Here is a 230,686-nt window from a genome sequence, read left to right on the forward strand (position 1 = left end):
TTATATAATAAAAAATCAATAAAATAAACATTAAAATTAAATAAATTAATTTTATTAATAAAAAACTTTAATAATTTAATCATTGATATTAAATTGTGGTTTGATTTTCGATTTAAAAGAGCAATAGGAGGAGTGACGTATCACTAAATATGAGTGGTTTTTGAAATTGGAATATATTCTTGAAAGAAGGGGGGTACAATTATGTCTAACTGAAAGTATATCGTGTAGTGAAGCGAATATAATCATGATGAAATGTCAGGAAAGATGTAATAGGAGAAGCCCCGCCGCTATCTATTGAAGATAGATGGGGGCTTTTATTAATCATAGAAGTACATCAGTTGCTAAGTTAATTACGACGCATTAATAGTTTGCTCGATTTGTTCTTGTAAAACATGTACAGGTATAAACAATCCTACTCGTCCATAAGGCTCCTTTTTCATGGTGGCGAACACAATACCAATAACATCACCGTCTGTATTAAGAACAGGGCTCCCACTATTGCCTTTGTATACAGGTGCTTGCATCATCATAACGGGCACCTGCCAATCATCAAGATAAATTTCATTTAGTAATGTTCCTTTATTTGCAATACCTGTGAAAGCTAGTGGATTACCAATGAAATAAACTGCCTCATCTTCTTGATAACTAGGGCGATTGGCAAGCGTTAACGACGGTAGGTTGGTACCAGTAACTTGCAAAAGAGCTAAATCGACTTCAGGAAAACTTTGTACTAATTGTGCTTCCATAAGCCCTTGTTCTGGAAAGACAACAGACAATGTAAGCGCATTTTCCACCACATGGGCATTTGTTACTATTAAGCCATCTGGAGAAATGACAAAGCCTGTCCCTTTACTAGAGCCAGTAGAGACTTCAACAATCGCTTTTTTATACGTTTGAATATCTTCTTGCTTTGATAATTGGCTAGAGACCTTGAGAAATTCAATAGCTGGTATCGAGTAAATTTGGAAAATCAGCGCAAATGTATTCATAAATAAGACGAACGCCATGCACCATATCATCCATTTAATAATAGGCTTCTGCTTCTTCGGCTTGCTTCCTTGCAGGCGTCTTTCCCGTTCTTCAGCTAAAGCCTTTTGTTGCTCTGCCAGAACAAGTTCAATCAATTCCTCTTCTGTTAACTCTTCTTCAGTAGTGTGCTTATGTATATCGCTCATGTAAGCTACCTCCTTACTTAAAGAAAAAGGCGCCAGAGAGACGCCGATGTAGACAATTTATTCGATTTTTTGAAGCGTTGAAGTGACCGTAAAAACTTCTTCCTTATTTGTTTTCATTTCGTCTTTAGTATGGATCAGCCCCACACCTTTGGCAAAGTATTTTGTCGTCGTCATGTTGTCCTTTGTTTTCCTAAGCTCAATTACATTGTGGAAAGTGGCGAAGCTCGTTGTGATAGCGGCAGTAGTCGATAGAATGACCCAACCATCAAAGCGATGCCCAACTTGCAGCGGTTGTTGTAAAATCGTTTCCATAACCGGGAAGGTTGCTATTTCTTGAGCTGTTGGCACTGTAGGAGCTTCATCGACCGCTTCCATATAAACAAGTTCTATTGCGGTATTCGTAATACGATAAACTTTTAATAAAATGACACCGCCATTATTTTCGATTTGTGCAATTGACGTTTTATCGATATAGCTTGTCTGAAGTGTGTAACTAGCAAATTCGTTGCCTTCACCTTGAAAATAAGCTGTTGATCCATCTGGAGGGAAATAGTCAGTTATCAGTCCTGCATCTAGCTGTTTTGCATTTTGCTCATCTGTTTGGGTCTTGTCATGATTCGTTGCAAGGCTAGGTTGTTCCTGACGCTCAGTTTTTGGATTGTTTGTACAGCCAACAAGAATAAGTGCTAGACATAAGAATATGATTTGTCTCATATCCAACTCCTTTGCCATTTTTCTTTAAGTATACGTGAAGTGACGACTAGATACGAATATTAACAGAACCAACTCTCTAAAAATGTAATGCGTTTTTGCGTTGCATCCACTTTGACACGTAAACCAAGTGGCATTGCGTGCAATGGGTGTGTATGACAACAATCCACCTCTGCCAAGATTGGGATGGCTAACCCGTCCAGCTGTTCTAACAGAACATCGTATGGTTTTCGTCCTGTTCCTTCATCATCGTATTGCTCATGTTTACCTAAAATAATTGCGGAAATGTTGTTAAAGAAGCCATGTAATTTTAGCATGGCGAAGTTTTTCTCCACTACAGCAATCGTTTTAGATGTATCTTCTAACAGTAAAATATCGCCTTCTTTTATTTGTGGGAAAAAGGGGGTTCCTATAAAACCATACATTGTATTGATATTGCCACCAATTAAACGACCTTCCGCACTTCCTTGTTGTACGGTAATCCATGCATTATCATGTTGTGTTTTTTCTACAGTTTTTTCAAGCCAATTAATACGGTCGTCCGTCCAGATAGGGGGAGTGGGCATTTCATAAGGAATTGGCACGTCTTGCATAAACAACTCTTTAAAATATTGTTCTGTGTAGTTGACGAATGGTGGGAATTCACCGAATGTGGATGCAACAGAAGGACCGTAAAACACCGGAATGCCAGTCTTTGCATAGATGGCAAGTAGGATGGCTGTTACATCCGACAAGCCCACAAGTATTTTAGGCGTTTGTTGTAACGCTGCATAATCTATATAAGGCAACATACTATTTGCATTTGTGCCTCCCATCGTAGGTAATATCATTTTCACCGTAGGATTCCGTAGTAAATCATTGAGCTCTTGTGCACGCTCCTTTGGCGTACCAGAACGGTATGTATCACTTTTGCCAGTTAATAGACCTTCCTTGATGGTAAAGCCGAGTGCCTGTAATCTTGCCTTACCTCGTTCATAACGTGCTTTAGCAAGTACTGAAGCTGGTTTGGAGGGCGAATAAATACCGATAGTATCGCCTTGTTTTAATGGGGAGAACATAAAATACCTCTTTCCAATTATTTAAGTTGTAGCCCATTATACATGATTTTACAACTATATGGGTGAACTCTACTACTTTATGAAATAGATGCTACTATCAACAGAAATTTAGAACATTTGTAGCAAAGTTGATATTGTTATGTATGTTAACCACATTCTAGAAACTTGCGATACTGTTTAGAATTGACTATGATAATGTCAGAGTCAAAAAATGGGGGCGATTTGATGTATCGACAAGTAGAAGATTTTCTAAACGACTGGTCAATTGCAGCGGAAGGAACGGTTCAAGTACTAAAAGCAATAACGGATGACAAGTTAGAGCAATGTATTGTTGAAGGGCATAATTCGTTAGGTTGGTTAGGCTGGCATTTAGTTGGTGCAGCAGGCTATTTTAGTTATTTAGCAGGTTTAACAGTGCCGATGATTCGTCAAGAAGATCCAGTTCCAGCTACAGCAGCTGACATTGTAGCGACCTATGAAAAGTTAGCCAATAGTATTAATGAGGAAGCGGCAAAGCTATCAAATGAGGGCTTACTAGAAGAAGTGAACGGTTTTAAAGGACCGATTTCTAGAGGCGCATTATTACGCGCAATGATTGATCATCAAACACATCATCGTGGACAAATGACTGTACTATTACGACAAGCTGGTTTACCTGTACCAGGTGTATTAGGACCAACGAAAGAAATGCAATAATCTAATGAGACGGCAAATACAAGCAGTATTTGTCGTTTTTTAATTTCCAAAATAAAAACTCCCCCAAGTAAGTGGGGGAGTAACATACTATGAAACGTTATTTAGAGGAAGGTTTAGTTTAAACCTTGGCTGTCTTTCCACTCTAAAAACTCATCATAAGTTAACTGTTTGTCTAAAATCGTACCATCTTCACGGATTTCAATGACACGGTTAGCAATTGTTTGGATGAACTGATGGTCATGTGATGTGAAAATCATGGCACCTTTGAAGCGGATTAACCCTTCATTTAGCGCTTGAATGGACTCAAGGTCAAGGTGGTTCGTTGGTTCATCAAGCAAAATAACATTAGCAGTTGCTAACATCATTTTAGACAACATACAACGCACTTTTTCTCCCCCTGATAAGACAGAAGGGGATTTTTTCACTTCTTCACCAGAGAATAGCATGCGACCTAAGAAACCGCGTAGGAAGCTTTCTGTTTCATCATCAGGTGAATATTGACGAAGCCATTCTACTAATGATTTTTCAGAGCCTTCAAAGTATTTATCATGATCGTTTTCGAAGTAGCTTTGAGATGTTGTGACACCCCATTTAAATGTACCAGCATCTGCTTCTTTTTCTTCCATTAGAATATCAAGAAGCGCTGTTTTTGCCATCGGGCTACCTAGTAATACGATTTTATCGTCTTTATTCATTGAGAAGCGAATGTCTTTAAATAACGTTTGACCTTCTTGACTCGCTGTCAAACCTTCCACTGTTAAGACATCATTACCGATTTCACGACCGATTTGGAAGTTGATAAATGGATATTTACGGCTAGATGGTTTAATATCGTCAAGCTCGATTTTATCCAACATTTTTTTACGTGATGTTGCTTGTTTTGACTTTGATGCATTGGCAGAGAAACGAGCAATAAACGCTTGTAATTCTTTAATTTTCTCTTCTTTTTTCGAATTTTGGTCTTGCGCCATTTTTTGCGCTAACTGAGAAGATTCATACCAGAAATCGTAGTTACCCACATATAATTGGATTTTAGAGAAATCCAAATCCGCAATATGTGTACATACTTTGTTCAAGAAGTGACGGTCATGGGATACGACGATTACTGTGTTTTCAAAGTTAATTAAAAATTCTTCTAACCATTGAATTGCTTTTAAGTCAAGGTGGTTGGTAGGCTCATCCAGTAATAGAACATCTGGTTGACCGAATAAAGCTTGTGCTAATAATACTTTGACTTTGTCAGAACCTTCAAGGTCACCCATTAACATATAATGAAGGTCATCTGAGATGCCTAAACCGTTTAATAATGTTGCAGCTTCTGATTCAGCTTCCCAACCGTTTAGCTCTGCAAATTCACCTTCTAATTCAGCAGCACGCATGCCATCTTCATCAGAGAAATCTTCTTTTGCATAAATTGCATCTTTTTCATTTTTTACATCATATAGGCGTTTGTTACCCATAATAACAGTATCTAATACTGTATGCTCATCATATTCGAAGTGGTTTTGTTTAAGGACAGATAAACGTTCGTCCTTACCCATAGAAACATTTCCTTCTTGTGCTTCAATTTCACCAGAAAGAATTTTTAGGAATGTTGATTTTCCTGCACCATTTGCCCCGATTAAACCGTAGCAATTCCCCGGTGTGAATTTTATATTTACGTCTTCAAATAGTTTACGATCGCCATAGCGAAGACCTACATTACTTACTTGAATCATGCAAGTTCCTCCTTTTTTCACAATGGCTCTAGTATATCATGAAATATGTTCCATAGTCTATAAACATTATGACAGCAACGTTTATCGTTCATTGATTTAGTGATTAGCCCTGTTGCTCCCCCAACTACTTCTAAACTGTTACTAAATAAATATACATTCATACCTCGATTTAATAAGATTGTGCAATGAGTATGTGGTAAACCATGCAAAGTAATTTTGTGAAGTGAAGTTTAAGCAGAAAAGGAGATTTTACCTATTAACTGAGGAATTGGAACAACAAACGTTATCTCTGTTTTAAATGAATTGTAATGCAGGGTATCACAGATTGTAACTTGATACACTTAATTAAACCAAAATTGGTGAGAATTATTGATAAAGTTAGTTATTTGGCAATTTGCCCTATAAGTAAATATAAAAAAGCCCCGTTTCTCGCATTAAAATTGAGAAATTCTCGTTACTCTAGAAAAGCGCACGATTGTGGAAAATCATAACCATATTTCTTCTTAAACTAAAGCCTTCGTTCGTTTAAAAAGAAAGGCAAATCTATAAAGAATAGTACATAATTATGATACGGTTCACCTTAATATAGTTAGTTTCCATTATATATATGTGTTTACCAGCGATTCATCGCTATTTTCACCAAGACAATGTATAATAAGAAAAGCAGAAGAAGAATTCATTTTTCCTCTAGTGAAAAAAAGAGGTGCACTCACTTGAAACAATTTGAAACAGCATTACCTGAGCAGTATGAAACATTAAAAAAACAGGCCAATTATACGTCTAGCTGGCGAGAGCGTTTAGCCGCAGTCGAAATATTATCGGCTTATCAACATGACAAAATCATAGATATATTAAAAAATCGTATGGAACATGATACTGTCAACAAGGTCCAATTAGCAGCCTATGAAGCACTTGTGGCGCTTGGAGAGGACGTAGAGAAACCATCACCTGCACGTTTTGATATTATCAAAGGAACAGACAAAATTTTCCTACGGGTTAAAAAGAGCTTGCCAAAGGACCATACAGTGGCAGATTTTGCGGATAAACTAAAACGTATGCGTTTAGATGTCTTTGATGCGTATGAAGGCGACAAAGGTGCAGAATTTATGAACTGGTTAGAGGAACGTTGGGCAAAATTGTAACAATAGTTTTACGACTTATGAAAGCAAGTCATTCTCTCCGATTGTGGAGGGAATGGCTTTTTCTTATCTTACGCTGCGGTTCATCGAAACTAATATTAAATTGAATTACTTCTTCTATTGATTATCCTTCTTATTTAATGATAAAACAAACAACTTATTAACTTAACCTGCTCCTTTATTTTAAGTGAAAATCTGCACAATTTCTTAGCTCCATAACGATTTTCTTTAAATTTTGTTACTCAAGAAAATGGCCCGATTGCGGAACAAGAACAATCCTGTCTATCAACCTCTGTTCCAAAACTTGTAATAATCGTTTACATAACAACTGAAAAAAGCATTAACAAGGGTAGGAACAATCCTTATAGTTAATGCATTTATGAATCATTTATAGCTAAACAATGACATGATTTGCATAGCGCACTGTTGCAACTAAATCCATAATTAAACTAACATCTTTTCTTAAAAATAGATTTCTATGAATTTAAAGCTGAGCCCTGTGTTTTAATGAGTTCAGCTTTTGCAGTATAAAGATTTGATTTTATTCTAATAATACATTATTGAACAATTAAATCGGTAGTGCTATACTTTAATTTGTAATTTCATACAATAATTGCTAGGAGAGCTGGTGTTGCCAGCTGAGAGTAGAGCCGTAAGCTCATGATCCTTTTACCTGATCTAGATTATGCTGGCGTAGGGAAGCAGATAGGATATTGTCTATTATACAAGTCCTTGTTTCCTTATTGTGGAAGCAAGGGCTTTTTTATCTTTCATTAACGGGCTGTATAACCCTCATCTAAAGATTGAGAGAAGCGAAGAAGAAAGATGGGGGATAACTGCCTGTAAGAGCCGATTGGTTCGACTAACCATCAAGTGGGGATGAAGAAGTCCCGCTTGATGGAAGTTGCACTTTATTTGCTATAACATTTTAATTGAATATTGAAAAGACCACTAGGGGTGCACGGATGTGCTGAGAGAGGAAACTCAACTCTTTGAACCTGATCTAGATCATACTAGCGAAGGGAAGTGGCTTACTTTTTGTACTTCAATGTACAAGATTTATAGCCACTTCTCTATGCTTGAGGGGTGGCTTTTTGTATGGAATTATAATGAAAGGAAGTGAACAACAACTTAATTTCTATTTTAGATATGAAAGAATAGGATGATTTAAGAAATGAATAAAAAAATAGCGCTCCATATCATTACAGATGGCCAGCATTCACTACATGAAGTGGTCCATTTTGTAACTAAGTTTGAACCCTATATAAGCTATTTGCATATTCGTGAGCCAAGTTGCACTGCTTCTGAACTCTTTGATTGTATAAGAAAATTAAAATATGCAGGCTTTCCATTACAAAAGATTGTGATTAATGATCGAATCGATGTTGCACTTGCTGCGGATGTTTCTCATGTGCAAATAGGTTATCGTAGTATTCCTGTAGCTATCGCAAGTGAGAAGTTCTCAAATCTTAAAATTGGTGCATCTATTCACTCTCTTGAAGAGGCTACAAATACAAAGGCCAATTGGTTACTCTATGGACATATTTTTGATACAGAAAGTAAGAAAGGAATCGCTTGTCGTGGAACAAAATTATTACAACAGCTTGTAAGCACTGTATCTATTCCTGTGATTGCTATCGGTGGAATCACTCCGCAAAATACAAAAGAAGTATGTGCGTCAGGAGTTTCAGGAATTGCAGTGATGTCAGGAATTTGGCAGGCAAATGACCCTATTGAAAAGGTAAAAGAATATGCTCGTCAACTTAAGGAGTGGGAAGATGAAAAGTTTCGATAGTATGATCATCATCGGTAGTACAATCGCACATTGACTTGCTGAACGCGTTTTACACGTAGCAATTCTTGAGAAAAAGGTAATTGCAGAGGGTGCTTCACATGTAGCTGCTGGATTACTAGGGGTTCAGCACAATGGGATGACGATCCTTTGTATGAAATGGTAAGAAAAAGTCGAACATTATTTCCAAAAGTAGCGGAAAAAATCCGTGCAAAAACAGGTATTGATATAGGGTACGAAGTGAAAGGAATATACAGGATTGCAAATTCAGAAGAAGAATTTGAACGTATTCAACAAATTCGCTTTTGGCAAGTATCAGCTGGAGAAGAAACATTGTTGCTTTTTTCAGAAGAATTAAGAAATTTTGAACCAAATGGAAGTGATTTCCTTAAAAAGTAATTGCCCATTACTTAATGCTCCTATATTTTAAAAACGATTTTATATTGTACCAAAACGAATGTGGTAAATACGTCACTGTTGCAACGATAGAGCCGAATTCATATCAAGAGATGTTAAAGCAATGAGTATTGTAGACATATTACAAAAGGCATTTTCTATTGTTTCAGCCCTACAAGATGCAAGTTGGGACCGAACATGGGCAGGATTACGAAATGGAGGCAGAAGTTATATGGAAGTACATTCGACAATTCAAGGGCAATTTGTATCAACAGGACATTATCGTTATAGCATATTGCTAAGCCCATTCGTAGGAGAATATATGTCAGATTTAATGGTGAAACACTATGTTTATTAATGGAAATAGGATGGAAGTTCCAGACCATGTGAAAACAATTGAGAGCTTATTGATTCACTTAGGGCTTCAGGAAAAAATAGTTGTTGTCGAACAAAACGGCGTAATTTTGAAAAAAGAAAATTATTCGACAGTGGTTAAGTCTACTGATTCTATTGAGATTGTTACATTTGTCGGAGGGGGTTAACATGTATCAAATTGGACCATATACATTTACTTCAAGATTATTACTAGGAACAGGGAAATTTTCAGATTTTGATATTCAAAAAGGAGCAATAGAAGCATCAGAAGCTGAAATTTTAACATTTGCTGTGCGTCGTATGAATATTTTTGAACCATCCCAGCCTAATTTGCTAGATAAAATAGATTTATCAAACTATCGATTATTACCAAATACTGCTGGTGCGAAAACAGCTGAGGAAGCAGTACGTATTGCTAAACTAGCAAAAGCATCTGGGTTATGCGATATGGTGAAAGTTGAAATAATCGGGTGTGATGATACATTATTGCCTGATCCATTAGAAACATATCGTGCATGTGAAATGCTTTTAGCAAAAGGGTTTATTGTACTACCGTATACTTCAGATGATGTCGTTCTTACTCGGAAATTACAAGAACTAGGGGTTCATGCCATTATGCCAGGTGCGTCACCAATTGGTTCAGGACAAGGAATTTTAAATCCATATAATTTACAAGTTATCATTGAACAAGCGACAGTACCTGTTATTGTAGACGCAGGTATAGGTACTCCGTCTGATGCAGCACTTGCTCTTGAACTAGGTGCGGATGCAGTATTGCTAAATTCAGCAGTTTCTGGTGCGAAGAATCCAGTGCAGATGGCAGAAGCTATGAAACTAGCAATTCATGCAGGTAGACTAGGTTTTGAAGCAGGAATTATAGAGAAAAAAGAGCGGGCTCAAGCTAGTAGTCCTTCACAGGGGATGAGTATTATTGATTAATCGCTATTCAAGACAAGAACTATTTTCATTTATAGGACAAGTTGGCCAAAAAAAAATTCAACAAAAACACGTACTTATTGTTGGAGCAGGAGCATTAGGTAGTAGCAATGCCGAAATACTTGTACGTGCTGGAATAGGTAAGTTATCCATAGTGGACCGAGATTATGTAGATTGGTCAAATTTACAACGCCAACAACTATACAGTGAAGAAGATGTGTTTCAACATTTGCCAAAAGCTGTTGCTGCAAAACAAAGATTAGAGAAAATTAATCGTGATGTGCTGATTGAAGCGTTTGTTCTAGACATTTCGTCATCTGAACTTTTTGCGTTTCAAGATGTAGATCTAATCATCGATGCAACAGATAATTTTGAAACACGTTTCTTACTAAATGATTTTGCAGTCAAGTATGAAATTCCATGGATTTACGGAGCATGTGTAGGTAGCTATGGTATTACATATACCATTTTGCCGCATGAAACACCTTGCCTACACTGTTTGATGGAAATCATTCCTTTATTCGGAGGGACAACTTGTGATACTGTAGGAATTATTGCACCTACAGTTACGCAAGTTGTGTCACATCAAATGGTAGAAGCATTGAAAATCTTAGTGGAAGATTGGGAAGCAATCCGAAAAGAATTATTGGCTTTTGATTTGTGGAAAAACGAGCAAACAAAGATCAATGTAAAAAGTTTAAAAAAGTCTACATGTTTGACTTGTGGATTAAACCCAACCTATCCATATTTAACGAAAGAATCAATAACCAAGGTTGCAGTACTATGCGGTCGTAATACGGTTCAAATTCGTCCTGCAAAACCAAAGTTAGTTAATATTATTGAGTTTGAAAAGAACCTGGCTCCACATGTTCAACATTTGAAGTCAAATCCATTTTTAATTCATTTTCAAGTTAATCAAAATCAGATTATTCTTTTTCGGGATGGACGTGTATTAATTCATGGAACGAATGATATTGTAGAAGCGAAGAAAATCTATCATCAATATTTTGGATGAGGATAGGTATAAAATGTTCCATATTTCCGAGGGCAAGTACGATTTCGTGTAATGGACCTCATTTTCAAGATTTACCTGACCAAGAAAACTATCGTTTAAAAGCAAAAGCAGATAATGCAATAATTGGTACGAACGTGAAAATTGTTGATGAGTTAGGCGATGAAGTATCACATGATAGCATATCTGTTGGGGAAGTCATCGTCAGAGATAATGTTGGGATGAAGGGCTATTGAAAAAACGAACAAGCAACAATATTGTCGATAAAAGATGAAAGACGGCGACCTTAGCCGTGTATTTAAGCTAGTTTAAATTATTTTTAATACCTCTTTTAAGTTAGTATAAAAATGAAAACTTAGAGGAGGTTTTTTTATGTACAATCAACACATTTTGTATTTCACCGTTTTCGACTTTTTCAACCTAATAATTTCGAACAGCTAGCGAGGGAGACAGGTCAATTGAACAAATGCTAATAAAGCATATCCATTTACTCTTTCAATCATATCAGCAGTATTGCTAAGGATAATAATCCAGCAAGCGAGAGAAGATACAAACATGGTAAACTTTTATATGTACTACCCGATAAAATATTTTTGAAGTGGTAGGGCGCAATTTAATGCTCGAGGAGCGAAAATCCATAACTTCGCTCTGAAGGAAGGTGAGTATTTGTATAAAATTATGATTGTTGAAGATGACAAGGCATTGTCAAATGGTATTGCTCTTGCTTTGCAAGGGAGTGAAATGGATGTTCTGCCATTTCACAGTATTCAATCGGCAAAAATGCAGTTATCTAATACTAACTTTGATTTGTTGATATTGGACATTAATTTGCCTGATGGGAACGGACTAGACTTGCTGTGCGAAGTGAAAAGAAACAGTACTATACCTGTAATCATGCTCACAGCAAACGATATGGAAACAGACATTGTAGCAGGACTTGAAATGGGAGCAGATGATTACATTACTAAACCATTTAGCCTTGCCGTGTTGCGTGCAAGAGTAAATACGCAGCTCAGAAAACAAGTGGTCACAAAAGGAAATCAATTTAAACAAGATCACTTTGTTTTTGACTTTGACCGCATGGAATATTTTAAAAACGGAAAGGTAGTTGAGCTGAGTAAAACCGAGCAAAAACTGCTAAAAATTTTAACAGCCAACAAAGGCGTTACTTTAGAACGCAGCGTATTGGTTGAACGTATTTGGAGCGATGGCGCACATTATGTGGACGAAAATGCTTTGTCTGTTACGCTAAAGAGATTACGGGACAAGCTTGAGGATAACCCTACAAAACCCGTATATATAAAAACAGTGTATGGTATAGGTTATTTATGGGCGGTGAAATAAATGGCGTTTTTTAAAGCAAATAAGGTCATTGATCGATTAAACAAAATGATTGACAATGCGATAGAGGGAAGACCTATTGAAAATGGATTTGATGAAAGCAAGCTGTCTGCGCTGGAAACTAAATTAGCCCACTATCTTACAGCAAACAGTGCCACAAAAATACAGCTAGCTGACGAAAAATCACAAATCAATCAACTGATTTCCGATATATCTCATCAAACGAAAACGCCTCTTGCTAATATTCTGCTCTATACTCAACTTTTAGCGGAAAGTGAGCTGTCTGACTATGATCAAAACTGTGTGGCAGCTTTAACGCAGCAGGCAGAAAAATTAAACTTTCTTATTTCTTCTCTTGTAAAAGCATCTCGGCTTGAAACGGGAATTATAACAGTTACCCCTACAAACAACAACGTAGCGAACATGCTTGAAACGGTTATAGAGCAGGCTACACCGAAAGCTATAGGAAAAAACATTGCTTTAACGGTAGATAGTAGGGATGTAGAGGCAGTCTTTGATCCTAAATGGACAGTGGAGGCACTATACAACATCGTAGATAATGCCATTAAATATACACCAAGTGGCCGAAGTGTCCAGTTATCTGTCACTCCGTATCAGCTATTTTGCAGGATTGATGTGGCCGATACAGGACTCGGTATTTCAGAGGATGAAACGGCAAAGATTTTTTCTCGTTTTTATCGTTCACAGGAGGTAACCGACAAAGAAGGCGTCGGCCTTGGTCTTTACCTTGCGAGAGAAATCATTACAGCCCAAGGCGGATATATAAAGGTCAAGTCTAGGTTGGGAGTTGGCTCTGTTTTCTCGGTGTTTCTTCCAATAAAAAATTGAATTCTTTCAGCACTGTTAGATTTGATTTTGCTTCAGAAAGATTCTCGAAAGATTCGAAGTTTATAATATGAATTGCAGAGATGGAAGACATATTTTTTTGGAGGAAATTTAAATGATTATACTTGAAACAAAGGATTTAATGAAAATTTACGGGAAAGGGGATACTGCCGTTCATGCATTGGATGGCGTCAGTATGAAAGTGGAGAACGGTGAGTTTGTTTCGATTGTAGGTACTTCCGGTAGTGGCAAATCCACATTGCTTCATATGCTTGGCGGTCTTGATCGCCCGACTAGCGGAAGGGTGATTGTGGATGGTCAAGAACTTTTTAAGTTAAAGGATGAAGAACTTACGATTTTCCGCCGCCGAAAAATAGGCTTCGTTTTTCAAAATTATAATCTTGTCCCTACTTTAAATGTCTATGAAAACATTGTTCTTCCTATTGGGTTAGATGGCAATACGCCTGATAAAGCATATGTGGATGCCATTATTCACACGCTTGGTCTTGAGCGTAAACTTCAAAATATGCCCAATAATTTATCTGGAGGGCAGCAGCAGCGCGTTGCTATTGCTAGAGCTTTGGCATCAAAGCCTGCCATTATTTTAGCCGATGAGCCAACGGGAAACTTGGATACTAAAACCAGTCAAGATGTTCTGTCTTTATTTAAAGTAACAAGTAGACAATTCAAGCAAACGATTGTCATGATTACCCATGATGAGGAAATCGCACAGCTTGCAGACAGAATTGTCCGTATAGAAGACGGACAGATTGTAGATGGTGGTATCCATGCTTAAAGTAAATAGTAAAAGAACCATTCATTTGCTTGCAAAAAGTTCGTTCAAAGCAAGTAGAATGAGAAACTTATTTGCTATCGTTGCAATTATTTTGACTTCGGTCATGTTTTCGGGGCTATTTACAGTAGCTACAAGCCTTGTTGCATCGATTGAGGAAAGTACTATGCGACAGGTGGGCGGCAGTGCACATGGTAGCTTTAAATATCTGTCAAAAGCGCAATATGACGCGCTGAAAAAGCATCCTGATATTAAAGATATTTCTTTCTCTGTCGTTTTGGGCGTGGGTGAAAATATGGAGCTAGCCAAACACCCTACTGAAATTCGATACACTAGCGGTGAAAACAATGCAAAGGGTATGTTTTCTATGCCGACAACAGGAAAACTTCCACAAAATGATGATGAAATTGCCACAGACACACTCGTTTTAAAGCAACTTGGTGTTTCTGCGAAGCTAGGTCAGAAGGTTACCTTAGACTATTCTTTAGCAGGGGAAAAAATAAGCAAAACCTTTACACTGGTAGGTTATTGGACAGGTGATAAGGTTATGCAGGCAAGTCAAGCATGGGTGAACAAAAGCTATGTGGAGAAACAACTTGCCAATTACAAACCAAGTAAGCAGGGCTATGATGTAGGTCTTATCAACGCTGATGTCAATTTCAAGAACAGTTTTCGTATTGAAAGCAAGCTGCAAAAAGTGATTGTAGACAGTGGGTTCAGTCTGGACGACATTGATTATGGCGTCAACTGGGCTTATACCGGAAACGGTGAATCTCTAGACATAAGTACCATCGTTGCGACTGTTGGTGCCATTTTAATGATTGCTTTTAGTGGTTATTTAATGATTGCTAATGTATTTACAATTAGTGTGGCAAATGATGTACGGTACTATGGTCTGATTAAAACAATTGGTACAACTCCAAAGCAAATTCGCAAATTGATACGTAGACAGGCGATGTGGCTCTGTTTCATCGGTTTGCCAATTGGGTTGCTAGTTGGATATCTTGTGGGAATGATGCTAGTTCCGATTGTCTTGTCTATTATGAACACCGATGTCATTAAAATTTCAGCTCATCCACTTATCTTTATTTTGTCTAGTATTTTTTCAGCAGTCACTGTTTTTGTCAGTGTTTCAAAGCCGTCAAAAATTGCGGCAAAAGTCAGTCCGATTGAAGCGCTTCGTGTTACAGATAACAGTGCAGGGAGTAAACGGAAGATAAAGAAAGGAACTAAAGTAAATTTGTGGACGATGGCCTATTCAAATCTTGCTCGCAATAAAAAGAAGGTCGTGCTTGTCTCCATCTCACTTTCTTTAGGGCTTGTGATTTTAAATGCTACCTATTCGATTGCAAATAGCTTTGATATGGATGAATATTTAAGCCGTTCTATCATGAACGATTTTGCAGTGGGAGACGTGTCTAACTTTAACGTCAATCTCAACTATAGCAACCAAGACACGTTAAGCGAAGGCTTTTTCTCTGAGCTGTCCTTACAAGAAGGCATCGAAAGCATCAATAACATCTATTTTACAGAATATGAAGTGCCAACAGGGCCGCGCTTTGTCGATATTCCTAAACAATTGGCGAAGGAATATGGCGCAGATAGTAAGAGAGTTGAAGCACTTAAACGCTATGCTCAAGAACCAAAACAACTATTGCACCTGTATGGTCTTGATGAGGGTGCTTTGCAAAAGTTAATCTTACTGCATGGCAAAATAGAGGAGCAAAAGCTTTATTCGGGAAAATATGTGATAGCTGCACCATTTGATGCACAAGGCAATATTTTATACTATGCAATCGGTGACAAAATTCAGCTTCCCGATCCAACCGGACAAATGCGGGAATATGAAGTGCTTGCTGTTGCGGACATTCCAGAAAGCATAAGCGCAAGACACTCGCATCCGTTAACGCCAACATTTTATTTGCCAAGCCAAGTCTTTTTAGAGCAAATTGAACAAAAAGCCCCAATGCTAAGCACGATTGATGTGCAAGATAGCGCAATGGAAAAAATGGAGCGTTTTTTAGCAAACTATAGTACTAACACCGACCAAAACATGGAATTTGAATCCAAGGCGTCTTTAGCGGCAGAATTTGAAAACTTGCAAAAAACGTTGAAAATCGTTGGGATTACCATCAGCATTCTAGTAGCTTTCATTGGCATTATGAATTTCATCAATTCTGTCATTACCTCCATCAATGCACGTCGACGAGAGCTTGCGATGCTACAAAGTATCGGTATGCTAAATAGACAGGTAATTAAAATGCTTATACTGGAAAGTACCATGTATATTCTGCTAACTATAGCTGCAACGCTTACTATTGGAAGTGCAATTTGCTATCTGGGTCTAAATGCATTTACAGCAGGGGCAGCCTATATGAAGCTATATTTTACAGTTGTTCCATCACTGCTATGCCTTCCAATACTTCTTGTCATAGCGATAATAGTTCCTGTCATGTGCCAAAAGGTCATTTCAAAAAGCAGTATTGTAGAGCGATTACGTAAAATAGAGTAGGTACCTATTACCATCAAACCTTTGAGCTAGCCAATTATAGCTCCGAATTTACACGCAACAAAGGCAACTCTCTTGGGGTTGCCTTTTGTGTATCTACTAAAGGGGTAGCGAAGAGAAGTGAATGCGAGATTGTTGTTTTGCTGCATAGGCATTCACGATGACTTATACAATTTATACATGGCCGTTTCGTTATCAATGGATTGAGCAATTTTAAAAGCTTCCTCTTGCGTTTTATGATTATTTATAATTTCATATAAAAACCTTATAACGAACATAAAATTAGCATTACCGTCTATGTAATCATCAGGGCCTATATAAGAGTGACAACCACATGCAAGAAAAGCGTTTGCTAGCTGTTCCTTGCCTAATGTGCAACCAGAGCCTATCACTTTCACATCTTTTATATTCGTATATTGTTTAATCTCTTGCTGTCCAAAAAAATCACCTCTTGGCTCATTGCCTTCATAAACATCTTCACCAAGTTCAGGCATACATAATCTACCTTCATCTCCATGAAAATTTAAAATTAAATAATCTACTTTATTATCAAGTTCTTTACCGGATAGAACATCAATCAGATCATTGGGTCTACCTATCCAATGTATATTTACCCTTACGCCAAAATACTCTAGTGCTGATCGTATAGCATACGATTCCATATCACAATTCGGTCCTACGACTAAACTGACATACATTTCAGGTCTACTCAACTTACATCCTCCTTTTTACGTCAATTCACATGCTACAACTTTACAATTAAAGGGATATTGCAGGAAGTTGAACTGAACGAAACCGCCTGTATCCCTTTGACATGTCTTTTCAATTTCCGTTTGGTGAATCTATTCAATTTAGCTATCCGGAATAAATAGATTAGAGATTAAGCCATATTTTTGAGCTATTTGTAGTGCTTCAATTCTAGAATTTGCTTTTAATTTTGAAAAAATTTTAGTTAAGCTGTATTCGATTGTGCGTTGGCTGACATATAACTCTTCCGCAATCATTTTATTTGTGTAACCTTTGGAAATAAGCTCAAGGATATTTTGTTCCTTATTCGAAAGCGTGATAATACTATTCTCTTCAAAATTATTATTAGAAGAAATCGAATTTCTCCGGAGTTGGCGTAATAAAGATAGTGGAATGATTACTTCTTCATTCAATGCACAATAAATAGCATTTACGAGCTGTTCAGAGCTGGACATTTTGCTTACAAAACCAGCAATACCTGCATTAATTAATAAATCAAAATGGGTATTAATATCAAAACCTGTATAAATGACAATTTTCGCCTCAGGATTTACTTGTAAAATTCTTTTAGACAGTTCCAGTCCATTAATGTCAGGCATATACAAATCTACAAGAAAAATATCGAATGTTGGGTTAGAGGCAGCTTGGATAATTTCATCGATATTTTTTAATATCGTGACTTCCATACCTGCAGTTTCCAAAATAGCCTTTGTACCCGTTCGTACTGCAGGATGATCGTCCACAATTAAAACTCTAATCAAAAATCTCACCTCTATTTCAAATAATGATGCAAATGTGAAGTCCTTTGTTCAATGAAGAATTAATTTCTATCGTTCCATTTAAAATTCGAACACGTTCTTTAATGCTGAACATACCGATTTTATTCGTATCCATTTCAGATGACTCGAGTAATCCTACACCATCATCATCGTATAGCAGAATGATGTGGCATTCATCGTAAAATATCGAAAGTTCTACTTCGTTTGCATTCGCATGCTTACGAGCATTGTTGAGTAGTTCTTGAACAATTCGATAAATATTAATTTCAAATTCATATGAAAGCCCTTCAAGCCGCCCATCATAATCAAAATAAATAGAAAAATCACAATGTTGTCGTGTTGATTCAATCATATGTCCTAAAGCTTGTTCTAGTCCTTCTTCTTTTAAAAAGGGAGGACGAAGTTCAATGCATGTTTCTCGTACTAAATGAGCTATGTCGATGATATCTTCTTTTAGACAGTCTAGCTCTTTACTTATTGATGATTTTTCAGCATGTTTAATAAGTCCTTCTATATTTCTTATTAATTGTAATAAGCCTTGTAAAACACTGTCATGTAAATCCATGGATAAATTAATACGTTCTTTTTCGGTCACATGCATGAGCAGTTTTGAATAGGAAGTAGGCATGATTACTTCATCAATATTATTTTTATAAGAGTCGAGTTGGCATTTCAACTCTTCAATTAAGTAATTATTTTCTAAAACAATACTTGAAAAATAAGATATCGACTCTAGCCACGCCTTTTCTTGTGGGTTCAGTTTTGCATTATTTTTCTTTTGTTCAAAATAGATAATTTCTTTACTAATGCCGTTACTACCGATAACCGTTGCGAAGCCTTTATGTACTTTAAGCAAGGAACCATTTGAATACTGCGCCCAATTAATTTTTTGAATGGCATTATTTACGAGGCTTTGGTGAGCCGTTTTAACAGTCCAATTGTCTACTGCGGGTCTTTTTTCAATTTGGATATAGTTTAAGTTATCAACAGAAAGTACATCTTTAATTTGCTTTTGAAGTGCGTCAATCAATGTAAAAGGATTGGTTTCAAATTTCACTTTTTGGAAAAAGCCATATAAGCTAATGTCTAATCGATTATTTTTAGAAAATAAATGAGGATTTAATTTATAGTCTAAATAATCTTTAATATAGAGCAAGATGCAAGAAAGATAGAATATAAAGATGCCCAGTATAAGTATTTCAATCGATAATAGATGTACTTCAGTCATAAAACTTATTATAAGCGTGGTTAGTATAGAAAATGGTAAAGATAATAACGTAAAGTATTTAATTTTATTTAAAAAGAAGTCAATATCTATTAATTCATAGGTCAATTGCAAATAAACTAAAATAATAGGAATAATGAAAATAAAGATTCCTGTTATTTCAGCAGAAATAATATAACGATTGTGGAAAATAATTGGTAGTGCATAAAACAATATAAATGGTGAGAAGGCAATAAAATAACCTGAGAACATTATTTTTAGTTTAATGCGTACATTCGGTTCATGGTTAATATAATAATACCTTATAAGTAAAAATAGTAAGAAAAATATTAAAGACGAAAAAAATTTTAATTGAATAGTCGTACTCGAAATTTCTAGGTCTTTATTAACAAACGAGACAAATGATATGGCCATAATAAGAAAATATAAAAGGTATAATACTTTAAGATAACAGGTTTTAATGAATGGAAGTTTAGAATAAGAAAAATGTAAATATAAAAAATGTATAAATAAAATAACGAATATTGGAAGCGTGATCGTATTGATGCTACGTCCAATTACATCTCCTCTTGCAGAAATCGGGGCGCTACTATAACAAAGCGCAATCGTTAATAAAAAATAAGTGAGAACCTGTGATGAACTTTTTTCAGAATGTCGGGTATTCAATATGATTGCTAGCGCAATCGCAATGATGACAGATAAAATTTTAACGAAAAGTTGCACTTCAAGCATTAAACTTTTATTTCCGTTTTCAACGATAAATGTAACAGTTTCATTAGCAGCATTAAGAATAGTTAGAGACTCAGCTAACTCTATTCGTTGGAAATAAATGATAGAGTGATGAAGTGAAGGATGAGCGTTATTGACTTTTAAGATTTGGTCACCTGGTTGGATATTTTGATTTATTCCCCATGAATTTTCATAAATAGTATCTACAAAGTATTGTTTATCTTTATTTAATACCTCTATCCCAATTAAAGGATATTTCATTGTAAGATAAAAAAAATAAATGATTAATAGTGTAGTAATAAAAATGGGGAATCCCATCCAAATAAATTTTTGCTTTTTCATCATTTCCTCCTTAGAAGTAAGTGACAATCCATAGGAGTGACATATTAAAATAGAGGGAATTGGCTATTATGAATATTGGACGTAGAAATTAAGTTTTAGCGTATTCCCTTTTGTTGCCATTACAAATAAATGAAGAGTCGTAACCCTTAATTTATTTATGATGTATAGTTCCTTTCAAATGCAATAGGTAGGGATGGTGTGTGTATAGTGGTGATGTATTCAGCTTGCTTTTTAGTTTGCTCGTGCATTTTTTCGAGAAAAAGGCTACAAGTATTATCGTAGTTTCCTCTTCTGCTTATCGTGGTGATAATCCTGTTGTGTTATACTGTTACGTTGAAGTTATTTCCAGTAATAGGCTTGCAACTGCGGTTTTTTATTTAAAACAACGTCTATAAGAGCCTTATTCTCTTCTGGAGAGATACCTATAATACAAATTTTATTGTTTTTTAAGAGATGTAAAACTTCAGTGTCTTTCATTAGATAGTGAATGATGTTTTTCATATGAAGATCTCCTTTTAAATGTATTTAAGTAGTGCTTCTTTATATTTTTTAGTAATGGATAATGACATGATGCTGGATTCAGCCTTGTTTCGATACAGTTGTTGGGTGACTTTTGAATAAAGAAAAGCACCTGTTTCTTCTAACAGTGATTCAATCACTTTAGCTAGCTCCAATATTTCGTGTTTTTCTATACTTCCTTTGTAATAGTTTTGGATTTTTTCTATCACCGGATGATTTTGTTCCACGGCTAACAAATATAAAATGGGTAAAGTCCATTTTTTATTCAGCAAATCATTTTTCCCATCCCAACATTTCATACCTTCCATATCATTTTGAATCTGACCAATTACCCCGATGTGACTACCGTAAAATTGAACTTCAGTTGCTTTATCCGGATTCGCAAGAACAGTTCCTATTAAACAAGCTAACTCCGTTAAGGACCCAGACTTTAAAACAACCATGTCAATATAGCGATCTTCACAAGATATATTGTTTAATAAATCGATATGTTGTCCTTCAATAGCACGCATAGCTTTTGTGATCAAGAGTTCTAATGCTATATATTTATGTTTAAAATCGGATTCTTTAATGATTAACTGACATAAAAAGAGTAAGTAACTTGAAATATTTAACGATAAATTTTGGTGTTGAATCCAAGGCGATGAAAGATTATCTTGGTCTTCAATATCATCTAAAATATCAAAAGATAAAATAAGAAGTTCAATTGCCGCTGCTACTTTAAAAATGTGATTTTCTATTTTATTGTTATAAATCACATAATGGAGTACGACTAACTCCCCAAATAAATAACCTTCCTCTTTCTTAAAGTCGATAAATTCATATAACTGCGTTTTCATATCCTTATTCGTTACATAAGTCTCTAAAATATCTACCATAGTTGAATACAATCGATTATTAACATCTAAACTCATCTATAACACCACCATCTCGTAAATAATACCACATATTAACATTATATAAAATTATATCCTAAACATTGTAAAATAAGGAACTGCTAATATAGGTTAAATAAAGGTGGCAATAAGCTTTTTCGTGCTTATTATCGCTGCCAAACTGAATGCATTGGTCGGTTTTTTCAAATTATTTTCGGTATACCGAAATGTGATTTTCGGTGAATTGCAACAGAAAATATGTGAAGATTTAAATGTCAGAATTATTTTAATACCGGTTAATTAAGTGATTTCTAGACTTTAGGTAATGATAGTAAGTAGTTTCATTTAGATTTGCTAATGAATCAAAAAATTCAAAGTATATTGGAGGCTTATATAATGAGCAATATTAATTTCGATACGATTATTGTAGGGAATGGAGCAATAGGATCTTCTATAGCATACGAACTTTCCTCTAGAGGTCAAAAGGTTGCACTTATAGGGAAGGAAGCACGTGAATCAGCAGCATCTACAGCTGCTGGCGCGATGAATGGCTGTTATGGAGAAGTGACTGAAAGTCTTATGAAAAGTGAGTTCGGTCGAAAAAAATTATTAATGGACATTAAGGCTAAAAATATGTGGGAAGGTTGGCTATCCAAACTGACGAAAGATTCAGGTGATGAAAGAGAAGTAATCATTGCCCACGGTACGGAAGTAATCCTTAACACGGCAGGAACAAGAGATGTAGATTCTGTTAACTTTATGAAAATTGAACAAGCGCTAAAAGAAAACTCGGAACGCTATGAAGTAATAGATCCAGATAACCACGTATGGCTAGAGGCAGATGAACAAGTAAGACCTCTTAAAGCATTACTAATACCAGAAGAAAATGCAGTTGATCCTAACATTTTATTAGCTAAACTTTCCAAAGCCATTCACAATCTTGGAGGAACCCTTTTCAATGAACATGCACTATCAGTAATTACAGAAGGCAATCAAGTTTGTGGGATTGAACTGAGCGAACAGAAAATTTTTGCAAAAAATATCATTATCGCTGCAGGGGTTCATTCGTTAGATTTATTAGATTTCGATTTAGAATTGAAAAATAAAATACCGCCAATGTTTTCAGGGTACGGTGTGTCAATACTTTTAGAATTAGATGACATAGAAAATTATAACAGGGTCATTCGAACGCCAAATCGAGCATTTGCCTGCGGTTTACATTGCGTTCCTCGAAATGGGAAAGAGCTTTACATCGGTGCAACCAATATACTATCGGATATTCCAAGGAAAAATGCCTATGTATCGGATGTACAATTTTTATTAGATTGTGCAGTAGAACAATTACACTTAGATCTTTTTAATGCCGACATTAAAAAAATTCAAGTTGGAAATAGACCGATACCAGCTGATGGATTCCCGTTAATCGGTCAAATTAAATATGATGGTCTTTGGTTGGCTACAGGAACATATAGAGATGGGTTACACCAATCTCCTTTAATCGCTGAACACTTAGCTAACGAAATAAGTGGGATTGTAAACGATATTGACCTTTCTGATTTTCATCCAATTCGAAAGCCTCTCTATAATACACCAAGACATGAATTAATTGCTAAAACAACATCCGAAATGTTTGCCACTGGTTACGAATATCGTTGGGACGTGCAACCTTATTGGCATCCTATTTTAGAAAAAGGAATGCTTCATAGTTTTGAAGAAATTTTAGACGAGCTACATAAGGAATTTGCTCCACCACCTGAAATCCTTTCTCTTTACCTGACACATCCTAAATCTTCTAAAGAACAGCTAAGAACATACTACAATGCGTGGAGTGAATGATGAAGACAAAAGATGATTATATTAACTTGTTAAAAAACGCAGGGGTTTGGGACCCTGTGGGAGACTACGAAAAAATATACAGTCAATATTATTTTACAGAAGCGGGACAAAATGACCCAATAGCAGTAAAGGAATTTGAGGCAGACATTCATGAAAGATGTAATAGAATTCCGTTGGAGCATATTGTAGGCTACGCAGAACTGAACGCTAATAGATATGTTGTTGGAACAGGCGTTTTTATACCGAGAATTCAAAGTTTGGGGATCGTTGAGTGGCTGAAAGAAAATAAAGCAATTGCTCCGAGTTCTTTCGTTTATGACTTATGTTCTGGTTCGGGTGCAATCGGGATAGAAATTTGGAAAATGACAAATGCAAACATTGTCTGTATAGAAAAATCAGATTTAGCTACTAAGTATCTCAAGCGAAACATTTTGCGTCATAATGCCGAGAAGGTTGACGTTTATCAAGGAGACATCAAAGAATATTTTGATGATATGCCGCAAAAAGCAGTCGAAGCAGAGATTGTTATATCCAATCCCCCATATGTACCGAAAGAAATGGCGCAACCCCCTGAGTGGGGGGTGCATCATCCAGAAGAATCGGTCTATGCAGAGCAGGATGGCCTAGATATTATCTATGCGTCAGCTTTATTTGCCAATAGAGCATTAAAAAAAGACGGCGTTGTATTAATCGAACATGATGAAAATCAAGGAGAAAGCGTCAGTGCGATATTAGCAAGCAATAATTTTTATAACATCCAAACAATCGTAAGCGAGAAATATTCTGACGAGACAGGACTCTCCATCTTTACTATAGGTTATAAGCTATAAATAAATATCCAAGAAATATCTCAAATCATAAGGGTACAATCTTTTATCTTTATAAATCGTTCTCAATTTCAGATATTTGTCTACTATTTGCTATCACGTTAGCTAGAAATTTGTAGTGAAGAAATTATTTCACTAGAGAAGGAGGATTAAATAATGAAAGAAGAGTTACTTGAAGAGTGGAGAGCAGAAATCGATACGATTAACACTAAAATTGTTGCACTGTTATCGGAAAGAATGGAAGTATGCACAGAAATAGCAAAATATAAATACAAATACAATGTGAATATGATGCAGCCAAAAAGGATTGAAGAAGTATTAAAGAAAACAAGCATCGTAGCAAAAGAAAACAATTTAAACCCAAAATATATTGAGGATGTATTTAAAATTATAATTAATGAAACGTGTGCGGTTGAAGATAAGTTAATCAAAGGAATGAAAGCAAACCAATGAAAACACTAATAATAGACAATTATGATTCTTTTACTAATAATATTGCGCAATATGTTTATAGAGTAACGAATGTTTCTCCTGTTGTCGTAACGAATGATTATCCTTTTCATAAAATTAATCTATCGGAATTTAATAATATCATTCTATCTCCTGGACCTGGAACGCCAGAAAAGGATGAAGATTTTGGTATATGTAAACGGATTATTAAAGAAGTGAATATGCCTATTTTAGGTATTTGTTTAGGGCATCAAGGGATTAATCATTGTTTTGGTGGCGAGGTTGGCAAAGCTCCAAAACCAGTTCATGGTTACAAAGAGCTTATTGTCAATAGTGGTGACAATCTATTTAAAGGCTTGCCAAATAGTTTTTTTGCAGTTAGATATCACTCTTTAATCTGTACTAAACTTGCGCCTTCCCTTGAAGCAACTGCTTATACTCAAGATGGTTTAATTATGGCGATTGCCCATAAAGAGTTACCTATTTATGGCGTCCAATTTCATCCTGAGTCCATTGATTCGGAGTTTGGCGTTGAATTAATTAAAAATTTTATTGATATTTCTGCGGAAAAATCCTACGGGAGGCCATTACATGTACGAGATTTCGCTTAAAGAAAAGCTAGAGGGTGTAGGGTGCCCAATGCTTGTGGCGCCAAAGAATATTGAAATAGAGTGGGCGTCTTCTCCTATCGATATCTATGAAAAATTATTTTATGGTTCAAAAGATAGTTTTTGGTTAGATGGAGAGTTATCAAGTGAGTTTGGCAGCCGGTTTTCGATTATGGGAAATTGTGATATAGATGCTGCAATTTCTTTCATGTATTATGTTCAAGATTCAAGGTTGGATATAACTGGCCCTAAAGGACAAGAGTCGGTTTATGGAGATTTTTACGAAGTTATGGACTGCATATTTTCTTTAATAACCAATGAAATGCCTAAAGAGGTGTTACATCCATTTAATGGAGGAGTCATTGGCTATTTAGGATACGAGTTAAAAGCACTTCGAGGGATACCGAATAAACATAGTTCAGATTTGCCAGATGCTGTTCTTTATTTACCTAAAAATATCGTAGTGTTTGATCATCGAGATCAGAAGCGTTATGTGTGCAACTTGTGGGGTGAAATTTTAACTGTATCAGAAGCTCTACTGCAGAAAAGTGAAGAGTCTATACAAAGAAAAACGGTCCAATTTTTAATACCTCCAACAGAAGATGAGATTGACTTAGAGATATCGAGTGATGACTACAAGGACAAGATAAAACAGTGTCAAACATATATTACTGAAGGTGAATCTTACGAAATATGTTTAACGAACCGTGCTTCCCTGCCTTATAGCTTTGATCCATTGCTGCTATATAAAGAAATGAGACTTTTGAGCCCGGTAAGGTATAGTGCTTTTTTCAATACCGAACGTTTTTCAATCGTAAGTTCTTCTCCAGAAATGTTTATAAGCATTGACGAAAACGGAAAAATGGCATCGAAACCTATTAAGGGAACTAGAGCAAGAGGGACTACTGAAGAACAAGATCGTTTGGAGAAAGAAAGTTTAATGACTTCCTCAAAGGATAGAGCAGAGAATTTAATGATTGTCGACTTAGTAAGGCATGATTTTAATGAAGTTTGCCATCCTGATACGGTGAGTGTACCAGAAGCTTTTGTTGTAGAAACCTATTCATCTGTACATCAGTTAGTTTCCACAGTCGTTGGCGAATTAAATTGGGATAATGGTATTTTTAAATCGATAGGTAAATGCTTCCCTGGGGGTTCAATGACTGGAGCACCAAAACTAAGAACGATGAGAATAATAGATGAATTGGAAGAGTCTCCTCGAGGGATCTATTCTGGATCTATTGGTTGGATTGGCTTTAATGGTTATACAGATTTGAGTATTGTTATTAGAACGGTCGTCATTAAAGATCAAATTGCAACTTTTGGCGTAGGAGGAGCTATTATAGAGGCTTCAGATGTAGAGGAAGAGTTCCGTGAAACATTAATTAAGGCAAGTGTTCCGTTTCAAAGTATAAGGAGGGTTCAAAAGCACAATGAAACATGAGACAATAATAGTATTGGGGGGAAATGGGTTAATTGGGCAATTTTTATCATCATTATTAATGAAGTCAGGGCATCATCTAGTCATTATAGACAAAGAGCCGTGTGAAGGAGATTCCTTAAGAGCTGCGTGTGGCAATCTTTACTCGAACCTAGAAATGATCGTATCTGATGTACTATCTGATGATATAAATGATCTTTATTCTTCGGGGGATGCAATTATTTTTGCATTACCCGAATCCTCCTGTTTAGATGTATTAGCATCAAAAGCTCATTTGATGAAGGAAGAAGTAAAAATCATTAATACATGTTCTATACAAAGCTCTTTTTTCAAGCATGGTAAAACCTTTTTACCGAATAACCCTATGGTAGGGATTAATTTTATGTTTTCACCTACTTTGCCTTATCAAGGAAGAGCGGTAGCGATTGTAAAAGAGGAAGAGTCAGAGGCATATACGATGATGAAAACTCTAATTGAATACAATGATATGGTAGTATTTGAGTTTGACCCGCATGGCCATGATGAGAAAGTTTCACTTGTGCAAGCACTTCCTCATATTTTAACGCTTTCATTGATTAGTGTATTAGGGGAGAAACATGATTTTTCAATAAACGAAATGATGCAGCTTTCTCCACCGCCTATGCAGATGATGTTATGCTTATCAGCCAGGCTAACACAAAATTCACCCGATGTGTATTGGGACATTCAAAAGTATAATCCTTATTCCGAGAAAATTAGAAATGATGTCATCCATTCTATAACGAATCTCAATCACATCATCGAAGAGGATTGCTTCAAAGACTTTTCTGTTTTGTTGAAAAACCATGAAGAGGTTTTAGGGGAATCTTTAAATGAGCTGAAAGAAAAGTGGAACCGATATTTTAATAGCAATTAATCTTATGCTTACAGTAAAAGGAGGCATATTATGGAAGAGAAGTCTGTGAGTCCTTTTGTCACCATTGTTAAAAGTAAACCAAAACTATTGGCGCTTTTAATCATTTTATTGCCAGTTTTGAGTGTTACAATTGATAATACGATCCTGTCATTTGCCTTACCACAGCTTACATATGCATTATCACCGAGTGCTGCTCAACAGCTCTGGATAATTGATGCTTACGCTTTAGTGCTGGCAAGTCTACTTGTTACGATGGGTGGTATTGGTGACCGTAAAGGACACAAAAAAGTACTTTTTATCGGTAGTCTTGGATTTTCGATTATATCTTTTATTGTCATTTTTTCGCAAAATGCAGGCCAAATTATTGCTGGTAGAGCGGCGCTAGGTTTTTTTGGTGCAATGATTCTACCTGCTACATTAGCCTTAATACGTTCAACTTTTCTTGACCGAGAGGAGAGAAGATTAGTAGTAGCGGCTTGGGCTACTTGCTTAACAATTGGTTCTGTACTTGGACCAATTATTGGTGGTGTATTACTTACTTTCTTTTCTTGGCACGCAATCTTTTTAATTTCAATTCCTTTTTTTATTCCTGTCATATTCTTTATTCGCAATTTTATTACCGAATCACAAGAAAAGTTAACTGGCAGAGTAGATTTCTTCAGTATTGGCATGTCTTTCATTGCCATGTTTGGTATTATGTTTGGATTAAAACAAGTTGCTACTGGTGGAGAATGGCAAGTAAGCTTACTAAGCATAGGGATTGGCGCTATTTTTGCTGTGCTGTTTGTAAAACGACAGCTTGTATTACCTAATCCTTTGTTAGATATGAGTCTGTTTAGAAATAAAAGCTTTTCGTCGCTTGTCTTTATCAATATGGTCAGCTTAGGTTCATTAATAGGATTTATCTTCTTTGCAACACAATTACTTCAAATATCTCATAGAATATCGCCATTAATTAGTAGCTTTATCCTTGTACCAGGTGAAATATTAGCGATTATTTCTGGAATAGGTATCGTTGTCATCGCGCAAAAAGTTAAGCCTAATTTTATTATTAGTGTGTCCCTTATTCTTATTGCGATTTCTTTTTTAGCCGTCTATAGTTTAACACTTACACCTCTAATTATTGGTTTAGCTTTTCTGTTCATTAGTAGTGGTGTGGGCATCATTACTACAGTATCCAATGACCTTATTATTTCATCAGTTATTCCTGAAAAAGCGGGTGGGGCCTCGTCGGTAAGTGAAACGGCCTATGAAGTTGGCGTTGTCCTTGGTACGACGTTAATTGGGGGAGCGATTACGTGGTGGTATAGACAATCGTTTTTACTACCAGATTATCTTCAGACCAAGATTTCAGAAGGTTCGACAGATACGCTTGCAGGTACTTTAGCCGTAAGTGAGTCGTTACCAAAAGATTTATCGACTGATTTGCTCAATATTGCAAACTCTGCCTTTCTAAAGGGTGTTGAATATACGAGCTTAGCAGCCTTTTGTTTCATTTTACTTACTGCTATTTTAACTTTCTTTTTTATTAAAGAAGAGCATCCCTCTAATCATTGAAATTAGGGGGATTTTTTAGTGGAGAACGAATTATTGGTAGGGTGACCAACATTAATTGCTAAAATCATGGCACTTGCTGAACAACTTAAAATGAAGGAATGATGATATATGAATAACAATATCGATAATATAATTGAAATAGAAGAGACAATGATGAACTTTATAAGAAAATTTTTATCAGATCAGCAAAATTTGCATAGCCAAAAAGTCATTGAATTCTCAAACGACAATGTATTTCAAATATTGGATGATTTAGCGATACCAAATGAAGGTAGACCGATGTGCGACGTTCTATCTGATGCAGTAGAATTTATTTATAAATATAGAGCTAAGCTAAATCATCCTCGTTATTTTGGTTTTGTACCAGGTCCTGCATCACTTATCTCTTGGGTAGCTGATGTTGTAACCAATGCTTACAATATGCATGCAGGAAGTTGGATGTCAACACCTACGGCTAGTTATATTGAAAAGGAACTGATCGCTTGGTTAAATAATAAAATTGGTTACACCGAACAATCTGGAGGAATTTTTGTATCAGGTGGTTCGATTGCAAATATTACTGCGTTAACAGTAGCGCGCGATAACAAATTAAATGGCGACCTTGCCAAAGGAATAGCCTATATTTCCGATCAAACACACTCATCCGTAAAGAAAGGTCTTAAAATAATTGGTGTAAGCGATCGTAATATTCGAATTATTCAAACGGATAATTTTAAATTAAATACAATGATGTTGAATGAACAAATAAAAGCAGACTTATCATTAGGCTTAAAGCCATTTATAGTAATTGCGAGTGCTGGTTCCACTAATACAGGAAGTATTGATCAGATGGAAGATATTCATCGCATTTGCCAAAAGTTTAATCTTTGGATGCATGTTGATGGGGCTTATGGTGCGACTGTCCTTTTGTCAAAAAAGCATAAAAGTAAATTAAAAGGGATTGAAAAAGCTGATAGCGTCAGTTGGGATGCCCATAAATGGTTATTTCAGACGTATGGTTGTGGTATGATTTTGGTTAAAAATAAAAACTTATTATTTCATAGTTTTCATACTAACCCTGAATATTTAAGAGATGCACAAATAAATAATGAAGAAATCAATTTTTGGGACTTCGGTATGGAACTGACACGCCCAGCTAGAGCGCTAAAGCTGTGGTTCACGTTGCAAGTTCTGGGGTCGGATAAGATGGAGGAATTTATTAATCATGGTATACGTCTAGCAGAATATGCAGAAAGTGAAGTATTAAAGTACAAGGATTGGAACATTATAACGAAAGCGAACTTGGCAATCGTCAATTTTCGATTTTCACCACCGCATTTTGACGATGAAATCATAAATAAAGTGAATACAGAAATTTCGAGAAAAATGGTTAGTAGTGCTTATGCCGGTGTCTTTACGACAATTTTAAACGGCCAAGTAGTTTTAAGAATTTGTACGATTAATCCTGAAACAACCGATATGGAAATAAAAAAGACGATTGCACTTTTGGATAAATACGCAAGAGCCATTTCTGTCAAAATGCTTTCCGATGTCAATAAAAGCAAGGAGCTACAGACTGTCAAAAATTGAAGATGCTGTCTATTTGTTTTCGTATCATTTAGATGAAAGGTATTTATTTAATATAAAAAGAACATGTTTTGAAAATCAAAATATGTTCTTTTCTTATGGCCAAACGCATATAAACACCTTATTAGCTGTAGGTATTATACTTGTAAAAGTAGGTGTATTATTTTAATAATCAAACAAATAATGTTAACATAGAAAGATGTATATAATTGGTAATATTTACTTTGGTATAATCTAGGTGTAAAACGGTTACAAGCGAAAGAATACTTTCAATATAGGAGGATGAACAATGGAGACAAAAGAACAAATATTACACTTGTTATTGCAAAAGGGCTTTAAGTTTAGATTTTATGAAGATCAAAATTTACTTTTCTATACAAAAGAGATTACGGAACCTGTATTTGTTAAATGGTTTGCTGAAGAACACTGTCATTTGCCTGACTGTGATTTAACGCATGTGTCGATTTCCCTTGAAATTACGGATAATCTCGAACGTGCGCAATATACTTTCTTTAATGGAATTGATAAACAATATATTTTTAAAGACTTACTAGAGTTTAGAGAAGTATTGGAAAAGCTACCTAATTTAATTGAATTACGCTAATGGATAATTTTTTAATGAAAGAGTGAGCTTAATGTCAGAAGGAAAAATGCTTTCTGTCTTTACTAGAAACAGTTTGACATTGTCCATCGTTTTCTACTTAAACCAACTCAACGTTGACTTGAAGGATATAATCATGTAAAATATTCCAAAATTAATTAATAAATATACATTCTGTGAAAAAGATAGTAATTCATTTTGAGCTGCTAAGCGAGTTAGGGATGGTGTGAGCCTAATGCAGATCGTTTGAATGAAACGCACTTTGGAGAAGTTTCCCGAAATACTAGTAGGGAATACCGGGGCGTCACCCCGTTATCAATTGAAAGTGGTCATAATAATGGCAACTAGAGTGGTACCACGGGAATGCAATGCTCTCGTCTCTTATTTGAGACGGGGGCTTTTTTATTTGTAGAGGAGGGAATGGATATGATAACAGAAATTGCGAAAAGTTTAGCGATCGCATTACATCAGCAAGTAACAGTAGAGGACATTAAAACATTACTTGAAAAACCTAAAAATAGAGCAATGGGTGATTTTGCCTTGCCATGTTTTAAACTGTCTAAACAGCTAAGTAAATCTCCACAAACCATTGCAGTTGAAATTCAAAAAAATGTAACGTGTGAATTAATTCAATCCGTCGAGCTAGTTGGCGGATATGTCAATTTATTTTTAAATCAACCTCACATCACGCAACAAGTATTAAGTAAAATGATGATAGAGCAAAAATTATATGGAACAAGTCCGATAAGTAAAGGCAATGTTGTATTTGACTTTTCTTCCCCTAATATCGCCAAGACTTTCTCAATGGGTCATTTACGTTCAACTGTTATAGGGAATGCGCTTGCCAATTTAGCAGAAAAAAATGGTTATAAGGCTATTCGTATCAATCATTTAGGCGATTGGGGTACTCAGTTTGGAAAGTTAATTGTCGCTTATCATCTATGGGGAAACCAACAAGCAATTGAAGCAGCACCAATTAAAGAATTATTGAAAATTTATGTAAAATTTCATGAAGAAGCACAACAAGATGCAACGTTAATTGTACAAGCGCGAGCGGCATTTAAAGCGTTAGAAGATCAAGATGAAGAGGCGCTTGCTCTTTGGCAATGGTTTAGAGAGGTATCATTAGAAGAATTCAAGGGACTATATCAGCTGTTAGGTATTCAATTTGATCGTTACGAAGGAGAAGCGTTCTATAATGATAAAATGGCAACGGTTGTAAGAGAATTACAAGCAAAAGAACTACTAACACTATCAGAAGGTGCATATGTGGTTGAACTTGAGGATATGCCTCCTTGTATCATCAAGAAAACAGATGGAGCTACACTGTATGCTACGCGTGATTTAGCAGCCGCCTTTTATCGACAGCAACAGTATAATCCTGAAAAAATTTATTATGTCGTGGGCAATGAACAAACATTACATTTCCAACAGTTATTTCGCGTTATTGAAAAAATGGGGTACGCTTGGGCACAAGATTTATGTCATGTGGCTTTTGGAATGATGCTTCAAGAGGGAAAAAAGATGTCAACGCGAAAAGGGAAAATGGTTCTTCTACATGATGTATTGACAGAAGCGATTGAGACTGCAAAACAAAGTATTCAACTGAAAAATCCACATTTACAAAATAAAGAAGAAGTAGCGAGGCAGGTTGGTGTAGGTGCCGTTATTTTCAATGACTTAAAAAATAATCGCATCCATGATATTGAATTTTCTATAAACGACATGATGCAGTTTGAAGGGGAAACGGGCCCATATATCCAATATACGCATGCACGCATTCACTCCATTTTGGACAAAGCAGATGGTCCACTTGAGGAAGTGTCTTTCCAACCGTTAGGACAACAGGCCTGGCAGGTCTTGTTGTTACTTGAACAATTTCCTCGCGTAATTGCGAACGCGTATGAGCAAGTTGATCCTTCCATCATAGCTAAATATGCTTTACAATTAGCTCGTGCGTTTAATAAATACTATGCAACGAATAAAATTCTAGCAAAAGATTGCTTACAAGGTTGCCGTTTAACATTATGTCATTGTGTTGCTATGATTCTAAACGAAGCATTAGCTTTATTAGGAATCGAAGCACCGAAAAATATGTGATGATACTTCTCTAAGTTTATTGTGCCAAAAGCACAAATAAAGCAGGATGCATATAAAAATAATGAAATATTGACGGTAAGCACAGAAAATGCTATAAGAAGACTAGAAGAAATCGGATGTCTGATAACACTATTTATCAAGGACAATGACATAGTAGTGAACTTGGCATTAGAAAGGTATTCAACGTTATGAATAATAAACAATGGACAGCTTCGACAATCGTCGTTGTTGTCAGTATTTTTTTCGTCGCCCTCAATATGCGACCAGCTGTAACTAGCATAGGGCCACTATTTAATGTGTTAATGGAGTCTCTTCAAGTATCCAATACGCAAATGAGTTTATTAACATCCATTCCTGTCTTTTGTATGGGGCTTTTTGCACCAGTGGCTGTTCCGTTACAGCGACGTCTTGGTACGAAGTTTGCGATTGCGCTACTATTAACAATTATTGCGTTAGCCAATGGACTCCGATTGTTACAAGAAAGCTATGTTTTGCTTGTGGTCACTAGTTTTGCTGCTGGTCTTGCAATCGCTATTATTGGGCCGATGTTAAATGCATTTATTAAAGAAAAATTTCCTAATCGTTTCGCAACGGTAGTTGGGGTATATTCTTTTGGCATCGGGACAGGTGCAACATTAAGTGCGGCATTAACGGTATCATTTTATAATGGGTTTCATAAAGATTGGACCATTGCCCTTGGTAGCTGGGCAGTGCTGGCTGTGCTTGCTCTTATAATTTGGTTGCTTGTTATCCCAAATCAGGTAGAGCAGTCGTCTGTACAAAAGGATGAGCGAACAAAGGAAACTGTACGTAATCCGTGGAAAAGCAGCCGTGCGTGGACGATTTTACTTTATTTTGGTTTTCAAACATCGTTATTTTTCTCGATGATGTCTTGGTTAACGCCTATTTTACAAGACAAAGGCTTAACACTCGTTGCTGCTAGTTCGATGTTAACTTTTCTGTCAATCGTTCAGATGATAGGGAATATTGTTGTCCCAATCCTAATGGAAAAATGGTCAAATCGTATTCGATGGCTATTGTCATTAGGAATCATCGGTGTCAGCGGGTTTGTACTTTTATGGTTCGGGACGGGCTGGCTATTATGGATTGGCGTTTTAATTATTGGGATTGTGCTAAGTGGTTTGTTTCCTATTGGTTTATTGTTACCATTGGATGAGGCACGCACGCATGAAGAGGCAAATAGCTGGTCATCAATGGTCATGTCTGGTGGATTTATGATGAGCGCAATTATTCCTACACTAATCGGTTATTGTTATGATGTAACAGGCAACCATTCGTTTACCTTCGTTATCTTTTTGTTATTAATGTCTGGGATTATTGCTACAGCACTTGTATTAAGGAAGCAATAACTAGTATGTCTTATGCATGATGCACAAAGATAGAATGAAAAAGGCAGTAACGGCAAGCAAGTCTCCATGTCGTTACTGCCTTTGCTCGTTTAAAGAGTGCTTCTTATAACATTTCGCAAAAATGTGACAAAATGCTATGTTTCTTTAAAATAAGTAGATAAATTATTATAAATACCTTTGATTTAATTAATATAAAACAATAATTATATTATGTAAACTTGAAACAAATGACGTCGTTGTTTATGATAGTAAAGAAAGAAGTTCGATAGAAAGTATTGGTGAACAAATGCGAAAAAAGATGCTTATCGTTGGAGCGGCAACCCTCCTGTTAACAGGCTGTGGCGATCAATCCGTTGCGGAAATGTTTAACAAGGAAAAAACAGCAATTAAATCTGACAAACCCGTGGAGAAACAGGAGGAAAAGCTCATTCCAGAGGTGAAGGTTATAGGGGAGAGCGCTATTGGTGCGGGTATTATTGTGAAGAAAGACCCTTCGATGCTCTATATTGTAACAAACGGAGCGTTGGTCGCATCAAAACCTACTGCCCTTGTGCAATTTAGTAACGATAAACTTGTAGAAGCTGATGTACGCTATATATCTACTGCTTATAATATTGCTATTTTACAAGTGAAGTATCCTGCGTCCGTCAATGTTCCAACTGTTTTCAATGGCAAGTTGGATCACTTAGCAGTGTATGTCGATGGCTTACCCCACACAATTAGCAGATATAGTGACAAGGTAGCTGCTTATTATATAGATGTAGACCAAGCTTTACCACCCGGTAGCCCTGTGATGGAGGCAGAAAATGGTCAAATAGTGGGCATTTATTTTAATCGACAGCAACAGGGCGTTTCACAACCATACATATTGCCACTTCAAGATATAGTACAGTTACTTGATGAATGGATTACTGACGGCATGAAGGCAAAGGACCGTTTGTCTCAATCTAAAAATTTGTATGCTTATAGTGAAGTCGGTGACAAAGAAGCGGTGCAAAAAATGCTTGAAAAATACGGGAAGAATATTTTTGCCTATAATGAGGACGAGGTAAAAATATTTATTGATACATTTCATGAGCATTTAAAGGCGGCTGTGGCGATTAATGATGCCAGTGTGATGCAGTCTGTTACTGGTGCAGAGGATTTACAGCATACGCTTGAAGATATGGTTGCTTATTATGCGTCCAAGCAAGCCAAAATCCATTTTTCTAATACGACGATTAAACGGATAGAGAAAGTAGGGCAAAATATTATTGTGCGTGCAAAAACGGAATACGTGCTGACCAATTCAGCGGGACAGGAAGCACTTGCACATTCCATCATGACCTATGAGATTTTCAAAAATGATCAAGGCGATTACAAACTAATACGCCTTACAGCAGAGGAGTGAGAAAGAGAATGGAGCAAGCAAGACAAATGCTACAGCACCACTTTGGTTACGATTCGTTTCGCACCGGACAAGCGCAAATTATTGAACAAACATTAAGTGGACAGTCGAGCCTTTGCGTGATGCCGACAGGTGGAGGAAAATCGATATGTTATCAAATTCCGGCATTAATGCTTGAGGGTTTAACGATTGTGATTTCACCGTTAATTTCCCTTATGCAAGATCAAGTCGAGTCGTTGCGAGCAGCGAATATACCGGCAGCTTATATCAATAGTACATTATCAGCACAAGAAGTGGATGAAACGATGCAGCTAGCGAGTGGAGGTTATTTGAAGCTGCTCTATATTGCACCGGAAAGATTAGAAAGTGCTACCTTTTTACAAGCATTATCACAATTATATGTACCATTGCTAGCTGTAGATGAGGCGCATTGTATTTCGCAGTGGGGACATGATTTTCGCCCCAGCTATCGCGCCATTCAAAAACTGTTTACATTATGGGCTCAACAACCGACTGTGCTTGCCTTAACTGCTACAGCAACTCCTGCCGTCTGTGAGGATATCCGTCAATTATTATCGATTGACGAAAAGGCAACACTCATTACAGGCTTTGAACGTGAAAACTTAGCTTTTACGGTGTTAATCGGTGAAAATAAAGAGCGCTATATTAAAAATTATATTGAAAAAAATAAATCGGAAGTCGGCATTATTTATGCGGCGACACGTAAATCAGTCGACGCATTGTATGACTTACTGACACGTGCGGGTGTGTCGGTCGCAAAATATCATGCAGGACTGTCAGAGAACTTGCGTATGGCTGAACAAGAACGATTTTTAAAAGATGAGGCGCGCATTATGATTGCAACCAATGCGTTTGGTATGGGAATAGATAAAAGTAATGTTCGCTTTGTCATTCATTATCAAATGCCACGTAATATGGAAAGTTATTATCAAGAAGCGGGACGCGCAGGGCGTGATGGCCTGCCAAGTGCTTGTATTTTGCTCTACGCTTCAGGGGATGTACAAACACAACGTTTTTTAATTGAGCAGACACGTGATGAAGCGCGTATCGCACAGGAATTAGAAAAATTACAAACGATGGTCGATTACTGTCATACAGAGGGCTGCCTACAAAATGCGATACTAACATATTTCGGTGAACAGGCAGGTGCACCATGTAAACGTTGCAGTAATTGTCAAGATAACCGTGAAGTAAAAGATGTTACGGAAGACGCACAAAAGGTATTAGCTTGTGTTGTAAGAATGGGACAAAAATTTGGCAAAACAATGGTCGCGCAAGTATTAATTGGCTCCAAAAATCAAAAAGTCCTTGAATTTGGATTTTCTAGACTTTCAACCTATGGCATTTTAAAAGGGCAATCTTCGAAGGAGGTTTCTAACTTTATCGAATTTTTAATTGCGGAAGGATTATTAGCTGTTAAGCATGGCACATTTCCAACGATTTACGTATCGGAGGAAGGGAAATCTGTTTTGTTAGGCAAGCGAACAGTTATGCGAAAACAAGCCGTGACAGTTCGACTACTTGCAGACAATGATCCATTATTTGAACACTTACGCATATTACGCAAAGAGATTGCCGATGAAGAAAAGGTACCACCATTCGTCGTGTTCTCTGATAAAACATTGCGTGAATTATGCGATAAAAAGCCTTCAGAGCTGGAAGGGCTCAGACAAGTGAGTGGTATTGGTGAAGTGAAATTCGAGAAGTATGGCAAGCGTTTCTTTGATGCAATGCAGTCATTTAGCTTAAAGTAATGAGAAAAGAATCCATCTAGTGTTTTTCACACGATGGATTCTTTTTGTCTGATTTAGGAAACTGTATTTTGAGAATCTATTATTTTTTCCAATGTTGCGCAATAAATTCATCACGTCCTGATACTGCTCGATCTTGTTTATAATGGTCTGGTTCTTTTTTGTAATAGTCTTGATGGTAATCTTCTGCTGGATAAAAGTGTTGAGCATCACGAATTGTGGTTACAATAGGTTTATCGAAGCGCCCGCTATTTGCAAGCTTTTCTTTTGATGCCTGCGCAATTCTTTTTTGTTCTTCGGAATAAGTAAAAATGGCCGTTGCATAGGATTCGCCTCTGTCGTGAAACTGACCGAAGGCATCTGTAGGGTCGATTTGCATCCAATAAATATCAAGTAACTGTTCATAACTAAAAATAGAGGAATCAAATTCAATTTCGACTACTTCTAAATGGCCTGAGTTGCCTTTTTTAACGTCTTCATATGTTGGATTTTCTAAATGGCCACCCATATAGCCTGATGTAACCTTATGTATGCCGTCCCATTCTACAAATGGCTTCACCATACACCAAAAACAGCCGCCTGCAAACGTCGCTTTTTCAATCATATTCATCATCCTTTCTTTTGTGAAAATATTATAGCATTATTTTGTTCATTACTGGCAAATAGGGTGTAAAATAACGAATAGATAGATGCTGATGAGGATAGTAGGAGAAAAATGAAACTTTCCTTACTTTCAATCGTTACATTAACTATAAAAAAATAGAGGAGTTATTTTGTTATGGAAGAGCAAGACTATACAAGACGCTCGCAACGTCCTAAGAAACGTCGATTGCGTAAAGGGAGAGCACTGTTTACGTTCTTATTACTCTGTGTCATTGTCATTGCTGGATACAGCATTATGCAATATCGAAGTGGCTTGCAATTAGCTACAGACACGTTGGTACCCCAAGAAGACTTTAGTGGAGACGAAGTAAAGGACGATATTGAGAACTATTTATTATTAGGAATCGATACACGCGGTGAAGAGAAATCGCGAACAGATACAATGATGGTATTATCTTGGAATAAGAAAACAAACGATGTGAAACTCGTATCATTTATGCGGGATATTTATGCAGACATTCCAGGCTATCAATCCTATAAACTAAACACGGCGTATTATTTAGGTGGTGTTCAACTGTTAAAAGACACATTAAGTAATATGTTTGGTTTACCAATTCATCATTACGCACTTGTCGATTTTAAAAATTTTGAATCACTTGTAGACATTTTAGCACCTAATGGTGTGGAAATGGATGTAGAAAAGGATATGTCTGAAAAAATTGGTGTTACCCTTACAAAAGGTACGCATAATCTAAATGGACAGGAATTGCTTGGCTATGCAAGATTCCGCCATGATGCTGAAGGAGATTTTGGGCGTGTTGCTCGTCAGCAAAAAGTAATTGAAGCATTAAAAAATGAACTATTAGCACCGCAAAATCTATTGAATTTACCTAAATTCATCGGTGCCGCACAAGGCTATGTGACGACTGATTATTCGTCAGCAGGAGAAATCCAACAAGTTTTAAAAATGGTGTCTAAAGGGAAAGTATCGATAGAGAAAGCGACAATACCCATTGAAGGTAGCTATGATTTCCAAAACTTTAGCCATGCAGGATCTGCTATTGTGATTGATGAAAAGGCAAACAAAGATTTTTTAAGTAAATTTTTAGGAATTTCCTTGGAGTGATACTTCGCAAAAGCTAACATTATCCTGTAAAATATAGGTGAGCATTCGGATTGGGGTGAGTAGATGAGTGAAAAAAGACCGAAGGAGCATTCAAACTTCTTTTCGACGAAGTTTATCCGCTTTTTAGGTGGTAAAAATTTATTATTTACGTTAATTATTTTATTATTACTCGCATGTGTAATTTACATGTTTGGAAAAGTTTCCTTTATATTTACCCCGCTACAAGTATTATTTGAGGTTGTTATTTTACCAGGGGTACTAGCCGTAATCGGGTATTATTTATTAAGACCATTATTAGGAATACTTGAAAAGTGGCGTATCCCAAGAATTTGGGGCATTTTAATTTTATATATTGGTGTAGTGGGCGTCATTACTTTACTTGTCGTGCTGGTCTATCCATTTTTACGAGATCAATTTACGAATTTAGCGCAGGAATTCCCTGTCTATTTTATGGCCCTAACACAAAATATAGTGGAATACTTAAATAACTCACGTGTTAATGAGTATTTAGCCAATATGGATTTTAATTATGAAAAAGTCGTGATGAATTTTACAACAGATATTATTGAAACAGTAAAAGATACAGCGGCCAATTTAGCACAAGGTGTTGCAACAGGAATAACAGGTTTTCTTTCAACCTTAACAGGCATTATTTTATCGCTTGTTACGGTACCATTTATATTATTTTATTTATTAAAAGATGGCGAGAAATTACCAAAATTTGTTATGAAAATATGTCCGCCTCGCATGCGTCCAGGTTTACATGATGTTTTACATGATATGGACAAGCAAATTAGTTCTTACATACAAGGGCAAATTTTAGTGTCAATGTGTATTGGGGCAATGGTCACAATTGGCTTCTTAATTATCGGCATGAAGTATGCATTGCTACTTGGTTTTTTAGCTATGATAACAAGTGTGGTCCCTTATTTAGGACCAGTCATTGCAATTACACCAGCAGCTATTATTGCGCTTGTTAATTCGCCATTTATGCTTGTTAAACTAGCCATCGTCTGGACGATAGTACAGTTAATAGAAGGGAAGTTCATTTCGCCACAAATTATGGGGAAATCTTTGAGCATCCATCCCATTTCGATTATTTTCGTATTGCTAACAGCAGGTTCATTATTTGGTGTACCAGGTGTAATTTTAGGGATTCCAGGCTATGCGATTTTAAAAGTACTTGTCACACATTTATTTAAACTATTTAAGCAACGATATAATCGCTACGAAGATGAAGTAGTACAAAAATATGATGTGTAACAAAAAACAGCTACTGCGAGCATTCAGTAGCTGTTTTTTTTAATGATATAAACAAAGCATGTAATAAGGATGCCTCCTGTTCACATGCTTCGTTAAATGTTAGGAGATGGAAACGTTTTTAAGACGATCTACTGCTTCTTGTAAAACCTCTTTTGGCTGAACAAGTGCCAGTCGTAGGTAGCCTTGTCCTGCTGTGCCAAACACTGTTCCCGGTACTGTTACAACACCAATTTGTTCAATTAGCTTAAATGCTAAATCTGTACAGTCAATATCGTACGGATATTTTGCCCATACGAACATACCACCATCTGAAGGGGCTGCATCCCAACCAAGCTCACGTAAGCCATTCATTAACGTTTTGTGACGTACTGAGAATGTTGCACGTAAGTTCTCTGTAATTTCTTCCGCGTGGTCTAAAGCAACTACCGCTGCATCTTGAATTGGTTCAAAAATACCGAAGTCTAAATTCGATTTAAGTTGTTTTAAGACAGCAATCATGTCAGCATTACCAGCAATATAGGCAATTCGTGTACCAGCTAGGCTGAAGCTTTTTGATAAAGAATTAATCTCCATCCCTACTTCTTTTGCACCTGGTGCCGCTAAAAAGCTTATCGGACCGTCACCAGTAAAGTAAAACTCTGAATACGCCGCATCATGAAGCACAATCACGTTATATTTTTTAGCAAAAGCAATGACCTTTTCGAAATAGGCAAGAGAAGGCATAGCTGGTACAGGATTACCTGGTAGATTTAAGATAAGTAGCTTTGCCTTTTGTGCAACTTCTTCTGGCACTGCATCTAAATCAGGTAAATAATCGTTTTCTGCTGTTTGCGGCATATAGTAGGGTGTGGCACCAGCTAGATGAATGCCTGCATCGTAAGCGACGTAAGCTGGATTTGTTGAGAGAACGATGTCTCCTGGATCACAAAAGGCGATTGGTAAATGAACTAAGCCTTCTTGAGAGCCGATTGTTTGAATGATTTCAGTTGTAGGGTCTAAATCAACATTGCTACGACGTTTATAATAACGGCTAACTGCATCATAAAAACGTTGTGTGCCAGTTAATGTGTAGCCATATGATTCTGCCAAGCCCGCTCTGTATGATAAATGCTCACGGATTTTTGCATGTGGTGGAAGGTCAGGGCTCCCTAAACTTAAATCGATTAAAGACATACCTTTTGCTTGTTGTTGTTTAGCAAAGTGCTTTAAATCTCCGAAAATTGCTGGGGTAAATAGAGACATTTTTTTTGATGGTACGATTTTCAAACTAGTACACTCCTTATAGTTGTATAACAGAATAGTAGTACACATTTTATCATACTAAAGCACAGAAAGGGGAAGTTATTCTGAAAAAAGAATATATTCTTGTAATGGAGAAGATGCTTGCATAGGCTAGCGGAAAAAATTAAGCTTAAATGAATGTATTTGCACAAAATAATTACGGGTAACGATGTTAAATGATAGTAGCGATACATTTCTGCTATTATTAAGCAAGGAGGGTGGTTTTTTAGATGAAGGTATGTTCTTTAAGTGGACCAAGTGGAACAGGAAAAAGTACAAGCGCGCTCGTTTTTGCACATAAAATAGGAGTGGAAGCCATTATCGATGACGGTTTACTCATTGTCAATGGCGTGAAAGTAGCAGGGATTTCTGCGAAGTTTGAAAAAAATACGATAACTGCTGTTCGACGCGCGATTTTTTCAGAAGAAGCGCATCGTGAAGAAGTCGTCAAAGCTCTTGATACATATCATGTTCAATCTATATTACTGATTGGTACGTCTGATAAAATGACCAATAATATTGCCAAGCGCTTGGAACTAGGGCCGATTGAGACGTATTATTATGTTGAGGATATTCGCTCTCAAAAGGAAATCCAAAAGGCACGATTTATTCGCCAAACGCAAGGAAAACATGTTATGCCAATACCGTACCGACAAGTAGAGCAAAATTTCTTTAAACGACTGGTGCAAAAAGGGAAGGAAATTTTCACACCTAAACGTGAAAAAATCGGTGAAACAACCATTGTGCGTCCTGACTTCCAACAGGAATATATTGAAATAGAGAAGCAAGTCTATGTGCAATTACTAACCTATATTTGTAAACAGCAAGATATTGTGCAAAAAGTAGAACAAATACAGTTTAGCCTTGGAGAGCAGGCAAAGGTCATCATTTCTTTGCAATTAAAGATGCCGATAGATTATTCATTACCTCGCCGCTTATATCAGTTACAAGAAGACGTACAACATTCTTTTTACCAGCATTTTGGCTACGAACTAGATGCTATCAATGTTCAAGTGCACTCTGTTGTACAAAAACGAAAATAAAAAACAGGTACTCTAGTCGCAATAGGGCGAGTGAGTACCTGTTTTCTATTTTGATGCGCGTGTAAATTGAGGTTGACGCTTTTCAACAAAGGCACGACAGCCTTCTGTAAAATCACTGCCTACAAATGGTGTAGAACCTTGCCATAATGTTGGTACACTATCGACACATTCTTGTACAGATTGCTTTACAGCAAGTAAAGATTCTGGAGACATACCGGCTACCAGCTTGCCCATTCGAATCATAAATTTATTTAAATCTTTCTCAGTTACTAAATAGTTCAGCATACCCAGTTTAAAGGCTTCATCGGCTTTAAACATACGACCTGTAAATACCAAATCTTTCGTTGTAGATGGGCCAACAAGTTGAACAAGACGCTGGGCAAATTTATTGTTTAATGTGATGCCCAATTTGCCTACAGGAATGCCTAATTTTGCTTTTTCAGAGCCGATGCGAATATCACATGCTAAAGCAAGTTCTAACCCTGCTCCCATTGCAGGACCGTTAATAACACCAATTGTTGGAATCGGCAAACGTTCAATCGTTGATATTGTTTTTTCCATATGTAGAAAAGCTTCTTCTGCCTTTTCTAAAGAAATAGCGTTGAATTCTTTAATATCAGAGCCTGCTGTAAAATTCTCACCAGATCCTCGTAAAATGAGCACTTTATTTTTAGGATTATCTAACACTTTTAGTGCAATTTTAGCTAATTCATCCCACATATTTGCGGTAAGCGCATTTTTCGCCTGTGGTCGATGGATCGTAATAATTGCGAGTCCAGCCGTTTCTTGATAAATAATTTTCGCATCCTCAGCCTCAAGACGAGTTGTTCTTACTTGCATAATTGAAAAGCCCCCTACATTTAAATTGATACTTATATTATATAACACAAAGAGCAATAAACACTAAATAATACGAATTTTCATGTTTTTTCAACCTGTTACACAAGATTAATGGCATTTTATAGAGATTGTACTACAACAGATTATTGCTATTGTAATAAAGCAAAAGATATGAGAAACTACTATAGGAACATTTGTTTCTTTATTTCGTAAGGAGCATCGTCTACAGAAAGATAAGTCTAATTGATAATTACAGATTATCCGACGCTACTATTTTTAAAGATAAATAATAACTTACGCACCATAAATAGTATAAAATAAAACTATCACACGCACAGTAAACAAGGAGGGAGCATGATGGTTCCATTAAAGGAAGCATGGCAAAATTATTTATTACTATTAAATTCTTTAAAGAAAAGTACTGCGACAAAGAAACAATACAACCTTGATGGACAGCAGTTTTTAGCTTTTGCAAGTGAGCAAAATGTACAAATGCTGGATAAACAATTGAAGGAATTATTATTTATATATAGTAATTATCTAAAAGAAAATTATGAAAATGTTAATACTTTTAATCGGAAAATAGCTTCACTCCGTAGTTTTGTAGACTTTGTATTTTTGCGAGAATGGGTTGAACCGTTTGATTATGAAAGCATTTTACAGCCAAAAAAGAGGGGCAAGGATTCCTTAAAAGTGCTGACAAAAGAGCAATTGTTAAACATTTTAGAAGTATGGCCGACCTATTTTCAATATGCAAAAACACCTGAGCATGCGTGGCTTGCAAGACGGAATGGTTGTATTGTACAAATGTTTATCGAAACTGGTTGCAAGCCTGCTGAACTTGTCCGTATGAAATGGGGACATCTTGAGATTCCATCATCACATATTTCGATTTCAAACCAGAATGGCAGAAGGGAGATGAGACTTTCACCTATTTTGATGGAAATGTTACAGCATTATAAAAATGCGACGGAGGATATACATCAAGGGAATGTAGGGGAGTGGCTTTGGGTCAGTGAAACAAGTCTTACTAAATCGATCACGACAAAAACAATTGAACGGATTTTTCAAACACTATCAAAAGATATTGGCACAAATGTACGAGCGACAGATGTTCGTTACACGGTGCTACAAAGGGCGTTACAAAGTGAGGAAACGGTTGAAAACATACAACAAAAAATGGGATATGTTCGAAAATGGGTATTAACAGAACGAGGAGAACGTTTTAAGTAAGTGTGCAGCAATTGTCTCTCAAGCACAAATTGCTGCACTTCTTATTAAAAATGCGTTAACGCTTTTACTTGAACTTTTACCGTTAAATCATGTTTACCGCCTGTATAGACGCCTTCGACAGGGCTAATATCGGTATAGTCACGTCCGATACATAAAATAATGTGATTTTCTAGTACTTCCACATTATTAGTTGGGTCTAACCCAATCCAACCAATACCAGGAATCATCACTTCAACCCAGGCGTGTGTTGCTATATCTCCGATTAAACCTGAATTTTCATCGACATATAAATAACCGCTTACATAGCGAGCAGGTATTCCTTTAGCACGTAGTATAGCGAGCATAACGTGGGTGAAATCTTGACAAACTCCTCGTTTTAAGTCAAATGCTTGGCTTGCAGTTGTCGTAACATTTGTTGCTGTTGGATCATACTCAAATGTTGAATATAGATATTGCATTAAATTAAGCGAAAACAGCACTGGATTTTCTGCGTGACCAATCGCATGAAACACTTCTTCTATCTGAGCATCTGTCATATACGTAAAGTTTGTTGATTTTAAATAGGGCAAATAATGTTCATAAAAGAGTTGGGAATGAAAAATCGTCTGCATTTCGGGTGAATATTGAATGCGATGAATAAATGGTGCACGCTGTATACTAACGATGGATGTTGTTTCTATTTCTAGTACTTGATGTTGCTCCGGGATATAAAATGTACCGACTGTATTCCCCCAAATATCTGCATGCTCACGCGTTAGTGAAGATGGTGAAATCGCGATACGGTAAGACAGCAAGCGTTGACGCTCATCACCCCGAGGTTTCAAGCGGATAGTATTCAAGCTTTGATCGACTTCAGATTCATATTGAAAAATATTTGTATGTTGAATTTCAAATTTCATCGTGTCCGCTTCCTTTTGATTACTGACTTGCGTGTTGAAAGGGAGCTGTAAGTGGTTCCTTTCAAGCTTGTAGGCTGGGTTCATATAAATGATAAATTGCTGAAAATGTATGACCAAAATCAATACATTGACACAATCTTTCCTCCATTGAAAATATAGCTTCCTCTAAGGAAGATGTTGATAAATTGAGCTCGCTAATGGCCGTTAACAAAGCTCGTAACGGTGTATTAAGTGCTACAAATCGAGCAGTGAGATGGTCTTTTTCAATATGCATAAATGCTTCCTCTAATTTTTTTAAACAGACCTTCACGGAGCGTGGAAAATGCGCATCCTGTAATAAATATTGCATAACACATAGTAAATTTGTTTGATGGTGCTTACGTTTATAAGATTCTGTTGCTTTTGATAAATCAAGCAAAAATATCCCATCGGCTTCTTCTATATTGCTAGTCATTGGTTGTTGCTCTAGCATTATTAATATCATACGGATCGTCTTTTCTGCACGTTCAATCCATTTGCCGACTTGCATAAAATAAAAAGGTAAATCTCGTTCCATTGAGTCTTGAACTAGTCCTGTAACCGTTAAAGATGTCTTACGTACATTGTGTAAAAAATAATTTAGGGATATTAACGGAAATGGCCGTTTCTGCACCGTTACTTCTTGCTGCATATATAAATAAAAGGCATTGTGTAATTCCCAAAGCTCAATAGGGATACTATCCCGTGTTATTCGTGCATTTTCTCGAACGGCGCGCAAAGATGCATGCAAAGCGTTGCTATTGTTCTCAGAGAACAACAAGTACTCAATAAGAGGATTCACTCGAATGACTTCATAGCATGCTAGAAATTCTTCTTTCGAAGCACAAATATCTAAAATAGCTTCCCAATGGTCGAGATAATCATGTTCCTTACCAGATTGCTCCAGCATATTCAACAGCTGTACTTGTAATATATGTGCATTCGTTTCTGTGCGTTCACTATATCTTGCCATCCAATATAGTGCGTCTGCTACTCGACTTAGCATGCGGCAATTCCTCCTTTAATATCCACGTATCTTTTGCTCCGCCTCCTTGTGAGGAATTTACGACTAACGATCCTTCTTTTAGCGCAACACGAGATAACCCACCTGGAAGGACAAATATCTCATCACCTGTAATGACATATACACGCAAATCGACATGACAAGGATAGAATTTACCATTCTGATAGGCAGGTGCACGTGATAACTGAATGGTCGGTTGTGCTATATATTGATTTGGTTGGTTTACTATTTTTTGTCGGAAGCTAGCGATTTCTTCAGCACTGGCATGTGGACCAATCAGCATATCGTAGCCACCTGAGGCACTTACATTTTTTATAACAAGCTCGTGTAAATGTTTTAGTACCCATGCCCGCTGATTTTCATCATCAAGATGGTAGGTTGTGACATTTTCTAATATAGGATCTTCATTTAAATAAAAACGAATCATATCTGGAACATAGGCATACATCGCTTTATCATCTGCGACACCGTTGCCCACTGCATTTAGTATTGCAATATTTCCTGCCTTATAAGCCTCGATTAAATAGGGCACGCCAAGTAAAGAATCTTCTCGAAAAGCAGTAGGATCTAAAAAGTCATCATCAATGCGGCGATAGATAATATCGATTTGCTCTAATCCGTAAATGGTTTTTTTATAAACTTTTAAATTTTGCACAATTAAATCGCGTCCTTCTACAAGCTGAATATTTAGTTGTTGCGCTAAAAAGACATGGTCGTAATAGGCTGAATTATACATACCGGCTGTTAAAAGGACAGCTTTCGGTTCAACATGAGCCTTTAAATTTCGTGGTCGATGTGAAAGTAGCGCTTTTTTCATATGGGTCATTTGTTTTTCAAGGGATTGAATCGTATGTTTGGAAAAAAATTCAGGATACACTTCCTTCATAACATAACGATTTTGGAATACGTATGAAATGCCAGAAGGATTACGTAAATTATCTTCCAATACGCGGTAAACACCGTTTTGATCACGAATTACATCAATGCCAGCTAAAAAAATATGATTATTTATTGGCACTTGAACACCCAACATTTCTCGACAATAATATGGATTTTGTTCGATAAGATTTTTGGGAATAATTCCGGCCGTTACAATTAACTGTTCATGATAAATATCATGTAAAAAACAATTTAACGCTTTGACACGTTGTTTCATACCGGTCTCAATCATCTTCCATTGTGCATGTGGGATAATAATCGGTACAAAATCAAAAGGCATTGTCCGTTCTGTCCCCCCCTGGGCACCATATACAGTAAATGTAATACCTTGTCTAAGGAAGCTCGATTGTGCTTGCTGGTATTTTTCTTCTAGCTGTTCTTGAGAAAAAGCACTTAGTTTACGATGGAAGGAGCGATAATGCGGTTTCGGCTGGTCACCATCTATCATTTCATCAAAAAAAGAACCCGAATCATATAATTTCATCATGTGAACCGCCTCCGAATTTAAGGAATAGTCAAAACATGTTACACTAAAAAGAATACATAAAAGGAGCTAGTAAAAAATGATAAACATTAACTTATTGCAAGCTTACGAGTTAGACAAGCTATCGAAACTAGGTATATCTGACGAGGAAATCTTACAGACATTGCGAACTGGGGAAGTATCGTCATGGCGTACAAAGGAACCCAATTATGAATTTCAAGAAACACTGGCTCTTTATCAAGAAGGGGAGCAACAATTTTTAGACGCGCTGCATGGTAATTATCGAATAAAATATGTAACATTACCTGGCATTCAGCGTTTACTACATCTTCGCTTTCAATTAGAAGAAACGAAGGACTTTCAATTGGCAGAAACAGGTATTAAGAATTTGGTGTGCGACGAAGCCATAATCTCGAAGCTTCTTAGCATGTTATCGACGAACTGGAAAATTACACAACAAATGGATGGCACATATAGCATTTTCGCTAATTAACTACAAATAACCAAAAAATTCCACGCGCATTGTGAGACGAATCGACTCGTATCATTACCCATGGAATCATTTTTCGATTCGTCTCAGCGTATAGTAGTATACTAGAGTTTAATATTCATTTTGAGACGCGTTTATGCATAAATAAATAGACCTTGCAAAAAAAATTTCAAAAAAAGATGATTTTTCATACGTAGAAAATCATCTTTTTTAATTACTAAAAATAAGAACATATGTTCAAGAAAGGGGAAAAGGGCATTTTTTTATCAATAATGTTCCCAAATTTATATTTGGGAACGTTTTTTATGGTAAAATAGAGAAAATAGAGGTGATTTTATGCAAAAGAATCCACAACCTAAAATAATGAAAGACTTCTTAGTGTACTTAACAACAATCAAAGGAAAGTCCCAACGCACTCGAAAAGAATATGAATACGATCTCACTTTATTCTTTCGTTTTCATTTAGCTATGCAAAATGATATAGATATCGCGCAATTAAACGAAGTCGATATTGCTACTATTACAATAGAAGAAATCCGTGACATCACTTTGGAAGATCTCTATTTATTTATGGAGTATTGTGAAGTACAACGTAAAAATTCTGCTTCCGCAAGAGCCCGAAAAGTCGCTACCTTAAAATCATTTTTCAAATACATTAAAGGAAAACGACGCCTTATAGAAGAAAATCCAGCGGAGGAGTTGGAAACACCAAAGATTGGACGCAGAAAACCGATATACATGAATATGGATGAGGCGACCCAGTTTATTGAGGGTATTCAACTGCATCGCGCATCACCACGGAATTATTGCATGATGATGTTTTTCTTAAATCTTGGTATTCGCGTATCTGAACTGTGCCAACTGAATACTTCATCCTTACAAGGTCGTTATTTGACCGTAATCGGAAAAGGAAATAAAGAGCGTACGGTTTACTTAAATGATAGTTGCATGCAAGCGCTAAATAATTATGAACAGAGTGGGAAAACACCATACAAAGGGGAAGGGGAAGAGCCTCTATTTGTTTCGCAAAAAGGAACACGTTTTACACGACAAACCGTCGCTAAAATTGTTAAGCAAATCAATAAACAATCGGGTCTACAAAAGGACAGACTTACACCACATAAATTGCGTCATACATCGGCGACAATGATGTATAAAGCTGGGGCAGATATTCGTAGCTTACAGCATATACTAGGACACTCCAGTGTCGCTACAACCCAAATCTATACCCATATTGAAGATGAGCAATTGCAACATGTTTTGGAGAATAATCCTTTTAATATTGTTGATTAATAACTAGCGTAAATGCATACGAACAAGTAAGATGCATATATACAGAGTAGGGTCAAAACTGAAGGGGGAAAATATATGATTTCAACATATCTTGAACAATTAAGTACTACGAGAGAACAACTATTAAAGGAAATAGAAGTATTAAACGATGCACAATTTAATCAAAAACCTGATGCAAACAGTTGGAGCATTGCTCAAATATGTCATCATTTAGTGCTAGTAGAAACTTCAACAATGAAGGCCATTTCATGGGGGTTAGCCTCTCAAGAAAATACCAAACCTGAACCGATCAATGTTAAACTAATGAAAGATAGAACAAAGAAGCTCGCAGCACCAAAAATTGTGGAACCGGCAGAGGAAGCATTTGCTGTCCAGCAAATGGTGACATTATTATATGAAACAAGAGCGAAACTAACGACATTTTTGCTTCAACTAGAAGAGCCATCCTTACTTGCTAAAAAAGCTGTGAATCACCCAGCCTTCGGACCATTGCCACTCAATCAATGGATTGAGCAAGTGTATTTGCATGAACAACGACACATTGAACAAATACATGAAATGAAAGGAATTGTCATTTAACTTGGACTAGGAGTTACGATGAAGAAAAGAAAACTAAAGCAGATTATGAAAAACAATTTGAAAGAACTAAGAAATTGTGCGTTAATAGAAATTATTTGGAATATCATTCTATGGATTCCGAGACAAATTTTCCGTTTACTAAAAAATATACTATAAAATTGTATCGAAACCCGAGTTCTGACGTTGATTACGCAGAAGTCGGGTTTTTTATTTTACAATTCGTTATGAATATTTACTTGACGAACAACATAATCTGTTATATATTAAATAAAAATAAAAACAACTGTTATAAAACAGTTTGTGCAGGAGGAATTGTATATGTCAAAGTATCGAGATGGTTATGAGTTTTATTGTGAAATGTGTGAACGTTATGGGCTAGAGCCAATTTCATTCCGTTATTACATTATCCAATTATCACAGCAACAACTTTCAGCTTATAATATGCAAGCAAAACAACTTGGAATTTAAAATAATCGCTACAAAGGATGTGGTTATAACGGACGCCAAAGTGAATAGTTTATGAAAAGCCCAGCCATACTAAATACATGGACTGGGCTTTGATTAATATGAAAGAAATTTCAGAAATATTATTGACTTGAGTCGATATCTGTTATATAGTATTTATACAAATAAACAACTGTTATAGTACAAAGAGAAGAGGAAAATGGATGGCACATTATAGAGAAGGTTATGAGTTATATTGTAAAAAATGCGAGCAGTTTAATTTAGAGCCTATTAATTTTTATTATTATATGAATAAGTTATCTCAGGAGCAATTAGCGTGCTACAATGAAGCAGCACACGAAAGGAAGTTATTGGCGTGACGGACTATCGACAAGGCTATGAATTTTACAGACAGATTTGTGATCAACATGGATTAGAACCAATAAACTTTCACTACTATATATTAAACTTATCACAAGAACAACTAGATGCTTACAATGAACAAGCAAAAATTGTGGGAGGTCAAATTGAATATGAAGTGTCTTAACATGTAAAAATGCCTTGCTGCCAGCTGTGACAGTAAGGCATTTTTAATTTTTTATAAGAATCTATTTTATTGTTTTAAAGGTAAATAGTATAACGATAGTTTTAATAGTAGTACAAATGTAATTATTGAGATTGGTAAATTGTCGAATGAAGTGCGTTTAAAGTCATTCTTTTTTGTCTAATTTATTGAAATCTATAAAATTAGATAATTGTAGATTTTATATTTGGGTTGAATTAACTGCTTTTCTAAGACTATAATATAATTACATAAAAAAGGGCAAACTACCACAACTTTATACCTCACTATTATGTAAAGAAAAAGTACTAAACCCTCTTATTTTAATGAACGGAGAATGAAAAATGATGAATATCACGCCTGGTAGTATTAATCAAGTTAACTACAGCCTGAAAGAATTACAAGATATTTTTTCAGCAATGAATAGTTCGATCATTGTTGCTATTACAGATCGGACCGGAAAAATAACATTTGTTAATGATCATTTTTGTAAAATCTCGAAATATAAGCGTGAAGAATTAATTGGACAAGACCACCGTTTACTAAACTCAGGTTTCCATCCTAAATCTTTTTTCAGAGAAATGTGGAAATCAATTGGTAAAGGAGATATGTGGAATGGTGAGGTGTGCAATCGCGCCAAAGATGGTAGCTTATACTGGGTGAAAACAACAATCATTCCTTTCCTCGATGATAATAACAAACCTTATCAATATATTGCCATTCGAGTAGATATTACTGCACAAAAGGATATTAAGAAAATTACCCATATTGCTTATCATGATGAATTAACAGGGTTACCAAACCGTCGTAAGTTAGAACAACGTTTAGAAAATGAATTCCATCAATCTCGACGTACAGGTGAGAAGTTTGCGTTATTTTTCATTGATGTGAATCGTTTTAAAAACATAAATGATGGACTTGGCCACATCATCGGTGATATGTTCCTTGTGGAAATGGCAAATCGTATTCGTAATGTAGACTACACATCTAACTCTTTCTATCGCCACAATAGTGATGAATTCGTTATGATATTAAATGATGTTTCACGAATTGAAGAAATGGCAAAAGAAATAATTGGGGTTTTCGATGATAGCTTCATCGTAGACGCTTACGAATTTTATGCAAGTATAAGCATTGGTATTAGTGTTTTTCCGGATCATGCCAATACAATAGAAGATTTATTAAAAAATGCTGATATAGCGATGTATGCTGCAAAATCAACTCGAGGCAATCAATATCGACTTTATAGACATAATATGGATGAGGCAAATGATAAGTGGTTACTACTTGAAACCAAACTACACCAAGCATTAAAAAACGATATACTAGAACTACATTACCAGCCAAAAATTGATTTAAAAACAGATCGAGTTGTTGGGATGGAAGCTTTACTGCGTTGGTATGATCCTGAATTAGGACAAATGCCACCAGATCGTTTTATTCCGTTTGCTGAAGAATGTGGACTTATCAATGATATTGGTGTTTGGGTATTACATAAAGCTTGTGCACAAGTATGTGCATGGAACAAAACATTTCATTCAAATTTAAGCGTTGCTGTCAATATATCACCCATTCATATTAGCACACCTGGTTTTGTTGAAATGGTACGTGATGTCATTGCAGCTACAAAAATCGATCCGCATTTATTAGAAATCGAAATTACAGAGATGAGTATGCTAGACTATACGGAAGATTTAATTAATACTATTGAACAGTTAAGAGCATTAGGGATTACTATTGCGTTAGACGATTTCGGAACAGGCTATTCATCCTTAAATTATTTAAAAAAATTCCCAGTAGATGTGTTAAAAATCGATCGCGCGTTTGTTCGTGATATTTTACCAGAGAAAACAGGGATTGCAATGATTTCCGCAATGATTTCCTTGGCTCATGCATTAAATCTCCAAGTAGTAGCAGAAGGTGTCGAAGAAGAGGCTGAATTAAATGTACTGCGAGAGCATGGCTGTGATTTCGTACAAGGCTATTACTTTAGCAAACCACTATCGGTGAAAGATTTTACCACAATCATCTTAAATCAATCGCCAACAAGTAAATCTAACTCCTAAATGGGGCTAGATTTATTTTCTTAAATATAGTTTACATAATAATATTATTGTATGAATTGTTGCTGCAAGAAATTCATGGTATAATTTGGTTCTAACAAGTTGCATTCAGGGAAATTGCTTAAACACTTAATCAATTCGCCTTTGCTCTTGCTAAAAGAACGATAGGCGTGCAAACAGCAAGCTGTTATCAGCGAAGATTGCTTGCATTAAATCTAAACAATAATGAAATGGGAGTAGCTGCCAATAATATATACCTATTTTTAAATTTTTGTCTAATAAAGATGTCAAAAATGATAATAGGAGAATCATGATGATTGAATTAAAAACAGCAAGATTAAGAATACTACCGCTAAGTGCAGATAATCTAAAACTACTTATTGAGAATCCAAAGAAGTTAGACCTACAATTTTCTTTCATTGAATCAAGTAGTTTTCTAAGTATGGAACTTCAACAAGCTATGGAAATTCGACTTTCTAAGTTACTACGTGATAAGGATAATTATATTTGGTATACCAATTGGTTCATCGTCTCGCATAGTCAAAATTGTAGTGTTGGAGGGATTATGGTAAAAGGACTTCCAAACAACAATGGAGAAGTCATAATTGGGTATTACACTTTACCTGAATATCAAGGAAACGGCTATATGACAGAAGCACTTGAAACAATGAAAAATTGGTTGTTAAATCAACCCAATGTGAAGTGTGTTATTGCGGATACCGAAAAAGACAATATCCCATCCCATAAAGTATTAGAAAAGTCCGGTGCGAAACTGTATAAAGAAACAGCTGCATTATATTATTGGAAATTTACCCAAAAATAGTGACTTAAAAAAGAGCCTTCATATCAAAAAATGAAGACTCTTTTTGCTATAGCAAAATATGAAATGAATTATAAAAATAATAATGAGGTGAGCTAATGGGCAAATTTTTTGTACCGTCAAAAGGCGTACTGTCGTGGAAAGAATACCTTGCAGATCCTCTAAAGCAATGGAAAAAAGGATGCTCTGCTTTTGAATTAGCTGTTAGTTGGGAGAATGCGAATAATTTGCCATACACCGTAGACAATGTATTTAAAAATAGTAACATTACTTTATTTCACAATATTGAAGTATTATTTGGGTTTCCTGAATACAAGGTAGCTTTACCTGGAGGAAATGCAAGTTCACAAACGGACCTTTATATACTCGCAAAAGCGCATAATGAACTTATCCCGATGATGATAGAAGGGAAAGTAGCAGAACCTTTTGGAAAAACTGTTGATAGCTGGTTAGGAGACAACCCAAGTGAAGGAAAAAGGAAAAGATTAGCTTATCTACTCCAATTATTTACTTTAGAAGAAGAGTCGGTGAAAAAGATAAGGTATCAGTTATTACATCGAGCAGCATCCGCTTTAATAGAAGCAAACCGAGTAAATGCTCATAATGCCCTAATACTAGTCCATTCTTTTAGCAATACTGCCGCATGGTTTGAAGATTTCGTAGCATTTGTTGAGCTGTTTCATATATCCCCGAAGCAAAATACGATTATTGGTCCAATACAGTTTAATCACGTAAATTTGTATTTTAGTTGGATAACAGATGTAAAAAGTATTTAAGTGGGCGCTTTTGCGGACATATCATTAGCCACAACCCTCCGCTCCTATCAACTCGAAAGAGCATCGGATTTTTCGAGCCATTTTGCCTACACCAGAAGACCTCTTTATTTTCAAAGAGGTCTTTTCGTTTTTAATAGATACATAGTTACTTTAACACTATCTAAAATATAAATATAGAATATTCTGTTAATAGGTGTTAAAATGACCATTATACACATATAGTACAAGTTATAAGTCATCTGGGTTCGCATTTTTTCAAGGAGGTATTCATGATAAATAAAAATGATTACGACAATGTTGCCTTTAACCAATTGGAAATGCTACGAAATGAGATTAATCGGACTACAATGAATCGAAAGTTGGTCAATAAAATTGATAACTATTATGTACTTTGTATCTACGAACAACAAAAAATAGCGAGTAATGATCAAGCGACGAAAGAAATTACGTTGACAAAAAATGTGATGTCCAACTCGTTTGTTATTTGGGATCGTACCTATAAAGAGAGTGAACAGCTATTTATGAACTTACGAATTTCTTCTAGAAATCGTGTTATCACTGAAATTGCCAAAAACATCGTTTCGTTTTTACTGCAAAAATATGAGGACCAGCTAAATGAAACGCAGAAGCGGACGTCGATGCATAATAACGGACTTCATTACGAGAGATATATTCATCGAATGGAGCAAATGATTAAGGCGAACACATTTCTAGGTGAAGATAATGCGTGGGAAGAGTTTTGCTCATGGTTTCAAGTCTACTTAACAGAGTGGGTACTGGAAGAACTAGAAAGTACGTTAGGCTCTGAAAAGGTGCATCAGTTGAGCAGTCAGGAATTAAATCACGTATTTTTTCAGCAAATAACGAAAAATCTAGCATCTAATGCATCGTTTATTTCAAAATATACAAATATCGTCAATCATTATATGGCGCAATGGTTTCATACTATTATTGCATTAATGAAGCTCACGGATTTAAACGCTCAAGAAATTGCTTCCATGCTTCAAATCGCAAACTCGAATAACGAGGATACCTTACCACATAGTAAAAATTTAATTTTTTCATTAGGGGTAGAACAGCACCTCCATGTCATGAATAATGCACCGTATCAGTATGTCCGAGAAGCATTATATAAAAATAGTTTTCAATCCATCGACACTACACCTTGGCCGACTACACCATTAGTCAAAGGACATGTAGAAGGCTTAATCCAATTACGCCCGTTTCAATATAATGACGGCCCTATCGACACACATACAATGATTGAACAAGCCCAAAATCTAGCACAAAGCTTAACGGATTTAGACGTTGATATGTTTGATGCCTTATGTAGTATCTTTCTATCTAAAGCAAGGTATGTTGAAGATATTATTGAAATCCACTTTAATGATTTATTGAGGATTCGTGGTTTAAAGCCGAAATTAGGAGGCGAAGGGCGAAGAGGTGGGTATGAGCAACAACAAAAAGACAAAGTTTTGCAATCGCTTACAAAAATTCAGAGCTTATGGCTCGAATTAAATAAAGCAACGATTTATGAAAAAGGCAAGCCTGTTCAAACACAACTACAAGGACGAACATTTCTTTTTGTCGATGAAAACCGAAATGAATATAATATTGCTCGTATAGACAATCAAAAAACATTTACGATCACAGTCGATAAAATTTTTACAAAGTATCTTTATGGCTCTGGAAGACAAATTGCCTTGTTACCGATTCAAACGTTGCATTATAACCCCTATAGTCAAAAATGGGAAAAAAGATTGGCACGCTATTTGAGTTGGCGTTGGCGAACGCAAGCAAGAAAGGGCGATTTCTTACAACCAAATAAAATCCGAACGTTGCTAGAAGCAATTGGAGAAAATATCAATGAACGTACACCTTCTCGCACGAGAGATCGCTTAGAAAAAGCGCTAGACCAATTACTCGAAGATGGCGTTCTTGCTGCATGGCATTATCATAAATGGGATGAATCCATCGCCAATCATAAGGGATGGGTTCGCTTATGGTTAGATGCTACGATTCTTGTTGAACCACCTGAACTTATAAAAGAACAATACCGGTCCATTGAAAAGACAAAAAATACACATTCTATAAGTTATATCCAAGATAGCGTACAACATAAAGACAAGGGGGCTACTATTGGCAATCAATTGCGAGCCATACGCAAACAATTTAATCTATCGCTTTTACAGGTTTCTGAAGAACTTGAAATTTCACCTTCATATATAAGTAATATCGAGCGAGGCATCAAAACCCCTTCTGTCAAAATTCAAAACAACATAAAGCGATGGCTTCAAAAATTTCATTAAAAGAATATTGTATTAGCATAAAGCGACCTATCTATCGTTTGAATACGGTATATAGGTCGCTTTTTTTATTCCCACCTATATCCGCTTCTAATCTTCATTTATAGTTAGCTCCTATTGCCATTTTTACCGTTATCCTACCCTTAAGTCGAGGTCATCGTGTGTAGAAGTCGTGGTTAATGTGTGCATCAAAGAAAATAAAAATATTTTAGCCCTTGTCTTGCCTACGCTATTTACTTATTTTTCTTTTTTCACTCCCTAATAATTAAATTATTTTACAGCTTCTTTTTTTCATTGTCTTTAAAACGTGTTCGATACAATGGACAACATAATCAAGTGTTTTCTATTATTCGAAACCGAGGTGAAATAATGAAGAAAGAATTAAAGGCTTATGAAACGTTAGAACCTTTGTTTAATCCAAAGTCTGTGGCAGTACTAGGTGCCTCTACCAATCCATATAAAATTGGCTACATTCAATTGAAAGCGCTAATCGATGGTGGATTTAAAGGAGACATTTATCCAATTAATCCGAAAGCTAGTGAAATAGAAGGTCTGCCATGCTACCCTTCGATCACAGCTGTACCCGATGAAGTAGATTTAGCTATATTTTGTGTAGGGGCAGAGCAAATTCAGGATAATCTCCAAGTATGTGCCAAAAAGAAGGTGAAAGCTGCCATTATTTTCGCATCTGGTTTCGCTGAAATTGGTGAAGAAGGTGTCATGTTACAACAAGATTTAGCGACCATTGCGAAAGAACATGGCATTCGTATTATTGGCCCGAACTGTGTAGGGCTAGTGAACACAACGAATGGTATGATTGGCACATTTTCACCAGCGATTTTGGCAGTGCCATTGCATGAAGAAAAAGCAGTAGGCTACGTTTCGCAAAGTGGAGCATTTGGCGTTTTAACATATATGGCCGCTGCACAAAAAGGGTTAAGCTTTAATTATTTTGCAAGTGTCGGCAACGAAATGGAAACAGAATTTTCGGATGTAGTGGAGTATATGATTCATGATCCCAAGACAAAAGTGATTACAGGCTATCTAGAAGGAGCCAAAGATATTAAGAAGCTTCGACGTTTAGCAAAAGAAGCGCTGAATCGCAAAAAGCCAATCGCGTTAATGAAAACGGGCAGAAGTACAGCTGGCAGTAGAGCAGCCGCTTCACATACAGGCTCTTTAGCTGGTTCAGATTTAATTTATGATGCATTTTTTAGACAAAGTGGCATTGTCAGAGTCGATGACTATGAAGATATTATTACTTTTTCAAAATTATTTTTATCTAATCGACTACCACAAGGAAAAAATACGGTGTTAATTACTAGTTCTGGTGGACGGGGCATTAACGAAGCAGATCGCTGTGAAGGTTTAGGCTTAAACATTATACCACTAAGTGAAAAGACGAAGACAGAGATTAAAAAGCACATTCCTTCTTTCGGAAGTGCCAGCAATCCAATCGACTTAACGGCAGCCGCTTCAGTAACCAATCCCGAGCTGTATATAGCGCCATTACGAGCACTCATTGCTGATCCAGAAGTGCATAATATTATTTTAACGGAATTTCCATTGTACTGGGAGGCGGATAATCCATACCTTCAGGAGTTTATTGAGCTATGTAAAAACTCCGATAAATTCGTTTTTATTACAACATTCCCATTGGACGGTATGTCTGTTCCTAAAGGGAAAGAGACACTTGAGAAAAATGGCATTCCCGTTATACCAGGTGATTTAAATCCAATTAAAGGTTTAGCGAAGCTTGTGGAATATAGCGAAAGTTATCGAAAGCATCAGCAAAAAACGCGCCAACAAGAGGACACGACAATCAAGCGAATAGACATTTCACATATTCGTGGAACAACACTAAGCGAAGCACAAGCTACGGACATACTCGATGTCTATGGCATTCCCACAACGAAACGTACGGTGGCCACTACGGCAGAGGAAGCGGTTCAATTTGCCAATGCTATTGGATATCCTGTTGTCTTAAAAGTCGATTCAGCAGATATCCCTCATAAAACTGAGGCCGATGCTATTCGTCTTAATGTGCAATCAGCGAACGAAGTAATGAAAGCGTTTACTGAAATTTATCACAATGCGAAAACCTATAAAGCCGATGCGCAAATCAATGGTATTGCCGTACAAGAAATGCTACCAGAAGGAACAGAGGTGATTATTGGCGCGACAAAAGATCCGAATTTCGGTCCTGTCGTTATGTTTGGATTAGGCGGTATTTTTGTTGAAGTCTTTAAAGATATTTCATTTAGGGTCGCACCACTAACGAGAGCTGATGCCGTTGAAATGATGGAAGAAGTAAAAGGGAAAGCGCTTTTAAAAGGAGCACGTGGCAAAGCACAGAGTGATATCGAAGCCATTATCGATGTCTTACTCAAGGTATCGCAGCTTGTTACGGAAAATGAAGCGGTGATAGAAGAATTAGACATCAATCCTTTAATTGTTTACGAAGACGGTGTAAAGGCGGCAGACGCGATGATTGTCATCAATAAAGATGTAATAGAAAAGTCAGTAGTCGGGAGGTAAAATAGATGGAACTAGATCAACGTTTAATTGGCTTAACAGGACCCCACTATGTTTTTGAAGTAGAGAAAAGGCATATTCGACAGTTTGCACAAGCAATCGGCGATCCAAATCCATTATATGTGGATGAAGCCTTTGCTAAATCAACCAGTTACGGTGGTATTATTGCCCCGCCGAGCTTTCCAGTTGCGATAGGTGCTGACAGTGGACAAGGCATTAACTTGCCATTGGATTACAGTCGCATGCTACATGGTGAGCAAGAGTTTATTTATCAGCGTCCAATTCGCTCTGGAGATCGTTTGCATTGTCAGATGAAGGTAACAAATGTCTATGAGAAAGAAGGCAAAAATGGAACAATGCAGTTTTTAGTAATGGATACAGAAATGAAAGATGAAAACGGGGAGCTTGTCGTAATTAGTCGCACCAATATCATTTATCGCGCATTAGCCAGTGCTAAAGCGTAACGATACTGTTGAACGAAGATTTACGCTCTTCGTTCAGCTTTCACTCGATAACTAAGGGGGAAAAATCATGCTTCAATTGAAAGAATTACAACAAGGGCAAAAGCTGGCACCACTTGTGAAGCCTGCTGTTACGAAAGTTCAGCTTGTCAAGTATGCGGGTGCATCAGGGGATTTTAATCCTTTACATACGGATGATGCATTTGCTCAAAGTATTGGAATGCCTGGCGTGATTGCACATGGAATGCTTGTCATGGGCTTTTTAGGTCAATACGTTATGGAACTTGCTGGTACATCTGCTACGCTTACGAATTTTAAAATGCGTTTTGGTGCGATGACGAGACCTGGTGATGAAATTACCTGCTTGGCTATCGTCAAAAAAATTTACCAAGAACAAGCAAAACAATTCGTTGATTTGGATTTGTATGCGGAGAAAGCACCAGGGAAAATTGTAGGGTTTGGTGAAGCGACATTACAACTGATTGAACTATAGGAAACAAGGAGGTTGGCAATATGGCTACTATTAAAGATCGCTATGCCATTGTGGGGGTAGGCGAAAGTGAACGTTCAAAAAATTCGGGTAAAACACCTTTACATTTAGCATTAGATGCTGCCCGAGCTGCATTAAAAGATGCAGGTTTAGAAGCGCGAGAAATTGATGGTTTTATGAGCTACTCGGAAAATGATTCTTGTACATCACATCAACTAGCAACCTATTTAGGAGTACGACCAAAATATGTAAAAGATATTATGGGCGGCGGCAGTAGTACAGAGATGTTAATTGCGGATGCCATTGGCTTAATCGAAACAGGTCAGGTCAATACCGTACTTATTTACCGTTCAATGAATGGCCGTTCTGGCGTTCGAATGGGCGGAGGTGGCTGGGATGTCAATATGCTACAAGGTGCGATGGATGGCGGAAGCTTTTTTATTCCGTATGGAGCTGGTGGACCAGGGCAATGGTTCGGTTTATTTGCAACGCGTCATATGCAACAAACTGGACTGACACATGAGCATTTAGGACATGTTTGTGTCAGTTTTTATGAGCACGCACAACGGAATCCGAAAGCCTTTTTCTATGGTAAACCACTTACGATGGAAGAGTATTTAAAGACACCACCTTTAAGCTACCCATTCTCTAAGCATGATTTTTGCCTAGAATCAGATGAAGCCAATGCGATTATCGTCACATCCGCTGAAAAAGCAAAGGATTGCAAGTCAAAGCCTGTCTATATTATGGGCATTGAAGCGAGACGCACGGTATCACATGCGCATTATTGGACGAATTTAGATGAAGTGGCATCTGACTTTGTAGCGCCTTCTCTTTATAAAAAAGCGGGGGTGACACCACAAGATATTCAGGTCGCTTCAATTTATGATTGCTTTAGTTGGGTTGTATTACGGCAGTTAGAAGCATATGGCTTTGCAGCACGTGGCGAAGTAGGTGATTTCGTTGCGAGTGGCAACCTAAAAATGGGAGGAAAGCTACCAACGAATACAGCAGGTGGCATGCTTTCAGAAGGCTATACACATGGTATGAACAATGTGCTGGAAATTGTTCGTCAAATTCGTCATGACTATCAAGGAACAGATCGACAGGTGAAAAATTGTGAAATCGGTATTTGTACGGGTTGGTCTGGCCCTGATATTGCAGGTGCAATGATTTTAAGAAATTAGGAGGGAAAGTCATGTATCAAAAACCAATTCCACTGAAAACACAAGATAATCAACCATATTGGGATGCGGCGGATCGCCATGAGTTAATGCTACAAAAATGTCAAACATGCCATGCCTATAACCACCCGCCAGGTCCGGCTTGTGCAAAATGCGGGTCCACAGAACTGAACTGGGAAAGTCAAGGTTGTCATATTACAGGAACTATTTATTCCTATGTGGTGTCCTATAGACCTTTCTTACCGGGCTTTCAAGACGAGTTGCCGACGATTATTGTGGTCGTACAGTTAGACCATTTACAAGAGGTAAAGATTATCGGCAATGTGCTGGAGTGTCCACCAGAGGAAATAAAAATCGGCATGCCTGTGAAAATGATATGGCAAGATATTACGGAAGATCGTGCGCTTCCTCAATGGATACAGGCTTAAGTAAATCTTAAATATTCATAGAAAGGGATGATTCGATGGATTTTTCATTTACGGAAAAGGAAGAACAATTTCGCCAAGAGTTAAGAACGTGGTTGGAAGCGAACTTACCTGATGGATGGTTGCAAGGAGACGTGCAACTTGATAAAGAATCGAAAGCATACGAGTTATTTTTACGAGATTGGCAAAAGAAACTATATGCAGGTGGTTGGGCAGCGATTGCATGGCCTAAACAATACGGTGGCCGCAATGCAACGTTGATGGAAGAAATTATTTATCAACAAGAAATGGTACGGGTGAAAGCGCCACCGTTAATTAATTATGTGGGACTCCATATGGTTGCACCGACTTTAATGCAAATCGGTTCACAAGCACAAAAAGATAAATACATTGAAAAGATTATTACGGGGGAAGAAGTTTGGTGCCAAGGTTATTCAGAGCCAAATGCAGGTTCAGATGTAGCCGCTATTCAAACGACTGCAGTAAAAGATGGGGATCGTTGGATTATTAATGGACAAAAGGTATGGACGAGTTTCGGTCATGTGGCAGATCGTTGCTTTTTAATTACAAGAACGAGCCGATTGGAGAAAAAACATAAAGGCATTACGGTGTTTTTGTTAGATATGCATCAGCCAGGAGTGGAAACGCGACCAATTGTTTCAATGGATGGTCAAAAAGATTTTAATGAAGTGTATTTAAATGATGCTGTCGCTTACGATGCCGAAATTATCGGTCAAGTAGATGAAGGCTGGAACGTTATCATTGCACTGCTAATGCATGAAAGAACGGGAATTGGTGGTCAAGTATTTACGTTAGAACAACAATTTCATGATTTAGTTACATTAGCGAAGGACGTAAGTGATGATAATGAACCACTGATCAAAAATCCATTTATTCGAAAAACAATGGTGGATCTGTATACTCGTTCTCGTGGTTCCCTGTTAAATTATTATCGTAATTTAACGAAGCAATTAAAAAATGGTCATCCTGGTGCAGAAAGCTCGATGGATAAGCTACTTGTAAGTGAATTGACGAAAGAACTGTTTGCTCAAGCCATTTCGATGCAAGGTCACCATGGCATCTTATGGAAAGAACATGCATTGATTGATCGCTCCTATTGGCAGGACAATTATTTATACTCTTTTGGTCAGACGATTGGTGGGGGCACAAGTGAAATACAAAAGAATACCATTGCTGAGAGAATACTAGGTTTACCAAAGGATATGGGTCGATAAAATAGCGGGGGTGGCTGATATGGATTTTTCGTTAAATCAAGAACAAGAAATGTTTCGAAGTTATGTACGCAAATATTTAGATGATGTCGGTCAAACAAAAGTGGCACGTGAGTTTACAGAAGGCAACACTAGCTCATTTCAGAAGCTGTATGCTGGCTTAGCTGAGCTTGGCTGTACGAGTGTCAATGTATCTGAAGCGCATGGCGGTATGGGGCTAGGTCAGTTAGATTTAGTGCCTATTCTAGAAGAGATGGGTCGCGCATTGCTACCAGGGTTATTTTTAGAAACGAACGCTTTAGTTGTACCATTATTGGAGCAATTCGGTACAGCGCAGCAAAAAGCGAAATATTTATCAGCGATCGCGAGTGGCAACCATACATTTACGGTGGCATGGTTGGAGCCTGGCGGTAACTACAAGCCTTCTAATGTGCAAGTACATGGCACATTAGAAGGAGACGTTCTTACGTTGAATGGGGTGAAAGCGTTAGTGCCTGATGTAGAGCTAGCAAATAGCTTACTTGTTGTCGTGCGAACGGCAGAAGGGCAAGACAAGCAAGGAATATCACTTGTAATTGTTGATTGTGATGCAGCGTCTTTGCAAGTGCAAGGTCAAAAAAATATGGATGAAACACGTTTGCTTGCAGAAGTGACGTTTCATAATGTGCAAGTATCAAGTCAGCAAATTGTGGGCACTGTTCATCAAGGGTGGGACGCGTTGCAAGAAGCTTTATTATCGTTTAATGCAGCGCTTTGCTCTTCAATTGTTGGCAGTGTAGAAAAAATTGTAGAAACGGCAGTTGAATATGCCACGATTCGTGAGCAGTTTAATCAACCAATCGGCAGATTTCAAGCGATTAAACATCGTTTAGTCGATATGAAAATGGATTTAGAAACAGCTCGTTCATTAGCTTATTATGCAAACTGGGCGATTGAAAGTGATGCGGAAGATAAAGTTGAAGCGGTTTCAAGTGCTCGCTTATTTGCAACGGAAGCATTTATAAAAGTTGCATCTCAAAGCATTCAAATTCATGGTGGCATCGGCTTTACAGAAGAAATTGATTGTCATCTTTATGTGAAAAGAGCGCGTTTCTATGAAAATTATCTTGGCACTACACAGCAATATTATGAGCAGACAGCAGTGGCATTAGGTTGGTAGCATCAAACCGATTTTCTTGCGTCTTAACCGTTGGCAACGGCATCGTTTTCCTAATAGAAAGTAAGTAAGTCATCTTGTATTTGAAAGGGTGGGAAAAACATTGAAAACAATGCATACTTTGAAAGACTATCAAAATGTCATTAATGGGAAAGTCATTCCATCATCTTCAGGTCATAAAATGGATAGCTATAATCCAGCAACAGGCAAGGTTTGGGCGACCATTCCTTGTAGCACAGTTGAAGATGTAGACGCGACAGTGCATGCCGCACGAACAGCTCTGCCCGGTTGGTCAGCTCTTCCTGCTAGTGAAAGAGCGGGTTATTTACGACGTATTGGTGATGCCATAGCCCAATATGGAGATGAATTGGCTGAACTAGAAACAATAGATAATGGCTGGGTAATACGGGAAACGAAGTACGGACTTATTCCGGTACTTGCAAATATGTGGTATGATGCGGCCGCGGCTGCTATCCATGTAGGGAGTAAAGGTGAAACCGTGCAACTTGGGCCGAATACAATAGGGTTTACAACACGGGAACCTTTTGGCGTTGTCGTGGGCATTATTCCTTGGAATTCAGCTTTATGGACATTTACAGTGAAAGCAGCGGCTGCCCTTGCAGGTGGAAACACGGTTATTATTAAACCATCAGAGTTGGCAGCAGCAGCCCCGCTTCGCTACGGTGAAATTCTTCAAAGTATCTTACCACCAGGCGTCTTAAATGTTATTTCGGGTACAGGTGCGGAAGTAGGCGATGCGCTTGTAAAACATCCAAACGTGAACAAAGTGAGTTTAACAGGATCAGGAAGAACGGCGCAGGCAATTGCGCAGTCCACTGCACAAAACCCTAAGTCGATGGTATTAGAATTGGGTGGGAAGTCACCTAATATTGTTTTCGAGGATGCAGATTTAGCGAAAGCTGCCAATGGTGTCACGGTCAATGGGATTTTTACTGGTAATGCAGGGCAACTGTGCGTTGGCGGTTCTCGTATTTTAATTCAACGTTCTGTTTTAAATCAAATGATTGCTTTGATGAAAGAGGAAATTGCTACGCATATTCAGTTGGGGGATACTTTAAACATCCAAACACCTATGGGACCCGTTGCCAATGAGATGCAATATAAAAAAGTTTGTTCGTATATTGAGCTTGGGCAACAAGAAGGCGGAGAAATCCTGATTGGTGGACGCTTCGGCGGTGCTAACTTATTACCAGGTCAAGATACATTGGCTGAAGGCTATTGGATTGAACCGACCTTAATCAAAGTAGAAGGTAATAATTTACAAGTATGCCAAGAAGAAATTTTCGGACCCGTTGCCGTGGTAATCCCATTTGATACGGAAGAAGAAGCACTGGCGATTGCAAATGATACAGAATACGGATTAGGAGCTGGTATTTGGACATCCGATTTAAATCGTGCACATCGCATGATTCGCGCAATCGAATCAGGCAATGTTTGGGTCAATACGTATCGAATCGTTGGCACAGAATTACCATTTGGCGGTCAAAAAGCGAGCGGTTTTGGGACAGACTCTGTACGCGAATTCACACGTGAAAAAACGTGCTATATCCAAATTGGCTAATAAGAAGCCAACACAAAAATAGACAAGAAAATATAATCCGTAGAACAAGAAAAATGAAATGGGGACGAGTATGCCACAACGGAATAATGGGTTATTTTATGGCTGGTATATTGTTTTAACGAGCTTCTTGATTATGTTTTCGGCATTTTCGATTGTCAATTCACTTCACAGTTTATTTCTTGTGCCGGTAACAACAGAATTAAGCTTAACGAGGACAACGTTTTCGATTGTTCTATCAGTAGGAGGTCTAGGTGTCGCCATCGCTTCTCCCTTTATGGGCAAGCTACTTGCAAATGGCAATATGATGTTAATCATGTCTGTCTGTGTAATTCTTGCAGGGTGCGGCTTTATGTTATATTCTCTCGCACAATCGGCCGTTTATTTTGCCGTCATTGCCTTTTGTATCGGGATATGTGTTGCTGGATTTTCGAATATTCCTATTTCCATCATGCTAACGAATTGGTTTTATGAGAAAAAAGGGCTAGCTATGGGATTAGCATTTGCAGGTTCAGGCATTGGAACAGCTGCACTTAGCCCGATTTTAACTATGCTCATTTCAAATTATGGCTGGAGAACAACTTATATTATTGCTGGGGTGCTAATTATAGTAATCTCACTGCCATTAATCTTATTTTTCACAAAGAAAAGTCCTGCTGAAAAAGGGACGATTGCGCTTGGGGCCAATCGTGTAGAAATCGCACAGGCAAATACGGAACAATCCGGTGTCACGTTAGCACAGGCAAAGAGATCGGGCATATTTTGGTTATTTATTTTCGGTGTCATCTGCTTTGCACTTGTTGCAGGCGGCGTACAAATGCATATACCCGCTTATTTAATAGATATTGGCCATCCAGCGCTATTTGCAGGAACAATTTTCGGGCTTTTATCTTTATCCAATACCGTTGGCAAGCTTATTCTTGGTGCTATTTTTGATAAGTTTAGAACAACCGGAGGCATTCTTTTTGTAGGCAGTTGTATGACGATCGCGATGGTGTCACTGCTGCTGGCAAACGCGAAGAGTTTTGCGTTCGTATTTGCTATCGCTTACGGTTTCAGTATTGTTATTGCGACAATTGGCCCTCCATTTATGACAGATGATTTATTCGGCAAAAAAGATTTTGGAGCTATTTTCGGTGTTGTCCAAATATTCTTCGTAGCAACGAGTTCACTTGGTGTTATCGTTTCCGGTCTTATCTATGATCTTACACAAAGTTACAAAGTGGCATGGTTCATATTTTTAGGCTTATTTATACTAAGTATGTTTTGTATTCTAATAGCAAATGGTATGAAAAAGAAAAAGCACTCAACTGTTGAAGAAATGGCTATAGAAGAAAGTATGGAAGGTATTTGATCACAGTTAACTTTAATGAAGATAGATTCCTCCATTTAAAATAAGTAGTCATTGTACTTATTTTGTTCCATGGGGAGAACTCTCTTTTTAGTGTGCATGTATTTCTTACAGAGGAGCAACTTTGAGCTTTCTAAAAAAATATCGAACTATATTTATATAAACATTGATTAAAGTTCGTCTTTCAAACTAAGAAATGCGCTTTGTTCAGCGGCTGGACAGATGGGGTGTGCACTAAAACACAAACATTTAAAAGAATTGACTCATTTAGGTATGTAGAAAAGACAGAAAATTGTAACCTACTCGTAATAGACTTCGGTAGAAAAAATTGCTGGAATTAATGCAAGAAGCGGTGGTAGTTGAGTAATAACAATTCGTTTATTCATTAAAAAAGAGTTCGGGAATAGAAAAACCGGCAAAAAAAGATTGCCGGCAAGAGATGATTATTTTGAATTGTTTTCGTTTGCAAAACGACCAGAAGCAAATTTTTTATTTGCTTCTGCTTGTTGGATTTGTTGTTTAATTTGATTTATGTCCATTTCATTTCCAAATTCTACATCCATTGCATTCGCTGAACCAGAAGCTTGTAATTTGTTCGCTTCTGCTTGTTGAATTTGCTGCTTTACTTGATTAACATCAGTTTTATTTTGATTGTTCATTAAAAATCACCTCCTGACATTAGTTTGTACAGAAGGTGATAATCTATCCTTTATTTTTTAGTTACTTACATTTTGGTGAGTATTTGTTTTTTTGGCTCTTATAATTAAAAACGAAGGTCGCCGAAATTCTCTGTTTAAATTTTGTAAATTACTTACTGCATCTTTAGTTGGTATTGGCTCCACCATTTTTTCGATTTGTAAGCCATGTTCAATAAGTGTATTTACAATAGTTGATAGTGTACGGTGATATTTTACAACATTGTCAACTAACCAATGTTGCGTACGTAAGCCTTCCAACTGATAATTATCTATTGCAAAATAGAGTAAGTTTCCTTCTGCAGTGGCTATCCAATTGTCTTTTCCCATATTAGCACTTACAATCGGATGCTCTATTGAAAATAACAACACTCCACCTTCACATAACGCGGTACTGATCTTTTTTATAAGTAACTGAAAGTCTGCAATATAGTGAAAAGCTAAAGAACTTCCTATAAAATCAATGGTTTCCGCAGGTACTGTCATCTCTTCAAATGCAACCTGTTCAAAAAATAGATTGTCATGAACATGATGCTTTTTTGCATGCGCAATCATGTTGGAAGAAATATCAATTCCTGTAACGTATTTTGCACCGAGCTCAAGACAATAAGCTGCAAAATCTCCTACACCACATCCGATATCTAATACGATTTTATTTTTAAGTGTCGGTAGTAATGCCAAAAAATTGGGTTGTTCCAATAAAATATTATAATTATGTTCTCGTCCTCGTATTTCTTGATATTTTGTAAAGAACGTATTGTTATCATATATATTCTGTTTCATTTTACCCTTCTATTCATCACAACGTTATGAAGTATTTGCGCAACCTCATTATCACACGCACTATCTAAAATAAATAGACTTATATTTCATTTTTTGTTAGGATGTAGATAGAGGCATGTCTTCTTTACTAAATCTATAAAAACATATGGAAAGGCAGAAATCCCCATTGATTTCTGCCTTTTTTATTCCCTTATCCAATGGATAGTTGTTGCAATGACCTTCTACATTCGTCAAATTGGATTGTTTCATCACAATAATTTTGGACGTTTTTATTCCATCCAAACGTTGATAAGATTACACAATACTACAAGTAGGAGGGATATCAATGGTTGAGGTACGTTACAAAGTAAGAGAAGTATTAGATCAAAACAAAATTGATATATTTTTGAAGCAAGCTCGAATTGGGTATCTGGGAATGGCTGACGGTCATTTGCCTTATGTTGTTCCACTTAATTTTGTTTGGACAAATGGGCTGCTGTATTTCCACGGAGCTACTGGCGGAAGACGCAATCAAGTTATGGATGAAAATCAGGAAGTCTGCTTTACAGTATGTGAAGAATATGGAACGATTACTGATCCAGTGCCCGCAAAGACGGACACTGCGTATATGAGTGTTATCGTTTTTGGGAAGGCTCAACCCATCGACGATTTGGATGAAGCTACACATATGTTGCAAGAGATGCTAAATAAATATGTGCCTGGTTATTATAATCGTCCTTTATCTGAGCAACATGTGGACAAATATCGATCAGCCGTTTTCGGTGGTCCAGTTCAAGTTTATCGGATTGATCCACAACAAATGACCGCGAAAGAAAATCCAATTGAAGTAGAGAAAATGTTTAAAAGTTAAAAACATGTTTCGTACACTATATTAAATAATCCATTTAAACGCCACTTCCTATATCCCATAGGTAAGTGGTCTTTTTGATTTAACGAAAACGAGCAGTGCTATTCATGAAATACAATCATAAGAAGTAGTGAATGATCAACATTTATGGACTGGTGAAAATGGTGTTTTTGGATGTTTTATTACAGTCCGTTATTCGTTATGCTAAGAGCGTTCATTTTAATAAAACTAACAAAAGGGGGCATAGCAATGAAGTATCTAACTGAACAATTACCTCTATTTGAAACATTACATATAAAAGACCTAATGACGGCATTGGAAAGTCTGATACAAAAATAATAGCAAATCCCCGATGTATGGAATGGACATTCTGACAGGTAAGAATCACTGGAGTTTTTAAATTTGGTTTTAAAGAATGAACGCTATTTTTATGAGTAGAGAGAAAGTGTTTGACCACTATTGGAATGAAAGGTAGGGAAAGTGTATGAATACAACATCCGTTTCATTGCGTTTGCGTGATTTGCTATCACCCACCATAGCTGCTTTTATATCTGTGTTAGTAAACTATGGAGGTACTTTTATCTTGGTGTTTCAGGCTGCCAAGGTTGCTGGCCTGAGTCCTGAAATGACTGCTTCATGGATATGGTCGATTTCCATCGGTGTGGGAGTAACTGGTATTTGGTTAAGTTATCGATACCGCGAACCGATTATTACAGCTTGGTCAACACCAGGTGTGGCATTTCTTGTTTCCGCTTTGGCGGTCACTTCTTATCCTGAAGCAATTGGCGCATATATTATTTCTGCTGTAGCATTTGTTTTTTTAGGATTATCTGGAATGTTCGAACGTTTTGTCCAGCTTATTCCACCAGGCATCGCTTCAGGGCTTTTAGCAGGTATTTTATTGCAGTTTGGTATTTCGGCCTTTGGTGGTGCGAAAGTTGATCCTTTACTTGTAATTGTCCTATTTACTGCGTATATCCTATTAAGACGATTTACATCTCGCTATGCAATTGTCGGTATCTTAGTAATTGGATTGATTTATTTGATAAGTATGGGCAAGGTAGATTTCAGCAATGTCGAATTGGCTATTGCTTCTCCGGTATTAGTTGTTCCAGCGTTTTCTCTTCATGCCTTATTAGGCGTTGCTTTGCCGCTTTTTATTATTACCTTGACGGGACAATATATGCCAGGAATGTTAGTGTTGCGAAATGATGGATTTAAAACGAGTGCGAATCCGATTTTAATTGTAACAGGATTGGGTTCGCTCCTAACAGCACCATTTGGATCACATGCGTTTAACATTGCCGCAATTACAGCCGCAATTTGTACTGGAAAAGACGCTCATGAAGATTCAACGAAACGCTATATTGCAGGAATTGTCTGTGGTATTTTTTATATAATTGTTGGAATTTTTGGGGTAACATTGGCTGCGTTGTTTTTAATTCTTCCTGCAACGTTTATTGCCACATTAGCTGGATTAGCATTGCTCGGTACAATTGGTAGTAGCCTTGCTAATGCTTTAACAAATCCGAATGGACGCGAAATTGCACTCATTACTTTTTTGGCAACTGCCGCAAATGTTACATTACTTGGCGTAGGAGGGGCATTTTGGGGGCTTGTAGCTGGTTTAGCAGCACATTTATTAATTAATGTTCCATTTCTTAAAAAACCACAAAATATGAATGGGATACCACAAAAATAGTTTCATGTGAAAACTAAGTACATGTAACGTGACAAGTTTTAAAAAGCAAAATAATGGAGTCTTGTTTGTAGAAAAAAGGGGACAGTTGTTACAGAGATGTTTAAATAGAAAACGAATCAATTGATCCTCTAGATGAGCATATAGCTAATAGTTTTCTCTAATATGAAAGGTGGTTTTTAAAATCAATACACAGCAATCGACAGAAGCATTCGAAATAGCAAAACAACTAATGCCTGGTGGTGTAAACAGTCCAGTAAGAGCATTTAAATCCGTTGGAATCGATCCGATTTTTATTAGTCATGGAATCGGGTCAGAAATATATGATATTGATGGGAATAGGTATATAGATTATATCCTTTCTTGGGGACCATTAATTCATGGACATGCAGATAAAGATGTTGCGAGTGCATTACTCGAAGCAATAAAAAAGGGGACAAGTTTTGGATTGCCCACTTTGCAAGAAAATAAGCTAGCACAATTAATCACTACTCGGATTCCCTCCATAGAGAAGATTAGAATGGTTAACTCTGGTACAGAGGCAACAATGAGTGCTATTCGGCTAGCTAGAGGTTTTACAGGCAAAAACATAATTGTTAAATTTGAAGGAAACTATCACGGACACAGTGACTATCTATTAGTAAAAGCTGGTTCAGGCATAGCAACATTAGGCATTCCAGATTGTCCAGGTGTACCGTTAGAAATCACAAAAAACACTTTATCCGTTCCGTATAACGATATTGAAGCACTTTATAGTGTATTTGATACATTTGGTTCAGAAATTGCAGCAGTGATTGTAGAACCATTTGCTGGTAATATGGCTGGCATACCTGCTGACCCCGAATTTCTTCAGGCTATACGTTTGTTCACTACAAAATATGGGGCGCTATTTATTCTTGATGAGGTAATGACGGGTTTTCGTATTGATTACCACTCAGCTCAAGGGCTTTATAACATTCAGCCTGACTTAACTTGCTTAGGGAAGATAATCGGTGGCGGGATGCCAGTTGGCGCATATGGTGGCAAAAAAGAGATTATGAATCTAATTGCACCGGAAGGGAATATTTATCAAGCTGGCACTTTATCGGGTAATCCAATCGCGATGGTAGCCGGATATACTACAATAAATAAATTAACCTCTGATAGTTACAACTATATTGAAGAACTATCAGACAGACTAATTCAAGGATTAAAAACAGTAGCCCGTAAATCGAATATAGCGCTGATGACAACTAAAGCTGGAACAATGATTGGATTGTCCTTTACAGATAATCCTTTACAAAATTTTGATGATGCACGCAAAATAGACTCAGAGATGTTTCGGCGTTTCTATGTCGAAATGCTAAAACAAGGGATACTTTTACCCCCATCGCAATATGAAAGCATCTTTTTATCGACTGCCCATTCAATACATGATATTGATGAAACAATTCATGCTGCAGATGTAGCTTTTCAACGAATGTCATCGTTTCTTTAGAAAATATTTTAACCATCTTAAATACTGGGTGCGTCATAAAAACTATAATCATGATGAACTGTATTAATGTTCGCATCATTTAACTGGAAGTGAATGAAAATGTTAAAAATAAACCGAGAAGATAAAATTCCGATATGGCAGCAGTTGCTTGATCAGGCTATCCACCATATAACAACAGGAAAATGGCCACCAGGTGAATTACTTCCTCCATCTCGAGAGCTTGCCTTATTAGTCGGCGTTTCACGCTCAACAATACAAATTGTTTATGAGGAATTATTTAGTCGAGGCTATACCGTTACTAATTGGCGTGGGGGAACAAGGGTAAGTGATTGGGGATTGAAAGCCAACTTAGCAGAAGAAACGACTCCTTATGGACCATCTACGCCAGCATTACCTTTATTAAACGCGGCAGTTGATGAATTAAACAGTTGGTTTGGAGGCGCCGAAAATCGAAACGTAGAAATCGATTTCTGTCCTCATGAGCCTTATTTGGACGAACATTTCCAAAAAAATTGGAGACAATCTTTTTTACAGGCTTCATCCGAAGCAGATTTGACCACTTGGGGTTATGGCAACCCATATGGTTTTACTCCGCTCCGTGAACAGATTCAACGTTATTTAACATTTGAAAGAGGTGTTCATGTAGATATTGACCAAATCATTTTAACTTCTGGTGCACAGCATAGCATTGATCTTATTGCGCAAGCACTGTTAACGGAAGGAGAAACGGTTTCTGTTGAAGATCCTGGATTCCCCGCTGCCTGGACGACCATGCAATATCGACGGATGAATGTCGTTTCCGTACCGGTTGATAACTATGGAATACAAGTAAATCGTATTCATCCGCAAAGCAAGCTTATTTTTGTTACGCCTTCTCACCAATGTGCAGTTGGTGTGATTATGTCTGAACCACGTAGACAACAGTTGCTCCAAAAGTCAGCGCAAGAGCAATTTTGGATAGTAGAAGATGATTATGATGGTGAATTTAGGTACCGTGGAGGTCCACTTCCTACTTTGTTCAGCCAACAACCACAGAATACATTGTATATGATGAGTTTTTCCAAAATGGTGGCTCCTGGCATACGCATTTCGGCAGTGATTGGGCCAAAGGATGCTATTCGTCAGCTTGCTCAAGTACAAGCCCTAACCTATCGACATCTGCCGATAATGGAACAACTAACGCTTAGTCATTTTATTGAACACGGTCATTTTATGCGTCATATGAGGAGAGCAAGAAATGTTTATCGACGAAGACATGAAGCGATGACCAAGGCCATCATGGCAACTGGATTAGCTGAACGTTTTAAACTAAGTGGCATTGAAACAGGCTTGCATATGCTTCTTGAAGCTGAAGAATCGTTTGATGAAGAGGCTATGACAAACCTAGCGCTCGAAAAAGGAATTCGTGTATATCCGCTTAGTAAGTATTGTTTGGAAACGAATCGAAAAGGATGGGTACTGGGATTTGCTAAAATGGATGAGAGCGCAATTGAAGAAGGCATTAACCGCCTTGCCAAGATACTTTTATAATCGAATAATACTATTAGGTTTTAACGTCAAGCCCATGAGGAGCAAACTTTTAGGCGACCATAGCGTTGCCAAGGGCATAGCCAACGATAAAAGTCGATGCCTTCAGTATCTATTGCGAAAAGAGGGAGGGGCATTCTAACATTGGCTCTCTTAATTTTCACCATTAACAATCGATTTATGAAGATATGCAAGTTTTTTTCATATCATATATTTAACTGTTGCATTTCAAAACATAAAATCATAATATAAGAATATAGTTATATATAGTTAAAATCACCTTTTACTTAAGGTGATTTTATTTACAATAATATATAAGCAAATGATTATATAAGGAGGGCAATAAATGGATTATATGCTAATTGAAAAACAATTAAAGGCAGCAGCAGATTTGAATCGCATGAAATTACTTGCGTGTATGAAAAATGGAGAGGTATGTGTTTGTGATTTTGTAGAGGTTCTAGGCATTTCACAACCAGCCGTTAGTCAGCATCTACGAAAATTAAAGGAGGCAGGTATTATTACAGAACGAAAAGTAGGGACTTGGAAACATTATCGTTTAGTAGAGGAACAAACGCCACTGATGAAGGGGATTTTAGAGCATATTCAGCCTTTAACTGGGTGCAACTGTGGCACAAATGGCTGCCATGTAGGGGGAACTGATAGTGAGTAATGAGTCTTTAACGAAACAGCTGTCTTTTTTAGATCGTTACCTTACTCTTTGGATATTTGTTGCCATGGGGCTAGGTGTCGTATTCAGTATCACAATGCCCAATATTGGAGAATCGTTAGAGTCCATGTCTCTTGGTACAACGTCCATACCGATTGCCATAGGTTTAATTGTTTTGTTGTACCCACCATTAGCGAAAGTAAAGTATGAGGAAATGTGGCGAGTGTTTAAAGATTGGAAAGTGCTTTTACTATCCCTTTTTCAAAACTGGTTACTTGGACCATTCTTAATGTTCTTTTTAGCCATCATCTTTTTGCGTGATTATCCAGAGTACATGGCTGGACTCATTATGATTGGCTTGGCTCGCTGTATTGCCATGGTCATTGTGTGGAATGATCTAGCACGTGGGGACCGCGAATATGTAGCTGGCTTAGTTGCCTTTAACTCGATTTTTCAAATCTTAACGTATTCGATTTTTGCGTACTTTTTCTTAAATGTATTACCTGGTTGGTTTGGTTTAGAGAATTTCAATGTTTCCATCTCCATGTGGGAAATTACAAAAAGCGTACTTATTTACTTAGGTATCCCATTTGCGGCAGGGTTCCTGACACGATGGATTGGGATTCAAACAAAAGGAAAACAGTGGTATGAGGAAAAATTCTTACCGAAAATTTCTCCACTTACTTTAATTGCACTTTTATTCACGATTGTTATGATGTTTGCTTTAAAAGGTGAGCAATTGGTTGAACTGCCACTTGATGTCGTACGAATTGCTATTCCATTATTTATTTACTTTGTGGTGATGTTTGCTGTTTCATTTTTCTCTTCCCGTAAAGCTGGCGCATCTTATCCGGTTACAGCTGCTCTTTCTTTTACAGCGGCAAGTAATAACTTTGAGTTAGCGATTGCGGTAGCAGTTGGTGTGTTTGGTCTTCATAGTGGCGTAGCATTTGCGGCAGTTATAGGTCCCCTTGTAGAAGTACCCGTTCTCATAGGACTTGTATGGGTTGCCTTACGTTGGCAGAAAAAATACTTTAAAACGATTAAATTATAAGGAGCAAACACTTATGACTAACACACTTTATTTCTTATGTACAGGGAACTCATGCCGTAGTCAAATGGCTGAAGGATGGGCTAAAAAATTGTTACCTACTAATTGGACTGTGAAAAGTGCTGGGATTGAGGCTCATGGCGTAAATCCAAATGCCATTAAAGCAATGGAGGAGGTAGGGATTGATATTTCAAATCATACATCTGATTTAATTGATTTTAAGACATTAAACAATGCCACATTAGTTGTGACGTTATGCGGGGATGCCGCTGATAAATGTCCGATGACGCCTCCGCATATTCGCCGTGAGCATTGGGGATTTGAAGATCCAGCGAAAGCAACAGGTACAGATGAGGACAAATGGGCTGTCTTCCAAAATGTACGCGATGCTATCGGACAACGTATTGAAAAATTTGTAGGCGAGGAGCTGAAGTAAATTGAAAAAAATTCATATCTATGAGCCAGCCATGTGCTGTTCAACAGGCTTATGTGGCCCTTCTATAGACCCAGAATTATTACGTATGTCGTTTATAATGAATAATTTAAAAAATACAAACATTGAAGCTGTAAGATTTAATCTCACGAACGATCCAAATGCTTTTATAGAAAATGAAGCAATCAATCAACTTTTAATGGCACAAGGAATGGATGCCTTGCCTGCAACGTTTGTTGATGGGGAGTTACTTTGTAAAGGGATATATCCCACTAATGAGCAATTTTCACAGTGGTCAGGGCTTTCAGAAAAAGAACTATTACAAAAGCCGAAAGTACGCTTGTCACTAAAAGGAGATGCGTAAAATGGAACGCTTTACAAGAAGTCATTTCCCTGACACCCCATTTTTGTTTTTTACGGGGAAGGGAGGCGTTGGAAAAACGTCTGTTGCTTGTGCATTATCAATAGCCATTGCAAATAAAGGAAAAAAGGTACTTTTAATTAGTACAGATCCCGCATCTAACTTACAAGATATTTTTGGTCAAACGCTTTCGAATAGTCCAACAAAAATTGAAGGCATAGACAATCTATTTGCGATAAATTTAGACCCTGAACAAGCAGCACAACATTACAAAGAACGAATGGTTGGTCCGTACCGTGGAAAACTACCTGATGTGGTCATTCAAAATATGGAGGAGCAACTTTCGGGGGCTTGTACAGTTGAAATTGCTGCTTTTAATGAATTCGCAACACTATTGACTGATACTTCAGTGATTGGAAATTTTGACACTGTCGTGTTTGATACAGCACCAACAGGTCATACATTACGCTTATTACAACTACCTTCTGCATGGTCTACATTTCTAGATGAAAATACGACTGGCACTTCATGTTTAGGTCCTTTAAAAGGGTTAGAACCACAACGTGAAGTCTATAAAGAGGCTGTTCATCGTTTAAAAGATGCGAATCAAACAACGTTAATGATAGTGACACGCCCTGAAGAAAACCCTTTAAAAGAAGCCGCTCGTGCTTCTAACGAGTTGTATGAAATTGGTATTCAAAATCAGACGTTATTAATTAATGGCTATATGCGTAATGTCAATTCTACTGATTGTACAGAAGAAGCATTCATTGCACGTCAATCGGATGCATTAGCCAGAATTCCAAAAGAACTAAATCGATTTGAACATTTCTACTTACCGTTTGTACCTTACTCATTATCAAGTATGGAACGTTTGCAAGCATGGATGACCAATCAGGAAATTTCACATACACATGCATCAACCGAAGAAATTAAGATTCCAGAAGTCGAGGAAATGATTGCTGATTATTTAGAACGTAAACCAAAATTGATTTTTACAATGGGTAAAGGTGGGGTTGGTAAAACTACGATTGCTTCTTATATTGCCTTACGCTTAGCCGAAGAAGGTATTCCTGTACATTTAACTACAACAGACCCTGCTGCGCATTTAAATTGGACATTTGGAAACGAACAAGTCAAAAATTTAACGATAAGTCGAATAGATCCGAAAGAAGAAGTTGCAAATTATGAAGCTGAAGTGCTGGCAAAGGCAAGTGAAACAATGAACGAAGAAGGTTTAGCGTTTGTGAAGGAAGATTTAGCTTCTCCCTGTACCGAGGAAATTGCAGTATTTCGTGCATTTGCAAATGTGGTAGAAAATCATCAAGATGAGGTCATTGTTATTGATACAGCACCAACAGGGCATACGTTACTTTTACTAGATGCAACAGAAGCTTATCATCGCGAAATAAGCCGTTCACAAGGGGATATTCCCCCGGCTGTTTCTAACCTGTTACCAAGGTTGCGTGATGCTTCTTATACCAGTGTTGCCATTGTAACACTTCCTGAAGCAACACCTGTTTATGAAGCGACACGCTTACAGGAAGATTTACAGCGTGCTGGATTATCTGTTGATTGGTGGGTTGTCAATCAAACCTTTTCTTCAATCCACACAACAAGTGCCATATTAATTCAAAAACAACAAGCAGAAACAAAATGGCTGAATGCAGTACAATCCATCAGCAACAATCAATTCGTAGCCATTCCATGGGTAAAAACACCACCAGTCGGAACAAAAGGCTTACATGAACTAAAAGGAGAGAAAATCAAATGAAAATGAGTCCAGAAGGCAAACATTATTTAGAACAGGTAATAGCTGATTCGGAGGTTAAAACACTTCGTTTCTTTGGTATTGCAGGCTGCTGTGGGGTTAATTTAGGTGTAGGCTTAGAAGCACCAGCAGCAGAAGATACTATTCAAACAATCGAAGGTATCCAAGTCGCAATCCATCCTGATATTGCACCACAATTAACAGATGTAACAATCCATGCCGAAGAAGAGAATGGTGAACTTGGTTTAGTATTGGAAGGATATTCTCCGACCTCTTGCTAATTAAAAGCCGACAGGAATAGAGGCTACAAAAGTTTGCTTATGTTACAAAGCATAACTATATTACGTCTAGCTAACTGCTAGACGTAAAAAATATCTTTTACATAAGTAATTACTTATGTAAATGACTAAAAAGGAGAAGTAAGATGAACACGCTAAATGTAATGAAACAAAATACATCTTGTTGCACCCCTGCAAAGAGCATTGAAATTCAACAGATTAATCCCAATGCCAATAAAAATTTACCCGTCGTAATAATTGGCGCAGGTCCAATTGGTTTAGCTGCTGCTGCTCATTTAGTGGCACAAAAACAAGCCTTTATTGTACTAGAGGCAGGGCATGAAATAGCACACAATATGCGTAGTTGGGGGCATGTGACGTTATTTTCTCCATGGCGTTATAACATCAATAAAGCTGCTAAAGCATTATTAGAAACCTCCGATTGGGTAGAACCTAATTTAGATACGTTACCAACAGGAAATGAATTAATTGATCTCTATTTAAAACCTTTGGCTGAGTTAGTACAAATAAAGCCTAACATTCAATTAAATGCAAAAGTAGTGGGTATTTCACGACAATTTAATGATAAGATGAAGACGAAAAATCGACTAGAACAACCCTTTACTATTTATGTTGAACGAGAGAATGACATTCATATCATTGCGGCAAGAGCTGTTATTGATGCGACAGGTACATGGGGAAATCCAAATCCGGCGAATACTACAGGTGTGTGGTTACAAAATGAAAAGGCCCTAACAAATCACATTGAGTATGGTATTCCTGATATAAATTCAAATGCTAAGAGATATGCAAATAAGAAGATTGCTGTTATTGGTGGTGGCCATTCAGCGATTAATACCTTATTGACACTTGCGGCACTACAAGAAGATAATCCTGCAACAAAATTAGTATGGATAATGCGGAAAAAATCTGTAGAAGAAGCCTATGGTGGTGAGGAAAAAGATGCATTAGCTGCACGAGGCGCACTGGGAATACGTATTCACGAATTAGTTGAGACAGGTAAGGTTGAGGTCGTTACACCTTTCTATATCTCACAGTTGCGTCAAGATGAGAACATCCAAATTATTGGTACTATTAACGGGGAAACAAAAGTATTAACAGGATTTGAAGAGCTAATTGTTAACGCAGGTAATCGACCTGATTTTACGATTAACAGCGAACTACGCCTTTCCATTGATGCAGCAACAGAAAGTGTGCAAGCATTGGCGCCTTTAATTGACCCGAATGAGCATAGTTGTGGAACAGTAAGAGCGCATGGAGAAGAAATACTGAGACAACCAGAAAAAGACTTCTATATTGTCGGTGCTAAAAGCTATGGTCGCGCACCAACATTTTTAATGGCAACAGGTTATGAACAAGTCCGTTCCATAACGGCATACTTATGTGGTGATACAGAAGCTTCAAAACGTGTGGAATTAGCGTTACCTGAAACAGGTGTATGTAGTGCTCAACTTGGTCAACCATCCAATACGTGTTGTTAAAAATTTACTGTTAGCGAAAGCTAGCAGTCTTTTGCACTAGTATTACTTCCTATTGCGCAAGTTGCTGGAACCGTCTTCGGAATCCCATGTTGACGAAAAATAATGGCATAAATATAATTGACAACCAATAATGCAAAATGGTATTTTTGTTTAAGAAATTTTTAATTGAATAAGGCGACATGACTTTGGATGTCATGTTAGCGAATTGACAAAGAAAATGTTTTAATGCAGCGCCTCCTAAACTGGAGGCGCTGCTTTTTGTATTTTTTTAGAGGAGTGAAATGATGGATAAAAGAATTTACCTATTATCGACGATTGCCTTTATAGTTGGTCTAGTTGAATTAGTAATTGGAGGGTTGCTTCCACTGATTGCGGAAGATTTAAAGATTTCGTATGGCAAAGTAGGAATGTTAATCTCCATGTTTTCATTAAGTTTTGCCATATCAGGCCCTATTTTATTATCTTTAACCTCAAAGATGGAGCGCAAAAGATTATTTCTCATTGTTTTGTTTATTTTCTTTGTCTCGAATATGATCATTGTGTTGAGTGATATGTATACTGTTCTTTTGGCTGCTAGAATATTATCAGCTATGTGTGCGTCGCTTCTTGTTTCATTATGTATCACCATCGCTTCTCAAATAAGCGATGATGCATATACAGCAAGAGCAATCGGCCTTGTATTAATGGGGGTTAGTGCTTCCCTGGTGTTTGGTGTTCCGTTTAGTTTATGGTTAGGTAGCGAATTAGGTTGGCGGGCCCCATTTCTATTTATTGCTATTTTGACATTATTGCTTATGTTAATTGTATTTTTTGCATTGGGGAAAATCGAGCCAAAGAAGAATTTACCTTTAAAAGCACAAGTAAAGGCGTTAAAGGAACGAAAGATTTTACTTATTCATTCGATTTCCATCATATTTTTTACAGGGCATTTGACTTTGTATGCATACTTAACACCATTTCTTCAGTCAACGCTACATTTGTCAGAGAAGTCTCTTAGCCTAATGTATTTAATCATTGGTATATTCTCCATATGCGGAAGTTTATTAGGTGGATATTTTACTGATCGTATTAGTGCAAAACGAACAATTTTCTCCGTACTATCCTTATTTACACTAACGATTGTTGCGATACCGTTCTTAAAATTTTCCGTCGTGCTGTTCGTTGGAGCAATATTATTATGGAGTTTACTAAGTTGGTCACTACAACCTGCGATTCAAAGTTATATTGTTTCTTCTGCATCGACTACATCAGATATCCATCAAAGTTTAAATAATTCTAGTGCCCATATTGGTATGGCATTAGGCTCCACGATAGGGGGCATAACCATTGACGCATATACTGCTGAAATAAATGCGATAATCGGTGGCACAATTGCCTGTATCGCATTGATAGTAGCCATACTAACCTTTAAATGGCAAAGAAACTAAATAAATATATGGTCAATTTTTGTCCAATTAAGCCTAAAGGATTAATACAATAAATAGAAAATATATCATATATTTGTAAAATAGATTAAAATAAAACTAGCCCCGTAACATTGCAGGCTAGTTTTATTTTGATTGTATGAAAGAAGAACTAAAGCACCATAAGTCAGTTAGGCATTTTCACATTTTCATTTGAATATATTTAAGTAATAGCTAATATGAATAGATTAAATATAATGGTGAGGGAGATTGGATGGACACTTCGACAAATACGCATCAAGAGGATGTAATCATTTCTATTATTATACCCGCCCATAATGAAGAAAAGTACATTGGAAAATGTTTAGAATCCATTTCAAAAGCGTCAAAATTACTTCAAAATCAAGTTGAAATCATTGTTGTGCTAAATCGCTGTACAGACAAAACGGAAGAAATTGCAAAATCTTATAATTGTATTACAGTAAACAATGACGATAAAAACCTTTCTAAAATTAGAAACACAGGCGTTGAAAGAGCTAGGGGCGAAATCATCGTAACGATAGATGCAGATACACAGATGAATGAGCATATGCTTACAAAGGTAGTACAAAACTTGAGCTCGGGAAAGTATATTGGCGGAGGAGTTACAGGGAAATTTGAAAGAATGTCTTTAGGGATTTTCGTTTCAACTATGTTATTAATAGGACCTTTACTTTTTAAATATGGCGCCATATCCGTGGGGATTTTTTGGTGCTACAAAGAGGATTTTAAGTCCATTAACGGATTTAATGAAGCCATGCTTATGGCGGAAGATGCTGATTTTGCCAAACGCTTAAAAGTGTGGGGAAAAAAGAAAGGAAAAAAATACGGAACAATCCAAAATGGTATGATAACTTCCAGCCGAAAGTTTGATAAACACGGAGACTGGGTGTTACTTAAACGTCCGAAATTAATTTTAGCTTATCTGAAAGGAACAGATAAACAATATGCAGATGAAGCCTATTATGAAAATCATGATCGATAATCTATCAAGTTGAGGGAAAAATAAAGATTCTGATTGTCAAGCAGCTATTAAAATTTACAGAGACGTTAATCGAAGCAGGATTAACGCTTTTTTTATTGAAATTATTTATTTATAGCTAAAAGAGAGGGGCAACAGATATGAGTAAACAATTAATCATCGGCGACGTAACGCAAGAACTAGCTTCTACACGTCGCATATTGGAACGCTTACCCGAGGAGCATATGTCATGGCGACCACATGATAAATCAATGACCCTCGGTGGACTAGCCACACATCTAATCAATCTGCTAAACTGGCAAATCACAATTATTCAGCACACGGAGTTGGATCTTTCAACAGTACCACTTCGACGAGAAGCAATAGAAAAACAATCTGACATTCTAGAAGAATTTGACGCCAACGTCTCCAAACTCGATAAGTTGCTTGCCGAATGTGACGACAAAGCGCTCGGCGATGAATGGACACTTCGCCATGGCCAGCATATTATTCGCCAAGAGCCGCGAGCACTTGCGTTACGTACTTTTGGAATTAGTCATATGGTTCACCACCGTGCACAACTGGGCGTATACTTACGCCTTCTTGATATTGCGGTGCCAGGCTTTTATGGACCATCAGCCGATGAAGAAGCCCCATTACGTAACTTGGTGTAAGGTTGTAAAGTTGAAAGAGTTGCATAATGCAGCTCTTTTTTCATTTTCTGTAGGCTGATTACTACTAAAAGGCTTTTGGGCGAGGTTTTTTTAAAATCATCCTACAGCTTTCGATTTATTTAATTTTAAAAATATTCTATTTATTTAAAATAATAGTATTTTTCTATGAGGGTAGACTCATTTTTTATGAATCGTCCTAAAATAATTGAATTCAATTAAAATCCTTTATAAAATGAAAGCGAATTCACACTTTAGTGCATGCACGCTTGTTAATTAAAATGATTTCTTACATTTAAGGAGGCATGTTAATTATGATAGCAGCAGTTGTAACGAAAGACAAAAAAGTAAGTGTAGAGGAGAAGCAACTAAGACCATTAAAACATGGTGAAGCATTAGTACAAACAGAATTTTGTGGTGTTTGTCATACGGATCTACATGTCAAAAATGCAGATTTCGGTGATGTTACAGGGATTGTATTAGGTCATGAGGGTATTGGTAAAGTGATTGAAGTTGCAGAAGGGGTTACGTCACTAAAAGTTGGTGACCGAGTATCTATTGCTTGGATGTATGAGAGTTGCGGACACTGTGAATATTGTACGACAGGTCGTGAAACACTTTGTCGCGATGTTAAAAATGCAGGGTATACAGTAGATGGTGCTATGGCCGAGCAAGTGATTGTATCAGCTGATTATGCAGTTAAGGTTCCAGCTAATTTAGATCCAGCCGCCGCTTCTTCTGTCACTTGTGCAGGTGTGACAACTTACAAGGCTGTGAAAGTGTCAAATATCCGTCCAGGACAATGGATTGGGATATTTGGTATTGGTGGTCTCGGCAACTTAGCTGTGCAGTATGCTAAACATGTTTATGGTGCAAACGTTGTGGCGTTCGATATTAATGATGAGAAGCTAGCATTTGCTAAAGAGGTAGGGGCAGATGCTATTGTCAATTTATTAAATGAAGACCCAATTGCTAAAGCGAAAGAACTGACGAATGGGAAAGGCTTAGATGCAACTGTGGTTACAGCTGTAGCTAAAACGCCGTTCAATCAAGCGATTGATGTGGTAAAAGCAGGCGCACGAGTAGTAGCAGTTGGTTTACCTGTAGATAAAATGGATTTAGATATCCCTCGTTTAGTACTGGATGGCATCCAAGTGATTGGTACATTAGTAGGTACACGCCAAGACTTACAAGAAGCATTCCAATTTGCTGCAGAAGGTAAGGTAGTGCCGAAAGTAACATTGCGAAAAATCGAAGAAATTAACGAGATTATGGAAGAGATGGAACAAGGTAAAATAACAGGACGTATGGTAATTGACTTTACGAAAGAATAGCTTGTTATCTATTAATTTATAAATAACTAAACTAGGCACTTCCGCTACAAAGGAGGTGCCTTTCTTTTATCTTTACAAATACATGTGTTTTTTAGTGAAAAGAAGCAACTGACTTTCATCTAGATTCATATTTTTTATGCACAAAGGCGTTTCTAAGTTAATTGAATTAGAAATTTGCTTCTGTCATAGTTACTTAATTTTCATAACTTCAATATATCTATACATTCCTTTTAACATAACAGGGTCATCCTTTATAATTTTAAGCCTTTGTTTTTGTTGACTAAACATTTCTTCAAAACTTCGACCAATATCAGTACCTAATAGGCTTATAAAGGGCCTTAACAGCTTTTGGGTTACAGTTATTCGTTGATGTTTAGCAGCAAATTTATCAAAAATTAGTATTTTTCCATTCAGCTTTAAAACGCGAATCATTTCTTCAAAGCATTTATGTTCATCAGGCACGACAGAAAGAATTAAACTCGCCACAATATAGTCAAATGATTCATCTTCAAAAGTCATTGTTTGCGCATCCATTTCGATAAATTGGATAGCAGAGTGCTCGAATTTACTTTTAGCGATAGCTAACATATCAGGCGAATAATCAATGGCTGTAATATCATAATTCATAAAGTCAATGTATTCTAAATCAGCTCCAGTACCGATCCCAACAAATAAGATTTTCTGCTTGCTTTGAAAAGGGACTTGTTGAAAAATCTTTTTTCTCGTCTTCAAAAAAACACCAGTATTAAAAAATCTATCATAGAAAGAAGAGCCCACTTTGTAGACAATCTTATTCCACTTATTATTCAATCGGTCATCCCATCTTTCATCCGTAAAATTAAAGGAAAGTCATTTAAAATTGCTTAAGGAAGGTAACTCCGTACAGCGCAAGCATTGTCACTAAATATTCCTTGTATACTAAACTATAGCTTCGAACATATCCTCCTTAGACATCTAGAGCTAGCGACATAGGTGTCTAATAAAGTGGGATGAACACACAGATTCCAGCTATTTATTACAGAAAAAAATTGAAGACAATCTACCTTGACTTCAGTCTGAAACCAGTAATAACAACGATGCCTCCTACTTACATATGACAAAGACATTTAACTATAATCAGAACGTTATCAGTATAGAACACGCCATAAATAAAAGGTAGCGTATGATTCCCAATTTTTCCAGTTGACTGATAGTGCTAAAATTTCATCTTTTGTAGGCTTTTGCGTCATATTACGTAATACTTTTATCGAATTAATCAGACCGACATCATCAATTGGAAAAGCTGTTTGGAATCTCAGGCAGCGCATCAGCACGTAATTGGCTGTCCATGGACCGATGCCGCGTATTTGAATTAAGCTTTTTTCGGCATCTTTAAAGTTCATTGCCAGTAATTTTTCCTTCGATAATGTACCATTTTCCATCAATTTGGCAATACCAATGATATATTCACTTTTTTTTGCCGTCATTTTGATATCTGCTAGGTCGGATGGTGTTAACTGTGCAATGCGCTCGTACGTTGGGAACACCCAATATTTTTTACCTCTCCATTCGATAAAATCGCCAAAGCTTTCTACAAATTGTTTCTTTAAGGAGTAAGCAAAGGCTAAATTAATTTGTTGCCCTATAACGCCCCAGCATAAAGCTTCAAATAAATGAGGAATGCCGACTACACGCAATCCATAAAATTTTCGGGCGGGCATTTCAAGTAATGGGTCTGTAGTTGCCATGTCGTAAAATGGCGTTAAATCGTTCTCAAGGTCAAACCATTCATAAATATAGTGTACAATTTGTTGTCGTATCCGCTTATCATTCGGTCTAGAATCATTTAGGAATTGAACAATCATTTGGTTATGTTGGCTTACGCTAATCTGCACTAGGGAGCGCATTTCTCCTATCGCAATAACCTTTGTAATAACATTGTTCTCAACTTCATACAGACATTCATTTTTTTCTCGTAATAGATAGTTTAGATTTGCATTCATATCGAAATGGTTAGGTAATGGAATGACCATCTCATCATTATTTTCATGCCATCTCACTTTTGCATTCTCCTCTACAAACTTATTATTAGGAAACATACACGATTAAAATTTACTTTACCATATCATAATCGAGACGAATTTTGTTATCTTGCTATTACATTCTAAACACCTTATGTTTTTCTACTGATGCGGTTATAGTGTTAGTTATCAAGAATGCGAATAGGAGGGTGTAACAATGGTTCAAGATATTAAAACAAGAGTGGAAAACTTAGATTGGGACACCATTCAAAATGAATTAGATGCACAAGGGTTTACAAAGCTTCCAGTGATTTTAACAAAGGCGGAATGTGAATTTCTAAAAGCGTTGTATCTTGAGAAAGAGCCGTACAGAACAACAATCAATATGAAACGCTATCGCTTTGGCCATGGGGAGTACAAATACTTTTCCTATCCACTACCTGATATCGTCCAAAGTTTAAGAGAGGTCTTCTATGTAGAATTGTCAAAAACAGCGAATCGTTGGTTGGGGTATTTACGAAAAACAGCACAGTTTCCCAACAACCTTCAAGATTTTTTGACCATCTGTAAAGAAAATGAGCAAACAAGACCAACACCTTTACTATTAAAGTATGAAACAGGGGGCTTTAATTGTTTGCATCAAGATTTATACGGCGATATATTTTTCCCATTTCAAGTAGTCTTTGTCTTAAATCAACGTGAAAAAGACTTTTGCGGTGGAGAATCGCTATTAGTGGAACAAATTCCGCGTGCTCAAAGTAGAGGACATGTTATTACTTTAGCTCAAGGTAGTGCGCTCATTTTCCCTACGAACTATAGAGTTGTTCTTGGTCAAAAAGGGTATTACAAAAATAAGGTTCGTCACGGAGTAAGTACAGTTACTTTAGGGGAACGTTTTGGTCTTGGAATCATTTTTCATGATGCGACATAAAAACTACTTCAATATCTTGCTATTCAACTTCAAGCATTGTACATTGGGAATTTCTAAGGAGTATAGTGTAAAGAGAGGTGAGCGTAATGCTAGATAGGTTCAATCACGAGTGTCATGATAAAACTTCAAATGATATGGAACAGATAACAGATGAAAAGTGGCAAGCAATAATAAATAATGATCCAACGTATAATCATCAATTTTTCTATGCTGTCAAATCAACAGGGATCTTCTGTAAACCATCTTGTAAATCGCGCGTCCCGAAAAAAGAAAATGTCTGTATTTTTCAAAACGCAGAACAAGCTCTACGCGCAAATTTCCGGCCTTGTAAACGTTGCAAGCCAACTAATGAAAAATTACCTGATAGCGAATGGGTCGAGCTAATTACTGCCTACATTGATAAAAATTACACAGAAAAATTAACCCTAGAATCGTTAGCTACAATTTGCCATGGGAGTCCCTATCATATGCATCGCACATTTAAAAAAATTAAGGGTATAACACCGGTTGAGTATATACAACGAGTTCGCGTACATGAGGCTAAACAATTATTAATGCAAACAAATAAAGCCATCGGAGATATCGCCATCTGTGTAGGAATGATGAATACGCCTTATTTTATTACGTTATTTAAAAAGAAAACTGGATTGACACCAGCACAATTTCGACAAATGCATCTAACTGGAGGAAAAGATAGTGGTAACAAACAATAAAACAACGCTCTATTGGGCTTTACTAACATTTGAAGATTGGCATTTTTATATTGCTTCCACTTCTAAAGGGTTAGTATATGTAAGTTCACAGAACAGCGCATTCGAGGAGTTAATCGAATGGGCCAAGAAGCGCTTTCCAGGAAGTCCACTAATTGAAGATAATAAAAAGCTAGAACCCTATATGGTTGAATTGATTCAATACCTACAAGGAAAGCGAAAAACATTTACTCTGCCATTTGATTATGTAGGAACACCATTTCAGATAGCAGTGTGGAATGCACTTTGTGACATTCCTTATGGACAGACGAAATCCTATTCAGAAATTGCCAATGCTATTAATAAACCAGCAGCTGTGCGCGCGGTTGGCACAGCGATTGGAGCCAATCCAGTATTAATTACTGTACCGTGCCATCGGGTAATTGGCAAGAATGGCTCATTAACAGGCTATCGAGGAGGATTAGAAATGAAAACACAGCTCCTAGAGTTAGAAAAGGGAACTTCAACTAGCTACGAGTGATTATGAATGGAGGGGGACGGTGATGAAAAGTGAATTATTCTATAAAAATCCAAAAACGATTCTGAATAAAGGAACTGGTTTTCTTGCTGGATATACGCATTCACTAAATCCTTATACAGGCTGTTCATTTGGGTGCTCCTATTGTTATGTACGAGCAATGCCTGTGGCACTTTTTCGAGATGGTGAATGGGGCAATTGGGTCGATATAAAAAACGGAGCTGCAAATTTATTAAAAAAGGAGCTTCAGCGCGCCAAAGCTAAAGGAAATGTGACCATTTTTATGTCATCAAGTACAGATCCTTATCAGCCAATCGAGCATAAGGAAAAAGTGACAAGGTCCTTACTAGAAGTGATGGTCGCAGATCCCCCAGACTTCCTTTTAGTGCAAACTAGAAGCCCTCTTGTAAGCCGTGATATTGATTTGCTACAGCAATTTAAAGAGAAAGTTCGAGTAAGTGTAACGATTGAGACAGATTCCGAAACAATACGTAAACATTTTACGCCAGATGCACCACCAATTCAGGCGCGTTTTAAAACATTAGAAACATTAGCAGCCAACAAAATCCCGACCCAAGTGGCTATAGCCCCCATTTTACCAAGTGGGGAATATTTTCCTGAGAAATTGAAACCATTCGTCGATCGAATATGTTTGGATGACTACTTTTTAGGAGATGGCAGTGGAGGAAATCGCACAAGAAAACTTGGCATGGAGGAGAAATATGCCCAACTTGGTTTAGAAGATTGGTACGGACCACATGTAATAAATAATGTCTATAATCGATTGATTAAAATCTTTCCAGAAAGTGATGTTTATCTAAGTCAAGCAGGATTTGAGCCGTAAAAGTAATAGCACATTGGCTATCACAAATGGAGCTTTGCAAATAACGGAACAGAACGACCATTACAAGCATCCTTGCTGAATTTTACATAAATGATGCTTGTGCGCTGTGAGAGCTATCGAGATGGGCAACTGTATGTGTGGTTGAATCTCGATATGTTTTACAGTGTAATTTTTATGGGAAAATCCGTAAAAGCAATGTGTAGTAATCTACCCTACCTTAATATAATTACTTTTGTCACAACTTTCTAGTTATCGAAAGTATGGAAATGGGTCCAAGCGGATTGTGGAGCATCATATAGTGCATTAAAAGGGGCTGGGACATAAGAGAAAAAGTGTTAGATTGATGGCAGTCAATCTAACACTTTTTTGCTATGCCGTTGTTGACCGCTACGGCGGTGCTTTCCGCGGGCACACCGTAAGCCGCAACCCTCGCTAACGCGCGGTCTGTTGCGTCTAACATTATGTGCTGTTCCCACTGGAGTCACCGCCTTCGCTACCAACAACTAGTGAACACTTCTAATTTTTTTAATTGCAAAAGCAAGAATAGCTAAGGTCTCCATATAGCAAAAAATTATGAACAGCTTTCGTCTGTTTCTTAAATTTTTTTAGTTATGTCCCAGCCCCTTTTTTACAATATATTAACATACCAAAATGTAAAGCATGACTTGTTTAAACTATTTATAAATTTAATCCAAATCGCTTTAATTCAATGAAAACACCTTCCAACTGTTTTCCTTTGTCTGTTAACGTATATTCCACACGAGGGGGAACTTCTGGGAAAACCTTTTTAATCAAAATCCCATGATTTTCTAGTGTTTTAAGACGGAGGGAAAGTGTTTTCGGACTAATTCCATCCATAGATTTTAATAGGTCACTGAACCGCATTGTTCCTTCTATAAGTAAATCGCGAATTATTAAAAATGTCCATTTAGTTCCAATTACATCGAGTGTTTTCGCAATGGGGCAAGCCTCACCAGGTACTCCTTTGGTCAACACTACTGGCTCAATCACACTCATTTGAAACATCCTCCCTCAAAATTTTTGAGCAATTTACCTCATCATAGCACAATAGTATACTTTCAGAAACTTAATGAATTAAATATCACTACTTCCCTAAAGGAAGTTACTATATTTATAATATCTTTGTATTTGTTAATTTCATCCTTAATTGAGGAGGTGCTCAAAATTATTGTCAGAAATCAATGAAATAAGCTACCGTTGCTATTACTATTTGTACAACACTAAGGGAATTTTCCCGCTGTAGCAAACGGTTAGTAGAACATTGGCAAGACACTAGGTTTGTTTTAAGAGATAACAGAATTGAAGGAGCCAGAAAAAGATGAAAAATATACTTATTATTAACGGTCATCAGAAATACAGTTCAGCTGAGGGGAATTTGAACCAAACATTGATGAACAAAATGGTTAGTTTTTTAGAAAAAAAGAACAATGTAAAAACAACAATTATTCAAAACGGATATAAAATCGAAGAAGAACAACAAAAATTTATATGGGCTGATATTGTCATTTATCAAACACCTATTTATTGGTTCAGTGTCCCCGGCTTATTGAAGACGTATATGGATGAGGTATATGCCTATGGTTTATTTTTTAGGGGTGCTGATGAGTATGGGAAAGGTGGATTGTTGACTGAAAAGAAATATATGTTTTCGCTTACCTGGAATGCCCCTGAAAAAGCATTTAACAATCCAAGTGAATTTTTTGAAGGGAATACCCTAGAAGATGCAATAATGCATTTACATCTTATACAGAAATTTATCGGAATGAAACCATTAAAGAGTTTCTCTTGTTATGACGTAGTCAAAAATCCAAAGATTGAAAAGTTTGTATCCGAACTTGATTTACACCTGCAAGAGATATTGAATTTTTAAACTTATGTAAACGAATAAGGGGAGAGAAATATGTTAAAAGATAAAAAAGTTGTAATTATCGGTGGAAGCTCTGGGATTGGTTTGGCATCAGCTAAACAGCTAGTAGCGCAAGGGGCAGAAGTAATCATTGCCAGTCGCTCCGAAGAGAAATTGCAGAAGGCAAAAGAGCAATTAGGAGTTAGGGCAACAACTTATATTCTAGATACAACACAAGAACAGCAAGTACAATCTTTCTTTGAAAAGATTGGTCATGTCGATCATCTGGTGATAAGCGCGGCAGAAACATCCAGCGGGGCATTCCTCCAAACGGATACAGCACAAGCACGAAAACTGTTTGAAAACAAATTTTGGGGACAATATTATGCAGCCAAATACGGTGCTTCTAACATTTCACCAAACGGTTCTATTATTTTATTTTCTGGCGTTGTAGCCTACAAGGCTATGGTGGGCTCAGCAATACTAGGTGCAGTTAATGCGGCTATTTCCAATTTAGGTCAGACTTTGGCATTAGAACTTGCTCCTATCCGAGTAAACATCGTTTCACCAGGTATAATTGATACACCATCCCGTAGCAAAATGCCAGAAGAAGCACGTAATCACTTCTATAATACAGTTGAAAATAAACTCCCTGTGAAACGAATAGGGCGAGCTGATGATGTTGCACAAAGCGTACTATATTTGCTACAAAATAGTTTCGTGACTGGAACGGTTCTTCATGTAGAAGGCGGCCACATGTTAACTTAAAACCAGAATATATTTCCTAAACAAACTTTTGTAGAACTAAAACTGACCTAACAAATAAAACACCTTTCGCGTTGACTAACGAGTATTGTATATATCAATTAACGCGGAGGTGTTTAGTTAGTGTTCTTTTTAACAACAGTGTGTGGACGATTTTAAGCACCAACGCCACAAACGAATAATTGCGTGCGATACACACAATCTCAATTTGTTAGGTAGAGGTGACTTTTACATAAAAAAAGTAGCGTCGTCACACGCTACAGCAAATTATTGAACAGTAAAGATATTGTTCAGGATGGCTAATACATAACAAGGATTTAGAACGAAATGTCCCTATTACTTTATATGTGAGCTAACAATGATAAGTGTAATTCCAGTAAATAAGCAAATAATTCTCGCCACAGGTATTTTATCAGCTAGTCCAAATAATGCAATTGCTGTTGTTACGATTAAAACTGTTGGACCAACCAATGCAAGCATTGTATTAATATAGAATGCTTTTTCTAAATTGTTCAACTTTAGCATCAACAAACCAGCACTTACTTCAATACTTCCAGACAATACACGTAAAATAACCATAGCTAGAACCGATTTTTCAATAATGGTCATCATCCTATCTTTATAGATAATATTCGCATATCTTATAAATCCATCTCAGTCTAATTATAGAATTCTGTTTGAATGAAATACTAACATCACTATATGTATCATTCGTATGAGATATGCTTGTAATCGTATGCTTGATAGTGTTAATTACTATGTTGATTATCTAGTTAAAAGTGCAAAAAATATTAATACAATCAGTTTTATAAATCTATTTTCTGTTTTGTAAAATCCTGGGGAAGTTAGTACTTAAAGAGAGGTTTATCAATTTATCAAATGAGACTGGAAGGCTACGCTAAGATTTTTAAAATTTTATATTTGGAGTAAATATTTAATAAAACGTCAGCCTTATTCTCTTTTGGAACAATGGTCTTTTTTAGTTAAATGAATACACTCAGCAAGTTTATAAAATAATGAAGATTTTTCTTATTTTATTATATTCTGAAAATAAAATTGACGTAAACTTTCGTGCATGTTATGTTTAATACTAATTTCATAGCAATTATTACAAGTTTGAGTGAAATGAAATTTCATTCAATTAAAAGGAAAATGGGTGTAAATCCCATGCTGTCCCGCAACTGTAAATGAGGAGTTTTGTTTCCATTGACACAGAGTTATTACTCGTGAAGGTGAAACAAAATAATGATTCATGAGCCAGAATGCCTGCTTGTAAGAAGATTCATTGATGATCTACGAAAGATAGGGAGATGGATGGAGACTTACTTTTTGTAGGCTTATCTATCCTTATTCTTTTTGAATAAGGTTTTTTTATGCTTTCTTTTATCTAGTAGTAGATGCTTTTGAACCAAGATAGGAGATAGGAGACAGAAAATGAGATTGACAAAGTATTTACTTCCGTTTGTACTTTTTTTGACTTTCAGTGTTCTTGCAGGTTGTACAAACACTGATACAGAAAAGGGAAAAACAACAACACAAACAAATGACGAAAAAATGATAACGATTGGATGGCCTTTAGATGTCGGTCCATTAAACCCTCATACATATTTACCTAATCAAATGACTGCACAAGCAATGGTCTACGAATCTTTGGTTGAGTATAACGATGATGGGACTATTACGCCTAAGCTAGCAGAAAGTTGGGACATTTCAAAGGATAAGACTTCTTACATTTTCCATTTAAGAAAAGACGTTAAGTATTCAGACGGAACTGCTTTTAATGCGGATAATGTCATTCGTAACTTCGATGCCATATTAGCAAATCGGGAAATACATTTTTGGATGGGCATGGTCAACCATATTGTTGAGGTTGTAAAAGAAGATGATTATACAATTCGTTTGCAATTAGATGAACCTTATTATCCAGTATTAAACGAACTGGCCTTTGTACGTCCATTCCGTTTTTTAGGGGATAACGGATTCCCTGAAGGAGATGCGACGCAAGATTCCATCAAAGCACCAGTTGGGACAGGTCCATGGGTATTAACAGATTACAAAAAAGATGAATATGCTTTATTTAGTCGCAACGAAAACTATTGGGGGAAAAAACCTCTCTTAGAACAAATTAAAGTAAAAATCATCCCTGATTCTGAATCAATTTCGTTGGCATTTGAAAACGAAGAGTTAGATTTAATTTATGGTCGTGGCATCATTAGTTTAGATAACTATTCGTATTTAAAAGATAGTGACAAATATAAAACAGCTACCTCTGAACCATTGTCTACAAAAGCGTTATTATTCAATACGCAGTCAGGACCGTTAGCAGAATTAAAGGTACGTCAAGCCATTCAATATGCTATCAATAAGGAGCAAATGGTTGATAGTATTACACATGGTACAGAAAAAGTGGCCGATACACTATTTTGGGATGCAATTCCTTTTGCCAATATTGATTTAGAACCAATCTTGTATAATCCAGAAAAAGCGCAACAGCTACTTGATGAAGCTGGGTGGACATTACAAAAGGGCGATAAAATTCGTTCGAAAAACGGACAACCATTATCATTAGATTTAATCTATATCGCAACAGATGCGATTCAAAAACCAATGGCTGAGTTGATGCAAGGTGAACTAGCAAAAATAGGGGTACAGTTGAATCTAGAAGGTGCAGATGTAATGGTTGGCCTTCAAAAATTAATGGATAATCAGGTGGATATTAATTTTTGGCGTACAAACGGACCACCAACAGATCCACATGGCTTTGCTAATGAATCAGCTACACCAAATGCTAGTGGTGTTTATGAAGCAAAATTAGGTTTACCAAACACCAAAGAAATTGATACTAAAATTCACCAATTATTAATTGGAACAGATGAAGAGGAACGAGTGCAGCTCTATACGGATATTTTAACTATGTTCCATGATCAAGCACTATTCTATCCGATATCTTATGAAACAAATAACGTGATTTATCAACCATATATGAAGGATTTTGTGCCTCGTGCATCTGAATATGATATTCCATATGCACAAATGGATACAGAGTAATACAAGTAGAAGAGAGAGTGTCTTACAAAGACAGCTCTCTCTTTATCATAGGATTGGGTAGGAGGTGACAGCATGTACGAATCGACATGGATGTTTTGTTTAAAAAGAATTTTAACGTTACCGTTTGTATTATTAGGGGTATCTATATTGACGTTTGTATTTATTCGCTTCGTTCCAATAGAGCCTGCGGAGGTTATTTTAAGATTGGCTAAAGTTACGCCAACGGAAGAGGCAATCCAGGCATTACGTGAGGAACTTGGGACAGACAAACCTTTACTTATTCAATATCTGCTTTGGTTAATAGGAGTTTTGCAGTTTGATTTTGGTACTTCTTTTGTTAGTAAATTACCAGTGGCACATGAGCTATTCGCTAAATTACCAGCAACTATCGAATTGGCTGTTGCTGCATTTGTGCTCATTCTTGTTTTTAGTATCCCATTAGGTATGATAAGCGCACTGTATAAGTGTGCCATAATCGATAAAATAATTAGATTGTTTTCTATCTTGAGTGTATCAATTCCAACATTTTGGTTAGGTTTTTTATTACTGTATCTATTTAGCTTAAAATTTGGTATTTTCCCGACTAATGGGAAGGGGACACTTGCTCATCTTGTTTTACCTGCGCTAACACTAGCCTTACCGACAATTGGATTATTTGTTCAGTTAATTCGTGCAACGATTATTGAAGAATTACATAAGCATTATGTTCAATACGCTCAGTTAAGAGGATTAAAAAATTCTGTCATACTCATGCAACATGTAATGAGAAATGCTGCGATAACGTTGACTACGATGCTGGGCTTGACACTTGGTAATTTACTCGGTGGTGCGGTAATTGTGGAGCAAGTCTTTAGTTGGCCAGGACTCGGTAGGTTTTTAATTGAATCGATTATTAATCGGGATTACCCGGTTGTTCAATGCTATGTTCTAATTATTGCCGTCATCTATGTACTTTCTAATTTATGCGCCGATGTATTACATCGGGTATTGGATCCTCACCTGATGATGAAGGGCAGGAGAGATTGAAGTGAGTCTAGTAAAGAAACTAAGTCATGTAAATTATAAAAAATCGTTTAGTTTAACAATACTTGTAATCATTGGTTTGTTGGGGATTTTTGCACCATTATTAATGCCCCATGACCCTTTTGCAGTCGATATTACAAGGCGATTTTTAGCTCCTACTTGGCAATATCCATTAGGAACAGATCATTTAGGAAGATGTGTCTTTTCTCGAATACTTTTAGGTATTCGCTATTCTTTAGGATCAGCTCTTTTAATTCAAATGATAGCGATTATACTAGCTATCTTTCTAGGAGCATTTGTTGCTTTAAAAAGAGGTATGATAGATTTCCTATTCATTCGGATATGTGATATTTTATTAGCTTTTCCTACACTTGTACTAGCATTTGGGCTTTTAGGTTTATTAGGTCCAAGTTTGAAAAATGTGTTAATTGCACTTATTTTTACGCAGCTTATTTATTATTCAAGAATGATAAGAAGCTTATTTATAGGGATGAATGAAAAAGAATTTATTCAAGCAGCTAGAATTAGTGGAACTACAGGAGTCGGTTTAATCGTACGTCATTATGTCCCCAATGTGCTACCTATCATCGTAACAATGGTTGCACTGGATGTAGGGAAAGTCATTTTGGAAATTGCCGGCTTTTCATTTATCGGACTTGGCGTGCAGGCCCCCATCCCTGAATGGGGAATGATGGTGAACGAAGGGAAGCAGTACATTCGCCAACATCCTGAATTAATGCTTTATCCGGGACTTGCCATTGTTCTGGTTGTTCTATTGTTTAATCGTTTAGCAAGTAGTCTGAAGAAATTTGAGTAAAGGGGAAGTTATGGACAAAGAGAAAGTGTTAGAAGTGAAAGATTTAACGGTGAAAATCGGCGAAAAAAATGTATTGTCCTCTATTAATATGACTGCCTATAAAGGGCGTGTCTTAGGAATTATCGGGGAAAGTGGTAGTGGAAAAACAATGCTTTGCCATGCCATGATGCAAACACTCCCATCTTTGGCGCAGATTACACAAGGTCAAGTTCTATATAGACAAAAAGATTTACTGGCTATGACAGCTTCTACATTAAGAGCTTATCGTGGAAGGCATTTGTCTATGATTATGCAAAATCCAGCCACTGCCTTCGATAGTATTCAAACAATTGAAAAGCATTTCCTAGAAACATTAAAAGCTCACTTTGTGATGACTAAAAAAGAAATGAGACAGATTGCAATTGATACCATGTATAAGGTCAATTTACCCAACGCAGATGAGCTATTGCACTATTATCCATTTCAATTAAGTGGTGGCATGTTACAGCGAGTGATGATTGCTTTGTCATTGGCGATACAATCCACCCTATATATTGCAGATGAGCCAACGACAGCTCTAGACACAGTCAATCAAAAACAAGTGTTAACATTATTTGATCGTATTTGCTCAGAAACGGGGGCTGCTATTATTCTTGTGACTCATGATTTAGGTGTGATTGCTGAACTGGCTGACGATGTTGCCGTAATGTATAAGGGAGAAATTATTGAGCAGGCAAATGTCTTTGATTTTTTTGATGCCCCTCAGCATCCTTATACAAAAAAACTTTTACAATCAAGAATTACTTTTTAGAGGTGAAAAATATGACACTACTAGAAGTGAAGAATATTGAGAAGTACTATTCTCAAAGACAGTTTATGTTTAGAAGAAAGCAGGAAGCACCTATAATACAAAAGGTGTCATTTTCACTTCGAGAGGGCGAGTGTTTAGGCATAGTTGGGCAAAGTGGTTCAGGGAAAAGTACATTAGGTCGCATTATTTTAGGTGTTGAGCGACCAACAAATGGTGAGGTTTTATTTCAAGGTGTCAATCTTTACGAAGCAACAAGCAAGGATAAAAAAATGGTACGGAGAGATTTGCAGGCTGTCTTTCAAAATAGCTACGATTCATTTAATCCGAAGCAAACGATTTTTGAAATATTAGAGGAACCATTACTTAATTTCGAACATTACAGCAAAATAGAAAGAAAACATAAAGTGATGGAATTACTAGACTGTGTGGAATTAGCGAACACCATTGCCCAACAATATCCTGCACAGCTTAGTGGAGGACAACAGCAGCGTATCAACATTGCTAGAGCGCTTGCCTTAAATCCTAAGTTAATCGTATTGGATGAGGCAATTAGTAGTCTAGACATGATACTTCAGAAACATATATTACAGTTACTTCAAACACTACAAAAAGAAAGAAAGCTAGCATATATTTTCATTTCCCATGATTTACAGGCGACACATTTTATGTCTGATCGAATACTAGTTATGCAACACGGTCAGCTTATGGAGGAAATCCAGAAAGGACAAACATGTCAACATCCCGTTTCTCAAGAACTTTACAATGCAATTTTGCCATCGCATCCACGGGAAAGAAATAAAATGAAATATTAACAAGATGAAATAGTGAAGTATAAATCAAAAGAGCATGAAAACATGCTCTTTTGTTGTTAGGTCATTATATAAACGTTTTGGTCTTACTAAGGATTTAAAGTAAGTTGGTTAAAAATAAAAAACTTTTTCTACAAAGCATTACTGTAAAATCCCATATTTATTTTTTATTCGGTCTAGTTTTTCACTAATCGGTTTAGCTAACAATAGTAAAAAAATTACATTAGAAATACAGTAGATTATCATAAAAGGGACTGCAGAAGTCAATGCAAGTGCGTAAGCTTTCCAGCTAAAAACACCGTACATTGATATTGTTCCCCAAACATCCATACCAAACGAAAAAAATATGCCTGCAAAAATACCAAATAATATAAGTGGTATTTTTTTATGCATTAAACGAGTTTTACCTAACAAGCCAGCAATAAAACCAATCATTCCCCACATAAACATTTGGAAGGGTGTCCAAGGACCTTGTCCAAAAAACATATTGGATACTAACGCAGAAATTGCCCCTGTTAAAAAGCCTGCTTCTGCTCCAAGTGAAAAGCCAGTAATCGCTGTAATAGCTGCGACAGGTTTAAAGCCAGGTGTAACAACAAATAAAGCACGACCTGCCACTGAAATAGCAGACATCACTGCTATGACTAAAATTTCGCGTGGCTGTGGCTTTCTACGCTCAAATGAAAGGAAAAAGGGGACACACGCTAAAATCATAATGACAATCGATACAAAATAATATTTTCGATCAGCAAAAATTGTAATACCAGTATATAAAGAAAGTGGAATGAAAACTAGAATGACAATAAATGAAATAATTAATCGAATGTTTTTTTGCATAGAGTAACGACATCCTCACATGTAATCGCATTGCTCAATATATCTCTTGATATTCGATGCGCAGCAGTTGTATAAAAATTATTTCCACTATAAAATGCTCGTGGTTCGTCCTCTGATACGATACTACCATCGAAAAACAGAGCGCATCTATCGCTGTATTGTGCAGAAAATTCTATATCGTGTGTCACCATAATGATTGTTGTCCCTTTAGTTTGTAAATCTTTTAATATTTCTGCGAGCTCTTCCTTTGAATGTGCATCAAGACCTTTTGTCGGCTCATCTAGTAGCAGTATTTTAGGTTCTATTAATAAAATTTTTGCAAGCGCTAATTTTTGCTGCTCACCACCACTTAAATCATAAGGATGTCGATTTAATAAATGAGTTAAATTGAATAATTGAACAGTTTCTTGAATTTTTGCTTCTGTTACTTTATGTAATTGAGCCATGTCATTTAACTCTAGAAGTACTGTTTTTTGTACAAATAATGATTTCGGATTCTGTGGTAATACAGTTAAAAATTGTTGGTACAATTGTTTACTACTGTAGCTTTTCAGGGCTTTACTGAACAAAAATATTTTTCCATGATAAGGCTTTTGTAGCCCAGATAAAATAGCAAGAACGGTTGATTTTCCAGTGCCGTTTCCACCTATTATCGTTAAAAATTCCTGTCCCTTCACTTGCAAATTAAAATGATTGACAATATCCCTGCCTTTCTTTTCATACCGAAAAGCAACATCCTTTGCCTCTAATACAACATCTGATTTATTTTGAGTTATTGTATGAGGTGTGTGTAAGGGAGAACAGTTATATTGTTGGTTACTAAGCCAGCGTTGTCCCTCACGAATAGTAAGAGGAATAGGACCTATACCGTTTAGTAGGTGGAAAATCTTTGTAGCTGCCGGCAGTGCTGTAATCATAGCGTGATTTGCTGGTAAAGAGTTTAAAATTTCCTTAGGTGGTCCATCAAATAAAATACTGCCTTCATCCATAATAAGTACGCGATCAGCAAGAGGCAACACTTCTTCGAGACGATGCTCAATTAAAATTATCGTAATACCTAATTCTTTATTTAAACGATGCAATGTCTGTATAAACTCCAATGCAGCTATTGGATCTAATTGTGATGTTGGCTCATCTAACAGTAGCAATTTGGGCTGCATCACCATAATGGAGGCTAAATTTAATAATTGTTTTTGTCCGCCAGAAAGCTCGATTGTTTTTTGATGAAACCATTTTTCAATACCGAAGAAATTGGCCATTTCGGCTACCCTGCGGCGAATTGTTGGTGAATCTAGACCTAGGCTTTCTAGTCCAAAAGCAAGTTCATGCCATACTTTATCTGTAACAATTTGATTATCAGGATTTTGAAATACATAGCCAATGTCAGTAGCAGCTACTTCAGCATTTAGCTTCTCCAAGTCACAATCTTTGTAGAAAATATTACCCGTCACCGTGCCATGTGGGCGCAATTCTCGTTTGAAATGGCGAAGCAATGTACTTTTCCCACAACCAGATTGGCCTATTAACACGATAAACTCGCCTTGCTGAATAGTTAGATTAATATTTTTTAAAATAGGAATTGCTTCATTAGGATAAGTAAAGCTTACATTGTCGATTTTAACGATCGCCATTTTAATGCCCCCCAGATTTCAAATACTAATGGAATAGAGAGTAGAATGACATAGCTAATATAAAACAGAATGCTTGCTATATCCCATTTAACTGCTCCGAAAGTTGGATAAAAATAATATGTGGTTGTACCAATAAAGCTTGCAACTAAATTGCTAAAAAAAAGCAATATAATCATTGCCAAAACAAAGCCGTCACGACGCTCGAAAATAAAAATAGAAAAGGCAGTCCGCTTTTTGACACCGTAACCACGAGCTTTCATAGAATCAGCCGTATCAATGGCGTTATCCAATGCCCATGTAATCAAAATTGATAAAATTTGCACGGTACATTTAATACGGTGCCATAGTGAGCCAGTTGTAAAATCCATGCCAATTACTTTTTGCGCTTGTACAATTTGCGTTAACTGATGTCTAAAGCGCGGAACTAATCGCAATGAAATCGACAATGTTAATGATAAAGATGGCGATACTTTTCCAAACAGATAAATAAACTTATCAGATGTCATCATGACATTGTAGCAGCTGAACCATAGCATAATCGCTACAATCATTGTGGCGATTGCGATACCATACAAAATGGCCTCTACAGTAATGGCGTTACCATTTACATAAAGTAATACGAGTTGACCATTATGGCTAATCATTGGATTAATAATCGCCATTAAGAAAAACAAAGGTACATATAACTTCCAGTCCTTAAAGAAAAGTTGTCTGCGTAAAGCTATATTTAAGCTGATTGCTGAGAAAATTGTAATAGTTAAATAGATTGGATGCATAAAAATCATGGATAAGCCGATAGTAGCTACAAAAAAAGAAAAAAGTACGATAGGGTGAAATGTTTCAAATGTCTTCATTAGTTACCATCCCAATGATGTCCTAGGTCGCGACCTAAATCGACCGTGTAGTTCCATTCAATGACATCGCCATCTTTTAATACGTATTGATTGCAACCATAATTTGGATAAACACCATTTACTTTGTACATCCAGCCACTTAATTCACCAGCACTAAATTCATATAAATGATTAATACCTTCTATATAAACACTGTTATAAATATTTTCGTTTGCTCCTTGATATTCCATTTGAATTTTATGCTCCTTCGTTGCGCGCTGTAATACATCCCAAACAGTATCCTTCTCTGATAGTAGCTCGTATGTTGTTGTCTTTAAAATGATGCCGTTCTTGGGCACATATCTCTCACTTTGTAGGGAAGAGTCTAACTTTTCCCAATGCTTTAGTAATGTATCAACACGGATTGAAATTTTTACAGTGCGTTTTTTAGGTTCTGCATTTTTTTGCTTATCTGTAGATGAGTTAATTGTTTTTGTTTGTTGTTTATTATCAGCTTGTTTAGTAGTAGACAAATCAGTTATTGTACTTGGTAATTTGGTGTCTTCTTGCTTTTTGTCCGCTTCATGTTTTGGTTGTTGTTTTCCATCTATCGTTTCTTGCTGTGCTTTTTGCTGGGAATTTTTATCTATTTCCTCCAGTGGGGCCTTGTCATCTATCTCAGACTCCTTCACTTCCTTCTTTTCCTCAGCAGTGTCATTTTCTACTGAGGGAGTTTGTTCTTCCGCTTCAAGTTGTTCAGAGGGAGGGAGGGAGTCAGCGCTTCGGTCCTGATCTTCCATTTGCTCGAATTGCTCAACTGTTTGAATATTGCACGCAGTTAAAAATAGAGCTAACAACGATACGAGTAAGCAGTGTAAAATTTTATTCATATTATTCTTCAACAACCTTTAAGAAATTAATATACATTTTAGCTGCATGTGCACGAGTAATAAAATTAGTAGGATTAAACGAGCCATTTGCGCCCTGTGCTATGTCAAAATCATACAAGAAAGTAATTGCCTGCTGAGATTCCTTTGATAGCTCCGCAATATCATTTAATGGTGCAATGTTTGTTGGTATATAAGGTCTGCCTGTTTTATATGTATAGGCATTTGCTAGCATAACCGCTAATTCCTTACGTAAAATAGGGGAGGAAGGTGCAAACTTCTCCGACTTTACTAATAAATTTGCCTCGTAAGCAGCAGCAATCTCCTGTTTTGTTTCATCATTATAGGAGCTAATGTCTGTAAAAGGTGCATTTTTGGAACTTGTTAAATGAAGAGCGCGAACTAAAATTGATACAGCCTGAATACGAGATAAATTGTTATTTGGCCTAAATGTATTATCGTCATAGCCTTTTAATAATCCTTTAGCTACTGCAGCTTCGATATCAGACTTTGCCCAATGAAATTCAATATCCTTAAAGCTCACTTTAGTAGGGGGAGCTTTAGGATGATTTGACTGAACCTGTGTTGATGGTTTATTTGTTATTTTATCAGACGTATCATATAACTTTGTTTTGCTCTCAATCAGTCGGTTATATGCTGCTAATGTATAAGACGCCTGCTCTGTTGCCATACCATTCGATACGGATTCTGTTAATACATGCTTGAAGCCGCCATCTTTTACATTATAGAAGGTGAAAAAGCTCGTAAATAACTTATGAAAGCGCTGATCTTTGTTGGCATCAATATTTAAACTAGCAAGTGCTGTAATAACTTGTGCTACACTTTCTAAGTTTGTTGTTCCCCAGCTTTGGTAACTACCATTAGCTCCTTGTAAGTTAGTTAATGTATCAAGTGCTTTATTAATAGATGCCTTAACATCCTCTCTATCTTTATAAGTTGAAAGAGCTTGAATAGCCATTGCTGTCATATCTGGATCAGCTTTCACTCCTGATAAATTCCATCCACCATCAGGCAATTGCTTTGATAGTATATGTTGAATAAGTTTTTCGCGTGTAGTTGTTGCTTTTTTAGGAAGCTCGAAGCCCCATGTGTCTAAAGCGATTAAGGCAAAAAAAGCACCATTTGTGCCTTGCCATACTACTTTGTCAAAGTCACTTAATTTTTCTACTAAATTAAAGCCGCCTACATTTGTAGGGTCTTTACCGATAGCAGTGAGTGCAATAATTAAACGAGAATAATCAGTATACTTACGATTGTGTAAATTACCCTTTACGGATTGTACATGCTTCGTGACATTTTCATAATATTTATCATAATAGCCTTTCGGAACATTATATTCACCACGTGTAAGTGCCATAATAATCCACTCATCACCAAAAGAAGGGTTTGGTGCTTTATTTACTAAAAACTGACCTGTTGTATCATAAGCATCTACTGTTGATACTTGCTGTGCAGCGACCGGAACCACAATTAACAACAAAGCAAGCGCCATTATAAACATCGATAATTTTTGTTTCATTTGAAAAACAACCTCCATTCTATAAAAGATACTAACCCAAATGCTGTGATCACTTGGGTTAGTAAGGAAAATTACATGATGCCTGCGATATTTAACGTACGTTTTAAAATTTTTGCTGTTTGTCCACGTGTTAAAGAAGCACGTGGATCAAATGAACCATCCGGCTTACCTGTCATAATATCCAGGCTATTTAATAGCTCGATATAAGGCAAGTATTCAGCGCTAATATTGCTAGCGTCTGTGAAATTAACCTCTCCTGTGGCTTTCACATCAGCATTTAAATATTCTAAAATGCGTGCCATAAATGCCGCTGCTTGTTGACGTGTAATCGGTGCTTCAGGATTAAATGTTGAAGAAGTTGTGCCTTTTGTAATACCTGCCTCGAACAGAGCTTGAATATCTGTTGCATACCATTTGCCTTCTGTATCGTTAAATGGATTTTCACCTTTTGCCTGTAAACCAAGTGCACGGCTGATTAATACTGAAAATTGCGCACGAGTAATTGGTTTATATGGCTCAAACGTCTCTGGTGTAGTTCCTTTGATTACAAGACGGCTCGCTAAAAATTCAATTTCTTCTTTATTAGCTAAATGGGCAATATCGTTAAATGTTACTGTACTTTCTGTTACAACGAATGTACCACTAGATTTTGTGAAGAGAACAATTTCACCGTTCACAATTCTATGTGGAACAGGCTTGTATTCACTACCATCAAGCTGTAAAACGACCATATTCGGTTTTAACTCGTTGGCAAGTAGCGTAACTTTTAAATATTCTTTATCTATAGTAATTGACTTTGTTTTACCATTAGTAGCCTCAATACCGAATTTGACAGTGAATTGTTTATTTTTAGCTTCTTTCGTTACCGAGGCAATTATTTGCTCACTTTCTGTAAGCTTAATTCTAGTAAATATAGAAGTTGGAATTTCTATTTTGAAATTATTTTTGCTTTGAATAACAAACTTTTGTACATTCTTTTCAAGATATTCTTTAATATGTTTGGATGTAATAATTGCTTTGTTACTACCATCTTCAATAGTAATTTCAGCAACTGGATTATCTACATTTCCTCTGTTTCCTTTGTTTTCTTCATTTCCTTTATTCCCTTTATTCATTTCTTCAGCGCATTGTGTATCTGCGCCTGCACAATTCTTTTCTGTCTCTTTGCAATTTTCTGTATTTTCACCCTTGCATTTTTCTTTGTTTTCTTCAGCTGGAGGGCCACTTTTTTCGCTTCCATCTTCTACATATCCACCGACATCTTTACCTAAATCGGTCGTATAAAGCCATTCAACTGAATCACCAGGGGATAGTGTGTAAAGTGCCGCAGAATAAGAAGGGTATTGACCATTTACACGATACATCCAACCACTTAAAGGACCTCGGTCAAATTCATAAACACCCGCAATTCCGTCAATATATGTTCCATATTCTGTTTGACGATAGCTTAAGGCAACACTGTTTTCCGATGTTACTCGTTTTAAAACGTCAAAAGCAGTTTCACCAGCAAATAATTTAGTTGATGTTGATTTTAATGGCACTTCAGAAGACGAAATTCGAATTGAGAATGTCGTATAACCAATTTCTTCATTATCAGAAGGTTGTCCATCAGGGTTAGAAGGTTGATTTCCTTTATCATCAGGGTTGGAAGGTTCTTCTCCATCGCTTCCATTGTCAATATCTCCTGGATTATTTCCAGTATTATCTGACTTTGTATCTGACATATCGTAAAGAGCAGTTTGATTATTTAATAAACGGTTGTATGCTGCTAATGTATAGCCAACCTGAACCGTTGCCATGCCATTTGCTTTGTTTTCGATTAATACATGTTTAAAGCCACCATCTTCTGAGCTATATGTCATGATATTAGAAATGACTTTATTAAAACGATTATCGTTGTTAGCATTTATCCCTAAGCTTGCTAGAGCAGTCACAACCTGTGCTGCACTTTCAGCATTTTCAAAGTTATCTGACTTATATCCGCCATTAGGTAATTGAATAGCTGCTAATGTATCAATTGCACGATTAACGGCTGTTTTTACTTCTGCATTACTTTGATAGTATGGAGCGAGTGATTGAATGACCATTGCGGTGATATCAGGGTCAGCTTCAGTACCAGCATAGGCAAAGCCACCATCGTTTAATTGTCTTTGTAAAATATATTTAATTAATTTTTCACGTGTTGTTGTAGCTGTTTTAGGTAATTCAAAGTCCCATGTATCGAGTGCAATTAAAGTGAAGACGGCAGAGTTGATGCCTTGACGTGTTACAAAATTAAAATCTGTTAATTTTACAACTAAATTATAGCCAGCGACATTTGTAGGGTCCTTTCCGATAGCTGTAAGAGCTATTATTACCCGAGAGTAATCTGTTGCTTGAGAGGCGATTACGCCACTGTTTGATTTTACATGATTCTCTATATTTTTATAATATTTACTATAATAACTATTTGATAAATTGACATAACCACCACGTGCAAGTGTTAAAATAGTCCACTCTGATTGATAGACAGGCTGCGGTGAGCTTGATACTAAATATTGACCAACAGAGTTATAGGCTTTAATCGTTGTTGGTCTCAATTCTACTAATCGCTTTTGTAAAGCCTCTAGCTTATTATAATTTGATACAGATTGTTTTTCTTGAGCTGACAAATTATCATAGGCTTGTTGTGCTGCATTAACTTTCAAATGATCCGCCCATGTAACCGAGGCTATAGGGGGGAGCACGTTTATTTTAAATATCACTTCTTGAATCCGAGGGGCTGTTGTGAAAATGTTTTCTTTATCTACAAGCTCTTGATAATTATTTATTTTAGTTTTTTGATTTTTATCTAAGGCATTGTATGTTGTCCGAGCTTCTTCTAATTGTTTTTTTGTTGCCTCATCAGCAATCTGAATTGTTTCAGGAAGAGAGTCAATTAAATATAAAACATATTCAATTTCTTTATCTACAAGATTTTGGTAATTTGTTACATTTACTTTTTGCTGTGCAGGTATTCCTTTGTATATTTTACGAGTAGTATTGAATAGTGAACCTAACTCTTCATTGCTTATTTCTAATGACGAAATAGTAGAAATTAAAAGTCCGACGTATTTCAGTTCCTTCTCTATTAAGATAGCCTCTATTTGCACTAGTTTCTTTTTTTCATTTAGTAGTAAAGTGTTCCATTTCGTACGAGCATTTATTAATTGTTGAGCAATTGTTTCATCTAATGTATCAAATGAAGGAATAGAATTAATGAAGGCTTCTACCAGTTGGCCTTCTTTTTCACCAAGTTTGTTATTGTAATTACTTATTAATGCTTTTTTCTTTTGATCTAGTGTTAATGCACTATATGTTTTGCGAGCTGCTGTTAATTGTATAGCTGTTACCTCATCAGCAACTATAATTTCTGGGAGGCTATTCACCAAATTTATAAAGTTTTGTTCTTCAGGTGTAATAACATATACATAAATTGCCTTAGATACTTCACCAACTTTTGCGTTAATCTGAGCATCCCCAATTGAAATCGCTGTAACTAATCCTTGATTGTCAACTGTTGTAATTGTAGGAGCACTCGATGACCATTCAATTAGGGTACTATTTTCTGTTGTTGAGCTAGCTACAGCAAGTTGCGATGTTTCTCCAATTGTTAAAAATAAAGGTCCTGTGGTATTTAATTGAATATCACTAATTGTATTCGGCGCATTCTCTATTAATGGCGTAATAGTTAATTGTTCATTTGGATTGTCTAATTCTGTGTTATTTATGTCTGAAGTGTTTTGCTCGTACGTTTCTCCTTCAAGTTGCTGTGCTTTGCCGGTGGCAGCAGGGGATAATAGCGAAAATATTAAAATAAAGATAATGACTAAATGTATTTGCTTTTTAAAAATATCCATTTGAAAACTCACTTCCTTTAGAGATGTTGCTAGTAATATCAAAAAATAGTACTGAAAAAGTGCATTTCTTTAAAATGAATTCACTTTTTCAGTACTTAATTACTTAGTTATTGGGTGTTACGTCAATTGTTAATGGTTCACTTGTTGAACCACCAAGTAGTGCATTTGCAGAGGCTGTAATCGAGATACTACCTTCTACAGCTTGACCAGAAAATGTGATAACTGCTTGTTGATCTGTGTTGACAGTAATTGATTGAGCTGTTAGCGCTGTAGTACCTGTGTTAATTGTCCAATTAGCAATACTAGAGGCATTTGTTAGAAATAGGTCACCCGTTAAATCCACAGTAACCTTTGGATTTATTTGTCCTACATTTACTTTGCTAGCAGTGCCCAGTTTAGCCCATGTCGTATAATAAATATGAACTTTATCATTAGGCTCTAATTTATAAGCATCTAAACCAACAGTTGGGCTAATACCATTTACAGTGTATACCCAACCATCCCAACCATTTAAGCTGCCACTAGCTCGACCATCAACAGATTCAAGATAAGGACCATAGATAGGATGAACTGTTACTATATATGGAATACCATTTGCTGTTAATGTATTTTCCATTAGTGATAATGCCGTAGTGCCAGTTGAGGCAATCTCCGTTGTTGCTGGTAGGATGGGACCATACAAACCGTCAACAGATAATTGGACATCGAATGTTGCAGTTTGTGCCTCTTGATTTGTAGGTTGTAATACTGTTGTTGCACTTGCTGTCGGTGATAATAGCGAAACAGCTAAAAGAAAAGCGAACGCTATATGCCACCATTTTTTAAAAGTAACCATTTTGAAAACCTCCTAATTTTATTGTAGTGAAAGTTTTTGCGATTAACTCCAATAAAAAAGATGCTTCTCTTAAAAAAGGGAAGCATCCAAGGTAAACAGAAAAGGAGCATAATAAAATAATATGCCTGTCCATCTATTTGCCGTAAGTTCTCCTAGCTTCCGAAGAGAGTTAATACGATGGAATAAAGGCAGGTCTCCTGGCTCGTGTATCCTATTCAGAACCTTCCCATCTACTGGGGGCATTTTTCCCCGTTTGACAGTGGTATTTTCTGTAGTCATCTACACTTACAGTTGCGGAAACAGCTTCGGCTTTGCACCGAATTCCCTATTAAGCTCTTAAAAGAGCACCTTTATTCTGCAATTGCTATTCACTTGATGTTTAGTTTAACATATTTTCCTCATTTTCCAAATAGTTAAATAAAAAGGAGATATATTCCTTATCGAATAATGGAGTTACCTCCATTATTTTTGTTTATGTATATAAGTTATAATCGCAAGAAGGAACCGATAGATATCCCACTTTTCCGATTGTTAAAGCTATTACAAGTTATGTAGTGGATCGCAATATTGAGATAAACTAGGGACAGATTTCTAAAATAATGTAGGGAAGATAATGGAGATAAGCTATGCTACTCAGAGAATATGAAGCTTTATGAGGAGAAGCAGTTATCTTTAAAGATAATCCTATGAAATTTAGCAATCAGGAAGTTTCTTTATTTTTTTATGATAAACAGAAGGTAAAATCATAGCATATAGTACATTTTCTTATCATATATATTATACATTGAAGTGTAATAATGATATTTTATAAATAGATAGACTTTTCACTCAATTTAGAATAAGTAAGGAGTGTTGAATTTGATATCTTTTTCTAAACCAGATGTAGAACAGTTTTTACGAACATTTTCGATTGGTGATTTTGCGGTGAGTCCAGATGAAAAACAGCTAGTTTTCAGTACAAATTTAAGTGGCAAGTATAATTTGTGGGCGATAAATTTACCAAATACGTTCCCGACACAGCTTACTTTCATTGACCAAAGCTGCCAAGGGCTTATCTATGACAAACAAGGACGGTTTATCATTGCTGGTTTTGACAGGAATGGGGACGAAAATACGCAATTTTATGGAATTCCACTTCAAGGTGGAACAATGAAAAAAATTATTTATGAAGAAGGAACTCGCAATTCTGTGCCCATTTTATCTGAAGATGGGAACAAGCTTTATTATACATCTTCGAAAGAAAATCCAACATATTTAAATGCATATGTCTATGACTTGGTGACAGGTGAGGAAAAAACAGTTCTTGTGGGAAAAGATGCGCCCACTTTTTTACTCGATTTTAGCCCGAATGAAGAGGTAGCCCTTTACTATAAACATTTTGCTAATACCAATACACTACTATACGCTAAACGAGGAGAGGAGCATATTCTCCTGACTCCGCCAACAGATCAGCAACATACGGTCGGTGACGCAGTGTTTGTATCCGATAACCTCATCTATTTATTAACAAATTACAATGCTGATTTTACGTATTTGGCTTCCTATAATTTAGAGACAAATGAGTTTGTAAAATTGAAAGATTTAGAGAATGAAAGCTTTACTACGTTGAAATATAACAAAGAAAAGCAGTGTCTGTATGTCATCAGTGAAAAAGGTGTAGAAGATCATTTGTATAAGCATGATTTGTTATCGAATAATTGGGAAGAACTCGATTCACCATGCAGTATTATTGAAAAACTTATCGTCACAAAATCCGGTAATTTGTATTTATTAGGAAGAAGTGCGACGAAGCCACATAATATCTATTATTTTAAGGAAAATGGATGGACTTCTTTAACGGAATACACAGTTCCAGGCGTAGATCAAAGTGAATTAGTGGAGCCAGATGTGATTACGTATTCTTCCTTTGATGGACTTGAAATAGAGTCCTTATTTTTCAAAGCTAACAAAGAAAATGATAATGGTGAAATCATTTTTTGGCCGCATGGTGGTCCGCAAGCCGCAGAACGAAAATTTTTTAGAGCTTCCTTCCAATTCTTTTTAAATAATGGGTATAGCATTTTTGCGCCAAACTTCCGTGGATCAACAGGCTATGGATTAGCTTTCACAAAAATGGTAGAGGGAGATTGGGGACACGGTCCAAGACTTGATAATGTAGCTGGTCTCGACTGGCTCATTGAAAATGATTACGCGAAAAAAGGCAATATTCTATTGATGGGCGGAAGTTACGGAGGATACATGGCCTTATTGCTCCACGGTAGACACGCTGATTATTTCAAAGCCGTCGTGGATATATTTGGTCCATCTGATTTGTTCTCATTTATCAACTCAGTTCCTGAAGACTGGAAGCCCATTATGGATCAGTGGGTGGGAAACCCGGAAAAAGACAAGCAAAAACTCATTGAATACTCACCAATTACTTATTTAGAAAACATGGTGAAACCAATGCTAGTTATCCAAGGAGCCAATGACCCGCGTGTTGTAAAAGAGGAATCTGATCAAATCGTGCAGGCTTTAAAAGATAAAGGTCGTGAGGTCGAGTATATGCTTCTTGAAGACGAAGGACATGGCTTTTCTAAAAAAGAAAATGAAATTGCTGTTTATCAAAAAATCCTGTCATTTTTGAATCAGTTCGTTGAATCTAAAGTGAAAGCATAATGATACGTATGATAAAAGTTAAATAAGCCCAACTGGGAAAAAACCTAAAGAGTATTAACAATTCTTTCTTTAAGTAATGAGGGCGTAAGTTGATGGAAATATTAGTTGAAGTGAAAAAAGACTAGATTCTACATCAGTAGACCCTAGTCTTTTTTCATTTATCGTCCGTTTATAAGGGCAAAGAGAACATTGTATGTGCTAGTGCACGAATTTAAATCCTCATTCTCGGCAAATCAAATATAATACCAACGAGGGAATATATGAATTGCTTCTTGCGTTAAATACAGATATAGAAGCCTTGGATGATCAAAGCGAAACACCTTTAGTTGCTGCGACTGCTTTTTTTACGTTAAACAAACGAGTACAGGGCGAGGCAAAATTAGATTTTCGTATTGAAACTCCCCTGACCAACTTCAGGGGGAGTATTGAGTGACTAAGCATTCGCAGTCCATTTCTGTTTTGTACAGCATGAAGCCGCATTCTCATGTTGAAAAATGCGGCTGTTTCAAAAAAGTCGTTTGTTTGAATCAACTGTGTATACTAGTTGGAAATTAGTTACTAATTAATGGGTGATCGACAAGGACCTACTTTGATACCAAGGGAATTGTAATGTTCTTTTATATTAATAACGGCTTGATAATGTGTCACTTCGTCAATTAGTTGATTTATTTTATGAACGTCAACTGGTTTTTTCATTAGAAGGTCATTTAATATTTGCTTGATTTCTTTAGGGTAAACATTGCCTACCATACTGGAAAGTCCATTGCAGCCACCGAGTATTTTTTCTATGAGGTCAACATCTCCTCCAGCAAACATAATGAAATCATCGGGTAACTGTGTATTTTTATGACGCTTCACATTGTACTCTTCTTTAAGGCCGATAAGATTCGGGTGTTGTTGAGAAACAAGTTCATTCAGGGATTCAACACTTAGGTTAAATCCAGTTCGGGCAGGATTATTATATAGCACAACTTTTTTAGTTGTATGGCTTAGCAATTCATTAACATAAGCAATGGCTTGTTTTTGTGATGGTTGAATATAAAGTGGAAACTGGACAAGAATGGCATCAAAAACAGATTTCTCAAGTGCTTGAATTAGTTTTATCGCATCTCTCGTTCTCGCACCTGAAACACCAAACATTAGTTCAATATTTTGAAAGTTTTGCTTATTAAAGTAATCAATAATTTGCAATCGTTCATCAATGCTCATTGAATTTTGCTCACCGGTAGAACCAGATACAAGTAGTGACTCAATTCCGTTATTCTTTAAATGTTCAACAATGGGGTTGAAACCTTCTAAATATAAGCTTTCATCATCACGAAAGGGGGTTGGAATAGCAACATTTAGATTTTTCATCAATTATATCCTCCAATTATTTACCCAATAATATTAATATAGAACCAACGTAATACCACCACTTTGTACGGATAAGAGGGGGAACTATCTCTCCACGTGTGTTCACGAATCCGTACAAACTTATTGTCAGAGGTATGAGTAAATTCATTGTTGGCAGGAGCTTGTTATTTTACTTTTCTGGTAAAATATCATTCTTATTCGTGATATTTTCTTTAACAACATGTTTTGCTCCTGACCCAACAGGTTCTTCCAAAAACCATGTCCCCATACCGGAGACCGTAGGTACATCCTGGATCGTATAAAGAACAGCATTTTCATGATCAGACGTATTGCAATGTTCGTGTGAAAGCCAAGCAGGAGATACAAATACATCGCCTTTTTCCCACTCAATTTTCTCGCCATTAATGATACTATAGCCTTCTCCTTCAAATACAATAAAGATAGCCAAATTACTGTGTTTGTGTGGGTTATTATGTTCACCTGGCGCCAATACTTGGACCACTGCGTTTATAGTAGGGGTCACACCGTATTTATCACCAGTATCTTTATTTATCAGCGATACTGCGCCTCTGCCATCACCCATAAAATCGCTAGACAATGAATCATCTAATTGTGCCTTTATATCTGTTCCTTTCCAAATACAAGGACGAACAGTAGGCTTGGTACTTTTTTGTAAAAAATCTTTGTAACTAATAATATCCGTTCTTTGATCGCTCATTTTAATAACCTCCTAAGTTTTTTGAGAATTTTTTAACCTTCCTGTGCTTCCATCGCCCTATCAAATCTTAAAGGCACCTCCTTTCAGGACTAAGTGAATTTAAAGCAATACAGCGTTGGAAAGGGAAACCCACTTTATTAAATACTGTTATAAACTGGGCTTGTAATTACAGTTTAGGGCACCTCAAACCATAGTTCAATTCAATTATTTATATAGTAATAATAGGTTAAAACTATGATACAATACATATTGCCATAAATTGATTTATGAGGGGGACCCTAGAATGGAATTAAGACAACTTGAATATTTTCGTTCAGTATGCCAGGAACTTCACTTTACAAGAGCTGCAGAAAAGATTGGAATTTCCCAACCATCTTTAAGCCAACAAATTCGCCTATTGGAGCATGAGATTGGAGCACCTTTATTTGATCGAATTGGTAAAAAGACGGCACTTACAGAATCAGGAAGACTACTTTTGAAGTATACTCAGAATATTTTCCATGAAATAGAACAAGCGCAAACTGCTATAAAGGAATTAAACGGACTCCAAAGAGGAAATATTTCTATCGGAACATTGTTAACAGTTGAAAATTACCTAATTCCACCGACATTACTTAATTTTCATCGTTTATACCCTGCTATTAAAATTTCTGTGTTTGGACTACGCACGGAAGACATTAGGATAAGCTTGTTAGAAAATAAATTGGATATAGGGATTGTTTTTTTACCTATGAAAGATAGAGAATTAGAATCGATTTCTTTGTACAAGGAGGAACTGGCTCTTGCGGTACCCAAAGGGCATCCATTAGAGGAACAGGAAATGGTCCATTTGGATGTTTTACGGACAACATCGTCCGTTTTATTTCCTGAAAACTACTTTTTAAGACAACTTATCAATAGATCTTGCAATGACTTGGGATTTCTCCCTCAGCCGGCTTTTGAAATAACAACGATGGAATCGTTAATTGACATGGTTGAAAAAGGAGTAGGAGTGACAATATTGCCTAAACCATATTTAGAGTGCCTTAGCAATAATAAAATAAGAGTCATTCCAATTGTAAATTCTAATCTTTCCCGAGAAGTAGGAATCGTCTATAGGAAAGATAAATATATGGGTGCTGCTACACGTATGTTTATTGAACAGCTAAAGGCTACCACAATTAATTTGAATTATAAAACCAATAAAGATACTGATTAAAGATTACCTAGTTGAACCTAACGAGGTGGTGTTGCAATGGATAACAGGCTAAAACAACAATGAATTCTCTTAAGGTCCATTTTTCAGGAAGTTCCAAAATCAAAAACCCCTTGATGCTCAAGGGGGGGCCGAATTGTTCATTTTTATCGTTTATACATGATTTTAAAGCAAAATAGATATTATAAAGGTTGTCACTTAACGATCGGAAGTGGTTAGATTAAAAAAATAAGACAGAATAAAATTTGGGTAGGATAATGGATAAAAGAGGGATGAGGAGGATGCTTTAGATGTTATCCAGCAAACAGTGCTACCGGCGATTGAGTCCATTCATCGTGAAGCCCAAGTTCGCTTAGTGTATCCATCCAATCTCTTTGTAATTCTATACAAAAAACCACTATGCAAAGTAAAAACAATTAAAGTATAGCTTTTTTTATCTATTTTTTATTAAACTAACAAAAATACTTGCAACATCTGTTTTAGTACTATATAGTACTAATTATGACAAAAGGAAAATTAATGAATCAAAAACGTGTAATTGAAGTCGCTGCAACATTATTTTTAGAAAAAGGGTTTGCTTATACAAGCATGGATGAATTAGTTCGTGTAAGCAAAGTTTCAAAGTCTAATGTGTATTATCACTTTTCTAATAAGGAAGAATTGTTGGATGGGGTCGTCGATTATTGGATTGCAATGTATCAAGCTGCAATTGATGACTTACTATCTCAAAACCAATTATTAGTTGAAAATCGTATCCAACTGTTTTTAAAGCAATTATCACAAGGAGTACAGACGAGAGAATATAAGGGGGGCTGTCCATTTATTACGCTTTATATTCAAAGCCCTACAAATGCCTCAAAAGTAAAAGAAAAAATAGGTCTTTTTTTCGTAGGATTACAAACGAAAGTTTCTCTATTACTTAAACAAGGGGTAGAGAATGGTGAATTTAAAAAGACAATTAATATTGACGAGGTTGCATCTCTTTTTATTACAAATCTTGAAGGAGCGCTATTTATTTCAGAAACACTGAAGGATGCAACTGTAATCATGAAAACAGCAGATCATTTGTTTAACTTGCTTCGATAAAAGAAGCATTTTTTTTACACCAAATTAGTACTAAATAGTACTAAAAGGAGGATTTATATGAGAACAGTATTTTTAACTGGCGGAACAGGTTTTATTGGAAAGGAATTAGTGAAGGAATTAGCCAAAGAGCAGGTTACAATTCTTCTATTAGTGAGATCGAAAAGCAAAGCAACACGCATTTATCAAGAAAGAGGCATCTTAAATGAGGCAGTTATGCACTTTATTGAAGGTGATTTGACGAAAATAGACTTAGGTCTAAGTGCTGAAGATAGGGAGTGGGTATTGAAAACGGATGTGATTATTCACGCAGGAGGCCCCATGGATATTCAAGCGACAAGCAAAGAGGCTGCTTCCGTATTTTTGAATGGTGCCAAACATATTAGTGAATTCGCTAAAAACATCCACCAATTGAAGGGATTGCAACAATTTATTCATGTTGTAGGCTATATGAGTCCCTTTGATGATAAAAATAGCAAAATTGCGATAGATGTGTTTAAAGAAGGAAACAATTTTTTGAAAATAAAAAATCCATATGAGAGAACAAAGTTTTTAGCAGATCTTTATATCCGTCAGCAGGCATCAACAATAGGTTATCCGCTTTCAGTAATTAATCCACCAACTGTAGTTGGTAGTAGTAAAACAGGGAGTACGGAGCAAACAGGAGGCTTAGGCTTGCTTGTGATGAGTATGCGAAAAGGGCTCATGCCAGTGATTCCTGGAGGTAAGAAATATAGATTACCACTTATTGCAAACGATGAACTAGCAAAGTTTATTGTGCAGGTTTTCAGATTGGAGCAACCAACTATACAAACATATACACTTGTTGAAGATAAACAACACGATCAAAATATTTCACAATTATTGGATGTTATGTCAGAAAGTATGAATATGACTGCACCTAAAATCTCTGCCCCATTGCCATTTATGAAAGCACTTATGAATAGTGGCGTAAGCAAAATAACCCAAATTCCTGCTGATGGGCTAAACTTTATTACAAATCGAACATTTTCAAATGGTTCAGTGAAAAAGATTATGGGAGAAGATTGGTTTAAGGAGACAAATGTAATGAAATTTTCTCCAGCCGTAATAGCTGATCTGGATTATCGCATGATGTATCAAAATGGCCAGCACAGTCATTTATTTAAACGAACATTATGTTACAATACTACCATTTACCAATCACAAGGAGAGGGTAAACCGTTTATTTTATTACATGGTTTATTAAGTGATGGAGAGGATTTATTTCCTTTAGGGAAAGAGCTTCATGAAAAAACGGGTCGACCTGTATGGATTATGGACCTTCCGGGTTTGGGACGTTCTCCTTTTAAACGAGAGAAAAATCTTTTAAATATCTATTTGAATGTATTGAAACAGTTATTGGAGAAAGCTACTAATGGTGCCCATCTAATTGGCCATTCATTTGGTGCGTATATTCTTTTGGAAGCATTAGTACAAAAGCACATAGATAAGAAGTATACAATTACTTTACTTCAGCCACCTGTTGCTATAAAAAAGGCTAAATCGATAAATGTTCCTCAATTTATGAACAAATGGACATTGAAAATGGCAACTACTAAATTGATAGAGCGTTATTTATTAAGTAATGGTTTATTTGAAAGTACGGAGAGTATCCCTGAACATTACATTGAAAAAATTACTAGCAGTTTTACTTCTCCTAGAATTTTAAATACTACGGTTCAGCTTAACAGTTTACTATTGAAAAACGTTCAAGGTGATTTCAATGAAGTAACAAAGTTTAATCTTCACATTATTTGGGGGGATTATGACAGAGGCTATTCTGCTCCTTCGCATCTTGGTAAGGTTGATTTTGTTCCATATGGACATCATTTTCCTCTTAACCATCCGAGTGAAACGGCTAATTTGGTAATAAAAAATAGTAGTACTAGCAGATGAGAGTGTATATCCGTATCCTAAGGTAGTAAAATGCGAATTGAACAAAGTATTGCTCTTTACGCATGGCATGTAATTACCCTTATCTTGACAAAGGATAAAGACTTTTATTATGCGCTGGGAGAGTAATCGAGATGGGCAACGGTACGCGTTTCTGAATCTCGATACGTCTCATAACTCTAATATTATTTTGAAAATTAGTAAATTACATCAGTTGAAGCATTAAGAAAAGATAAAGAAAATTCAATAAAATGAGGTGCATAGACAGCTCCTTTTTCTTTATTGAGCTAAACCAGCTATAGAGGGTTAATTGTTATTCAATTAAAGGGCGCGATTATGGAACAAGGAAAAGCGTCTTTTTTACGAAAAAAAAGATTGAGTCGAACGTCTTCTTTTGAAATAATTGGTACTAATCTAATTAAAGGATTAAGATTCGTTAGAAAAGAATTTTTAAAATACAGGGGGTCGCCCATGGATAAAAATGAATTAATCTCACTATTCCACAAAGAACTTCGACAAGAGGCTCGAGTAAAAGGTTACATAAGAGAGGAAACAGAACATGTCGTGCGTCACATTTCACAGTTTGGTGAAAAAGGGTTCATTATCTCATCTAATGTAAACGAATGTGATGTAAGAGAAATTATTAAGAACGAGTTAAACTATTTTAGTAACCTTAAGCAAGATTTTGAGTGGAAGGTGTTTAACTATGACAAGCCTACTAGTTTGAAAGATATTCTTGAACAAGAAGGATTCACAGTAGATGACCCTGAAGCACTAATGGTCATGAAGTTAGATGAACAGCATCCCTTGCTTAATTATGACCAAAACTTCAACTTAAAGGAAATAACAGATGAACAAGGCATTCAAGACATTATTGTTCTAGAAGATGCCATCTGGAATGTACCGCATGCTGAGCTGGGAAAAAGACTTTGGAGAGATAAACAGAATAATCCTGAATCCCTATACCTTTATGGAATTTATGAAGATGGTCAGCTTGTAAGTGCAGCTTGGATGTATCTAGAGGAAGATTCCTCTTTCGCCAGCTTATGGGGAGGTTCAACACTACCGTTGTTCCGAGGAAAAGGTTATTATACAGCTCTTTTAGCTACTCGTGCAAAAAAGGCATATGAAAACGGGCATCCTTTCCTTACTGTTGACGCCAGTTCAATGAGTAGGCCTATCCTAGAAAAGAGTGGTTTTCTATGTCTTGCATACTCTTATGGCTGCCAGTCACCTTCTACCAAGTAGTAGAGCCTTGTACTTAAAAAACTAGCTAATAGAAGCTCATGTGTTATTCCGTTAAAGGGTGCGATTGTGGACTAAGCGTTTCTTTTCCTATTCAACTAACGGGGTGCGTTAGTTGAATATTCGCTTTCCGAAATAATCAATCTTTTTATGGTACACTTTATCACACAAACTTAACAATTGACCAAATGATTGGAAATAGAAATTACCAGTGAAGGGAGAATAATTGGGTATTTGTGGTATTATATAGTGAGCGAAGAAACAGAATAAAATTTTCCACCGAGCTTCGCAAACAATTGAAATTACCAATAGGGGGTCTGCCGACAAAATTTAGAAGGATCAATCAGTTCCTACTTTTATAGAATAGGCTGAAAAGATATTTACTTAGGTTATAGTAACAGCTAGGTTTGAATAGCTGAGAATTAAAAGGAGAGATTTCAATATTTATGTTTAAAAATTTTTTTGGAAAGTGCTTAGTAACTTTTTTTGTTTTACTTTTACTTATCCCTGGTTTTACAAATCAAAAGGCTACAGCTAATTCACTACCTCAAAATGAAATGCGTGCAGCCTGGATTGCAACAGTTTCTAATATTGATATGAAGGCAGGTATGAGTAAAACCCAATATACTCAATGGGTTCAAAGTACTTTAGACAAATTAAAAGCTAATAACTTTAATACAGTTATTTTTCAAGTTAAGCCATTAAATGATGCACTGTACCCATCTAAGCTTGCTCCATGGTCATCGTATATAACAGGCAAGACACAAGGGACCAATCCGGGTTTTGATCCATTGCAAATAATGCTGGACGAAGCACATAAGCGAGGATTAGAACTTCATGCTTGGGTAAACCCATATAGGGTCACGATGCCATCGCAATCTTTGTCTAATCTTGCTGCCGATAATGTAGCCCGTAAAAATTCTAATTGGGTAGTGAAATACGGTAAACAATACTATTTAGATCCTGGTTTGCCGGAAGTTCAAAATTACTTATTATCAACCATAGAAGAATTAGTAAGCAACTATGATATCGACGCAGTACATATGGATGATTACTTCTATCCTTATAAAATAAAAGGAGAGACTTTTCAAGATCAACAAACTTTTAAAAAGTATGGTGGCTCATTCAATAATATTGAAGACTGGCGCAGAAATAATGTTAATGAATTAGTTAAAAAGGTTTATGCAAGCATTAAGGCAATTAAACCACATGTTCAATACGGAATATCTCCGTTTGGAATTTGGCGAAACAAAAAGCAAGATTCTACTGGTAGTAACACGAATGGAATGAGTAACTACGATGATCTTTATGCTGATACAAGACAGTGGATTAAAGATGGTAGTATCGATTATATTGCGCCTCAAATCTATTGGTCTAGAAATCATAAAGCAGCAAATTACTCGGTTTTATTAGATTGGTGGGGAAGAGAAGTTCAAACGTACGCAAAAGTCCATCCTGTTAATCTATATATTGGCATGGCCAATCATAAAGTTGGAAATGATTCTGATACTGCGTGGAATAATAAGACGGAAATTATCAGCCAAGTAAACGCCAACAGAGCAAATAATAATGCTCAAGGACAAATGCATTTTTCTCTAAGAAGTATTAACAATAACGCTCTTGGACATGCTTCTTATCTAAATCAGCAACTATACAATTATAAAGCTTTAACACCTTCAATTTATTGGAAAGACTCTGCAATACCTTTATGTCCAACTGATGTTAAATTGAGTAAAGAGTCTTTCGGCATGAAGCTTACTATTACAGATGAAAATAGTACTCAACCAAGGAAATATGTAATATATCGATTTGATGGAACAAAAGAAGGATCATATGAAGACGCTAAAAATATAGTGGACGTGGTTTATAACACACAAGGTAATACGATTTATGTAGATACGAAGGCAAATAAGAGTAAAGTATACACATATGGTATAAAGTCTATATCTGCTACAGGTGTGGAAAGTAAAACTGCTTTTGTTCTAAAAGATGGAATTCCTTACCAGTCAAACTGAAAAGTTTAATCATAACAACCTCGTAACTATAGCTTACGAGGTTGTTTCCATTAGTTAGTTAAACGCAGAGGAACATTTAGTTTTCCTTATTGTAAAGCAGCTCTATATACGGCCTGGAGATATATCAGTAAGGGGCAGGTTACGAACCATCAAAGGTCGTAACAGTTGCTACAAATGCTTAAAAACAAAAGAAAAGAGAATCACACCGTCACGCGTGAGAAACTTTATGTATCGTTAGTAATTAAAACCGATCTTTATGGGTAGTTGACGTATCCAAGCCCTCCTCCACGCAAAATAATTTTAGTTTACATAATATAAATACCTTGGTCACAACTTTCAAATTATCGGGTGTTTCACATAATTTATCGTTCAAAAGGGGATTATTCGTTTAAATAATGCTAATTATCGTTTAATGTAGATTTGTCCAATATTCATAAAAATTATTCATAAGAGTAAGCAAACTAAGCTGGTTGGTACTATATCTTAACAAAGGATAAAAAGTTGATATGGTGTATTTCTCCTTATCAATTTTCCTATAATGGGGGACGATGACATTTTACGTAGTACCCACACGGATGCAAAAGAACGGTCTTATTCCATTAGCAGAAGATGATAATAGTGCAAAGAATTTATACAGACGCATAAAAAAAGACTTACCAGTAAGCTCAAGTCCCTCTACAGTTTAGGTATCTAATCTAACTAGTGGGGAATTTCGAAACAAAAAACAAGGTAATATTTTTCTTGAAAAGCAGAAGTTTTGTATGGAATTATCATACTTACTTCTGCTTTTTTGGTAACGAATCATATTTTTTGCGAAGCCATTTGTATTTAATGCAAAGCCTTTTCTGTTTAGTTTTGTTAAATCGTCACCATTCTAACGGCGTCATTGCATCCCAAACATCTCCGCTTTTATTAACTTCCCGCAAGCATCAATCATTCGAATGTTAGCTACAGGTATAATTATCTCTACTTTTGGTTGAATAAAATATCACAAAATAATTACAGGTAATGGTATAATTTAGGGATATTATAATATTTATAATACATATTTACATGGTCATAATATGTCTGTGTGTGTTGGTATTATGATTTTTACGAGGTGAGGCGATAAGTCGAGAAAAAGTATGTCGCATATACAACGTCACACAAGAAAACAGAAAAAAATATTAAGGGAACAAAAGCTAATAAATAAGAAGAAACGTAAACGTAAATGATAAAAGTATTATTTGAAAATGAGGTGTCTGTTTGAAGAGTGAAGTTTCCACAGAGAATAATATAATAAAATTATTAGCTCCAAATTATTTTATTATATTTGAGCAAAAAGAAACTAATATTGATTATGTACCTATTGAATATGAAAGCTTAGACAAAATAAAAAGTAAGTTAGCGTCTACTAAATTAATGTTTGACGAAGAACTGGATTCAACTTTGGATATAATTATGAAATTATTACATTTTCCAAGAGTTAACTATGATACATCTGAATTAACGCCAAATCAAATTAGTAAAATAAATAATTCATCACAATCAATCATTCCAATTCCATTAGAAATATTTAAAGAAATGTATATTTCTAATGGTTACAAAAATGATAGAGACTATTTTATTTTATGTGACGGTATAAATTGCGAAGAAACATTTAGAGAGAATATTGAAAATATTTATAGTTTTGAAGAATTCAATTCATTGAAATTAAAAAATGTTTGGGAAGACATTTGTGATTACGATAATGGTATGAAAGAAGTTGTAGTTAATTTTGATGAGTCTAATTTAGAATTATTACCTTTAGTTCATTTTTCTGATTATTTAGGGAAGGTTGATGCCGACATTTTTAAATTAAATACAAAGGCTATTAATGATCTTGCCAATTATCGTTGGAAACAACAAGCTTTTTTAGATTCATATAAGCTGCTTGGACAGTTAGTCGGTGAAATAGATGAGAATAAGAAACAAAAGATTAGGGATGAAGCATTATTTAAAGCTATGTTTCCAATTACAATTGCAGCTCCAGGTCAAGCTGTAATCGTAGATAAGATAACATCTGATAACGGTATTCCAGAAAACGAATTAAAAGCATTGAAGTTGGTAGGTATTCATAATGCAATAGAAAATAATGGGCTATATTTATCAATTAAAAAGATTGAACGACAATGTTTCATTGAATTAGAAAAGTTAGAAGCATATTCTAAGGATACCAGACGTAAAGGTAATAATAATAGGTATATATGGAGAACTTTAAGAAAAATAGGATCATTAATTACAGAAAAATTTACTGATAATGAAATTGATATAATTAGAAGAGCCAGTCATATTAATGCTTTCACTAATTTTCCACTAGGTTTAGCAATTTTTCCACAAGCAACTGCACCATTATGTTGTTATAAGTCTTTAAGTTACAAACCTATTACTCCATTAACAAGAACATTGCAAATTCAATTCCCCAAAAAACGAGAGATTTTTGTATCAAAGAATTCGAAAATATTAATCGTTGAATGTATAGAGGAAGAAGATAGAATTAGAAAAGCGTCTGATGAAATGTGGCATTATTTTAAACGCTCGATAAATAAAAGTCATTTTAACATAGTTTATAAAGTTGTGAGAGATATAAAAGAGTTTAATAATGTAATAAAAAAACATCCAGATACATTATTCTTAATCATTTCTGCTCATGGATTTGAAGATCATGAAAGGAATTATTCAGGTATAAAAATTGGTAAAAATGATTATTGGTCACCTATTGATAATGATTTCAGGTCGCCACCTATTGTATTCTTTAGTGCATGTCATACAGGCTCAAGAGGTAAAGGTATTATATCTATTTCAGATTTATTTATAAGATCAGGTGCGTATACGGTATTAAGTACTTTAGTTCCTGTAGATGTATACAAAAATGGACTTTTAATGATTAGATTTTTTATATACATATCTGAGAGTATGGATGGGAAGAATGGCTTTGGAAACCTCTCTGAAGTTTGGAAACATGTTGTGTCTTCCAATGCTGTGAATGAAGTACTCGATTCGTCTTTAAAATTGAAAGAATGGGCAATGAGTAAAAGAAAAGATGGAACATGGCCTCTAAGTGATTTTCAATTAATAGAAGCCCCTAAAAGGTTAGATAGTTTTAATGTCTATGATCGAACAATAACAATATTAAGAGAAATAGCTGAAAGAGAAGGCGTTTTAAATAAGTTTGATAAAGTTTTAAAAGTTGATAATTGTTTTCCTGAATCTATTTTTTATCAGTTAATAGGATATCCAGAACATGTTTTTATAAACTCTGTTGTTTTAGAATTTGATGAGAAACTATTAAAAATTGATAAATAAATTAAATGTATTTAATTTTCAATTAAAGTGAAGGAAAAGTAGACAGAGCTTACATAGTAAGCTCTGTTGTTAATTATTATAAGTTAAATTTGATAGTACTCCAGAACGTTTTTTAAACATTTCCTCATGCAAATGAATATAGTATTTCTCTATAGTACGATAATAATTTTTATATTTAAGTGATTAAATACAGTGCTAATTTGTCTTATAGAATTACCTCATTTCTTAAGATTTGAAATAGTATAGCTTTAACTCTTTTATATTCGAAGAGATAAAATAAACTATTTCAAACTTAATTTATTGTTAGCAATCGAGGTGGGTTTTGTTTTATATGTCGTGTCATGTAAAATATAGGAAATAAATACTAGTGATGGGGGATTAAAAATGCCATATGAAATCGGTGGAAGAGCAGATAAAGAAGGAAATAGATATGAAATAAAAGTTACTATTTTGAAAATATTAGAAGTAATCGAAGAGAAGATAGATTATTTAGTTTTAGAGGCAATTGGTGATGATGAAAAAGGTGTTGATATTTGGATAGGAAAAAAGGATGGCAGTAAAGAGGGGCAACAATGTAAAGGTAGAAATGGAAGTAAAGATAGTTGGGATTTTGGATCAGCAAATTCAAAAAATATATTTGTAAATTGGAAAGAACAATTAGATAGAGAAGAAGATATCTACGTATCGCTTGTTACACCTTTAGCTTTTCAAAATTTAGAGGATCTATTAAAAAGGGTTAATAATTCGAGTGAAAGTACAGATGATTTTTATAAGCACCAAATCATGACTTCAAGTGTTAAATTTCAAAAATTTTACAAAAACTTCTGTGATTCTATGGATTTAGATGTTGCTAAAAGTTGTGATATTGAAAAATCTCTAAACTATCTGAAGAAAATTTTGTTTCATCAGATTCCAGACACATATTTAAAAGAAATTATTCTCCAAAAGATTTCTTACTTATTCTCCGGTGATGAGAAAGCTATATATGCTCAATTTATAGGTTGGATTATAGATGGAGATATTTTAGGCAAAAGAATAAATATGGGTTTAATTCATAAATTTTCTGTTGAGAATAATCTACAATTTAAAAATCTTTCACTTGATAGAAGAATAGGTCCAAGAATAGTTGAATTGAATAGAGAGTATAAAAGAATTTTTACACCATTAAATAATTTATTCTTTGAAAGAGAGAGTTATAAACAATGTTATAGATTGATAGATGATAATGACTCTTTGATTATCCATGGTAAAGCTGGGATGGGCAAAAGTGGAACCACAGAAGCGATCATTCAATACTGTGAATCAAAAGCTATTTCTTATTTAGCAATTAAATTGGACAAACGTGTACCTAGTAACAATGCTAAATTGTGGGGAGAAGAATTAGGATTTCCAGATTCAATTGCACATTGTTTACATAGTCTATCAAAAAATGATAAAGCTGTATTAATACTAGATCAGCTAGATGCATTAAGGTGGACCCAAGCTCACTCAAAGGGGGCATTACTAGTATGCTCAGAAATAATTGAACAAGTCACTTATTTAAATAGGGAAAGAACGAATAAAATATCTGTTGTTATGGTATGTAGAACCCTTGATCTAGAAAGTGATAACAATATCCGAGGTTTATTCAAAGAGGATAATCAATCATCATTAATTAAATGGCATAAAGTTAAAATCGGTGAGTTGGAAAGACAAGAAGTAGAGAATATTATTGGTGAAAGATATCAAACCTTAACTCTTAAACTACAAAGTCTACTGAAAATCCCGAGTAACTTATTTATTTGGGGACAGCTGGATAACAAAAAAACTTATGATGAATGTTTAACAACTAATCATTTAATTGAACACTGGTGGGAACAAATGTTAGATGGATATTCTAAATTAGGGCTTTCACAGAAGGAATTAAATAATTTCAAACAAGATTTAGTTAATAAGTTTTCAGAACTTGAAAGAATATATGTACCTAAAATTCTATTTAACGGTAATAAGAATGAATTAGATTTCCTATCATCAAGTGGATTCATAAATATATCAGGTAATAAAATTTCATTTGCACACCAATCTATATTAGATTATTTATTATCTGAAAAAATGCTTCATAGATATTTCGAAGGTATTCCAATGAGTGAGATTTTGGGAAGTAAAGAGTTGCAAACACCTGCTAAAAGATATCAACTTCAAATGTTAATGCAATCACTATTAGAAACTGACAGTGCAGATTTTATAAACGTTGGAACACAGTTATTAAAAGATAAAAAAATCAGATTTTTTAACAAATATGTATTTTTGGAAATAATGAGAGATATTGAAGTTTTAAATTTAAATATTCAAAGGTTTATTTTGTCATATTGTGAAAATAGTGAATGGAAGGACCATCTATTAAATAATGTTATCTATTCAAAAGTTCAATATTATAAGCTGCTTTTAAATAACGGGATTATACGAAAATGGTTAGAAGATAGAGAAAATAAAGATTATGCAATTCATCTAATTGCTAGTGTTAGCCCTCAATATGACTCTGAGGATATTGACTTAATTAAACAATATATTTTTGTTTCAGAAGAATATGCTAGAAGATTTGCTGCTTGTTTTCCTTATGATTTGTCTAAAGACGTTGATGAAATGTTTGAGTTGAGATTAAAACTTTACGAGACCTATCCAGATTTAAATCACTATTATATGGATTTTACATCAGATATAAAAAAACATGAGTATAGAACAATAAAATATTTAGCATTTTTATTAGAAAATAAATTAAGAAATAATACCCATAAATTCAAAAAATTTGAGGAGGAAATTTTTTTAGAAGATAATGATTTCTTAATCAGAAATGGTGAAGAGGTTTTAAGGGAGTTAATCAAGTATATTCCTAAAGAAGTAGGTCCAATTTATGAATTTAGTGAGTGGTCGGCAAAGCATAATAAAATCAGTATAGAAAGAATTATTGTAAAAATTCTAAAGAAGGCAAACAAATCTATAATTAAAACTAATCCCAAAAAGTCTCTACAAATAATTAATGAATTAAGTGTTACTTCTAATGACGTTGTTAATGAATTAATTTTAGATGCGTTATTTAATTTTAATGAAGATTTTAGTGATTATGTTATTGATTTTATATGTAAAAATTTTAAAAATCGAATTTTTATTCGGACTGCTGGGGACGGAGATGTACTTTCTCTAGTAAAAAAAATTATACAAAAACATTCGATGAACTGTAATAATTCATTATTTGCTAATCTAGAAGATTCGATTATTAGTTATGTACCAAAAAATGCAAAGGATTATTTAAAGAGCAGAATTGAGTATAACAAAGAAAATAAAGGAGAAAGAGCTTATTGGAGTTTTTGGGGAGATTTACAATTAGAACTACTCTCTGTATTGCCTAAAGATAGGATAACTAAGCAAGCTGAAGACTTATTAAAGGTTTTAAAAAGAAGATTTAATGGACAGAATACCAGGTATAAATATCATTTAGGGCATGGAGGATTTGTTACCTCTCCTGTTAGTGGAAAGTTACTTTCATCTCGAAATTGGTTGGGGATTATAACGAAATGTAAAGTTGAATTTAATACAAAAGAACGTTGGAAAGAAGTATCAGGCGGATTCGTTGAAAGTTCAATTCGTCAATTTGCTAGTAGTTTTGCTGAAGCTGTTAGAAAAAGCCCGTTAGAAATGATTGATATAGTTTTAAATAACAAGGAAATTGTAAATGAGCAGTTTATAGATGCATTGTATAATGGTTTAACTAGCTGTGATATAACTGAAATATCTATATATTTATTAGAGGATCTGTTTAAAGAATTTCCGAGTGATTATAATTCTTATAGAGCGCAAAATATTTGTAGAATTATAGAGAAATCAGAAAATGTTGGTTGGTCTGATGAAACGCTAAAAATGCTAATGGAAATTGCCGTCAATCATAATAATCCTAGTTTAGAAAAGCCAGTTGTTACAACTACAGAAGATAAAGAAATGCGAAGTTTTGATTTACTCTATAGCAATTCTATTAATTGTGTAAGGGGGTATGCAGCGAGAGCCATAGAACATTTATTATGGGGAGATAAATCATACTATAGTTTATTTAAAACAACAATAAATCAACTTACCATAGATCCAAACCCAGCAGTGAAATTAGCTTCTATTTTTACATTACGCCCAGTAATTAATATAGAAAAGGAATGGGCTTTAAATAAAATATTAGAATTATATAAGGAAGATTATAGATTTGCGGGACATTACAATTTTAGGGACATTTTCTTCTTCTCCTACGGTCAAAATCGTGAAGCAGTTTTAGAGACTATATTAAAATGTTTTTACTCAGATGATAAAGACTTAATAAAAGTTGGAGCATATACTCTTGCTGAAATGAATTTAATATATGGTGAGTTTAAAGACATAGTAGCAGACATAAATATATTTAGTCAGAATCAAGCGGAGTCTTTTTTAGAAATGGTTATTATTTATTTTAATAAAGATGAATATAATGAACGTTGCAAACAAATTCTTATAGCATTTAAAGAGCTAGATTTCGATTTTGAAATTGCTTTTTCAAAATTATTTTATGACAATCTAATAAGATTAAATAGAGACTACGAGTTTTTAACTAAAATAATGCAATCTAAAGTGAGTAGAAGATTACTTTATTCTTTTGTCCGATACTTAGAAGAGGAGAATAAGTCGTTAATTGAATATCATGAGATTATAGTTGTTTTGAGTAATCATTTGATTGATAATTTTACAATTTCTGATTCGGAAAATTGGGGGTTTGACGAATCACTTTCAAAACTTATAGTTGGTTTATATGATGAGACTTATAAAAGTGAAGATGATTCGTTAAAGTTGATTGCTAATGAAAGTTTGAATCTGTGGGATAAAATGTTTGAGATGAGAATTGGATCAATAAGATTTTTAAGTAATGAAATAATGGCTAGGTAAAAGGGGAAAAGAAGGTGGGTATCAATTTATAGATCAATCAGTTGTAGGTAATGGAACTGTGGGATTTAGCATTAGTGAGATGCCTTGGACCAAATGGGATTTTATCGAGCTAAAGAGATTTTTGTTAGCCTCATGAAAACATTCATAAGTTCATTTGTCACTTGATGCTCAGCCTGTGAATAAGACTGACGCCTTTTAAGTGAGGCTGCCTGTTCAGGTATTAGCCTTGTCCCAGTTGGTAGAAAAGGATAGATTTGAGCCATTAGTAGATGCCAGGTACTATGGTTAAGAGAGATTACCCCAATAGAAAATGATGAGAGCATGCTATTATGAAAGTATGCTCTTTGCTATTTAAAGAGAATCATTGACAAAAGAAACACCTTAATTCCACCATTTATCTTCAAAATGATCTAATAACATTTTAGTTCTCCTCTCAAAATAATTTGGTAGCTCGTTTATACTGAAATATGTAAGATTAGAGTTTTCACCATCCTTCATTTTTAGTACTCCACTGACGTTTTTTAACAATATAGATGGATGAATACGGGGTTCCAAGTGGATTGAGCCACGTCCGCTAAAAGGTATTTAACGTAGCTTTTTTCATCTAGTTACTTATTTTTCAAAAAAAAACTGTAAACAAACTCAAATTTTGAGGTTTGTCTACAGTCTGAGCAGGGTAATTCAATTACCCTGCTTTAATTTGTTACACTTTTTGTTCTTCAAACAAGCTAAGACCTTGTGATGAGAATACTTGAATCGCAATAGCAATTCGGTAAGCACTAATTGCGTAGTTTCGAATTAATTCCTCTATATTATTTGCTCCAAAGAATTCTGTCTGATATAAGTTATTAGCGAGTAGAACTGTTTCACGTATTCTCGATATATATTCTCCGCTAGTGGTATAATTCCATGAGCCACTTTCAATACCATACATTTGAAGTTTTTCTACATAGTTATGGTTATCATCCTCTGATACGAGGAGAGGAGTGTAGAGACGTGAATAGATAGATTGTAGATTTCGTGGAAATTCATCCCAATGATGGCCGTGTTGCACAGGGTCAAAGTTTTGGTCATGGGCCATAAGGTCTCGTACAATTAAAACTAGCATGCCTGCTTCAAAGTTGTGGTTATTTTTGTACATATTTTCCAATTGATGCTTGAGAACATTTGCTACATCTTTAGCGTCATTCTTCAAGTATTCTGGGATTGTATATGGTAGTAACGTATAGTCGTAAGTCTTAGTTCGACCTTTAGTAATACACTTAGCAACTTGTACATAAGGGATATCTTCATCCCCATCAGTAATAAGGAGATACTCTATCTTCTCAAGAGCAAGAGGTTCATTGTTTATCGGTTTATCAGTGTCATACTTGAGGCCACCAAATAGAACTACTTTAATAGATTCTATTACATTGTTGCGTTCTTCATCGCTCAATGATTTCAATTCCTCTAGCTTCTTGTTTAAGTTATCAGGGTTAGATAGCTTAATTTTCAAGTCCTTAGTAAACCTTTCTAACTTGAACTCACCTTTAGATGCTTCGACTGCAGAAGCTACTCCTTTTACAATTTTACCGTTCTCGCGTATAGTATCCTTGAATTTAGGATAAACGATGTAGTTCGAACTTAATCTATAAGCATCAAGCTGCTCCATCGCTTCATAGGGTATCAATTCGTTAATTACTTTACTCTGAATTTCATTCATAATCGTGTCTACTTGTTCACGTTTGTAGTCTAAGAACTCCTCGTTATCCTCATATTCCGAATTTACAGTGGCAAATAGGTAAGTAACTTTACTAGAGATTAAGTAGTCCTCTAAAGTTTTTAAACAGTTACTTAATTCTGAACGGTTCTTGCTCGATACGATAAGCAAATAATTATCTACTATAGGGATATAAGGATTGTTATCTAATCCCACACCTTCAGTGTCGTAGATTACTAGAGTTGATACATCTTCACTGATTACTTCTTTTGCCCAATCAGACATCTCAGTAATAAGGCTCCATTTTAATCCTTCAACAGCTACCAAATGTTTGATCTTTTCATGTAAGCTCGCAGAACTTTTAATTACTTCTTCTGCTTCGACAATTCGACTATGTAATTCAGGGTTTGTATCCTCTAAGTTTTTAAAATCATTGTTTATAGTAAGATGTACCTTAGATTCTTCTGCAATCATCTCGCGATGCACTACTAAGCGCATTAGGCTTTTAGTTTTGTCTAAGCCTTCACCTGAGATACTACGGCGAATTTCACGCTCATTTGCTGAGAACATTGAGATTAGTGAGCTTTTACCAGTACGTGCTGGTCCTATTACTGCTACTGATTGCGTCTTGTAAGAATGCGTCATTTCTTTACTACCTCCTTTTTTTAGTTGGTGTGCTGTTCAGGATTCGAACCTGTTAAGACCTACTCATTAGCACATGTGAAGAATAAGGAGATTACTAAGGTTGAAATTTTACTATTTATCTCAAATTGTGCAAATTAGATAAATAAAATATAATCCTTTAATTTAAAAATTAACACATAAAAATGGAATTATAAACCTAAAATATGATTAAATTAGTATATAAAAATTTAATTTGAAGCAATTAAAAGTCATAACTTCAAATCTTTTTTAGAGCTATATTAACAATATCTTTTAAAAGTGATGTCATAATATAAATGTTCATTTCTAATCCATCAATTTTATGGGTTTAAAAATTTAATGCAATTTGATTTAGAATTTTAATCGATTAGTAATATTTATAGGGGAAAACAACTACGGAGGCTAAAAAAATGATTATTGATTATATCTATATAAAAGATAAACAAACAAAAAAAATTATAGAACTTAATTTAAGTCATAGATATAATATCGATTTGAATACGAATAAATATACATTTAATAAGAGACTGAATACTAGATATATAAAAGATTTATTTGGGAGTAATATTTACAATATTAATGCACTAGTAGGGAAGAATGGTTCTGGTAAAACAAATATGATAAGAAAAATAATAAATTTATTAAGCGAAAAGGAATTATTAAATACGGAGTATTTTATAAATACTTACGATAGTCATAAAGATGAAAATTATATTTTAACTAACATTAGCAGAGTATTCAAAACAAATTTAAAAGTAAGTTATAAGAATATTTCTTATATATTTAATAGAACAAAATTCATTTATGATTCAAATGTTTTTGATGGTAATAATATATTTAAATCCACAAGGAGTATGATTAATTTATCAACTAATTCTTTGTTAGATAATTATCATGAAAAACAATTTTCATTAAAAGAATTGAAAGATGACGAGACACATAAACATATTGAATTTATGATTTTATATAAGGAACAATTAAAAGTTAATAAGTATCTTCAACCACCAGAAAGTATTACTATACATTTGAATCTTAAAGAAAAGATAAAATCTGTAAAGGAGTTAATTGAGTTTTACAGTACTAAAGGCTTAAAATTAAACATAAAAGAAACAATTAATACGGATGAAAAAATCCTCTATAAACAGTTAGTTGAATATCATTACTCTTCAAATTACTTGGAGTGGCTTGATGATTTTATAGAACTATTAACATCGAGTGAAATTTTGAATCTAGGTAGTTTTGATATAAATGATGAAAAAATAAATCTATTATTCGAAAATATAGAACCACATTTAAGAGATTTAAGCGATTCTGAAATAGATGACTTTTTTTCGCAATTAAGAGACAAGATCTATGATTTATTACATAACAATATAATTTTAGATATAGAAGCCCTTAAGAAAGATTTTATTTTAGAAATAGATCTCATATTAAATAACTTTTATATCCTGGTTTATAATAAAGAAAAAATATTGGAATTTACAGAAAATATTTTATTTCATAATAGTTTTCAAACTACATTATTAACTCCAGATGAAATAGGAATTATTAAATCTATTACATATGACTTGAATTTTAATTCTAACGAAATAAAACATGAATATAAAAAATGGAAAAAAGTACATTTATTAAAAAAAGGACTTTCTAACCTCTTTCTCGCCTCAAAAGATTTTTTAAAAACAGAGTTGTATAAATATTCTTTTAGTAAGGATAAAAATGACTTGTATATTGATTTCATTGATCTAACTAAAGAAATAGATGAAGTGAAAAAAAATGAAGATTTGAATAGTTTTATTGATATGCATTTTGATTCTGATTATGAATTTGATAGCTTTATAGAAGTCAAAGACAATTATTTAAATGATAAAGATGATGAAGTGAAAAAAAATGAAGATTTGAATAATTTTATTGATATGCATTTTGATTCTGATTATGAATTTGATAGCTTTATAAAAGACAATTATTTAAATGATGAATATGATAAAGTGAAAAAAATTGAAGATTTGAATAATTTTATTGATATGCATTTTAATTCTGATTATGAATTTGATAGCTTTATAGAAGACAAAGACAATAATCTAAATGACAAATATTATGAATATGATGATTATGATGAAGAATATTTAGATATAGAATTTTTCCCAGATGAATCAAGTGGTTTCAATAAGGAAAATTTACCGGTATTTTTATATGATATTGTTGAAACTAAAATAAAAAATATTAATAACAAAATAGATTTAGCAACGAAAGTTATAAATGAAATCAATTTCTTTGAAAAAAATATAGACCTAGAAAATAAAGCTTTGTTAAATTTTTTCACAACTTATCCTAATGAGAAAATATTTAAATATAATTGGAGGAACTTAAGTAGCGGTGAAGTATCTTTTATTAGTTTTTTAAGTAGATTATATAAAGCTAGTACTATGGTGGAAAAAAACGAAGATATTATATTAATTATTGATGAAGGAGAACTTTATTTTCATCCACAATGGCAAAAAAATTATTTGAATATTTTAATTGAGACGTTAAACCAACTATTTAAAAAAAATAAAATGCAAATAATATTGACTTCACATTCGCCGTTTATTGTATCAGATTTACCAGATTACGCAATTCAAATACTTTCAGATGAAAAAATCTCAGATGTTGTAAAAGAATTAAACTTACACAGAACTTTTGCTGCAAATATACAAGAATTATATACTAACGCCTTTTTCCTTAAGGGTGGTTTAACAGGGGAATTTGCAAAAAGTAAAGTAAATGAATGGATTCGTCAAATTTATGAATCACCTCAAGAAGCGAATAAAGAATATAATTTTTATTACAATGCATTCAATATAATCGGTGAACCATTAGTGAGAGAAAAGTGTCTAAGTCTTCTAGAACAGAAAAATGAGGAATATCTTAATTCTAAATCATTTCATAAAAAAAATAATCATGAATTACTGGAGTATTATAAAAAAATGGTAGAGAGAATTGAAGGTGAAATTAATGAAAAGAATTAACTTACCTAATCGGATTTTAATTGATCATTTAAAATATTGTATCGGGAAATTTGATGAAAAAACGCATGGAAATGCACATCAAATAAATTTTTCTAATGTAAATTATTTAAAAAAGAGACCTTACGGTAAAATTTGTAAATACATTGCTGCGGATTATCCTAAAAATTATTATGCCGATAAATCTATTAATATTTCTAAAGGAAGCCGTATTTTATTAGCTGAATTTTTGAAAGAAAAATTTAAAAAGATTATAATTTCTAAACCCAAAAAATTGCTTGAGCTAGAAGATGAAATGTATAAACAAATTATGGATTCTGAAGGTATTAGTTTAATAAAGACAAAAGAATTAACAACAGATTTCTTAAAATATATTTTTAACTACGATTCTTTTAGCCAAGAAGATTATTTAGAGAGTGAATGGAGTGCATATAAATATACAATGGAATTAAATCATTCGGTATGCGTCTATTGTAACTCACAATTTACACATACTATATATAAGAAAGATGGAGATGAAACATTTAAAATTAGACCAGCACTAGATCATTTATTAGCCAAAACAAATCATCCTTTATTTAGTTTATCTGTTTATAATTTAATACCGGCATGTAATACTTGTAATTCAGGAATTAAAGGAGCGGATGAAGTGAGTATAGACAGCTTCATTCATCCTTACTTAGAAGATTTGGATGAATTAGGAGTGTTTAAAAGAGAATTTCAAGAAGGCGATCAAGATTACTACAGCCAAATTGTAGGAAGAAATGAAAATTATGAGATAAAATTTTTAGCTAGAAAGAAAACAGATAACAAACGCATAGCTGAGTATGATGAAATGTTTGGTATTGAAAATAGGTACGCTTTTCATAAAAAGTTTTTAAATAGGCAAATAGTATTAGCTTTAATGTATAACGAAGTTTATTTAAGAAGACTAGATATTAGCTATAAAGATATATTTTTCGATGCCAAAATGGTAAAAGATATTCTTTTTTTAACAGACATTAATAACACTATTTTGTCAAAACTTCAAACGGATGTAACAAGAGAAGTAATTTTAAAACAAAACATCTATTTGAACAATTCTAATGCTGATTTGTATAATCTTTTAAAAGAAAATTAATACATATGTGTTTAATGAATAATCGTTCATCATTCAATTCATCAGCTTTAATATTAAATTATTTTAAAATGGGAATGCTTGATATATATGGCCCACAAGAAAGAAACACTCCTATCTGAACAATTTCCAAAAGTCCTTCAATTAATTGTTGAACAAAATGAAATATATAATAATTAAAAGCACAACAGGGGGTTACAAGAGAGAATATCTGGAGGACTCTATTCAAGTGTGGGTGAAATTTTTATAAACCAATATAGTAATTGAAAAATTGTTTTAACCGATTCGTATATGGTGGTGGCAGAATGGTTTCAGAAAAAAGTAAAGTAAGAGTATTCTGGAAGAAATAAATCGAGAGAAGGTTAGCGATGTAGGGGATGAGTCATTAGATTTAGTTTTACAAATATATGCTAGAATCAATTTGCCCAAAGCAATGGTTTCAACCCGATCATATTATAAATTCTCAGTAAAAAGATGAAATACATTAAATTTAAAAGTTGTTTACATACCTTAGTTTCAATATAAATACTGAACTGCATCACCATTTGTTAGACACAATCTAACTATTGGTAATGCAGTTTTTTTTTCGTGTTTTAAGTAAGGAACGGCAGAGGTTAGTCTCTGTCTTTTTTATTATACTAGGATATGTAAGCCAAATCCCTGTTTACCTAAATTGGCACGCTATATGCTTCATCAGTAAAAGAATGGTACTTATCAATAAAGCATTTGAAAGAGCGGCTTTAGCAATAAATATCTTAAAACACAATATTATTGCAATTAACAAAATAAGTAGTAACTTTCGAAAACAAGCACAATCGCAATCGCCTCCTTACAACTTATTTCGAGTAACACTTACCGATACACCATCAGATGGTGTTGATGTTTACAAATATAGAACATGAAGAAAATCTATAAATTAAACAACTCAATAAACTTTCTGAAGAGTAAATATTGTTCAAATTTTACTTAAGGCTTTGTTGAGGTAGGACTATCATTTTGATGGTCTTTTTTATGGTTTAAACTAGTAAAAAATATGAAACTTCAAGAAATAATTAATTAAGATAGTATATTTTTCTATCTTCCTGTCAACATTGCTAATATCAAACATTTGAAGGGGAGATAGAATATGTTTAACAAAAGATTTAATCAGAAAGACATTGAAAAGTTCAACGAATTACATCAAGTACAGGGACTCAGTTTAAGAGAAATAGCACAACAATACAACACAACTCATGGGGTTATCAGAAGGTATTTAGTAAGTGCAGGCTATACTTACAAGGCAAGAAAGTATCCTTTAAACGAAAAGTTTTTCGAAAAGTTAGATTCGTTAGAAAAGCTCTATTTCCTTGGTTGGATTTATAGTGACGGTCACGTATTTTCATATGATGAAAAAAATCATGCTGGTTTAAAAATTAAGATTCAAAAAAGAGATGCCTATATTTTAGAGTACCTCAAGAATTTAATTGAATCGGAAGCTCCAATTCAACCTGATTATACAAAGGGAAGGGAATATTCAAGAATCACATTTGGCAGTAAAACCATTTACTCGGATTTATTAAAATATGGTCTAGAGAATCAAAAAACCTTTAAACTTAAATACCCGCTAGAACAGGTCTGGGATCATCGTCCTTTTATTTTAGGAGTATTTGATGGGGATGGGTCAATTAGTATTAATAAGTCTACTGGGATGCCACAGTTAACTTTTAGTGGCACCCAAACGATGATGATGCAAATAAAAAATATTTTTGAAACGGAATTAGGCGTAAACCCAGTAACTGTACGAAAGAATAAAAACACCTTTGCATTATCTTATGGTGGCCCCGCTTCTGTTCATGCTATTACAAAATGGTTATATTCATGGGATCCCCCTGTGTATTTAAATCGGAAACGTGATTTAATCAAAAAATGCCTTAGTCGTGATATATATGGTAAAAATGTTGTTTTATATAAATGCCCTGATTGCGGTAAAACTAGAACTTTTGATAAAAGGAATATGTATCAATTGAAAAAGTACTTTCTCAAAAGTAAATTTTGTTCTCTTAGTTGCTCGGGGAAATTCTATCGGGAGTATCAGTTAAATGGTTATAAACTAACACAGTCTATGGAAGCAGCCTTAAAAAACAATATTCTTGGAACTAAAAAGGTTTATATCAAGAGTACTTGGGACGAAGTATAAGGAACAGGGAACATGTATTGAATATCCACATGTTCCGACTTTTAAAATCAAAACTAAAAGAGAGGTTCAAAATGACTAAAAACACAACTCTTCATAAATTATTCGATGTCCCAGATAATACAATTCTTAACCCTGAGGACATTTCAAAATTACTCAACATGCATGTTGAGAGCGTAAGACGATGGTGTAGACAGGGAAAGCTCGCAAGTTATTCATTTGGAAATAAATACGTTATCACTGGCTCTGATTTTAAACAGTTTATGAGGAATTCTAAAGTAAAGCTAAAGTGGGAGCAACTACTTAATGAGTAGCGAATATGTTTATCTCTCATTCTTCAAAACTCAAAAGATTGATTATATATACCATCCGTATTCTAAGACGATAGAATTTCCTTGTATCCACTGTCAGCATGCTGCAAAGATGAGTTCTAAATCATCTGAATGGTTTTGTGATCACTGTCATCAAAATGGTAATCTTATCAATTTATTAGAATTTAGAAAACTTCATTCCTTTGGAAAGCTTTTTGTTCCTAAAAAAGAACTAAAAAAAATTATCCGAATTTTGAACAGATTATCTAAAAAGTATCCTGATGAAAGTAATCTAAACTCATTAAAAGATAGAATTATCTATTTGGTGAATTATTGTAATGACAGAAATTAAAGATGTGGGAAAACTAAATCAACAAAATGAGATTTAAAAACTGGAGTGAGAATAAAGGAACTATCGAAGTATATCTTGAATGATATAAGTAACGCAAAAGTCGTATAACAAATGTACGGCTTTTTAATTTTAGACATCGTGTCATCTACGGTAGTTGTAATGATTTGCTGCTTAATGATTTTAAAATGACTGAATTAGTATTTGTAAAAGTTTAATTAATACATATTAACTTAGCTGAACTTTATTAAACGATAAGGAGGATTTTATAAATGTCTTTATACGCTTATTTGCCTTATGAAGAAGGGAAAAGAGTTCAACATAAAACAGGAGAGATCTTTCTGTATGAAGGAGATGAGGTTTGGTTATTTCAATCAACTAAAATGACTTCAGAAGAGAGAGATTTGCTAAAGAAACATAATTCAGGTCGTTTTAAATGTTTTTCTTGTGGTGAGGATATGAAGTTCGTTGCAAATAGTAATAAAAACAATTGTTTTAGTCATTTTCATAAAAAGGATTGTACGTTACCTGAGTCATTTGAACATGCTATTACGAAATTGAAAATTTACAACTTGTTTAAGGAATCTGGATATATCCCAAAGTTAGAACGCGTATTTAAAAGTATCCATGTTGATTACAATCCGAGAGCGGATGTGTTCGTCGAAGCAATTACAGGGAACGAAAAAATCGTGGTTGAAGTTCAGGCGAGTAATAATATTCAAACAACTACTGTTGCTAAAAGGACAATGGCATATGCAATGGGGGGTATCCCTACAGCGTGGGTGTTAATTTTAGAAAGTTACTTTAAAGGAAAACAGTATGCGGGGACTACGATTACTGAAGTGATAAAACATGAAGATGGGACTTTCTCTAATGAGGTCCGTTCTTTGCGATATGATGAAGATGGTGTATTTACCGTTAGTGAAAACCCTAAAAGTTTCAATCAATTAATGGATGCGTATGGATATATAATCGTGGTCAATTATGAAGGTCATTTCTTTTTAATCAGGCAAGATGTTTTCAGTAAAGGGGATGTCTATAGAATAAGCCGTATTCCTCATGAAAATCTGGTGGAAGTGTTATTAACTACGGAATTGGTTGAATTAGATTATCATTATGTGCCTAAAAAGAAAGCAGTTCAGGAAAAAGGCGATTTCGAAGGACGAGAAGGATTTGAACATGAAGAAGAAGGGGGATTGTCTAATATTTCATTGAATGGTATTGATTTTGACATGGCATATCAGATTGAACAAGAACGATTGATGTATGAAGGGAAATTGGATCCCTTAACATTAATCCGACAATTGAAAGCAGTTCGAAAGTTCAACCAGAGGGATAGAGAACGGGAAATGTTATCAGAACAACGCGAAAAGATAAATGAAAAGAAATATAAAAGCGGTATTGAGAGTTTAAATAGAGACGCGGAAAAAGCATTGATAGGAAAGGAACGCTTAAATACATTACTCGCAGCGTCACTCCGTCAAAAAGAGAATCAGGAAGAAGTGATTTATAAACGGGTGTATGAGGATAAAATCAATCAATGGAAAATTAGTATAGATAATGAGCAAAAAAAGGATGTACGACTACTAAAACATTTGAAAAAGCTTCGGTCTGAATTAGAACAGAAATGGATTGGTATCCTCGACCAGGTTGAATCAAGGTGGCAAAAAGAAGAGGAAGAAAGAAAAATGATTTTAGCAGAAATAAAAACGATGAAACATTTAGGCGGAAAACAAACGCAGCTAGCTATTGAACAAGTAGAAAAAGCATATGGAGATTTAAATAACCAAACAGAGAAAGAACTTACAATATCACTAAATCAGATTAAGCCCGTTTATTTTCAAGAAAATAAGGGGGAAGTGAAGAAAAGTATAGATCAACTTCAACAAGAAGAGAGAATATATAGAGCCAATAGTATGACATTATTTGACTTTTTGGTAAAGTAATAGCGATTAAGATGTGGTTTATCTAGAAGGTGTAATGGGACGTGTATAAGACAATCAAGCACTTTTAACCTTGCTTAAACAAATCAGGTGTGGATCTGAAGATTAAATGGTTTGGTAGTATGATAGGAACAATCTTTTGTTCAAAAAGGAATACGCTCTTTTTTGAATGAGTAACTAATGTTATGGCCTTGAGAAAACAGCATAATGTAAAACGCTTGGATACTAATCCAAGCGTTTATTTGTATTTTATTATATGATTTTATTACAATACCATTGAAATGCAAATGCTTTAAAATCTGCTCCTTGAATTTTGTATCGACCGAAAGGACTTACGCTTTTTACATAGCCTTTCCGGCACCATCTTCTAACTGTCTCTTCATGAACCCCTATTAAATTCGCAATATTCTTTGGGGTTAAAAGTAGATCATCATCAATATTGTTTAATAGAGGAAATCTGTGTACGAATTCATCCTCTAAATATTCTAATTTCTGTTCTTGTAGCTGCATTTTATACTCCTTTTAGTTTAAAAGTTATACTGTTCTTTATTTTTATAAGTTTTTGTCGAGAAGCAATCCATTGTTGTTCTGTCATCGATTTTGGTTTTTCTTTTAGGTTTTGTAACTGTTCCGCAATTACTAATAGTTGTTCTTGCAATTCTTTAGTTTCTTCATCAAATACTTCATTCAGCGTAATCTTTTCAATATTTATTGCTTCTGGGATTCTATAACCCATATTCTCTTCCCATTTGCGTAATTCTTCTAAATCCCATGGGAAATTAATTGTTGCATCTAATACTTGATAATATTGTTCTTTTCCAATATCAGCCATATAATATTCCTCACCGACACTTTTTGCTGGTTTATGTCGTAATTGATGGTCAGCAGCAGTTTGTTTAATTGATCCGTTTAATGATGTATCTGTATTAATATACGTACGCATTATTGTATTGTTTAAGGAGTGCCGAGATGCTTTAAAAATGAAATCTTGTTTACTAGCATCATCAATAAAATCTAATCGTGAACGTAAACGATTGATAAACCCAAAATGAATTGGTTTTTTGTATCTATAGAACGGCAAAGCATCATTTTTTCTAAATAAATAACCTTTACCCCTTGATATATGTTCTCCTTGACGCATGTATAAACGAGAAATATATTGATTTAATTGTTTCACAGTATCTCTAGGGATCGGTGTATGGTAAATCGGATGAGACGGGCTTCTCTCTTGCTTTGCAATTTCAGCAGGTAGAGATAATAAACCCCAACCATCGTTATCTGTTTGAAGATATCCATCACAATCTAAATGAAAATGACTTATTTCAAGTTTATGAAACTCTTGAGGACGAACTCCCGTAGTACTGGCTAATTGCCACATGGTCGCATATTTAATCGAATTATACGATCTAATATCTTCCAAAATTAATTGTTTAACCAATACCATTTGTTCACGTGTTAAAAATGTCTTTATTTTACGGTTTATTTCACTTTCCTTTAAATCAACCTCCCTTTTAGGGAATTGATTTAAAAACTTTTCTATATTTCTTTTTTGTTTTGAAAATAAACGAAAATCATTAGGATCATCAAGTGCTTCCTCTTCTAATTCATCTAGTAAATAATAATAAAATGCTTTTAAATGATGATAGTAATTAATCTGCGTTTTCCCTTTACGTTTTGATGTAATATAAAAAGAATCCTCAACTCGTATTGAAAGTAGATCTAATACATCTGGATTAAAGGTTTTTGGTGTTTTATTCTTATGAAGCGGATTTTTATGAAAATCTTCTTCTATACCACATCGACCAGATATTATAAGGACAAAAGCTGAACTTAATTTCGCTTTCATAACCTTTAGTGATTCCTCTTTATTTGCAACCTGATATTTACTCGTATAACCTTTATAATTAACTACTCCACCTTTACTTCTATAATCTATATATTTGGAAATTTTCTTTTGTTGATTTAGATTAAGTAAGTCATAGGCGCTCGTGATACTATCACTTGTCTTCTCAGCGAACTCTTCATTTGTTTTTACATTAAGTGAGGGAAGAAGCTCAATTATCTCATTTTCGTCATATAAATTTGTATGTTTCAAGTGTTCAGGTTGAGGAAGTAAACCTCTTCTTTTATATAATTGTAATTGTGTCACGGAAATTATGTTTTGATTTTTCCCTATACTTTCTATGGTGTTGTATTTTCCTTTTAAAATTTCTGACCGTAAAAAAAATAGTTAAACTTAATATCAAATAAATCTTTTGGAGGAGGAACACATTTGGGTGTCTTTACATACATACCAGACCATTTGCCAGAATCAATCTCTACAATTAGTTCTCGGTAAGAAATGTTTAGCATTCGAGCTACTCTTGAAGCGGGTATATATTCAGGGATTGAATTATAGTAGTGAAACGAAGCCATATGGGTTTCATAATACTCACTAATCAATGGAATGACATCACTATTCACTAAGATATTATTACTATCCTCTGTCATTAAATACTTATTAAATGGTTCTTGATTAATTAAATAATTAAAACATCTCCCTGTAATTCCACAAGACTTTGCAGCTTGGTTACGTGAGATAAATTTTCTTTCTTCGTTCAAGTTAATTTACATCCTTTCTACATATGATTCTACTAATTATCTTTCACACAAAATGGTAGAAATATACATAGGCATATGACACACATACTGTAACACATTAACAAGTAAGAATGACGGGCTTTACTTCGTAATGTGTCACAGTATATGTGTTATGTGCGTATATAAAATGATTCTTAATTCCATTAATGCCTACATATTTTACATTTAGAAATTTTATATTTTAATAGTGTTTAAGGATTTTTTAAAAGTGAAGAGGGGATTACTTAGAGCAAGTTTGGAAAGAATCAAATGGGAAAGGTTTTATTTAGGTGAGGGCATACACATCCTGAAGATGTCTCAACGCCATCCGGGGATGATCGAACATTATTAAAAAATTTGTTGAAACATTTACGTATGAATATAGACTTTTTATTCATGATTATTATTGGGTGAGTTAAACTGTATATGGCTGTCCTAAATAAAAGAATGGTTGAGATGAAAGCATTAAACACTTTACAAACAGCAGACGGGTTAAATATTACAATCTGTAAAACAACGATAGAATTAACGGATTTCAGGTAGCTAGTTTTCTAGATTTTGATGCAGAAACTTACAACGCAGCTTTTCTACAATTTTCACTGGTACAGTTAATGCAATAACATCATTAAGCTAAATTAGAAGACTATGTTTTTGAACATACACAAGGTTTTATTCGATTATTAGCCCCTGATTCTAGAGATGAAAAATCACAAACAATTATGGATGTAATGCTAGTACAAATAAACACAGTCTTTCAAGAAATAAAGAATACAGGTATGGATAAGTTTGTGGAAATACAATATAAAGAGCAAAACATTTAATTATAAAAACGACTCCTCTGATAGAAAAGATAATTAACGAACTATTTTGCATTAAATAACACCAAACATTCGCATTAAAGTGGTGAAAGTGCTATCCGTTCATCGGATGAACACTTCATAGGTTATATAAAACACGAATATTATATTAAAAGTTATCTTTCACAAATGTTTGTAGAATAAACTTTATTTATCATCAAAAAAGGACGATAAAAACAACAATCAATGAAAAAAACGCCAGATTTAATTGACAAATAATCCATATATGTTATGATTACAACAATCTAATATAAACAAGGGGAACCCCCAAGTTGTACAAATTAGCGTTATTTCTAAATGTTAATTTGTATTTAACTTGGGGTTTTTTCGTGTAATTTTAGGAAAGAGGGATTTATTATGAATAACACGATTACTGAAAAAAGCACGTTGGAAGAAGCATATCTAGATCAAGAACTAGATAGTGTATGGTCACAAAATTCGAAGAACGTATATCGAAGAAATATTAAAAAGATTTCGGAACATATGAAGGGTCTTGGATTAGAACCTACAATCGAAAATGTAACAACTCGATACTGCAAAAAATGGTTAAAAGATCATCATGGAAACTACCAACCAAGTACACTTAACCAACAAAAAAGTACAATGACTTCATTATTTAGATATTTAAATAGTGAGGGGATAGTAAATAATAATCCGTTCTTGAACTTAACCATTGAAGATTATTCAGGTGATACACATTTATCAAAAGACTTAAATATTTTGGAGTTGTACCAAGTTTACAAAGCTGCACACGAATTACAAGCAGATGGAGTAAATATACTCGCGCCAATGCTGCTGGATATTTATACTGGATTACGTTCTACTAATCTAATTAAATTAAAGGTCAAGTCGCTAGAAGAGGAAGAATGTTCCATTAATATTACACTTGATAAAGAAGATATCGAGGATAATCAAGAGGATAAAGAAACACCAATTATTAATTCAAAGAATAGGGAAGGAGTACTCCCAATACCACCAAAAGCAATGGCTGTACTTTGTGATTATGCTAAAGGTAAGTCACCAGAAGATCCATTACTTTATGGGTTAAAAGGAAAGGCCTTTGCCAACAAACAGATGAATTACATTGTTAAAAAGATTTGTGAACATCTAGGATGGATTGTAGAAATGCCGGTCTCCGATGGAAGTGACAAGAAAAAGAAAATTAAGACCAATAAGTATTTCACACCACATGGATTACGTTATTCCATAGCAGGCATATTCCACGATATGGGGGTCGAAGATAATTCTATTAGAATGCTACTATTACATTCTAAGAAACAGTCTTTAGGTTCTTTAAGTCGCTATATTCTTAGATTTTCCAGAGAATATAAACAGCTTCGTGCAGCACAGATTTTATTAGAAACAGTCTTAGAGACTGCATTAGAAATGGAAGATAGATTTGGTGTACCAATGGATCTAGAAACTATCTATGAACAACTTCCAAATGCATATGAAAACCTAATAAAAAATTCATCCTATATTATTGTATTTAAAGATCAGCTAATTCGTTTTACTTTTTCGAAAATGGAACACGCAATGCTATCGAATCCAAGTACTAATTCTGTACTATTTTCTAGTTCAACAGAAGATAATAGTACAATATCACCATTTCAGGCCACTGGAGTAAATCCTTATACTTATCATCAACAAGAAGGATTTACAATGCCGTCAACAAATTTGAATTATCCATATCAACCGCTGTCAATGACTAATCAACCTAATTATCCAACGCATTTAAACGGTTACGGTACTTTCAATAAAAGATAACTACCCAATAACGGGTAGTTTCTTTCTATTAAAAGTAAGAAAGGAATCAAAAAATTCGAAAAGAATCAATTGCTTTCTTTTTCTGCTCGTACTCGACATGTGTATAGACTTGAGTTGATGTAATACTTTCGTGGCCGAGTAGTTCTTGAAGTGTTCGCAAATCCACGTTTTCTTTATTTTGCTGTAACATCAATGTTGCAAAAGTATGCCGTAAGTGATGTAGCGTGAAGCGGGTAGGTGGGAGGCCTGCCTTTTTCAACATATCTTTAAAGATGACATGTAAACCCCGCGGATCTAGTGCTTTACGATTTTTATTTAGGAAAACAGGTTCTGATGGATAAATTTGATATGATCTTAAAGAAGCTTTATAGGCTGCCAGAAGCGGAACTAAATGTGGATGAAGGGGCAATATTCGTTCTTTTTTCCCTTTTCCATTAATTCGAATCGTTTCATTTACCAAATCAACTTGTTCCCATGTTAATGAAACAAGTTCAGAACGTCTTATACCTGTTGTTGCTAACAATTTAAACATTAGCTCATTCCGCATCGAAAAACGCGATTGGGCGTGTTCTAAATAGTCAAATAGCTACTTTAGATCGGTTAATGTCATATAGACAGGTAGTTTATCATCGGTCTTTGGCGATTCAATCCCGTGCGTAAAATCATTAGCAAGGTATTGTTCTTTTAAACAAAATTTAGTGAACGATTTTAAGGAAGAAATTTTTCTGTTCACCGAGCGAGGTTGTTGTTTTAATGATCCTAATAGATATTGGATAAATCGACGTACTTGGGTCTTAGTGATCTCGTTTAATCCGGTTGAACAGCCATGATCCGATAAAAAGGTTAAGAAGAGTCGTAAATCGTATTCATAACTAGTGACTGTATTAACCGAGTAATTTTTCTCAATCTCGATATACAAAACAAATTCATCAATGGCTGCATGTAGTTGCAAGTATAAAACCTCCAGATATCGTATTAAACAATAATTATTATCTGTACAAAATCATCCCATTATCGTAAAAAAGGAGAATTATCGTTCACATGAAAATTATAAGGAACTTGAGAATTACAAGTAGAAAAGTACAGATATTATGGGTAGTTGAAGCATTCAGGCCCTCCTCCACGCCAAATAATTTTAGTTTACATAATATAAATTATAGGAAGTTACGTTTCATAGTTAAGTATACTTATGATAGTGAGACAGAATAGATGTTCTTGGACATCAAAGTCTAAACTTTACTTCAGTGTCAAAAAGTTTAGACTTTGATGTCTTCTTTATTTATTTCGCATAGGATTGTTTTAATGACTATAAAAATAAAAAAAATCCATGATAACTTGGATTGATTAAGATCAGTTTTTAATTCATCCATTTTTTCTCATTATTGTACTATCTGTTCTTCAAAAGCTAAATTTTTAGACATGTTGCACATCGCCATTTGTATGCATTTTTACAAGCATCGCTACTTGGTTTCGTAAATCCTTCCTATGGAAAACTGCATCAAGCTGACCATGCGCTAGTAAAAACTCTGACTTTTGGAAATCATTTGGCAATTTTTCTCTTAATGTTTCTTCAATTACACGGCGACCAGCAAAGCCAATCAATGCTTGTGGTTCTGCAATATTAATATCTCCAACAGAAGCAAAGCTTGCTGAAACGCCTCCGTATGTAGGGTGCGTCATGATTGAAATAAATAACAGTCCTTCTTCACTATGACGTTTTAATGCCACACTCGTTTTTACCATTTGCATTAATGATAGAATACCTTCTTGCATGCGCGCGCCACCACTAGCAGTAAAGATAATAACCGGTACACGTAATTCAATAGCTTTTTCAACGGCACGTGTGATTTTTTCTCCCACAACGGAGCCCATTGAGCCCATACGGAAATGAGAATCCATAATTGCTACAACAATTTCTTCTCCATCAAGAGTACCTAACCCAGTCAGTACAGCTTCGCTTAATCCCGTTTGTTGTTTAGCCACTGAAATTTTTTCTACATAATCAGGGAAATTAAGTGGATTACTTGTTTGTAAATGATCATCCATTGAAACAAATGAACCTTCATCTAAGAAATAGGCTACGCGCTCCTGTGCAGTCATTTTGAAATGATGGTCGCATTTTGTACACACTTTATGATTTTTTTCTAATTCCTTTGTTAACTGAATGTGACGGCATTCTGGACATTTTGTCATAAGTCCTTCTGGAAATCTCTTTTCCTGTCCGTCCTCTTTCTTTTTACTAAATAAGCTACGTATTGCCATGTTTTACTCCCCCTATTTCAGCATTTTTGTTCGTAAGCTTTTAATGCTTCTTTTTCATAGCCAAGCTGCATCGATTTAAACGGTCACAGGCATAAACTGCTAATTGAAGCAGACTTTTAGTGAAAATCGATTATTTCTGACGTGATGATTATTTCTCGTAAAACATCCAGACAATTAGTCGTACCTCTATCTCTAGCTTTACAAAAAAACTGTCCCACACACTAGTGTTCGCAGAATCACTGTATAACTTATAGTGAATGGCTTCCTTTTCATGAATTTGTCGTGTTAATTTGATCCTTTTTTTGATTTTTCATCTTCTAATATAAACATTGACAATATTTCTACGAGCTGATGCTTTTGTGTAGAAGCTAGAAACGTACTTCCCCTAAGTCTTGTTTCAATAAGACCTAACAACTTTAAACTTCCCAATGCCTCTCTCATAGAGGATTGCCAGACACCCTGACGTTCTGAAAGGGCTCGTTCGGTTGGTACTTTTCATCAGCCTGTATTTTTTCCATTTTTATAAGCTGTCGTAATTGTTGGACGATATCTAAAAACACTTTCCTTTGTTCGGTTTTTTTATCCATACGATTAACTCCTTGGTCAATCTATTCCCTTGGCATAACTATGTTGTCGCTTTCCTTTCGCGCTATAAACAATGCATCCAAAGGCTTTATCTTCATTCAGTAGGTGTTTGGACACCTAATTATAAAGAAACAATCTCCACCACCTTTAGATGATGGCGTCTCTTACTGAATGAATCCAAAAGTGGTCTGGCCACTTTTGGATTTGGCTTTATCTTACAAAACAATTATTTAAAAGTAAAGAAAAAACTGCATAAAAATTTTATGCAGTTTCTAAAATTCCTTCAATTTCATATTCTTTTCGTCGTTTGTGCATGTTTACTTTCACTTGTGGTCTACCAAAGCGCTTTTCAAGCGTTCTCTCAATGTAAAGCAAAAACTTTGCGGGAATAAGGTTACAGAGACCGTTCCAAACTCATCCTGAAGAGCTAATAAAGGCCATTTGTAAACGGCGATCAACAAGGGAAAGCATGTACCTGGCAACGTCCGTACGTGCCCACTGAGCCAATATTCAGGGTTATTAATCGTAACTTTTTTTAATTGTTGCAACTTTACTAAATCAAGAGTTTTTCAGTATGGTTGTATATTGCGAAATATCAATAATTATGAACAAACTATCCGTATTAAAAAAACAAGGAGAGTTAAAAAACTAGCTTGTTTGAAATTAACTTTCATATAAAAATCCAAATAATATCTAAACACAATTTATAAATCATCAAATATGTTTATTTTATTGGTTTATAGACTTTATGTCCTTTTCTAATAGAAAAAATAAACTCAGCTAATTGTTTAATCAACTGAGTTTATTTTGCGTTGTATTTAGTTTTTAGACAATGCTTTCATATCTGCTACGATTGTTTCAACCGGTACATCTGTCGTGCCATCATAATCTTTTACGACAACACCATCAGCATTTACTAAATAAAAACTCGACATATGTACTACTTGATCAGAATTCGGATCATTTTTTACTAATGAATTAAATGATTTTCGCGCAAATTGCTCAATATATACTTGCTTATAACCAGTCAGCAGCTGCCATTTGCTATCATCAACAACCGAGTACGTTTTTAAATAATTTTTTAATACTTCAGGTGTGTCAACTTCTGGATCTACGCTAAATGCTACGATTTGATAGTCCTTTACGCCTTCATCTTCTAATGACTTTTGCACATCTGTCATATTATATGTCATCGGCGGACAAATCGAATTGCAATTTGTAAATATGAACATGGCTAACCAAGGCTTTCCTTTAAAGCTATCAAGGTTCACTTGCTCATTGTTTTGATTTGTAAAAGAAAAATCTTGTACGTCAATACTCATTTCAGGTTCAAATTTATAACTACCACAAGCTGTTAATAAACTACTTATTACTAGTAATCCAACTAGTACGATCCATTTCCTTCTTAACAAAGTGTACACTTCCCTCCAACTTATCATCGTTTTTTATTGTATAAATTATAGATTACAAATACAAGATAATGGTCTTGAATCTTTTCCTTCTTTATGTCAAACTCCTTCATTTGTATGTTTTTGGCAGCTTTAAACCCATTTTATGCCATCTTATTAAAAGTTTTTTTAAAAATTTTTTCAGCATTTTTTTACTAATTTTCTTATTTCCCAAGACAGCATATAATTGTTATATAACAAGGTTTTTTTGCTATTCATTTATAGACTCTCTTTTATAGAAAAATAAGGAAAACACTAAATTTCTCTTTTAAGTTCATTTTTTCTTTTACATTCGAAATTATTATCAATAAGCTATTTCAACAATACTATTTCAAGAGTGAAATGCGTTCTCTTTCATACAGATAATTTCTATTAAATCCTTATTATTTCTACTTTATTTCGACTATCTAAATTTGACTAAAAATTTGAAAAACTAAAATTTTAGTATTGCATTATAGGATTCTTCCTCATAAAATAAGTGAATATAACGACGAGACAAAAAGAAATATGTCGTTTTAAACAGCAATATATAACTTTAGGGGGAATAATAATGGCTAACATTACTGAGAACAAAAACGTACAATCAGTTGACTATAATGCAATTGAAGCTATGGAATCGTTCAACAACTTCGTAAAAAAGAAAAATACTTTCCTTTTTTCGATCACAGCAGGGTTTTTAATTCTTTATATTTTACTACCAATCCTTGCTTTCCAGCCTGTACTACAACAAAAAGTTATTGGTAGTATTACGGGCGTTTGGATTTACTCAGCAGGACTTTTCATCATGACAATTGTTCTTTGTACAGTATATGTAAAAAAAGCTTCTTCATTCGATAAAGCTGCAGCTGCAGTTCTTGCAGAGTATCAAGCGAAAGGTGGAAAATAAATGAATTTAGTATCAGTAGGATTCTTCTTAGGAATCGTAGGTTTAACATTAATCGTTACGTATATCGCTGCGAAGCGTACTTCTTCTGCCAGTGATTTCTATACTGCCGGTGGTGGATTAAAAGGATGGCAAAATGGCTTTGCGATTGCTGGTGACTACTTATCAGCGGCTGCATTTCTAGGGGTTTCAGGTGCTATCGCATTAACTGGTTTTGATGGTTTCTTCTTCTCAGTAGGTTATGTTGTTGCGAACTTAGTTTTACTATATGTAATTGCAGAACCAATGCGTAATTTAGGACGCTATACATTAGCCGATATGTTAACAGCTCGCTTTAATGAAAAACGTATTCGTGGAGTAGCTGCTACAGGCACAATTATTATCGTTATTCTTTATATGATTGCTCAATTAGTAGGTGCAGGTGCTCTTATTAAATTATTATTTGGTATTGAGTATTGGGTTGCGGTGTTAATTGTAGGCGTTATGATGACTACTTATGTATTATTTGGTGGTATGACGGCTACATCATGGGTTCAAATTATTAAAGCTGGACTTTTACTATTTGGGACAGGTTTATTAGCAACCCTTGTATTAATGAAATTCGATTTCTCTTTAGTGAAAATGTTTGATACGATTTCAACTGATCACGGCGATAAGTTTTTAGTGCCTGGTATGAAATACTCAAGTTCAATTGACTCTGTTTCAATGATGATGGCACTAGTATTAGGTACTTCAGGTTTACCACATATCCTAATGCGCTTCTTTACTGTTAAAGATGCAAAAACAGCTCGTGCTTCTATTTCTTGGACAACTTGGATTACAGCTATTTTCTTCTCATTAACAATTTTCTTAGGTTTTGGCGCTATGCACTTTGTAGGGCTTGATAAAATCATCGCTGAAAGTAAAGCTGGAAATACGGCTGCTCCACTATTAGCTGAATTCCTTGGCGGTGATGTGCTTATGTCATTTATTTGTGCGGTTGCATTTGCAACAATCTTAGCGGTAGTTTCAGGACTAGTATTAACAGGTGCATCTGCAATTTCTCATGATATTTATGGTGAGATTATTAAAAATGGTAAATTAACTGAAAAGCAACAAGTTTTAGCTGCTCGTACAGGCTCAATTTCAATTGCCATTGTATCGATTATCCTTGCATTATTTGCACAAAGTTTAAACGTTTCATTCTTAGTATCATTTGCATTTTGTATCGGGGCTTCTGCCAACCTACCTGTTATTTTATATACAATTTACTGGAAAAAATTCAATTCAACTGGTGCGGTAACTGCCATGGTAACAGGTTTAGTTTCATGTTTAGTTCTAGGTGCTATGGGTCCGAACGTTTGGAGTCCAGTTGAAGGTGCAGCAATCTTTGTTGGAAATCCACTAGTGCCACTTGCAGTTCCAGCAATTATCACGATTCCTCTTGGCTTTATTGCTGGCTACTTAGGTTCTGTTCTTTCATCTAACAAAGTATCTCAGGCTGAGGCAGATCGTATTTACAAAGAAATCCGTGTAAAAGCAAATACAGGGGTATCTGTTTCAGATATTTCCCATTAATCAGATTAAGGTTTTAACGACCCCTTTTTATAGTAAAAAAAGACTCGACTTCGGTCGGGTTTTTTCTTTTTTTATTATAAAAAATTAAACATTTTACTTATCGAACAATACTATTCTTTTTCCAAAAATAAGAAAATAACCATTTTTCACTAGAGAAATAGTGTTTATTTTTTCTAGAAAAAACGCATTTTTTCTCGGTTATTACAACTGATTTTTTGTCAAGAACCTAGTAATATCATCATCTTATAAATTTATCTGAATTTTCGAAAACCCTTTAATTTCTAGGCTTTGTCATGTATTTTCTGTTTAAAGTCTATTTTTCAGAAAATTTTTTTTACATAATTTTTCTGAAATGTATTGCAATTTCGTGAACTGTCTCATAAAATTAAGATGTGAATTCACTAAAGTAGCAAAAAATAGTATTTAAGCAGTAAAAATAAACACAAAATGGGGAATGTTTATGGCGAACAATCAAGCAAGCAAGAGCATTGTTATTGATTATGATGCAATTGCAAAACAAGAATCGTTTAAAGCACTTGTAAGAAAAAAGAATGCCTTTCTATGGTCAATCACTGTATTCTTTTTAGCAGCTTACATGTTGCTACCTATTCTTACATCTTACACAACAATCCTACACCAAAAGGCTATTGGGGAAGTCACTTGGGTATGGATTTACGCAGCAGGATTATTCATCATGACTTGGAGTTTATGTCATCTATATGTTGCGAAAGCAAATAGCTATGACAAAGAAGCAAAAGCAATTATAGCTGAATATGAAAACGGAGGTGGCCGCCTATGAGCTTTATCGCAATATTTTTCTTCGTAGCAATTGTTGGTCTTACATTAGTTATTACATGGTGGGCATCTAAACGTACTTCTTCTGCAAGTGATTTCTACACTGCAGGCGGTGGTTTAACAGGCTGGCAAAATGGACTAGCTATCGCTGGTGACTACTTATCAGCAGCTTCTTTCTTAGGAATCGCTGGTGCCGTTGCATTATTCGGATTTGATGGATTCTTCTTCTCTATTGGTTATTTAGTAGCTTACTTAGTGGTGCTATATATCGTAGCTGAGCCATTACGTAACCTTGGTAAATTTACATTAGCGGACATGATTACAGCACGTTTTAATAATTCTAAAGTTCGTGGTACAGCAGCTCTAAGTACCATTACAATTGTATTATTCTACATGATTGCACAACTAGTTGGTGCAGGCGCACTTATTCAATTACTTTTAGGAATTGACTATTGGGTTGCAGTATTAATCGTTGGTGTTATGATGACTACTTATGTTTTATTCGGTGGTATGACTGCAACTTCTTGGGTACAAATTATTAAAGCTTGTCTATTAATGTTAGGTACTGTCATTATTTCGTTCTTAGTATTAAAAGAGTTTGGCTTCAGTATTTCAACAATGTTTACAGAAATGTCTACTGCTACTGACAGCGGTGCAGCATACTTAAACCCTGGACTTAAGTATACAAACGGTATTGATACAATTTCTGTTTTAATTGCCCTTGTATTAGGTACTGCAGGTCTTCCACATATCTTAATGCGTTTCTTCACAGTAAAAGATGCAAAAACAGCTCGTTCTTCAGTTATTTGGGCTACTTGGATTGTAGGTCTATTCTATGTATTAACAATCTTCTTAGGCTTCGGTGCTGCTGCATTCGTTGGTAAAGAAGACATTATCGCTGCAAACGCGGCTGGTAACATGGCTGCTCCACTTCTTGCAGAAGCACTTGGTGGCGACATTCTGTTCTCATTCGTTTGTGCAGTAGCATTCGCAACAATCTTAGCTGTAGTAGCAGGTCTTGTACTTTCAGGTGCATCTGCCCTATCACATGATATTTATGGTCAAATTATTAAAAAAGGTAAGATTACAGAAAAAGAGCAAGTACTTGCTGCTCGTATCGGTTCTATTACAATCTCTATAGTATCAATCCTTCTTGCACTTGGTGCACAAACATTAAACGTTGCATTCTTAGTATCACTAGCATTCTGTATTGCTGGTTCAGCAAACTTACCAGTAATTATTTACACAATTTATTGGAAACGCTTTAATACGGCTGGTGCAGTAACAGCGATGTTAACAGGTTTAATTTCTGCTTTAATACTTGTGGCTGTATCTCCAAACGTTTGGAATCCAGTTGAAGGTAAAGCAATCTTCGTAGGTAATCCGTTAATTATGTTAACGAATCCTGCAATAATTTCTGTACCACTTGGTTTCCTAGGTGGTTTCATCGGAACGTTACTTTCTAAAGAATCTGATGATGCGAAATATCGTGAAGTTGATGTAAAAGCAAACACTGGTATTTCAGTTCAAGACGTATCTCACTAATACTATCACTAAAACCCCGTAAACTTTATGCTTACGGGGTTTTACTTTTCTCCCTCTTTTCGGTAATATATTGGTAATGTGAAATGGAGGGATTAGCATGGCACTATCTAAAGCTAAAAAGAAACGTATGCATTTAAAACGGACGCAAGGTAAGGATGTTGAAAAAAAACGTCAAACTGCCCCTTTTAGTACGCATGAGCGCGTGACAAAAACGAAGCATGCTACATTAGAACACAATAGAACAAAACATAGGAAACAGCCACACGGAGACGATTACTCGTTCTAAATGTGGCTGTTTTTGTCGTGTCTTTATAAATCGTAAAATAATTTTGTGTTTCGTGTCAAAGTATTGGCCGCTTCTTGCGTTGTTATACCTTTAAGCGTTGCAATGACTTCGATACTTTTAGCCATCATAGACGGCGATGTTCGAGCCTTATCAAAAGGTCCTTCAAATGGCCAAGGTCCATCTGTTTCCACCATCATCAGTTCCAATGGATACTTTGTAATCAAATCTTGTATTTCCGCTTCATAAACACAATCAGGCGTAATGGAAATATAATAACCATTATGTATCATACGTACAATTGCCTCTTCACTTCCCTTGAACCAATGAAAATGAGCTTTCTTTACACCATGTTTCTCAAGTAAATCACAAGCGATTAGTGCATCCTCATAAACAGCATGTAACACTATCGGTTTGTGAAGTTCTTGCGCTAACAGAATAAATTGTTCTAATAACGCAATATAAGGGCGCTCATCCAATACATGCGTCTGTTTTCGATAATAAGGTAAACCAACCTCTCCAACAGCAATCGTCTCACTAGCATGCAGTCGTATCCAATCAAATAAAGCTTCTTTCTCCCTATCATTAGGCAACGACTGTTCAGGATGAAAACCATACGCTGCCTTGACCTTCGCATAGGCTCTCGATAACTTCAGCGTTTTCTCACAAGATTGTAAGTCCGTACTGACCGCTATAACCGTTTGCGCCTCATCAAGTAGCAAAGGTACTTCTTCTTCTTGATACTGATCTAAATGAATATGTGCATCAATCAACATATGCATCGTCCTTTTCTTCCTTTAAATACTGAAAAAGTTGTTGTTTTAACTGTGTAAATTGAGTGGAATGACGAATTTCCTCGGAACGTGGTCGTGCAAACGGCACAGTTATTTCTTCCTTAACCGTCGCTGGACGTTTCGTTAATACAATAATGCGATCCGCTAAAAATAGCGCTTCTTCGATACTATGTGTCACGAATAGGATAGATTTTTTATGTTCCTCCCAAATAGATAACAACCATGCCTGCATTTCTAATCTTGTAAACTCATCGAGTGCTGAAAAAGGTTCATCTAAGCAGAGTATCGGTTTCCCACTGACGATAGCACGCAAAAATGATACACGCTGCTGCATGCCTCCTGATAATGCATGCGGATAAGCATTTTCAAACGAAGCAAGACCAACCTTTTCTAGCCACGCTTTGGCAAGCTCTTTATTCGGACGACGCTGCAATTCCTCAACAATCATGACATTTTCTAAAATCGTCCGCCACGGTAATAAGCAAGGTTGTTGGGGCATATAGCCAATGCTACCTGTTTTTCGTTGAATATTGTCTCCATTTAACAAAATAGCGCCGTGATCGACAGGCGTTATTCCTCCTATCAATTGAAAGAGTGTGCTTTTTCCGCTACCTGAAGGACCAATGATTGCCACAAATTCACCTTCCTGTACGGTAAAGGATAAATTATACACTACTTCAAGCGAGCCAAAGGACTTAGATATGTCTTGAATGTTCAGCATGTGCGCCCCTCCCCTTTACAACAAGCTTTTCTACAAAACGAATCACACTAAATAACAATAAACTTAATAAGACAATCGCAAATATCGCTACAAAGACGCGATCCGTTCGAAACGATGATTGTGCGAGCGTCATATAAACACCAATTCCCTTTTTTGCACCAAGCCATTCAGCAATGACCGCTCCCATCACACTATAGGTCGCCGCAATTTTAATACCGGAAAAGATGGATGGATACGCATAAGGCCATTCTAATTTCCAAAATGTTTGCCCCTTCGTAGCACCAATCATTGCAAAATAATGTTTGAGCTCAGGGGAGGTTTGACGAAACCCATCCATCGTCGCGATAACGATTGGAAAGAAGCAAACGAGACAAATAATAATCAGCTTGGGTAACAGGCCAAAGCCAAACCAAATAATTAATAATGGCGCTAAAACGAGCACTGGCACATTTTGAGACACAATAAGAATCGGATAAACAAACGCTCTAATTGTTGATGAGCGATGTAAAAATACCGCAACGCTTAAGCCACACATCACACCAATAGCAAGCCCTAATAATGCTAGCTGAATCGTGGCCCAAACATGGGGAATAAACGTTGAATACGATTCAATACCTTCAATCATAATGGCACTTGGCGCTGGCAATAGCCAATGCGGGATATCAGCTACACGTATAATAAGTTCCCATATGAATAAGAGGAAGGCGATAAAAATAATCGACCTTCCTTTCAGCATTACCTGTTTCACCCTCGATATTTCTCCGTTAATGTTCCCATTGTAATACCAGCTGGCTGATATAAAATTTTCACTTGTGTAATAACATTGATAGCGCCTAAGTCAATCATCTTTTTATTCATCTCTTCAATAATTTGTAACAAAGTGGATAATTCACCCTCCATTGTTGTTTCCAGTGGATGCACCTCATAGTGCACACCGGAAGCATCGATTACAGCAATTGCCGCATCTACAAATGGGATCACATCCTCATATTTTTCTGTTTTAGGTATGATTTGTACACTAATTAATGTATTCGCCATTTATTTTGCACCTTTCTTTGGTAAGAAGTCGTTTGTAAATGCTTGTTGTGCATTAAAGTCGCCTTCTAAAACGTTATTCTGTGTCATCCAGTCCGCATAGTTTTCCCAAACTGCTAACTTTTGTTCTCCCCATTGCGCCGCATCGTCTTGATATTTACCCGCTAACCATTCCTGACTTTTATGCACAAGCTCTTTATCCAAATCAGGTACCGCTTCAAGTAAAATATCAGCCGCTTCACTCGGATGCGCTATCGCATATTCATAGCCTTTGGCAGTAGCTGCGACAAATGCCTTTACGACATCAGGATTATCCTTTAACATCTTTTCATTCGTTGCCAATACAGGTGTGTAATAATCAAGCTGCTCACTATAGTCGGTTAAATACTGCATATTTAACTTTTCCCCACGAAGTTCTGCCTCAATACCTGTCCAAGCATAATAAATCCACGCAAAATCAATATCCTTTTGCATCATTGTGAAAAAGTCGATATCTCCCGCATTGACGATATCTAATTTGTTTATATCAGCATTTTCTGTTTGCATCAGTGACTGTAAAACAGCTTGTTCCACTGGAGCACCCCAGCCACCATAGGTTTTTCCTTCGTAATCTTTTGGTGATGTAATGCCTTTTGAAGCGAGTGATGCAAAACCTGAAGTATTATGTTGAATAATTGCCGCAATCGATACAAGTGGTACACCTTGTACACGAGCTTGCGTAATGCCTTCTTGGATGCTTACGCCAAACTCTGATTTCCCAGACGCCACAAGCTGATCAGCACCTGCATCACCTGGTAAAATAATCTCTACGTCTAAGCCTTGCTCTTTAAAATAGCCAAGCTTTTGCGCCACATAAAGTCCCGTATGATTCGTATTAGGTGTCCAGTCCAGTACAACTGATACTTTTTTTTCTGAACTGGCTTCCTCTTTTTTGTCTTCTTTTGCGCTACACCCAACTAATGTAATTAGTGCAGCAACCATAATGATTAACCATTTTTTCATGCTATATCCTCCTAGCAAGTAATTTGAAAGTGTTCATGATTGAATGTTTCACCAGAAGAAAAGCGTATGCTGTTTTTAATCCGTTTGCAGACGATGCTCATTGTTTTCTATCTGCTTAAGGGAATTCATCATCCTTAAACAAAAAACGCCTAGGAATTATCCCAGGCGTTTGCAAACGGTATCAAAAAATAGTGTACGAATATTTTTGAATAGATGTTCCCTACGCTGGTACGAGCCAAATCAGGTTCAAAGGGTCAGCATCTGAACGGACGCAATCTCAGCTGGCAACTTCCAGCCCCCCTACATTCTTAACTTATGAACTTTTCGTTGATTATTATACCCCTATCTATCTTCAAATGACAAGCTCGTATTTTTAAACCTTTAAAATCAGCCTTGCTGTCGATGCCTATCATAAGCGAGCAAACTTCTTTCTAATTAGTAATTCGTTTTCCAAAGCATTTTGCTAGATGAAAAAAGCCCAGTTCTGTATAAGAACATGGGCATAATAAATTATTCCTCTTCTTTTTTCATTTTCATTACATGAGAAATGGTACCGTCTGTAGCGATATCTATTTTAAAGGAGCCATTCGAATGGCGATCTGCGCGCGTTAAACCTTTGACATCAATGATTTCTTTTACGCCTTTTTCTGTTTCAACAATGACTTGCTCCTGATCACTTGCTTTTACTACCGCAACAATACGATGTGGATTGGCTTTTAATTCGGTTAACACTTTTAAACCACGTTTTGCTCTACTTGCCATATCGACTTCAGCGACATTCATCTTCTTCACAGCACCTCGTTGGGTAACAATCACGACATACTCTGTATCAGACGGCTTTAATATTGTTACACCAACAAGTACTTCCCCATCTTTTAACGTGATACCTTTCACGCCACCCGTTTTAACACCTGTGACAGGAAGTTCTTCAATTGGGAAGCGGATAGCGTAGGCTGTATCAGTAATCAATAACAGCTCTGCCTCGTCTGAAACAATATCCGCCATGATCATTTCATCGCCTGATTTGACATTCATCGTCTTAATCGGCTTCGAATAACGTGTTACTGCATAATCTGGCAGTGGCGAGCGCTTAATTTGCCCTTCCTTTGTAGCGGTTAAAATATAGGTGTTTGGCTGTTCAAAGGAATCAAAACCATAGACCGCAATAATTGTTTCATCTTCCCCTGTTGGCACTATACTTGAGATATGCTGACCAAGATCTTTCCAACGAATATCCGGCAATTCATGTACAGGCTGATAAATATAATTCCCACGATTTGTGAACAACAACAGATGATGCTGGGTATTTAACGTTGCCTCATACAGTAAATAATCGGAGTCTTTCATGGCAAAATCTTGTCCATTAGATGCTGCATGCGAACGTGTGGATGTGCGCTTAATATAGCCATCCTTCGTCACTGTGACCACAACATCTTCACTTGGAACAAGCACGTCTAACGTAATTTTAATTTCTTCAATCTCTTGTTCGATTTTCGAACGGCGTGGTTCATAAAAACGTTTTTTAATGTCGAGTAATTCTTGTTTAATGACACGTACAAGTTTCGCCCCGCTATGCAAAATACCTTCTAGTTTCGCAATCAGTGCATTTAACTCATCTTGTTCACGACGTAGCTCTGTAATATCCGTATTCGTTAAACGGTATAATTGTAAGCTCACAATCGCCTCCGATTGCACTTCAGTAAAGTCAAATTTCACCTGTAAATTTGTTTTTGCGTCGCGCTTATCATTCGATGAACGAATTGTTGCAATTACTTCATCTAAAATCGACAGTGCTTTAATCAAGCCATCAACAATATGAGAACGGTCTTTTGCCTTTTGTAAATCATAAATGGAGCGGTTTGTCACCACTTCTTTTTGATGGGCTATGTACGCATCAAGTAGCAGTGGCAATGTCATCATCGTTGGACGACGATTATGGATCGCAATCATATTAAAGTTATAGGCTACTTGCAAATCAGTAGTTTTAAATAAGTAATTTAAAATGCCCTGTGCTGGCACGTCTTTTTTTAACTCAATCACGACACGTAAACCAGTACGGTCTGATTCATCTCGAATTTCTGCAATGCCTTCCAGGCGTTTATCGACGCGTTGTTCATCAATTTTCTTTACAAGATTTGCCTTATTCACATCATAAGGTAACTCTGTAATAACGATTTGCTCTTTCCCACCTTTTAATGGTTCAATGGCTGCTTGAGCTCGAACAATAATTTTACCGCGTCCAGTTTCATATGCCTTTTTAATACCATCGACACCTTGAATAATCCCTCCTGTTGGGAAGTCAGGGCCTTTAATCACCGTCATTAGCTCATCGACAGTCGAATTCGGTTGATCTAAACGCATTAAAACGGCATCTAACACCTCATCAAGTGCATGTGGGGGAATATCTGTGGCATAACCAGCAGATATTCCTGTCGACCCGTTGACAAGCAAATTCGGGAAGCGAGCAGGCAATACTGTTGGCTCCATATCCTGATCATCAAAATTCGGTACAAACTCCACTGTCTTTTTACCGATATCACGTAACATTTCAGCTGCAATTGCTGACAATCTTGCTTCTGTATAACGCATCGCAGCAGGTGGATCTCCATCAACAGAACCATTATTTCCGTGCATTTCAATCAGCATATGGCGCGCTTTCCAATCTTGACTCATTCGCACCATCGCTTCATATACCGAACTATCACCGTGTGGATGATAGTTACCGATTACATTCCCGACCGTTTTGGCAGACTTACGGAACGGTTTATCGTTCGTATTGCCTTCTGTATACATCGCAAATAAAATACGTCGCTGTACAGGTTTAAGACCGTCGCGCGCATCTGGCAACGCTCGGTCTTGAATAATATACTTACTATAACGACCAAAACGGTCTCCCATTACTTCTTCTAATGGTAAATCTTGAAACTTTTCCGTACTACTCATGCTTGGTCCTCCTCTTGTTGGATGAATTCATTGTCTAAAATGTTCGAATCATCCTCCATGCCGAAGTTAACATTTGCTTCGATCCATTTACGGCGCGGCTCTACCTTATCGCCCATTAACGTTGTCACGCGACGCTCAGCACGTGCCCCATCTTCAATCGTGACACGAATTAACGTCCGTGTCTCAGGGTTCATCGTTGTATCCCACAGTTGGTCAGCATTCATCTCACCAAGTCCTTTATAACGTTGTAGGATATAGCCTTTCCCCACTTTTTTAATGGCTTTTTGTAAATCATTTTCGGTCCAAGCATATTCAATGACCTCTTTTTTCCCTACACCCTTTGATACTTTATAAAGTGGTGGTAACGCAATAAATACTTTACCAGCCTCAATTAATGGGCGCATATAACGATAGAAGAATGTTAATAGGAGCACCTGAATATGTGCGCCATCCGTATCAGCATCGGTCATAATGACAACTTTATCGTAGGCTGAATCTTCTACTGAGAAATCCGCTCCAACTCCTGCACCAATAGCATGAATAATTGTGGAAATCTCCTCGTTTTTCATAATATCTTGGAGCTTCGCTTTTTCGGTATTAATGACTTTACCGCGCAACGGTAAAATCGCCTGAAACGTACGATCTCGCCCTTGTTTCGCTGAACCGCCAGCAGAATCACCTTCGACTAAATATAATTCGTTTTTCGCAGCATTGCGAGATTGTGCAGGTGTTAGCTTTCCTGAAAGAATCGTACTTCCTTTTTTACTTTTCTTCCCGTTACGAGCATCTTCGCGTGCTTTTCGCGCCGCTTCACGTACTTGTTGCGCACGAATCGCTTTTCGCACAAGCGATGCAGACAATTCCGCATTTTCTTCTAGCACATATAAAACTTGTTCAGAGACAACACTATCGACTACCGAACGCGCTTCACTTGTACCGAGCTTTCCTTTCGTTTGCCCCTCAAATTGTAGTAAATGTTCAGGAATACGGACAGAAACAATTGCTGCTAAACCTTCGCGAATATCTGTCCCTTCAAGATTTTTATCTTTATCTTTTAGTAATCCTATTTTCCGTGCATATTCATTGAAAACTCTTGTCAAGGCAGCTTTTGCACCGGTTTCATGCGTACCACCATCACGTGTACGGACGTTGTTTACAAACGATAAGATTGTTTCTGAATAACCATCGTTGAATTGGAAGGCAAATTCAACTTCGATATCGTCTTGCTCACCCTCTACATATTTGACAGGATGAAGAACATCTTTTTCCTCATTCAAATACGCAACGAAAGCTTCAATGCCGTTTTCGTAAAAGAAAACATCACCTTTGCCTTCCTCGCGTTGATCAATTAACTCAATTTTTAATCCTTTTAATAAAAATGCAGACTCACGTAAACGTTCTGCCAGTGTATCATAATTAAATTTTGTGACGGAAAAGATCGTGTCATCTGGCAGGAAATGTACAAGTGTGCCTGTTTGCTTTGTCTGTCCGATTTCTTCTAAAGTCGTCACAGGATGTCCACCGTTTTCAAAACGCTGTTTATATTTTTTGCCATCGCGATGAATCGTCACTTCTAAAAATGTCGATAAGGCATTAACAACGGATGAGCCAACACCGTGTAAGCCGCCACTCGTTTTATAGCCTCCTTGTCCAAATTTACCACCTGCATGTAAGACTGTGAAAATAATTTCAGGGGTAGGTTTGCCCATTTTATGCATACCTGTTGGCATTCCACGTCCAAAATCGCGAACGCTTAAACTTTGATCTTTATGAATTGTGACAATGATATGAGAACCAAAGCCAGCAAGTGCTTCATCCACCGCATTATCTACGATTTCATATACAAGGTGATGAAGTCCTCTGCCATCTGTGGAACCGATATACATGCCGGGTCGCTTTCGTACCGCTTCTAATCCTTCTAATACTTGAATTGCGTCATCATTATAGACGCTAGGTGACTGTTTATTCGCCAAAAGATTCCCCTCCAAAAAACAAACGCATGTTCTGATTACGTTCTCATCCTAATAATAATAGCATTTCCTGTCAATAGCTAGTGACAGATATATATTTTTTTAATTACGCTACAACGTAATTGCTTCTATGAACTTTGTTTAGAGGCCAATCAAGGGCAGGCTGCTGTCATGAATGACGGCACTTATTTTAAGCTTACTGCCTTGTACGACCAAACAAAAATCCACGACAACTGTAGAGGCGCTATCTTCACTAAAGCGAGCATTGAACGCCTTCTAATTACTTAACATTACAGCCTACCAAAACATCATCGGTAGGCGTTTTCTGTTGAGTGATGATTTTTAATAGCTTCACAAGAGAAATTAAAGATAGACTTCTATTCTACCAAAGGAATGTATGATTGACAAAATTGCCATTTTACCTATATTTTAAGAAAGCACTTAGGTATTAATACAATACTAGTTCCGAATAACCGTACATAAGCTATCATAAGCCTGTGACTTTTGAAATCATGAAGTACTATTTCCTTTTGTATTGAATTCAAGGCTCATGATGAAATCTCCTTCATATCATTGTAGATTAAAGAGAAAAAGTGTAAAATACTTGTTACAAACTATTAGTACCAAGTGTTATTATTTGGATGAAAGGAGTCCACCTATGTTAAACGGACTTATTATTTTATGTGCCTATCTCATCGGCTCTATACCTTCTGGGTTATGGATTGGCAAAATATTTTACAAAACAGATATTCGCGAGCATGGTAGTGGCAATTTAGGGGCTACCAATACTTTCCGTATATTAGGAAAAAAAGCGGGTTTAGTGGTGACGGTGATGGATGTTTTAAAAGGAACAGCAGCCGTGTTACTAGTGACGCTACCAGTATTTGCTGATGTCACGATCCACTCACTTATTTTAGGGCTTGTTGCGGTCATTGGACATATGTTCCCAATCTTTGCAAATTTCCGTGGCGGTAAAGCGGTTGCTACTTCAGCTGGCGTCCTTCTAGGCTATTCTTGGCCTCTATTCATTTTACTATTCATCACTTTTATCGTAACATTAAAGCTCACGAAAATTGTCAGCCTCACATCCATGATTGCGGCACTCGTCGCATTAATTTATTCGATAATCTATTATTTTGTGACAGGCGACTTTGCATTAGGGATTTTAGTAGCCTTTTTATTTACCTTTATCATTTATCGACACCGAGCAAATATTTCGCGCATTAAAAATGGCACGGAGCCAAAAGTTAAATGGCTTTAAAAATGAAAGGAGTTCTCGCATGAATATCGCACTGACAGCGCAAGCTTTACAATGGTTTAAAAATGAAATGGAAGTCGAAAAAGGTGATTCAATTCGCTTTTATGCTAGATATGGCGGCTCAAGTCCATTTCATGAAGGTTTTTCCCTAGGGATGACACGTGAAGAACCGATTGAGATAGGCGTTCAAACTGTAGTAGACGATGTCACATACTATATTGACGAAAAAGATTTATGGTTTTTTAACGATTATACCTTACACGTTGATGTAGACGAACAACTTCACGAATTAAAGTATGACTATAAAAAATAACACAGTATTTCCTTTCGCTATTGAAAGGAAATGCTGTTTTTTTATTTCAAAACTAAACCATCTTAAGTTGACTTGTTTTGGTTTAGCTCTCCGCAAAATTGACCATCCTCATACTAGTCAATCTATACTCTGAGGAGGAATATAAATGCCCGTTTCAGAAAACAACAATACCTCCCAACAGCCATTAACGAATTTACTGCACACTTCGCTTTCAGAAAATATTTTTACAATCAAAGAAGCACTTGGTCATAGTAATGATGTGATTATTCGTGAAATTATTATCGACAAACTTGATTGTTTATCTATCGCCATTATCAACATTGATGGTATTTCTGACAAAACTGTTATTACGGATTTTATACTTGAAAATCTACTGCTTGAAATTGACAACGAACCGGAAAATAAAATTGACAACATAAATGACTATATGAAAAAACATTGTTTAGCGGTAGGTGATGTAAAAGATCTTTTTGATTTTACCGCATTATTTACGTCCATTTTAAATGGTGAGACCGTCATTTTATTAGAAGGGCAATCCGTGGCAATTGGAACAGATACTAAAAACGCAAAAGATCGAGCCGTCACCGAGCCACAAACAGAATCTGTGATTAGAGGGCCCCGCGAATCTTTTACTGAAACATTGCGGACCAACACAGCACTCATTCGTCGCAAAATAAAAAGCCCTAATCTTTGGATAAAATCTCGGGTCATAGGAGAGGTAACCCAAACAGATGTAGCTGTTATGTATATCAATGGCATAGCCAATGACAAAATTGTACAAGAGGTGCTTGACCGACTAGATCGAATTAAAATTGATGGTGTATTAGAAACCGGCTATATTGAGGATTTTATTCAGGACTCGAAATATTCCATATTTCCAATGATTTATAATACAGAACGGCCAGATGTTATTGCCGGTGAATTATTAGAAGGTCGAATTGCGATATTAGTGGATGGAACACCTCTTGTGTTAACCGTCCCTGTCGTATTTACATCCTTTTTACAGGCTGCAGAAGATTATTACCAAAATTGGATTATTAGTTCCCTAATCCGCCTTTTACGTTTTTTTGGTATTTCGCTTGCATTAATTATGCCTTCTTTATATGTGGCTATTACGACCTTTCATCAAGAAATGCTTCCGACGCCAATGCTTATTAGTATCGCTTCACAGCGAGAAGGCGTGCCCTTCCCCGCCGTCGTTGAAGCACTAATTATGGAAGTTGCCTTTGAAATATTGCGAGAGGCAGGTCTACGGATGCCAAGAACGATTGGTCCAGCCGTATCCATTGTCGGTACGTTAGTAATAGGACAAGCTGCCGTGGAAGCTGGCGTAGTATCCGCGGTGATGGTCATTATCGTGGCATTAACAGCCATTTGTAGTTTCCTGTTTCCTTCTTACGGCTTATCAAATACGATTCGTGTCCTACGCTTCCCTCTTATGATATTAGCTGCGATTTTTGGTTTATTTGGGGTGATGTTCGGCATTATGATGATTATCCTTCATTTATGTAGTTTAAGATCTTTTGGTGTACCATATATGAGTCCATTCGGGCCATTAATTGTAAAAGACCAAAAAGATGCGATGGTCTTGTTCCCACGCAGAAAGTTATTGACAAGACCGCGATTGGTTAGTCAAAAAAATAATGTTCGAGAACAACAATATCACGAAAAAAAGAACTAAACATTAAAGTGCAAATGAGGAATCCATCATGTCAAACAGAAAGATGATTTTGTTATTCTTAATCCTCACTTTATTATTGAGTGGTTGCTGGAGTAAGCGAGAATTAAACGAATTAGCAATCGTCGTGGCACTAGGTATCGATAAGGTCGATGAGGATTTTGAAGTTTCCATTCAAGTAGTAGATCCGAGTCAAATTTCTTCAAAGCAACCATCCAGTGGACGCGCACCCGTTGTTACCTACCATGCTAAAGGAAAAAGTGTGTTTGAGGCCATTAGAAGAATGACAACGTTAACACCTCGGAAACCTTATTTTGCTCATTTGCAAATTGTCGTAATAGGTGAAGAATTAGCAGAGGCAGGCTTAAACGAACCACTAGATTTTATTGCAAGAGATCATGAATTTAGAAACGACTTTGATCTTGTAGTATCTCATAAAACAGCGGCAAAAGAAGTGCTGAATGTCTTAACACCCATTGAAAAAATGCCCGCCAATAAATTATTAAATTCGATCAAAGTGTCGGAAAAATCATGGGGCTCAACCTTATCTGTTCGCACAGATGAATTGCTCAACACCCTTAGTGGTAAAGAAAAAAGTGCCGTTTTATCAGCAGTTGAGATACAAGGAGATTTGCAATTAGGGATTGACCAAACCAATGTAGAAAGAATTAAAACACCTGTTATTTTAAAATATGCGGGTATCGCTATGTTTAAAGAGGATAAATTAGTCGGGTTATTATCAGAAGATGACAGTATTTATTTTAATTACTTGAATAACAAAATTAAAAGTACAGTAGAAGTTCTCGCGTGCCCTAAAGGTGGAGAGTTATCCACTGAAATTACGAGTTCGTCCTCCAAAATTAAAGGGACTTTCAAAAATGGTACGCCGCACATCACAATAAAAATTGATGTTACGCAAAATATTGGTGAAGTGAATTGTGCCATTAATTTAACCCAAAACCACACCATTCAACAGATCGACAAAAAGACAGCAGAAAAGATAAAAGCACATACAGAAAAAACTTTAGCTATTATTCAGAAAAATTATAAGCTCGATTTATTAGGTTTTAGCGAGGCACTCCATCGCAGCGATCCGAAAAAGTGGGAAAAGATTCATAAAGAATGGTCAACACTTTATCCAACTGTACCTGTTACGATTCATGTACAGGTCACAACCCAAGGATTAGGAACAATCCAAAACTCATTATTGTACAATTCAAAGGAGTAACTCACGATGTTTATTAGCATGATCGTCATACTTGTTTCGTTGATGATTGCTTATATTATGATTCCCCCATTGTTGAAAAAAGGCGAAAAAAAAACAATATTCGCCTTTTCTATTTTATTGTTTATAGGCGCCATTTTAAATATCGCCATTGGTTTAAAAATAAATATCCCTAGCCCATTAGATTTTATTACATTTATTTTTACACCTATTAGGAAAATGTTATTATCATTTTTTTAATAAGAATGACTAGAAAGGGTAGTGACTAATGGAAAAACAATTACTTAGTGCCAGACAATTTACAATCATTACCCTTCTCCATTCTATCGGGACGGCCATATTAATTGTGCCAGCGAGCATTACAAAGCAGCTTCATCAAGATGCATGGATTGGCGCAACTATTGGCGTCTTATTAAGCTTTTTAATTGTAAAATTGTATACAAGCCTTGGAACTCAAACACCGCACCTTACGTTTGTCGAAGCAAATGGAAAAATTTTAGGTAAATTTTTTGGAACTTTGACCTCTCTAGGGTTTATCACTCTCGCATTTTTTTCAGCTAGTGAATTGTTATATTTTATTGGCATCTTTATGCAAACAGAAGTAATGCCCGAGACACCTACTTTGTCCTTTGCTGTATTATTTACCATTATTCTTGTTTTTGCATCGTTTCTAGGCATTGAAGTGTTTGCACGGTCAGCAGAAATCCTATTTCCTATATTTCTATTTATATTTATTGTATTTCTTGTTTGTATTTCGCCTCAAATTAATATTGAAAATATCCAACCTATTTTTGAAACAAAGACAACATCTTTAATAACCGGTATTCTTAAATTTATGAGTATTTTTTCATTCCCGCTCGTTATGTTACTTATGATTTTCCCTTCTGCTGTCAATATACCGAAAGCAGCACAAAAAGGATTTTATTTCGGCACGCTCTGCGGAGGAATTGTATTAATTATCATTATCGCCCTCTCAACACTCGTAATTGGTCCAACGAATACTTCCATTGAGTCATTTCCTAGCTATGCACTGGCTCAACGGATTTCTATAGGCAATTTCTTTCAACGTGTTGAAATTGTTATGGCTGTCATGTGGATTATCTCCATCTATATTCGAACTTTTCTCTATTTTTATGCTTCTGTAATAGGTATAGCACAAATCCTAAATATTAAAGATCCACGACCATTGATTTTGCCATTAGGAATGTGCATGATTGCGTTGTCTCAAATTGTTCATCCGAATATTGTGCATTCTAATAATTATAATCAAAAAATTTGGCCGCTGTATTCAGGCTTATTCACTGTCTTGTTAGCCCTCTTATTACTTGTCATTGCAAAAATGCGAAAGATAAAAAGCAAAACAGCCGGTGATTGTTCAAATCAACAAACTGACCAAAGTACATTGAACTCAAGTGAAACAACATAAAAAATCCAATTTCTCAGTATTTCGATTGAGAAATTGGATTTTTTAAATCTTCACAAAAGCAAATGGAAAGCGACAAATTAGATATGGTATTCAATTTCATCAACAAAATCCCATTCATACGGCGTTTCTTGATAAACATAGTAGTTTAGCCAATTGGAGAATAATAAATGGGTATGTGCTCGCCATGTATTAATAGGTTCTTTAGCAGGGTCATCATTTGGGAAATAGTTAACAGGCACTGCAATGTCGATTCCTTTTGCCACATCGCGACTATATTCATCGGCTAGTGTTGTCGCATCGTATTCTAAGTGCCCAGTAATCATAATATTTTTATTATCTTTTGATTGGACAATAAAAACGCCTGCATCTTCTGAATACGATAGTAAACGTAATTCCGGATGATTGCGTACTTCTTCGATTGAAACAGAAGTATACCGCGAATGTGGTGCTGTAAATAAATCACTAAATCCTCTTACTAAATCGACCGTTAAATCCGTAATCACATGTGAATATACACCCGAACACTTTTCTGGTAATTCAAATTTTCCGATGCCATAGTGATGATATAAGGCAGCCTGTGCACCCCAACAGATATGCAAGACAGATGTGACATTTTTAGCAGACCAATCCATTATCTCTGAGATTTCTTCCCAATAATTCACTTCTTCAAATGCCATTTTTTCCACTGGTGCACCCGTAATAATCATCCCGTCAAAGCGACGATGGCGTATCTCGTTAAATGTTGAATAAAAGAGTTGTAAATGCGATTTACTAACATTTTTAGACTCGTGTGTTGCCGTATTTAAAAATGTTATATTGACTTGTAATGGCGTATTTCCAAGCAATCGAAGTAATTGTAATTCTGTTTTCTCTTTTTCCGGCATTAAATTAAATATTAAAATATTTAACGGACGAATTTGTTGTGTTTTGGCACGATCTTCTTCCATGACGAATATTTTTTCCTCACGTAAATGTTCTCCAGCTGGTAAGTTTTTCGGAATATTAATTGGCATATTGTTGTCCCCTTTTCTTTCATTTTTTTCTCTCTATGTAAATTAAAAAATCCCCCTCATTCCATAAGAGCAAGAATGAGAAGGATAATTATCACGTTCACTCTTATCTCTCAAAGGAAAAATCCTTTGGTGGAATTAGCACCTTTCTAACAATGTTAGAGGTTGCTGAAGCGTCATAGGGCCAAATCCCTCAGCTTCTCTTGATAAGATTATTCAATTAAAAAGAATTGTATCATGAACAATTAAGAATTTCAATAATACATAGAATATTTTGTATTTAAACGAATGGAAGCTTATGAATTGTTAAACACTACTATCAAGTTATATTTTTGACAGCCAGTCCCAATTCTAATAGGCATACACGAAAATTAATGGAACCAATAAATCGTAATGGCAATCATAGAGGTATTATGTTAACATATACCTTTAGTAACAGAGAGGAACGTGAATATTTTGATTAAAATTGAACTCCCAAAACCAGACTTAGTAATTCGTCAACGTGAGCAAGTATTAAAACCAGGGGATGTAGAAATTACGCCTTTCCACGGTTTTATTGATTTCCATAAAATCACTCGCGAAAAAGGTGGCATTTTCTTATTTTATAATGAAAAAAATGAGCTATTATTTGTAGGGAAAGCACGTAAAATTCGCCAACGTATTAAAAAGCATTTTGAAGATAATGTATCACCAATGAAAAAATACCGTGATGAAATTTTCAAAATCGAAGTGTATGAAATTGATGATCCAATGGAACGTGAAATTTACGAAACATATGCGATTAACACATTCCGCGCAAAATATAATCTAGATAAAGTATTTTATTAAGATTCAAGCCGTTAGCATACATGATGCTAACGGTTTTTCTATTCTATAGTGGCAAAAAGAAAAACCCCAAGCGTTGTCACTCGAGGTTTTCATCATTAGAAAAATAGTTTTTCATCTTTAAATTTATGAGCTGTTAGCCAACTGACAATAACAAAGATAATCAATGAAGCTACTATCGGGATGGTCACCGTATGCATACCAAAAATCGTCGGATAAAAGCGATCAATCATAATATATAACGTCATGCCCGTAATCATGGACGCAATCGCCCCGTATTTATTGGCTTTTTTCCAATACAACCCTAGCACAACTGACCAAATAAAGACAGCCTCTAAGCCACCAAATGCAAATAAATTGAGCCAAACAAGTAAATCTGGCGGATTTAACGCAAATACAACGACTGCCAAACCAATCACCGTTGTTACCACGAAGCTAGCACGCTTAATTTCTCGATCATTGGCAGTGGGCTTGATATAGTTTAAATAAATATCCTTTACCACTGTTGAACTAACTAGCATAAGCAACGCATTCACGGTAGACATCGTCGCTGCCATTGGAGCTGCTAACACAATGCCCGCTAAAAACGGCGGCAGCACTTTTAACGTAAGCAACGGCATCACCTTATCACCAATTTCAATGCCAGGAATTACTGGACGGGCTAATACACCAATCAAGTGCATCCCGAACATAATTGTCCCAATAGCAATTGTGCCAATAATAATCGCTAAATGCATACTTTTGGAATCTTTATAGCTCATGGCGCGGACTGCTATTTGAGGAAGCCCTACCACACCAATGCCGATTAAAATCCAAAATGTTGAGACGTACAATGGTGTCAGTTCCCCTTCAGCACCAAATGGTGACACTAGGTTTGGATTTTCCGCAACAAGGGACGTCATAATTTGATCGATGCCACCACCGGCAACGATTGTCCCAATCAGTAAAATTACAGTACCAATCACCATAATGGAACCTTGAACCGTATCCGTTAACGCTACAGCACGGAATCCTCCGATAATCACATAAATTAATACTGAAACAGCAAAAATAAAGAGTGCTGCTGTATAGTTAAGACCTGTTAATGATTCAATTAAGCGCGCGCCCCCGACCCATTGTGCCATCATCGCAGAAAATAAAAAGACAATAATACTAATCGCTGACAATATAACGATGACATGGCTTTTGTAGCGTTCACGTAAAAAATCAATTAATGTAATCGCTTGATAGCGGCGAGCAATAATGGCAAATTTCTTGCCTAGTATCATCAGTACAAAATAGCCTGCTGGCAGTTGAGCCATCGCTAACAAGACCCATCCAAGCCCTTTATTATAAGCAACACCCGGTCCACCGATAAAGCTGCTTGCACTACCATACGTGGCAATCATCGTCATTGCTAGGATAAAGCCGCCCATTTCACGACCGCCAAGAAAATATTCCTGTAAAAATGAATTCGATGAACGAACATGCTTATTCGCCCATATGCCAATCCCAAAAATAATAATTAAAAAAACAAGAAGCGGAAAAATAACTTGCCAATGCATTATTCATCCACCTCCCCGTCATCAAATGGTACCTCTTTAAAAAAGAGCTTTAAGACGAGCCAGATTAATACAATCATAAAACCTGTTCCAGCGATGCAACTATAGAAAAACCACGCTGGGAAACCCAATACATACGAATACGCTGTTGGATCCCCCGAACCTAGACCATAGGCAAAGCCATACCAAATCGCAAAGTTGACAAATACAAGCCCAATGCCAATAAGCGCCTCACGATGCGCAATTTTAAAGCGTTGATCTTTCAAAATAGAATCCCCCTAACCTACTCTATTTTACTGTGATGTAGGACTAATGGGAAGCATTGTGAGAAAAGTAGATAAAAAAAGCAAAAGTTAGCGAACAATCCCTATCAACTGGGTATCTTACAAGGCTCCAATCCAAATACGCTTTCTGCCTTTTCGGACGATTGTTGTGATTTTTGTGGCGATTTCCCCCATCTTATTGGCGGTGTCGGCGTCTTTCGTGGCGATTTCGCACACCTTACCTATCTTCAAGAGCTTTTTAATTGCAATTGAAGCGCTTTTTTATCAATTTTCCCAACAATCGTTTTTGGTAATTCATCAATCATAATAATTTTTTTCGGGATTTTATAGTGACCTAAATAGCTTCGACACAGGTTTTCTACTTCGTCTACTAACGTATCTGACTTATGATGGCAGACAATAAATGCTGTGACAATTTCGCCCCAATAATTATCTGGTGCTCCAATGACTGCCGCTTCTTTTACGAGCTGATGACGAAGTATGCATTGCTCCACTTCTTGCGGATAGACGTTCTCCCCACCACTAATAATCATGTCTTTCCTACGACCGACGATATAAAAATACCCTTCTTCATCCATTGTCGCTAAATCACCAGTCCTTAACCAGCCATCTCGTATCGTATTGTCGGTTTCCTGCTGATTATTCCAATAAAATCGAAACATATGCTTGCCTCTAACGAACAGTTCGCCTACTTCATGGGCAGCGCAGCTTTCACCCGCTTGATTGATAATTTTCGCCTCATTAAATTGCATACTTTTACCCACTGCCCCCTTTTTGACATAAGCCTCTTCACGTGAGATATAAAAATTGTTCGGTCCAGCCTCTGTTAAGCCATAACCTTCTTTAAAAAAAAGTCCCTTTTTAAAAAACGCATCATATATCGGCAGAGGGCACGGTGCGCCGCCAGATAAAAACACTTTTACAGTGGGAAAACTACTTTTGTGAAAATAGTTTGTCGTTATCATGGATTGATACATCGTTGGGACAAAAAGCGAAATCGTTGTCTTATAGAAATTAATTGCTTTGAGTGCTGTTTCCGCTTCAAACTTATCACCGATAACAACCGTCCCACCCGCCATTAACAATGGAATGGATAGTGCGTTAAGCCCACCCGTATGAAACATGGGCATATAGTTTAACGTACAATCGTCTTCACATAACCCCCAACTAATAATTGTATTAATTGCATTCCAATTTACAGAATTGAAAGACAACACTACCCCCTTTGCTTTGCCAGTTGTGCCACCTGTATAAATCATTAGCCAAGGTTCATTTAAATCCAGTTCTATTGAGCTCGCAATAGTCGCTGACGGCAGAACTTGTTGAATAGGGTACATCGTTGCAAGTTGTAAAGGGCATGGTATTCCTTGGTCATATAAAAGTAAAGAAGGTGTAGCATCTGCAACAATTTCATTTAACTCCTCTGCACTTAAGCGCCAGTTTAAAGGAACATAAATCAGCCCCCGTAATCCACAAGCAAATAATATAGCAAATAAGTGACTATTATTTCGAGAAAAAACCGCTACTCGGCTACCTGATTGTAATCCTTGAACTTCAAAAAAATGGCTCCATTTGGCGATTTCAAGTGTTAATTGCCGATAAGTCCATTGTTCATTTGTTTCTAAGTTCACTAATGCTAGTCGATTCGGTGTTAAAGATGCACGATTTAAAATCCAAGCTTGCTCTGCAAACATCTTGAACTCCTCCTTTATCACATCATAATAGCGCCATCCACATGGAGTGTATGACCGTGGACATAGGAAGCCTCTTCAGATGCTAAAAATAAATAAGCATTAGCAATATCCCTAGGTGTACCTAATCGTTGAAGTGGCACGATTGCACGCATTTTTTCCAGTACCGTTTCAGGCATCTTTTTGACCATTTCAGTTTCTGTAAATCCAGGTGCCACCGCATTTACATTGATGCCTTTACGCCCTAACTCTTTTGCCCATGTTTTTGTCATACCTACAATCGCCGCCTTTGAAGCAGCATAATTTGTTTGCCCTACATTTCCATATACACCACTTACCGAGGAGGTATTAATAATTTTTCCGTATCCAGCAGCTATCATATGAACACTAACTTCTTGCGTGCAGTGGAAAACCCCTGACAAGTTGACATCAAGTACTTGTTGAAATTGGTCTTCTGTCATTTTTGACAACATGGCATCGCGTGTTATTCCTGCATTATTTACTAAAATATCAATGCGACCAGCTTGCTCGATCACAGTTGTCACAAGCTTTTTCACACTCTCTCTATCTGCTACGTTAACCTGCACGAATATAGCTTTTTCACCTAGTTGATTGGCTGCCATTTTTCCCGCGTTGTCATCAAAATCCGCAAGATATACAACGGCTCCTTCTTCTATGAATCGTTCTGCTGCAGCAAATCCTATCCCGTTTGCCGCCCCTGTAATAATGGCTACTTTATTGTTTAAGCGCATTGATTTTCCCTCCAAATTGTAAAAATGTTTCAATTTCAAATAGCAGTTGTTGTAAATCATCGATTAGCGGAGAATGCCCACAATTTTTTAAACTAACAAATTGTGCATGCTTTGCTAAATCGCCCATTGTTTCCTCATTCATTTGCTCCGTAATCACTAAGTCACGGTCTCCTCTTAACACTAAAATCGGAATGTTTAGTTGTTGTACTTCATTCGTCCCTTTCGCCACTTCATTATCTACTGCACTTAAATTAAAAGTATTTAACGCGTGGTAAACTTCGGCTAAATTTCTTTGTGTGAGCATATCGGCTACATAGGCATCATAGTGTTCAGGGTCGGGCTGACGATGGGTATAAATGAATGTATCCCAAATCGACTTCAGACCTTGGCTATTTTTTGTATCGTAGAAACCTTGTACCGTCTTTGTTTTCGACGTATCCATCAGTACTTCTTGATACGTGGCAGCTCTTTTGAATGCGGCTGGATTGCCCGTACCGAAATCACTATAAAATGGATACCCCCTTGTCGAAGCGGAAGCTAATAAAATCAGCCGTTGACAATAACCCGGATAATTTGCAACAAACTGCATGCATACTGCTCCGCCTGTGGACCAGCCAATCATGTCAAAATGGTCTAAGTCAATGGCATCCACAAATAGTTTGACATCATCACTAAAATCTTGAATAGCGCGAATAGGTTGATGATAAGATGAACCTCCAAAACCTCTTAAATCAATGGCATAAATCGTGTAGTTTGTATCTAGAGATTCCAACAGCACATCCCAATGTTTGGAGGAGGTCATATTACCATGAATACACAATAACGTTTGGTTACCTCCATCCCGCTTACGATAAGCCATTGTTTCCCCATTTTTTAGTTGAACCGTTTGTAACATCGTGCTTCCTCCCTATCCCCAGCGAATTGTTATAGCTCCCCATACATAGCCGATACCCGCACTAACAAGCGTGACAATGTCCCCATCCACAATACGCTTTTGCTCTAACGCAAGCTGTAATGATAATATTTGATCAATTTGTCCAATATGACCATAGTCTTGAAGATAAATGGATTGTTCCTCTTTCAAACCCAGTTCTGATAGGATATATGCGTGCGCAGAGCGCTTCATATGAAGCATGGCGATGTAGCGAATATGTTCTTCTTTTAATCCACTTTTCGCTAAAGATGTACGAATGACCTTTAAAAAATTATTTAAAGATTTTTGCTCAAGCCGTTCTTTCATACCGACTGGATCTAAAACATCTAATTGGTACAAGTTATTCGCTAAATCTTCTGGTGTCAGAGGCTTTTTAGTGCCTCCAACGGGGACAACAACATCCTCTGAAAAAGAACCATCTGTCATAATATCCGCCTCTAATAAATGGTTGTGCTTGTAATTTTTTTGTAAAACAATAGCACCCCCGCCAGCGCCCAAATTATACATAAAGCGTGTTCTCGGATTGCGATAATCGATAAAATCAACATTTCGATATCCTCCTGCAAGTAACACGGTGTGAATGCTGTCATCAGATTCCATTAAGCTTTTCGCTAACTTTAGTGCCATAATCGTCGTCCCACAGCGTAACTGCACATCGAATGCCCAAGCATTGACGGCACCAAGCTCTTCTTGCATTTTGATGGAAGCCGTCCAAAGTGGATATTCCTTATGTTCTTCCCCTATATACATCACGACATCAATTGTTTTAGGTTCAATCCCTGCTTTTTGTATAGCCTCTTGTGCAGCCCAAATGCCCATTTGCACCGTATGATCTTGTTCATCAGGAATTGGTTTTTCGTGTATACCCAATTTATGTCGAATAATGTGCTCAGGAATCATCGAACGCGCTGCAATTTCGGTTGCGGTCATTTTCCTTTTGGGCATATAGATTCCTGTACTGACAATACCTACAGTCATTCAAACCCCTCCTTTTCATGTGACAGGGCAGGTGGTGTTTTCCTTTTTGCTTTAAGCTTCCTTCTCCAATTCCAAATCATAAAACGGATGGAGCCTATAATCCCTTTTGGGAAAAAGATGACGGCTAAAATATAGAGAATGCCAAAGAAAATAATCCAACGTTCAAAAATTGGATAATCTCTCGCCATGCCTGAAAGTGTATGTTGTGCATACTCAATCACGGCAGCACCAAGCAATGGTCCAACTAATGTACCGACGCCTCCAATAATCGTCATTAATAATGCATCTAGCGTGATGTCCATCGTCATAACACTTGTATTAACAAATCGTAATGACAGCGCATAAAGTGAACCCGCTAAGCTAGCTACCGTCCCAGCTATAATTGATGCGATTACTTTATAATGTAAGGTCTGAAATCCTAATGATTTTGTTCTTTGCTCATTTTCGCGCACCGCGATTAAAATACGCCCGGTTGGTGACTGTACGAAGCGATAGAGCGTAATAAATACAACTACTAAACATGCGAGTACAAAGAAATAAAAGGTTATACGATCTTTAAACATTTCTGGCGCTCTAAATGTAAACCCGTCATTGCCATATGTAATGGAACGCCATTTTTCAGCAACAACTAAAAACAATCCAGAAAAAGCGAGTGTGAGCATCGCAAAAAAGTGACTTTTTAAACGCAAAGTTAGTAATCCAACAACAAAACTAACAATGCCTGCTAAAAACATCCCTACAACAATGGACAATAAAAAGATAGAAAGTGTCGTATCGACTTGCTTCAGCATGACTGCTGTTGTATAAGCACCTATTCCAAAGAACATGGCGTGCCCAAACGATACTATCCCTGTATAACCAAGCAAAATATCATAGCTCATTGCTAAAATACCAAAGATAAAAATTTGCGTTAATAAGATAATCAATGTCCTTGAATCATTGACGAATGGCAGAAGTACGAGGATGGCTAACATAAGAATAAAACTAAGATGCTTCCACGTCAGCTTTTTCATCATGTCGATCGCTCCTTCCCGATTGTAAATAAGCCTTGTGGTCGGAAAATTAGCACGATGGCCATGAGGATCATATTGACAGCAAGTGATAACACCGGTACATAATAAGCCATAAAACTACCAGCAAGCCCTACTAAAATTGCAGCGAGCAGCGAGCCTGAAAAACTTCCCATGCCTCCTATCACAACAACGATAAAGCCTAATATTGCATATTCCATCCCCATCTCGGCATAAATAACACCCGAATATGGTGCCATTAACATACCGCTCAATGCGGCTAAAGCAGCACCTACCATAAAGACATATAAGAATACTTGTTTAATATGAATACCAAGTGCTTGCGCCATTTCTTTATCCTGTACACCTGCTCGTACAATTAGCCCAATCTTTGTTCGCTTCAGCATGTATTGGAAAATCCCGAAAATCACAAAACCTACTACAATAATAAATAATCGATATTTAATTATAATGACATCGCCAAATTCCCAACTCCCTGCTAAATAGCTAGGCGTTTTCACGGACACACCATTTGGGCCAAACACGACCTTAATCATTTCTTGTAATACAAGCATTAACCCTAAAGTGATTAATATTTGTTGAATATGATTACCATATACTGGTGTAATAATAAACTTTTCTGTTAATAAACCTAAAATGGCACCTGCAACAAGCGCTCCAATAATGCCAATTAAGAAACTTTCTGTGTACATATACGTAAATATCCCTGCATAAGCACCCCAGACAAATAATCCACCATGTGCAAAATTCAAAACATCCATTAGCCCAAAAATTAATGTCAGCCCTGCTGCAAGCAAAAAGATTAACATGCCTGTAGCCAGCCCGTTAATAACCAAATTTACAATTAGCTCCAATAAACTACACCTCCTTTATCCAATGCCAAGATATTTACGCTTCAACTCTTCATTTTGAATAAGCTCTTTCATGTTTCCTGAATGTACTGTTTTACCATCATCAATTAATGTATACGTATCGCCAATTCGACTGGCCATCATAAAGTTTTGCTCCACAAGGACAATGGATGTTTGCTTCTTCATTTCAACAATGGCTTCCATCACTTTCTCCACAACAATTGGCGCAAGCCCTTTAGAAGGCTCGTCAATCAAAATCAATTGACTATCATTGATAAATGCTCTTGCCATTGATAGCATTTGTTTTTGACCACCAGAAAGATGGCCACCAGCTTTTTTCCAAAATTTCTTTAAATCCGGAAAAAGCTCTAGTACATATTGCTGTCGCTCCATAGCAGCCGTATTCTCTTTGCGCATCGCCACTTTCATATTTTCTTCTACCGTTAAATCGGAAAAGATTCCTTGGTTTTCGGGTACATAGCCAATACCTAATTTCGCCACTTTATGGGTTGGGCTTTTTTTTATCGATTGCATTTGAAATTGAACATCGCCTTGTGAAGCGGGTGTCAAGCCCATAATCGTTTTTAATGTGGTTGTTTTCCCCGCGCCGTTTCTCCCTAGCAGAACACTGACCTGCCCTGCCATCGCCTCAAAATTCACACCCTGCAAAATATGGTATTGCCCAATATGCGTATGAACATCATGTAATTTCAGTAAGGTGTTCATCATACAGACCTCCTAAATAAGCATTTTGTACGGTTTCATTTTGCATAATGGCATCTGGCGTTCCATCGGCAAGAAGCTGACCATTAAATAACACCATAATGGAATCAGACAAATCCAAAATCATATCCATCTTGTGTTCAATTAACAGAATGGTTTTATCCCCTTTATGTTTAATTGTTCGAATTACTTCTAAAATAGCTGGTACTTCTTCTAATGACATACCGGCAGTAGGCTCATCTAGCAGTAAAATTTCCGTATCCAGTGCAAGCAACATCGCAATTTCTAATTTGCGTTTTTCCCCATGCGACAGCATCGTTGTCAACGCATCTCTTTTGTTATGGAGTAAAACAAGCGTCAATAGCTCTTCCGCTTTTTCTGTAATTGCTTGATAACTTTTAAAATGACGAAACATTTGATAACGTATTTTTTCTTTAGATTGCACAGCTAGTCGCACATTTTCTAACACTGTTAAATTTGGAAAAACATTAGTAATTTGAAATGAACGGCCTAGCCCCATACGTGTTCTTTCAACCGAAGATGCTTGCGCAAGCGACTGTCCTTTAAAATACACATCACCAGCAGTGGGTTTTAACTCTCCACTAATTAGATTAAAGAATGTCGTCTTGCCTGCCCCATTCGGACCTATAATGGATTTCAAATGTTTTTCTGGCATCGTAAAGTTCACGTGATCGACCGCAATATGACCACCAAATCGAATCGTTAAATTTTCTGTTCGCAAAATAGGTTCCATATTAATCTCCTTTCCAATGTTTCTATTGCTCTTCACCTGCTCTTCCAAAGAAGAGATGAAGAGAGACAGAATGACATTGTTTTTCTGTCTCTCCAAGTAAAGGAAGGATCGTCTAATTCGAAATCGGTGGTGCCGTTTCCTCAGGACTAAGCTCACGAATTAGCACGGGCACTGGATAGTCAACACCCTCTTGTTGTTCTAAACGAATCGAATACATCGACTGTAAGGCTTGATGATCTTCTTTTCGGAAAGTCATTGTGCCTTTTGGCGTTTCAAATGACATTCCTTCCATAATGCCAATTAGTTTCTTTCCGTCCGCGTCCCCTTGCGATTTTTTCAACGCTTCTACAATCGAAATCGCGGCAGACATCCCACCAGGTGTAAATAAATCTGGCACTTCATCAAAGCGTTTTTGATGCTCCTCAACTAACCATTGATTCACATCATTTTGTGGCAACGTATGATAGTACACCGAGAACCCTTCCATTCCTATTAGCGGATTCATAAACTTTAGGGCAATAATATCTGGCGCGCCTGTAGAAATTTTAATGCCTTTCTCTTGAATTTTAAGATCGGCAATTTGATTCCAAGGCGAGTTAGCCCCAGCCCACACAACAAATAAATAATCCGGCTTGGCATCAATCACTTTTTGCAAATTAGATGTAAAATCCGTTGCTGCTGGATCGGCATATTCTTCTAAAACAATGTCTGCACCTAGTTTTTCCGCCGCTGTTTTAAATGCTTTTACCCCATCCCAGCCGAATGAGTAATCAGGAGCAAATGTTGCAATTTTAACGCCCTTGTTAGCGATAGCAGCCGCTGCAGCATATGCATCTTGTGAGGAGTTTCGCCCTGTACGGAATATATAGTCATTAAATTCTGCACCAGTAATACTATCAGCTACTGCTGGTTCAACGACCATAATTTTTTCGTATTCCTCGGCTAATGGCAGGACAGCGAGCGTATCACCAGAGCTAGATGAACCAACTAAAAAATCGACTTTATCATCTTCTAGCAGTTTGGTAGCCTTTTGTACGGCTACTTCGGGTTTCGTTTCTGTATCTTCATAGACAATTTCTATTTTTTTACCGTTTACCTCCATGCTACCGTTTGTTGCATATTCGATACCTAAGTCAAACCCACGCTGTGTTTGCTTTCCGTACGATTCTAAAGCACCTGTCAATGACGCCAGTACTCCGATTTTAATCGTGCCACCTTGTTCTCCTTCCGCTTCCTTGGAAGCAGAACTGTCAGTGGAGCTTTCTTTTGCTCTTTCCCCATTACAAGCTGCTATCAACAAAGTCAAAACGGCTAACAGTAACACTAACCAATACTTTTTCATCCCAAAACCCCTTTCATTGTGAACTATAGAAAGCGCTTTCTTCGCCATGCATTTACTATATAAAAGTCCAGTTACAAATCAGTTACAAATTTGGGATATTAATTTAAAGAAAATAAAAAATGAGTTTGGCTCATGACCAAACTCATTCAAGTAATGTCTATACATTCCCCTCTTTTATACTAGTACTTGCGCTACAAGAAAAAAGAGCAATTCGTTTCTTCTACTCGATCTAACCATTCGCTAACAAGCACATGAAAAAGATGTGATTGTTCTATTTGGAGATTATGCCCTGCTCTATCTAAGATGGTGAATGTTGCTCTTGGGAAAAATTTAAGCAAGTCAAGGGCATCTTGATAGCCGACGACCGAATCTTGCTTGCCTACTAAAAACAGACTCGGTTGTTGGAAAGGAATGTCCTTTAAAGCAAAGGAAAACCCATAGTTTTGCAGGATTTTTTCAAGAAAAGCCTCATCTGCCAGTTGACAGCCAACTAATACTTCATTCGTATATCGATGCCAGTTATATGCATCTAAGACCACTTGATGGGTGCTGAAATCGTCTACTTCTTGTTTCGTCAATGTGGCTAAAAAAGGTTGATCAGTTGCAACAATCGTATGTGCTGGCACAATGCGATCTTGTTTTTCGGGTACAATCATCGGACAAATAAGGGCAACACCTAAAATACGATCCTCAAGTTTCTGCATTATACCTCTTGTTAAGTACCCACCATAAGATTCACCCGCTATAACAAAAGATTGACTCGGCAAAACTGTCTGGATAAATTCTACTACTGCTTCTAACATATCATCTGTATTATGGATGTGTTCATATTCTTTTGATTTACCCATACCTGGTAAATCAAGATAAATACGTTTCCATCCCTCTCGTTGCGTAAAAATCGGCTCCATACATCCCTTCATCAGTCGATGATCGGGAGTAAATCCGTGGAGCATAATAATAGGTTGTCCTACACCTATCTCTTCATAATAGATTGTTGCATTCGTTACTTGACAAAATGGCATTTGAGCTCCTCCAATAATTCGACAGATATTACGAAATTATTTAAATAACATTTACAGCTTTACCTATGCTTGCTAGCTCATTATTAAATCATACACAGCCATTGTTGATTCCAACGGCGTTGTTTTGAGCTCTGTTTGTAATTGTTGTACACATCTTTCATACCATTTCAATGCCAGTGAGCGGTTATTCAATTGGTAATAACTATACATTAAAAGACGATACCCTTCTTCCCAAAGTATATCTTCTTGAATTATTTTCTCTGCATAAAAAATGGCTTGTTTAAACTGATGTTGGCGCGTGGCATTTTGGGCTAATCGTTCAAGTACTTCAATATATAAAGTCTGTAATTTATCACGGTCTTGCGTCAACCAATCAATTTGCTTTTTTTCTGCATATAAAACATCTGTATAACTATGCGCAGCCAGTTGTAGCCACTCATCCGAAAAATGAGGGTCAAACTCCTCCATCCCTAATGCATAATAATAATAAAATCGTTCGACATCTATATGCAAAAACTGAATATGCTGTAGCTGATACATATTGTTTTTGCGATGAATAAAAAAGCTATCCTGACGGGCATTTCGCCTTGGTTCTAGCACTTTTAACAAAGTATTTAAAACAACTTTAAAATCGCGATCTACTGTCTCCACAGAACGTTCTGGCCATAACGCATGCGCAATTTCCTCTTTAGGCATATACCGTTGGCGATGACAATACAAATAAACAAAGAGCTCCTTCGATTTTTCGCGTTGCCATTCTTTATCTCCCAGTTTCTGATGATTTCTGATTAAATTTAAACTACCAAATAAATTCACTTGTATGTCATCTGTAGGGTACACGATATTGCCTTCCATTTGAAAATCATTTCGCAATGTTTGAATTTCGGCATTGTCTAGCCCACAGTGTTCACTATACTGCAAAAGCTCATAAAAAATCATTAAATTTGCTGGGCCAAGAATCGATTTCCTTTGAAAAAAATAATGATAGCCATTAGCAATACAAGTACTAGCAAAGTGCTGAAAACATTGACAAAATAGATGGGCGTTTTTCTCTTGCAAGGCAATAACAGATTGATAGAAAAAAACATGCATCTCCCCATATTGATCGCCACAATCAAGAAATAGCTTATGTGCCTTCACTAATATTTGTTTGGCTTCCTGCCACTCCTGACATGAAATCATCACCTTCACTTCAGCAAGTAAAATAAGGGCTGTCATCCAAGCATCTTGTACTTGCTCCGTTTCCTGCAAACCTAAAGCTAAATATTTTCTGGCAGCAACGTTATCCCCTTGTGCATGTTTGGCAATGGCAAGTCCCATATAGGGTTCCGCCTTTACACGTGAAATATTAATGGTATTCATTAACGCAATCGCCTTCTCATAGGCTTCACAAGCTCCAGCATAATTCGGAAAATCTAATAATAGCAAGGCATGTGCTTTTCGATTGTAGCCTACTGCTTCAATAAAAATAGAATTTTCTCGCACGCCTCTTCGAATGCCATGCTGAGCGGTATACCACGCTTCTTTGCCTTGACCTAATAGGGAGAAAACAAAGGATGCTAAAAGTTCACTTTCCCTATGTGTAGCTACTAATTGCGGAGGCATTTCCAATCTTTCAATCAAAAGATTCTTTGCTTCCACTAGTTGACCCGTGCGTAATAAAATCCGTACATCTACATTTGCCCTATGCAACACAGCTTCATTTAACTTGACTTCATCTATAAATTGTTGTGCCTTTTTTGCCTTTCCTAAATTCACTAGATTCTCTGCATACTGACGTTGCAATTCTAAAAGTGCTTCCTCACTTAACGCAGCTTCCGGAGCCAATTGTAAGGCACGCTTTAAATAGGGTTCTGCTAATGCAGGTTGGATTGTATCAAGATAAATGTGCGCTAATCCAGCCTGTGCCTTTGTCATATAGAGCACATCATGATTGCTTTTAGCGATTCTTTCAGCCATTTCGTACGCATATTTAGCCTTTTCATAATAAGCTCGATATCGATGGCACTCTCCTTCAAAAAAATAGAGACGATAAAATTTCACTTTTTCCGCCGCCGAAAAACGATGAATTTTCTCTAATAGCCACTCAAACTGACCAGCTTTTACTAGATTTTCCGCATAATCTTGCAATAGTGTGCCACTAAAGTTGGAATCATTTGTTTTAAATGCATGATGTAAAATAGCATGCACATCGTTTTCTTGAACGTAAAACAAGGCAGCTTTTTTATGCAATTGAACAAATTGTTGCGGATTTTGCTGCCATTTTAATACTAAAAATCGACGAAATAAAGCATGAAAACGGTAAAAGCCATTTTCAGCCATTGGTTGAATAAATAAATGTTTTTGCAACAACTGTTTGAATGTCTCAGCAGTTTCACTCTGATAAAACTGCGCAATTAACGCTTCGGAGAAAGTAGGAAATATCGCTAATTGAAGTAATGTCTTTTGCTCAAATTTAGGCATCTTGAAGAAAACTTCCTCCGATAAGTAAGTAAACAAGTCGTTTGAATGGATTGTTAACCAGTAGTCTAGCGCTTCATAGTTCCATTGTTCAGCTAGTAATGTGATGGAGATTGCCCAGCCTTCTGTAATGTCCAATACTTTTAGTATTTCATCTTGTGACAAGTGTGTGGCTACATAGTCTTCAAAAAACACAGCAATTTCTTCAGCAGAAAATGCTAAATCCGTTTCTGTTATAAAATGAGCTTTCATCTGCATTTTTAATTTTCGAATGATATCCCATTTCGGTAGTGTTCTAGAGGCGATTATAAAATGAATATGAGGTGGCGAAAATTCAATAATTTTTTCCATAACATAGTTTATATGAAATTCATGGTCGACTAAATGATAGTCGTCAATTACTAGTAAAAAGGAGTGTTCAATCTCACATAAACTATTGACAAATATCTTATACCAACGATTCAATTCTTCAATTTTAGGAAAACGTGATACCTGATTCCAATTGTCAAATTGTACACCAAAGTGCGGTATCACTCGTTGAATACTATAAAGTAAATGTCTTAGAAAGGGTAATATATTATCATCCTCTTCGGAAACACTATACCAAGAAAACGGGCTCGATTCCGCATGTAAAAACTGTGCTAAAATTGTGGTCTTTCCGTAACCAGCACCGCTATGAATAAAAGTACAGGTGTGTTCAAGACCTTTTTTTAGTTTTTTCATCAATACAGCCCGACGAATACAATGATTGGATGGAATTGGTGGAATACATTTCGATTGAATAATAATATCTGCTGTCATTTTTACACTAACCTCCCCATAAGAACGGTAAGACGGGTTGTGGAATAGACTACATTCCATTCTTTTTGAATAGTTAAATTATTGACAGTTTACCATATACTATATGTAGTTTTACATATTTCCAATAAATATTGCGACAAGCTATTATTTTATGTAGAAAATAAAAGATAGAGAAATAAAATAATCCCGATTATCATGGCTAGATAATCGGGATTGGGGCTTTATTTTTATAATAGTTCCTTACGTAATTGTGCAGCTGATTTTGGAGATAACAGACCGAACGGAATATCGAATACTGTTTTTGCACCTTTTTCACCCGCTTGACTTAAGCGGTGTGCTGCACGTGCATAAGCCACAAGGACACTTGACGTGAAGTTTGGATTACTTTCAAGTTTTAACGAGAATTCTAAAATTTGTTTATCATTAGCGCCGCTTTCACCACTACGAATAACGAAGCCACCATGTGGCATGCCTGTATGGTTGGCATTAAACTCATCTTCAGAGATAAAGTTTACAGTTGTGTTATACTCATCGAAATAGTTCGGCATTGTTACAATTTCTTGCTCTACTTTTGCCGCATCTGCACCTTCTTCAAGCACTACCCAGCATTCACGTGCATGCTTTTCACGTGTAGTAAGCTCTGGATTCTCACCATTACGAACACGTTCAACAGCATCTTTGATAGGTAATGTATACTGTACAGCATTTTTAACCCCTTCAATACGACGAACTGCATCCGAGTGACCTTGACTTAAGCCATCACCCCAGAATGTATACGTTGTACCTACAGGTAATACTGCCTCGCCTAAAACACGATTTAAAGAAAATAGACCTGGATCCCAACCTACAGAGATAACAGATACTTTACCAGATTTTTGAGCAGCAGCGTCAACCGCATCGAAAAACTCTGGAATTTTCGCATGAGTATCAAAACTATCAATTGTATTAAACCATTGCGCAAAGTGTGGACCTTGCTCAGGTAAATCTGTTGCAGAGCCACCACATAAAATCATTACATCAATGTCATCTTGAAATTTTTCAGCATCATCTACTAAATATACGCTCGCGTTACTTGCAACGCTCACTGTTGAAGGATCGCGACGAGTGAATACCGCTACTAATTCCATATCTGGATTTTGTGAAATAGCGAATTCAACACCGCGCCCTAAATTTCCATAACCGACAATACCTACTCGAATTGCACTCATTAAAATTCCTCCTCACGTTAACGTAACAATGTGAAACCTTTCACGTTAATTCTACTTACAATAATACTGTGAGTTAGAAAAATTCACAATAGTTTGAGTACGTGTTTTTCTTTAGAAATTATACAAGTTTTCTATGATTTCTATACACATATGGCATGAATGCGGTTACAAATTACTAAAAAACAAGGAGAACTTTTAAGTTTTCGTAAAAGCCATGTAAATCAAGACTTTTTACTCGCTAGGTCTTGTACAATATAAGTAACGACGAAGGGGGCATGATGAATGAAAGGTTATGGTTTCTCACCTAGTACAACGAAGGTTTTTCTAAAAAACGATAAAAAAGCCAAACAGCAATCGAACTCGGTATTCGTTAGACAATTGAGAATTCCCATTGCAACAAACAAAAAATCTACAGCAAAAAACCTCATGAATCACCAAACGGCACTAAAGGTAGCTTATTTTGTGAATATGCCTTTAGCACCGATAAATGACCTTCCTAACAGTATCATAAAAAATGGTTGCAAAGTCCGTAACTGCTACCATAGTGAAAAGCAAATAGCCCGCTGGCTCGTTAAAAAAAGTGAGTACAACAGAGCAAGACACAAACTCCACCGTTATTATTGAATTTCTTGCGCTAATTGCATCAGACGTTGCTCATCCATAATATGATAGCCGTTCTTTTTCTTTTGTAAAATGTTAGCTTCGCAAAATTGAGCAAGAACATATAGTAAATGCCGGTAAGAGACCCCCAAGTATTCACATATCTCTGTATGTTTTTCTTTATAAATGCCTTTGTCAGATGATAGCTGGATAAAGGCAGCTAACCGATTTTCCAGTGGATAAGCCTGATTTTGCGTATACTTAGATGTCATTTTGGAAGCTTTTTCCCCTAAAAAGACACATAAACGACGTAAAAACGGAGCATCTGCTAATAACATGTCTTTGCATCCCTGCGTCGCAATGGATAAACAGATTGTCTCTGTCACCGTTTGAATCCCCTTTGTATACCTCGCCTCATTCAACAATTCAATTTCTCCCATAAAACATGGCGCTTCTATATATTCAATCAGTGATACCTTTCCATTTTTATGGGTCATATACAACTTTGCTTTGCCTTCCATCATATAGTACAGCGTATCTGGAAAAGACCCTTCTTTAAAAATCCATTCCCCTTTCTCAAATTTACATATTTCTATATAAGGATGAATATTAAACGAAAAAAAATCTTCAATTTGAAAATCTTCTATATAGTAAGAACGTTCTTCCCCTGTAAGTTTTTGCATTTTTAATGGACTCCTGTTTAAAATATGAGATATCTCACATTATTGTAGCGAGGAACGTGCTATTATTCAACTTAGTTAAATGGAGGTACCAAATTTTATGAACAATCAACGATGGCTTTCTCAAAATTTCTTTGCTTTTTTTATTACATGGGGTATTTTCTTACCTTATTGGACAGGTTGGTTAGTCGATGCAAAGCACCTTACTGTATCTCAAGCAAGTGTTGTAATGGGCTGCGGTCTTTTAGCACGGGCAACATCGAATCTATTTTTCTTTCCAATCCTTGCAAAATATGTGCACAATAAACGACTGATTACGATATTAGCAATTGGTGCATTGCTGACGGCTTTACTTTATATTCCAAGCACAAGTTTTATCGCTCTTCTTTTCGTTACCATTTTATTTAGTATTTTTTACCCTGCTCTATTGCCTGCCGTGGAAAGTAGTGCGGCAACGCTTGTACAATATGGCAATGTCCATTACGGTAAAAGTCGTTCTTACGGATCATTTGGCTTTGTTATCGCTGTACTTATAATTAGTATGTTAACAGGCGTTTTTGGGAAGGATATTATTTTTTGGAGCATGATTTTAGGGATTATCGGGATGTTATTCATGCAACAAATGGCAACACCAAAAGAATTACTTATTGTACCCACGAAAGAACAACGTGCAAAATCACTATCAATGAAAACATTATGGAGCATTAAAGGGTTTCCGATTGTATTATTGATCGTTATTTTATTACAAGGTGCCCATGCATCCTACTATAGTTATGGCTATATTTATTTAGAAGATTTACACGTCGATCCATTCTATATGGGGATGATTATTAACATTGCGGTTGTTTGTGAAATTTTATATTTCATGAAAGCTGATACACTGTTTACGAAATGGCGCTCCTCTTCACTATTACTATTAGCAGCTAGTGGATCGTCGTTACGTTGGTTACTCATCTTCCTCTTTCCTAACGTTTGGGTATTTATCGGCTCACAAGTATTACATGCCTTATCATTTGCATTAGCACACTTTGCCTTTATCGGCTATTTAACAAAGAACTTACCGAAGGAACAAATTCCTAATGCACAAGGCTTATATTCAGCACTGGCAATGGGTTTAAGCACTGCCATTCTCACATTTTTAGGCGGCTATTTATACGAAATATCCCCTGGTCTCGCCTTTGCGGCGATGCTGATTTGTACAGTGCCGGCTATTGGTATATTGCTAGCTACTCGTAAAAGATTCCAGTACTAAAATTAGAATAACCCCAATGGTTTGATTACCATTGGGGTTTTATTATGTAAACTATTTTTCATTGATTTTATGCAAAGTAAACCCTCTAACCAATAACAGAATACCTAAGATAAAGAAAACGATACTAAAAAGAAATAATACATAGCCAGAATCAAAAAAAGAATTATAGAAAGTTTCCTGACCTACATACGTTAAATTTGAGACACTGATAGCCGTAACAATATACTGAGTTGAAATTAAAATAGCTGCAATAAGTAAAAACAGTGACCCTACAATTTTATCTTCCATATCTACACTCACCTCATGCATTATTGAGGATTTTTCTTTTTGTAAAAAAACCCTTCGAAGGTCATATATAACGCGACTGCAATACAAAAAATAAGTAACCATGTGTTATTTTCTTTTAGGTCTGTAAAAATTAACACTGCACCCAACAACGTTATTAGTATTTTAATGATTAGTTTCATCAAAATAACCTCTCCTCTCTATACGATAGAAAAATAAAGATATGTCCGAGCAACTACAAGCTAACATTTTTAAAGGTAAAAATCAACATTATATGCACGCCAGTACCTTTTTTAGAATAAACCTGTCATTTTGTTTGACCTATAAAAGTACCATTTCAATTATTGAAAATAAATAATTGAATATTTTTGGTACACTCATAGAATTTCTCGCTTACTTATAACGCTGAACATACCAGTAATGCTAGTATGTAGTAGCGTTTGTCCTCATATGAAATTTTCAAAAAAAAAGTTGAAATTACTCTGATTTTTCTTAAAATAAATTATATATAATTTATTTTTTTAAGGAGGAATCTATATGGCATCTATTCTTTTACCTCGTAACTAGCTATTAATTTTCTCGTCACTTTCCTTATCACTCCAGCTATTCTACCTAAAAGGCGTCAAAAAGCCAACACCACTATTTCACATGAAAATATACTAATGAAAGGGAAAAGAGGGATAGTATGACTTCGAAAAAAAGGTCGATTGTAACAATTGTTTCAATGTCTTTAATTTCAAATTTAGTTATTGTGCCATTGAACCCTAGTGATGCTAAAGCGGTGGAAAATAAAACGATTGAAGATGCTACTGACAATGCAATATTTTCTGAACAACAACTAGAAGAAGTTCAAATTATCGCAGATCACGTATCTTATGAAAGAAGAAATGGTATTGGTGTTTTTACAATTTCTAATATCGCAGAGATGGAGAAAAAATTACAAAACATTCATTCTACCGTTACTGCTGAAGAAATAAGTTCTGCGATAGCAGATATCAATACTAAATTAGCTGATGAAAACGGAAATGGTGAAACTACGGATTTACTAGTTAAATCTAGAAACCTTATTCAATATGGAACCGAGACTGCACCACGTATCGTAAAAAGATCATGTAGTAAATGGTTAGGTGGCTTAGGTCTTGCTCATGTCGCAGCTACTACAGGAGCAGGTGTACTATTAGGTATTTCAGGTCCAGTAGGTTGGACAGTTGGGACTGGGATTGCTGCGGCATACTATTTAGGTTCACTGGCATGCCCAAACTAAATTCTTTTTATAAAAAACACCAAATTTCCGTTAATTTCTCCACTTTTTTTATTTTTACATGTTTAACCATGTATCATATCACGCATGCTATTTACCCTACTGTCATCCTTTATATTCTAATGGTGTTAAACTTATTTTCTTTTGAATATTTGTTGAGTCGTAAATACAATAGTCCTCAAAAAAGAGCTATTCCAGCGACATTATATTTTATGTTCACCGGTATTCTAGCTATATTAGCGTATTTATGGTTAACAGATAATTTAGTTGACTAGTGGAAAATATTAAAAAGCGTTTTGCATCGATATTCTACTATGCAAAACGCTTTTTGTTCCTTCTTAATGTAAATATTCACCGATTTTCAGTCGGCTTTTTTCATCCTCGACTTTGCCACTTGACACAACTTCTCTACCCCATATTGCAACTGTTCTCGTGTTGCATACGCATATGAAAGTCGAATATGCTGTGTATCTTGCGCATCATAAATATAGCCTGGGTTAATCAGAACATTGTACTGCAATAACTTTATAAAAAATGCTTTATCCACGATTGGTGCGTGAAATTTTAGCCATATATAAAATCCACCTTTTGATCGTTCCCAACTCGCAATGACCTTCAGTTTTTCATGTAATAACTGTTCAACAAAGTTTGCCCGCTGCTGAAGCGCTTGTCGTAAACCAACTATATGGCGTTCGTACTTTCCTGATTGGAGCCAATGCAAAACAATTTCTTGCGAGATAGCACTTGATCCATAATCTGTTTGCATTTTAATATCCGCTAAGCGTTCGATCACAGTTGTTGGCCCGATTAACCAACCAATGCGCAGTCCAGGACTAAGTGTTTTGGAAACACTGCCGATATATAAAACTTGTCCGCTATCATCTAGTGATTTTATAGATGGGGATCCTTCATTGAAAAGTAATTCATGATAGACATCATCTTCAATAATGGGAATGCGGCATTGTTTACAAGCCTCGTAGAGTTGCTTTTTTTCTAATGATGTCCATACGCCTCCAGTTGGATTATTTAGCGTAGGAACAGCATAAAAAACAGCCTGCCTTTTTCTTTTCTTGTGCGCTAATGTTTGAGCAAGCCCTTCATCTCGGTCAATCGCCACCATTTGCATCCCGACAGATTGAAATGGATGAACAGAATTTAAATAAGATGTTTGTTCCTGAAATACGATGGAACCTTGCTCTAGCAAACCAACTGCAATAAGCTGTAATGCTTGTAGTCCACCCGAAACAATGCAGACATTTTCGGGTTGTGCCTGTATGCCTCTTTTTTGTACATATTGGCAAATTGCTTCCCGCAGTTGCTTGTTACCTTGCGGAGATGAATAACCTAACACTTTCGGTAGTAAAGAGATTTCCTTTAAGGATGCTTCTATTTCTCTAGTAGGTAATAAGCTTGGTGCTAATTCTCCTGTTCCTAAGCGAATGATACTATTCCGTTGCTCATATTCGTTGATTAATTGAATCGTATGATAATTTGGTTTGTGGAGACTTGTTTCTATGTACGTCTGCCAATTCGGTTGTCTGTGTTTAATTAATGTGTGCCAAGAAGTGTTAGCAACATAAATCCCTGAGCCTATCGTCGTTTCTAGTATGCCCGCTGCCTTTAATTCCTCTAGTGCTTGCTGTACTGTACTGCGGTTAACACCTAATTGCATTGCGAGTTGCCTTTGCGTTGGTAACTTTGTTCCTGCAACCCAATCCCCTCGTTCAATGCGCTCTGTAATCCATGTTACAATTTGTTGTTGTAATGTACGATTTCCTTGTCGAGTTGGTTGCCAGTTCATATGTTCACCTCGTAAATTGGGTGGGTAAAATACCATCCAATTGGTCGTTTTCTTTTAGTTATAGCACAGGTAGAATGTGAATGGAAAGGAGGGATTGTCATTGGAGGCATTTCTGCATGGTATGATTTTAGCATTTGGACTTATTTTACCTTTAGGTGTACAAAACGTCTTCGTTTTTTCACAGGGTGCTACGCAACAACGTTTAATATTAGCCCTACCAGCTGCTATGACAGCGGCACTATGCGATACTTTATTAATTTTGCTTGCTGTTTTTGGTTTATCCGTTATTGTTTTGCAATTTGAATGGCTACGGCTAGTCTTAATGGGCGTCGGAATTGTATTCCTTTTATATATGGGCTATAGCATTTGGCACTCGGATTCGACAACTAGTCAAAAGAGCGAAACGTTGCCCGTTAAAAAACAAGTTTTATTCGCGCTGTCCGTATCCTTATTAAATCCACATGCTATTTTAGATACAATTGGTGTGATTGGCACCAGCGCATTAAAATATAATGGCACAGCACAAGTACTCTTTACTGTTGCATGTGTGCTCATTTCGTGGTTGTGGTTTTTCGGTCTAACATTGGCCGGTGCTTCTTTCAAAAAGCTTGATGGCTCCGGCAAGCTGATGAATTTCTTCAATAAATGTTCAGCAATCTTTATTTGGGCAACTGCTATTTATTTACTGAGTGGATTACTTTAATCTAGTACATAATTTAGAGTTCTTTGATTGATCAACGTTTTGCGTAATGTTTCAAAATCTTTAATTTACAATATATTTATTTACAAATAAATCCAAGTAATAGCTATTCTATATAGCCCCTTTTTGCTCACATTATTAATAAAATAGCTGTAGCGAGTGATAACAAAAATCATTAGCTAACGCAAAGACGGAATCTATATATTGAATTAAAACGTTTATTTTAACAATTAGAAATCTACATATGTGGTGTAAGCTTTGTGAAAATCATCTCAATTTTTTTAAAATTATCTGGCTTATTTATCTAGCGAATTCTAATATATGAAAAAATATTTCTTTTATTTTACTTAATTTTATTAAATTTAAGTATCTTCAACAGCTTTAATAAGAGCTTAGTATTTATTATTTTTCTACATTTAGAGGAAGCTACCCCCTCTTTTCATGTAATTATCTCATTTTTAAAATATTATATTTTTTATAATAGTCTGACTTATCGCTATATACTTAAATTATTATAAGAGGGAGGGGTATAGAAATGAGCAACTTACAACCTATTTCTTCAGAAGAATTAGTAAAGTTTGAAGAAGTTCGTAACGGTGACAAAATTACTGTTATTCGATGCTAGTTTTAAGACACAAAGAACGAATATTATTCGCTCTTTGTGTTTTACTTTACGTTTGAGTTTTGATTAGGAAAAGTAAATTACAAATGATTTTCTTTGAAGGTTGGGGAAAATGATATTATTTTATCTATTTTTATTCTTTATAGTTTTTAATTTATATACGTATTTAAGTCTATATGTTCATGAATTTGGACATTTTATTGCTGCAAAACTTCTTGGAGCAACGCAAACAAGAATTATACTAAATATTAAAAATGTTAACCCTTGTACTACTTTCAGTTTTGGAAGGAAAATAAGCAATTTTGAAAATTGCATTATAACGCTCTCTGGGGTCATATTGCAACTAACGCTTTCCATACTGATTTTGTTACAAAACTATAGCTTATTCATAAAAATAGTTGCAGTTATTCATATACCGGCAATTTTAATTAATATTTTGCCTTTAAAACCGTTAGACGGATATTATTTATTGCCACTATTGAAAAATATAAAAGGTTCTATTATTTTCTTTTATTTGCTATTTATTTTATCTATCCTTATATCAATCTACCTCACATGGCAATATTTATTTTTACTATTCGATAGTTCATTCAATAATACATTAATTATTATGATATTACCCGCGCTAATACTATATAAAATTTTCAGAAAAATAAGTAAATATAGGAGGGTTGAATATGGAAATAACTCATAAAAAATATAAAGTAAGATATGGTAATTCCAAAATTCTTTTAACAAACGAGAACAACTCCTTATTTTGGGAATCTGAAATTTGCCATACAGAAAATACAGAAAAAGAAGAAAGGAATTTCTTTACCGCCACGGATAAAGCCTTCTTTTCCTACCCATTAAAAAAATTAGGGAATGTTCATTTATTTGGAATCCCTTTTAATAAAGGTTCTAATAAAAGTAATTCAAAAGTGAAAAATTTTGCTGCTGCTTTAAGGGAATCGAGCCTACGACTTCCAATATATTTAGATGAATATAATGAACAAACTTCAGGTATTTATGATTATTTAAGAGATAAATATTTGATGAAAAATTGTTTGTTAGTCGATCATGGTGATTTATCAATAGTCAACGATAGTTTAGAAGAAACTAATCACCAAATATTTCAAGTATTGAACTACATAGAACCTCAAAAAACAAAATTTTGTGTAGTAGGTGGAGATCATTCAATCACATATACTCTTGTAAAAAATCTAACAAAGATATTATTGAAAAGAATGCTTATTATTCAATTTGATGCTCATCATGACTGCGGATCGGATATTTTAAAAATGGATAAAGAGATTTGTCATAGCAATTTTGTTCTTTTTTTATTACAAGAGGAAATGATTGCTGGAATCATTCAAATAGGTGTTAGAGGGCTTAGATCATTAGGGCAATATTATAATCATCCTAAACTTTTTCAACTCAATTTTACTGATATAGATAAGCTTCATTCAATTGTATCTGAATTATTAAATACTGGCGATGAAATAATTGGGTATGTTTCATTCGATGTTGATGTATTAGAACCTAGAGATTTCCCTTTAGTAGATTTTCCAAAAATTGAAGGACCAAAATTACAAGAAGTTATCAATATGATACAGGAAATTTTTAAAATTGTACCTTCCATAAAAGCAGTAGATATAGTCGAAGGACAATCAGGTGGTGAGCCTGAACAATATGATTCGGTTCTTCATATTTTATTATATTTACTGGATGAATTAACTAAAAATGGAGGTGAAAAGTAGTCATGTTAAAAAGTGAAGATCAAATTCAACATGATTGTATGCTGAAATTAAGTGAGGAATCGATATATGGTTCTGATTTTGATAATTTTATAGCATTAGTAAATTTATCAAAAGAACTACAACCTTTATTACAATATGATAAATTAAAAATAATACAAGTATGGGAAAAGTATCGCTTTAATAATGAAGTACAAAACTACTTAAGACAGGAGCCATTTGCTTTTTCGGGATTCAAGGAAAAAATAGGTATGGAGAATATTATTTCTTGCTTTGAAAAAGGCGGTATTTTTGCTACTTTTCATTTTGGCCATTACCGTCATGTGCCTCTTGAGTTAACAAAATCTTTGAATAAAGGTAACAATTTTTCATTGGATATTGTAGTAGACAGAGAATCTTATGATAGTGAATTAGAATTAACAAAGTGGAATGAAATTAAGCAAGAGAATAATATAAGTTACATAATAGCAGAGGAAAATATAAGTGGCTTAAAGTTGCTTCGCTTACTTAAACAAGGAGGCTCATTTCTATTATATTTGGATGGAAATACAGGAGCTGGTGAAGATTCAAAACCAATTGAAGTTCAACACATTACATCATTAATAAGGTTAAGAAGCGGTATTTTCCGATTGCTGCTGTTAACTAAAAAGCCACTGTGTCTTGTAATGGCAGATTTAAATTCGGATGGAGAACCTCGTTTGAAAGCTGAGAATCTAAGATACTTTAGAAAAGAGAACTTTGAGCAATCTGTAAATGAAATTTACACGATTTTTAGAAACACACTAATCAATCATCCTGAATTATGGAGGTTTTGGTATAGACATCATCTTTTTGTGAATAGTTGGATAGAAATAAACAATTCAATGACAAATAGTCCATCGATTGATTGGCGAAGTAATAATGGCTTAGGATTAGATATAACTACAGGAAATGTATACAAGTTAGATTATTAAACAGCAGATTATCTTAACTTAATTCAGCTAGTCAAATCTGTTCAGCATGTGGATACAAAGACAGCAAGAAACCGTCGAAATTCTAGAATGGACTTGTCCTATTTGTCATGCATATCATGCGATATAGAAGCAAGTATCTATATTCTGACTGAGGTCTAAGAATGAGAGCCATTTGCTTAGCTAGAAATAGATACCATAGGAACTACGGAATAGCTTAGGAAATAATAGACACCACTGCAAGTAAAGACACACTTGCAAGTATGCTCTATCCCCAAGAAACGTCCACTTCAAGCGTTAAGAATTGTTATGTTTAACTGAGTGGTGAGTAGTTTACAAAGTAAAGATGACCAACCAGTAATCATTTGCCTAGGGGGACTACTATGTTTAAAAATCATAATTTTGTTTTACTGTTTTTCTCTCGTTTTTTTAGTGTATTTGCAGATGCTATGTTATTTATAATTCTATTATCTATGTTAGGCAATTTTGGTATTCGCGCTATCGGACTTTCAATTTTCTTTATTTTTTCTACACTTCCAGCAATAATATTTTCTTTGCCAGCGGGGGCAATTATTGAAAGAAAATACCTTCAAAAAGTCATGAGTTTTACTGACATAATACGATTTGTTTTAGTTGGATGTCTAGCATTAATTAACACAATTCATTTAACACCTGCTACCATTTATATATTTGTCTTTGCCATTGTCTTGTGTAATATATTTTACATCCCGGCCAATTCTTCTCTATTGCCCAAAATTGTTAAGAAGGAATATTTAGCAAATGCAAATAGTTATATCCAAATCACAATGCTCTTTGCAAAAATAGGTTCTTATAGCGTGGGGGCGTGGTCGATTAAAAGTGGATTGAGTTATTCTAGTTTGCTACTTATCGTTGGCTCATTTTACATTATTTCGATGATTATGATTTTAGCAGTAAAGCCATATCACAAAAATTTATCAACCAACGAACCAAAAACTATTATACAGGACGTAAAAGCTGGATTAGCTTATATTAAAATAAATAAATTATATAGTAAGCTGTTTCAAATATTTGGTGCAGCATGGTTAGTTGGTTCGTCAGTGGATCTTTATTTAATATCGTATTTAGTGGAAGTATTGGAACGACCACATGAAGATTTATATATAATTACCACATATAGTTTGATTGGAATTGGTTTAGGATCTTTCATATCGCCTTACTTATACAAACGAATTAATCCTAAAATAGGGCTTTATGCTTCAAGTCTATTCTTTGGTATTATTATCGCTTTATTCTCATTGAAATTACCATTGGCGGTATTGTTAATAGGATTACTTTTCGGTGGATTTGCACAAGGTTTATTTTTAATTTTTATAAATACGTATTTACAAAGCAATGTAGAAGAGAAATATCTTTCACGAGTATACAGCTTATACCACTTCGTTTACACTGGAGTAAGCTTGCCAGGTTATCTACTTTTCGGATACTTTATTGATCGTATCGGCATAATTAATACAGGTTTTATTATTGCATCCTATTTAATATTAATTGCTTTAGTAACGATTTTCTACTTACCATCTTTACGAAATAAAAAGGAAATCTTAGAAGAAAGGCATTCTTAAAAAAATCCAGCTATCTGTTTTTTTATTGATAGCTGGCTATTATATTATTATTCTTTTTTAAGCCTTTTTATATATGTTTGTAAGTATTCTTCATAATTTAGAGCATGATTCAAGGATTCAACCTTATGCAATATATATATTGATTCTTGAGCAAGTTCAAGACCTTGTTTATATTTTGTATGCATTTTAAATATACCAAAGTAAAAATTTAGAATTGTTTTTTCTAAAATAAAGGTTTCAGGTATATTTTGATTTTTTAATTCATATAAGTATGCTTCGGTTTCTTTCAACTTATTATGCTCCAGACATGTTCTAATAGTATTAAAATAGATATCAAATAAATTACGCTTGTAACTTAACATGTTTTTGAAATATATACTCTTTTTAATGACTTCTGATGATAGCAAAATTACAACATCTATATCCAATAAATGTAACGTATTTCCATAAAGAATTATTTCATATTCTCCCCAGACCTCTACTTGCCATAAATAATCAACGAGTATTTTTAAATTTTCTTGTTTAACTTTGTTGGCAGTAAGGTCCGAAATAATTGCTTCGATCATGATGCTGTTTAATTTATATGACAATACATTAGTTAGTTCAAATTTAAAAATTTCATCATTTCTTAACTTATTCAAAAACTTTAAATCTCCACGTAAATAAGATTCCTTCATGTTTATAATTAATTCTTCAAAATGCTCTACTTTAAATTCATTATTGATATAGATAAATTCTTCAAAACTTACATTAATTCGATTAAGTAACAATAATAACTTAGAAACAGTTATGCCAGTTTCATCTCTTTCAAATTTAGATAAATGAGAAACAGACATTATATCTTTTGCTGTATTATTAAGACTATAACCTTTGTGTAACCGTAACTTGCGAAAAGTATTACCTAAGTTATCCATAAAAATCACCTTTATCATGTATTAAAGTAGAAATTATTGATCAAATTGTCTAAAAAAATAATAATAAAGAAATAGTGAATAAATATTCTTTTGAACCTAATATTAAAGAATTAGCGTTCTTAATCAAAAAAGCAGGTCGTTCAATCAAAGCGCTTATACTAGGGAACCACTTTTCTGAATAGCTTACTTATATTTTCTACTTTTATTAATTTTAAAGACATTCTACCCACCCTCTTTGAAGATAAATATTATTTTTACAAATTAGTATAAAATGCCTTTTACAAGATGAAAAGCGTCTATTTTTTGAATATTTTGTGAACAAAATTGATATATAATATAATTTAACAATAAAGAATATATACATTTTTAAAAGTAATTTATTGTTTGCTGGAGCTGATATCTTGAAAAGATTAATTATAAAAACCCTATTGTGGCAAGCTATCTATTTATCGGTGGAATATTTATAGTCTTAGGTTTTTCTAAAGGTTTAATCTTCTTTCTAATAGGGGCACTTTCTACTGTTGTGGGCATTAAAAAAACAATAAGCTTTCTTAAATAAAGAAAATATCTTAGTACTAAAACATTGTTTAATTTGTAATTATGTCTAAATATAAATAGTAAGAAAAGTCGATTGAAAGGTTTTAGCGCATCCTTTAATTGACTTTTCTTAAACTATATATAATTAGAAAATAAACGTAATCCCCATTTCCCTATCAAACAATTTCTCCTGAATCACATGTTCTCCAAATTACACTTCCCCGAACAAAATGTCATTTAACCATACATTAGCTTTTAATAATGCCGTATACTGTTGGATGATTTTCACTGTTTCAGCATCCGTAGAAATAGAAAGCGAGATATATTGTACAACTGGTAACTGCCATTTTTTGCGGGTTTCTTGAATGGTACGTATTAACTCTCTTATTTGACCCTCCTGAAGTAAGTCTTCTGTTAAATGTGTATCAAGTAAGACACGACATTCATTCTCTTTTGCTAACACATAATGCTCCTTCACTATGGACTCTTTTAACACATGTGTTATTTGCTGTAGGTGGTCCTTCGTAAAATACAAAGGGCTTATTAGCAGAACGATTACTGATGGATGCTTGAAACGTTCGTTCTCCCTCCCATATTTTACGAATTCTTGTTTCCCTTTCTACAGTTGTCTCTTTGTTGTTGTCAACTTGCATGTAAATTCCTCCTATACAGTCGTGTATAAAAGGCATACAAAAACCCCGTCCCAAGTAAGGGACGAGGTTAACCGTGAATACCACCCTAATTCTATTGAAACCCGCTCAATAGCACTTAGCAACGTACAATCATACGTGTTCACTTTAACGGTAGACACCCGAATTAGCTTACTTTATTTAGCTAATCTTCAGAGAGGATCTTCATGAAACATTTGCACACCGACTTCCACCAACATGTCAGCTCTCTGTAGAGCAAAATGTAACACTACTCTTTCTCATCAACGAATTTGTATGCTTTTATTGTGACTCACCTTAACAAACTGGCAATTACTTGTCAACTTTCAGACAATCCGCGATGCTTTGATGAAGGGCCACATATTGAGGACTGTTTGCAGTTTGAATATAAAAACTTTTTAAAAATGATTTCCAGTTAAAGCGTAATATTCGATAGTGCCAGACATCAAGCTGTGCCTTTTGAGCAGACAGCATTTCCGTAGTTTCGCTTAATAATGTAATAATTTCTTGCTCCTGCAAACCTTGTTCTAGCATAGTGAATATAGGTACTAACAACCTTTCATCTTCATAATGAATAAAAGCATAATTTGTTTGTAACATCATTTGCCATAAAGGACGCAAAATATCTAGAAAAGAAGCTGTATTGAATTTAGGGCTTTTCACTAATTCATCTATTACGTCCGAGGCATGTGCTACACTATGCGCCCAGCCTTTATCCGGCACATATCCCCTTACATCTTTTTCAGCTAATAAATACGCGATTAACTTATGTGTTAATTCTTCTATCTTGTTCGCTTCAATAAAATCCGACTCATTATCTTTTGCTAATATTAGTGCAACTAGTAACATTGTAAAGGTTCTTGTAAAAACTGAATCGGATTCGCTCTCTCCAATGCCTTTATCTAGTAAGTCCGTTACACAGTATTGTAAAGTGTCGTTTAATAATGCAGGATGTAGTAAATCTTGTTCTACAATCATTGTATAAAAGCAACCATAGATTAGTCCGTCTCGTAGCTCACTATCAACTGAGCCAATATGCACTAGCATAGACTGTATAAGTTTATTTTGATCTACTTGTTGCCAAGCATTACTGTCATTTAGGAATGCTTGAAGTTCACATTTTAAATCCGCTTCACTAAATAATGTTTCATATAATATCATATGTAGTAATTTCTCCTTATGTTTAGAATACATACAATTAATAACATTAATTGTACCTTAATCCATAAGAAAAAACAGCTTATCATGATAAGCTGTTTCCAAATGGTGCTAGTCTGAGATTTCAATCTTCTCCAAATCCGCAACAAAATCATATTGATTTAATGGTTCTTGCCAATTGTACGTGACAGTTACACTTTGTCCAATTGCAATTTTATCCTGTACTTCCTGAAGTGGAAACCAGACTCCATTCGTGTGTTTAGTAATGATTTCTTCATTCGATAAATGCCCGATTTCCTCTTGTAATGCCCCTGTCACAACTAAAAATCGGTCTTCCTCCATAGCAACGACTGTACCATATTTATACTGTTTAGACATGTTAGGTTTAGACACGTTATATTTGTTCTCTAAATAAGCAATTTGTTGACCATATTTAGCAGTGAAATAATCCATCGCTTCTTTTTTCACTGCAAAGTAAGCCTGCATTTGGTAACTATTTTCGTATTTTTGATAATATTCCTTCATTAGTTCTGCTTGGGCAAACCATTTAAGTGCATTTGCTTTCAGATATTTATCGAAAAATTCATCAAATGTTAGATTGAGTTTTGTTAAACCGTCTTTAAATACTGCACTCTCTTTATATGACTTTTCATATTTTTCTCTTTCCGCTTGCATGTGCTTAGCAATTGCCTTTTCGCTAAATTTGATGTTTTTACTTTCTGCATAGACATAATAAGCATCCAATTCGAATAATGATTGAAAAGTCATATTAATAGATTCTTGGCTTTCATTTGCCTCAATTGCATCTTGGAAAATCATATCATAGTATGTTTCATCTAATATCGGTACAGCATTTGCTGATAACTCGTCCCCATTGTTGACTTGTGTGTATATAAATAACCCTATACATATTGTCAGGATTACAGTATACATACTATACTGCCCGCGTCTTGATTTCATCGGGATAGCACGTTGTTCAATTTGCTTTACTACATTTGTCATCACACGTTTTTTACTTTCTGTTAAATCTCTTATTACTCGTACATCCACTTTACTCATGCAGCAACACCTCCCATTCAATATGCTGTAACTTAGGCTTTAATAATTCACGTCCCCTGCGCAGCCTTGTTTTCACTGTACTGTCAGGGATGCTTAAAAGCTTCGCAATTTCAGCAACAGGCATGTCTTCAAAGTAAAAATAACTTAGTACCTCTCGTTGCTTTAATGGTAGTGAGAATATAGCATTTTCGATTAACGTTTGTTCATCTTGCTGAACGAGCATATCCCTTCTTGAGATTGTCTGCTTGGCAAAAATTTTCTGTTGCACTTGAATTTTGCGATAAGTCCAACTACGTAAATAATCTTTACTTTTGTTCATGACAAGCCTCGATAAATAAGCTTTTAATTCTCCACGTTCTTCATATTTTTGCCGATTGTCATAGAACTTAATAAACACATCCTGAACAATATCCTCTGCTTCTTGTAGGTCCTTTACATAATAAAAAGCAAGACGAATAAGTCGTTCCGTGTGCTGTTCCATTATTTCTTCTAGTTCCTTTACTTGCAACGTCTCGCGCCCCTTTCTGTACCCTATAAACGGTGCTCAGAAGCGAAAGGTTTGTTTTTTAGGGAATTATTATTATTTTTCATCAAAAAAAGGAAGAACCATCGTTTTTTCTGTTGAAGATAACACAATATTTGTAGAGGGTGTACCATAAGGCATTGCAGCATCAATAAACTGCTCTAATGTTTCGACAGAGTAAGTTGCGAGTTTAACAATATAACTAATTTCACCAGCTACTCGGTAACATGCCAAAACATCTGGATGGGCATTACAAAAGTCTGACAGGCTTTTACAGTCAATGGACTTAAACAAGACAATCGCTTGAATGGAGCGATCCATTTTCTTAAGATTTACTTTCGTTGTATAGCCTTCAATACTGCCCTGTTCTTCTAGTTTTTTAACGCGTTCGATAACAGCTGGTGAAGATAAATGAACGATTGTCGCTAGCTCCTTCATTGAGATTTTCGCGTTTAATTGTAATTGGCGTAAAATTTCTGTATCGATATTGTCCATTAGAATCCACCTTTTTTTATTAATTGTTTTTTAATTAATTCCTTTCGTTATAAGGAAAATAGACTTGATTACATTATATAACTTCTGTTATTCAGTTACTCCATTTATTACAATTAAAGCAATAAAGGAGGCATCAACCATATGAAAAAAATCTTACTACTTTTAGCAAATGGCTTTGAAGCGGTAGAAGCAAGTGTCTTTACAGATGTGCTAGGCTGGAACAAATGGGAGGGAGATGGCACAACAGAGGTTGTTACAGTAGGATTACATAACAAATTACAATGTACATGGAATTTTCAAGTTACGCCCGAAAAATTATTGCATGAAATTACACTCGAGGACTTTGATGCACTCGCCATTCCTGGAGGTTTTGAAGAAGCGGGTTTTTATGATGATGCTTTTAGTGAAGCATTTCAACAAGTTATCCGCCATTTTAACGAACATAAAAAGCCCATTGCGACGATTTGTGTAGCATCGCTCGCTTTAGGACATAGTGGCATTTTACAAAATAAGATGTCAACTACTTACAATCACCCAACAAGTAAACGATTAGGTCAGTTACAATCCTATGGAGTAGAAGTTATCAACGAACGGATTGTTCGCACAGAACACATTATTACCTCTTCAAATCCAGGCACTGCGTTCGATGTCGCCTTTCACTTACTCGAAATGCTTACATCTACTCCAAATACATTAAAAGTAAAAGAACTAATGGGATTTAAATAATCATTTTTACGAAATAGGATCAGCTTATATTGCTTTCGTCCATTCACTGTGCGAAGCCATATAAGAAGGTCCTATTTATTTTATATGACGAGTTATATTAAAAGCTATGTAAACATAACTTACTGTAAAGCGTAACGATTATCATTTATAAAATAATCGTTACTACCCGATTAAGTCAAAGAATTAGGAGGCAAATGTGAATCGTCCACTTTCCAAACAATTATTAAATGCTCGATTTTTTCTGTTGCTCATGATTATTTTGTTTCTAACCCCATCTTTTTTTCCTAGTAGTGCCTGGCTCTTTTCTTTCGCAACGCCACTATTAAATCTCAATACTATATTTTTGAGTATTTTAATAGAAGCTTTACCATTTGTTTTAATTGGGGTTCTAATCGCTGGGTTTATTCAAATTTTTATTACGGAGCAACATATTCAAAAGTGTATTCCAAAAAATAAATTTTTGGCAATTATCATGAGCTGTGTCGTTGGTGCACTATTCCCCGCCTGTGAGTGCGGAATAGTACCCATTGTAAGAAGACTTGTATCAAAGGGGGTACCTATCCATGCCGCAATGGGTTTTATGTTAACGGGGCCTCTTATAAATCCTATTGTCATTATTTCTACATATATGGCTTTCGGTAATGATCTAAAAATTGCAGGGTTGCGCATGATATTAGGCTTTATCATAGCCATTATCGTCGCACTGCTTATTAGTATGCTGTTTACTGGAACACAATTTAAAAAGAGTATTCGAACTAATCATGCGCAGCATGGTACAGCAAAACTATCATTCTTTAAAAAATGTTCAAACATGGTCAATCACTCGATTGATGAGTTTTTTGATATGGGCAAATATTTAATCATAGGAGCTTTTTTAGCAGCTTTTGTGCAAACCTTTGTATCTACTAAAACGCTTGTAGACATAGGCGATCATTTTACATCTTCTATGATAGTCATGATGCTGTTAGCCTATATCCTTTCGTTATGTTCCGAAGCAGACGCCTTTATAGGTGCATCTTTTAGCTCTATTTTTCCAACGCCATCAATACTTGCTTTCTTAATTTTTGGACCTATGATTGATTTTAAAAACACGATTATGATGTTGGGCGTATTTCGATTGAAATTTGTCCTATCCGTACTAACAATCGTGTTTCTCGTTATCTTTTTTATAATATGGCTAATCGCACCTTTTCTTTAAGGAGGCAACTAATGAAATTTCACTTGCAACAAGCTGTAAAGGCCGTTATTTTATGTGCTTTCTCTGTTATGATTTTCAATTTACATGCAACTGGTGAAATAACGAAATTAATTAACCCAAAATATGAGATGTTAAGTAAAACCGTAGCGATTATATTTTTAGTACTGTTTGTAGCCCAATTAAAAAGAATTTTCTCTTTTTCTAATCATCGCAATCATAACGAGTTATGCGAGTGTTGCGCACATAACTTAGTCAACCCACCGTTTAATTGGAAAAGAGTATTATCGTATCTCATTTTAGTTGTTCCATTGTTTACTGGATTTACATTGCCTACAAAATTTTTAGATGCATCCATAGCGCAAAAAAAAGGCGCGACGCTAATGATGACCAATCAATCTCAAGCCTCAAAAAAAGATGAAGTGGCAAGTCGTAACGAAGTCAATAACGATGGTTTGTTGGTAGATCATCCTATTGATCCAAAACTATTAGAAGAAAAACAGGAAATGTCAAAAAAAGAATACGACCTTTTAAAGCAACAACTGGCCCAAAATCCAATTGTCGAGATGACAAATTATATATTCTCAGTATATTACGAGGATATTAATAATAATTTATCACAATATCAAGGCAAAAAAATACGACTAAGTGGTTTTGTGTTAAAAGAAACTGATTTACTAGAAAATCAATTCGTCATTTCCCGATTTTTAATTACGCATTGTGTTGCTGATGCAAGCATTATTGGATTTCTAACGGAAATGCCCGAAGCTGCGAGCTTACAAGAAGATAGCTGGATTGAGGCTGAAGGCACAATTGATATTGGTTACTATAATGGTGTTGAACTCCCTATCATTCGAATCGAACAATGGAAAAACATACAGGAGCCTGCTGAACCGTATATCTATCCAATTGACATTCTCATTAGTATGTAAAATAAAAAAAACCGACCTCCTAAGAGATCGGTTTTACTAAAATAATTATTCAGCAGCTTTCGCGCGAAGAACCATTTGTAGGATACCACCGTGACGGTAGTAGTCTACTTCTACTTCTGAGTCGAAACGAGCTAAAGCTTGGAAAGTTTTAACTGTACCGTCTTCAGATTTAGCAGTAACTGTTAAGATATCACGTGGTTTTACATTGTCAGTAATGTTTACAGAGATTTCTTCTTTACCAGTTAAACCTAGAGAATCAGCAGATTCGCCGTTTAAGTATTGTAAAGGAAGAACACCCATCATTACTAAGTTTGAACGGTGGATACGCTCGTAAGATTGTGCGATAACAGTTTTCACGCCAAGTAGGAATGTACCTTTCGCAGCCCAGTCACGAGAAGAACCCATACCATAGTCGTTACCAGCAAGTACTACTAAGCCAGTACCTTGCTCTTGGTATTTCATACATGCGTCATAGATGTACTCTACTTCGCCTGTTGGCCAGTAAGTAGTGAAACCACCTTCTGTACCAGGAGCTACTTGGTTACGGATACGGATGTTTGCAAATGTACCACGCATCATAACTTCGTGGTTACCACGACGAGAACCGTATGAGTTGAAGTCACGGATTGCAACACCGTTTTCGATTAAATATTTACCTGCAGGTGTATCTTTACCGATTGCACCAGCTGGAGAAATATGGTCAGTTGTAATTGAGTCACCGAACTTCGCCATAATGCGTAAGCCGTCTAAGCCTTTGATAGCCTCTGGCTCTTTTGCAAGACCTTGGAAGAATGGTGGGTTTTGGATGTAAGTTGATTTGTCATCAAATGTGTATAGAGACTCAGTTGATGTTTCAATTGCATTCCATTTTTCGTTTGCTGTGAATACAGTTTCGTATTCTTTTTGGAATAATTCACGGTTAACTACAGTACCTAATACAGCGTTAACTTCTTCAGTTGAAGGCCAGATATCAGCGAAGAATACTTCGTTTCCATCTTTGTCTTTACCGAATGAATCTTTTTGTAGGTCGATATCCACAGTACCAGCAAGTGCGTAAGCTACAACAAGTGGTGGTGAAGCTAAGTAGTTCGCTTTTACAAGTGGGTGTACACGGCCTTCGAAGTTACGGTTACCAGAAAGAACAGACGTTACGAATAAGTCGTTCGCTTTGATAGCTTCTTCGATTTCAGGAAGTAATGGACCTGAGTTACCGATACATGTTGTACAACCGTAACCTACAGTGTTGAAACCGATTTGGTCAAGGTATGTTTGTAAACCTGAATCTTCAAGGTAACCAGTTACAACTTTAGAACCTGGTGCTAAAGAAGTTTTCACCCATTTTGGTACAGTTAGACCTTTTTCTACAGCTTTTTTCGCAACTAAACCAGCAGCGATTAAAACGTATGGGTTAGATGTATTTGTACAAGAAGTGATAGCAGCGATTGCTACAGCACCTGTTGGAATTTCTACATCACCTTCAGCAAATTTAGCTACAGAAGTTTTTTCGAATTCATCTTCAGTTAAACCGAAACCTTGAGTTCCTTGTGGAGCCACTACTGCTTCTTTGTAACGAGAACGCATTTGAGATAGTGGAATTAAGTCTTGTGGACGTTTAGGACCAGAAAGGTTTGGTTCGATTTCAGCTAAGTTTACTTCTAATACGTCAGTATAAACTGGCTCTAATGCTGGATCAAAGAACATGTGGTTCGCTTTTAAGTAAGCTTCAACAACCGCGATGTGCTCTTCGTCACGACCAGTTAAACGCATGTAGTTTAATGATTCTTCGTCAATAGCGAAGTAACCACAAGTAGCACCATATTCAGGAGCCATGTTAGAGATTGTTGCACGGTCAGCTAGTGGTAATTTAGATACGCCAGGTCCGAAGAACTCAACGAATTTACCAACTACGCCACGTTGACGTAAAACTTGTGTTACTTTTAATGCTAAGTCAGTAGCAGTCGTTCCGTTTGGAAGATCACCAACTAATTTAACACCGATAACTTCTGGAATTGGGAAGTATGAAGGTTGGCCAAGCATACCAGCTTCAGCTTCGATACCACCAACACCCCATCCAAGAACGCCGATACCGTTGATCATTGTTGTATGTGAGTCAGTACCTACTACTGAGTCTGGGAATGTTTCGAATGTACCGTCAGCATTTTCGTTTACGTGTACAACTGGAGCTAAATACTCTAAGTTTACTTGGTGAACGATACCTGTTGCTGGAGGTACAGCACGGAAGTTATTGTAAGCAGTTTGAGCCCATTTTAAGAAGTTATAACGCTCAGCGTTACGTTCGAATTCAAGGTCCATGTTAGCTTGTAATGCAGATGCATTACCGTATTTGTCAACTTGTACTGAGTGGTCAATTACAAGGTCAACTGGAATAGCAGGGTTGATTTTGTTTGGATCTCCGCCCATTTCTTTCATTGCTGAACGAAGAGATGCAAGGTCAACTACTACTGGTACACCAGTAAAGTCTTGTAATACTACGCGAGAAGGTTTGAATGGTACTTCAGCTTCTGGATCAGCACCGTTACCCCATTTTGCTAATTCGTTTACGTGCTCTTCTTTGATTACGTATGCATCATATTGACGTAAAACTGATTCTAATAATACTTTGATTGAGTAAGGAAGGTTTGAAACTTTTGCAACGCCAGCTTTTTCAATCGCAGCTAAGTCATAGTAATTGTAAGTTTTACCATTAACTTCGAATGATGCGCGGCTGTTGTGTAAATTACCTTGTGCCATTTGCGGATCCCCCTAAATATCTTTTTGAAAAGGCCTATGTAAAGCATCTTTTCTCCACCACCCATAATAACGTATTTATATTCATAAGTAAATTACATTAATATTATCTTTTTCAATAAGTATTTCTTATGACAAGTGATGTCTTTTATTTATTTTACATGAATGAGCGAATTTGTGACGAAAATGACATATTTCGGCCTGTTTTATTTTAGACATTTTTTAAAAAAATATGCACATTTAGTTTGCAACAATAATAAAATTAGTTGTTTACTATAAAAATACAGGCATTGAACCCCCGAAGCACCAAATAATAAAGGAAAATCAATCCATTCAGTTCGATACAGTATCCTTTGTGACCAGAGACTTTAACGCCATACTAAGCTCTTGAATTTGATCGGTTGTACTAGTCATCATTTCAAGCATTTGATGTTCGTCCTCAACCGAAAGTAAAATGGCACTAGTAGAAGCAGCATTTTCCTCCGTCATCTCATTCAACTTTTCAATTTGTTCTTGAATTTTTTCAAATTGCAAAATGGCACTACTTAATTCATTCATACCACTTGTTAAATCCGTATTGGTTATAGCAAAGGTATCCTTTAAAACGTTAAAGAAATGGCTGACATCCTGCAACAGCAATTCACCATATTGTAGTGCTTGTTCTCCATCATTCGAACGTTGTTGAGCTTCCGTTGATTTTTCGAATATTGTTTTAGTTACATTTGTAATGCTAACCGTAATGGCCGCACTTTCTTCTGCCAATTTCCGTACCTCATCAGCAACAACAGCAAATCCCTTTCCTTGTTCGCCTGCTCTAGCAGCTTCAATCGTGGCATTTAATGCAAGTAAGTTTGTCTGTTCTGCTATATGTTGGATGCCTTTCAACAAGTTATCCACTGTGTGCAAACTTTGTTGCAATGCTTGGACGGTCTCGGCAGTTGAACCGATTGCATTGTTCATAACACTCATTTGAGCCATCGCCTCTTGCATTTTGCCCCACCCTGCTAATACTTCCTGTTGGAGATTACTAGATTTCGCTACCGTATCCTGTGATATGGAAAAGGTTTTATTAACAAATTGTACGGATTCCTTCATTGTTCCGTGAATCATTTGTAAACTTGAGGCTTCCTGTTGAATACTAGCCGCGATATCTTCTGTGGCTTGTAATATTTGCTTACTTGACCCCGAAATACTGTGCATAGTTTGTTGAAAACGTGTAATATGCTCATCTAGTCTATAGCTACTTTGTTCAATTTGATTGAAGGTCATCTGTAGTTGAGCGAGCGAAGCTTTTACTTCATTTTGCTGCGCCGCTGCATGTGTAATTAGCTCATTTCCCCATTTTGCCAGTAGAAAGAAAACAATCATAACGCCATTGGTAATGGCTAATAATGTAATGAATACAATAATATCGTTGAAAGGTCCCAAGAGTGATTCCGATTTCACTATATATAAAATCACGAAGCTTACGTTTAGTATGATCCCAAAAAAGATAATCAGTTCCTTTTTAAAGTACAACGCAATAATGGCAATTGTACAAAGCAAAATATAATGCTTGTTCAATGAAAAACTATCTAGTAAAAACAATGTGAAAACGATACTGGAAGGGATCATGCCAAATATAAATCCTTTAATATATGTTTGGATAGGTAAAAAATAATTACATAAAGCGAAAGCAATTACCGCCAGACCAATAAATAAGAACATAATTCCTTTTGTAAGTATCATTGGGCCACAAATAAGAATAGCTAAAATTGAAATGATGGCTAAATTAACACGATGAACTTTCCGTGTATCATAGCGAATATTGACCTCCATTATATTTCTCCCCCTAAAAAATGAATGGACATTCAGTTTGTTTTTCTATTATTATATAGTATAAACATTACTTTTTGTAGACAAAAAAGGTATTTTAGAGAGAATTTAGCTTTTTTAATCAGAAGGGAGATTTTTTAATGGAGAGCGTACAAAAAATAGCACCAAACTTTTTTTGCATTGATACGCACGATTTGAATCGGAAGGAACGCACAAGCGCTTATTTACTTATCGATGAGAAAATTGCGTTGATTGAAACATCTGCAAGTCCTTCCGTGCCCTATATAATAGAAGGTTTAAATGAATTGCAAATTACACTAGATGATATTGACTATGTCATCGTTACACATATTCATTTAGATCATGCAGGCGGGGCTGGTCTTTTTCTTCAAAGTTGCCCGAAAGCAAAATTAGTCGTACATCCCCGTGGTGCTGGGCATATGGTTGACCCAACCCGCCTAATTGCAAGTGCAAAGGCTGTATATGGTGAAGAATTCCAACGCCTCTTTGACCCAATCGTACCGGTTGCGCCTGAACGGATTATGGAAGCTAGGCATGGCGATATTTTATCATTGGGCAATCATCAACTAACTTTTTACCATACAGAAGGTCATGCCAAGCATCACGTATCCATGCATTACTCTGCGACGAATGGAATGTTTGTAGGTGATACAACAGGTGTCTGTTATCCAGAGTTGGCCGATGAAGCAATTGATTTAATTATCCCTTCAACTTCCCCGAATCAGTATGATCCGGATACGATGGAGCAATCGATTCAATTATACGAAAAACTTAACGTTCAGGAATTGTATTTCGGTCATTACGGTGCTTATCAAAATCCAACAGAAGCCTATCGTCAAGTTCGTTACTGGACGCCGTTATTTCTAGTTGAAGGAGAAAAGGCACTAGCTTCACCGGGTACTTTAGCACAGCAAGCTAAATTATTAGATACGAGATTACAAGCACTATTACATCAATATCTACAGCGAAATGGTATTGCAGAAAGCCATCCCGTCTATCAAACACTTCCTTTTGATACAGCAGTATCAGCAATGGGCATTCTTGATTATTTGCAAAAAAACAAACCATCTACTAGCAAATAGATAAAGAATCTGCTCATTTCTCACGATAACTTTGAGAAATGTTGCAGATTCTTTTATTGGTTATTTAAATGCTGAAGCACTGCCTGAAAGTCCTGTTCTTCCCCTATCGCTTGAAAATGGATCAATGGATTACCCACTCGTTTGATTCGCTCTATAACAGCAGGTATCGTAAATTGTTCCGGTGATAGTTTGTCGTTTACTTCATTCCAATGTAGAGGTGTTGCAACTAAGCCCATTTCGTTACCTCTGGTGGAAAACGGCGATATAATGGTTTTCCCTTCCGCATGTTGCACATAATCTAAATACAATCTATCTTTGCGATTTTTCTTTAAACGTTCAATCGTATATAATTCGGGTTTTTGCTCACATAAAAAACGACAGACAAACTCTGTAAAAAGGCGAACTTGTTCATAAGAAAATGTATTGAATGGTAATGGAATATAAACTTGCAAACCTTTGCCACCAGAAGTTTTAACAAAAGACTGTAGTTTAAAATAATCAAATATTTCTTTTAAGTGTAGTGCACCGCTTATGGCAAGTGAAAATGCGTCGACCGAAGGAGGATCTAGGTCAAAAACAATCTCTGTAGGCTTTTCAGTGTCAATCGTTTGAAAAGGGATGTGAAATTCTAATGCAAGTTGGTTCCCTAACCACAACAGTGTTTCAAGATTATTGCATAGGATACTATGATGTTCGCTCATTCTTTCTGTTTCGACAAATGCAGGTAGATGTTCTGGACTGCTTTTTTGATAGAAACTCTCTCCTGGTACCCCATGAGGAAAACGAATTAACGTAATAGGTCGATTTCGTAAAAATGGCAGTATAAAGGGTGATACAAGCTGTAAATAGTACAAATAGTCCTCTTTTGTAATCGCGATAGCAGGCCACACCGGCTTGTTGGGATGCGTGACTGGCACACTATCCGGTATTGGCATAAGCTGGCGTTGCATAAGTTGCCAATTACAGTACTGGTGTTCCATTTCTAATCGAAAGGCATGAAAACGAGGTTCTCTTAACTTACTACCATCAAAGTCGATACATGCGATATCAATACAGATGGATGGTTCTAATTGCCATGTTTCGTTGTTTTGTTGCCCGTTTGCTTGAAAAAATGTAATAAGGGTATTTAACTCGTCCTTTTTCATCCCATGCCTAAAAACAACCACTTCCGTTAGCACACCCTGTCGATGCACACAACCGTGAAAATATCCATTTCCTTTATCAAATTTGTTCACAATCACTGTGACAATTTTCCAATTTTTAATTTTTAGCCAATGTGTTGACCGTACAGCCTCCTGCCATTTACTCGTCTTTTTCTTGGCAATAATACCTTCACCATTATAAATTTTGATGAAATGCCACAAAGTTTGGCTATCTTCAAAAACATCAATTGCTTGTAAACGATGGTTTTCTTCATATTTAATAGCAGTCGGTAGCTTTAACGATGTAAAAAGAGTGTTTAGTTGCTGTTTTCGCGTTTTTAAATAGCGATTCATTTGACTTTCCCCTTGATAGGAAAGTAAATCAAAAACAATATAATGACAAGGAAAGGATGTGGCATGTGCAGCAATCACTTCTTTTTTTTGCATTCTTCCCCGTTGTTGCACGATTGCAAATTCACTTTTATAGTTGTTAATTAAATACACTATTTCTCCGTCAAATACTAACGGTAAAAATTCTTTGATGTGATTATAAAGACTTCTGCAATAATCAATAATTTCCGGAAACAAATGATTTAACACATTGCCATTTCTACTTTTCAAAATAGGCTCTTCATCAGTCCACTGTAATAGACAGCGGAATCCGTCATATTTCCCTTCGTAAAGCCAATCATCTCCTTTTGGCGGCTCATTTACTTCTACTAGTAACATTGGTTTAATCTTGTACACCTACTTTCTTATTTTGTACTGTTGACACTATTTTTATTTAGCATACATAAAACACATCAAATTATTACATAGTAAGAAAAACGAGGTGACAACATGCATACAGTTTGGAAAGGTAGCATTTCATTTGGTCTTGTCAACATACCAGTTAAACTACATGCTGCTACAGAAAATAAAGACATTAAATTACGACAACTTCATAAAGAATGCCATACACCTATTAGCTATAAGAAAGTATGTGAGGGTTGTAATCAAGAAGTAACAGAAGAGAATATTGTAAAGGCATATGAGTATGCAAAAAATAAGTTTGTCGTTCTAGATGAAGAAGAGCTAGAGAACTTGCGTAAAGAAAACGAAGATAAGGCTGTTGAAATTATCGATTTTGTTAAATTAGGCGAAATTGACCCTATCTATTTTGAACGAACTTATTTCTTATCGCCTGATACTACAGGCAGTAAGGCATATGCCCTATTGCGACAAACATTAGAAGAGTCAGGTAAAATTGGCGTTGCTAAAATTATTATTCGTTCGAAGGAACAGCTTGCGATTGTTCGTGTTTATCAAAATGCCCTCGTAATGGAAACAATCCATTTTCCTGACGAAGTTCGTAGTGTGCAAGATGTTCCAAACATCCCAAGCGAGCCAACCATTGTTCAAAAAGAATTAGACGCTGCACTGATGCTAGTTGACCAGTTAACAACGGTATTTAATCCAGAAAAATATACAGATGACTATCGCAATGCTTTAATGGAACTTATCGAAGAAAAGAAAACGACAAATTCAGTATCTGCCAGTGATAAGCGTCCACTACCTGACAACGTTACTGATTTGATGTCAGCACTCCAAGCTTCTTTAGATAAAACAAAAAAACCTACAACAAGAAAAAGAGCAACCAAAACGAAGAAAAATGCGTAATGCGGCGCTCACCAACCATAGAACAAAAGGCATCGAGTATATAAGTTCTCGATGCCTTTTTCTTGTGATATAGCTAACCCCCACAAAAGGAAACGTATGTTTGTTCATCATGTTATAATTAGTATAAAAATTGATGGATGGTGTCTAATGATCAAAGTAAATATTGAGGAACGTATGAATCACTATCGTGTTCAAGGGTTAAGCCTTTTAGTAATTGAAAAGGGGCAAATTAGTCAAATAGAACATTATGGATATCTTATGGCAGGAACTAGGCAAAAAGTAAATGACCAATCTATTTTCAATGCCTGTTCTATAAGCAAATTTTTAACGAGCATGGTAGTAATGGTATTAGTAGAACAAGGCTATTTAGATTTAGATGAGGATGTCAATAACAAACTGAAATCGTGGAAGGTACCGGAAAATCAATATACGAAGCTAAAAAAAGTAACATTACGAAACTTACTTTGTCATCAATCTGGCATTATAGATCCAGTGAATAGTTTTTCAACTTTAAACGCTGCTCATGCGAAACCGTCAATGGTAAATTTGTTAAATGGCACAACACCTTACTGTCAAAGCCCTATAGAAGTAAGTGGTGAACCTTGGCATGCATTTCATTATTCGGATGCTGGTTTTTGTATTATACAGTTATTAATAGAAGATGTAATGGCACAATCATTTGACTCGATTATAGAAGAGCATATATTTAAACCGTTAACTATGACACATAGCACATTTTCTACAACATTTGCATCATCAAAAGCACAATCTTTCGCTAGTGGTCACCACAAAAATGGAAAATCGGTGACAGATAACTACCCAATTTATCCTTACCCTGCGGCTTGTGGTTTATGGACATCCCCCGCTGATCTAGCTAAATTATTACTAGAGTTAATAAATGCTTTAAAGGGCTCTAGTAAAATCGGTATCTCTGCAAACCTAGTCAAAGAGCTAATTCAACCACAAGGTGCTAAAGAATGGGCTGGTTTAGGTGTATTCCTTGAGGGCTCAGGACAAGAAGTAGAAATCTCCTCCCTTGGCTGGGGTATTGGGTTTCAATGTATGCTTGTATTATTTCCTTATATAGAAAAAGGAATGATTGTTATGACAAATACTGATTTAGGCGTTCATCAAATGCAAGGAATCATAGGTGAACTATACAAATCACTTATCTCCTGTTCATAAAACGACGTTTTCCCCTACCAAATCCAAACAAAACTAAGCAACCAGTCGTTGGTATAATACCGACAACTGGTTGGACAATGCTTTTTTGACCGCCTTTTAGATATATCTCTTTATTGCTAAAACTTACTTAAAAAACATATGCGACAGCCATAAAATCAACTTTCTTGTTTTACTTGATAATGCATTTGCACCATCTGTCCATAACATGTTGTCTTTATTAATTCTAGATTGATTTGCGGATTATCCTTTTTAAATAGGGCTATGCCAGAACCTAATATATGCGGGGTAATGGTAATAATGTATTCGTCAATTAGATTTTCTTTCATAAAAGCATCAAGAATCTCTGCTCCACCAACCATCCAAATATGTGCTCCTGATTGTTTCTTTAACTGTTGGGTAAACGATACAACATTTTCATTCACAAATTCCACATCGTCATTTTTGTTCTTTGCTGATTTCGAGAAAACATAACATTTTTTATCAGAATATGGAAAATCATCAGAGTGTTCCATCACATAATCATAGGTGCGTTTCCCCATTATGATGGTATCAATTGTTTGATACATATCCATGTACCCATTATCCCCTTCCCCTTCTGATTCTAATAACCATTGTAAGTCATCATCCTCTTTCGCAATAAATCCATCTACACTAGTCGCAACAAATAAAACAATTTTTCTATTCATTAGGTGGTCTCCTTTTCTCATGAGCGTTTTGCTTTTGATTAAATCATTAGCACAAACTATACTAAACAGTAAACATGACAAGTAATGGCATGATTAAAAGAAAAGGTGAGAATATGTCTAAAGCAAAACGTTTATTAGATATTCTACTATTTGTAAATGCGAAAAGAAAATTTACAGCGCAAGAACTAGCCGATGAATTTAAAATATCCGTCCGAACTGTGCATCGTGATTTATTGGATTTAAGCGATATGGGTTTACCCATATATGCAGAACAAGGGAGGAATGGAGGATATACCGTTATTACAACACGTCTACTTCCACCTATGTTATTTACAGAAGAAGAAGTTGTATCCATTTTCTTTGCATTTCAAGCGCTCAATTATTATCGTGATTTACCTTTTGATGCTGAAATCCGCTCCGTCACGCATAAATTATATCGTTCACTTCCAAAAGATGCCCAAGCAAAAGTAGATAAACTTCGCTCTTATATTGCCTTTTGGAATCCTAAGAGAACAATCGATACCCCTTTATTAAAAAATGTTTTAGATGCGTCGATTGAAGGAAGTCAGCTTCACATTCAATACCACTCAAAAAAAGCGATAACAACAAAGCATATTCGTCCTATCGGTGTATATGCTCATAATGGACTATGGTATATGCCTGCATACGACTTTCATAAAGATAAAGTTTTATTGTTTCGAGTGGATCGTATCCATGCCATTATTTCAAGCATAAAAGACGACAGCAATTTTACAAACTTAGAAGAATGGTTTGATTCATATGAAGTAAAAACCCCTATTAGATTGCTTGTTGAACTGTCTAAAGAAGGCGTACGCCAATGTCTAAGCGAGCCAAATTTCCAAGGTTTCGTGACCATCAACGAACATGGGACTGGTACTATAGATGCGGTGATTGATGAAGGTGAGCTTCACTTTATCGCTCCTCTATTTTATAGACTAGGATTACATGCAAAAATTATTGAGCCAGAAGAATTAATCCAACATATGCGGAAACAGGCTAAAGAAATTTTAACGATGTATCAAGAAGGAAATTTATAAATGGCTCGTTCCAATTAGAATCTGCGTGGAAAATTTTTCGTTGGTCTGAAAATAAATATTTTATAAGTTATTAAAAATAAGGAAAAGTAAGCAGTAAAATAGAGTTTGCGCCTTGCCCAAATGTATATTATGTAACGTTGTTTGTGAAATCCTTAGCCTTGTTAAATGTAACTATACTGCCTCTCTCATTACGTATAGAGATGTTTCTTGGATAACAAGACCTTCTATGTTAACATTTACAAAAACCCCAATTAAGGAGTGAAATTATGGCGACCATTGAAGACTTTATGGCACTGGATATTCGAATCGGTACAGTTATGGAAGCGGAAGAATTACCAAAGGCACGAGTTCCCGCTATTAAAATGAGCATTGATTTTGGTGAAACATTGGGCATTAAGCAATCTTCTGCACAAATTACAAAACGATATACACCAGATGAAATCATCGGCAAACAAGTAGTAGCAGTTGTCAATTTCCCGCCACGACGAGTAGCAGGTTTCAAATCAGAGGTTCTCGTAATCGGTGGTGTGCCGATAGAGGGAGATGTCATTCTATTAACACCTGATCAATCAGTACCCAATGGCACAAAAATTAGTTAAAGCACCCTATTCCCATTTTCACTGTCACTTTGCCATCCGTATAAAACATTTTATTTGATTGCACTGACAAATGGCTAAAGCTTGATAACTTCCTCTGCATATTCATAATAGTGTAAAGCTTAAAAAACCTTTACAAAAACTCTCCTGTTTTGGGGTCACTTTCTTTAGGGAAGTGACTCTTTTCTATTTTTAGAATATTAAAAATCGCCCACAATAACGTACGCTTTTTTTGTTCATTTCAATTATTGATGAAGTTGTGATAGACTTGAAGTTTAGTGCCTAGAGACATCTACAATTATTTGACCAATATCAAGTGATCAATAATAGAAAAGGATGATAACCCATTGATTAATGAACAACATACCAATAAATATATATACACATATGTCCATCATGTAGATGAATACGATTTATGTAGAATGGAGATGCGCTCTTTTTTCGGTGTAGATTCCTCATCAAACTATATGATAAGCAATCTAGAAGTTGACCCTAGTCGTAGTCCTTTTATACAAGATCGACTTGAAGTGCTGTTTGAAGACCATAGCGTAGAAAATATAAAAAAATTAGTGAAGAATTTAATAGTTGGTGAAAAAACTTATAAGGTAGTTTGTTTAAATAATTTTGTTATAGGTCAAACAAAGAAAATTTCTCAGCCAGAGCGGCGACGAATAGAACGCGAGCTAGGGTTGTGTATCGAGGGAGACCCTGATCTAAATTATCCTGAAATTATTTTTGGTCTTATTTTAATAGATGGAAAATGGTATTTCGGTAAACATCTGAAAAGTGAGTCCATTTGGCGTAAACATTTACATAAACCAAATAGTTATTCAACAGCACTTAGTACAAGAGTTGCTCGCGCCGTTGCCAATATCGCCATTCCTCAGCCACAAAATATTCGTGCTATTGACCCTTGCTGTGGTATAGGAACGGTAATAGTAGAAGCTCTTTCTATGGGTATTGATATTGAAGGAAGAGATATCAATCATTTTGTTTGTAGCGGTTCTCGCGAAAATATAGCCTATTTTGGTTTACAAGGAAAGATTACTTTAGGTCCCATTTCAGAAGTAACAGAACACTATGATGTAGCTATTATTGATTTACCATACAATTTGTTTACGCATTCATCACGTGAAGATCAATATAATATACTTAAACATGCTCGTCGAATTGCGGATAAAGTAGTTGTCGTTACTATTGAAACAATTGATGATTTAATACATGATGCTGGTTTCATGATTGCCGATCGCTGCATTGCGAAAAAGCAGTCTTTCTTACGTCAGATTTTATTATGTCAATAAGCCTTCTCTATCACAATAAATGATTAATAACCCATTGGTGCTGATAGGAATTTCTTTCATCGGCCTGAATGGGATTTCAAAATAAACATCCCATATAGCCTATCAAAATTAAAAAGCACCTATTAGTCCTCACTAATAGGTGCTTGCTTGTTTACAATTTATTAAAAATAAGTATTATTTCTCGCCGCTTAATTCTACTAAAATTTTAGCTTGTGATTTATCGTTTGTTAAAGCTTCAAAGCCTTTTTCAACGATATCATCTAATTGAATACGGCCAGTAATAATTCCTTGAGGTTTTAATTGACCACTGCCCATTAAATCAACTGTTTGTTGGAATGATGTTGGTGTGTAAGCAATACTTGAAGTAATTTTCACACCTGTATTTGTTAAATGAATTGGATTCCATTCAATTGGACGAGCAAAGATTGATACAATAACCATAGTACCACGAGCTCTTGTTGCATCGATTGCTTGTTTAAATGTTGGCGCAACACCTGCAACTTCAAATGATACATCCACACCATCTGGAACGATTGCGCGAATTGCTTCTACACCATCTACTTCACCAGAGTTAATCACGTGCGTTGCACCAAGTTCTTTTGCTTTTTCAAGACGTGTTTCAGATAAATCTAATACGATAATTTTACTTGCACCAGCTGCTTTAGCTGCAATAGCCGTTAATAAGCCGATTGGGCCAGCACCAAAAATCGCCACAGTATCACCGAAACGTAAATTACCCTCTTTTACAGCTTGTACTGCTACAGCTGTCGGTTCAACAAGTGCACCGTCTTCAAGTGTCATTGTTTCAGGTAGTAAATAAACATTACTTTCAGGAGCATTTGCATAAGTAGTGAAGCCACCATCGCCATGTAAACCGATGAAGCTAAAACCATCATAAGCGTCCATATCTTCAGGTTTGTTACCGTGCGTTAATGTAGGGTTAATTGCAACGCGATCGCCCACTTTAAACTTAGTAACGTTTGCACCAACTTTTTCAATAGTTCCTGCAAATTCATGCCCCATAATCAGTGGAGCGATTTCACCAGTTAATTCATCTTTTTCTTTTGTTGGAATAAAGACAGGTCCTTCTTGATATTCATGTAAATCACTACCACAAATACCAGCCCAAGCTACACGAACTGTAACTTCATTATCTTTAAGAGCTTTTAATTCTCTGTCCTCAATACGAATGTCTTTTTCTCCGTACCAAACTGCTGCTTTCATAATGTCGAAACCTCCGATGGAATTTATGTCTTTTTGTCACAACTTCATTCTATCACTAAAATAAAATGATACAAATATAATGACTCAAAAAAATTATAGTAATCCTATTAATTTAGTATACAACTAAACCAAAACAATATATTGATGTTCTAAAACAAATAACACTATATATTGTATATCATAAATTTTGATATTTTCTCTATAGTAAAATACATATTTTATTAGTATATTAATAAACGTTTTAAATATTGAAATATTTGCTGTTTAATTAGGGGGCATTTTGCAGTGAAAAGAAGATTAACAATATGAATTGTTGTTAATCTAATCTTTTGGTTATGATAATCGAGGATTTAAGAAATGTCGTTTCCATCATTGTCGGGAGCGTTGGAAAGAATGAACACTCTCTTTCCAAATCTCGAATGAGAACGACATGAAATGGAATAGTTTACAACGGAATAAGAATGCAAAAAATGTTTTCCTACCAACAAAAATAGCAATCCAATTATCTATAGCAGAAAAAGAAAATATTTTCGATACTACAAAAAATCTCCTAAATATGAAGTAATTATAAACGAACCGAAATCTCTTCTTTTTTCATAAGACTTCCCTTTCTTTAGTATCATTGCCTTGTAGTATATAAGAATAATTTTTCTATATTACATCTCCATATGGGGCATTGTTATTCTCACAGCTAATTCTACAATTGGCTGTGAAAAGGTACTTGGAATCATTGGACTTGGTAAATCGCTAATTTGCAAGTCCAAAAGATGCTTCTCCTACTTGAATCCAATCTAAATCATCTGTGCCTTGTATAGCACCTATAAAATGATAATCTGCACTATATGTATCAAAACCGTCTTTATTAGGAATAGCTCTCCAGACCTCTGCTAAAGAAATCCAAAACTTGTGGACTGGCATATAGAATTTGCTTAGCGAAAAGTTGGCAATCCTCACAACCACAATGAGCTTTTTTGGATACTTTCGGCAAGTCTTTAAACAATCCAATAGTTTTTTCCTTGTCTATTTTTACAATACAATCATTTAATATAATTTCTTCCATAGTAACACCTCAATTATAAATTTTCATGTAAGCTACACCATATTACAAGCTTCAATGATTAGATAAAGCATTACAAGAAAGTAACTTCCTATCTTTACAGTGAAATAATTTCTAACAATATATTAACATTCCACAAACCTTTTTAATTCTAATGACCTTGTGTATTTTACTATCGAAAAAGAGCCCCCCATTGTTCATATATCTAACAATCGGGGGCATTTTTTAATACCTTGTACTATATAATAGGCAATTTTTAGCTCATTACATTTACTTGATTTAATTGCTTAATATCTTGTTTACGATCCCACTCAAATGTAATTAAATCTTGACTATTTAAATTTTCAGCCATTAAGGAAACGGCTGAAATTCGACTATTGTCATACAGTTTAAAGTAATAGTTTTTACTTTGTGCACACATAGCTGAGGTATAGATGGTATAATCCGTTTTCCCCTCATTTGTCAAAACAACACCTTTTGGGATATTTACAGAAGATAGAATATGGAACAAGTTTGTTACGCCTTCTGTTTCATTTTTGGCTTTTTTAGTATACTTTTTCCAGTATGCTACCCGAAGAAAACGTGCTGACGGCGTAAAATCACCTGGTAATCCTAAGCCCCCTGCCCCTTGCCCAAACGGTGTCAAATCCAAGTCTCCCATCATTATATCTTGTGGCGGATTTGGTGTGACACCAATGTAAGCTCTTAAATTTGTCTGATGCCATTCATAGCCAGGGCTATTCGTCATGACGCCAATCGTTTTTCGATGAATGGTAATGCCTGTTTTATCCGGTTCAATAACAATCGATTCACCAGAAGCATCTGTAAATGTATAGTGAAGTGGGGGTGCAAAGCCAAGTATTATATTGGCCTCATTCAATAATGTATAAGAAGTTAATTTTTCAATAACATCATCGACAGTTACACAATTTCCTAAAACTTGAGAAATTACATACACGGGATTGATGCCTCTTGTGCCTTTTTTAGGTTCGTCAGCATAAGTCGCAAATGTAGCATAGTAAAGCATTGCGCCCATTAATCCCTTTTCGTTTACCCCATCATAGAGAACTGGTGATGTAATGTCAGTGCTTCCCATTCCAACAAAAGCATATGAATTGTTAATGACTACATTTTCTTTTTCTAACAATCGAATGCCGTAATTACGTGGGACAATAATCACTTTACTATCTGGTTCCATTGTAAAATCCATTGTGCGAGCGAATAAACTTTTATCATCTGTTGTACGAATTGATAAGCTACTGCAACCTAACATAAAAAACACTCCCTTGAAAAAGTATTTTAAAAAAATGTAACGGAATTATTTTTAAATCAACTAACGTATCTTCATAATAAAGAATTTACTTCACTTATCACGAGTACCATAATTAACTAAAAATAGATTTATTCCGCTTCCAAAACCATACTATCACTTCCATTAATGGAAATTCAAGGATAAATTTACGCCGTTTTTTGGCGGTCATACCACCTTTTTTTAAGACTGAAATTTCCAATCCCATGCAATAACGCCACATCGCGCCACATACACCGTCATTTTTTGGCGTTACTATTATTTTCTAATACTATGAAAGTAGTATTTTTAAAAAATACACTGTCTAACAATTGACTTTCTAATAAAATTCATATTTTTATAGACATGTATTTTTTCACTAAACTGTCAAATTTGATATACGTTTACACATATAAAAGACCCTCTTTGCTTAGCAACTGGTGCAAATATAACTATCTTTTATGATTAGGAGGTAGGTTAAAGGATATGCTATTGAATAGGTAACTTATTATGAACTACTAGTAAATTACAAAATCACCATTTAAGGTTACATTTCATAGAATGGCATTTAATTCACACGATTATTACTGACAACACTTACCAATATTGATACAATCTTAACAATGATGGCAATTATAGATTTAAGATAAAACATTACATATCTTCAATGTAATTTTTATAAATTAAAATAATAGGAGGATTTATTAGTGGGATTATTTGATATCTTTAAAGGGGACAAGGTTCATAACAAACAAGGTATGAATCCCCATTTTGCATTTGTAACATCTTTACTTTATATGATGGGGGCAGATGGTGAATATGATAATGAGGAAATAGGTCAGTTGTTATCAGTTATTGGAGGTAAGAAAAAAGGCAGTACAGTTTATGTAGGTGGTAACAATAATGATTTAATGGACCAAGTTATTAAATACGTAAATAGAAATTCAGTAGACCAATTTTTACTTGAAGCGGCTCCAGCATTAACTGATGCTCAAAAGATGTGCATTTTAGTTAATATTATCGATTCATCTTTATCTGATGGTGAAGCTGAAATCCAAGAACAAAAACTATTTGCTAAATTCTTAAAAGCTTTCGGGATTTCTGAAGAAAGATTCAAACCTTTCTTTGAAGTTATTGTTTTAAAAAATGATCGTTCAGTATTCTTAAATCCAAACCATGCGAAAAATCAAACTGGATATAAAGTAAATCTTTCAAAATAAAATCCCAGTCACTCATTTTAAATGAGTGACGTTTTTGTGTTTATAATAAAATCAAAGTTAAATTCATCTCGTTCTTTTGCTTGTGTAGATTAGGCTGCTGTATATGACAAGATTATCTTCCCTTATACAAAAGCATTTGTTGCAATAATTCTAGAACAACGTTTACACAAGTATAATTGGGTAAAAATAAATAACCAGATAATGAGCATCTGATTATTTAATCGACCCACCCGAAAATTTCATCAAATGAGTTTAATAGTATTAGATTTTTAAATTCCTGCTACTATTTAAGTGAAGTAAGAAATAAAATTTAATTACTATACTGTGATTTAAGAACGTTATTTGAAATATCTTTAAAAACCCGAGACAATATCAAAAGGCGTAGCGTATCCGTTTACTAACACTTGAACTGTGTCATATTTTGCATCACCACGAGTAATTTTAAATACGTACTGTTTTAACTCACTATTTTCTTGACTTACACTATCTAACTTTATGTCTAATATGTTCTCTTTCACTTCAAGCTGAGCTATAACTGTTTCTAAAGATTGAAAAATAATATAGGCGTCTCCCTTTTCACTATCATGAATGTATTGCAGTGTGGAATTAGGATTAATTCTTTCCGTTACTTTTGTTGGAACACTTTGAATTTCAATAATACTTAATTCTTTTGAATAACAAGCTGCTACTATGATTGCCGTAACTAACATTAAAGAAAATTGTCTCCTCAATTAAGCACCTCATTTCTATTAGGTAACCTTGTTTTCACAAATATTATATAACTCAACATGCCGAAAGCGGATGGAGGACATTTTGCTCTTAACGCTGTATATCCAAATGAACAACAATAAGTATTTATTTTTTATTTTTTCGTTCTAATAGGATAGGTGCTATATTTAGTAAAATTGAAACAATGGTTAGTAACCATAACGTTTTTTCCATAGTTGGAACAACATCCAATAAAGCCGCCCAATCTTCAACTTTTACCCAATTAGATACAAGGCTATGTTCTGCACAGAGTGTCAATGCAGTAAATGATAACCCCATTGCCATCGCGAGTTTATAATCTTTACCTGTTATATACCTATATAGATTGAAAAAAGTTGCTATTATAGTAATAAGGCCTAATATTAACCACATAATGATACCTCCCTTTTTCAATATAGACATAAATTGTAATTAAATGGTTCCCACTTCCTCATTCGGACGCAGTATTGGCGTAAATTACGACACCATGGAAGGAAGATTTTAAACAACTATTTGAAAAAGAGCACCACAAAGGCACTCTTTAAAGATTCATTATTGCAGTTCAGTTGTTTCACACTTGCAAAAAGAAGCAGCAGATTAAACGATTCTCCGCACATGTACTACTTCACACTTATGTAAGTATTTTTATTGCCGAAGGTATTCCCGTTACCAAGATAGCCAAAATGATCAGAGATACTCCAGAAATGGTTATGAAGGCATATGCTCAGTCGTTGGCTTATGAAGAACTAAAACATGAATGACATTTGGTTAATTCCTATTTTTTACCTTTATTTGGGGTACAAACGATATTTGTACCCCTCCACTCTTGCTATATAAGCTTTTATTAGTCTATCTAAATATATTATGTTCATATAAAAAATCATAGGAAAGATCGACAAATAAATATTCGTGTTCATTAATGGCAATCGAAAATGTTCGCGTAATTTCTCCTGTCTCGATATCTCGATACAGTTCTGAAATTTCCCCATTTTGATCATTTCGCATTTTAATAATCGTTTGTAGGAAATACGGTCGCCAACTCCAATTTTTATTAATTGCATTTGGCTGTAATTCCCATATCCCTTCTACACGCATCACGTTAGGCGTTAATTGGAAACCATCCTCATTACAGATATATAATCGGAAAGAGTAATGATCTAAAAGCTCTGCTAAATGTTCTAATTGAGAAATGTTATCGCTAGAAGGCTTTACTCGATGAACAATCGCTTCTAACTCTTCTCTTAATTTCTTCAACTCGAAATATTGTGCCTGAAGCATCTTCTTTTCAGATGTTATAAATTGCTGACATTCCTCTTTAAAACGTTCCTTTAATATATCTTTCTCCACAAATGTCTTTGCAGCATTTGCTAAATAAGAACCTTGATAGAATCGTCCCCCGTTTTTCCAAGCAAATTGCAATTGGTAAACAGTTCCTATTCCTTCAAACAATAAGTTAGCCCCGATTTTATAAGCTAAGCTTCCAATGGCTGAAATCATATCAGATTGTGCAGACCATGAGTCATAATTCAAATCACGTATATTAACCTTTAAAATTTGAGGTGATAATAATGCGATATGTTCTAAATGACTTTCAGCACCTACTTCTTGCACAGCAATTTTCATACCGAATGTTGTAAAATAGCGAAGAGCGTGGTGCAATTTATTAATATCGCCTAAAAATCGATGCTCGGAAACAACTAAGACAATACGATGTAAATCTTCTTCCCCTATATATTGTTGAATAATATTAAAATGACTTTCACCGAAATCTTGCATTAACAAGTTCGGATTACTTGGAATATAAATATCAATATCGGGTGCTACTGTGTCTATCTGCGTTAATGCAGCGTGTAAAATTTTATGCTCCATATCAATCCGATATTCTTCTGGAATATCTTCATTATTCACAAAATCTTTTAAATTGATTTGTTGACCTTCTATTTGTAACTGTCCGGAAATTTCGTAGGCAATCACCGTATGCGCATCAGCGCTAAATATAGGTTGAAAATACCCATGTATTTGATCTAAATTAGTTAACACTTCAATTGCGTCCATTGTCGAAACCTCCATACTTGAATAATCTATCATTATTCAAAAATAACATTACAACTACAGTTCATTTAATGAAAAAGCTCTCTGACTGTATAATAGTTTGTTTATAGGAATTTCGCAACTTCACATGCCATATTTTTGTTATTCGTTTGTTCGTTTAGACCGTCACTAATTCTTTTTCCTGTTGTTTTTGTGCGATTGTCTCCGGTCTGCGTACCCAACTCAGTCCAAGTGTTCCTTCCCCTGCATGCACACCGACACAAGCACTCAATGGCAGAACGTGAAAAATAATAAACGGATACGCTTTTTCTAGGGCTAATTTCCAATTCATCGCACCTTCTTCATTATTACAGTGAATAACAGCTACTTCTGGAATTTGATGTGAGTCTAAATCATTTATTAGAAGGTTTTCTACATATGCTTTTGCTTTTGCTAGTGCACGTACTTTTTCCTTCATGACAACTTTACCATTATCAAAAGAAATAACGACTTTTATATTTAATAGTTGACTCAAAAACGCCTGTGTCCCTGACACACGGCCACTTTTATGC

Annotated in this window: 198 protein-coding genes, 2 pseudogenes, 6 riboswitches and 2 other annotated features (1 of these 208 running past the window's edge); of the genes and pseudogenes, 118 read left to right on the forward strand and 82 right to left on the reverse strand. The window is 35.7% G+C overall.

From position 1 onward, the window contains the following. Positions 1-350: 350 nt before the first annotated feature. The 3 genes from FC748_RS06265 to FC748_RS06275 are packed head-to-tail and all read right to left on the reverse strand — an operon-like array spanning position 351 to position 2,944. On the reverse strand, positions 351-1,175 hold the full coding sequence (locus FC748_RS06265; RefSeq protein WP_108030311.1) for a S1C family serine protease: 825 nt from the start codon (positions 1,173-1,175) through the stop codon (positions 351-353). 57 nt (positions 1,176-1,232) lie between these two features. Then, positions 1,233-1,889, reverse strand: coding sequence for a hypothetical protein (locus tag FC748_RS06270; protein WP_108030312.1), 657 nt, complete (start codon positions 1,887-1,889; stop codon positions 1,233-1,235). Between the two features lie 59 nt (positions 1,890-1,948). Continuing rightward, positions 1,949-2,944: a S66 family peptidase gene (locus tag FC748_RS06275; RefSeq protein ID WP_108030313.1), complete on the reverse strand. Its 996-nt coding sequence runs from the start codon at positions 2,942-2,944 to the stop codon at positions 1,949-1,951. A gap of 225 nt (positions 2,945-3,169) precedes the next feature. On the opposite strand from FC748_RS06275, the gene FC748_RS06280 reads away from it, so the two are divergent. After that, a complete protein-coding gene (locus FC748_RS06280; protein ID WP_108030314.1) occupies positions 3,170-3,640 on the forward strand; it encodes a DinB family protein in 471 nt (156 codons plus the stop codon). Positions 3,641-3,753: 113 nt separating this feature from the next. Here FC748_RS06280 and FC748_RS06285 read toward each other — a convergent pair whose 3' ends face one another. Further along, positions 3,754-5,358: an ABC-F family ATP-binding cassette domain-containing protein gene (locus tag FC748_RS06285; RefSeq protein WP_024361654.1), complete on the reverse strand. Its 1,605-nt coding sequence runs from the start codon at positions 5,356-5,358 to the stop codon at positions 3,754-3,756. Positions 5,359-6,071: 713 nt separating this feature from the next. On the opposite strand from FC748_RS06285, the gene FC748_RS06290 reads away from it, so the two are divergent. From FC748_RS06290 to FC748_RS06340, 11 genes and pseudogenes are all read left to right on the forward strand, one after another. Further along, entirely contained in the window at positions 6,072-6,500 is a 429-nt protein-coding gene (locus FC748_RS06290; protein WP_024361655.1) for a HEAT repeat domain-containing protein, read from the forward strand. Between the two features lie 605 nt (positions 6,501-7,105). Further along, positions 7,106-7,214: riboswitch (TPP riboswitch) on the forward strand. 226 nt (positions 7,215-7,440) lie between these two features. Further along, positions 7,441-7,539: riboswitch (TPP riboswitch) on the forward strand. Positions 7,540-7,671: 132 nt separating this feature from the next. Next, positions 7,672-8,292, forward strand: coding sequence for a thiamine phosphate synthase (locus tag FC748_RS06295; RefSeq protein WP_108030315.1), 621 nt, complete (start codon positions 7,672-7,674; stop codon positions 8,290-8,292). Then, positions 8,249-9,043: pseudogene (locus FC748_RS06300) on the forward strand (FAD-dependent oxidoreductase). The gene FC748_RS06295 and the pseudogene FC748_RS06300 overlap by 44 nt, the downstream one beginning before the upstream one ends. Beyond that, positions 9,033-9,227, forward strand: coding sequence for a sulfur carrier protein ThiS (thiS, locus tag FC748_RS06305; RefSeq protein WP_024361659.1), 195 nt, complete (start codon positions 9,033-9,035; stop codon positions 9,225-9,227). Before FC748_RS06300 ends, thiS begins: the two are co-directional and overlap by 11 nt. A gap of 1 nt (position 9,228) precedes the next feature. Beyond that, positions 9,229-9,999 carry a thiazole synthase gene (locus FC748_RS06310; RefSeq protein WP_025219542.1) on the forward strand — a complete coding sequence of 257 codons (771 nt, stop codon included), beginning with the start codon at positions 9,229-9,231 and terminating at the stop codon, positions 9,997-9,999. Further along, positions 9,992-11,011 (forward strand): MoeB/ThiF family adenylyltransferase, encoded by a 1,020-nt coding sequence (locus tag FC748_RS06315; RefSeq protein ID WP_025219541.1) that lies wholly within the window; start codon positions 9,992-9,994, stop codon positions 11,009-11,011. Before FC748_RS06310 ends, FC748_RS06315 begins: the two co-directional genes overlap by 8 nt. After that, on the forward strand, positions 11,008-11,244 hold the full coding sequence (locus FC748_RS06320; RefSeq protein WP_108030316.1) for a hypothetical protein: 237 nt from the start codon (positions 11,008-11,010) through the stop codon (positions 11,242-11,244). The genes FC748_RS06315 and FC748_RS06320 overlap by 4 nt, the downstream gene beginning before the upstream one ends. A 430-nt stretch (positions 11,245-11,674) precedes the next feature. Beyond that, on the forward strand, positions 11,675-12,352 hold the full coding sequence (locus tag FC748_RS06325) for a response regulator transcription factor (RefSeq protein ID WP_024361663.1): 678 nt from the start codon (positions 11,675-11,677) through the stop codon (positions 12,350-12,352). Beyond that, complete coding sequence (locus tag FC748_RS06330; RefSeq protein WP_108030317.1) at positions 12,353-13,198, forward strand: sensor histidine kinase; 846 nt, start codon at positions 12,353-12,355, stop codon at positions 13,196-13,198. Positions 13,199-13,310: 112 nt separating this feature from the next. Continuing rightward, on the forward strand, positions 13,311-13,991 hold the full coding sequence (locus FC748_RS06335; RefSeq protein ID WP_024361665.1) for an ABC transporter ATP-binding protein: 681 nt from the start codon (positions 13,311-13,313) through the stop codon (positions 13,989-13,991). Beyond that, positions 13,984-16,500, forward strand: coding sequence for an ABC transporter permease (locus tag FC748_RS06340; RefSeq protein ID WP_167492642.1), 2,517 nt, complete (start codon positions 13,984-13,986; stop codon positions 16,498-16,500). The genes FC748_RS06335 and FC748_RS06340 overlap by 8 nt, the downstream gene beginning before the upstream one ends. A gap of 152 nt (positions 16,501-16,652) precedes the next feature. Here the strand turns inward: FC748_RS06340 and FC748_RS06345 are convergent, their stop codons facing one another. The 5 genes from FC748_RS06345 to FC748_RS06365 form a co-directional block, all read right to left on the reverse strand. Next, the gene (locus tag FC748_RS06345; protein WP_024361667.1) at positions 16,653-17,210 is read right to left on the reverse strand and encodes a hypothetical protein; all 558 of its coding nucleotides are present in this window, start codon (positions 17,208-17,210) and stop codon (positions 16,653-16,655) included. 138 nt (positions 17,211-17,348) lie between these two features. Then, entirely contained in the window at positions 17,349-18,005 is a 657-nt protein-coding gene (locus tag FC748_RS06350; RefSeq protein ID WP_024361668.1) for a response regulator transcription factor, read from the reverse strand. 16 nt (positions 18,006-18,021) lie between these two features. Beyond that, complete coding sequence (locus tag FC748_RS06355; RefSeq protein ID WP_167492643.1) at positions 18,022-20,319, reverse strand: sensor histidine kinase; 2,298 nt, start codon at positions 20,317-20,319, stop codon at positions 18,022-18,024. Positions 20,320-20,658: 339 nt separating this feature from the next. Then, positions 20,659-20,820 (reverse strand): competence pheromone ComX, encoded by a 162-nt coding sequence (comX, locus tag FC748_RS06360; RefSeq protein ID WP_081769888.1) that lies wholly within the window; start codon positions 20,818-20,820, stop codon positions 20,659-20,661. A gap of 14 nt (positions 20,821-20,834) precedes the next feature. Beyond that, positions 20,835-21,752, reverse strand: a complete 918-nt coding sequence (locus FC748_RS06365; RefSeq protein ID WP_108030320.1) for a polyprenyl synthetase family protein — start codon at positions 21,750-21,752, stop codon at positions 20,835-20,837. A 357-nt stretch (positions 21,753-22,109) separates the two neighbouring features. On the opposite strand from FC748_RS06365, the gene FC748_RS06370 reads away from it, so the two are divergent. The 13 genes from FC748_RS06370 to recQ all read left to right on the forward strand — a co-directional run bounded on the left by FC748_RS06370 (position 22,110) and on the right by recQ (position 38,126). Then, positions 22,110-23,549 (forward strand): FAD-dependent oxidoreductase, encoded by a 1,440-nt coding sequence (locus FC748_RS06370; RefSeq protein WP_108030321.1) that lies wholly within the window; start codon positions 22,110-22,112, stop codon positions 23,547-23,549. Continuing rightward, the gene (locus FC748_RS06375) at positions 23,549-24,379 is read left to right on the forward strand and encodes a N5-glutamine methyltransferase family protein (RefSeq protein WP_024361672.1); all 831 of its coding nucleotides are present in this window, start codon (positions 23,549-23,551) and stop codon (positions 24,377-24,379) included. The genes FC748_RS06370 and FC748_RS06375 overlap by 1 nt, the downstream gene beginning before the upstream one ends. Before the next feature lie 153 nt (positions 24,380-24,532). Further along, the gene (locus FC748_RS06380) at positions 24,533-24,829 is read left to right on the forward strand and encodes a chorismate mutase (RefSeq protein WP_024361673.1); all 297 of its coding nucleotides are present in this window, start codon (positions 24,533-24,535) and stop codon (positions 24,827-24,829) included. Continuing rightward, positions 24,826-25,437, forward strand: a complete 612-nt coding sequence (locus tag FC748_RS06385) for an anthranilate synthase component II (protein ID WP_108030322.1) — start codon at positions 24,826-24,828, stop codon at positions 25,435-25,437. The genes FC748_RS06380 and FC748_RS06385 overlap by 4 nt, the downstream gene beginning before the upstream one ends. Then, positions 25,418-26,878, forward strand: a complete 1,461-nt coding sequence (gene pabB, locus FC748_RS06390) for an aminodeoxychorismate synthase component I (protein ID WP_108030323.1) — start codon at positions 25,418-25,420, stop codon at positions 26,876-26,878. The genes FC748_RS06385 and pabB overlap by 20 nt, the downstream gene beginning before the upstream one ends. Beyond that, positions 26,868-27,770, forward strand: coding sequence for a prephenate dehydrogenase dimerization domain-containing protein (locus FC748_RS06395; protein ID WP_108030324.1), 903 nt, complete (start codon positions 26,868-26,870; stop codon positions 27,768-27,770). The genes pabB and FC748_RS06395 overlap by 11 nt, the downstream gene beginning before the upstream one ends. 30 nt (positions 27,771-27,800) lie before the next feature. Next, positions 27,801-29,327 (forward strand): MFS transporter, encoded by a 1,527-nt coding sequence (locus tag FC748_RS06400; RefSeq protein WP_024361677.1) that lies wholly within the window; start codon positions 27,801-27,803, stop codon positions 29,325-29,327. Between the two features lie 108 nt (positions 29,328-29,435). Continuing rightward, positions 29,436-30,896 carry a pyridoxal phosphate-dependent decarboxylase family protein gene (locus FC748_RS06405; protein ID WP_025219533.1) on the forward strand — a complete coding sequence of 487 codons (1,461 nt, stop codon included), beginning with the start codon at positions 29,436-29,438 and terminating at the stop codon, positions 30,894-30,896. A 286-nt stretch (positions 30,897-31,182) separates the two neighbouring features. After that, the gene (locus FC748_RS06410; protein WP_025219532.1) at positions 31,183-31,497 is read left to right on the forward strand and encodes a hypothetical protein; all 315 of its coding nucleotides are present in this window, start codon (positions 31,183-31,185) and stop codon (positions 31,495-31,497) included. 164 nt (positions 31,498-31,661) lie between these two features. Beyond that, positions 31,662-31,879 (forward strand) — a binding site (T-box leader). 41 nt (positions 31,880-31,920) lie between these two features. Beyond that, the gene (gene argS, locus FC748_RS06415) at positions 31,921-33,594 is read left to right on the forward strand and encodes an arginine--tRNA ligase (protein WP_108030325.1); all 1,674 of its coding nucleotides are present in this window, start codon (positions 31,921-31,923) and stop codon (positions 33,592-33,594) included. A gap of 188 nt (positions 33,595-33,782) precedes the next feature. Beyond that, positions 33,783-34,964 (forward strand): MFS transporter, encoded by a 1,182-nt coding sequence (locus tag FC748_RS06420; protein WP_024361681.1) that lies wholly within the window; start codon positions 33,783-33,785, stop codon positions 34,962-34,964. Positions 34,965-35,250: 286 nt separating this feature from the next. Beyond that, on the forward strand, positions 35,251-36,354 hold the full coding sequence (locus FC748_RS06425) for a TcaA NTF2-like domain-containing protein (RefSeq protein ID WP_108030326.1): 1,104 nt from the start codon (positions 35,251-35,253) through the stop codon (positions 36,352-36,354). Between the two features lie 8 nt (positions 36,355-36,362). Next, positions 36,363-38,126, forward strand: coding sequence for a DNA helicase RecQ (gene recQ / locus FC748_RS06430; RefSeq protein WP_024361683.1), 1,764 nt, complete (start codon positions 36,363-36,365; stop codon positions 38,124-38,126). A 79-nt stretch (positions 38,127-38,205) separates the two neighbouring features. On the opposite strand, the gene msrA is transcribed toward recQ, so the two are convergent. Beyond that, the gene (gene msrA, locus FC748_RS06435; protein WP_108030327.1) at positions 38,206-38,727 is read right to left on the reverse strand and encodes a peptide-methionine (S)-S-oxide reductase MsrA; all 522 of its coding nucleotides are present in this window, start codon (positions 38,725-38,727) and stop codon (positions 38,206-38,208) included. A 174-nt stretch (positions 38,728-38,901) separates the two neighbouring features. On the opposite strand from msrA, the gene FC748_RS06440 reads away from it, so the two are divergent. Together FC748_RS06440 and FC748_RS06445 are read left to right on the forward strand one after the other, a co-directional pair. Continuing rightward, on the forward strand, positions 38,902-39,852 hold the full coding sequence (locus tag FC748_RS06440; RefSeq protein ID WP_024361685.1) for an LCP family protein: 951 nt from the start codon (positions 38,902-38,904) through the stop codon (positions 39,850-39,852). 63 nt (positions 39,853-39,915) lie between these two features. Then, positions 39,916-41,115, forward strand: coding sequence for an AI-2E family transporter (locus FC748_RS06445; protein WP_024361686.1), 1,200 nt, complete (start codon positions 39,916-39,918; stop codon positions 41,113-41,115). Between the two features lie 99 nt (positions 41,116-41,214). On the opposite strand, the gene FC748_RS06450 is transcribed toward FC748_RS06445, so the two are convergent. Continuing rightward, the gene (locus FC748_RS06450; protein WP_024361687.1) at positions 41,215-42,381 is read right to left on the reverse strand and encodes an aminotransferase class I/II-fold pyridoxal phosphate-dependent enzyme; all 1,167 of its coding nucleotides are present in this window, start codon (positions 42,379-42,381) and stop codon (positions 41,215-41,217) included. Positions 42,382-42,626: 245 nt separating this feature from the next. Between FC748_RS06450 and FC748_RS06455 the strand changes: the two genes are divergently transcribed. Next, entirely contained in the window at positions 42,627-43,439 is an 813-nt protein-coding gene (locus tag FC748_RS06455) for a hypothetical protein (RefSeq protein WP_025219524.1), read from the forward strand. A 45-nt stretch (positions 43,440-43,484) separates the two neighbouring features. Here the strand turns inward: FC748_RS06455 and FC748_RS06460 are convergent, their stop codons facing one another. After that, the gene (locus tag FC748_RS06460; RefSeq protein ID WP_025219523.1) at positions 43,485-44,279 is read right to left on the reverse strand and encodes an enoyl-CoA hydratase/isomerase family protein; all 795 of its coding nucleotides are present in this window, start codon (positions 44,277-44,279) and stop codon (positions 43,485-43,487) included. A 357-nt stretch (positions 44,280-44,636) separates the two neighbouring features. Here FC748_RS06460 and FC748_RS06465 point away from each other — a divergent pair, with 357 nt between their 5' ends. After that, entirely contained in the window at positions 44,637-45,512 is an 876-nt protein-coding gene (locus FC748_RS06465; RefSeq protein ID WP_108030328.1) for a tyrosine-type recombinase/integrase, read from the forward strand. Positions 45,513-45,556: 44 nt separating this feature from the next. Here the strand turns inward: FC748_RS06465 and FC748_RS06470 are convergent, their stop codons facing one another. The 3 genes from FC748_RS06470 to FC748_RS06480 form a co-directional block, all read right to left on the reverse strand. Then, positions 45,557-46,411: a transglutaminase family protein gene (locus tag FC748_RS06470; protein ID WP_024361691.1), complete on the reverse strand. Its 855-nt coding sequence runs from the start codon at positions 46,409-46,411 to the stop codon at positions 45,557-45,559. A 61-nt stretch (positions 46,412-46,472) separates the two neighbouring features. Then, entirely contained in the window at positions 46,473-47,435 is a 963-nt protein-coding gene (locus FC748_RS06475) for an alpha-E domain-containing protein (RefSeq protein WP_108030329.1), read from the reverse strand. Next, positions 47,389-48,879: a circularly permuted type 2 ATP-grasp protein gene (locus tag FC748_RS06480; protein ID WP_025219520.1), complete on the reverse strand. Its 1,491-nt coding sequence runs from the start codon at positions 48,877-48,879 to the stop codon at positions 47,389-47,391. The genes FC748_RS06475 and FC748_RS06480 overlap by 47 nt, the downstream gene beginning before the upstream one ends. 76 nt (positions 48,880-48,955) lie before the next feature. Here FC748_RS06480 and FC748_RS06485 point away from each other — a divergent pair, with 76 nt between their 5' ends. The 19 genes from FC748_RS06485 to FC748_RS06575 all read left to right on the forward strand — a co-directional run bounded on the left by FC748_RS06485 (position 48,956) and on the right by FC748_RS06575 (position 68,625). Continuing rightward, the gene (locus FC748_RS06485) at positions 48,956-49,369 is read left to right on the forward strand and encodes a hypothetical protein (protein ID WP_108030330.1); all 414 of its coding nucleotides are present in this window, start codon (positions 48,956-48,958) and stop codon (positions 49,367-49,369) included. A 333-nt stretch (positions 49,370-49,702) separates the two neighbouring features. Then, positions 49,703-50,659 carry a tyrosine recombinase XerC gene (locus tag FC748_RS06490; RefSeq protein WP_024361695.1) on the forward strand — a complete coding sequence of 319 codons (957 nt, stop codon included), beginning with the start codon at positions 49,703-49,705 and terminating at the stop codon, positions 50,657-50,659. A gap of 75 nt (positions 50,660-50,734) precedes the next feature. Further along, positions 50,735-51,238 carry a DinB family protein gene (locus tag FC748_RS06495; RefSeq protein WP_193768794.1) on the forward strand — a complete coding sequence of 168 codons (504 nt, stop codon included), beginning with the start codon at positions 50,735-50,737 and terminating at the stop codon, positions 51,236-51,238. A gap of 318 nt (positions 51,239-51,556) precedes the next feature. Then, positions 51,557-51,706 carry a hypothetical protein gene (locus tag FC748_RS06500; RefSeq protein ID WP_024361697.1) on the forward strand — a complete coding sequence of 50 codons (150 nt, stop codon included), beginning with the start codon at positions 51,557-51,559 and terminating at the stop codon, positions 51,704-51,706. A 200-nt stretch (positions 51,707-51,906) separates the two neighbouring features. Further along, entirely contained in the window at positions 51,907-52,062 is a 156-nt protein-coding gene (locus FC748_RS06505; protein WP_024361698.1) for a hypothetical protein, read from the forward strand. Further along, positions 52,059-52,229, forward strand: coding sequence for a hypothetical protein (locus FC748_RS06510; RefSeq protein WP_024361699.1), 171 nt, complete (start codon positions 52,059-52,061; stop codon positions 52,227-52,229). The genes FC748_RS06505 and FC748_RS06510 overlap by 4 nt, the downstream gene beginning before the upstream one ends. Before the next feature lie 359 nt (positions 52,230-52,588). Next, positions 52,589-54,310: a sensor domain-containing protein gene (locus FC748_RS06515; protein ID WP_108030331.1), complete on the forward strand. Its 1,722-nt coding sequence runs from the start codon at positions 52,589-52,591 to the stop codon at positions 54,308-54,310. Positions 54,311-54,620: 310 nt separating this feature from the next. Next, entirely contained in the window at positions 54,621-55,130 is a 510-nt protein-coding gene (locus tag FC748_RS06520) for a GNAT family N-acetyltransferase (protein ID WP_108030332.1), read from the forward strand. A 95-nt stretch (positions 55,131-55,225) separates the two neighbouring features. After that, positions 55,226-55,903, forward strand: a complete 678-nt coding sequence (locus FC748_RS06525) for a DUF6946 family protein (RefSeq protein ID WP_108030333.1) — start codon at positions 55,226-55,228, stop codon at positions 55,901-55,903. A 269-nt stretch (positions 55,904-56,172) separates the two neighbouring features. Then, on the forward strand, positions 56,173-58,212 hold the full coding sequence (locus FC748_RS06530) for a helix-turn-helix domain-containing protein (RefSeq protein ID WP_108030334.1): 2,040 nt from the start codon (positions 56,173-56,175) through the stop codon (positions 58,210-58,212). Positions 58,213-58,578: 366 nt separating this feature from the next. Then, positions 58,579-60,747: an acetate--CoA ligase family protein gene (locus FC748_RS06535; RefSeq protein ID WP_108030335.1), complete on the forward strand. Its 2,169-nt coding sequence runs from the start codon at positions 58,579-58,581 to the stop codon at positions 60,745-60,747. Positions 60,748-60,752: 5 nt separating this feature from the next. After that, entirely contained in the window at positions 60,753-61,208 is a 456-nt protein-coding gene (locus FC748_RS06540) for a MaoC family dehydratase N-terminal domain-containing protein (protein WP_024361705.1), read from the forward strand. A gap of 67 nt (positions 61,209-61,275) precedes the next feature. Continuing rightward, positions 61,276-61,698, forward strand: a complete 423-nt coding sequence (locus FC748_RS06545; RefSeq protein WP_024361706.1) for a MaoC/PaaZ C-terminal domain-containing protein — start codon at positions 61,276-61,278, stop codon at positions 61,696-61,698. 20 nt (positions 61,699-61,718) lie between these two features. Then, complete coding sequence (locus tag FC748_RS06550; protein ID WP_108030336.1) at positions 61,719-62,882, forward strand: thiolase C-terminal domain-containing protein; 1,164 nt, start codon at positions 61,719-61,721, stop codon at positions 62,880-62,882. A gap of 11 nt (positions 62,883-62,893) precedes the next feature. Beyond that, positions 62,894-63,307, forward strand: coding sequence for a Zn-ribbon domain-containing OB-fold protein (locus FC748_RS06555; RefSeq protein ID WP_108030337.1), 414 nt, complete (start codon positions 62,894-62,896; stop codon positions 63,305-63,307). A 35-nt stretch (positions 63,308-63,342) separates the two neighbouring features. Then, a complete protein-coding gene (locus tag FC748_RS06560; RefSeq protein ID WP_108030338.1) occupies positions 63,343-64,539 on the forward strand; it encodes an acyl-CoA dehydrogenase family protein in 1,197 nt (398 codons plus the stop codon). Positions 64,540-64,558: 19 nt separating this feature from the next. Then, entirely contained in the window at positions 64,559-65,695 is a 1,137-nt protein-coding gene (locus FC748_RS06565) for an acyl-CoA dehydrogenase family protein (protein WP_108030339.1), read from the forward strand. A 109-nt stretch (positions 65,696-65,804) separates the two neighbouring features. Continuing rightward, a complete protein-coding gene (locus FC748_RS06570; protein WP_167492686.1) occupies positions 65,805-67,274 on the forward strand; it encodes an aldehyde dehydrogenase family protein in 1,470 nt (489 codons plus the stop codon). A gap of 70 nt (positions 67,275-67,344) precedes the next feature. Beyond that, a complete protein-coding gene (locus FC748_RS06575) occupies positions 67,345-68,625 on the forward strand; it encodes an MFS transporter (protein ID WP_167492644.1) in 1,281 nt (426 codons plus the stop codon). 440 nt (positions 68,626-69,065) lie between these two features. On the opposite strand, the gene FC748_RS06580 is transcribed toward FC748_RS06575, so the two are convergent. Both FC748_RS06580 and FC748_RS06585 read right to left on the reverse strand, forming a co-directional pair. After that, positions 69,066-69,281: a gamma-type small acid-soluble spore protein gene (locus FC748_RS06580; protein ID WP_024361713.1), complete on the reverse strand. Its 216-nt coding sequence runs from the start codon at positions 69,279-69,281 to the stop codon at positions 69,066-69,068. A 57-nt stretch (positions 69,282-69,338) separates the two neighbouring features. After that, positions 69,339-70,100 carry a class I SAM-dependent methyltransferase gene (locus FC748_RS06585; RefSeq protein WP_108030342.1) on the reverse strand — a complete coding sequence of 254 codons (762 nt, stop codon included), beginning with the start codon at positions 70,098-70,100 and terminating at the stop codon, positions 69,339-69,341. Positions 70,101-70,425: 325 nt separating this feature from the next. On the opposite strand from FC748_RS06585, the gene FC748_RS06590 reads away from it, so the two are divergent. From FC748_RS06590 to adhP, 15 genes are all read left to right on the forward strand, one after another. Then, entirely contained in the window at positions 70,426-70,950 is a 525-nt protein-coding gene (locus FC748_RS06590; RefSeq protein WP_108030343.1) for a pyridoxamine 5'-phosphate oxidase family protein, read from the forward strand. Positions 70,951-71,431: 481 nt separating this feature from the next. Beyond that, positions 71,432-72,649, forward strand: a complete 1,218-nt coding sequence (locus tag FC748_RS06595; RefSeq protein ID WP_108030344.1) for a benzoate/H(+) symporter BenE family transporter — start codon at positions 71,432-71,434, stop codon at positions 72,647-72,649. A gap of 181 nt (positions 72,650-72,830) precedes the next feature. Then, positions 72,831-74,123, forward strand: coding sequence for a glutamate-1-semialdehyde 2,1-aminomutase (gene hemL / locus FC748_RS06600; protein WP_193768795.1), 1,293 nt, complete (start codon positions 72,831-72,833; stop codon positions 74,121-74,123). A gap of 99 nt (positions 74,124-74,222) precedes the next feature. Further along, a complete protein-coding gene (gene pdxR / locus FC748_RS06605) occupies positions 74,223-75,653 on the forward strand; it encodes a MocR-like pyridoxine biosynthesis transcription factor PdxR (RefSeq protein WP_108030346.1) in 1,431 nt (476 codons plus the stop codon). A 343-nt stretch (positions 75,654-75,996) separates the two neighbouring features. Continuing rightward, on the forward strand, positions 75,997-76,323 hold the full coding sequence (locus FC748_RS06610) for an ArsR/SmtB family transcription factor (RefSeq protein WP_024361718.1): 327 nt from the start codon (positions 75,997-75,999) through the stop codon (positions 76,321-76,323). Further along, positions 76,316-77,374: an ACR3 family arsenite efflux transporter gene (arsB, locus tag FC748_RS06615; protein ID WP_108030347.1), complete on the forward strand. Its 1,059-nt coding sequence runs from the start codon at positions 76,316-76,318 to the stop codon at positions 77,372-77,374. The genes FC748_RS06610 and arsB overlap by 8 nt, the downstream gene beginning before the upstream one ends. A 13-nt stretch (positions 77,375-77,387) precedes the next feature. Then, a complete protein-coding gene (gene arsC, locus FC748_RS06620) occupies positions 77,388-77,807 on the forward strand; it encodes an arsenate reductase (thioredoxin) (protein ID WP_108030348.1) in 420 nt (139 codons plus the stop codon). Position 77,808: 1 nt separating this feature from the next. Further along, complete coding sequence (gene arsD, locus FC748_RS06625; protein WP_108030349.1) at positions 77,809-78,168, forward strand: arsenite efflux transporter metallochaperone ArsD; 360 nt, start codon at positions 77,809-77,811, stop codon at positions 78,166-78,168. A gap of 1 nt (position 78,169) precedes the next feature. Beyond that, positions 78,170-79,939, forward strand: a complete 1,770-nt coding sequence (gene arsA / locus FC748_RS06630; protein WP_108030350.1) for an arsenical pump-driving ATPase — start codon at positions 78,170-78,172, stop codon at positions 79,937-79,939. Further along, on the forward strand, positions 79,936-80,217 hold the full coding sequence (locus FC748_RS06635; RefSeq protein ID WP_024361723.1) for a Fe-S cluster assembly protein HesB: 282 nt from the start codon (positions 79,936-79,938) through the stop codon (positions 80,215-80,217). The genes arsA and FC748_RS06635 overlap by 4 nt, the downstream gene beginning before the upstream one ends. A gap of 143 nt (positions 80,218-80,360) precedes the next feature. Next, the gene (locus FC748_RS06640) at positions 80,361-81,716 is read left to right on the forward strand and encodes an NAD(P)-binding domain-containing protein (RefSeq protein ID WP_108030351.1); all 1,356 of its coding nucleotides are present in this window, start codon (positions 80,361-80,363) and stop codon (positions 81,714-81,716) included. A gap of 284 nt (positions 81,717-82,000) precedes the next feature. After that, positions 82,001-83,143 carry an MFS transporter gene (locus FC748_RS06645; protein WP_108030352.1) on the forward strand — a complete coding sequence of 381 codons (1,143 nt, stop codon included), beginning with the start codon at positions 82,001-82,003 and terminating at the stop codon, positions 83,141-83,143. 250 nt (positions 83,144-83,393) lie between these two features. After that, the gene (locus tag FC748_RS06650; protein WP_024361725.1) at positions 83,394-84,143 is read left to right on the forward strand and encodes a glycosyltransferase; all 750 of its coding nucleotides are present in this window, start codon (positions 83,394-83,396) and stop codon (positions 84,141-84,143) included. Between the two features lie 137 nt (positions 84,144-84,280). Beyond that, complete coding sequence (locus tag FC748_RS06655) at positions 84,281-84,793, forward strand: DinB family protein (RefSeq protein WP_025219498.1); 513 nt, start codon at positions 84,281-84,283, stop codon at positions 84,791-84,793. A 311-nt stretch (positions 84,794-85,104) separates the two neighbouring features. Next, complete coding sequence (gene adhP, locus FC748_RS06660) at positions 85,105-86,124, forward strand: alcohol dehydrogenase AdhP (protein WP_108030353.1); 1,020 nt, start codon at positions 85,105-85,107, stop codon at positions 86,122-86,124. Between the two features lie 189 nt (positions 86,125-86,313). On the opposite strand, the gene FC748_RS06665 is transcribed toward adhP, so the two are convergent. Further along, the gene (locus tag FC748_RS06665) at positions 86,314-86,934 is read right to left on the reverse strand and encodes a class I SAM-dependent methyltransferase (protein WP_108030354.1); all 621 of its coding nucleotides are present in this window, start codon (positions 86,932-86,934) and stop codon (positions 86,314-86,316) included. A gap of 317 nt (positions 86,935-87,251) precedes the next feature. Then, positions 87,252-88,163, reverse strand: a complete 912-nt coding sequence (locus tag FC748_RS06670) for a DNA-3-methyladenine glycosylase family protein (RefSeq protein ID WP_108030355.1) — start codon at positions 88,161-88,163, stop codon at positions 87,252-87,254. 178 nt (positions 88,164-88,341) lie between these two features. Between FC748_RS06670 and FC748_RS06675 the strand changes: the two genes are divergently transcribed. The 4 genes from FC748_RS06675 (at position 88,342) to FC748_RS06690 (ending at position 91,126) form a co-directional block, all read left to right on the forward strand. Beyond that, complete coding sequence (locus FC748_RS06675; protein WP_108030356.1) at positions 88,342-89,055, forward strand: 2OG-Fe(II) oxygenase; 714 nt, start codon at positions 88,342-88,344, stop codon at positions 89,053-89,055. A gap of 86 nt (positions 89,056-89,141) precedes the next feature. Then, positions 89,142-89,768, forward strand: a complete 627-nt coding sequence (locus FC748_RS06680; RefSeq protein WP_108030357.1) for a bifunctional transcriptional activator/DNA repair enzyme AdaA — start codon at positions 89,142-89,144, stop codon at positions 89,766-89,768. Further along, positions 89,752-90,285, forward strand: a complete 534-nt coding sequence (locus FC748_RS06685; protein ID WP_024361735.1) for a methylated-DNA--[protein]-cysteine S-methyltransferase — start codon at positions 89,752-89,754, stop codon at positions 90,283-90,285. Before FC748_RS06680 ends, FC748_RS06685 begins: the two co-directional genes overlap by 17 nt. Positions 90,286-90,307: 22 nt before the next feature. After that, the gene (locus FC748_RS06690; protein ID WP_108030358.1) at positions 90,308-91,126 is read left to right on the forward strand and encodes an SPL family radical SAM protein; all 819 of its coding nucleotides are present in this window, start codon (positions 90,308-90,310) and stop codon (positions 91,124-91,126) included. Between the two features lie 678 nt (positions 91,127-91,804). Here FC748_RS06690 and FC748_RS06695 read toward each other — a convergent pair. Continuing rightward, entirely contained in the window at positions 91,805-92,143 is a 339-nt protein-coding gene (locus tag FC748_RS06695) for a winged helix-turn-helix transcriptional regulator (protein ID WP_108030359.1), read from the reverse strand. Positions 92,144-92,465: 322 nt separating this feature from the next. Between FC748_RS06695 and FC748_RS06700 the strand changes: the two genes are divergently transcribed. Together FC748_RS06700 and FC748_RS06705 are read left to right on the forward strand one after the other, a co-directional pair. Continuing rightward, complete coding sequence (locus FC748_RS06700) at positions 92,466-93,017, forward strand: NAD(P)H-dependent oxidoreductase (RefSeq protein WP_108030360.1); 552 nt, start codon at positions 92,466-92,468, stop codon at positions 93,015-93,017. Between the two features lie 30 nt (positions 93,018-93,047). Continuing rightward, on the forward strand, positions 93,048-93,761 hold the full coding sequence (locus tag FC748_RS06705) for an SDR family oxidoreductase (protein WP_024361738.1): 714 nt from the start codon (positions 93,048-93,050) through the stop codon (positions 93,759-93,761). A 333-nt stretch (positions 93,762-94,094) separates the two neighbouring features. On the opposite strand, the gene FC748_RS06710 is transcribed toward FC748_RS06705, so the two are convergent. Further along, a complete protein-coding gene (locus tag FC748_RS06710) occupies positions 94,095-94,370 on the reverse strand; it encodes a YqhV family protein (protein ID WP_024361739.1) in 276 nt (91 codons plus the stop codon). Positions 94,371-94,853: 483 nt separating this feature from the next. Continuing rightward, positions 94,854-95,046, forward strand: a riboswitch (cobalamin riboswitch). A gap of 146 nt (positions 95,047-95,192) precedes the next feature. Between FC748_RS06710 and nikA the strand changes: the two genes are divergently transcribed. The 5 genes from nikA (at position 95,193) to FC748_RS06735 (ending at position 100,248) form a co-directional block, all read left to right on the forward strand. After that, positions 95,193-96,806 carry a nickel ABC transporter substrate-binding protein gene (gene nikA, locus FC748_RS06715; RefSeq protein WP_108030361.1) on the forward strand — a complete coding sequence of 538 codons (1,614 nt, stop codon included), beginning with the start codon at positions 95,193-95,195 and terminating at the stop codon, positions 96,804-96,806. 72 nt (positions 96,807-96,878) lie between these two features. Beyond that, on the forward strand, positions 96,879-97,832 hold the full coding sequence (gene nikB / locus FC748_RS06720; protein ID WP_024361741.1) for a nickel ABC transporter permease: 954 nt from the start codon (positions 96,879-96,881) through the stop codon (positions 97,830-97,832). Position 97,833: 1 nt separating this feature from the next. Then, positions 97,834-98,646, forward strand: coding sequence for an ABC transporter permease subunit (locus tag FC748_RS06725; RefSeq protein ID WP_025219488.1), 813 nt, complete (start codon positions 97,834-97,836; stop codon positions 98,644-98,646). 10 nt (positions 98,647-98,656) lie between these two features. Beyond that, positions 98,657-99,436, forward strand: a complete 780-nt coding sequence (locus FC748_RS06730) for an ABC transporter ATP-binding protein (protein ID WP_024361743.1) — start codon at positions 98,657-98,659, stop codon at positions 99,434-99,436. An 11-nt stretch (positions 99,437-99,447) separates the two neighbouring features. Further along, entirely contained in the window at positions 99,448-100,248 is an 801-nt protein-coding gene (locus tag FC748_RS06735; protein ID WP_238600175.1) for an ABC transporter ATP-binding protein, read from the forward strand. Positions 100,249-100,386: 138 nt separating this feature from the next. On the opposite strand, the gene FC748_RS06740 is transcribed toward FC748_RS06735, so the two are convergent. The 7 genes from FC748_RS06740 to FC748_RS06770 form a co-directional block, all read right to left on the reverse strand. After that, positions 100,387-101,082, reverse strand: coding sequence for an ECF transporter S component (locus FC748_RS06740; protein WP_025219486.1), 696 nt, complete (start codon positions 101,080-101,082; stop codon positions 100,387-100,389). Beyond that, positions 101,061-102,713, reverse strand: coding sequence for an ABC transporter ATP-binding protein (locus FC748_RS06745; RefSeq protein WP_025219485.1), 1,653 nt, complete (start codon positions 102,711-102,713; stop codon positions 101,061-101,063). Before FC748_RS06745 ends, FC748_RS06740 begins: the two co-directional genes overlap by 22 nt. Then, on the reverse strand, positions 102,686-103,567 hold the full coding sequence (locus tag FC748_RS06750) for an energy-coupling factor transporter transmembrane component T (protein WP_024361747.1): 882 nt from the start codon (positions 103,565-103,567) through the stop codon (positions 102,686-102,688). Before FC748_RS06750 ends, FC748_RS06745 begins: the two co-directional genes overlap by 28 nt. After that, complete coding sequence (locus tag FC748_RS06755; protein ID WP_025219484.1) at positions 103,567-104,436, reverse strand: DUF4430 domain-containing protein; 870 nt, start codon at positions 104,434-104,436, stop codon at positions 103,567-103,569. The genes FC748_RS06750 and FC748_RS06755 overlap by 1 nt, the downstream gene beginning before the upstream one ends. A 1-nt stretch (position 104,437) precedes the next feature. Further along, positions 104,438-105,973 (reverse strand): S-layer homology domain-containing protein, encoded by a 1,536-nt coding sequence (locus FC748_RS06760; RefSeq protein ID WP_167492645.1) that lies wholly within the window; start codon positions 105,971-105,973, stop codon positions 104,438-104,440. Positions 105,974-106,044: 71 nt separating this feature from the next. Next, positions 106,045-109,851: an S-layer homology domain-containing protein gene (locus FC748_RS06765; RefSeq protein WP_108030364.1), complete on the reverse strand. Its 3,807-nt coding sequence runs from the start codon at positions 109,849-109,851 to the stop codon at positions 106,045-106,047. A 103-nt stretch (positions 109,852-109,954) separates the two neighbouring features. After that, complete coding sequence (locus FC748_RS06770; RefSeq protein WP_108030365.1) at positions 109,955-110,686, reverse strand: DUF4430 domain-containing protein; 732 nt, start codon at positions 110,684-110,686, stop codon at positions 109,955-109,957. A 170-nt stretch (positions 110,687-110,856) separates the two neighbouring features. Continuing rightward, a riboswitch (cobalamin riboswitch) is annotated at positions 110,857-111,053 on the reverse strand. 491 nt (positions 111,054-111,544) lie between these two features. Between FC748_RS06770 and FC748_RS06775 the strand changes: the two genes are divergently transcribed. Continuing rightward, a complete protein-coding gene (locus FC748_RS06775; protein ID WP_108030366.1) occupies positions 111,545-113,344 on the forward strand; it encodes a S9 family peptidase in 1,800 nt (599 codons plus the stop codon). A gap of 558 nt (positions 113,345-113,902) precedes the next feature. Here the strand turns inward: FC748_RS06775 and FC748_RS06780 are convergent. Both FC748_RS06780 and FC748_RS06785 read right to left on the reverse strand, forming a co-directional pair. Further along, positions 113,903-114,700 (reverse strand): dihydrodipicolinate synthase family protein, encoded by a 798-nt coding sequence (locus FC748_RS06780; protein WP_108030367.1) that lies wholly within the window; start codon positions 114,698-114,700, stop codon positions 113,903-113,905. 169 nt (positions 114,701-114,869) lie between these two features. Continuing rightward, positions 114,870-115,418, reverse strand: a complete 549-nt coding sequence (locus FC748_RS06785; RefSeq protein WP_024361753.1) for a cupin domain-containing protein — start codon at positions 115,416-115,418, stop codon at positions 114,870-114,872. A gap of 283 nt (positions 115,419-115,701) precedes the next feature. On the opposite strand from FC748_RS06785, the gene FC748_RS06790 reads away from it, so the two are divergent. The 7 genes from FC748_RS06790 to FC748_RS06820 all read left to right on the forward strand — a co-directional run bounded on the left by FC748_RS06790 (position 115,702) and on the right by FC748_RS06820 (position 131,129). Continuing rightward, positions 115,702-116,616, forward strand: a complete 915-nt coding sequence (locus tag FC748_RS06790) for a LysR family transcriptional regulator (protein ID WP_108030368.1) — start codon at positions 115,702-115,704, stop codon at positions 116,614-116,616. Between the two features lie 516 nt (positions 116,617-117,132). Further along, the gene (locus FC748_RS06795) at positions 117,133-117,699 is read left to right on the forward strand and encodes a TetR/AcrR family transcriptional regulator (protein WP_137102309.1); all 567 of its coding nucleotides are present in this window, start codon (positions 117,133-117,135) and stop codon (positions 117,697-117,699) included. A 57-nt stretch (positions 117,700-117,756) separates the two neighbouring features. Further along, positions 117,757-119,613 (forward strand): alpha/beta fold hydrolase, encoded by a 1,857-nt coding sequence (locus FC748_RS06800; protein ID WP_108030370.1) that lies wholly within the window; start codon positions 117,757-117,759, stop codon positions 119,611-119,613. 468 nt (positions 119,614-120,081) lie between these two features. Next, the gene (locus FC748_RS06805; RefSeq protein ID WP_108030371.1) at positions 120,082-120,858 is read left to right on the forward strand and encodes a GNAT family N-acetyltransferase; all 777 of its coding nucleotides are present in this window, start codon (positions 120,082-120,084) and stop codon (positions 120,856-120,858) included. Between the two features lie 443 nt (positions 120,859-121,301). Then, a complete protein-coding gene (locus FC748_RS06810; RefSeq protein ID WP_108030372.1) occupies positions 121,302-122,870 on the forward strand; it encodes a glycoside hydrolase family 10-like protein in 1,569 nt (522 codons plus the stop codon). A gap of 1,245 nt (positions 122,871-124,115) precedes the next feature. Continuing rightward, complete coding sequence (locus FC748_RS06815) at positions 124,116-126,194, forward strand: CHAT domain-containing protein (protein WP_108030373.1); 2,079 nt, start codon at positions 124,116-124,118, stop codon at positions 126,192-126,194. A 384-nt stretch (positions 126,195-126,578) separates the two neighbouring features. Continuing rightward, entirely contained in the window at positions 126,579-131,129 is a 4,551-nt protein-coding gene (locus FC748_RS06820) for an NACHT domain-containing protein (protein WP_108030374.1), read from the forward strand. Between the two features lie 703 nt (positions 131,130-131,832). Here the strand turns inward: FC748_RS06820 and FC748_RS06825 are convergent. Beyond that, positions 131,833-133,473 (reverse strand): hypothetical protein, encoded by a 1,641-nt coding sequence (locus FC748_RS06825; protein ID WP_108030375.1) that lies wholly within the window; start codon positions 133,471-133,473, stop codon positions 131,833-131,835. A 428-nt stretch (positions 133,474-133,901) separates the two neighbouring features. Here FC748_RS06825 and FC748_RS06830 point away from each other — a divergent pair, with 428 nt between their 5' ends. The 6 genes from FC748_RS06830 to FC748_RS06855 all read left to right on the forward strand — a co-directional run bounded on the left by FC748_RS06830 (position 133,902) and on the right by FC748_RS06855 (position 142,389). Next, on the forward strand, positions 133,902-136,496 hold the full coding sequence (locus FC748_RS06830; RefSeq protein ID WP_137102291.1) for an AAA family ATPase: 2,595 nt from the start codon (positions 133,902-133,904) through the stop codon (positions 136,494-136,496). Next, entirely contained in the window at positions 136,483-137,613 is a 1,131-nt protein-coding gene (locus FC748_RS06835; RefSeq protein ID WP_108030840.1) for a hypothetical protein, read from the forward strand. Before FC748_RS06830 ends, FC748_RS06835 begins: the two co-directional genes overlap by 14 nt. Before the next feature lie 1,123 nt (positions 137,614-138,736). Next, positions 138,737-139,786, forward strand: a complete 1,050-nt coding sequence (locus FC748_RS06840) for a hypothetical protein (RefSeq protein ID WP_108030841.1) — start codon at positions 138,737-138,739, stop codon at positions 139,784-139,786. A gap of 71 nt (positions 139,787-139,857) precedes the next feature. Further along, on the forward strand, positions 139,858-140,097 hold the full coding sequence (locus tag FC748_RS22545; protein WP_167492646.1) for a helix-turn-helix domain-containing protein: 240 nt from the start codon (positions 139,858-139,860) through the stop codon (positions 140,095-140,097). Further along, positions 140,090-140,446, forward strand: a complete 357-nt coding sequence (locus FC748_RS06850; RefSeq protein WP_108030843.1) for a hypothetical protein — start codon at positions 140,090-140,092, stop codon at positions 140,444-140,446. The genes FC748_RS22545 and FC748_RS06850 overlap by 8 nt, the downstream gene beginning before the upstream one ends. 269 nt (positions 140,447-140,715) lie before the next feature. Further along, positions 140,716-142,389 (forward strand): competence protein CoiA family protein, encoded by a 1,674-nt coding sequence (locus tag FC748_RS06855; RefSeq protein WP_108030844.1) that lies wholly within the window; start codon positions 140,716-140,718, stop codon positions 142,387-142,389. A gap of 249 nt (positions 142,390-142,638) precedes the next feature. On the opposite strand, the gene FC748_RS06860 is transcribed toward FC748_RS06855, so the two are convergent. The 3 genes from FC748_RS06860 to FC748_RS06870 are packed head-to-tail and all read right to left on the reverse strand — an operon-like array spanning position 142,639 to position 144,987. Beyond that, positions 142,639-142,896 (reverse strand): helix-turn-helix domain-containing protein, encoded by a 258-nt coding sequence (locus tag FC748_RS06860; RefSeq protein WP_108030845.1) that lies wholly within the window; start codon positions 142,894-142,896, stop codon positions 142,639-142,641. A 1-nt stretch (position 142,897) separates the two neighbouring features. Next, complete coding sequence (locus FC748_RS06865) at positions 142,898-144,535, reverse strand: hypothetical protein (RefSeq protein ID WP_137102292.1); 1,638 nt, start codon at positions 144,533-144,535, stop codon at positions 142,898-142,900. Positions 144,536-144,588: 53 nt separating this feature from the next. Further along, complete coding sequence (locus tag FC748_RS06870) at positions 144,589-144,987, reverse strand: hypothetical protein (protein ID WP_108030847.1); 399 nt, start codon at positions 144,985-144,987, stop codon at positions 144,589-144,591. Positions 144,988-146,219: 1,232 nt separating this feature from the next. On the opposite strand from FC748_RS06870, the gene FC748_RS06875 reads away from it, so the two are divergent. Then, positions 146,220-147,629 (forward strand): tyrosine-type recombinase/integrase, encoded by a 1,410-nt coding sequence (locus FC748_RS06875; protein ID WP_108030848.1) that lies wholly within the window; start codon positions 146,220-146,222, stop codon positions 147,627-147,629. Between the two features lie 46 nt (positions 147,630-147,675). On the opposite strand, the pseudogene FC748_RS22255 reads toward FC748_RS06875, so the two are convergent. From FC748_RS22255 to FC748_RS06895, 5 genes and pseudogenes are all read right to left on the reverse strand, one after another. Beyond that, positions 147,676-148,179: pseudogene (locus FC748_RS22255) on the reverse strand (tyrosine-type recombinase/integrase); the annotation flags it as partial. Positions 148,180-148,215: 36 nt separating this feature from the next. Beyond that, positions 148,216-148,581, reverse strand: a complete 366-nt coding sequence (locus FC748_RS22260) for a site-specific integrase (RefSeq protein WP_238600210.1) — start codon at positions 148,579-148,581, stop codon at positions 148,216-148,218. Positions 148,582-149,042: 461 nt separating this feature from the next. After that, positions 149,043-149,891 carry an acetyl-CoA carboxylase, carboxyltransferase subunit beta gene (gene accD, locus FC748_RS06885; RefSeq protein ID WP_025219471.1) on the reverse strand — a complete coding sequence of 283 codons (849 nt, stop codon included), beginning with the start codon at positions 149,889-149,891 and terminating at the stop codon, positions 149,043-149,045. Between the two features lie 437 nt (positions 149,892-150,328). Continuing rightward, positions 150,329-150,478, reverse strand: a complete 150-nt coding sequence (locus FC748_RS22265) for a hypothetical protein (protein WP_238600211.1) — start codon at positions 150,476-150,478, stop codon at positions 150,329-150,331. Between the two features lie 816 nt (positions 150,479-151,294). Next, a complete protein-coding gene (locus FC748_RS06895) occupies positions 151,295-151,915 on the reverse strand; it encodes an SCO family protein (RefSeq protein ID WP_029747163.1) in 621 nt (206 codons plus the stop codon). 559 nt (positions 151,916-152,474) lie between these two features. On the opposite strand from FC748_RS06895, the gene FC748_RS06900 reads away from it, so the two are divergent. From FC748_RS06900 to FC748_RS06920, 5 genes are all read left to right on the forward strand, one after another. Next, a complete protein-coding gene (locus FC748_RS06900) occupies positions 152,475-152,810 on the forward strand; it encodes a DUF485 domain-containing protein (protein WP_024361773.1) in 336 nt (111 codons plus the stop codon). Beyond that, positions 152,811-154,364 (forward strand): solute symporter family protein, encoded by a 1,554-nt coding sequence (locus FC748_RS06905; RefSeq protein ID WP_024361774.1) that lies wholly within the window; start codon positions 152,811-152,813, stop codon positions 154,362-154,364. It abuts the gene before it with no gap. 460 nt (positions 154,365-154,824) lie between these two features. Continuing rightward, positions 154,825-155,163, forward strand: a complete 339-nt coding sequence (locus FC748_RS06910) for a DUF485 domain-containing protein (protein WP_024361775.1) — start codon at positions 154,825-154,827, stop codon at positions 155,161-155,163. Then, a complete protein-coding gene (locus FC748_RS06915) occupies positions 155,160-156,704 on the forward strand; it encodes a solute symporter family protein (RefSeq protein ID WP_024361776.1) in 1,545 nt (514 codons plus the stop codon). Before FC748_RS06910 ends, FC748_RS06915 begins: the two co-directional genes overlap by 4 nt. 97 nt (positions 156,705-156,801) lie before the next feature. Further along, on the forward strand, positions 156,802-156,990 hold the full coding sequence (locus FC748_RS06920; protein ID WP_108030849.1) for a ribosome rescue factor BrfA: 189 nt from the start codon (positions 156,802-156,804) through the stop codon (positions 156,988-156,990). 23 nt (positions 156,991-157,013) lie between these two features. Here FC748_RS06920 and FC748_RS06925 read toward each other — a convergent pair whose 3' ends face one another. The 7 genes from FC748_RS06925 to parE form a co-directional block, all read right to left on the reverse strand. Next, complete coding sequence (locus FC748_RS06925) at positions 157,014-157,763, reverse strand: TatD family hydrolase (RefSeq protein ID WP_108030966.1); 750 nt, start codon at positions 157,761-157,763, stop codon at positions 157,014-157,016. Continuing rightward, complete coding sequence (locus tag FC748_RS06930; protein WP_108030850.1) at positions 157,753-158,502, reverse strand: ABC transporter ATP-binding protein; 750 nt, start codon at positions 158,500-158,502, stop codon at positions 157,753-157,755. Before FC748_RS06930 ends, FC748_RS06925 begins: the two co-directional genes overlap by 11 nt. After that, entirely contained in the window at positions 158,477-159,238 is a 762-nt protein-coding gene (locus FC748_RS06935) for an ABC transporter permease (protein ID WP_420798351.1), read from the reverse strand. The genes FC748_RS06930 and FC748_RS06935 overlap by 26 nt, the downstream gene beginning before the upstream one ends. A gap of 8 nt (positions 159,239-159,246) precedes the next feature. After that, positions 159,247-159,540 (reverse strand): thiamine-binding protein, encoded by a 294-nt coding sequence (locus tag FC748_RS06940; protein WP_108030852.1) that lies wholly within the window; start codon positions 159,538-159,540, stop codon positions 159,247-159,249. Beyond that, positions 159,541-160,539, reverse strand: coding sequence for an ABC transporter substrate-binding protein (locus FC748_RS06945; protein WP_108030853.1), 999 nt, complete (start codon positions 160,537-160,539; stop codon positions 159,541-159,543). It lies immediately after the preceding gene. Positions 160,540-160,739: 200 nt separating this feature from the next. Next, positions 160,740-160,851, reverse strand: a riboswitch (TPP riboswitch). Between the two features lie 198 nt (positions 160,852-161,049). Continuing rightward, complete coding sequence (gene parC, locus FC748_RS06950) at positions 161,050-163,482, reverse strand: DNA topoisomerase IV subunit A (RefSeq protein WP_108030854.1); 2,433 nt, start codon at positions 163,480-163,482, stop codon at positions 161,050-161,052. Next, entirely contained in the window at positions 163,479-165,455 is a 1,977-nt protein-coding gene (gene parE, locus FC748_RS06955; RefSeq protein WP_024361784.1) for a DNA topoisomerase IV subunit B, read from the reverse strand. The genes parC and parE overlap by 4 nt, the downstream gene beginning before the upstream one ends. A gap of 655 nt (positions 165,456-166,110) precedes the next feature. On the opposite strand from parE, the gene plsY reads away from it, so the two are divergent. The 6 genes from plsY to FC748_RS06985 all read left to right on the forward strand — a co-directional run bounded on the left by plsY (position 166,111) and on the right by FC748_RS06985 (position 171,352). Beyond that, complete coding sequence (gene plsY / locus FC748_RS06960; RefSeq protein WP_024361785.1) at positions 166,111-166,713, forward strand: glycerol-3-phosphate 1-O-acyltransferase PlsY; 603 nt, start codon at positions 166,111-166,113, stop codon at positions 166,711-166,713. Between the two features lie 19 nt (positions 166,714-166,732). After that, positions 166,733-167,023 (forward strand): HesB/YadR/YfhF family protein, encoded by a 291-nt coding sequence (locus FC748_RS06965; protein ID WP_024361786.1) that lies wholly within the window; start codon positions 166,733-166,735, stop codon positions 167,021-167,023. 145 nt (positions 167,024-167,168) lie between these two features. Beyond that, positions 167,169-168,704: a spore germination protein gene (locus tag FC748_RS06970; protein ID WP_025219467.1), complete on the forward strand. Its 1,536-nt coding sequence runs from the start codon at positions 167,169-167,171 to the stop codon at positions 168,702-168,704. 28 nt (positions 168,705-168,732) lie between these two features. Continuing rightward, positions 168,733-169,929, forward strand: a complete 1,197-nt coding sequence (locus FC748_RS06975; RefSeq protein WP_024361788.1) for a Ger(x)C family spore germination protein — start codon at positions 168,733-168,735, stop codon at positions 169,927-169,929. A gap of 6 nt (positions 169,930-169,935) precedes the next feature. After that, positions 169,936-170,166 (forward strand): hypothetical protein, encoded by a 231-nt coding sequence (locus FC748_RS06980; RefSeq protein ID WP_024361789.1) that lies wholly within the window; start codon positions 169,936-169,938, stop codon positions 170,164-170,166. Between the two features lie 28 nt (positions 170,167-170,194). Next, on the forward strand, positions 170,195-171,352 hold the full coding sequence (locus FC748_RS06985; protein ID WP_108030855.1) for a GerAB/ArcD/ProY family transporter: 1,158 nt from the start codon (positions 170,195-170,197) through the stop codon (positions 171,350-171,352). Between the two features lie 77 nt (positions 171,353-171,429). Here the strand turns inward: FC748_RS06985 and metA are convergent, their stop codons facing one another. Continuing rightward, the gene (gene metA / locus FC748_RS06990) at positions 171,430-172,365 is read right to left on the reverse strand and encodes a homoserine O-acetyltransferase MetA (RefSeq protein ID WP_024361791.1); all 936 of its coding nucleotides are present in this window, start codon (positions 172,363-172,365) and stop codon (positions 171,430-171,432) included. Between the two features lie 100 nt (positions 172,366-172,465). Further along, a riboswitch (SAM riboswitch) is annotated at positions 172,466-172,575 on the reverse strand. A gap of 243 nt (positions 172,576-172,818) precedes the next feature. On the opposite strand from metA, the gene FC748_RS06995 reads away from it, so the two are divergent. Then, positions 172,819-173,190 (forward strand): nucleotide excision repair endonuclease, encoded by a 372-nt coding sequence (locus FC748_RS06995; protein WP_024361792.1) that lies wholly within the window; start codon positions 172,819-172,821, stop codon positions 173,188-173,190. Positions 173,191-173,285: 95 nt separating this feature from the next. On the opposite strand, the gene panF is transcribed toward FC748_RS06995, so the two are convergent. The 14 genes from panF to FC748_RS07065 all read right to left on the reverse strand — a co-directional run bounded on the left by panF (position 173,286) and on the right by FC748_RS07065 (position 189,559). Continuing rightward, a complete protein-coding gene (gene panF, locus FC748_RS07000) occupies positions 173,286-174,731 on the reverse strand; it encodes a sodium/pantothenate symporter (protein ID WP_025219465.1) in 1,446 nt (481 codons plus the stop codon). Beyond that, on the reverse strand, positions 174,731-174,994 hold the full coding sequence (locus FC748_RS07005; RefSeq protein ID WP_024361794.1) for a YhdT family protein: 264 nt from the start codon (positions 174,992-174,994) through the stop codon (positions 174,731-174,733). The genes panF and FC748_RS07005 overlap by 1 nt, the downstream gene beginning before the upstream one ends. Positions 174,995-175,239: 245 nt before the next feature. After that, positions 175,240-176,706, reverse strand: a complete 1,467-nt coding sequence (locus tag FC748_RS07010) for a class I adenylate-forming enzyme family protein (protein ID WP_108030856.1) — start codon at positions 176,704-176,706, stop codon at positions 175,240-175,242. Between the two features lie 17 nt (positions 176,707-176,723). Further along, positions 176,724-177,455, reverse strand: coding sequence for a 3-oxoacyl-ACP reductase FabG (gene fabG, locus FC748_RS07015; RefSeq protein WP_025219463.1), 732 nt, complete (start codon positions 177,453-177,455; stop codon positions 176,724-176,726). Continuing rightward, a complete protein-coding gene (gene phaZ, locus FC748_RS07020) occupies positions 177,439-178,350 on the reverse strand; it encodes an intracellular short-chain-length polyhydroxyalkanoate depolymerase (RefSeq protein ID WP_108030857.1) in 912 nt (303 codons plus the stop codon). The genes fabG and phaZ overlap by 17 nt, the downstream gene beginning before the upstream one ends. Before the next feature lie 12 nt (positions 178,351-178,362). Beyond that, complete coding sequence (locus FC748_RS07025; protein WP_024361798.1) at positions 178,363-179,367, reverse strand: 3-oxoacyl-ACP synthase; 1,005 nt, start codon at positions 179,365-179,367, stop codon at positions 178,363-178,365. Next, positions 179,364-180,383, reverse strand: a complete 1,020-nt coding sequence (locus FC748_RS07030; RefSeq protein WP_025219461.1) for a branched-chain amino acid ABC transporter permease — start codon at positions 180,381-180,383, stop codon at positions 179,364-179,366. The genes FC748_RS07025 and FC748_RS07030 overlap by 4 nt, the downstream gene beginning before the upstream one ends. Continuing rightward, on the reverse strand, positions 180,380-181,252 hold the full coding sequence (locus tag FC748_RS07035; RefSeq protein WP_025219460.1) for a branched-chain amino acid ABC transporter permease: 873 nt from the start codon (positions 181,250-181,252) through the stop codon (positions 180,380-180,382). The genes FC748_RS07030 and FC748_RS07035 overlap by 4 nt, the downstream gene beginning before the upstream one ends. Before the next feature lie 15 nt (positions 181,253-181,267). Next, on the reverse strand, positions 181,268-181,975 hold the full coding sequence (locus FC748_RS07040; RefSeq protein ID WP_024361801.1) for an ABC transporter ATP-binding protein: 708 nt from the start codon (positions 181,973-181,975) through the stop codon (positions 181,268-181,270). Beyond that, positions 181,950-182,726, reverse strand: coding sequence for an ABC transporter ATP-binding protein (locus FC748_RS07045; RefSeq protein WP_025219459.1), 777 nt, complete (start codon positions 182,724-182,726; stop codon positions 181,950-181,952). Before FC748_RS07045 ends, FC748_RS07040 begins: the two co-directional genes overlap by 26 nt. A gap of 112 nt (positions 182,727-182,838) precedes the next feature. Further along, complete coding sequence (locus tag FC748_RS07050) at positions 182,839-184,068, reverse strand: substrate-binding domain-containing protein (RefSeq protein ID WP_108030858.1); 1,230 nt, start codon at positions 184,066-184,068, stop codon at positions 182,839-182,841. Between the two features lie 191 nt (positions 184,069-184,259). After that, a complete protein-coding gene (locus tag FC748_RS07055; RefSeq protein ID WP_025219457.1) occupies positions 184,260-185,090 on the reverse strand; it encodes an alpha/beta fold hydrolase in 831 nt (276 codons plus the stop codon). A 72-nt stretch (positions 185,091-185,162) separates the two neighbouring features. Next, the gene (locus FC748_RS07060) at positions 185,163-188,351 is read right to left on the reverse strand and encodes an AfsR/SARP family transcriptional regulator (protein ID WP_108030859.1); all 3,189 of its coding nucleotides are present in this window, start codon (positions 188,349-188,351) and stop codon (positions 185,163-185,165) included. Positions 188,352-188,578: 227 nt separating this feature from the next. Continuing rightward, positions 188,579-189,559 (reverse strand): diaminopimelate dehydrogenase, encoded by a 981-nt coding sequence (locus FC748_RS07065; protein ID WP_024361806.1) that lies wholly within the window; start codon positions 189,557-189,559, stop codon positions 188,579-188,581. A gap of 282 nt (positions 189,560-189,841) precedes the next feature. Here FC748_RS07065 and FC748_RS07070 point away from each other — a divergent pair, with 282 nt between their 5' ends. After that, positions 189,842-190,183: a hypothetical protein gene (locus FC748_RS07070; RefSeq protein WP_024361807.1), complete on the forward strand. Its 342-nt coding sequence runs from the start codon at positions 189,842-189,844 to the stop codon at positions 190,181-190,183. Here FC748_RS07070 and yeiL read toward each other — a convergent pair. Continuing rightward, positions 190,177-190,842 (reverse strand): transcriptional regulator YeiL, encoded by a 666-nt coding sequence (yeiL, locus tag FC748_RS07075; protein ID WP_108030860.1) that lies wholly within the window; start codon positions 190,840-190,842, stop codon positions 190,177-190,179. The two genes, FC748_RS07070 and yeiL, sit on opposite strands and share 7 nt — an antisense overlap. A 97-nt stretch (positions 190,843-190,939) precedes the next feature. Here yeiL and FC748_RS07080 point away from each other — a divergent pair, with 97 nt between their 5' ends. Beyond that, complete coding sequence (locus FC748_RS07080) at positions 190,940-192,091, forward strand: MFS transporter (protein WP_108030861.1); 1,152 nt, start codon at positions 190,940-190,942, stop codon at positions 192,089-192,091. 51 nt (positions 192,092-192,142) lie between these two features. On the opposite strand, the gene FC748_RS07085 is transcribed toward FC748_RS07080, so the two are convergent. After that, a complete protein-coding gene (locus FC748_RS07085) occupies positions 192,143-192,379 on the reverse strand; it encodes a hypothetical protein (RefSeq protein ID WP_024361810.1) in 237 nt (78 codons plus the stop codon). Positions 192,380-193,061: 682 nt separating this feature from the next. Between FC748_RS07085 and FC748_RS07090 the strand changes: the two genes are divergently transcribed. Further along, positions 193,062-193,640 carry a hypothetical protein gene (locus tag FC748_RS07090; protein WP_108030862.1) on the forward strand — a complete coding sequence of 193 codons (579 nt, stop codon included), beginning with the start codon at positions 193,062-193,064 and terminating at the stop codon, positions 193,638-193,640. A 358-nt stretch (positions 193,641-193,998) separates the two neighbouring features. On the opposite strand, the gene FC748_RS07095 is transcribed toward FC748_RS07090, so the two are convergent. Further along, positions 193,999-195,438 (reverse strand): aminotransferase-like domain-containing protein, encoded by a 1,440-nt coding sequence (locus tag FC748_RS07095; RefSeq protein WP_108030863.1) that lies wholly within the window; start codon positions 195,436-195,438, stop codon positions 193,999-194,001. A 100-nt stretch (positions 195,439-195,538) separates the two neighbouring features. Between FC748_RS07095 and FC748_RS07100 the strand changes: the two genes are divergently transcribed. The 4 genes from FC748_RS07100 to FC748_RS07115 all read left to right on the forward strand — a co-directional run bounded on the left by FC748_RS07100 (position 195,539) and on the right by FC748_RS07115 (position 201,047). After that, positions 195,539-196,141, forward strand: coding sequence for a LysE/ArgO family amino acid transporter (locus FC748_RS07100; protein ID WP_108030864.1), 603 nt, complete (start codon positions 195,539-195,541; stop codon positions 196,139-196,141). Between the two features lie 1,296 nt (positions 196,142-197,437). Further along, positions 197,438-198,499 (forward strand): arginase family protein, encoded by a 1,062-nt coding sequence (locus FC748_RS07105; RefSeq protein ID WP_108030865.1) that lies wholly within the window; start codon positions 197,438-197,440, stop codon positions 198,497-198,499. A gap of 2 nt (positions 198,500-198,501) precedes the next feature. Continuing rightward, a complete protein-coding gene (locus tag FC748_RS07110; RefSeq protein ID WP_025219444.1) occupies positions 198,502-199,449 on the forward strand; it encodes a hypothetical protein in 948 nt (315 codons plus the stop codon). A 380-nt stretch (positions 199,450-199,829) separates the two neighbouring features. Then, positions 199,830-201,047, forward strand: a complete 1,218-nt coding sequence (locus FC748_RS07115; protein ID WP_108030866.1) for an MFS transporter — start codon at positions 199,830-199,832, stop codon at positions 201,045-201,047. A 47-nt stretch (positions 201,048-201,094) separates the two neighbouring features. Here the strand turns inward: FC748_RS07115 and FC748_RS07120 are convergent, their stop codons facing one another. The 7 genes from FC748_RS07120 to FC748_RS07150 all read right to left on the reverse strand — a co-directional run bounded on the left by FC748_RS07120 (position 201,095) and on the right by FC748_RS07150 (position 206,401). Then, the gene (locus tag FC748_RS07120) at positions 201,095-201,961 is read right to left on the reverse strand and encodes a helix-turn-helix domain-containing protein (protein ID WP_167492647.1); all 867 of its coding nucleotides are present in this window, start codon (positions 201,959-201,961) and stop codon (positions 201,095-201,097) included. A gap of 748 nt (positions 201,962-202,709) precedes the next feature. After that, on the reverse strand, positions 202,710-202,961 hold the full coding sequence (locus FC748_RS07125) for a DUF5915 domain-containing protein (RefSeq protein ID WP_108030868.1): 252 nt from the start codon (positions 202,959-202,961) through the stop codon (positions 202,710-202,712). Further along, entirely contained in the window at positions 202,942-203,151 is a 210-nt protein-coding gene (locus tag FC748_RS07130) for a hypothetical protein (protein WP_108030869.1), read from the reverse strand. Before FC748_RS07130 ends, FC748_RS07125 begins: the two co-directional genes overlap by 20 nt. Positions 203,152-203,205: 54 nt before the next feature. Beyond that, positions 203,206-203,442, reverse strand: a binding site (T-box leader). A 36-nt stretch (positions 203,443-203,478) separates the two neighbouring features. After that, positions 203,479-204,327 carry a DUF2785 domain-containing protein gene (locus FC748_RS07135; RefSeq protein WP_108030870.1) on the reverse strand — a complete coding sequence of 283 codons (849 nt, stop codon included), beginning with the start codon at positions 204,325-204,327 and terminating at the stop codon, positions 203,479-203,481. A 108-nt stretch (positions 204,328-204,435) separates the two neighbouring features. Next, positions 204,436-205,383, reverse strand: coding sequence for a DUF3221 domain-containing protein (locus tag FC748_RS07140; RefSeq protein ID WP_024361821.1), 948 nt, complete (start codon positions 205,381-205,383; stop codon positions 204,436-204,438). After that, entirely contained in the window at positions 205,376-205,891 is a 516-nt protein-coding gene (locus FC748_RS07145; RefSeq protein ID WP_024361822.1) for a sigma-70 family RNA polymerase sigma factor, read from the reverse strand. The genes FC748_RS07140 and FC748_RS07145 overlap by 8 nt, the downstream gene beginning before the upstream one ends. A gap of 72 nt (positions 205,892-205,963) precedes the next feature. Continuing rightward, positions 205,964-206,401, reverse strand: a complete 438-nt coding sequence (locus tag FC748_RS07150) for an Lrp/AsnC family transcriptional regulator (protein WP_024361823.1) — start codon at positions 206,399-206,401, stop codon at positions 205,964-205,966. Between the two features lie 141 nt (positions 206,402-206,542). Between FC748_RS07150 and FC748_RS07155 the strand changes: the two genes are divergently transcribed. The 3 genes from FC748_RS07155 (at position 206,543) to FC748_RS07165 (ending at position 209,254) form a co-directional block, all read left to right on the forward strand. After that, positions 206,543-207,127, forward strand: a complete 585-nt coding sequence (locus FC748_RS07155; RefSeq protein ID WP_108030871.1) for a DJ-1/PfpI family protein — start codon at positions 206,543-206,545, stop codon at positions 207,125-207,127. Positions 207,128-207,323: 196 nt separating this feature from the next. Then, positions 207,324-208,325, forward strand: a complete 1,002-nt coding sequence (locus FC748_RS07160) for a permease (protein ID WP_238600212.1) — start codon at positions 207,324-207,326, stop codon at positions 208,323-208,325. 11 nt (positions 208,326-208,336) lie between these two features. Further along, the gene (locus FC748_RS07165) at positions 208,337-209,254 is read left to right on the forward strand and encodes a TIGR03943 family putative permease subunit (protein ID WP_025219436.1); all 918 of its coding nucleotides are present in this window, start codon (positions 208,337-208,339) and stop codon (positions 209,252-209,254) included. Between the two features lie 45 nt (positions 209,255-209,299). Here the strand turns inward: FC748_RS07165 and acnA are convergent, their stop codons facing one another. Beyond that, positions 209,300-212,005, reverse strand: a complete 2,706-nt coding sequence (gene acnA / locus FC748_RS07170) for an aconitate hydratase AcnA (RefSeq protein WP_024361827.1) — start codon at positions 212,003-212,005, stop codon at positions 209,300-209,302. Positions 212,006-212,335: 330 nt separating this feature from the next. Further along, the gene (locus FC748_RS07175) at positions 212,336-213,820 is read right to left on the reverse strand and encodes a methyl-accepting chemotaxis protein (protein ID WP_108030872.1); all 1,485 of its coding nucleotides are present in this window, start codon (positions 213,818-213,820) and stop codon (positions 212,336-212,338) included. 137 nt (positions 213,821-213,957) lie between these two features. Here FC748_RS07175 and FC748_RS07180 point away from each other — a divergent pair, with 137 nt between their 5' ends. Continuing rightward, a complete protein-coding gene (locus FC748_RS07180; protein ID WP_108030873.1) occupies positions 213,958-214,920 on the forward strand; it encodes an MBL fold metallo-hydrolase in 963 nt (320 codons plus the stop codon). 53 nt (positions 214,921-214,973) lie between these two features. Here FC748_RS07180 and FC748_RS07185 read toward each other — a convergent pair whose 3' ends face one another. Further along, on the reverse strand, positions 214,974-216,800 hold the full coding sequence (locus FC748_RS07185; RefSeq protein ID WP_108030968.1) for a DNA ligase D: 1,827 nt from the start codon (positions 216,798-216,800) through the stop codon (positions 214,974-214,976). 102 nt (positions 216,801-216,902) lie between these two features. Between FC748_RS07185 and ku the strand changes: the two genes are divergently transcribed. Both ku and FC748_RS07195 read left to right on the forward strand, forming a co-directional pair. After that, a complete protein-coding gene (gene ku / locus FC748_RS07190; protein WP_024361831.1) occupies positions 216,903-217,721 on the forward strand; it encodes a non-homologous end joining protein Ku in 819 nt (272 codons plus the stop codon). 147 nt (positions 217,722-217,868) lie between these two features. Then, positions 217,869-218,906: a serine hydrolase domain-containing protein gene (locus FC748_RS07195; protein ID WP_108030874.1), complete on the forward strand. Its 1,038-nt coding sequence runs from the start codon at positions 217,869-217,871 to the stop codon at positions 218,904-218,906. A gap of 155 nt (positions 218,907-219,061) precedes the next feature. On the opposite strand, the gene FC748_RS07200 is transcribed toward FC748_RS07195, so the two are convergent. After that, on the reverse strand, positions 219,062-219,592 hold the full coding sequence (locus FC748_RS07200; protein ID WP_108030875.1) for a dihydrofolate reductase family protein: 531 nt from the start codon (positions 219,590-219,592) through the stop codon (positions 219,062-219,064). 113 nt (positions 219,593-219,705) lie between these two features. Between FC748_RS07200 and FC748_RS07205 the strand changes: the two genes are divergently transcribed. The 3 genes from FC748_RS07205 (at position 219,706) to FC748_RS07215 (ending at position 222,547) form a co-directional block, all read left to right on the forward strand. Beyond that, entirely contained in the window at positions 219,706-220,650 is a 945-nt protein-coding gene (locus tag FC748_RS07205) for a helix-turn-helix transcriptional regulator (RefSeq protein WP_108030876.1), read from the forward strand. Positions 220,651-220,916: 266 nt separating this feature from the next. Then, entirely contained in the window at positions 220,917-221,249 is a 333-nt protein-coding gene (csaA, locus tag FC748_RS07210; RefSeq protein ID WP_024361835.1) for a chaperone CsaA, read from the forward strand. A 344-nt stretch (positions 221,250-221,593) separates the two neighbouring features. Next, the gene (locus FC748_RS07215; RefSeq protein ID WP_370510644.1) at positions 221,594-222,547 is read left to right on the forward strand and encodes a TRM11 family SAM-dependent methyltransferase; all 954 of its coding nucleotides are present in this window, start codon (positions 221,594-221,596) and stop codon (positions 222,545-222,547) included. A 174-nt stretch (positions 222,548-222,721) separates the two neighbouring features. Here the strand turns inward: FC748_RS07215 and FC748_RS07220 are convergent, their stop codons facing one another. The 3 genes from FC748_RS07220 to FC748_RS07230 all read right to left on the reverse strand — a co-directional run bounded on the left by FC748_RS07220 (position 222,722) and on the right by FC748_RS07230 (position 226,101). Next, on the reverse strand, positions 222,722-223,771 hold the full coding sequence (locus FC748_RS07220; RefSeq protein ID WP_024361837.1) for a 2,3-butanediol dehydrogenase: 1,050 nt from the start codon (positions 223,769-223,771) through the stop codon (positions 222,722-222,724). A gap of 747 nt (positions 223,772-224,518) precedes the next feature. Next, complete coding sequence (locus FC748_RS22270) at positions 224,519-224,776, reverse strand: hypothetical protein (protein ID WP_244311194.1); 258 nt, start codon at positions 224,774-224,776, stop codon at positions 224,519-224,521. A gap of 308 nt (positions 224,777-225,084) precedes the next feature. After that, positions 225,085-226,101, reverse strand: a complete 1,017-nt coding sequence (locus FC748_RS07230) for a bile salt hydrolase (RefSeq protein ID WP_108030877.1) — start codon at positions 226,099-226,101, stop codon at positions 225,085-225,087. 722 nt (positions 226,102-226,823) lie between these two features. Here FC748_RS07230 and FC748_RS07235 point away from each other — a divergent pair. Further along, entirely contained in the window at positions 226,824-227,336 is a 513-nt protein-coding gene (locus FC748_RS07235) for a tellurite resistance TerB family protein (RefSeq protein ID WP_108030878.1), read from the forward strand. A 353-nt stretch (positions 227,337-227,689) separates the two neighbouring features. Here FC748_RS07235 and FC748_RS07240 read toward each other — a convergent pair whose 3' ends face one another. The 4 genes from FC748_RS07240 to FC748_RS07255 all read right to left on the reverse strand — a co-directional run. Continuing rightward, complete coding sequence (locus FC748_RS07240; protein ID WP_238600214.1) at positions 227,690-228,046, reverse strand: peptidylprolyl isomerase; 357 nt, start codon at positions 228,044-228,046, stop codon at positions 227,690-227,692. Positions 228,047-228,191: 145 nt separating this feature from the next. Next, on the reverse strand, positions 228,192-228,476 hold the full coding sequence (locus FC748_RS07245; RefSeq protein WP_024361841.1) for a hypothetical protein: 285 nt from the start codon (positions 228,474-228,476) through the stop codon (positions 228,192-228,194). A 456-nt stretch (positions 228,477-228,932) separates the two neighbouring features. After that, positions 228,933-230,138 carry an EAL-associated domain-containing protein gene (locus FC748_RS07250; RefSeq protein WP_024361843.1) on the reverse strand — a complete coding sequence of 402 codons (1,206 nt, stop codon included), beginning with the start codon at positions 230,136-230,138 and terminating at the stop codon, positions 228,933-228,935. A 154-nt stretch (positions 230,139-230,292) separates the two neighbouring features. Further along, on the reverse strand, positions 230,293-230,686 hold the final stretch of the coding sequence (locus FC748_RS07255) for a fatty acid kinase binding subunit FakB (RefSeq protein WP_024361844.1). 503 nt of this gene lie beyond the right edge of the window; 394 of the gene's 897 nt are visible here — the last part of the coding sequence; its start codon lies beyond the right edge, outside the window; its stop codon occupies positions 230,293-230,295.

Source organism: Lysinibacillus sphaericus, assembly GCF_005217585.1.
Taxonomy (GTDB): Bacteria; Bacillota; Bacilli; order Bacillales_A; family Planococcaceae; genus Lysinibacillus; species Lysinibacillus sphaericus.

Excerpts from the sequence above, each read along its gene's own strand:
- FC748_RS06265 (WP_108030311.1), bottom strand. The coding sequence starts at position 1,175 with ATGAGCGATATACATAAGCACACTACTGAAGAAGAGTTAACAGAAGAG.
- FC748_RS06270 (WP_108030312.1), bottom strand. The coding sequence starts at position 1,889 with ATGAGACAAATCATATTCTTATGTCTAGCACTTATTCTTGTTGGCTGT.
- FC748_RS06275 (WP_108030313.1), bottom strand. The coding sequence starts at position 2,944 with ATGTTCTCCCCATTAAAACAAGGCGATACTATCGGTATTTATTCGCCC.
- FC748_RS06280 (WP_108030314.1), top strand. The coding sequence starts at position 3,170 with ATGTATCGACAAGTAGAAGATTTTCTAAACGACTGGTCAATTGCAGCG.
- FC748_RS06285 (WP_024361654.1), bottom strand. The coding sequence starts at position 5,358 with ATGATTCAAGTAAGTAATGTAGGTCTTCGCTATGGCGATCGTAAACTA.
- FC748_RS06295 (WP_108030315.1), top strand. The coding sequence starts at position 7,672 with ATGAATAAAAAAATAGCGCTCCATATCATTACAGATGGCCAGCATTCA.
- thiS (WP_024361659.1), top strand. The coding sequence starts at position 9,033 with ATGTTTATTAATGGAAATAGGATGGAAGTTCCAGACCATGTGAAAACA.
- FC748_RS06310 (WP_025219542.1), top strand. The coding sequence starts at position 9,229 with ATGTATCAAATTGGACCATATACATTTACTTCAAGATTATTACTAGGA.
- FC748_RS06320 (WP_108030316.1), top strand. The coding sequence starts at position 11,008 with ATGAGGATAGGTATAAAATGTTCCATATTTCCGAGGGCAAGTACGATT.
- FC748_RS06330 (WP_108030317.1), top strand. The coding sequence starts at position 12,353 with ATGGCGTTTTTTAAAGCAAATAAGGTCATTGATCGATTAAACAAAATG.
- FC748_RS06335 (WP_024361665.1), top strand. The coding sequence starts at position 13,311 with ATGATTATACTTGAAACAAAGGATTTAATGAAAATTTACGGGAAAGGG.
- FC748_RS06340 (WP_167492642.1), top strand. The coding sequence starts at position 13,984 with ATGCTTAAAGTAAATAGTAAAAGAACCATTCATTTGCTTGCAAAAAGT.
- FC748_RS06355 (WP_167492643.1), bottom strand. The coding sequence starts at position 20,319 with ATGAAAAAGCAAAAATTTATTTGGATGGGATTCCCCATTTTTATTACT.
- comX (WP_081769888.1), bottom strand. The coding sequence starts at position 20,820 with ATGAAAAACATCATTCACTATCTAATGAAAGACACTGAAGTTTTACAT.
- FC748_RS06365 (WP_108030320.1), bottom strand. The coding sequence starts at position 21,752 with ATGAGTTTAGATGTTAATAATCGATTGTATTCAACTATGGTAGATATT.
- FC748_RS06370 (WP_108030321.1), top strand. The coding sequence starts at position 22,110 with ATGAGCAATATTAATTTCGATACGATTATTGTAGGGAATGGAGCAATA.
- FC748_RS06375 (WP_024361672.1), top strand. The coding sequence starts at position 23,549 with ATGAAGACAAAAGATGATTATATTAACTTGTTAAAAAACGCAGGGGTT.
- FC748_RS06380 (WP_024361673.1), top strand. The coding sequence starts at position 24,533 with ATGAAAGAAGAGTTACTTGAAGAGTGGAGAGCAGAAATCGATACGATT.
- FC748_RS06385 (WP_108030322.1), top strand. The coding sequence starts at position 24,826 with ATGAAAACACTAATAATAGACAATTATGATTCTTTTACTAATAATATT.
- pabB (WP_108030323.1), top strand. The coding sequence starts at position 25,418 with ATGTACGAGATTTCGCTTAAAGAAAAGCTAGAGGGTGTAGGGTGCCCA.
- FC748_RS06395 (WP_108030324.1), top strand. The coding sequence starts at position 26,868 with ATGAAACATGAGACAATAATAGTATTGGGGGGAAATGGGTTAATTGGG.
- FC748_RS06400 (WP_024361677.1), top strand. The coding sequence starts at position 27,801 with ATGGAAGAGAAGTCTGTGAGTCCTTTTGTCACCATTGTTAAAAGTAAA.
- FC748_RS06405 (WP_025219533.1), top strand. The coding sequence starts at position 29,436 with ATGAATAACAATATCGATAATATAATTGAAATAGAAGAGACAATGATG.
- FC748_RS06410 (WP_025219532.1), top strand. The coding sequence starts at position 31,183 with ATGGAGACAAAAGAACAAATATTACACTTGTTATTGCAAAAGGGCTTT.
- argS (WP_108030325.1), top strand. The coding sequence starts at position 31,921 with ATGATAACAGAAATTGCGAAAAGTTTAGCGATCGCATTACATCAGCAA.
- FC748_RS06420 (WP_024361681.1), top strand. The coding sequence starts at position 33,783 with ATGAATAATAAACAATGGACAGCTTCGACAATCGTCGTTGTTGTCAGT.
- FC748_RS06425 (WP_108030326.1), top strand. The coding sequence starts at position 35,251 with ATGCGAAAAAAGATGCTTATCGTTGGAGCGGCAACCCTCCTGTTAACA.
- recQ (WP_024361683.1), top strand. The coding sequence starts at position 36,363 with ATGGAGCAAGCAAGACAAATGCTACAGCACCACTTTGGTTACGATTCG.
- msrA (WP_108030327.1), bottom strand. The coding sequence starts at position 38,727 with ATGATTGAAAAAGCGACGTTTGCAGGCGGCTGTTTTTGGTGTATGGTG.
- FC748_RS06440 (WP_024361685.1), top strand. The coding sequence starts at position 38,902 with ATGGAAGAGCAAGACTATACAAGACGCTCGCAACGTCCTAAGAAACGT.
- FC748_RS06445 (WP_024361686.1), top strand. The coding sequence starts at position 39,916 with ATGAGTGAAAAAAGACCGAAGGAGCATTCAAACTTCTTTTCGACGAAG.
- FC748_RS06455 (WP_025219524.1), top strand. The coding sequence starts at position 42,627 with ATGAAGGTATGTTCTTTAAGTGGACCAAGTGGAACAGGAAAAAGTACA.
- FC748_RS06460 (WP_025219523.1), bottom strand. The coding sequence starts at position 44,279 with ATGCAAGTAAGAACAACTCGTCTTGAGGCTGAGGATGCGAAAATTATT.
- FC748_RS06465 (WP_108030328.1), top strand. The coding sequence starts at position 44,637 with ATGGTTCCATTAAAGGAAGCATGGCAAAATTATTTATTACTATTAAAT.
- FC748_RS06470 (WP_024361691.1), bottom strand. The coding sequence starts at position 46,411 with ATGAAATTTGAAATTCAACATACAAATATTTTTCAATATGAATCTGAA.
- FC748_RS06475 (WP_108030329.1), bottom strand. The coding sequence starts at position 47,435 with ATGCTAAGTCGAGTAGCAGACGCACTATATTGGATGGCAAGATATAGT.
- FC748_RS06480 (WP_025219520.1), bottom strand. The coding sequence starts at position 48,879 with ATGATGAAATTATATGATTCGGGTTCTTTTTTTGATGAAATGATAGAT.
- FC748_RS06485 (WP_108030330.1), top strand. The coding sequence starts at position 48,956 with ATGATAAACATTAACTTATTGCAAGCTTACGAGTTAGACAAGCTATCG.
- FC748_RS06490 (WP_024361695.1), top strand. The coding sequence starts at position 49,703 with ATGCAAAAGAATCCACAACCTAAAATAATGAAAGACTTCTTAGTGTAC.
- FC748_RS06495 (WP_193768794.1), top strand. The coding sequence starts at position 50,735 with ATGATTTCAACATATCTTGAACAATTAAGTACTACGAGAGAACAACTA.
- FC748_RS06500 (WP_024361697.1), top strand. The coding sequence starts at position 51,557 with ATGTCAAAGTATCGAGATGGTTATGAGTTTTATTGTGAAATGTGTGAA.
- FC748_RS06505 (WP_024361698.1), top strand. The coding sequence starts at position 51,907 with ATGGCACATTATAGAGAAGGTTATGAGTTATATTGTAAAAAATGCGAG.
- FC748_RS06515 (WP_108030331.1), top strand. The coding sequence starts at position 52,589 with ATGATGAATATCACGCCTGGTAGTATTAATCAAGTTAACTACAGCCTG.
- FC748_RS06520 (WP_108030332.1), top strand. The coding sequence starts at position 54,621 with ATGATTGAATTAAAAACAGCAAGATTAAGAATACTACCGCTAAGTGCA.
- FC748_RS06525 (WP_108030333.1), top strand. The coding sequence starts at position 55,226 with ATGGGCAAATTTTTTGTACCGTCAAAAGGCGTACTGTCGTGGAAAGAA.
- FC748_RS06530 (WP_108030334.1), top strand. The coding sequence starts at position 56,173 with ATGATAAATAAAAATGATTACGACAATGTTGCCTTTAACCAATTGGAA.
- FC748_RS06535 (WP_108030335.1), top strand. The coding sequence starts at position 58,579 with ATGAAGAAAGAATTAAAGGCTTATGAAACGTTAGAACCTTTGTTTAAT.
- FC748_RS06540 (WP_024361705.1), top strand. The coding sequence starts at position 60,753 with ATGGAACTAGATCAACGTTTAATTGGCTTAACAGGACCCCACTATGTT.
- FC748_RS06545 (WP_024361706.1), top strand. The coding sequence starts at position 61,276 with ATGCTTCAATTGAAAGAATTACAACAAGGGCAAAAGCTGGCACCACTT.
- FC748_RS06550 (WP_108030336.1), top strand. The coding sequence starts at position 61,719 with ATGGCTACTATTAAAGATCGCTATGCCATTGTGGGGGTAGGCGAAAGT.
- FC748_RS06555 (WP_108030337.1), top strand. The coding sequence starts at position 62,894 with ATGTATCAAAAACCAATTCCACTGAAAACACAAGATAATCAACCATAT.
- FC748_RS06560 (WP_108030338.1), top strand. The coding sequence starts at position 63,343 with ATGGATTTTTCATTTACGGAAAAGGAAGAACAATTTCGCCAAGAGTTA.
- FC748_RS06565 (WP_108030339.1), top strand. The coding sequence starts at position 64,559 with ATGGATTTTTCGTTAAATCAAGAACAAGAAATGTTTCGAAGTTATGTA.
- FC748_RS06570 (WP_167492686.1), top strand. The coding sequence starts at position 65,805 with ATGCATACTTTGAAAGACTATCAAAATGTCATTAATGGGAAAGTCATT.
- FC748_RS06575 (WP_167492644.1), top strand. The coding sequence starts at position 67,345 with ATGCCACAACGGAATAATGGGTTATTTTATGGCTGGTATATTGTTTTA.
- FC748_RS06580 (WP_024361713.1), bottom strand. The coding sequence starts at position 69,281 with ATGAACAATCAAAATAAAACTGATGTTAATCAAGTAAAGCAGCAAATT.
- FC748_RS06585 (WP_108030342.1), bottom strand. The coding sequence starts at position 70,100 with ATGAAACAGAATATATATGATAACAATACGTTCTTTACAAAATATCAA.
- FC748_RS06590 (WP_108030343.1), top strand. The coding sequence starts at position 70,426 with ATGGTTGAGGTACGTTACAAAGTAAGAGAAGTATTAGATCAAAACAAA.
- FC748_RS06595 (WP_108030344.1), top strand. The coding sequence starts at position 71,432 with ATGAATACAACATCCGTTTCATTGCGTTTGCGTGATTTGCTATCACCC.
- pdxR (WP_108030346.1), top strand. The coding sequence starts at position 74,223 with ATGTTAAAAATAAACCGAGAAGATAAAATTCCGATATGGCAGCAGTTG.
- FC748_RS06610 (WP_024361718.1), top strand. The coding sequence starts at position 75,997 with ATGGATTATATGCTAATTGAAAAACAATTAAAGGCAGCAGCAGATTTG.
- arsC (WP_108030348.1), top strand. The coding sequence starts at position 77,388 with ATGACTAACACACTTTATTTCTTATGTACAGGGAACTCATGCCGTAGT.
- arsA (WP_108030350.1), top strand. The coding sequence starts at position 78,170 with ATGGAACGCTTTACAAGAAGTCATTTCCCTGACACCCCATTTTTGTTT.
- FC748_RS06635 (WP_024361723.1), top strand. The coding sequence starts at position 79,936 with ATGAAAATGAGTCCAGAAGGCAAACATTATTTAGAACAGGTAATAGCT.
- FC748_RS06640 (WP_108030351.1), top strand. The coding sequence starts at position 80,361 with ATGAACACGCTAAATGTAATGAAACAAAATACATCTTGTTGCACCCCT.
- FC748_RS06645 (WP_108030352.1), top strand. The coding sequence starts at position 82,001 with ATGGATAAAAGAATTTACCTATTATCGACGATTGCCTTTATAGTTGGT.
- FC748_RS06650 (WP_024361725.1), top strand. The coding sequence starts at position 83,394 with ATGGACACTTCGACAAATACGCATCAAGAGGATGTAATCATTTCTATT.
- FC748_RS06655 (WP_025219498.1), top strand. The coding sequence starts at position 84,281 with ATGAGTAAACAATTAATCATCGGCGACGTAACGCAAGAACTAGCTTCT.
- adhP (WP_108030353.1), top strand. The coding sequence starts at position 85,105 with ATGATAGCAGCAGTTGTAACGAAAGACAAAAAAGTAAGTGTAGAGGAG.
- FC748_RS06675 (WP_108030356.1), top strand. The coding sequence starts at position 88,342 with ATGGTTCAAGATATTAAAACAAGAGTGGAAAACTTAGATTGGGACACC.
- FC748_RS06680 (WP_108030357.1), top strand. The coding sequence starts at position 89,142 with ATGCTAGATAGGTTCAATCACGAGTGTCATGATAAAACTTCAAATGAT.
- FC748_RS06690 (WP_108030358.1), top strand. The coding sequence starts at position 90,308 with ATGAAAAGTGAATTATTCTATAAAAATCCAAAAACGATTCTGAATAAA.
- FC748_RS06695 (WP_108030359.1), bottom strand. The coding sequence starts at position 92,143 with ATGAGTGTGATTGAGCCAGTAGTGTTGACCAAAGGAGTACCTGGTGAG.
- FC748_RS06700 (WP_108030360.1), top strand. The coding sequence starts at position 92,466 with ATGAAAAATATACTTATTATTAACGGTCATCAGAAATACAGTTCAGCT.
- FC748_RS06705 (WP_024361738.1), top strand. The coding sequence starts at position 93,048 with ATGTTAAAAGATAAAAAAGTTGTAATTATCGGTGGAAGCTCTGGGATT.
- FC748_RS06710 (WP_024361739.1), bottom strand. The coding sequence starts at position 94,370 with ATGATGACCATTATTGAAAAATCGGTTCTAGCTATGGTTATTTTACGT.
- nikA (WP_108030361.1), top strand. The coding sequence starts at position 95,193 with ATGAGATTGACAAAGTATTTACTTCCGTTTGTACTTTTTTTGACTTTC.
- nikB (WP_024361741.1), top strand. The coding sequence starts at position 96,879 with ATGTACGAATCGACATGGATGTTTTGTTTAAAAAGAATTTTAACGTTA.
- FC748_RS06730 (WP_024361743.1), top strand. The coding sequence starts at position 98,657 with ATGGACAAAGAGAAAGTGTTAGAAGTGAAAGATTTAACGGTGAAAATC.
- FC748_RS06735 (WP_238600175.1), top strand. The coding sequence starts at position 99,448 with ATGACACTACTAGAAGTGAAGAATATTGAGAAGTACTATTCTCAAAGA.
- FC748_RS06740 (WP_025219486.1), bottom strand. The coding sequence starts at position 101,082 with ATGCAAAAAAACATTCGATTAATTATTTCATTTATTGTCATTCTAGTT.
- FC748_RS06745 (WP_025219485.1), bottom strand. The coding sequence starts at position 102,713 with ATGGCGATCGTTAAAATCGACAATGTAAGCTTTACTTATCCTAATGAA.
- FC748_RS06750 (WP_024361747.1), bottom strand. The coding sequence starts at position 103,567 with ATGAAGACATTTGAAACATTTCACCCTATCGTACTTTTTTCTTTTTTT.
- FC748_RS06755 (WP_025219484.1), bottom strand. The coding sequence starts at position 104,436 with ATGAATAAAATTTTACACTGCTTACTCGTATCGTTGTTAGCTCTATTT.
- FC748_RS06760 (WP_167492645.1), bottom strand. The coding sequence starts at position 105,973 with ATGAAACAAAAATTATCGATGTTTATAATGGCGCTTGCTTTGTTGTTA.
- FC748_RS06765 (WP_108030364.1), bottom strand. The coding sequence starts at position 109,851 with ATGGATATTTTTAAAAAGCAAATACATTTAGTCATTATCTTTATTTTA.
- FC748_RS06770 (WP_108030365.1), bottom strand. The coding sequence starts at position 110,686 with ATGGTTACTTTTAAAAAATGGTGGCATATAGCGTTCGCTTTTCTTTTA.
- FC748_RS06780 (WP_108030367.1), bottom strand. The coding sequence starts at position 114,700 with ATGAAAAATCTAAATGTTGCTATTCCAACCCCCTTTCGTGATGATGAA.
- FC748_RS06785 (WP_024361753.1), bottom strand. The coding sequence starts at position 115,418 with ATGAGCGATCAAAGAACGGATATTATTAGTTACAAAGATTTTTTACAA.
- FC748_RS06790 (WP_108030368.1), top strand. The coding sequence starts at position 115,702 with ATGGAATTAAGACAACTTGAATATTTTCGTTCAGTATGCCAGGAACTT.
- FC748_RS06795 (WP_137102309.1), top strand. The coding sequence starts at position 117,133 with ATGAATCAAAAACGTGTAATTGAAGTCGCTGCAACATTATTTTTAGAA.
- FC748_RS06800 (WP_108030370.1), top strand. The coding sequence starts at position 117,757 with ATGAGAACAGTATTTTTAACTGGCGGAACAGGTTTTATTGGAAAGGAA.
- FC748_RS06805 (WP_108030371.1), top strand. The coding sequence starts at position 120,082 with ATGGATAAAAATGAATTAATCTCACTATTCCACAAAGAACTTCGACAA.
- FC748_RS06810 (WP_108030372.1), top strand. The coding sequence starts at position 121,302 with ATGTTTAAAAATTTTTTTGGAAAGTGCTTAGTAACTTTTTTTGTTTTA.
- FC748_RS06820 (WP_108030374.1), top strand. The coding sequence starts at position 126,579 with ATGCCATATGAAATCGGTGGAAGAGCAGATAAAGAAGGAAATAGATAT.
- FC748_RS06825 (WP_108030375.1), bottom strand. The coding sequence starts at position 133,473 with ATGACGCATTCTTACAAGACGCAATCAGTAGCAGTAATAGGACCAGCA.
- FC748_RS06830 (WP_137102291.1), top strand. The coding sequence starts at position 133,902 with ATGATTATTGATTATATCTATATAAAAGATAAACAAACAAAAAAAATT.
- FC748_RS06835 (WP_108030840.1), top strand. The coding sequence starts at position 136,483 with ATGAAAAGAATTAACTTACCTAATCGGATTTTAATTGATCATTTAAAA.
- FC748_RS06840 (WP_108030841.1), top strand. The coding sequence starts at position 138,737 with ATGTTTAACAAAAGATTTAATCAGAAAGACATTGAAAAGTTCAACGAA.
- FC748_RS22545 (WP_167492646.1), top strand. The coding sequence starts at position 139,858 with ATGACTAAAAACACAACTCTTCATAAATTATTCGATGTCCCAGATAAT.
- FC748_RS06850 (WP_108030843.1), top strand. The coding sequence starts at position 140,090 with ATGAGTAGCGAATATGTTTATCTCTCATTCTTCAAAACTCAAAAGATT.
- FC748_RS06855 (WP_108030844.1), top strand. The coding sequence starts at position 140,716 with ATGTCTTTATACGCTTATTTGCCTTATGAAGAAGGGAAAAGAGTTCAA.
- FC748_RS06860 (WP_108030845.1), bottom strand. The coding sequence starts at position 142,896 with ATGCAGCTACAAGAACAGAAATTAGAATATTTAGAGGATGAATTCGTA.
- FC748_RS06875 (WP_108030848.1), top strand. The coding sequence starts at position 146,220 with ATGAATAACACGATTACTGAAAAAAGCACGTTGGAAGAAGCATATCTA.
- accD (WP_025219471.1), bottom strand. The coding sequence starts at position 149,891 with ATGGCAATACGTAGCTTATTTAGTAAAAAGAAAGAGGACGGACAGGAA.
- FC748_RS22265 (WP_238600211.1), bottom strand. The coding sequence starts at position 150,478 with ATGGATAAAAAAACCGAACAAAGGAAAGTGTTTTTAGATATCGTCCAA.
- FC748_RS06895 (WP_029747163.1), bottom strand. The coding sequence starts at position 151,915 with ATGATAAGTTGGAGGGAAGTGTACACTTTGTTAAGAAGGAAATGGATC.
- FC748_RS06900 (WP_024361773.1), top strand. The coding sequence starts at position 152,475 with ATGGCTAACATTACTGAGAACAAAAACGTACAATCAGTTGACTATAAT.
- FC748_RS06905 (WP_024361774.1), top strand. The coding sequence starts at position 152,811 with ATGAATTTAGTATCAGTAGGATTCTTCTTAGGAATCGTAGGTTTAACA.
- FC748_RS06910 (WP_024361775.1), top strand. The coding sequence starts at position 154,825 with ATGGCGAACAATCAAGCAAGCAAGAGCATTGTTATTGATTATGATGCA.
- FC748_RS06915 (WP_024361776.1), top strand. The coding sequence starts at position 155,160 with ATGAGCTTTATCGCAATATTTTTCTTCGTAGCAATTGTTGGTCTTACA.
- FC748_RS06920 (WP_108030849.1), top strand. The coding sequence starts at position 156,802 with ATGGCACTATCTAAAGCTAAAAAGAAACGTATGCATTTAAAACGGACG.
- FC748_RS06925 (WP_108030966.1), bottom strand. The coding sequence starts at position 157,763 with ATGTTGATTGATGCACATATTCATTTAGATCAGTATCAAGAAGAAGAA.
- FC748_RS06930 (WP_108030850.1), bottom strand. The coding sequence starts at position 158,502 with ATGCTGAACATTCAAGACATATCTAAGTCCTTTGGCTCGCTTGAAGTA.
- FC748_RS06935 (WP_420798351.1), bottom strand. The coding sequence starts at position 159,238 with ATGCTGAAAGGAAGGTCGATTATTTTTATCGCCTTCCTCTTATTCATA.
- FC748_RS06940 (WP_108030852.1), bottom strand. The coding sequence starts at position 159,540 with ATGGCGAATACATTAATTAGTGTACAAATCATACCTAAAACAGAAAAA.
- FC748_RS06945 (WP_108030853.1), bottom strand. The coding sequence starts at position 160,539 with ATGAAAAAATGGTTAATCATTATGGTTGCTGCACTAATTACATTAGTT.
- parC (WP_108030854.1), bottom strand. The coding sequence starts at position 163,482 with ATGAGTAGTACGGAAAAGTTTCAAGATTTACCATTAGAAGAAGTAATG.
- plsY (WP_024361785.1), top strand. The coding sequence starts at position 166,111 with ATGTTAAACGGACTTATTATTTTATGTGCCTATCTCATCGGCTCTATA.
- FC748_RS06965 (WP_024361786.1), top strand. The coding sequence starts at position 166,733 with ATGAATATCGCACTGACAGCGCAAGCTTTACAATGGTTTAAAAATGAA.
- FC748_RS06970 (WP_025219467.1), top strand. The coding sequence starts at position 167,169 with ATGCCCGTTTCAGAAAACAACAATACCTCCCAACAGCCATTAACGAAT.
- FC748_RS06975 (WP_024361788.1), top strand. The coding sequence starts at position 168,733 with ATGTCAAACAGAAAGATGATTTTGTTATTCTTAATCCTCACTTTATTA.
- FC748_RS06980 (WP_024361789.1), top strand. The coding sequence starts at position 169,936 with ATGTTTATTAGCATGATCGTCATACTTGTTTCGTTGATGATTGCTTAT.
- FC748_RS06985 (WP_108030855.1), top strand. The coding sequence starts at position 170,195 with ATGGAAAAACAATTACTTAGTGCCAGACAATTTACAATCATTACCCTT.
- metA (WP_024361791.1), bottom strand. The coding sequence starts at position 172,365 with ATGCCAATTAATATTCCGAAAAACTTACCAGCTGGAGAACATTTACGT.
- panF (WP_025219465.1), bottom strand. The coding sequence starts at position 174,731 with ATGCATTGGCAAGTTATTTTTCCGCTTCTTGTTTTTTTAATTATTATT.
- FC748_RS07010 (WP_108030856.1), bottom strand. The coding sequence starts at position 176,706 with ATGTTTGCAGAGCAAGCTTGGATTTTAAATCGTGCATCTTTAACACCG.
- fabG (WP_025219463.1), bottom strand. The coding sequence starts at position 177,455 with ATGCGCTTAAACAATAAAGTAGCCATTATTACAGGGGCGGCAAACGGG.
- phaZ (WP_108030857.1), bottom strand. The coding sequence starts at position 178,350 with ATGTTACAAACGGTTCAACTAAAAAATGGGGAAACAATGGCTTATCGT.
- FC748_RS07025 (WP_024361798.1), bottom strand. The coding sequence starts at position 179,367 with ATGACTGTAGGTATTGTCAGTACAGGAATCTATATGCCCAAAAGGAAA.
- FC748_RS07030 (WP_025219461.1), bottom strand. The coding sequence starts at position 180,383 with ATGATGAAAAAGCTGACGTGGAAGCATCTTAGTTTTATTCTTATGTTA.
- FC748_RS07040 (WP_024361801.1), bottom strand. The coding sequence starts at position 181,975 with ATGAACACCTTACTGAAATTACATGATGTTCATACGCATATTGGGCAA.
- FC748_RS07045 (WP_025219459.1), bottom strand. The coding sequence starts at position 182,726 with ATGGAACCTATTTTGCGAACAGAAAATTTAACGATTCGATTTGGTGGT.
- FC748_RS07050 (WP_108030858.1), bottom strand. The coding sequence starts at position 184,068 with ATGAAAAAGTATTGGTTAGTGTTACTGTTAGCCGTTTTGACTTTGTTG.
- FC748_RS07055 (WP_025219457.1), bottom strand. The coding sequence starts at position 185,090 with ATGCCATTTTGTCAAGTAACGAATGCAACAATCTATTATGAAGAGATA.
- FC748_RS07060 (WP_108030859.1), bottom strand. The coding sequence starts at position 188,351 with ATGACAGCAGATATTATTATTCAATCGAAATGTATTCCACCAATTCCA.
- FC748_RS07065 (WP_024361806.1), bottom strand. The coding sequence starts at position 189,559 with ATGAGTGCAATTCGAGTAGGTATTGTCGGTTATGGAAATTTAGGGCGC.
- FC748_RS07070 (WP_024361807.1), top strand. The coding sequence starts at position 189,842 with ATGAAAGGTTATGGTTTCTCACCTAGTACAACGAAGGTTTTTCTAAAA.
- yeiL (WP_108030860.1), bottom strand. The coding sequence starts at position 190,842 with ATGCAAAAACTTACAGGGGAAGAACGTTCTTACTATATAGAAGATTTT.
- FC748_RS07080 (WP_108030861.1), top strand. The coding sequence starts at position 190,940 with ATGAACAATCAACGATGGCTTTCTCAAAATTTCTTTGCTTTTTTTATT.
- FC748_RS07085 (WP_024361810.1), bottom strand. The coding sequence starts at position 192,379 with ATGGAAGATAAAATTGTAGGGTCACTGTTTTTACTTATTGCAGCTATT.
- FC748_RS07090 (WP_108030862.1), top strand. The coding sequence starts at position 193,062 with ATGACTTCGAAAAAAAGGTCGATTGTAACAATTGTTTCAATGTCTTTA.
- FC748_RS07095 (WP_108030863.1), bottom strand. The coding sequence starts at position 195,438 with ATGAACTGGCAACCAACTCGACAAGGAAATCGTACATTACAACAACAA.
- FC748_RS07105 (WP_108030865.1), top strand. The coding sequence starts at position 197,438 with ATGGAAATAACTCATAAAAAATATAAAGTAAGATATGGTAATTCCAAA.
- FC748_RS07110 (WP_025219444.1), top strand. The coding sequence starts at position 198,502 with ATGTTAAAAAGTGAAGATCAAATTCAACATGATTGTATGCTGAAATTA.
- FC748_RS07115 (WP_108030866.1), top strand. The coding sequence starts at position 199,830 with ATGTTTAAAAATCATAATTTTGTTTTACTGTTTTTCTCTCGTTTTTTT.
- FC748_RS07120 (WP_167492647.1), bottom strand. The coding sequence starts at position 201,961 with ATGGATAACTTAGGTAATACTTTTCGCAAGTTACGGTTACACAAAGGT.
- FC748_RS07130 (WP_108030869.1), bottom strand. The coding sequence starts at position 203,151 with ATGCAAGTTGACAACAACAAAGAGACAACTGTAGAAAGGGAAACAAGA.
- FC748_RS07135 (WP_108030870.1), bottom strand. The coding sequence starts at position 204,327 with ATGATATTATATGAAACATTATTTAGTGAAGCGGATTTAAAATGTGAA.
- FC748_RS07140 (WP_024361821.1), bottom strand. The coding sequence starts at position 205,383 with ATGAGTAAAGTGGATGTACGAGTAATAAGAGATTTAACAGAAAGTAAA.
- FC748_RS07150 (WP_024361823.1), bottom strand. The coding sequence starts at position 206,401 with ATGGACAATATCGATACAGAAATTTTACGCCAATTACAATTAAACGCG.
- FC748_RS07155 (WP_108030871.1), top strand. The coding sequence starts at position 206,543 with ATGAAAAAAATCTTACTACTTTTAGCAAATGGCTTTGAAGCGGTAGAA.
- FC748_RS07165 (WP_025219436.1), top strand. The coding sequence starts at position 208,337 with ATGAAATTTCACTTGCAACAAGCTGTAAAGGCCGTTATTTTATGTGCT.
- acnA (WP_024361827.1), bottom strand. The coding sequence starts at position 212,005 with ATGGCACAAGGTAATTTACACAACAGCCGCGCATCATTCGAAGTTAAT.
- FC748_RS07175 (WP_108030872.1), bottom strand. The coding sequence starts at position 213,820 with ATGGAGGTCAATATTCGCTATGATACACGGAAAGTTCATCGTGTTAAT.
- FC748_RS07180 (WP_108030873.1), top strand. The coding sequence starts at position 213,958 with ATGGAGAGCGTACAAAAAATAGCACCAAACTTTTTTTGCATTGATACG.
- ku (WP_024361831.1), top strand. The coding sequence starts at position 216,903 with ATGCATACAGTTTGGAAAGGTAGCATTTCATTTGGTCTTGTCAACATA.
- FC748_RS07195 (WP_108030874.1), top strand. The coding sequence starts at position 217,869 with ATGATCAAAGTAAATATTGAGGAACGTATGAATCACTATCGTGTTCAA.
- FC748_RS07200 (WP_108030875.1), bottom strand. The coding sequence starts at position 219,592 with ATGAATAGAAAAATTGTTTTATTTGTTGCGACTAGTGTAGATGGATTT.
- FC748_RS07205 (WP_108030876.1), top strand. The coding sequence starts at position 219,706 with ATGTCTAAAGCAAAACGTTTATTAGATATTCTACTATTTGTAAATGCG.
- csaA (WP_024361835.1), top strand. The coding sequence starts at position 220,917 with ATGGCGACCATTGAAGACTTTATGGCACTGGATATTCGAATCGGTACA.
- FC748_RS07220 (WP_024361837.1), bottom strand. The coding sequence starts at position 223,771 with ATGAAAGCAGCAGTTTGGTACGGAGAAAAAGACATTCGTATTGAGGAC.
- FC748_RS07230 (WP_108030877.1), bottom strand. The coding sequence starts at position 226,101 with ATGTTAGGTTGCAGTAGCTTATCAATTCGTACAACAGATGATAAAAGT.
- FC748_RS07240 (WP_238600214.1), bottom strand. The coding sequence starts at position 228,046 with ATGTTAGTTACGGCAATCATAGTAGCAGCTTGTTATTCAAAAGAATTA.
- FC748_RS07245 (WP_024361841.1), bottom strand. The coding sequence starts at position 228,476 with ATGTGGTTAATATTAGGCCTTATTACTATAATAGCAACTTTTTTCAAT.
- FC748_RS07250 (WP_024361843.1), bottom strand. The coding sequence starts at position 230,138 with ATGGACGCAATTGAAGTGTTAACTAATTTAGATCAAATACATGGGTAT.